Below are 230,686 nucleotides of genomic sequence, written 5' to 3' on the forward strand. Positions count from 1 at the left end.
CACCTCTTTTTCAACTTCCTTTTGGCTTCGATGAACTGAAGCAACTTGCTGCCGAAAACTTCGTAACTCGTTGTTTACCAAGGAGTTTTCCGTTTCGACTGCGCCGGAAGTGGGGCGAATTATAGACAGATATAAAACGCCGTCAATCCTTAATTACGCTTTTGTCGCAGAAAGTGGTTTTTTCGCAATAAGACGGGGAATCCGGCGCATCACTGGCGGGATCCGCAGCAATAGCAGCAGCGCGCCTATAGATGCATAGATCGCCCATTCCTTCAGGTCGGCCCGCACAATCCACAACATGTGCAACAAACCAAGCCCAAGAATCACGTACACCAGGCGATGCAGCTTCTTCCAACGGCTACCCAACCGGCGCTGGCTATAACGATTGGACGTTACTGCCAGCACCAATAAGCCAAGGAACCCCAGCGCACCGACAATAATGTAGGGCCGCTTACGCAGCTCGACGCCGAACTGCGACCAATCCAGCCCGAGGATGAATACGCAGTATGCAGCCAGGTGCAGTGCCACATACGCAAAACACCACAATCCCAGCTGCCGACGCACGGCAATCCACCCTGCCCACCCGCTGAGTTTCTGCAACGGCGTCATACCTAGCGTTACCAGCAACAGGATCAGGGTCCCAAGCCCCAACCGATCCATCAACACTTTGCCTGGATCAGGCCCGAGCACAGAGCTCCACGCCTCATACAGCCAGAAAAATGGCCAGATCGCCGCGGCCATAAAGACGCCAATGCGCCAGATCGGATAACGCATCAATAGTTCTTCCGCAGGTCGAGGCCCGTATAGAGAGAAGCGACCTCATCCGAATAGCCGTTGAACATCTGCGTCTCTCGCACATTCGGGCTGAACAGACCGCTCGGCAAACGACGCTCACGCGCCTGGGTCCAGCGAGGATGGTCGACGGTCGGGTTCACATTCGCGTAGAACCCATACTCATTGGCCGCAATGCTTTGCCAAGTCGTCTTTGGCTGCTCGCTGACCAGGCTGATCCGCACAATCGACTTCACGCTCTTGAAACCGTACTTCCACGGCACTACCAGACGCAGTGGTGCACCGTTCTGGTTCGGCAACTCCCGCCCATACATACCCACAGCCAGGATCGCCAACGGATTCATTGCTTCATCCAGACGCAGCCCTTCTACATAGGGCCAGTCGATCAAGCCGAAGCTGGAGCGCTGTCCCGGCATGCTTTTGGGGTCCTGCAGCGTTTCAAAGCGGATGTACTTGGCTTTAGCGGTTGGTTCAACCTGCTTGAGCAAGGCTGAAATAGGAAAGCCCATCCACGGAATCACCATCGACCACGCCTCGACACAACGCAGTCGGTAGATACGCTCTTCCAATTGATAAGGCTTCATGAAGTCTTCCAGGGCATAGCGCCCAGGTTTACCGACTTCCCCATCGATCACCACACTCCAGGGTTCGGTCTTGAGTGAACCGGCGTTCTTCGCCGGGTCGCCCTTGTCCGTACCGAACTCATAGAAGTTGTTGTAGTGGGTGGCGTCCTTGAACGGGGTGATGGCTTCGTCTTTTACCGTAACCGCCTGCCATTGGGTGCTGGGCAGCTTATCTGCAAACCAGCCTGGGGCATTGCCCGGCTCGACATCGGCATAACGCGCGGCATCTTCGGCACTCGCCCAACGCGGCAACGCAGTGGCCGCAACACCGGCCAGCGCACCACCGAGCAAGCTGCGACGCGAAAGATAGAAGGATTCAGGCGTGACATCCGATTCATGACAATCGGACGCTTTGGGGATCTTGATTAACATGGCAACTCCGCAGCATTGGAGAACTGATGCACCAATAGACTGCGGAGTATGGGGGAAATTACATTAAGGCAATGTTTTGTCGCGGCGCAGATGCAGCAGGTACTGAATCGGCCCCGACGCGGCATACACCAGGAACGCCAGCAGCAGAATACGTGGCGGATCACTGAACACGACCGCAAACACCAGCACCACCACCAGGATAGCCACGAAAGGCACGCGCCCCTTGAGGTCAAACTCCTTGAAGCTGTTGTACTTGATATTGCTGACCATCAGCATGCCGGCGGCTGCAACCATCAAGGCCACCAGGAACGACATCTTCGAACCCTGGATGCCGTAGTCACTGAACGCCCAGACGATACCGGCCACCACACCTGCCGCCGCCGGGCTGGCCAGGCCGATGAAGTAACGCTTGTCAGCAGTACCCACTTGGGTGTTAAAGCGCGCCAGACGCAACGCCGCGCCGGCGACATAGATGAAGGCAACCATCCAGCCGACCTTGCCCATATCACCCAGCGCCCAGGCAAATGCCAGCAATGCCGGCGCAACGCCGAAAGCTACCATGTCCGACAGCGAGTCGTACTCGGCACCGAAAGCGCTTTGGGTATTGGTCATACGCGCCACCCGGCCATCCAGGCCGTCGAGCACCATGGCCACGAAGATGGCGATAGCCGCAAAGCCGAAATACTTGCTGGCACTCGCCGCATCACCCGCCGCCAATGCGCTTTGCGCACTCATGGAGTTGATGATGGAGTAGAACCCGGCAAACAGGTTCGCCGTGGTGAACAGATTGGGCAGAAGATAGATACCACGATGCCGGACCTTGCGACCTTCCGCATCATGCCCTTCTTCGACATGCTCATCGATCGGTAGCAGGCTTTCGGCGTCAGAGGCCTGGTTTGGCTCTTCGGGACGTTCGGTCATGGACTTTACCTTGCAACGGTGTGAAAAGAATTCGACAAATACTTGCAGCGCGTGTTCGCCCGCAAACGATGCAGCTTTATACCAGAACCCGCCCCCAAACGAAAAAACGCGGCCTAAGCCGCGTTTTTTCTGGATACGTACGACTTAGTTTTTGGCTTTGTCGACGATCTTGTTGGCACCGATCCACGGCATCATGGAGCGCAGTTGCTCGCCGATCACTTCGATACCGTGAGCGGCGTTGTTACGACGCTTGGCGGTCATCGAAGGGTAGCCGGTAGCGCCTTCGCTGATGAACATTTTGGCGTATTCGCCGTCCTGAATACGTTTCAGGGCGTTGCGCATAGCCTGACGGGACTCGGCGTTGATGACTTCCGGGCCGGTCACATACTCGCCGTATTCGGCGTTGTTGGAGATCGAGTAGTTCATGTTGGCGATACCGCCTTCGTACATGAGGTCAACGATCAGCTTCAGTTCGTGCAGGCATTCGAAGTAGGCCATTTCTGGCGCGTAGCCAGCTTCAACCAGGGTTTCGAAACCGGCTTTGACCAGCTCAACGGTACCGCCGCACAGTACGGCTTGCTCGCCGAACAGGTCGGTTTCGGTCTCGTCCTTGAAGGTGGTTTCGATGATGCCGGTACGACCGCCACCAACGCCAGCAGCGTAGGACAGTGCCACGTTCTTGGCGTTGCCGGATGCGTCCTGGTAGATCGCGATCAGGTCAGGGATGCCGCCGCCTTTGACGAACTCGGAGCGCACGGTGTGGCCCGGCGCTTTCGGCGCGATCATGATCACGTCGAGGTCAGCGCGTGGCACAACCTGGTTGTAGTGAATCGCGAAGCCGTGGGAGAAGGCCAGGGTGGCGCCTTTCTTGATGTTTGGCTCGATTTCGTTCTTGTAGAGCGCGGACTGGAATTCGTCCGGGGTCAGGATCATGACCAGGTCGGCAGCGGCAACGGCGGAAGCAACGTCAGTCACTTTCAGGCCGTGGGCTTCAGCCTTGGCAACAGTGGCCGAGCCTTTGCGCAGGCCAACAGTCACGTCAACGCCGGAATCTTTCAGGTTGCACGCTTGGGCGTGGCCCTGGGAACCGTAGCCGATGATGGCGACTTTCTTGCCCTGGATGATCGACAGGTCACAATCTTTATCGTAATAAACTTTCATGAGGTTCCTCTATATATCCAGGCCGTAAGGCCATTCGCTAATTTGGGTTAGATGCTGAGTACTTTGTCGCCACGGGCAATCCCGGTGACACCACTGCGTACGGTTTCCAGAATCGAGGCCGTCCCGATCGACTGGATGAAGCTGTCCAGCTTGTCGCTTGTACCGGTCAGTTGAACGGTATAAACGCTGGCGCTCACATCGACGATCTGCCCGCGATAAATGTCGGTGGTGCGTTTGATCTCGGCACGTTGGGCACCCGTGGCCTTGACCTTGACCAGCATCAGCTCGCGCTCGATGTGGGCACTTTCCGACAAGTCGACCAGCTTGACCACTTCGATCAGCTTGTTGAGGTTCTTGGTGATCTGCTCGATCACCTCATCGTGACCAACAGTAGTCAACGTCAGGCGCGACAGGGTCGGGTCTTCGGTCGGCGCCACGGTCAGGCTTTCGATGTTGTAGTTGCGTTGCGAAAACAGGCCGACAACACGAGACAGAGCGCCGGGTTCGTTCTCCAGAAGCAGGGAGATAATGTGCCGCATGATTAGGTACGCTCCGTCTTGTTCAGCCACATGTCGCGCATAGAGCCGTCTTTGATCTGCATCGGGTAGACGTGCTCGCTGGTGTCCACTTGAATATCGAGGAACACCAGGCGGTCCTTCATGGCGAACGCCTCTTCCATCTTCGGCTTCAGATCTTTCAAATCGGTGATGCGCATGCCGACGTGGCCGTAGGCTTCAACCAACTTGATGAAATCCGGCAGCGATTCCATGTAGGAATGGGAGTGACGGCTGTTGTAGCTCATGTCCTGCCACTGACGAACCATGCCCAGCACGCCGTTGTTCAAGCACACGATCTTCACCGGAAGACCGTACTGCAGGCACGTCGACAGTTCCTGGATGTTCATCTGGATGCTGCCCTCACCCGTCACGCAGGCGACGTCGGTGTCCGGGAAGCTCAGTTTCACACCCATGGCCGCCGGGAAACCAAAGCCCATCGTGCCCAGGCCACCGGAGTTGATCCAGCGGTTAGGCTTGTCGAACTTGTAGTACTGCGCAGCGAACATCTGGTGCTGGCCCACGTCGGAGGTCACAAAGGCGTCGCCCTTGGTCACTTCGCACAGGGTTTCGATCACGGTTTGTGGCTTGATGATGCTGCCGTCGCCCTTGTCGTAAGGGAACAGGCCGCGGTCGCCGCGCCATTCGTCGATCTGCTTCCACCAGCTGGCAACCGATTCCTTGTTCGGCGTTTCGCCGATGTCCTTGAGCGCCGCAACCATTTCGGTCAGCACGCTTTCTACCGGACCTACGATCGGCACGTCGGCCTTGATGGTCTTGGAGATGGACGCCGGGTCGATGTCGATGTGGATGATCTTGGCATTCGGGCAAAACTTGCTCGGTCCGTTGATCACACGGTCATCAAACCGCGCGCCCACCGCCAGGATCACGTCGGCGTGGTGCATGGCCAGGTTGGCGGTGTAGCTGCCGTGCATGCCAAGCATGCCGACGAACTGACGGTCCGTACCCGGGAATGCGCCGAGGCCCATCAAGGTGTTGGTCACTGGCAGGTTAAGCAGCTTGGCCAATTCGGTCAGAGGTGCAGAACCGCCGCCCAGAATCACGCCACCGCCGGAGTACAGCACTGGGCGCTTGGCCGCCAAGAGCATTTCTGCCGCCTTGCGGATTTGACCCGAGTGCCCACGAACGGCCGGGCTGTAGGAACGCAGTTTGGCTTTTTTCGGGAAGACGTATTCGAACTTTTCCGCCGGGTTGGTCATGTCTTTCGGGATATCGACCACCACAGGGCCCGGACGACCGGACTGTGCGAGGTAGAAGGCCTTTTTCATGACTTCCGGGATTTCCGACGCGTGCTTGATCATGAAGCTGTGTTTCACGATCGGCCGGGAGATACCGATCATGTCGGTTTCCTGGAATGCGTCGGTGCCGACCATGGTGCTAGGCACCTGGCCAGAAATGATCACCATCGGGATGGAGTCCATATAGGCAGTCGCGATGCCGGTAATGGCATTGGTTGCGCCTGGGCCGGACGTTACCAGTACCACACCGGCTTTACCGGTGGCACGGGCATAGCCGTCAGCCATATGGGTCGCGGCCTGTTCGTGGCGAACCAGGATGTGGGTAACAGCCGGTTCCTTGAACAGTGCGTCGTAAACATGCAGCAGAGCACCACCTGGGTACCCGTAGATATAGTCGACGCCTTCGTCACGCAAAAAGCGGACGAGCATCTCACCGCCAGATAAAAGCTCCACGTTGTTCACCTCTAAAACGCCAGAATACCGTCCGTTAAAAACCGACGGGTCTTAATAGGTTTACTTCTCAACAGAGCATGAGCGACGGTGGTCGCCGACTACGTCAGCACTGACTGAGCAAGTATTGGGATCGTCCCAAGTGTTGCGGGCTTTTCCCACCCAGCGCGAGGTAACGCGTTGCGGGTGTTACAGGTCGGCGCGGATATGCGCCTCATGATCTGCTGAGCGGGCCTGCTTCTGGCAGTCCCGATACAGCGGACTTTGGATTCTTCTGTTTCAGCCCCTTCAAGTCAAGCAATAATTGCGCTTTTTTCCAACTAAGCGCATGAGAACGAAGATTAAAGGGGCTTGAGGAGGGATAAAACTCGCCTGAATGTCGTCAAGCGGTAGAAATGTGCGCAAGACTGCCGAAAAACCCGGCAGTCAGGCAATTAACGAGCGTCGACGATCAATTGGTCGAACTTTTTCAGCGCATTGCGTAAGCCTATGCTTTCAAGCGGGCGATCGGCGTAAACCATCTCCGCCATCTCGAGGATCCCCGAAGCATTGGGCAATGGCAGGTCCTGCTCGAGGATCTGCTTCATGCGCACCAGGAAGATCCATTGCAGCCACTGGTGAAAGTCCAGGGTGTCCACCGAAAACGGCTCGACGCTGCTAAGCGCTTCAGCGCTGGGGGGCACTTCGTCCCACCAACCCTGCACACGTAACTCACGCTCAATCAGCAACAGCTGTTCGGCAATTGCCGGAAACCGTGCATCCATCAGAGGCTGACCTTGGCTTTTTGCCGCGCCTGGGCAGCACCGGCGGCGTCGCCTTGTGCGGCACGCGCGTCACCAATCAAAGCCCACAGGTTGGCTTGCAGGTCGGGGCGACCGTTGGCCAGGGTCAGGCCGCGACGGGCGAACTGCTCGGCTTGCGGCGCGTCGCCCTGGGCCATGCGCACCTGTGCCAGGCGATACAGCACTTGCGGCTCACGCGGCGCCACACGCTGGGCACGCTCAAGGCTCGACGATGCCCCGTTCAGGTCACCACCGGCCTGTTGCTGCTGCGCGGTGGTCAGCAAAGCCAGCACCGGCCCGTCCAGTTGCTCGTCAGCCGACAGGCCACCCGCGTTAGACGACGACGGAATACCGCTCGGCGTGGACGGCGGCATGTTGTAAGTGCCCTGGTTGATCGGCGCCGTCTGGATCGGCGCGGAGTTGGCCGGCCCCGAAGTGCTTGGCCCTGGCGTCCAAGGCTCGGCACTGATCGGCGCCGACGTCGCAGCACCGCCGCCCGGCACCATCACCACCACGCCCGAATCCTGCGGTATGGCCTGAGGCGTGGCTTGTGCAGGACGCTTGACCACGGTCTGACGGAAACCGCCAGTGGCCGAGATACGGTCGTTATTGGAAACGTTCGTGCTTGAGTCCACCACGGGAATCGAACCGCGCTGCACGCTGGAGCAACCGCCGAGCATAACCAAGGCGGTAATAGCTGGAATCCACAACTTGTTCACTTGAAACCCTCTTTGCTTAATGCATCCAGCCCTTGACCCAATCCATCACCGAATCCGCGTCAGCGGGGGCACTGCCACCGCACGCAGCACCGGCGGGTGGCTCGCTGCCGCGAATATACGGCATCTGTACCGCGCCCGGACAGTTGGCATCGGAACCCTGCCCGGTATGCGGATCAATCCAGGCCTGCACGATGTTGTCCGGCTGCGGCATGTTAAGCGGCAACGGATCGGCCTTGCGCATGAAACTGGTCCACACCTGCAGCGCACCGGTCGCACCAGTGAACGGGGTTTTGCCGTTATCGTCGCGGCCCAGCCAGACCACGGCCAGCACATCCTGGCCGAAGCCTGCGAACCAGCTGTCGCGCGAATCGTTACTGGTGCCGGTCTTGCCCGCCAGCGTCAGGTTCGACGGCAGCACGCTGTAGACCGAACGCCCGGTGCCTTCACGCATCACGCGCTGCATGGCGTTCTGGATCAGGTAGATGGAACCCGCGTCAAAGCGCTGCTGGATCTGGAACGGGTAACGCTTGAGCGGTTCGCCATCGGCGGTCAGCACACTGCGAATGCCGCGCATCGGGGTATTGAAGCCACCGTTGGCGAGGGTCTGGTACATCGTCGCCACTTCCATCGGGGTCATGGCGCCAGCGCCCAGCAGCATAGACGGGAACGCCGGGAACTCACGGGTGATGCCCAGTCGCCCCAGGGTTTTCAGCACATTCGGCACGCCCACTTCAAGCCCAAGGCGCGAGGTGGAGATGTTGTAGGAATGTGCCAGGCCCTGGTACAGGAACACGGTGCCGTGGGAGCGACGATCAAAGTTCTGCGGCGTCCACACCTGGCCATCCGCCCCTTTGACCGACAGCGGGTCATCCGACAACCAACTGGTCAGCGTGTATTTGCTTGGTTTTTCCAGGGCCGTGAGGTAGACCGCCGGCTTGACCAGCGAACCGATCGGCCGCACCGCATCCAGCGCACGGTTGAAACCGGCAAAACTGGCCTGGCGGCTGCCGATCATGGCCTGCACTTCACCGGTTTCCGGGTTGGTCACGACCATGGCTGCTTCGACTTCATCCGAACCTTTACGGCCGGTCAGGCGTTTGAAGGTGTCGTTGACCGACGCTTCGGCTTTCATCTGCAGGATCGGGTCGAAACTGGTAAAGATCCGCAGGCCTTCTTCGGTCAAGTCTTCGTCGCGGTAATCTTCACGCAACTGGCGTTTGACCAAGTCGATAAAGCCCGGGAATGAACTGTCGGCCAGCTTGCCGCGCGTGGTCACACCCAGTGGCATTTTTTTCGCCGCCGCAACTTGTTCAGCGGTGGCTACGCCCTGCTGTTCAAGTACATCCAACACCAGGTTACGGCGCTCAAGCGCACGTTCCGGGTTGCGGCGCGGGTTGTAATAGGACGGCCCCTTGACCATCCCCACCAGCAACGCGACTTGATGCAATTTCAATTCGGACAAGGGCTGGCCAAAGAAGAACTGGCTGGCCAAGCCGAAACCGTGCACCGCGCGCTGGCCGTCCTGGCCGACGAACACTTCGTTGAGGTACGCCTCGAGAATCTCCTGCTTGCTGTAATGCAGCTCCAGCAGCATGGCCATCATGGCTTCGGTGAGTTTACGGGTGAGGCTGCGCTCGTTGGTCAGGTAGAAGTTCTTGACCAATTGTTGCGTGAGCGTACTGCCGCCCTGGGTCATCTTGCCGCCGGACGTGTTGACCCAGATGGCGCGGGCAATCGACTTGGGCGACACACCCCAGTGGCTGTAGAAATCGCGGTCTTCCACGGCGATCAGCGTATCGAGCAGGTACGGCGGCACCTGATCAAGCTTGATCAGGATGCGATCTTCAAGGTTCTTGGGGTAAATACCGCCGATCAACAGCGGTTCCAGGCGCACCACGGGCAACTTGGAGCCATTGAGCGACGACAGTTCGGCAACGTAATCGCCGGAGAAGCGCACGCGCACCGGCTGGGCTTTCTCCAGGCCTTCATAGAACTGGAAGCCACGGGTATTCAAATCGACGGTATTGCCGCTGACAGCAGCGGCGCCGGGGCCATTGCTCACGGGTTCGCGGCGATAGCCCAAGGCGTCGAGTTCGGTAAGGAAGTCTTCCTTGCTCAGCTTTTGGCCGGTGAACAATTCCAACGGGCGTGCGTATACCTTGGCCGGGATGGTCCAGCGCTTGCCGGAGAATTTCTCCTGCACCACGGCGTCGAGGTACACCGCGAAGCCTGCGAGCACCACAAGGCCTACCAGGCTCAGCTTGATGGCCCAGCCCAGCCACGGGCGCAGGCCGCGTGAAGGAGGTTTTTTACGGGAACGGGGAGATCGGGTTCGAGTCATGGCGGCGGATTATACGCACTTTATTGAGGATCAACATGAGCCGGACAGCGGTTTGCACGACCGACCGTAACCGCCATAATGCCGGCCATGATTTCCCCCAGACTTTGAAGGATCGCCCGTGAGCCAGTCCCTGATCGCTGCCCTGCAAAACCCGGCTTTGTATCCCCATCCGGTTGAAGCGTTTCAAGTCATTGAGACCCATATTTCCTGGGTCATACTGACCGGCCCCTATGCTTATAAGCTGAAGAAGCCGATGAACTTCGGCTTTCTGGATTTCACCCAACTGGATGACCGCGGCCACTTCTGCCGCGAAGAGCTGCGCCTCAATCAGCGCCTGACCGAAGATTTGTATCTTGACGTGTTGCCAATCACCGGCAGCGCCGAAGCCCCGCAATTGGGCGGTGATGGCCCAATCATCGAATACGCGCTGAAAATGCGCCAATTCCCGCAGAGCCAGTTGCTCAGCACACTGCAAGCCAATGGCGAGGTTACCAGCGCGCACATTGATGATATGGCCAAGCAGATTGCGCACTTCCACCTCACTGCGCCGAAAGTGCCGCAAGACCACCCTGCTGGCACGCCGGATGAGGTGATGGCACCGGTTCGGCAGAACTTCGACCAGATCCGCCCGTTCCTCAGCGACAAAGCCGACCTGGCTCAACTCGAAGCCCTGCAAGCCTGGGCCGAAGCCAGCTTCGAACGCCTCAAGCCACTGCTGGCCCAGCGCAAACTCGAAGGCTTCACCCGTGAGTGTCACGGTGATATCCACTTGGGCAACGCCACCCTGATCGATGGCCAGGTGGTGATCTTCGACTGCATCGAGTTCAACGAGCCGTTCCGCTTCACCGATGTGTATGCCGACACGGCCTTTCTGGCGATGGACCTGGAAGACCGCGGCCTCAAATCCCTGGCGCGCCGTTTTATCAGCCAGTACCTGGAGCTGACCGGCGACTATCAGGGCCTGGAAGTGCTGAACTTCTATAAAGCCTACCGTGCACTGGTGCGCGCCAAGGTGGCGTTGTTCAGCATGCCGAGCGAGGCCAGCCCGGTGCAACGCGCCACCACCCTGCGCCAATACCGCAACTATGCGAACCTGGCGGAAAGCTACAGCACTATTCCATCGCGCTTCCTGGCGATAACCCACGGTGTTTCGGCCGTCGGTAAAAGCCACGTGGCCATGCGTCTGGTGGAAGCCTTGGGTGCCGTGCGCCTGCGTTCGGATGTGGAACGCAAGCGCCTGTTTGGCGAACAAAAGGTCGAGAACACCCCGCAAGCCGGTATCTACGCCGCCGAAGCCAGCGCTGCCACCTACGCTCGGCTCAACGAAATCGCCGATACCGTCTTGCGTGCCGGCTACCCGGTAGTGCTGGACGCGACCTTCCTGAAAGGCGCACAACGCGACGCCGCCGCCAGGATTGCCGAGGCAACGGGCGCGCCCTTCCTGATCCTCGATTGCAACGCACCGCAAGCCGTTATCGCCAGCTGGCTGGCGCAACGTCAGGCGGATAAAAACGATCCTTCCGACGCGACGCTCACCATTATCGAAGAACAGCAGGCCAACCGTGACCCGCTGACCGCCGAAGAGCTGCTGCTGAGCAAACGCGTGGAAACCAACGAAAGCGGCACACTCGACGCTCTGGTAGCGCACATTCGCCAGCGCCTGCCCGGTCTGTAAGAAATATTTCTTGGTCGTGTCACCGATCTTCGGTGCACGACCGAGCAATAGTGGCACTATAATGGCGTCATAATTCCAACAGGAGTCGCCGTCATGAGTCAGCCCAAGCTTCTTGATACTCCGCTCTACGCACTCCTGCATAAAGACGACATCCGCGGCTTCAACCAGGAACGTCCCAAAGACGGCCCCATCGACATGCGCGGTGGTGACTTCCGTGGGTTGGACCTGCGTGACCTGAATGCCACGGGCGTGGATTTCACCGACGCCTACTTCCGCTCTGCCGACCTGCGCGGCCTGGACCTGCGCGAGTGCTCGCTGGAAGGCGCCAGCCTGGCCCATGCGCAGATTTCCGGCACCTACTTCTCCCCCGAACTGACGGCTGACGAAATCCTCATGTCGGTCAATTTCGGCACTCGTTTGCGCTACCGCACCAAGTAACTTCATCTTTCGGGCCCCAGCTACGCCTCACGCGTAGCGGCGCCTCCTGCCTGCTTGTCGGCAACACCCTCAAAAATTCTTATAAGCTTTTCAGCCGTTCCTGACCAAAGAACCACGCTTTTCCTACTGAGCGCTACACTCCTTTTCAGGCTTGCCTGGTCACGATACCCACCGCACCATTCGGCCGTCGCAAGGAGGCTTGATGAACGATGAGCTGCAACACCTGAAAAACCTGGGCAAGACGTCGGCGCAGTGGCTGCATGCGGTGGGCATCCACAGCGCGTCCGACTTACGTCGCCTGGGAGCTGTCGATGCCTACCGAGCCGTGCGCACTCGCGGGTTTCGGGCCTCGAAAGTGCTGCTGTATGCAATCGAGGGAGCCTTGATGGACGTGCATTGGAACGACATCCCGACGGAACGCAAGGAGGCATTGAACCGTCAGTTGGAAGCGATTTCAGCGCGTCAGAAAATTTAGGTCTGCAAGAATCCCCAATGTTCATGGGCAGTTCGAACACGTGTTTGAGAAAAACGGCAGATCGTTGAAAAACAGATGTTGACTCTCAAATGAGAATCGTTATGATTATCACAACTGATCGCGAGATCAGCCGATAACTGAAAGACCATTGGTTCGGACTCTCAGATTATCTCCTCATCAGGCTAATCACGGTTATTTGACCCGGCTCTTGCCGGGTCTTTTTTTACCTGTAAAAAAGCCGATTCAGCGCGCGATGATCAACGGATGCCCACGCTCCGGGTGCGGCTGTACCAGCACCTCCAAACCAAACACCGCCTTAAGTGGCTCGGGCCGCATCACCTGCGCCGGCGTATCCAACGCGTGTGGGCGCCCCTGCTCCAGCAACAGAATCCGGTCGCAATAACGCGCCGCCAGGTTCAGGTCATGGAGAATCACCAGCACCGCAGCGCCGCGATCCGCGAAAGTACGTATAGCTTGCAGGGTCGTGTGTTGGTGCAAGGGGTCAAGCATCGAGGTCGGCTCATCCAACAGCAGCGTCTGCCCGGCTTCCCCCGGCCATAACTGCGCCAACACTCGCGCCAGATGCACACGCTGGCGTTCGCCACCCGACAGCGCCAGGTAGCTGCGCCCGCTTAAATGGCCCACGTCTGCCGCGTGCAGCGCCGCCTCGATGATTTCGTCATCACGCACGCGTCCGGTCTGATGGGGCAAGCGGCCCATGCCTACAACCTCCTCGACACGAAATGCGAAATCCAGCGTGGAAGTCTGCGGCAACACTGCCAAACGTTGGGCACGTTGCGGCCCGCTCCAGTCCGTCAAGGCTTGCTGATCCAGCCACACCTTGCCCTGATCCGGCTTCAGCTCGCCGCACAACGCACCGAGCAGCGTGCTCTTGCCTGCTCCGTTAGGGCCGAGCACACCGAGCACTTCACCCGGCAGCAAGTCCAGGGTGACATCCGCCAGCACGGTTTTATCGCCACGCCGGACCTGCAACGCTTCTACTCGCAGCATCAGGCGCGCCCTCGCAACAATAAATAAAGAAAAAACGGCGCGCCGATAAAGGCCGTCACGATGCCGATCGGCAGTTCAGCCGGCGCCAGCGCCAGGCGTGCCACCAGGTCAGCAAACAGCAACAGGCTCGCGCCCGCGAGCACAGACGCCGGCAACAACACCCGATGATCCGGCCCGGCCAACAAGCGCACCAGATGCGGCACCACCAGCCCGACAAACCCGATCATGCCCGCCGCCGCTACCGCCGCGCCCACACCAAGGGCCGTGCAAAACACCAGTTCACGCTTGAGCCCTTCAACATCAATGCCAAGGTGATTGGCTTCGGACTCGCCGAGCAACAATGCATTCAAGGCTTTTGCACGGCGCGGCAACCACAGCGCCACACCGGCGCTCACCAACAGCAATGGCCACAACCGCGAATAGCTGGCGCCATTGAGGCTGCCAAGATTCCAGAACGTCAGCGTGCGCAAGGTGGCGTCATCGGCCAGATAGGTAAACAACCCCACCGCCGAACTGGCCAGGGCGGTAAGCGCGATACCGGCAAGCAGCATCGTTGCAACGTTGGTCTGGCCGTTGCGGCGCCCCAGGCGATAGACCAGGGCAGTGACGCCCAAACCGCCAAGAAACGCGCACAACGACAGCAGATAAGGCCCGAACGCATCCGGCAGGCCACCAAAAAAAGAACCGCCGACGATAGCAATCGCCGCCCCGAGCGCCGCGCCGCTGGACACACCGACCAACCCCGGATCGGCCAGCGGGTTGCGAAACAAGCCCTGCATCGCCACACCCGACAATGCCAGCACACCACCTACCGCCAAACCCAGCAAGGTTCGCGGCAAACGAATCTGCCCCAGGATCAATTCGGCCTGCTCCAGGCCCTGGGCTTCAATCGGTACGCCCATCAGGCGCAAGGCGGCCTTGAGCGTATCCAGCAACGGCAGGCTGACCGGCCCCAGGGCCAGTGAAAGCCAGATTGCCAGAAGGCATAACAGCGCCAGCCCGATAAACAGCGTTTTCGGTTTAACCAGAGTCGTCATGGGGCAGGTTTAGCCTGGGACGGATAAAACCCGGCAGACAATTGCACCAGGCTTTGCGGCAGACGCGGCCCGAGCCCGCCGACCAGCAGGGTCGGGTCCAGCTCAAACACGCGGCCGTTTTTGGCGGCCGGGGTCGACGCCAGAATCGGGTTTTCCTTGAACAAGGCCGCCCGAGCGGCATCGCCAGTGAGTGCGCGATCAGCAAACACCAGCACATCAGGACTCAGCCCGGCCAGCGACTCCACCGAAAACGGCTTATAGCCCGTGTGGGTCGCCAGGTTATGCCCGCCCGCCTGCTGCAACATCCAATCGGCGGCCGTGTCCTTGCCTGCAATCAGCGGTTTGCCACCTGCATGCCCTAGCAACAAAAGCACACCCGGCGCCTTTTGCGTGGCCTGGGCCTTGGCGACCCAGGCTTGCTGCTGATCCAGCTTTTGTTCATATCCGGTAAACAATTCGTTGGCCTTGGCTTCATCACCCAACAGCTTGCCCAAGTGCTGAAGGTTGCCTTTCAAGGTCGGCAAATCCGGCTCTGCCGAGAACATCTCCACCTGCACGCCCGCGCCGCGAATTTGCGCCAGCACCGGCGGTGGGCCCATCTCTTCAGTCCCGACCAGAACCTGCGGACGCAGGCTTAAAATCCCTTCCGCCGACAGTTGCCGCTGATAACCGATGCTCGGCAACGCCTTGAGCGATGCTGGATGCTGGCTGGTGGTATCCACCCCCACCAGCTTTGACTCCCCGCCCAGCGCCGTGACCCATTCCGATAGCGCCCCACCGGCGCTGACCCAGCGTTGCGGCAGTTCAGAGGCTTGCGCCCCGTGGTTGACCAGCAGTGAGGCAACAAGCGCAATAGCGCTGGTACTCAGGCGCATAACAGGGTTTCCTTCCAAGGGCGGGGCCACTCAAGCACTCATGGATGTGACAGATAAACCCTGTCTGGCATCGTACAGAGCACCCAATCAGCTAACGGGCGAAGCCGGCATTTGATAATTGTTTGCATTTGAACGTCAAGGCACTTAAGGATTGTTATGAAGCTTCTCTGCCCCTCAGATGCCCTGGCGCCCAACAGCAGCCGTGGTTTTGAAATAGACGGTTGCAAAGTGTTGGCCGTGCGCCGTGACGGCGTGGCGTACTTCTACCTCAACCGCTGCCCCCATCGCGGCATCCCGCTGGAATGGCAGCCCGACCAGTTCCTGGACAGCAGCGCCAGCCTGATCCAGTGCGCCACCCACGGCGCCTTGTTCCTGATCGAAAGCGGCGAGTGCATCGCCGGGCCGTGCGCGGGCCAAAGCCTTAAAGCCCTGCCCGGCCGTGAAGACGCGCAAGGCCTGTGGGTGCAACTCTAGTCGCCGATCATCACGTCCAGGCGCCGGTCGATGATAATTTCCTGCGGCGTGACCCGCGCACCATAGGCCAACACCTCCACGCCGGCCGCCTTGGCCTCGCGCAGCGCAGCGGCGTAGCCCGCATCGATTTCCACCGCCGGGCGTACAGCGTCAATCCCCGACAGGTTCACGCAATACAACTGCACCGCACGCACGCCCTCACGCGCCAGGTGTGCCAACTCGCGCAAATGCTTGGCGCCACGTTGGGTCACCGCGTCGGGAAACGCTGCCACCGGCGAGCCATCAAAGCCCAAGGTGACGCTCTTGACCTCCACATACGCCGCGCCGTGTGGGTACTCCAGGCGAAAATCGATACGGCTTTTTTCCTGGCCGTAAGGCACTTCGCGCTTCAAGGCGGTAAAACCGTTGAGTTCAGTGATCACCCCGGCGCGCAACGCCTCCTCCACCAGTTGGTTGGCACGCGCGGTGTTGACGCATGCCAGCCGGCCTTGGGGGGTTTCGGCAATTTCCCAGGTACCCGGCAATTTACGCTTGGGGTCTGTGGAGCGACTGAACCAGACCTGGCCGCCCTCCACCATGCAATTGAGCATCGAGCCGGTGTTGGGGCAGTGAATGGTCAGCAACTCGCCGGTCAGCGTTTCGATATCGGTGAGAAAGCGCTTGTAGCGGCGGATCAGCCGCCCTTCTTCGAGGGGAGGATTAAAGCGCATCAGCCTTGCCAGCTCCGCAAGCCACGGGCGATGCGTTCCACCGCCTCCTGTAGCCGATCGAGGTTTTGCGTGTAGGCAAAACGCACATGGTGGCCGGCCTGATAACGACCGAAATCCAGGCCCGGCGTAAACGCCACATGCTCGGTTTCAAGGAAATGACGGCAAAACGCGAAGGCATCACCGCCGAACGCGCTGATATCGGCGTACAAATAGAACGCGCCTTCGGGCTCTACGGCGATGCCGAAACCCAACTCGCGCAAGGCTGGCAGCAGGAAATCCCGGCGGCGCCCGAACTCGGCGCGGCGCTCTTCCAGAATGCTCAGGGTTTGCTCGGTGAAACACGCCAGCGCCGCGTACTGGGCCATGCTCGGCGCGCTGATGTAGAGGTTTTGCGCCAACTTCTCCAATTCGCCCACCGCCGCCGGGGGCGCCACCAGCCAGCCGAGGCGCCAGCCGGTCATGCCGAAATACTTCGAAAAACTATTTAAGACGAAGGCATCGTCGTCGACTTCCAGCACGCTGGCGGCATCGGTGCCGTAGGTGAGGCCGTGATAGATCTCGTCCACCACCAAATGGCCGTTACGCGCCTTGATTGCACTCGACAACCCCGCCAGTTCGTCGCGGGTCAGAATGGTGCCGGTCGGGTTGGCTGGTGAGGCCACCAGCGCGCCAACGCTGTCTGCATTCCAGTGTTTGGCCACCAGCTCAGCGGTCAATTGGTAGCGCACGTCCGGGCCAACCGGCACCAGCTGCGCAGCGCCTTCCACTAGCCGCAGGAAATGTCGGTTGCACGGGTAGCCTGGGTCGGCCAACAGCCAGTGCTTGCCCGGATCGACCAGCAGGCTGCTGGCCAGCAGCAACGCGCCAGAGCCACCGGGCGTGATCAGAATACGCTCAGGGTCGACGCTCAGGCCGTAGCGCTGCTGGTAAAAACCACTGATGGCCTGGCGCAGTTCGGGCAGCCCACGGGCCGCGGTATAGCGCGTCTTGCCGTTGGCCAGCGCGGCCTGGCCAGCCTGGATAATCGGCTCGGCCGTGGTGAAATCCGGCTCGCCGATCTCCAGGTGGATAACATCATGGCCAGCCGCCTGCAGCTCATTGGCTCGCGCCAGTAACGCCATAACGTGAAAAGGTTCGATGGCGCGACTGCGCGCACTGTAGGGCTGGGCCATTAGCCTTCCTTAACGGTGAGGACAAAATCAGGATTCTACCGAACCCGCGCGGTAAAACATGCTCTATTGCCTGCTCGGTCCTCCGTGCTGAACCGGGCAAGCGCCTGCAAAACGACTAAAATCAACATTCGAGACACGCTATACCCAGCCATGGCGGGCCATGACAGTTTGCAAGCCTGCCACGTTGGGCCTCGACAACCGGGAGTGGCGCACCCCGAATCTATCTGGTAAGTTCGCCCGCTTGCAGCCGCAGGGCCGGCAGGTGTCGGTGACGTTGCAATCCTGCGCAATGGATTAGAAGAGTGAGAGGCGGTCTATTCATGTCCACCCAAGCAAAGCAACAGCAGACTCAAGGCCTCGGCGGCTTCGAACCCTATGTGGAAAAAAAGGGCGAGGAGTACATGGGCGAGCCCATGCGCGAGCACTTCACCAAGATCCTGAACAAGTGGAAACAGGACTTGATGCAGGAGGTTGATCGTACCGTTGACCACATGAAGGACGAAGCAGCCAACTTTCCTGATCCGGCCGACCGTGCGAGCCAGGAAGAAGAGTTCGCCCTTGAACTGCGAGCGCGTGATCGAGAGCGCAAGCTGATCAAGAAGATCGACAAGACCCTGCAACTGATCAAGGACGAGGAATACGGCTGGTGCGAATCCTGCGGCGTCGAGATTGGTATTCGCCGCCTGGAAGCCCGCCCAACCGCGGACCTGTGCGTAGACTGCAAGACCTTGGCTGAAATCAAGGAAAAACAGGTCGGCAAGTAACCCTGCCGGGCTGAACGCGACAAACAAAAAATGGGGCGTGCAAACGCTCCATTTTTGTTTCTGGCGTTCAGCGGTTTTCCAGTAGTATCCGGCCCATGACAGCCTCTACTTATATCGGGCGTTTCGCCCCCACGCCCAGCGGCCACCTGCACTTCGGTTCGCTGGTTGCCGCGCTCGCCTCCTACCTCGATGCCCGCGCCAATCACGGCCGCTGGCTGATGCGCATGGAAGACCTCGACCCACCCCGTGAAGAACCCGGCGCCCAGGCGGCGATCCTGCACGCCCTGGAAAGCTATGGCTTTGAGTGGGATGGGGAACTGGTCCGGCAAAGCGAGCGGCATGATGCCTACGCCAAAGTCTTGAACGACATGTTCAACCACGGCCTGGCTTACGCCTGTACCTGCTCGCGTAAACAATTGGAGCCCTACCACGGGATCTATCCAGGCCTGTGCCGAAACCTCGGGCACGATCAGCAAGACGCGGCGATCCGCCTGCGCGTTCCGGAGCTGGAGTATCACTTTACCGACCGCGTGCAAGGCGAATTCCGACAGCACCTGGGCCGTGATGTGGGCGATTTCATCATCCGCCGTCGCGATGGCCTGTATGCCTACCAACTGGCAGTGGTACTCGACGATGCCTGGCAAGGTGTCACCGACATCGTGCGCGGCGCCGACCTGCTCGATTCCACGCCGCGCCAGCTTTACCTGCAGGAACTGCTGGGTCTGCGCCAGCCGCGCTACCTGCACGTGCCGCTGATCACCCAGCCGGACGGCAACAAGCTGGGCAAATCCTACCGCTCGCCGCCGTTGACACCCGACCAGGCCACACCTTTGCTATTGAGAGCGTTGCGCGCCCTCGGCCAGCAACCCGGCAGCGAAATGCTGCACGCCAGCCCACGGGAACTGCTGGATTGGGGCATTGCACACTGGGACGCCAGCCAGATTCCGCGCACACTCACGCTGGCCGAAGCGCAATTGAGCTGAAGGCGCTTGCAGCTTGCCAAGCATCCGTTACCATCGCGGCAGTTTTTTAATCAGAGGCCAACATGTACATCTATCGATTGGTCCTGCTGCTGGTCGTCGGGATCTACCTGTTTTCCCCGGCCATCATGGATTGGTGGATCGACGCCACGGGCGCCTGGTATCGCCCTTATCTGCTGTGGTTGATCCTGATCGTCGTGACCTTCATCCTGCAGAGCCAAAAAGATGCCGATGAGCTTTAGCCTCACCCAGATGCTGCTGATCAGCGCCGCCTACCTGGCCGCGTTGTTCGGGGTTGCCTGGATCAGTGAGCGCGGAATGATTCCGCGGGCGATCATTCGCCATCCGTTGACCTACACCTTGTCCCTGGGCGTCTACGCCAGCGCCTGGGCATTTTATGGCACGGTGGGGCTGGCCTATCAGTATGGCTACGGCTTTCTGTCCAGCTACCTGGGCGTGTCCGGCGCGTTCCTGCTGGCGCCGGTGTTGCTGTACCCGATCCTGAAAATCACCCGCACCTATCAACTGTCGTCCCTGGCGGACTTGTTTGCCTTCCGCTTTCGCAGCACCTGGGCCGGCGCGCTGACCACGATCTTTATGCTGATCGGCGTGCTGCCGTTGCTGGCCCTGCAGATCCAGGCGGTGGCGGACTCCATCAGCATCCTCACCCGCGAACCGGTGCAGCACCGCGTCGCCCTGGCTTTTTGCGCACTGATCACGCTGTTCACGATTTTCTTCGGCTCACGCCATATCGCCACCCGCGAGAAACACGAAGGCCTGGTGTTTGCGATTGCCTTCGAGTCGGTGATCAAGCTGATCGCCATCGGCGGTGTCGGCCTGTATGCGCTGTATGGCGTATTCGACGGGCCGCAACAGTTGGAGTTGTGGTTGCTGCAAAACCAGACCGCCCTCGCCGCTTTGCACACGCCGTTGCAGGAAGGCCCATGGCGCACGCTGCTGCTGGTGTTCTTTGCCTCGGCCATCGTGATGCCGCACATGTACCACATGACCTTCACCGAGAACCTCAACCCGCGCTCATTGGTCAGCGCCAGCTGGGGTTTGCCGTTATTCCTGCTGCTGATGAGCCTGGCGGTGCCGCTGATCCTGTGGGCCGGCCTCAAGCTCGGCGCCACCACCAACCCCGAATACTTCACCCTTGGCGTCGGTATTGCCGCCAACAGCAAATCCCTGGCATTGCTGGCTTACGTAGGCGGTTTGTCGGCGGCCAGTGGCTTGATCATCGTCACCACGCTGGCACTCTCCGGCATGGCGCTCAATCACCTGGTGCTGCCGCTGTATCAGCCGCCAGCCGAAGGTAATATCTACCGCTGGCTGAAATGGACGCGCCGCGCGCTGATCGTCGCCATCATCATGGCCGGCTATGGCTTCTACCTGCTGCTGGGCGCTGGGCAAGACCTGGCCAACCTCGGCATCGTCGCGTTTGTGGCGACCTTGCAGTTCTTGCCGGGTGTGTTGTCGGTGCTGTACTGGCCAACCGCCAACCGTCGCGGCTTTATCGCCGGGCTGCTGGCAGGCATTCTGGTGTGGATGGTGACCATGCTGCTGCCGCTGGTCGGCAACTTGCAGGGCTTCTATATTCCGCTGCTGAACATGATCTACGTGCTGGATGACACCAGCTGGCACATGGCAGCGATCGCCTCGTTGGCCGCCAACGTGCTGATGTTTACCCTGATCTCGCTGTTCACCAACGCCAGCCCCGAAGAAACCAGCGCCGCCGAAGCCTGCGCGGTGGACAACGTGCGCCGCCCGCAACGCCGCGAGCTGCACGCCGCCTCACCGCAAGAGTTCGCCACCCAACTGGCCAAGCCGCTGGGCGCCAAGGCTGCGCAAAAGGAAGTCGAGCAGGCACTGCGCGACCTTTACCTGCCGTTTGACGAGCGCCGGCCCTACGCCCTGCGCCGTTTGCGCGACCGCATTGAGGCCAACCTGTCCGGCCTGATGGGACCGAGCGTGTCCCAGGACATGGTGGAAACCTTCTTGCCCTACAAGGCCGGCGGCGAAAACTACGTCACCGAAGACATCCATTTCATCGAGAGCCGGCTGGAGGATTACCACTCACGCCTCACCGGTCTCGCCGCCGAACTCGATGCCCTGCGCCGCTATCACCGTCAAACCCTTCAAGAACTGCCGATGGGCGTGTGTTCCCTGGCCAAGGATCAAGAGATCCTGATGTGGAACAAGGCGATGGAAGAACTCACCGGCATCGCCGCACAACGTGTTGTGGGTTCACGCCTGAACACCTTGGGCGACCCTTGGAAAGAACTGTTGCAAGGCTTTATCAACCTGCCCGACGAGCACTTGCACAAACAGCACCTGGCGCTGGACGGCCAGACCCGCTGGCTCAATCTGCACAAAGCGGCGATCGACGAGCCGCTGGCGCCGGGCAACAGTGGCCTGGTGCTGCTGGTGGAAGACCTGACCGAAACCCAGATGCTCGAAGACAAGCTGGTGCACTCCGAACGCCTGGCCAGCATCGGTCGCCTGGCTGCGGGTGTGGCCCATGAAATCGGCAACCCGATCACCGGTATCGCGTGCCTGGCGCAAAACCTGCGCGAAGAGCGCGAAGAAGACGCTGAAATCACCGAAATCAGCGGGCAGATCCTCGAGCAGACCAAGCGCGTGTCACGCATCGTGCAGTCGCTGATGAGCTTCGCCCACGCCGGCGCGCATCAGAACCATGACGAAGCGGTGTGCCTGGCGGAAGTGGCGCAGGATGCCATTGGGCTGCTGGCCTTGAACCGGCGCAATTTCGAAGTACAGTTTTTTAACCTGTGCGACCCGGACCACTGGGTTGACGGCGACTCCCAACGCTTGGCGCAGGTGCTGATCAACCTGCTTTCAAACGCCCGTGACGCAACGCCCGCCGGCAGTGCGGTACGCGTCAAGAGCGAGGCTTTCGAGCACACGGTCGACCTGATCGTGGAGGACGAAGGCAGCGGTATTCCACAGAACATCATGGATCGATTGTTCGAACCTTTCTTCACCACCAAGGACCCGGGTGAAGGTACCGGTCTGGGCCTTGCACTGGTCTATTCCATCGTTGAAGAGCATTATGGACAAATCACCATCGACAGCCCGGCTGACACCGAAAGCCAACGCGGCACCCGTATTCGGGTGACCTTGCCGCGTCATGTCGAAGCGACGTCCGCTGTGAACTGAGACCGTCGAGAGAATTGAATCAATGCCGCACATTTTGATCGTCGAAGACGAAACCATTATCCGCTCTGCCTTGCGTCGCCTGCTTGAACGTAATCAGTACCAGGTCAGCGAAGCCGGCTCGGTGCAGGAAGCCCAAGAGCGTTTCAGCATTCCCACGTTCGACCTGATTGTCAGCGACCTGCGCCTGCCGGGCGCGCCGGGGACCGAGCTGATCAAGCTTGGCCAGGGCACGCCCGTGCTGATCATGACCAGCTATGCCAGCCTGCGCTCGGCGGTGGACTCGATGAAGATGGGCGCGGTGGACTACATCGCCAAGCCTTTCGATCACGACGAAATGCTCCAGGCCGTGGCGCGCATTCTGCGTGACCGTCAGTCGGCTGGCAGTACGCCGGCCGAACAGCGTCCTGCCGGCAAGGCTGCCGAGAAGCCGGGGGCCGACAACAGCAACGGCGAGATCGGCATCATCGGCTCTTGCCCACCGATGCAGGATCTGTACAGCAAGATCCGCAAAGTGGCGCCGACCGACTCCAATGTATTGATCCAGGGCGAGTCGGGCACCGGTAAAGAGCTGGTGGCCCGCGCTCTGCACAACCTGTCCAAGCGTGCCAAGGCACCGATGATTTCGGTGAACTGCGCGGCGATCCCCGAATCGCTGATCGAGTCCGAACTGTTCGGGCACGAGAAAGGCGCATTTACCGGCGCCAGCGCCGGGCGTGCTGGGTTGGTCGAAGCGGCGGACGGCGGCACCTTGTTCCTCGACGAAATTGGCGAACTGCCCCTGGAAGCCCAGGCGCGCTTGCTACGCGTGTTGCAGGAAGGCGAGATTCGCCGTGTCGGTTCGGTGCAATCACAGAAGGTCGATGTGCGCCTGATCGCCGCGACCCACCGTGACCTCAAGAGCCTGGCCAAGATCGGCCAGTTCCGGGAAGACTTGTATTACCGCCTGCATGTCATCGCCCTCAAGCTGCCGGCCTTGCGCGAGCGTGGCGCCGACGTGAATGAGATCGCCAGCGCGTTTCTGCTGCGCCAGAGCGCGCGCATCAACCGTACCGACCTCAAGTTTGCCGCCGACGCCGAGCAGGCGATTCGGCATTACTCGTGGCCGGGTAACGTCCGCGAACTGGAGAACGCGGTCGAGCGTGCGGTTATTCTGTCGGAGAGCCCGGAAATTTCTGCCGAGCTGCTGGGTATCGATATCGAGCTGAGCGACCTGGAAGACGACGACTTCATCGGCCTGGCCCCGCAACAGGGCGGTGGCAGCAATACCAGCCATGAGCCGACCGAAGACCTGTCACTGGAAGACTACTTCCAGCACTTCGTGCTTGAGCATCAGGACCATATGACCGAGACCGAGCTGGCTCGCAAGCTGGGGGTAAGTCGCAAATGCCTGTGGGAACGGCGCCAACGCCTGGGCATTCCACGGCGCAAGACCGGGGTGGCCAGCGAAAGCTGAGGGCGCGCCCCCACAGGTAACACCCTCAGATGTGAAAAAACTGTTACCGCAGCTTTTTCACGTAACAGAAGCCGGGGCTTACGGTAACGAAGCCCCGGCTTTTTTTCGCCCTTCCAAAAGCCAAAACCAGCTCAAACCCCCGGTTTTGCTGGGCGGCACAAAAGTTGGCACGCACCCTGCTATATGCTTAGTACAAAAACAATAACAAGCTTTGTACAAGACAATAAAAATAAGACGAATCGACTCACGCATAACAAAAACAACACGGCGGAGGCGCAGCTAACTGATTCTTTTGGAGAGGCGTTGCATTTGGGGCTTGCCCCGCAACCAGGCCGAGAACAACAAAAACTGCCCTAAGGCAGAGCCTGAACTGGTTGGATCGTAGATCAGCAACACAGCGACCAAAGCAATCCGTTTGCTCTTGGCTCCCGATTGGGAGTGTCATGAAGGTGAAACTTCATGGCGAGGGCGATCAACAAAAACAAAAAGCCCGCAACCATAATAAAAATAGAGCACGCAACTACTTCTGGGGGAGCTTCGGCTCCCCTTGTAGTTTCCGGCATTTGACCCGCTCACACCCTTCTTTAAGCTTCTGGCTCAAGCCTTGCAGCTTGTTCCTACACCATCCCTCGACTAAATGCTAGAATCCCGGCCCATCATGCGGTCATTCTTCGTTATGGCCGAACATTCCTTCAAACAGTGCATCCCATGCTGAAGAAGTTGTTCCAGTCATTCCGTTCCCCCTTGCGTCGTACGCAACACATTCGCAGCACGCCTGAAGTGCTTAACAGCAATCAGCATTCATTGCAGCGCGCTCAATTCAGCCGCTATGCAGTGAACATCGTCGAACGTTTGCAGAACGCCGGCTACCAGGCTTATCTGGTGGGCGGCTGCGTACGTGACATGCTGCTCAATATCACGCCCAAGGATTTCGACGTCGCCACCAGCGCCACGCCGGAGCAGGTGCGTGCCGAGTTTCGCAATGCGCGAATCATCGGTCGCCGCTTCAAGTTGGTGCACATCCACTTTGGTCGCGAAATCATCGAGGTCGCGACGTTCCGCGCAGGCCATCCGCAAAACGATGATGAGGAAGACACCAATCAGTCTTCCCGCAACGAGAGCGGCCGCATCCTGCGTGACAACGTGTACGGCACCTTGGAAGAAGACGCGCAGCGCCGCGACTTCACCATCAACGCCCTGTATTACGACCCGGTCAGCGAGCGCATTCTCGATTACGCCAACGGCGTACACGACATTCGCAACAACCTGATCCGCCTGATCGGCGACCCGACGCAGCGTTACCAGGAAGACCCGGTACGCATGCTGCGCGCCGTGCGCTTTGCCGCCAAGCTGAACTTCGGCATCGAGAAACACACCGCCGCGCCGATTCGCGAGCTGGCGCCGATGCTGCGGGAAATTCCTTCGGCACGCCTGTTCGAAGAAGTGCTGAAGTTGTTCCTCTCGGGTTATGCCGCCGATACGTTCGAAATGCTGGTCGACCTGCAACTGTTCGACCCGCTGTTCCCGGCCAGCGCCGAGGCACTGGAATACAACCCCACGTACACCCACACGCTGATCAGCGAAGCGTTGATAAACACCGACCTGCGCATCAAGCAGAACAAACCGGTAACGCCGGCGTTCCTGTTTGCCGCCCTGCTGTGGCCTGCCCTGCCCAAGCGCGTATTGCGCCTGCAAGACCGTGGCATGCCGCCGATTCCGGCCATGCAGGAAGCCGCACATGAGCTGATCGCCGAGCAGTGCCAGCGCATCGCCATTCCCAAACGCTTCACCATGCCGATCCGCGAGATCTGGGACATGCAGGAGCGCCTGCCGCGCCGCAGTGGCAAGCGCGCCGACCTGTTGCTGGACAACCCGCGCTTCCGTGCCGGTTACGACTTCCTGCTGCTGCGCGAAAGCGCCGGCGAGCAGACCGACGGCCTGGGCGAATGGTGGACCGACTACCAGGACGCCAATGACAGCCAGCGCCGCGACATGATTCGCGACCTCGGCAGCAAAGGCGATGGCGAAGGCACTGGCCCGAAAAAACGTCGTCGCAGCGGCACCAAGCGCAAGCGCAGCGCGGCCGATGCCTCGGGCGCTGCGGGCGAATAAACGTGGAACGTGTCTACATTGGCATGGGCAGCAACCTGGCTGCCCCGGACCAGCAATTGCGCAGCGCTGTCGAAGCCCTGGCGCAATTGCCCGGCACGGCCCTCGTTGGCGTGTCGGCGTTCTATCAAAGTGACTCCCTGCTCCCGGGCCAACCGCGCTACACCAATGCGGTCGCCGCCCTGGACAGCGATCTTGCGCCACTGGATTTACTCGATGCCCTGCAAACCATCGAGAACGACCAGGGCCGCGAGCGCCTTGAACGCTGGGGCCCGCGCACCCTGGACCTGGATATCCTGTTGTTTGGCGATCGCCTGATCGACACGCCGCGGCTGAAGGTGCCGCACTATCAGATGCATTTGCGCGCGTTTGTGCTGTACCCGCTGGCAGAGCTGGCACCCGCCGACCTGCAACTGCCCAATGGCCAAACACTTAGCGACTTGCTGGCCGCCTGCCCGTTTGTTGGCCTGGAGCGCGTGCCCCGAGACTGACTCGGTCAATGTGGGACCCGGCTTGCCTGCGATGCGGGCAACTCGGTACACCCGCTATTGCGCGATGCTGCCATCGCAGACACGCCAGCTCCCACCCGTAACAGGGGTAACACCCCACTCGTAACAATGCGGTAACACATCCAATTGACTTCCCGTGTCCTCATCACGACTATAGGCGTCCCGCTGCCGCCAACCCGGCGCTGAAGGGCGCAATCCAGGCCTTATAAGCACTGCTCTCAAGACAGTGCGCCTGTATAAACGAAGACTCACGCGCGTTACTCGCTGTTTCCAAGCGCCTGAACGAGGACCCTTTCCATGCCAGACATTACCCTGACCACCTTGCAGAGCCTGAAGCTCAAAGGTGAAAAAATCACCATGCTGACCTGCTATGACGCCACCTTCGCCCACGCCAGCTGTGAGGCCGGGGTTGAAGTGCTGTTGATTGGCGATTCACTGGGCATGGTTCTTCAAGGGAATGACAGCACCCTGCCGGTCACCACTGACGAACTTGCGTACCACACGGCCAGCGTCAAACGCGGTAACAACGGCGCCTTCATCATCGCTGACCTGCCGTTCATGGGTTACGCCACCCTTGAACAAACCTTCCAGAACGCCGGCAAGCTGATGCAAGCCGGTGCACACATGATCAAAGTCGAAGGCGCGGTATGGCTGGCGGAGTCGATCCGGTTACTGGCTGAGCGCGGCGTTCCAGTGTGCGTGCACATGGGCCTGACGCCGCAGTCGGTGAACATCTTCGGCGGCTACAAGGTGCAAGGTCGCAATGAAGCCCAGGCGCGCCAGATGCGTGCGGATGCCATTGCCCTGGAGCAAGCCGGCGCCGCGATGATCCTGCTCGAATGCGTGCCCAGCGAACTGGCGGCAGAAATTACCCAGGCAGTCAAAGTGCCGGTGATCGGCATTGGCGCAGGCTCGGCCACCGACGGCCAAGTGCTGGTGGTACACGACATGCTCGGCCTGTCGCTGACCGGCCGTGCGCCCAAATTCGTGAAAAACTTCATGGCAGGCCAGGACAGCATCCAGGCAGCCCTGGCCGCCTACGTGAGCGAAGTCAAAGCCATGACGTTCCCTGGCGAAGAACATGGGTTCTCTGCATGAACACCGTTAAAACCGTAAGAGAACTACGCGCCGCCGTCGCCCACGCGCGCAGTGCCGGCAAACGCATTGGCTTTGTGCCCACCATGGGCAACCTGCACAGCGGCCACGCCACCTTGGTGACCAAGGCCGCACAGCAATCGGACTTTGTGGTGGCGAGCATTTTCGTCAACCCGTTGCAGTTCGGCGCAGGCGAAGACCTGGACAAGTACCCGCGCACGCTGGCTGCCGACCAGGAAAAGCTGCTGCAAGCCGGTTGCAACCTGTTGTTTGCGCCCACCGTTGACGAAATGTACCCCGGCGGCATGACCGGCCAAACCCGCGTCAGCGTTCCGCAACTGTCCGAGGGCCTGTGCGGTGCCAGCCGACCCGGGCACTTCGAAGGTGTGGCGACGGTGGTGAGCAAGCTGTTCAACATGGTCCAGCCGGACATGGCCGTGTTTGGCCAGAAGGACTACCAGCAACTGGCGGTCATCCGCGCCATGGTGCATGACTTGAACATGCCCATCCAGATCATCGGCGAGCCCACCGTGCGTGCCGCCGACGGCCTGGCGCTGTCGTCACGCAACGGTTACCTCAACGAAGAACAGCGCGCGATTGCGCCGGTGCTCTACCGCAGCCTCAGCCAGATTGCGGCGGCTATAAAAGGCGGCGAGCAGGATTTCGCCAAGCTGCGTGCCGAGCAGATCGCGCAGATTGAAGCTGCCGGGCTGCGCATGGATTACCTGGAAGTGCGCCAAGGCGTGCACCTGCGTGCGGCCACGCCTGAGGATCGGGATATCGTCATCCTCGTGGCGGCCTATCTGGGTGCGACACGCCTGATCGACAACCTGCATTTGACTCTCAACTGACCCCGCCAGGCACTTCGCCTGTTGCCCTGATCGCTGTGCCGGTATAAAAAAGTACCGGCAACAGCGCAGACAAAGCCAAGACATATCGACACGCTAGGTTTAATGTAATCGCCCTGCGCCATTGTTGGCGCTGACCGGACTCAAACGCCTGATGAAAGACTCAACGTTCCGGATTTAGAAGTGTCCTAAAGGCAAGTCCCCGTAATAAAAGGAAACCCGCAGCGATGGCGTACTACCGCACTCCTCATGACGTTACCGCTCTGCCCGCTTGGCAAGCGCTCAATCAACATCGCCAAGCCATGCAGGATTTCAGCATGCGCGACGCGTTCAATGCCGATCCCCAGCGCTTTTCCCAGTTCACCTTGAGCAGCTGCGGGCTTTTCCTCGATTACTCGAAAAACCTGATCACCAGCGAAACCCGTGACCTGCTGGTGGGCCTGGCCAAAGAAGTCAACCTTAAAGCCGCGATTGACGCGCTGTACGCAGGCGAGCCGGTCAACTCTTCCGAAGGTCGCCCCGCCCTGCACACCGCGCTGCGCCGCCCAGTGGGCGACAAGCTGTCGGTCAACGGCGTAAACATCATGCCGGACGTGCACAAGGTGCTGAACCAGATCACTGACCTGGTCGGCCGCATCCACGACGGCCTGTGGCGTGGTTACACCGAGAAGCCGATCACTGACGTAGTGAATATCGGCATCGGTGGTTCGTTCCTCGGCCCGGAGCTGGTCTCCGAGGCATTGCTGTCCTACGCTCACAAAGGCGTGCGCTGCCACTACCTGGCAAACATCGACGGCAGCGAGTTCCACGAACTGACCCAGAAGCTGCGCGCCGAGACCACGCTGTTTATCGTTTCGTCCAAATCCTTCAACACCCTCGAAACCCTGAAAAACGCCCAGGCCGCCCGCGCCTGGTACCTGGCCCAGGGTGGCTCGGAAGCCGAACTGTACCGTCACTTTATCGCCGTATCGAGCAACAACGCGGCGGCCGTGGCGTTCGGTATCCGTGAAGAAAACATCTTCCCGATGTGGGACTGGGTCGGCGGCCGTTACTCGCTGTGGTCGGCCATTGGCTTGCCAATCGCCCTGGCCATCGGCATGTCCAACTTCAAAGAGCTGTTGTCCGGTGCCTACACCATGGACCAGCACTTCCAGAACGCGCCGTTCGAGCAAAACATGCCGGTGCTGCTGGGCCTGCTGGGCGTGTGGTACGGCAACTTCTGGGGTGCGCAGAGCCATGCGATCCTGCCGTATGACCACTACCTGCGTAACATCACCAAACACTTGCAACAGCTGGACATGGAGTCCAACGGCAAAAGCGTTCGCCAGGACGGCACACCGGTGTCCACCGATACGGGCCCGGTGATCTGGGGTGGCGTAGGTTGCAACGGTCAGCATGCTTACCACCAGTTACTGCACCAGGGGACTCAACTGATCCCGGCCGACTTCATTGTGCCGATCGTCAGCTTCAACCCGGTGTCCGACCATCACCAGTGGCTGTACGCCAACTGCCTGTCCCAGAGCCAGGCACTGATGCTCGGCAAGACCCGCAGTGAAGCCGAGGCTGAGTTGCGCGAAAAAGGCCTGCCGGAAGCCGAAGTGCAGAAGCTGGCGCCTCACAAGGTGATCCCGGGCAACCGTCCGAGCAACACCATCGTGGTCGAGCGCATCAGCCCACGTCGCTTGGGCGCACTGGTCGCCATGTATGAACACAAAGTGTTTGTACAAAGCGTGGTCTGGGGCATCAACGCCTTCGACCAATGGGGCGTGGAGCTGGGCAAAGAGCTGGGCAAAGGTGTCTACAACCGCCTGACCGGCGCCGAAGAAACCCTGGCTGACGATGCGTCGACCCAGGGCCTGATCAACTACTTCCGCGGTCGTCACCGCGGCTGAGGCCGGTACACCAAGGCCAACGTCCGTTTGGACGTTGGCCTTGAACCCTCTCCCCACAGCGTGCATCTTTATGCCTTGTCGCTAAAACAAGAATAAGGACCGCTCATGTTCGATATCCGCACATTCCCCCGCGCCGATGCCGTCCGCCAGGCCGCGCAGCTCAGTCAAGACGAGTACCAGCGCCTCTACCGCCAATCCATTGAGCAACCCAATACGTTCTGGGCCGAACAGGCCAAGGGTTTCCTCGACTGGATCAAACCCTGGCACACCGTGCAACACTCGGACATCACTACCGGCGCAGCCCAGTGGTTTGCCGGCGGCCAACTGAACGTCAGCTACAACTGCATCGACCGTCACCTGGCACAACGCGCCGACCAGCCGGCCTTTATCTGGGAAGGTGATGATCCTGCAAAGTCCTCCAAAATTTCCTACCGCCAACTTCATCAAAACGTCAGCCGCCTGGCCAATGTGCTGAAAACCCGTGGGGTGAAAAAAGGCGACCGGGTGTGCATCTACATGCCGATGATCCCGGAAGCCGCCTACGCGATGCTGGCCTGCACCCGGATCGGCGCGGTGCACTCGGTGGTGTTCGGCGGCTTCTCTCCGGATGCCCTGCGCGACCGCATCCTCGATGCCGACTGTCGCACCGTGATCACCGCCGATGAAGGCGTGCGCGGCGGCAAGCCGGTGGCCTTGAAAAAGAATGTCGACAAAGCCCTGGCCAGTTGCCCGAACGTCAGCACGGTACTGGTGGTGGAGCGCACGGGTGCGAAACTTGACTGGGTAGAAAGCCGCGACCTCAAGTATCAAGCCGCCCTGGACGCCGCCAGCGCTGATTGCCCGCCCGAGCCGATGGACGCCGAAGACCCGTTGTTTATCCTCTACACCTCCGGCAGCACCGGCAAACCCAAAGGCGTGCTGCACACCACCGGTGGCTACCTGCTGCAAGCGGCGATGACCTTCAAGTACGTGCTCGACTACCGTGACGGCGAAGTGTTCTGGTGCACCGCCGACGTGGGCTGGGTCACCGGCCACAGCTATATCGTGTACGGCCCGCTGGCCAACGGTGCGACGTCACTGATGTTCGAAGGCGTGCCAAGCTACCCGGACAGCTCGCGCTTCTGGCAGGTCATCGATAAACACCAGGTGAATATCTTCTACACCGCGCCCACCGCATTGCGCGCGCTCATGCGTGAGGGCCACGGGCCACTGCAGAACACCTCGCGCGCCAGCCTGCGCCTGCTGGGCAGCGTCGGCGAGCCGATCAACCCGGAGGCCTGGGATTGGTACTTTAACGCTGTGGGCGAGCAGCGCTGCCCGATTGTCGATACCTGGTGGCAGACCGAAACCGGCGGCATCATGCTCAGCCCGCTGGTCAGCGCGCAACGGATCAAACCTGGCTGCGCGACCCAACCGATGTTTGGCGTACAACCTGTGCTGCTGGATGAACATGGCAAGGAACTCAGCGGTACCGGCAGTGGCGTGCTCGCTATCAAGGCCAGTTGGCCGGGGCAAATCCGCAGCGTCTACGGTGACCCGCAGCGCATGCTCGACACTTATTTCAAACCCTATCCCGGCTACTACTTCACCGGCGACGGTGCGCGCCGCGATGAGGATGGCGACTACTGGATCACCGGCCGCATCGATGACGTGATCAACGTGTCCGGCCACCGCATCGGCACCGCCGAAGTGGAAAGCGCGCTGGTGCTGCATGATCAAGTGGCCGAAGCCGCTGTGGTCGGTTACCCCCACGACGTCAAAGGCCAGGGCATCTATGCGTTTGTCACCCCCATGAATGGCGTCGAGCCCAGCGATGAGCTGAAAAAACACTTGCTGGCGCTGGTCAGCAAGGAAATCGGCAGCTTTGCCAAGCCGGAACTGATCCAATGGGCGCCGGCCTTGCCGAAAACCCGCTCGGGCAAGATCATGCGGCGTATTTTGCGCAAGATCGCCTGCAACGAACTCGACAGCCTCGGCGACACCTCGACCCTGGCCGACCCGAGCGTGGTGGACGGCCTGATCGATAAACGCCTGAACCGATAGGAGCCACCCAGAGTCGCCATGGAATTTATCCGCAGCCGTATCGAAACCCAGTTGATGAGCCTCACCGGCTTGTCACTCGGCCAACTGGACCTGGAAAACCCCAAGGGCGACCCCGGCCTGTTCGGGCCGGACTCTGTGAGCTGGCAGGTGCATGGCGACTTCAGCAGCATGCTGATCGGCGGCATCAGCGCGTTGATGCTGCAAGCCTTGCACCCGCTGGCCCTGGCCGGCGTGTGGGACCATTCCAACTTTCGCCAGGACATGCTCGGGCGCCTGCGCCGCACTTCGCAGTTTATTTCCGGCACCACGTTCGGCTCGCGCCAGGACGCCGAATGGCTGATTGAGAAGGTGCGCACCATCCACCTGCAAGTGGTCGGGCATGCGCCGGATGGGCGAGCCTATGCGGCCAGTGACCCGGAGCTGCTGACGTGGGTACACGTGGCGGAGGTCAGCAACTTTCTGGCGGCACACCTGCGTTATCGCAACCCGCATCTGTCTGGGCGCGACCAGGACCGCTACTACAGTGAAATTGCCTTGGTTGCCGAGCGACTGGGCGCACGGCACGTGCCGCGTTCACGCCAGGAAATTTCCGATTATCTGGCGCGCATTCGTCCACAACTGCTGTGCGACGATCGCAGCCGCGAAGTGCTGCGCCTGCTGGTCAATGCACCTGCGCCCAGCACCTTGGCCAAACCCTTTGGCAGCTTGATGATGCAGGCCGGCATCGACCTGCTGCCGGACTGGGCCAGCGCTATGCTCGGGCAACACCAAAGCTCGATGCAACGCTTGGTGATCCGCGCGGGAGTGAAGCGCAGCGCGCCCTTGCTGCGCTGGGCGATGCGCAACGGTTCGGTGCAACGCGCCCAGCGGCGGATGGGGTTGATGTAGACGGCGGCCCATAGCTGTTAAACTTCGCGCCCTCTTTTACCCGCAAGGCGCGCTCCATGACTCCCTTGAATCAGGCGCTGCGCGCCGCTCTCAACCATCGCCAAGACCTGATCAACGAGTTGCACGCCCAAGGCACCGACTGCTACCGGCTGTTCCATGGCAGCCAGGAAGGCGCCGGCGGCTTGACCATTGACCGTTACGGCCCGCAATTGCTGGTACAAAGCTTCCACCAGTCGCTGCAAACCGAGGAGCTGCTGGACCTGCATCAACAGGTCAACCAGTTCATGGGGCTGGAATTGCAGCTCGTGTACAACGACCGCTCCCGTGGCAACTCGCGCATCGACCGTGAAGACACGGTGTACCGCGCCGAGCCTGCGGCATTGGCAGATCAGGTCGGCCACGAATGGGGCCTCAACTACCGTGTACGCGGCCGCCATGCCGGGCAAGACCCGCTGCTGTTCCTGGACCTGCGCAACACCCGTGGCTGGGTCAAGGACCACAGCGCCGGCAAAAGCGTGCTGAACCTGTTCGCCTACACCTGTGGCGTAGGCTTGAGCGCCGCAGCCGGGGGCGCGCATGAGGTGTGCAACCTGGACTTCGCCGAAGGCAACCTGGCGGTCGGGCGCGAAAACGGCCTGCTCAACCCGCACTTGCCGACCATGGAATTCGTGCAGTCCGACTACTTCCCGGCGATTCGCCAACTGGCCGGTTTGCCGATCACCCAGCGTCGTGGCCAGAAGCTGCCGAGTTATCCACGCCTTGAGCAGCGCCAGTTCGACCTGGTGCTGCTCGACCCACCGGCCTGGGCCAAGAGTGCTTTCGGCACCGTCGACCTGTTGCGCGATTATCAGAGCCTGCTCAAGCCCGCACTGCTGACCACCGCCGACAATGGCGTGTTGATCTGCTGCAACAACCTGGCAAAAGTCAGCATGGATGACTGGCGTGAGCAGGTGCTGCGTTGCGCCGAAAAAGCCGGCCGCCCGGTACGCGAGTGGCAAATCATGACGCCTGGGGCTGACTTCCCGTCCCTGGATCAGCAGCCACCGTTAAAAACACTGATCCTGCAGTTGTAGTACTTTTCCCAAGGAGTCCAGTACTTCGGAACCGAAAACCCGTGCCATACTCCAAGGCACTCTCGTTCTACATAGATGGCGTCACTCATGCCCAAAGGATTGATCCGCGCCGCTGGCGCCTTGTTGACCGCCCTGGCTCTGTACAGCTTGCTGGGCTTTCTGATTCTGCCGGGCATTGCCCTTCGCATTGCCAACCAACAACTGGCCAATTACGCCACGGTGCCGGCCCGTATCGAGCGTATCGAGCTCAACCCGTTCAGCCTGGAACTGACGGTGTGGGGCCTGAAGCTCGGCGAGCCGGGTAAGGAGCAAGTCGGTTTCGAGCGCCTGTACGCCAACCTGCAGATCGACAGCCTGTGGACGCGCGCGCTGCACCTGGCAGACGTACAACTGGACCAGCCGAAGACCGAAGTGCTGTTCGACAAAACCGGCCAGTTGAACCTGGCGCAGCTGTTCAAGCTGCCGCCGAGTGAGCCGACCCCGGCTGACCCGAATGCCAAGCCGTTCCCGCTGCGCATCGACAGCATCAAGCTGGCCGGCGGCTATGTGTACTTTCGCGACTTGCGCCCCAGCGAGCCAATCGAATTTCTCTACGACAAACTCGACTTCGAGCTGAAAAACCTCAGCACGTTGCCCGAAGACAATGCCGACATGACCCTGGTGGCCGCCGGCCCCGAGGGCGGTCAGATCGATTGGAAAGGCAATTTCAGCCTGGTGCCGATCACTTCCGAAGGCACCTTGAAAGTCACCGATGGCAAGATGAAAGCCTGGTGGCCCTATGTGCGGGATGCCCTGCCGCTGGTGCTTGAAGACGGCGTGCTGAACTTCAGCACCGACTATAAATTCAGCCTGGCCAAAGAAACCGAACTGAACCTGACCAACACCGCCGCCAGCATCGCGCCCTTTGCGATCAAGGCGCCGGATGGCCGGCCACTGGTGCGCCTGGAGCGCCTGGACGTCAGCGACACCACGGTGGACCTGGCCAAGCAGCAAGTGGTGGTCGGCAAGATCCGCAGCAACAAACTGGAAACCTGGGCCGCCCGCGAAGCCGATGGGCAACTGGACTGGCAGAAACTGTTTGCCAGCCAACCGAGCAAACCGGCCAAGGAACTCAAGCCTGCCAGCGCGCCTGCAACCGCCGATACGCCAAACGCCCCACCTGCCGCACCGAGCAAACCCTGGCAAGTGCTGCTCAAGGACGTGCAACTGCGCAACTATCAAGTACACCTGGCGGACCGAGCTGCCAAACCGGCAGTTGCATTGGAGCTAGGCCCGCTGAATGTCGATATGCAGAACTTCGACAGCCTCAACCGCAGCCCCTTTACCCTGAAGGTCGACTCCGGCCTGGGCAAGCAAGGCAAGGTCAGCGCAACCGGCGAGGTCAACCTCAACCCGGTCAGCGCCAAGTTGAAAGTGAACACCCAGGACATCGACCTGCGCGTCGCGCAATCCTATATCAGTCCGTTTATTCGCCTGGAGCTGCGCAGCGGTATGCTGGGCAGCAACCTCGATGTGAACCTCAAAAGCACCGAGCCTTTGGCCCTGCAGGTCACCGGCCGCGCTCAGGTCGACCAGCTGCACACCCTGGACACCCTCAAGACCCGCGACTTCCTCAAGTGGCAGCGTCTGGTACTTGAAGGTGTGAACTACCAGCACGGCGACAGCCTGTCGATCGACAAGGTCAACCTGCTGCAGCCGTATGCGCGCTTTATGATCAACGATGACCGCACCACCAACATCGATGACTTGCTGATCCCGCAACCGGCCGACAATGGCGCCAAGTCGGCAACCAAACCGGCGGCGAGCAAAGACAAGCCATTGGGCATTCATATCGGGCAGATTGCGATCAATGACGGCTCGGCCAACTTCGCCGACTTCAGCCTCACGCCCAACTTCGCCACGGCTATCCAGCAACTCAACGGGCAGATTGGCACTATCGACAGTCGCCAGGCCAAACCGGCCAGCGTCGACATCAAGGGCAAAGTGGATCGCTACGCGCCGGTCACTATCAAGGGCAGCGTCAACCCGTTTGACCCGATGGCGGCGCTGGATATCGCCACCAGCTTCAAGCGTGTCGAACTGACCACGTTGACGCCATATTCCGGCAAGTTCGCGGGTTTCCGCATTCGCAAAGGCCGTCTCAACCTCGATTTGCACTACATGATCACCAAAGGTCAGTTGAAGGCTGAAAACAAGGTGGTGGTTGAGCAATTGCAACTGGGTGAGAAGGTCGACAGTGCCGATGCCGTCGATTTGCCGATTCGCCTGGCCATTGCGCTGCTCAAGGACACTGACGGCAAGATCTCCATCGAACTCCCCGTGACCGGCGACTTGAATAACCCGCAGTTCAGCGTCATGCCGATTGTGTGGCAGACCCTGCGCAACCTGGTGGTGCGCGCAGCCACGGCGCCGTTCAAGTTTATTGGCGGGCTGGTCAGCGGTGGCGGCTCGGAAGACCTGGGTAACGTGTCGTTTGCCGCAGGCTCCAGCGAACTGAACAAAGAGGCCGAGGGTGCTCTGAATACCTTGGCCAAGGCACTGAAAGAGCGCCCTACCCTGCGCCTTGAGATTGAAGGCACGGCAGCGGCCAGCAGCGATGGTCCGTTCATCGCCGCAGATCGCCTGGAGCGTGAATACCAGTACAACTATTACAAAATCCTCCAGCGTCGCGGCGACAAGGTGCCAGCCCAGGCGTCATTGCTGGTGGTGCCGGAGAAGGAAAAAGCGCCATTGCTCGAAGGCATCTACCGCACCCGTCTTAAGCAACAACCACCGGCCGAATGGAAAGACCTGAGCAGCGATGACCGCACTGCGAAGCTGCGTGATGGCTTGATCAAGTTCTGGGCCGCCAGTGATGTACTGCTGCGCCAACTGGGGCAGGACCGTGCCAGCACTATCAAGGACTACCTGGTGGACAAAGGCCAGCTGGAAGATGACCGGGTGTACTTCATTGACGCCAGCCTGGGGCAGGCGGAGAAAGACGGTCGAGTGGTAACGCCGATGCATCTGGATGCCGAGTAACCCCTAAGGCCCTATCAAAATGTGGGAGCTGGCTTGTGTGGGAGATAGATTGTGTGGGAGCTGGCTTGCCTGCGATAGCATCACCCGGGTTTAACTGAATAACCGAGGTGTTTGCATCGCAGGCAAGCCAGCTCCCACACAAGCCAGCTCCCACAGTTGATCGTCAGCTGCCCTGCGCAATCCTATTTCCCACACAATAGAACAGGCCCCGACACAAGTGCCGGGGCCTGTAATGACCACATCCGTGTGGTCGGTCGCATGAACTTTAGAGGTGCATCGGGTGGATAACTAACTCACCCTAAGCCGCCGCCGTCTAGCTCAGACGATTCTTTTAGCGTTACTGAACGGTCAGACCATCAGCCGATACAGATTTAACGCCTTTGATTTTCTTGGTGATCGCAACTGCGGTGTCTTTCTGAGCCTGGGTCACAGCAGCAGTCGACGACAGCGACACTACACCGTGGTTGGTTTCGACTTTGATGTCGGTACCAGGAATGCCTTTCTCAGTAACCAGATCGGATTTCACTTTAGTGGTGATCCAGGTGTCCGAAGTGCTGGTCTTGGCTTTGTCGACGTTGTCGGCTTTAGCTACGCCGCCAGCCATCAGGCCGTCAGCAGAAACAGCGGTAACACCTTTGATTTTCTTGGTGATCGCTACAGCCGTGGCTTTCTGGGAATCAGAGATAGCGACGGTGGAGGACAGGGAAACCACGCCTTTGTTGGTTTCAACCTTGATGTCCGAACCAGGAATGCCTTTCTCGGTCAGCAGATCAGCTTTTACTTTGGTGGTGATCCAAGTGTCCGAAGTGGACTCTTTAGCCTTGGTCATTTCACCGGCCGCCAGGGTCATTGGGGCTTGGGAAGTCTGAGCAAAGGCTACGTTAGCACCCATGGCCAGAGTCAGAGCGGTAGCAGTAGCGAGAGCGAACTTCTTCATACGAGTAACTCCTGTTTTATTAAAAGTCTGCAGCGTGTAAACCTTGATGCTGCAGCGTTAACAGGGTTATTGCAGGCAGTGTGCCAAGTCGCGAAATCGTAATAAACTCTTTATAAACAACAACTTATAAAAACAGGCAATTTTCGAAATCGTGCAACTTGCATGAAGTCGATCGTGCCTGCATGCAAGTTGCGGCTTTTAGAATTTACTAAGCGACTGATTTCCCGCTACTTTCCTATGGGCATAAAAAAAGGACTCCGAAGAGTCCTCTTTTTCAGCGTAAAGCCTGCGGGTGATTAAACGCCCGAAGCCTTGGCTGCTGCTACGTCCTTGATGGACAGCTTGATACGGCCGCGGTTGTCCACGTCCAGTACCAGCACTTCCACTTCCTGGCCTTCTTTGAGAATGTCGGTCACTTTCTCAACGCGAGCGTCACTCAGCATGGAGATGTGCACCAGACCGTCTTTGCCCGGCAGGATGTTGACGAATGCGCCGAAGTCGACGATGCGCTCAACCTTACCCACGTAGATCTTGCCGATCTCGGCTTCAGCGGTGATGCCCAGAACGCGCTGACGTGCAGCTTCAGCAGCTTCCTTGGTTTCGCCGAAGATCTTGATCGAGCCGTCGTCTTCGATATCGATCGAAGCCTTGGTTTCTTCACAGATCGCACGGATGGTCGCGCCGCCTTTACCGATAACATCACGGATTTTGTCGGTGTCGATTTTCATCGCGATCATGGTCGGAGCATTTTCCGACAGTTCGGTGCGCGACTGACCAATGATCTGGTTCATCTGACCGAGGATGTTCAGGCGCGCTTCCAGGGCTTGGCCCAGGGCGATTTCCATGATTTCTTCGGTGATGCCCTTGATCTTGATGTCCATCTGCAGCGCGGTAACACCTTTGGCGGTACCGGCTACTTTGAAGTCCATGTCACCCAGGTGGTCTTCGTCGCCCAGGATGTCGGTCAGGATGGCGAACTTCTCGCCTTCTTTAACCAAGCCCATGGCGATACCGGCAACCGGTGCCTTCATCGGTACACCAGCGTCCATCAGTGCCAGGGAAGCACCGCAAACGGAAGCCATGGAGCTGGAACCGTTGGACTCGGTGATTTCCGACACAACACGGATGGTGTACGGGAACACGTCAGCAGCAGGCAGCATCGCGGAGATCGAACGACGAGCCAGGCGGCCGTGACCGATTTCGCGACGACCAGCGCCACCCATGCGACCACACTCGCCCACCGAGAACGGAGGGAAGTTGTAGTGCAGCATGAACGGGTCTTTTTTCTCGCCTTCCAGGGTGTCCAGCAGCTGTGCATCACGGGCAGTACCCAGTGTTGCAACGACCAGAGCCTGGGTTTCGCCACGGGTGAACAGCGCCGAACCGTGAGTCTTCGGCAGAACGCCGACTTCGATGTTCAGTGGGCGCACGGTGCGAGTGTCGCGACCGTCGATACGTGGCTTGCCGTTAACGATGTTTTCGCGAACGGTGCGGTATTCGATTTCACCGAAGGCCGCTTTGACTTCGCTGGAAGAAGGCTGGCCTTCTTCACCGGACAGCTTGGCTACAACCTGATCCTTCAGCTCGCCCAGGCGCGCGTAACGGTCGGCCTTGACGGTGATGGTGTAGGCGTCGGAGATGGCAGCACCGAACTCGGAGCGGATAGCGCCCAGCAGTTCAGTCGCTTCAGCCTGTGGAGCCCAGGCCCACGTTGGCTTGGCAGCTTCGGCAGCCAGTTCTTTAACGGCCTTGATCACGGACTGGAATTCGTCGTGAGCAAACAGTACAGCGCCCAGCATCTGGTCTTCGGTCAGCTCTTTGGCTTCCGATTCAACCATCAATACGGCTTCAGAGGTACCGGCAACGACCATGTCCAGGCTCGAAGCTTTCTGTTGCTCGTAAGTCGGGTTCAGCAGGTAGCCGGTGCTTTCATGGAAAGCAACGCGCGCAGCGCCAATCGGGCCATCGAAAGGAATGCCGGAGATGGCCAGGGCAGCCGAGGTACCGATCATCGCAGCGATGTCCGGATCGGTCTTCTTGCTGGTGGAAACGACGGTGCAGACAACCTGCACTTCGTTCATGAAGCCTTCTGGGAACAGCGGACGGATCGGACGGTCGATCAGTCGGGAAGTCAGGGTTTCTTTCTCGGAAGGACGGCCTTCACGCTTGAAGAAACCGCCAGGGATCTTACCGGCAGCGTAAGTCTTTTCCTGGTAGTGAACGGACAGAGGGAAAAAGCCTTTGCTCGGGTCTGCGGTCTTTGCGCCAACAACGGTCACCAATACGGTAACGTCGTCGTCAACGGTAACCAGCACTGCGCCGGAGGCTTGACGGGCGATACGGCCTGTCTCGAGGGTAACGGTCGACTGACCGAACTGGAATTTTTTGATAACCGGGTTCACGGTGTCCTACCTTCTTTGTGGCTCTTGGGGGAACTTGTCTTCTTGCGAAATTCTTGGGCAATGCCGGGAATCGGCCCGACGCTCGTCCAGGGTAAAGCGTGTATCCAGATAAAACTTGAGGCTGGGAGCCTGCCATGGGCCAGCGGAAATCCCACTGACACACGGCAGACAACCAACCTCTAGCGCAATCGCTTATTAGCGACGCAGACCCAGGCGACCGATCAGAGCCTGATAACGACCCAGATCCTTGCCTTTCAGGTAGTCCAGCAGCTTACGGCGCTGGTTTACCATGCGGATCAGACCACGACGGGAGTGGTGATCTTTACCGTTGGCCTTGAAGTGACCTTGCAGCTTGTTGATGTTGTGGGTCAGCAGTGCAACTTGCACTTCTGGCGAACCAGTGTCACCAACAGCTTGCTGATAGTCAGCAACGATTTGTGCTTTTTCTTGAACGTCGAGAGCCATGAGGCAATCCTTTTTTCAGGAAACCACCCAAAGGGCAGTTTCAACAGGCCAGGGACAAATCCCTGTATCTAAAAATGAGTGTTGACCGTGCCTGTTAACAGCCACACTCGTTCGGTCATTCTGACCGAATCAGTCGACGCGGCGCTATACGCCCGTCTTCGCTCACTTCACCGATACCGATAAAGCGACCGTTATGATCCTGTACCCGCACCATACCGAACTTCGGAGCGTCCGGGGCACGTACCGGCTGACCGTTTAGCCAGTAGAACGCGCTGTGCTCCGAGAAGTGCAGCAATGGCCAATCCAGCAAACCGCTGTCCGATGGCATCAGGAAGCGATCAACCGCTTCATTGCCGCCTTCGGCATGTACCGCTTCCAACTCTTCCAGCGTGACCGTCTGGGCCAGGGTGAAAGGTCCGGCTTGAGTACGTCGCAGCTCTGCAACGTATGCACCACAGCCCAGTTGCTCACCGATATCTTCCACCAGGGTACGAATATAGGTGCCTTTGCTGCAGTCCACCGACAATCGTGCGGTGTCGCCCTCACTGGCGAGCAATTCAAGCCGCGCAATAGTAACAGAACGCGGTTCACGCTCCACTACTTCGCCCGCACGTGCCAGCTTGTAAAGAGGCTGGCCATCACGCTTGAGCGCCGAGTACATCGGCGGTATCTGACTGATTTGCCCACGAAAAGCGGGTAAAACGGCCTCGATATCAGCACGACCAACGGTCACGTCGCGAACCTGCAGAACATCACCTTCGGCATCGGCCGTGGTGGTGGTCTTGCCCAGTTGCATGAGGGTTTCGTAACCCTTGTCGGAATCGAGCAGGTATTGCGAGAACTTGGTGGCCTCGCCAAAGCACAACGGCAGTACACCGGTGGCCAATGGGTCGAGGCTGCCGGTGTGCCCGGCCTTCTCGGCATTGAGCAGCCAGCGAACCTTCTGCAGCGCGGCATTGGAGGTAAAGCCAATGGGCTTGTCGAGCAGAATGATGCCGCTGACGTTGCGACGGATACGTTTGACCTGAGCCACCGCTTACTCCTTGGCGTCTTCAGGTGTGGACGGGTGCTGGCTGTCTTCAGCCACAGCGCGCTCGATCAATGCCGACAGGTGCGCACCACGCACGACGCTTTCGTCGTAGTGGAAGTGCAACTGGGGAACACTGCGCAGCTTCATTTCACGGGCCAACTGCATGCGCAGGAAGCCTGCAGCCGAGTTGAGCACCTTGATGCTTTGCGCGATTTCTTCGCTGTTGTCCTGCCCCATCACGGTGATGAAGATCTTGGCGTGACCCACGTCACGGCTCACTTCAACGGCGGTGATGGTGACCAGGCCAACGCGCGGGTCTTTGACTTCGCGACGGATCAGTTGGGCCAGCTCACGCTGCATCTGATCGCCGATACGTTGGGTACGGCTGTATTCTTTTGCCATGTCTTGTTACCTGTTACTGCCACACGGTGAAACCCGTGGGGTCTGAAAGCGGCAAACGCCCGGCCTGACAAAAGCCAGACCGGGCGTTGCGTTTAGAGTCCGTACGCTGCGCGGGGCATTTGCATGCCCACACGCGGCGTGGCTCCGGAAGTGCGCGAGTTAGAGGCTGCGAGCAACCTGGACCTTCTCGTAGACTTCGATCTTGTCGCCAGCCTTGACGTCGTTGTAGCTCTTGACGCCGATACCGCATTCCATGCCGGCACGTACTTCGGAAGCGTCATCCTTGAAGCGGCGCAGGGATTCCAGCTCGCCTTCGAAGATAACGATGTCTTCACGCAGTACACGGATCGGACGGTTACGGTACACAGTACCTTCGATAACCATGCAACCGGCGATCGCACCGAATTTCGGCGAGCGGAACACGTCACGCACCTCGGCAACACCCAGGATGTTCTCCCGGACATCGCTGCCAAGCATGCCGGTAAGGGCTTTCTTGACGTCTTCGATGATGTCGTAGATGACGTTGTAGTAACGCATGTCCAGGCCTTCCTGCTCGACGATCTTGCGAGCGCCAGCATCGGCACGCACGTTGAAGCCGAACAGTACAGCGTTGGAAGCCAGTGCCAGGTTGGCGTCGGATTCGGTGATACCACCGACACCGCCACCCACAACGCGCACTTGCACTTCGTCGTTACCCAGGCCGTTCAAGGCGCCGTTCAACGCTTCGAGGGAGCCACGAACGTCAGATTTGAGGACGATGTTAAGCGTCTTCTTCTCTTCCTGGCCCATGTTCTCGAAGATGTTTTCCAGCTTGCCGGCGTGAGCACGGGCCAGCTTGACTTCGCGGAACTTGCCTTGACGGAACAGAGCCACTTCACGGGCTTTCTTCTCGTCGGCAACTACGCTCATCTCGTCGCCAGCGTCCGGGGTACCGTCCAGGCCGAGGATCTCGACCGGGATAGCCGGGCCGGCTTCCTTGATTGGCTTGCCGTTCTCGTCGAGCATGGCACGTACACGGCCGTAGTTCGAACCAACGAGCACCATGTCGCCTTGGCGCAGGGTACCGTCTTGAACCAGAACGGTCGCAACCGGGCCACGGCCCTTGTCCAGACGCGATTCAACCACAACACCACGACCAGGGGCCGATGGAGTAGCGGTCAACTCGAGTACTTCGGCTTGCAACAGAACAGCTTCGAGCAGTTCGTCAACGCCAGTACCCATTTTTGCGGATACCGACACGAATGGCGTCTCGCCACCCCACTCTTCAGAAGTCACGCCGTGAACCGACAGTTCGCTACGGATGCGATCGAGATCAGCGCCCGGCTTGTCGATTTTGTTCACTGCAACCACCAGCGGTACGCCAGCCGCTTTCGCGTGCTGAACGGCTTCGATGGTTTGCGGCATCACGCCGTCGTCCGCTGCAACTACCAGGATCACGATGTCGGTAGCCTTGGCACCACGGGCACGCATTGCGGTAAACGCAGCGTGACCAGGGGTGTCGAGGAAAGTCACCATGCCACGCTCGGTTTCAACGTGGTACGCGCCGATGTGCTGGGTAATGCCGCCGGCTTCGCCTGCAGCAACCTTGGCACGACGGATGTAGTCGAGCAGGGAAGTTTTACCGTGGTCAACGTGGCCCATTACGGTCACAACCGGTGCACGGGAAACAGCCTCACCTTCAAACTTCAGGGACTCAGCCAGGGAATCTTCCAGGGCGGTGTCGCTGACCAGGGTCACTTTGTGGCCCAGCTCTTCAGCAACCAACTGGGCAGTTTCCTGGTCCAGTACCTGGTTGATGGTGGCTGGAGTGCCCAGCTTGAACATGAACTTGATGATTTCAGCTGCCTTGACCGACATCTGCTGGGCGAGATCGCCAACAGTGATGGTCTCGCCGATCTTCACTTCACGCACGACAGGGCCGGTTGGGCTCTGGAAACCGTGGGCGTTGCGTTTTTTCAGCTTGGCCTTGCCGCGACCACCACGACGGAAGCCATCGCTTTCTTCGTCGGTAGTACGTGGGGCAACGCGTGGAGCAGGCGCTTTCTCTTTGACCGAAGCACGATGCGGAGCGTTTTTACGCTCACCATCGCCACCACCACCGCGACGATTGTTATCGTCGGCACGTGGTTTGTCCGGACGACGAGGTTCGTCGCGCTTGCGAGCGTCAACTGCAGGAGCTGCGGCAACCGGGGCGGCCTCACGCACAGCTTCTACTGGCGCGCTAGGCGCAGCGGCTGCTTCAGTGGCAGCAGGTTGCGCAGCAGCAGGCTGGCGACGCGCTTCTTCTTCGGCGCGACGCTTGGCTTCTTCTTCAGCCTTCTGACGAGCAGCATTTTCTACTGCGCGACGTTCTTCCAGCTCGCGCTTGCGCTCGGCTTCGATTTCTTCCGGGCTGCGCTGTACGAAGACTTTCTTCTTGCGCACTTCAACGCTGATGCTTTTGCTACCAGCAACACGCAGGGTGCTGGTGGTTTTGCGCTGCAATGTAATCTTGCGCGGTTCTTCCACTTTCGCCTTGTGGCTGCTCTTCAAGTGAGTCAGCAAAGACTGCTTCTCACTATCGCTCACACCTTCATCGGCGGCGGTGTGCGGCAGACCTGCCTCACGCATCTGCTGCAACAGGCGCTCTACCGGTGTTTTGACCTCATCGGCCAGTTGTTTCACCGTGACTTGCGTCATGCACTTCTCTCCTCAGGCCGCGCCTAGTTACTCGAACCAATGGGCTCGGGCGGCCATGATCAACTTGCCGGCACGATCTTCGTCAATGCCGTCGATGTCGAGCAGATCGTCAATAGACTGCTCGGCCAGGTCTTCGCGGGTAATTACGCCGCGCACCGCCAGTTCCATCGCCAAATCCTTGTCCATACCCTCAAGCGAGAGCAGGTCTTCGGCCGGATGGGCGTCTGCCAGCTTTTCCTCAGTAGCGATGGCTTTAGTCAACAAGCGATCCTTGGCTCGAGCGCGAAGCTCGTTGACGGTGTCTTCGTCAAAGCCGTCGATGTTGAGCATTTCTTCCAACGGTACGTAGGCAATCTCTTCCAGGCTGGTGAAGCCTTCATCTACCAGCACCTGCGCCAGGTCTTCGTCGACTTCCAGCTCGTCGATGAAGTTGCGCAGGATGTCACCGGTTTCAGCTTGCTGCTTAGCCTGGATGTCCGATTCGGTCATCACGTTCAGGGTCCAGCCGGTCAGTTGGCTGGCCAGACGCACGTTCTGACCACCACGACCAATGGCCTGAGCCAGATTGTCTGCGCCAACGGCGATGTCCATTGCATGGGCATCTTCGTCAACGATAATTGCCGCCACTTCAGCTGGCGACATGGCGTTGATCACGAACTGCGCCGGGTTATCGTCCCACAGCACGATATCCACACGCTCACCGCCCAACTCGCCCGACACTGCCTGGACGCGCGAACCGCGCATACCAATGCAAGCGCCCTGCGGGTCGATGCGTTTGTCCTTGGAGCGGACCGCGATCTTGGCGCGCGAACCCGGGTCGCGGGACGCAGCCATGACTTCGATCAGGCCTTCGGCGATTTCCGGCACTTCGATGCGGAACAGTTCGATCAGCATTTCCGGCGCGGTACGCGACAGGATCAACTGAGGGCCGCGGTTCTCGGTGCGGATTTCCTTGAGCAGCGCACGCAGACGCACGCCGACACGGAAGGTTTCGCGAGAGATGATGTCTTCGCGGGCCAGCAACGCTTCAGCGTTGTTGCCCAGGTCAACGATCACATTGTCACGAGTAACTTTTTTCACGGTGCCGGAGATGATTTCACCCAGGCGCTCGCGATAAGCGTCAACGACTTGAGCGCGCTCAGCTTCGCGAACCTTCTGCACGATGACTTGCTTGGCAGTCTGTGCAGCAATACGGCCGAATTCGATCGACTCGATCTTTTCTTCGACGACATCACCGACCTGGGCGCCCGGATGCGTTTGCGCAACCTTGCTCGGCCAGGTTTCGATGGCCGGATCATCAAGATCGGCTTCTTCGACGACCGTCCAGCGACGGAAAGTCTCATAGGCACCGGTGTGGCGGTTGATTTCCACACGCAGATCAACTTCGTCTTCAAAACGCTTTTTGGTAGCAGTGGCCAGGGCCAGCTCCAGCGCTTCAAAAATCACGTTTGCCGGTACGCCCTTTTCATTGGATACCGACTCAACAACCAGCAGTACTTCTTTGCTCATCGTACGCCTCGCCTTTCGCAAGCCATTGGATCCGCGGGATCCGCGTCTCAGTCAAAACTGGGAATAATGTTGGCCTTGTCGATCATATCGATCGGCAACAGGAACTCATGGTCTTCTACCTGCACCACGACATCCTGTTCTTCTACACCGCGCAGAAGGCCCTGAAAGTTGCGTCGCCCTTCAAAGGGTGAGCGCAGCTTGATCTTCACTTGTTCACCGGCAAATTTTGCAAACTGATCAATAGTGAACAGTGGGCGTTCCATGCCTGGCGAGGAAACTTCGAGGGTGTATTCAACGGCGATTGGATCTTCAACATCCAGCACACCGCTGATCTGACGGCTGACAATGGCACAATCGTCCACCAGCACGCCGCCCTCTTTATCGATATAAACGCGCAACATTGAGTGGCGACCTTGAGCCGAAAACTCAATACCCCAGCATTCATAGCCTAGGGCCACGACCACCGGGGCCAGCAAGGCCTGCAACTCTTCTAGCTTGCTCGACACCTGAACCCCCTCGTGCATGTATGTGCATGCTGTGCAAAATAAAAAAATGGGCGAAACGCCCATCCTTGAAACGCCGTCGAACAGCGGCGTTGAAAGTGTCCAGCTAACAAAAAGCCCCTTAAAAGGGGCTCCGCTAAAACTGGTTGCGGGGGCCGGATTTGAACCGACGACCTTCGGGTTATGAGCCCGACGAGCTACCAGACTGCTCCACCCCGCGACAAAGCTGGGGCGGAAGTATACGACCGATCCCTTACAGGGTCAATGTAACCTTCCACCTACAAGAAAGCCCGCAACAGCGGGCTCTCCTGATAATTGGTACCGAGAAGGGGACTCGAACCCCTACACCCTATGGGCACAACCACCTCAAGGTTGCGTGTCTACCAATTCCACCACCTCGGCAATACAGCGTTTACAACCCTTCTTACTTCTGCTCTTGAGCTGGAGGTACGTCAGTCGCTGGAGTAGCCGACTTTTGCTCTTGAAGCACCGGGACATCATCAGAAGCCGGTTTTGCTTTTGGTACTTCCAACACTGCTGGGTTTGGGAGACCTACCTGAGTCAGCACATGAGCTTTCTCTTTAGCAAAGTAACCTAACCCCAAGCTGGTTATGAAGAAACCGGCGGCAAGTATAGCAGTAAACTTACTAAGAAAGGTAGAGGAACCTTGGCTTCCGAACACAGTATTTGAAGCACCTGCACCGAAAGACGCACCAGCATCCGCACCTTTACCCTGTTGCAACAAAACCAGGGCAACTACGCCCAGGGCAGCCAACAGATGAAAAACGACTACGACTGTTTCCAGCATTTTTTCAGTTTCCCGCGGCGCGACAGATCGCACCGAACTCATCTGCATTCAGGGAAGCTCCACCAATGAGCCCCCCATCGATATCCGGCATGCCGAACAGTTCGACCGCATTGGCCGCCTTCACGCTGCCGCCGTATAGAAGCCGCACACCTTGCGCGACTTCAGAATTCTCTGCCGCTAACTGCGCGCGGATGGCTGCATGCACATCCTGCGCTTGTTGCGGCGTAGCAGTCAGCCCGGTGCCAATGGCCCAGACCGGCTCGTAAGCAATTACTGCCTTTGCAAATGCACCAACACCCAGCTCCTCGATGATGCTGCCCAGCTGACGCGAGACAACTTCAAGAGTCTTGCCCGATTCACGCTGCTCCAGGGTCTCCCCTATGCACAACACTGGAATCAAGCCACAAGCCTGTGCCGCTGCGAACTTGCGGTTGAGTGTCCCATCACGCTCGCCCATCATCTGACGGCGCTCGGAGTGCCCGACAAGCACATAGGAACAACCCGCATCAACCAGCTGACTCGGTGAAATCTCACCGGTCAACGCACCCTGCATGGGTTCCACCGCAGAGTTCTGCGCGCCGACCTGAATCGACTTGCCTTTCAAACCATCAACCACCTGGTTGATATGCAAGCAAGGCGGGAAAACCGCAACATCAACACCGCTAGGCAAGGCCAAGTGACGAAGGCCATTGATCAGCTCAGCGACACTGGCGCGGGTACCGTGCATCTTCCAGTTACCAGCTACCATAGTGCGACGCATGCTGTACCTCGTCGGTCAAAGTGGGCGCAGATGTTACCCAACCACACCATCACTGGCAAGCCGAATTCAGGCGCAAATTTCAGTTACCAGTTTTGCCAGGTCTTCGGCGTGGCCGCGAACCTGTGTTTCGTCCTCGCCTTCGACCATGACACGCACCAGCGGCTCTGTGCCGGACTTGCGCAACAACACGCGGCCACGCCCAGCCATTGCAAGGGTCACACGCTCGCAGGCGTCTTTGACAGCAGGGTGCTCGATAGGGTTTTCGCCACCGGCAAAGCGCACATTCAGTAGAACCTGCGGGCACTTGCGCAGCGCCTGGCGCGCTTGAGCCAGACTCTCTTTGCGACGACGCAAGGACAGCAATACCTGCAGCGCAGCAATAATGGCATCGCCCGTGGTGGTGTGCTGGAAGCAAACCACATGCCCCGAGTTCTCTCCGCCCACCAGCCAGTTACGCTCCAGCAGCTCGGCGATGACATAGCGGTCACCGACATTGGCGCGTACAAACGGAATCCCAAGCTCGGCCAAGGCCAACTCAAGCCCGAGATTGCTCATCAGCGTGCCAACCACACCGCCTTGCAGCTTGTCACGCTCATGCAGGTCGCGGGCAATGATGAACAACAGCTCATCGCCATCAACCACCGCACCGGTGTGATCCACCATCAATACGCGGTCACCGTCGCCATCGAAGGCAATACCGAGGTCAGCGTGCTCGGCCAGGACAGCAGCCTGCAGTTGCTCCATATGCGTCGAGCCGCAGTTATCGTTGATGTTCAAACCATTTGGCTGGGCCGACAGCACCGTCACATCGGCACCCAGCTCCTTGAATACGCTGGGCGCCACTTTGTAGGTTGCACCGTGAGCACAGTCGACAACAATTTTGAGGCCGGCAAAGTTGGTGCTGGTCGGCACACTGCTCTTGCAGAACTCGATGTAACGGCCTGAGGCGTCATTGATACGCGAGACCTTGCCCAGCTTGCTGGACTCAACCACGGTCATCGGCGCGTCCAGCAACTCTTCGATCATCAGCTCGATCTCGTCCGGCAGCTTGGTGCCCTGGCCCGAGAAGAACTTGATGCCGTTGTCATCATGGGGATTGTGCGAGGCACTGATCACGATACCGGCTTCAGCGTGGAAGGTACGCGTCAGGTAAGCGATTGCCGGCGTCGGCATGGGCCCCAGCAGCATGACATCGGCGCCTGCGGCAGACAGCCCCGCCTCCAGCGCAGATTCGAACATGTAACCCGAGATGCGAGTGTCTTTGCCCACCAGGATGCGGCAAGCGCCCATGCTGCGGAACGCCATACCGGCCGCCCAACCCAGCTTGAGCATGAAATCAGGAGTAATCGGGAATTCGCCGACCCGACCACGAATACCGTCGGTGCCAAAATATTTTTTAGTCATAAGTGCTCCATCATTCTTATTCGGCTGATTCTACCGCGGCCAGCATGCGCACCACATCAACCGTCTCGGCGACATCATGCACCCGCAAAATACGCGCGCCCTTGGTCACGGCGAGTGCCGCCAACGCCAGGCCACCGTACAACCGCTCACCCACAGGGCGATTCAGGGCCAGCCCTATCATGCTCTTGCGCGACACGCCGACCAACAAGGGTCGACCAAGGGCGTGCAAAGCTTCCATATGCTTGAACAGGCTCAAGTTGTGTTGCAGGGTCTTGGCGAAGCCAAACCCGGGATCCAGGATAATCTTTTCGGCTGCGATGCCCACCTTGGCGCATTGAGTCATTCTTTGCGCAAGAAACCCACTCACCTCACCAACCAGATCATCGTAATGCGGGCTGTCCTGCATATTGCCGGGCTCTCCCAACATATGCATAAGGCACACCGGCAGTCCGGTTGCCGCCGCCGCATCCAGCGCGCCATCACGCTGAAGGGAGCGCACATCGTTGATCAGCCCCGCACCGAGGCGCGCTGTCTCGCGCATTACTGCGGGAGTCGAGGTGTCCACCGAGATGATCACATCCAGCTCACGGGCAATCCGCTCGACGATTGGCGCGACCCGCTCCAGCTCCTCCAAGGGAGAAACCACGCGAGCGCCCGGTCGAGTTGACTCACCACCGACATCAATCAAGGTCGCGCCGGCCGCCACCATCGCCTCGGCATGACGCAACGCGGCATCCTGCTGATTGAAGCGGCCGCCGTCAGAAAAAGAATCGGGGGTTACATTAAGAATGCCCATGACATGCGTATGGGCCAAATCAAGAACCCGGTTGCCGCAAGGCAACCGGGTGGAGGACAGCGCAGAAGTCATTTCAAACCTTAGTGGTCAGCTGCGGGGCCGCCGATCGGGGCTTCAGGACGTTCGTTCTGTACCACAGGCGGGGTGCCCGAAGTGCCCGAACCACCTTCCCAATCACGAGGCTCACGCGGTGCGCGACCCGCCATGATGTCGTCAATCTGATCGGCATCAATGGTTTCGTACTTCATCAGCGCATCAGCCATTGCATCGAGCTTGTCGCGGTTATCCGTCAGGATCTGCTTGGCCGTGCCGTAGCACTGGTCAATGATGCTGCGCACTTCGGAGTCGATCAGCTTGGCCGTCTCACCCGAGAAGCTGGCAGCTTGACCGCCGCCACCACGACCCAGGAACACTTCGCCTTCTTCCTCGGCATACATCAAAGGACCGAGTTTTTCCGACAACCCCCACTTGGTCACCATATTCCGCGCAATCTGGCTGGCACGCATGATGTCGTTTGAAGCACCGGTGGTCACACCGTCGAAGCCAAGCGTCATCTCTTCAGCAATCCGGCCGCCATACAGAGAACAGATCTGGCTGATCAGCGCACGCTTGGAGAGGCTGTAACGATCCTCTTCCGGCAGGAACATGGTCACACCCAGCGCACGGCCACGAGGAATGATCGACACTTTGTAGACCGGGTCATGCTCAGGCACAACGCGACCAACAATGGCGTGACCGGCTTCGTGATAAGCGGTGTTCTGCTTCTCTTTCTCGGACATGACCATGGATTTGCGCTCGGCGCCCATCATGATCTTGTCCTTGGCCAGTTCGAACTCTTTCATTTCAACAATGCGCTTGCCGGTACGGGCAGCGAACAACGAAGCCTCGTTGACCAGGTTGGCCAGGTCGGCACCGGAGAAGCCTGGCGTACCACGGGCAATCACGGCCGGAGCCACGTCGTCACCCATTGGCACTTTGCGCATGTGTACTTTCAGGATCTGTTCGCGACCGCGAATATCCGGCAGCCCCACCACAACCTGACGGTCGAAACGGCCTGGACGCAGCAACGCTGGGTCGAGCACATCCGGACGGTTAGTCGCGGCGATGACGATGATGCCGTCATTCATTTCAAAGCCGTCCATCTCAACCAGCAATTGGTTGAGGGTCTGCTCACGCTCATCGTGACCGCCACCCATGCCGGCGCCACGATGGCGACCCACGGCGTCGATTTCGTCGATGAAGATGATGCACGGTGCGTGCTTTTTGGCCTGTTCGAACATATCGCGAACACGGCTGGCACCAACACCGACGAACATCTCGACGAAGTCAGAACCGGAAATGGTGAAGAACGGCACCTTGGCTTCACCGGCAATCGCCTTGGCCAGCAAGGTTTTACCGGTACCCGGAGGACCGACCATCAGCACGCCGCGAGGAATACGGCCGCCCAGGCGCTGGAACTTGCCCGGATCACGCAGGAACTCAACCAGCTCACCGACTTCTTCCTTGGCTTCATCACAACCTGCGACGTCAGCCAGGGTGGTTTTCACCTGATCTTCAGAGAGCAGGCGCGCCTTGCTCTTGCCGAAGCTCATCGGCCCGCCCTTGCCTCCCGCACCACCTTGCATCTGGCGCATGAAGAACATGAACACGGCGATAATCACCAGGATCGGGAAGCTCGCTACCAATAGCTGAGTCCAGATGCTCTGCTGTTCAGGCTGCTTGCCTTCAACCACTACGTGGTTATCCACCAAGTCGCCGATCAGACCGTTGTCCTGGATTGCCGGACGAATGGTCTTGAAGCTGTCGCCATCGTTGCGCTTGCCGGTGATCACGTAGCCATCAACCGCTACGCGCTCGACCTTGCCATCCTTAACTTGCTGGATGAAGTCGGAATAGTTGAGGGTCTGCGGCTCGTTAGGGCTGGAGAAGTTGTTCATCACCGTCACCAGGACAGCCGCGATGATCAACCACAGGATCAGATTCTTTGCCATATCGTTCAATTAACTACCCTCTGAAGCAAGCTCCGCTACTGGCGCGCGCTTCGCATGATATTCACCGGCCTAACTTACTACATTACCTACAACTCTGGCAGGCGCCGTCTGTAACCCTTTGTGAAACTTTGACTACACAATATTCGTAAAGCTTCGTGACGAAAGCGATATAAAAAAACCTATCGCCCTCCTCGAATTCCTCAAAAACGCTCTTCGCTCTCCGCCCCTTCGACACCACGGAAGCCGCGGCACAGCAGGTATTGCTCGCGTGACCGGTCTCGCGAAGAGTCTGGTTTGCGCGTCTGTACCTTGTCGAACAATTTGCGAATGTTCTTGTGGTACTCGTCAAAACCTTCGCCCTGGAAGACTTTCACCAGGAAATCACCACCGGGACGCAAAACCCGACCCGCCAGATCCAGTGCCAACTCGCACAGGAACATGGCTCGCGGCATATCAACGGCCGGTAATCCACTCATATTGGGGGCCATGTCGGAAATCACAAGGTCTACCTGCGAATTTCCCACAGCCTCAAGGATCTCGGCCAACACCGTGTCCTGGGTGAAGTCGCCGTGTACAAAGGTCACATCCGGGATGCTGTCCATCTCAAGGATGTCTGAAGCGATCAATCGACCTTGCCCACCAATCAGACGACTGGTCACTTGGGACCAGCCACCAGGGGCTGCGCCAAGGTCGATAACGCTCATGCCTGGACGAATCAATTTATCCTTGTCCTGGATCTCCAGCAGTTTGTAGCTGGCCCGGGAACGGTAGCCGTCCTTTTGCGCCTTTTTGACGTAAGGATCGTTGAAATGTTCTTGTAGCCACTTAAGGCTGGTTTTGGAACGGGCCACGGGCCACCTCGAAAATAAAACGGGTCGTGATTAACTGGGCGGTCCCGGACTCGCTCGGGTAAACTGGCCGCCGCTTTTTACAAGATCAGACGCAGGGGTCAGATTATGCCGCTCACTCAAGAGCAGAAGAAACAGTACAAATCCATTGGCCACCATCTGAAACCAGTTCTGATTGTGGCAGACAACGGTTTGACTGAAGGTGTGTTAGCCGAACTGGAACGCGCATTGGGCGATCATGAACTGATCAAGATCAAGGTCAACATCCTTGACCGCGAAGCGCGTTTGGCCGCCATTGCAGAACTGTGCAAGGTCGGCAAAGCGGACCTGGTACAGGTCATCGGCAAGATGGCACTGCTGTATCGCAAGAACTTCAGCGTCAACAAGCAGCTGTCGAACGTACACCGCTTCAAGTAATACAAGGGTCACGGGCGTGCTTCGCGCGCCCCGCCGCTCCATCCCGGTGCCGGCTGTATAACCAGCACCAGGCCGGAGAACCCTAGCACAAGATAGCTGAATAGCTGCCAGCGCAACGCTTGCGGCAGCCACACATGCACCACGCAAAACATTGCGCACGCATACAGCGCCATCAACAGCAGTTGGCCGCGAATATCCCGCCACAAGCTCCTCAAACCCTCGGTCTTGACCAGCACCAATGCCTGGAGCGTCACGCACGCCGCTGAAAAACCCACCAGCAGCGCACTCAGCATTTCGTTGAGCTCATCGATCAGCAGCGGTGCCAGGCCAATCAGGCCCAACACCGGCAGCACACCGATGTGCAACAACCATAGGCCACCCACCCAAAGCATCTGGGCGAGCTGCCAAAGCATGGCGCCCGCACGAAGCGGGCGCCGCCTTTCAGACGTGACGAACTTCAACAATCTCGTACTCGGTAACGCCACCTGGCGTCTTAACGGTCACCACATCACCCTCTTCCTTCGCAATCAAGGCGCGGGCCAGTGGCGAACCGACGGAGATCTTGCCGAGCTTGAAGTCAGCCTCGTCCTCACCGACGATGTGGTAAACCACGCTTTCGTCCGTTTCGACGTTGGCGATTTCCACGGTGGTGCCGAAAATCACCTTGCCGGTTTTAGGAATGGTCGTTACGTCGATCACCACCGAGTTCTGCAGGCGGCCTTCGATATCACGGATCCGCGCCTCAACCATACCCTGCTGCTCTCGAGCAGCGTGGTATTCGGCGTTTTCCTTCAAGTCACCCAGCTCGCGGGCCGTACCGATGTCCTGGCTCAGCTTCGGGCGGACGACCTTGGTCAGATGGGCGTGCTCCTCTTCCAGGGCCTTGAAGCCCTGGACGGTCATTGGGTATTTGGTCATGCCTTCAATCCTGCGTGTAGATCCTGCAAGCGACGCACGGTCTTTTCCGGACCGAACTTGAGCGCTTCGCAGATGGCTTCGCCAGCAGCAATGGTGGTGGTGCAGTAGATCTTGTGCTGCAAGGCATTTCGACGAATGGAGTAGGAGTCCGCGATCGACTGGCGACCTTCGGTGGTGTTGATGATCAGCGTGACTTCGTCATTCTTGATCATGTCGACCACGTGCGGACGGCCTTCCGTCACCTTGTTCACGCGACGTACTTTCAGGCCGGCAGCTTCGATCAGCTTGGCGGTCCCGGCAGTTGCCACGACTTCAAAGCCCAAGTTGATCAGATCACGGGCCACGCCTGCAACCAGTGGTTTGTCATCATCACGCACGCTGATAAACGCAGTACCGCCGGTCGGCAGCACTTCGCTGGCGCCCATCTGGGCCTTGGCGAATGCTTCACCGAAAGTGTCACCCACACCCATCACTTCACCGGTGGACTTCATCTCTGGGCCCAGGATCGGGTCCACACCAGGGAATTTGGCGAATGGGAACACCGCCTCTTTCACGCTGTAGAAGTTAGGAATGATTTCCTTGGTGAAGCCGATTTCCTTCAGGGTCTTACCCGCCATCACGCGGGCAGCGATCATGGCCAGGGACACACCGATGCACTTGGAAACAAATGGCACGGTACGCGAAGCACGCGGGTTCACTTCGATGACGTAGATGTCTTCGCCTTGCAGCGCCAACTGAACGTTCATCAGGCCGACCACGCCCAGTTCCAGGGCCATTTTCTTGACCTGTTCGCGCATCTCGTCCTGGATGTGCGCTGGCAGCGAGTACGGCGGCAGCGAGCAAGCGGAGTCACCGGAGTGAACGCCAGCCTGTTCGATGTGCTGCATGATCGCGCCGATGACTACGTCGGTACCGTCGCACACCGCATCCACGTCCATTTCGATGGCGCAGTTGAGGAAGTGGTCCAGCAGCACCGGGCTGTCGTTCGACACTTTCACCGCATCACGCAGGTAGCGCTTGAGTTCTTCTTCTTCGTAGACGATTTCCATCGCCCGGCCGCCCAATACGTAGGACGGACGCACCACCAGCGGGTAGCCAATCTTGCTGGCGGCGCGGATGGCTTCGTCTTCGCTGCGCACGGTGGCGTTTGGCGGCTGACGCAGGTTCAGGCGCTCGACCATTTGCTGGAAGCGCTCACGGTCTTCGGCACGGTCGATGGCGTCAGGACTGGTGCCGATGATCGGCACGCCGGCCGCTTCCAGGGCACGCGCCAGCTTCAGCGGGGTTTGGCCGCCGTACTGCACGATCACGCCTTTCGGCTTCTCGACGCGGCAGATTTCCAGCACGTCTTCCAGGGTTACCGGCTCAAAGTACAGACGGTCGGAAGTGTCGTAGTCAGTCGAAACAGTTTCCGGGTTGCAGTTGACCATGATGGTCTCGTACCCGTCTTCGCGCAGCGCGAGGGCGGCGTGTACGCAGCAGTAGTCGAACTCGATACCCTGGCCAATACGGTTCGGACCGCCGCCCAGGATAATGATCTTGTCGCGGCCCGACGGCGCGGCCTCGCACTCTTCCTCGTAAGTGGAGTACAGGTACGCGGTGTCGGTGGCGAACTCGGCCGCGCAGGTATCAACGCGCTTGTAGACCGGGAAGATTTCCAGCTTGTGGCGGTGGGTGCGCAGGTTCTTCTCGGTCACACCCAGCAGCTTGGCCAGACGCTGATCGGAGAAACCTTTGCGCTTGAGGCGGAACATCAGGTCGCGGTCGATAGAGGACAGACCGAGGGTCTTGACCTTCTCTTCTTCCTTGATCAGATCTTCGATCTGCACCAGGAACCACGGATCGATCATGTTCATGCCGAAGATCTGTTCGACGGTCATACCCGCGCGGAAAGCATCGGCCACGTACCAGATACGCTCGGCGCCCGGCACGGTCAGCTCGCGCTTGAGCACGCTCATGCTTTCCGGGTTGCTCAGGTCGAGCTTTTCATCCAGGCCGCAAACACCCACTTCCAGGCCGCGCAGGGCTTTCTGCAGGGATTCCTGGAAGGTCCGGCCGATGGCCATTACTTCGCCAACCGACTTCATCTGAGTGGTCAAGCGTGCGTCGGCCTTGGCGAACTTCTCGAAGGCAAAGCGCGGCAGCTTGGTCACGACGTAGTCGATGGACGGCTCGAAAGACGCCGGCGTAGCGCCGCCCGTGATTTCGTTTTGCAGCTCGTCCAAGGTGTAACCGATCGCCAACTTGGCGGCGATGCGCGCAATCGGGAAGCCGGTCGCTTTCGATGCCAGTGCCGAAGAGCGCGACACACGCGGGTTCATCTCGATCACGACCATGCGGCCAGTGTCCGGGCAGATACCGAACTGAACGTTGGAACCGCCGGTTTCAACGCCGATCTCACGCAGTACCGCCAACGAGGCGTTACGCATGATCTGGTATTCCTTGTCCGTCAGGGTCTGCGCCGGAGCAACGGTGATCGAGTCGCCGGTGTGCACGCCCATCGGGTCGAAGTTTTCGATGGAGCAGACGATGATGCAGTTGTCCTTTTTGTCGCGGACAACCTCCATCTCGTACTCTTTCCAGCCGATCAGGGATTCGTCGATCAGCAGCTCTTTGGTCGGCGACAGGTCCAGGCCACGGGCGCAGATTTCTTCGAACTCTTCACGGTTGTAAGCAATACCGCCACCGGTGCCGCCCATGGTGAAGGACGGACGAATGATGCACGGGAAGCCCAGCTTTTCGAGAACCGCGTTGGCCTCTTCCATGCTGTGGGCAATGCCGGAGCGCGGGCAGTCAAGGCCGATGGACTTCATGGCCTTGTCGAAACGCGAACGGTCTTCAGCCTTGTCGATGGTGTCGGCGTTGGCGCCAATCATCTCTACGCCGAACTTCTCCAGAACGCCTTCGCGCTCCAGGTCCAGGGCGCAGTTGAGTGCGGTCTGGCCACCCATGGTCGGCAGCAGCGCGTCGGGACGCTCTTTCTCGATGATCTTGGCAACGGTCTGCCACTTGATCGGTTCGATGTAAGTGGCGTCGGCCATGTCCGGGTCGGTCATGATGGTGGCCGGGTTGGAGTTCACCAGGATGACGCGGTAACCCTCTTCGCGCAGGGCTTTACAGGCCTGAGCGCCGGAGTAGTCGAATTCGCAAGCCTGGCCGATCACGATCGGGCCAGCGCCGAGAATCAGGATGCTTTTTATGTCTGTACGTTTTGGCATGGGTTTGTCACTCAAATCCGCAGGTCAGTCGGCAAGCCGTCTTGAACAATCGTTGAAGAGCCTGCGGGGGCCACCGAGGTTCGGGGCCGCCCGCAGGCCTCTCAGTCAGCGTCGCTTGGCCATCTCATTGATGAAACGGTCGAACAGCGGCGCTACGTCGTTCGGGCCAGGGCTGGCTTCAGGGTGGCCCTGGAAGCTGAACGCGCTCTTGTCGGTGCGCTCGATGCCTTGCAAGGAGCCGTCGAACAGCGACTTGTGAATGGCGCGAACGTTGCTCGGCAAGGTTGCTTCATCCACCGCAAAACCGTGGTTCTGGCTGGTGATCATCACAACGCCGGTGTCCAGGTCTTGTACCGGGTGGTTGGCACCGTGGTGGCCGTGGCCCATTTTCAGGGTCTTGGCGCCGGACGCCAGGGCCAGCAGTTGGTGACCGAGGCAGATGCCGAATACCGGAATCTCGGTTTCCAGCACGTCCTTGATTGCCTGGATGGCGTAGTCGCATGGCTCAGGGTCACCCGGGCCGTTGGACAGGAACACGCCGTCCGGTTGCAGGGCCAGCACATCGCTCGCAGGCGTTTGCGCCGGCACCACGGTCACGCGGCAGCCGCGCTCAACCAGCATGCGCAGGATGTTGTACTTCACGCCGTAGTCGTAGGCCACAACATGGTATGGCAGCTCGCTGGCGTCGATGGTCGCGTGACTGTCGGTCTTCAAGTCCCAGACAGTGGAGCGCCACTCGTACTTCTCTTTGACGCTGACAACTTTCGCCAGGTCCATGCCCTTCAGGCCAGGGAAGCCTTGGGCAGCGGCAATCGCCGCCTCTTCGGAGATATTGTCACCGACCATGATGCAGCCGTTCTGCGAGCCTTTTTCACGCAGGATGCGTGTAAGGCGGCGCGTATCGATACCGGCGATCGCCACAACATTGTTGGCTTTCAGGTAATCGGACAGCGACATCGTGTTACGCCAGTTGCTCGCAACCAGTGGCAGATCACGAATGACCAGACCGGCCGACCAGACACGATCAGACTCAACGTCTTCCGGCGTTGTACCGGTGTTGCCGATGTGCGGATAGGTCAGGGTAACGATTTGCTGGGCGTAGGAAGGATCGGTAAGGATTTCCTGATAGCCGGTCATGGCAGTGTTAAACACTACCTCTCCAACGGTTTGACCGTCGGCTCCAATGGCTTCGCCGCGAAAAATGCTGCCATCAGCAAGGGCGAGTATGGCTGGCTTAGTCAAGAAGACCTCCCGTAAATAAAGCCTGAAAGGGCGATCGCAGGTTGTAAAAAAGCGGAGTGACGTATGGACACGTCACCCCGCTTCTTCACTGAATTATTCTGCGCGCTTTTAGTGGACACACTAAAGCTGTAGCTTACAGAAAAAGGCTTTTTTGGTCCACCGCTAATGAGCCTTAAAGGCAGGGGAATGCGACAGGACGTCGCCTAGCGGGTAAAAACGGGGCCTAAGCATAAGCTTGAGGCCCGGTTTTGGCTACTCTTAGTGCAGATACAGCACGTCGCGCATGTCATACAGACCAGGCTCACGACCTTCCAGCCAGAGCGCCGCACGCACCGCGCCCTTGGCAAATGTCATGCGGCTGGAGGCTTTGTGTGTGATCTCCAGGCGCTCGCCTTCACTGGCAAACAGAACGGTGTGATCACCCACCACATCACCACCGCGCACAGTGGCAAAGCCGATGGTGTCATGGGCACGCGCACCGGTATGGCCTTCACGCCCGTAAACAGCGACTTTAGACAGGTCGCGCCCCAGGGCATCGGCAATCGCCTCACCCATGCGCAGCGCAGTACCCGACGGCGCATCGATCTTGTGGCGATGGTGGGTCTCGATGATCTCGATATCCGCCTCATCACCCAACACGCGCGCGGCCAGGTCCAGCAACTTGAGCGACAAGTTCACGCCGACGCTGAAATTGGCGGCGAAGACGATCGGAATATCCTTGCCCGCCTCCACCAGCAACTGCTTCTGCTCGGCATTCAAGCCTGTGGTGCCGATGACCATGGCCTTGCCAGCCTTGCGGCAGAACGCCAGGTTTTTCAGCATCACTTCCGGCAAGGTGAAGTCGATCAGCACATCAAACTCGTCAGCCACCTGCTCCAGGTTGCCCGACAACGAAACGCCGATGCGACCCAGCGAAGCCAGCTCACCGGCGTCCGCACCGATCAGCGTGCTGCCAGGGCGAACAATCGCCGCCGTCAGCCCGGAGGCCGGCGAGCGCTGCTGCACCGCCTCGACCAAGGTCTTGCCCATGCGCCCAGCAGCGCCCATTACGGCTATACGTCGCATATTCACGTCCTTACAAGTCGCCGAAGAAGCGCTTAACGCCATCGAAGAAGCCGGTGGTTTTCGGCGAATGGGAGTCATCGCCTTCCAACGAGCTGCGGAACTCTTCAAGCAGTTCGCGCTGACGACGGCCGAGGTTGACGGGCGTTTCCACCGCCACACGGCACATCAAGTCGCCAGCACCGCCACCGCGCACCGGCGCAACGCCTTTGCCACGGATACGGAACTGCTTGCCGGTCTGGGTGCCTTCCGGGATCTTGAGCTTGACCCGACCATCAAGGGTCGGAATTTCCAGCTCGCCGCCCAATGCCGCGTCGACAAAGCTGATCGGCACCTCGCAGAACAGGTGTTTGCCATCACGCTGGAAGATCGAGTGCTCACGCACATTGATCACCACGTACAGGTCGCCCGTCGGGCCACCTTGAGTGCCCGCCTCGCCTTCGCCAGACAGGCGAATACGGTCACCGGTATCAACACCCGCCGGCACTTTCACCGAAAGGGTCTTGTACTCTTCGACACGACCTTCGCCGTGGCAGGAGTCGCACGGATCGGAAATGATCTTGCCCTGGCCATGGCAGCGCGGGCAGGTCTGCTGCACCGAGAAGAAGCCCTGCTGCATGCGCACCTGGCCAATACCGCCACAGGTCGGACAGGTAATCGGCGAGGACCCCTTCTTGGCCCCCGAACCGTCGCACGGCTTGCAATTGACCAGTGTCGGTACACGGATATTGACCGTGGTACCGCGCACAGCCTCTTCCAGGTTCAGCTCCAGCGTGTAACGCAAGTCACTGCCACGCTGGGCACCGCCGCGCTGACCGCCACGGCCGCCACCAAAGAAGTCGCTGAACACGTCGCCGAAAATATCGGAGAAGTTCTGACCACCAAAACCGGCACCGCCGCCACCCATGCTCGGGTCGACACCGGCATGACCATACTGGTCGTAGGCCGCGCGTTTACTGGAATCAGACAAGCATTCGTAGGCCTCATTGGCCTCTTTGAACATCTCTTCGGATTCTTTGCTATCCGGATTACGGTCCGGGTGGTGCTTCATCGCCAGGCGACGGTAAGCCTTTTTCAGGTCCGCCTCGCTGGAGCTGCGCTCCACACCCAACACTTCGTAATAGTCACGCTTTGCCATAAGTCTTTGCACTCTTAAGGACGTTCAGCCCGGCCCTCCTGAGCCTTGCCGAACTCGTTGAGCCCCAATACAGGCCCGGACCCAACTCACGTCAATTCAACGATCCTGGTCATAACTACTTTTTAGCCAGGGACCCGGCCAAAAATGCGGTATTTACTGCTCGGAAAGCAGGAGCATTCCCGATCACACCGCCAGCACCCGAACCTTGTCGCATGCTGTAAAAATTCACATACCCCAGACACGCCAACGCGGGAGCAAGCTCCCGCGCGGCGACATCCTACCAGTCACCGCTTGATAGCGGTCAACCGGGCAACCAACTTACTTCTGCTCTTTGACTTCTTCGAACTCGGCATCGACAACATCATCGTGCTTGGCTTCAGGCTCTGCGTGCTGTGCAGCGCCTTCTGCCGGCTGGCCTTGCTCGGCGTACATTTTCTGGGCAACCGGCGCGGAGACTTTCGACAGCTCCTCAACCTTGGCTTCGATGGCAGCCTTGTCGTCACCTTTAACGGCGGCTTCCAGGGCAACCAGAGCAGCCTCGATCGCGGTTTTCTCTTCGGCGGTTACTTTGTCGCCCGCTTCGGAGATCATTTTGCGTGTCGAGTGAACCAGTGCATCACCCTGGTTACGGGCAGCGGCCAGCTCTTCAAACTTCTTGTCAGCCTCGGCGTTGGTTTCAGCATCACGAATCATCTGTTGAATTTCTTCATCAGACAGACCGGAGTTGGCCTTGATGGTGATCTTCTGCTCTTTGCCGGTCGCCTTGTCTTTGGCACCTACGTGCAGGATACCGTTGGCATCGATGTCAAAGGTCACTTCAATTTGCGGCACGCCACGTGGCGCTGGTGGAATCTCAGCCAGGTCGAACTTGCCCAGGGACTTGTTCTGAGCGGCTTGCTTACGCTCACCTTGCAGCACGTGAATGGTCACAGCGCCCTGGTTGTCGTCGGCAGTCGAGAACACTTGCGATTTCTTGGTAGGAATCGTGGTGTTTTTCTCGATCAGCGCGGTCATCACGCCACCCATGGTTTCGATACCCAGGGTCAGCGGGCTGACGTCCAACAGCAGAACGTCTTTCACGTCGCCGGCCAATACCGCACCCTGGATCGCAGCCCCCATGGCAACCGCTTCGTCCGGGTTCACGTCTTTACGTGCTTCTTTACCGAAGAACTCGGTGACCAGCTTCTGAACCAGTGGCATACGGGTCTGACCGCCAACCAGGATCACGTCGTTGATCGAGCCAACATCGATACCGGAGTCTTTCAGCGCAATGCGGCAAGGCTCGATGGTGCGTTGTACCAGGTCTTCAACCAGCGCTTCGAGCTTGGAACGGGAGATTTTCACGTTCAAGTGCTTAGGACCAGTGGCGTCTGCAGTGATGTACGGCAGGTTCACGTCGGTCGACTGAGCCGAAGACAGCTCGATCTTGGCTTTTTCAGCGGCTTCTTTCAGGCGCTGCATCGCCAGCGGGTCACCTTTAAGGTTCATGCCGCTTTCTTTCTTGAATTCGTCAACGAGGTAGTCGATCAGACGAATGTCAAAGTCTTCACCACCCAGGAAGGTGTCGCCGTTGGTGGCCAACACTTCGAACTGGTGCTCGCCGTCAACTTCAGCGATCTCGATGACGGAGACGTCGAAAGTACCACCACCCAGGTCATAAACGATCACGGTGTGGTCGCCCTTGGCCTTGTCCATACCGTAGGCCAGAGCGGCTGCGGTGGGTTCGTTGATGATACGTTTTACGTCCAGGCCAGCGATGCGGCCGGCGTCTTTGGTCGCCTGACGCTGGCTGTCGTTGAAGTAGGCCGGAACGGTGATCACCGCTTCAGTCACGGCTTCACCGAGGTAGTCTTCGGCGGTTTTCTTCATCTTTTTCAAGATTTCAGCCGAGATTTGCGGCGGCGACATTTTCTGGCCGTTTACTTCAACCCAGGCGTCACCGTTGTCAGCCTTGGCGATTTTGTAAGGGACCATCTTGATGTCTTTCTGTACGACTTCTTCGTCGAACTTACGACCGATCAGACGCTTAACCGCGTACAGGGTGTTGTGCGGGTTGGTGACAGCCTGACGCTTGGCCGACTGACCGACGAGGATTTCACCGTCGTTGGCGTAAGCAATGATCGACGGCGTGGTACGCGCGCCTTCGGCGTTTTCGATAACTTTAGCAACGCCGTTTTCCAGCACGGAGACGCAGGAGTTGGTAGTCCCCAGGTCGATACCGATAATTTTGCCCATGATTTACTCTCCCGAAACTTTAATTAGGTTGCCGCAGCAGTGGTGGCTAACTGCGGTAGCACTTAAACGCTTGACTTATAGATGGGGCCGTTACGACTGATTTCAAGCCTGCTCATCAATAGAAGGTGCAACGGGTGCAGGAGCCTTGCTCACCACTACCATCGCCGGGCGCAGCAAGCGACCGTTGAGCTGATAACCCTTCTGGAACACTTTCAGTACACTGTTGGGCTCCAGGTCATGGCTTTCCTGCATGGCCATGGCTTGGTGATGCTCAGCATTGAACGGCTCACCGCCTTGCGGATCGATGGCTTCCAACTGATAACGCTTCAGGGTGTCCTGGAACATTTTCAGGGTCAGCTCGATCCCTTCGCGCATCGGACGGATGTTTTCGTCATCCGGGTTGGACAACTCAAGGCCACGCTCCAGGCTGTCGATAATCGGCAGCAGGTCGTTGGCGAATTTTTCCAGCGCGAATTTGTGAGCTTTCTCGACATCCTGCTCGGCACGGCGGCGGACGTTCTGCAGATCGGCGGCAACACGCAAAGATTGATCCTGCGCAGCGGCCAATTGCTCTTCGAGCACTTGCACACGAGTTGCCAGTTCATCACCGGCAGCCGAATTGGCGTCTGGAGTTTGCGTATCCTGCGTCTGTTCGTCAGCCATAGATTTCTCCTTTCAAAATCATGCGCGAACTCAACTCGCGCTTCTGTTCCGGTATATGGGGCCACAATTTTCAGGTTCAAGGGCGCAGGCGTTACCAAAAGTCTTTCGCTTGCTCTGGATCAATTCCGGCAGCGTCATTGCGCTTTGCGCTAAAAAATCCGCGCACTCAAGCAAATTGAGCTAAGCACCAGGATTGCCAGCCCTGAATAAAACACTGTATAAATAACCAGACCTAAAGCCTGGGAGCGGCCGTCATGCTGGTGCACCTGTCCGTACATAACTACGCCATCGTTGAACACCTGGATCTCGAACTGGATCGCGGGATGAGCGTAATCACAGGCGAAACCGGCGCCGGCAAATCGATCATGCTCGACGCCCTGGGCCTGACCCTGGGCGACCGCGCCGACAGTGGCGTGGTACGCCCCGGCGCAGACAAGGCCGACATTCTGGCCACGTTCGACCTGGCCGATATTCCCGAAGCCGAGGCCTGGCTGGCCGAGCGCGACCTTAATAATGAAGGCCCGTGCATCCTGCGCCGCGTCATTACGGCGGAAGGTCGTTCACGCGGCTACATCAATGGCACGCCCTGCCCGCTTGGCGATTTAAAGGCACTGGGCGATTTGCTGATCGATATCCACAGCCAGCACGAACACCAATCCTTGCTGAAAACCGACACTCATCGCCGCCTGCTCGACGAATACGCCGGCGCCACCGACCTGGCGCGCCAGGTGCAGCTTGCCGCCCAGCGCTGGAGGCAAACCCGCCAGGAGCTGGAGCGACTTTCCAATTCCGGCGACGAACAACGCGCTCGCCATCAACTGCTCAGCTATCAGCTTGAAGAGCTGGAGAGCCTGGGCCTTGGCGAAACCGAGCTGGAGCAACTTGAGCAGGAACACAAAAACCTGACCAACGCCGAAACCCTGCTGGGTATCTGCCGCCAAGTGGTGGAGCAATGCAGCGAAAGTGATTCGGGCAATGTACTGAACGCACTGACCGCCAGCCTCAATCGCCTATCGAGCGTGAACAGCGGGTCGGGCTCCTTGAGCGAGGCCACCACCCTGCTGACCAGTGCGCAGATCCAGGTAGAAGAAGCCGTTGGGGAACTGAATCGCTTCCTGGACCACTTCGACGCCGACCCCGCGCGCCTGCAAGAAATCGAAGAGCGCCTGGACACTATCTATACCCTGGCGCGCAAACACCGCATCCAGCCGACCGAAGTGGCGACGATGCAGCAAAAGCTGCTGGATGAGATCGAAACCCTCAACGCCAATGATGAATCCATTGAAAGGCTGGGCGATGAACTCGCCTCCTTCGCCCGCCATTACCAGGAAAAGGCCCGCGAGCTCAGCCACCTGCGCCAGCAAGCCGCTACCAGCCTGGCCAGTGCCGTGGAGCAGGAAATTCAACGCCTGGGCATGCCTGGCGGGCGCTTCACCATTGAGCTGCACGCCAACACCAGCAACGAGCTGCAACCCCATGGCCTGGAACAGGTGGAGCTGCTGGTGAGCGCCAACCCTGGCCAGCCGCTCAAGGCACTGGCGAAAGTGGCGTCCGGCGGTGAGCTGTCGCGGATCAGCCTGGCGATTCAGGTCATTACCGCCCAGACCTCGCGGGTACCCACCCTGGTATTCGACGAAGTGGACGTGGGGATTGGCGGGCCAACGGCGGAGATTGTCGGCCAACTGCTGCGCCGCCTTGGGGAGCGTGGCCAGGTGCTCACCGTGACTCACTTGCCGCAAGTGGCCGCCCAAGGGCATCAGCATTTATTTGTACACAAAGTGCGCGGCAGCGATGCGACGCATACGGCCGTGTCCAAGCTGAACAAATCGGAGCGGGTAGAAGAAGTGGCGCGGATGTTGGGCGGCATCGACCTGACGAAAGAGTCCCTGGCCCACGCGAAGAAGATGGTAGTGGCAGCCAAGGCTTGAACCGAGCTTTTTTCGCTCTATTTTCTCTCTTATAGAAAGCACGAAGGCGACCCTAGGGTCGCCTTCTATCGTTTCACAGAGCAAATCTGTGTCGATTTTTACTTTTTCTTACGGATGTACAGGACCAGATTATGGTCCACCAAATCGAATCCATGCTGCTCAGCGATCTGATGCTGGAGCTTCTCGATTTCCGGGCTGGTGAACTCGATAACCTCATTGGTATCCAGGTCAACCATGTGATCGTGATGACCACCGTCAGCCAATTCGAACACTGCATGACCGCCGTCGAAATTATGACGAACCACCAGCCCTGCGGCTTCAAACTGGGTCAGCACACGGTAAACCGTGGCCAGGCCAACGTCCTCGTTAGACTCCATCAGCGCCTTGTAAACATCCTCGGCACTCATGTGGCGCTGCTCAGCAGAATCGAGCATTTGTAGAATCTTGACTCGTGGCAGAGTCACTTTAAGACCGGCTTTGCGTAGTTCGCTATTTTCAACCATGGTTAGCTTTCTCGCGGATGCTGCTTCGCAGCTTCTCTTAATACGGGTATGATCGGCGTTTACGTTGTCCCAGCCAAGATAGTGGAAGTCGCCCACCGATGCAAAACACCAAGCTCTTGCTAACCAGTTTCACCCTTGTGGGACTGCTCGCACTCGCCGGTTGTTCATTCCCCGGGGTTTACAAAATCGACATCCAGCAGGGCAATGTCGTCACGCAGGACATGATAGACCAGTTACGCCCGGGAATGACCCGACGGCAAGTACGGTTTATTATGGGCAACCCCCTGCTGACCGACACTTTTCATGCCGATCGCTGGGATTATCTCTACAGCATCCAGCCAGGTGGCGGTGAGCGCCAGCAGGAGCGCGTCAGTGTCATCTTCAATGGCAATGACCAGCTTGTGAGCCTGTCCGGTGACTTCATGCCCGGCGTAAGCCGTGATGAAGCCTTGCTCGGCAAGGACAACGGCACCAATGTGACTGCGCCAGCGCAGGAAGCAGAGAAGCCTAAGTCCGAAGTACCGGCCAAGCCTGGCTCCTTGCTGGATCAGATCCAGAAGGACGTCGACGGCGTGCAGACCGTTCCTGTCCCGACGCCACAGCCTCTGGACACCAGCCCGCAGTAATTTTGCGGCGCTCGATAAAAAGCCCGGCATGCCGGGCTTTTTGTTGCCTGCCGATTGGCAGCCTTATGGGTTCTGCTGCCGCGCCAAGGCCGCCTTGGCCGCACGCAGCCTGCGCACTTCCTTGGGGTCTGCCAGCAAGGGCCGATAAATCTCAATTCGATCACCTGGCTGCGCAACACGCACGTGCGCATCGGCGACCACTTTGCCGAATATGCCCAGTTGGCAATCCGCCAATACCAAGCCTGGAAATTGCTCAGCAATCCCCGACGCCAGCACCGCGGCCCTCAGGCTGGTGCCCGCAGGCACCGTCACCGCCAGCAATACCTGGCGGTCCTCAGCGGCGTACACCACTTCAATCTCAACCATGCAGTTGTTTGGCCCGCTGACAGAATGCATCCACCAGGGTGTTGGCCGCCTGGTTGAACAAAGGCCCCAAGGTCGCCCGCACAATCGGGCCGGCGTAATCAAAGGACAGGTCCAGGCTGATCTTGCAGGCCTTGTCGGTCAGCGCCTTGAATACCCATACCCCATGCAACTGGGTGAACGGCCCTTCCTGCAGGTTCATCTCAATGGATTTGCCCGGCACCAGCACATTGCGCGTAACAAAATGCTGGCTAAGCCCACCCTTGGCTACCCCGACACTGGCGACCATATGCTCATCACTGCTTTCCAGCACTTCGGCGGTTGAGCACCAAGGCAGGAATTCCGGGTAACGCGCTACGTCATTGACCAGGTCATAGAGCGCCTGAGCCGGATAAGGCAATAAAGCCGAACGTTGAATATGCGTCGTCATGTGAGCGTTACTTCCACTGCTTGAGGCAAACATCGCGAAAGAACAGCCCGATCCGCGAGAGAAAAAAACCAGAGAACTGCCGGTATTGTCCGGGATTCGTCCAACACGCTCAAGCACGCAGGTTGACCGTAGCCGATACGCTCGCAACTCCCTATAATGCCGCCCCTATGGCTAAACAAAAGAAACACCCCACAGGGACCATCGCGCAAAATAAAAAGGCGCGACACGATTACTTCATCGAACATCGGTTCGAGGCTGGTCTGGTCCTGGCCGGCTGGGAAGTAAAAAGTCTGCGCGCCAGCAAGCTGCAACTGGTCGACAGCTACGTATTGCTCAAAGATGGCGAGGCATGGCTGCTGGGCAGTCATATCACCCCGCTGACCACCGCGAGCACCCACGTGATTGCCGACCCGGTGCGCACGCGCAAGCTGTTGCTCAACGCCCGCGAACTGGAAAAGCTCGCTGCCGCCGTACAGCAGAAAGGCTATGCCTGTATCTGCCTGTCCTGGTACTGGAGCAAGCACCTGGTCAAGTGCGAGATCGCGCTGGGCAAGGGCAAGAAGGAATACGACAAGCGCGATACCGAGCGTGAGCGCGACTCCAACCGTGAGTTGCATCGCGCCGTGCGCAACAAGGGCAAGGAAGAGTAATCCTTGTGACGGTGTAGCCCACGCGGGCTACATCCCTTTACGTCGCTCCGCCCGGGCCACACGCTGAACTTCCTGACGCACCTCCTCCAACACTTCCTGCACATAGAGCAGGTGACGTGTTGAGACTTCCCGTGCCTGCTCGGCGCGCCCTTCGATAATCGCCAAATACAAATCCCGATGCTGACTGATGAGCATGTCGCGGGTTTCTGTACGCTGCTGGTACATGCCGCCGATATTGGTCACCACGTTACGCTTGAGCAAATCGAACAGCCCACGAATGGTGTGCAGCAACACGGCGTTATGGCTGGCCTCAGCGATGGCCAGGTGAAAGCGCGCATCCGCTGCGCCCTCTTCCAGCCGGCTAACTTCATCGGCGCGGGTGTAGCAATCCTGCAGCGCCTCAAACGCTGCGGTCAGCCGCTCGCGGTCGACCTCAGTAGCACGCAATGCGGCGTAGTAAGCACAGGACGCTTCCAGAGTCTGACGAAACTCCAGCAAATCCCGCTGAGCCTCCGGGTTATTTTCCAGCAGGTGCAGCAACGGATCACTGAAGGTCGAACCCAGAGAATCCGCCACATAGTTACCGCCGCCCTGGCGGCTGACCAACAACCCCTTGGCCGCGAGTTTCTGAATCGCCTCCCGCAGCGAAGGGCGCGACACGCCAAACTGTTCAGCCAAAGCGCGTTCGGCTGGCAAGCGTTCGCCCGACTTGAGCGTGCCCTCAAGGATCATGCCCTCAAGCTGCTCGACAATATCGTCAGACAAACGGCGCTGACGCACCTGATCAAACCCCATAACTCACTCTCCACAAACCCGACCACTCGCCAGGCCCTCTATTCTCGCCTATCGCCGCGCTTGCGGCACCTATCAGAACGCCTTCGATTGACCCAACCAGAACACCTCACCCACACCGCTACGACCAAAGTTTCGTGGGCGGCAAATTGACACACCCCTGCCAAGGCTTTTACTCTAGCCGACAGCGACTGTAAATTGGTATTACCAATTATCCAAGCTGACCAAACAACAACAATCAGGGGCCACCCCATTATGCAAACCTGGCAACAGCTCTACAGCCCACTCGGCAGCCTTGGCCTGTCCGCACTGGCCGCCGTTATCCCGATCGTGTTTTTCTTCCTGGCACTGGCCGTGTTCCGCCTAAAAGGCCACGTGGCAGGCAGCATCACCCTGGCGCTGTCGATCCTGGTGGCGATTTTCGCGTTCCAGATGCCGGTAGACATGGCGCTGGCCGCCGCCGGTTATGGGTTTGCCTACGGCCTGTGGCCCATCGCCTGGATCATCGTCGCCGCCGTATTCCTCTACAAACTGACGGTCAAGAGTGGGCAGTTTGAAATCATCCGCAGCTCGGTCCTGTCGATTACCGATGACCAGCGCTTGCAGGTGCTGTTGATTGGCTTCTGCTTTGGCGCCTTCCTTGAAGGCGCAGCCGGTTTTGGGGCCCCTGTGGCAATTACTGCCGCACTGCTTGTGGGCCTGGGTTTCAACCCGCTGTACGCCGCCGGCCTGTGCCTGATCGCCAACACCGCGCCTGTAGCGTTCGGCGCGCTGGGCATCCCGATCATCGTCGCCGGGCAAGTGACCGGTATCGATTCGTTCAAGATCGGCGCCATGGCCGGCCGCCAGTTACCGCTGCTGTCGCTGTTCGTGCCGTTCTGGCTGGTGTTCATGATGGACGGCCTGCGCGGCGTTCGCGAAACCTGGCCAGCCGCATTGGTTGCGGGCCTGAGCTTTGCCGTCACCCAATACTTCACCTCCAACTTCATTGGCCCGGAACTGCCTGACATCACCTCGGCCCTGGCCAGCCTGGTAGCGCTGACCCTGTTCCTGAAAGTCTGGCAGCCCAAACGCAGCGCCGGCGCACAAATTGCCGGCGCCACCTCCGGCGCAGCGGTCACCGCCAGCGCAGGTGGCTTCGGTCAACCACGCCAAACCGTCGCCTCGCCTTACAGCCTGGGGCAGATTTTCAAAGCCTGGTCGCCGTTCCTGATCCTCACCGTGCTGGTCACTATCTGGACGCTCAAGCCGTTCAAAGCGATGTTCGCCGCCGGCGGTTCGATGTACAGCTGGGTGTTCAACTTCGCGATCCCGCACCTGGATCAACTGGTGATCAAGGTCGCCCCGATCGTCACCAACCCCACGGCGATTCCGGCCGTGTTCAAGCTGGACCCGATTTCAGCCACCGGCACCGCGATTTTCTTCTCTGCACTGATTTCGATGCTGGTGTTGAAAATCAACCTCAAGACTGGTCTTACCACTTTAAAAGAGACCTTCTACGAACTGCGCTGGCCGATCCTGTCCATTGGCATGGTGCTGGCGTTTGCCTTCGTCACCAACTACTCCGGCATGTCCTCGACCATGGCCCTGGTATTGGCCGGCACCGGCGCTGCGTTCCCGTTCTTCTCGCCGTTCCTCGGCTGGCTGGGGGTTTTCCTGACAGGCTCCGACACTTCGTCCAACGCCCTGTTCAGCTCGCTGCAAGCCACCACGGCGCATCAGATCGGCGTCAACGACACCTTGCTGGTAGCAGCGAACACCAGCGGTGGCGTGACCGGCAAGATGATCTCGCCACAATCAATCGCGGTGGCCTGCGCCGCCACCGGCCTGGTGGGCAAAGAGTCCGACCTGTTCCGCTTTACCCTCAAGCACAGCCTGTTTTTTGCCACCATCGTCGGGCTGATCACGCTGGCGCAGGCCTACTGGTTCACCGGTATGCTGGTGCACTAAAACCTGCGCGTAACAGGGTAAGAATCGACGCCGGACAACGATGCCGGCGTCAGCTATTTCTGGAGGACCGATGAGCCTGCCTGCTGCTTTCCTGAGCGACGTCGCACAACTGATCCCGAAAGATCGTCGCTTCGACGACCCTCTTTCCACCCTCGCCTTCGGCACTGACGCCAGCTTTTACCGGCTGATCCCACAGCTGGTGGTTCGCGTGGAGTCAGAAGACGAAGTCGTGGCGCTGCTGCATCTGGCCCAGCGCGACCGCGTACCCGTGACCTTCCGCGCGGCCGGCACCAGCTTGTCCGGCCAGGCCATCAGCGACTCGGTGCTGATCGTGCTGGGCGACAATTGGAATGGCCGCGAAATTCGCGGCCAAGGCACGCAGATCCGCCTGCAACCCGGCGTGATCGGCGCCCAGGCCAATGCGTGGTTGGCGCCGTTCGGACGCAAGATCGGCCCCGACCCGGCCTCGATCAACGCCTGCAAGATCGGCGGCATCGTCGCCAACAATGCCAGCGGCATGTGCTGCGGCACCGCGCAAAACACGTATCACACCCTGGCCGGCATCCGCCTGGTACTGGCTGATGGCAGCCGCCTGGATACCGAGGACGCGGCCAGTGTCAGCGCCTTTCGCCAACAGCATGGCGAGCTGCTGGAGCGCCTGGCCACGCTGGGCCGGGAGACGCGGGCAAATGCCGAACTGGCTGCAAAAATCCGCCACAAATACCGTCTGAAAAACACCACCGGCCTGTCACTCAACGCCTTGGTGGATTTCGATGAACCTCTGGATATCCTCAGCCATCTGCTGGTGGGCTCCGAAGGCACCCTTGGTTTTATCAGCGCAGTGACCTACGACACGGTGATCGACCACCCGAACAAGGCCTCGGCGCTGATTGTGTTCCCGGACGTGGAAACCTGCTGCAATGCCGTGACGGTGCTCAAAACCCAACCCGTCTCCGCCGTTGAGTTGCTGGACCGGCGCAGCATGCGCTCGGTGCAGGACAAACCCGGCATGCCGGCTTTCGTACAGCAGCTATCGGAAAACGCCTGCGCGCTGCTGATCGAATCCCGTGCCGCATCACCTTCATTACTCCAGGAACAACTGGCGCTGATCATGGCGTCCCTGGCCGCCTTCCCGGTAGAAAAACAGGTCGACTTCACCCAGGACCCGCTGGAAAACGCCCGCCTGTGGGCCATCCGCAAAGACACGTTCCCGGCCGTCGGCGCCGTGCGTAAAACCGGCACCACGGTGATCATCGAAGACGTGACCTTCCCGGTCGAGCAACTGGCCATCGGCGTAAACCGCTTGATCGAGCTGTTCGACAAACATCACTACGACGAAGCAATCCTTTTCGGACACGCCCTGGAAGGCAATCTGCATTTCGTGTTCACCCAAGGCTTCAACAGCAGTGAAGAAGTCGCACGCTACCAGGCGTTCATGGACGATGTGGCGCAGTTGGTAGCCGTGGAGTTCGGAGGTTCGCTGAAAGCCGAACACGGCACCGGCCGTAATATGGCGCCCTTCGTCGAGCTGGAATGGGGCAGCGATGCCTACCAGTTGATGTGGCAGCTTAAACGCCTGCTCGACCCCAACGGCATCCTTAACCCCGACGTGGTGCTGAGCGAAGATCCGCAAATCCACCTTAAGCACCTTAAACCGCTGCCTGCGGCCGACGAGCTTGTGGATAAGTGCATCGAGTGTGGTTTTTGTGAGCCAGTGTGTCCCTCCAAAGGCCTGACGCTCAGCCCGCGCCAGCGCATCGTGATCTGGCGCGATATCCAGGCAAAGAGACGCGCAGGCGTCGACACCACCGAACTGGAAGCGGCCTACCATTACCAAGGCATCGACACCTGCGCCGCCACCGGGTTGTGTGCGCAACGCTGCCCGGTCGGCATCAATACCGGCGACCTGGTGAAAAAGCTGCGTGCTCGCGACGCCGACCGTACGAAAACCGCCGACTGGCTGGCCGGCCATTTCTCCACGGCCATGCAAGGTGCGCGCTTTACCCTGCATGTCGCCAATGGCGCGCGCATGCTGCTGGGCGCGCCTCGCCTGGCGAAGCTCTCGGCAAAAATCACACAGCTGTCCAAGGGGCAGATCCCGCAGTGGAGCAATGCCATGCCACAGCCGGAAAAAGCCATCCGCTTCAGCCCGGCAGTTGAAGACGAGCGCCCGCGCGTGGTTTACCTGGCCGCCTGCGTCTCACGCGCCATGGGCCCATCAGCCGACGATAAAGAGCAGATGTCGCTGTACGACAAAACCCGCGGCCTGCTGGAAAAAGCCGGTTACCAAGTCGTGTTTCCCGACAACCAGGACAGCCTGTGCTGCGGCCAGCCATTTGCCTCCAAAGGCTACGCCGAACAAGCCGAGCACAAGCGCCAGGAGCTGATCGGCGCCCTGCTCCACGCCAGCCGTGGCGGCCTCGACCCGATCTACTGCGACACCAGCCCCTGCACCCTGCGGCTGGTGCAAGACCTCGGCGAAACCCGCCTGGACCTCTACGACCCGGTGCGTTTTATCCGCACCCACCTGATGGACCGCCTCGACTTCACGCCACAGCAAGCCCCCATCGCCGTGCATGTCACCTGTAGCACCCAGCACCTGGGCGAAAGCCAGGCCTTGATCGACCTTGTGCGGCGCTGCGCCACCACCGTGGTGATCCCGGAAGGCATTCACTGCTGTGGCTTCGCTGGCGATAAAGGCTTCACCACCCCGGAACTCAACGCCCACTCACTGCGCTCGCTCAAGGACGCGGTGCAACATTGCAGCGAAGGCATTTCCACCAGCCGCACCTGCGAGATCGGCCTGAGCCAGCATGGCGGTATCGATTACCACGGCCTGGTCTACCTCGTAGACCGCGTCACCCAGGCCCGCGCCCATGAAACCTGCAAATAAAACAGAACCCCTGCGTGCCGGCGCAGTCACTTGAATAGGCCTCGGCGAACGAGGCTCATCCGTGACCTCGCTGGCTGCCCCGCCTCGGCGCAGCATCGAGCCTTATTTGCTCAAGGAGATACCCCATGAAGCGTACTGCTCTTGCTGGCGTGTTCATCACCGCCGCGATGTTGGCCTCGCCTGTTTTTGCTGCCGGCGAGCCGGACCTGTGCAAAATCAACCTGGATAAAATCAACAACGGCCAAGCCCTGCTCGCCACCGACACCAGTGGCAAAAAGGGCGAAATCGACACCGCCGTGTCCCAGGCCAAAGCCGCGCACGCCGCTGGCGATGACAAAAAATGCATCGAGATCACCTCCAAGGCCCTGCAAGATCTGCAGAACGGCGACAAAGGCGGCCAATAAGCGGTTCACTCGCTGAGGGCCAACCTTCGGGTTGGCCTTCCGTGACGGTTTGGCGTACACTGCACAGGCTTGTCACTCACTAAGAAACAACGAGTTACAAGCACGGGGCCGTTTAGGATTCGACGCCGGTCGCGAAACTTTAGGTGCATGCCGAGTTGGTAACAGAACTCGTAAATCCACTGTTGCAACTTCTTATAGTTGCCAATGACGAAAACTACGGCCAGGAATTCGCTCTCGCTGCGTAAGCAGCCTTAGCCCTGAGCTTCTGGTACCTTCGGGTCCAGCAATCACCAGGGGATGTCTGTAAACCCAAAGTGATTGTCATATAGAACAGAATCGCCGTGCAGTACGTTGTGGACGAAGCGGCTAAAACTTACACAACTCGCCCAAAGCACCCTGCCCTTCGGGTCGCTGAGGGTTAACTTAATAGAAACGGCTACGCATGTAGTACCGACAGCGGAGTACTGGCGGACGGGGGTTCAAATCCCCCCGGCTCCACCAATTCGAAGCATCGACAAAACCCGACTAGTGCGGGTTTTGTTGTTTCTGAAGGCTGGAAAGCCCAGCCGGCGGGCCTTCGGACTTTTCCTTCAAGATGTCGCGCTGTTGATGAACTGGCGCAGCCCCCACCACAACGCTAACGTTCCCCCGTCGCTGCTCATCAGCGACCGGCTTTGACAGGCCGAAAAGTGTAACCTTTCACACCCCATGATTTAACGGCATGCTTCACGCATCCCGTCTCGTTCATGGCGGCTGTGCGTGGGGCATCTTCGGGTGCGCCGGGTTCCTACACTTCCGGTCTGTCAACCCGCGTACAGCTGCCACCCAATCCTGTTTGACAGCAGGGGGCGGCAGCTCCTTAAACAGTGTGGGAGCTTCATCATGAAAAAAATCACCCCGAATCCCCCAGCGAACCTTTTCACGGTCGCTCAAGATATCGACACCGAAACCCTCCTGATTCAAGCCAGCGAAACTCTGGCTTCGCTGAACGCTATCACCACTGACCTGGCTTTCGAACTGGAAGGCGAAAACCGTCAGAAGCTCTTGGGTAGCCAACAATTAATCGTGCTGGGTGAGTTATTGATCGAGCGGGTGTTGTCCGTACTTCACCCCACAACCGGCACGTCACCGTCCCCGCAGTAGCAAAAATACAAGGGCCGAGTCGCTATGCAGCAACTCGGCTTTAAGAATCTTCAATCCTCAGCGTACCTTCGTTCACTCGAAATAAACCTGGTGCCCCCCCCCCCCCCCCCAATTCCCCCATTGCAAATGGCCTTTCACGCCTCACCGGCCGCCAGCCGCAATTTGCTGGCCGAAGGTGAAAGCTATGCGACTTTCCTGCGGCAGACGGTGCGGCCCGCTCGCAAATTACTACAGAGGCAGGGAGTAAAGGGGTTTCATGAGTTGCGAGCGGCATATGCCTGCAAACGTTACGAGCAACTCACCGGCCACGCCGCTCCGGTCAATGGTGGTCCCTGTTATCGCATGGATCGCGTCCTTTTTCGATGGGCACGACAACGGATCAGCACTGAGCTCGGGCATAATCGGGTCGATGTGGTTTCGGTCGGACATGACCAAGCCCTTCGATATGGCGCTGTTCCTGAGCGGCGCATTGACCGGCTCGACAGCCACGCAACAACGACATCTACGGCAAGCCTGAATCATGCAAGCCGCCATTCAACAACGATGGCAGCGAGACAATCCTTGGCGCTGGCAACTCAAGCACATGCGATGGTTTTTCACTCAGCATCTGAAGAACCGCTCGGACGCCACTCGATATCACTATCGACTCACCGCTCTGTTAATCGAGAAACGAGTAGGTGCTGAGCGGGATGTTATTAACGCGCAACACGGTTAGGAAGCGATCGTTTGCACGATGTGATGCTAGGATGATGTCACCTATCATTATTGGAGATGCTCTAAAATGGATACCCCTGAGTTGAAGGCCTCCGAGGAGCGAGGAAAGGTCAGCGATGAGCAAAAGCTTCGGATGTCTAGCCTTTGGGACAGCCTAAAAAGATTTGACGCATACATTGGGACAGTGAATTTCAAAAGTGGGTTATTAACGACTCTAAACGCAGCAATATTCGGCGGCGTTGTTCTCAAGGCAGACAGCTTCATTCAGAAGGAAAGCCATTATCTATACTTATTAATTTTCATCCTAACAATAATAACGCTTCTTTCGCTATTAAGTATTTACTACGTAATCAAAAGCATCTGGCCCAATTTAACAAGTGCCAGCACTGGCCCCAGGGGGACTGAGCCTCATTCAATATTTTTCTTTGGCTCTATTGCCAAAAACTTCACCGCTTCTGAATTTGCGAACTCCGTCAAGATAAAAAACGCCGACGAGCTTGAACGTGACTTGTCAATTCAGGTCCATGAAGTTGCCATTATAACAAATTTAAAATTCAAAATAATTTCCAAGGCAGCAAACCTAACCAAATGGAACCTTGTGGCTCTGCTTACCTTTGGTTTAATTCAAACACTTGAAGTCGCAGGATATTATATATGTCACGGATGAATAAAATATTTGGCTCCTTTGAAATGGATCCCACACTCACAAAATCAGCTCGCACTTTCGACTCTACACAATCACCGAAAATGGTGACAGAATCAGTATCACTTGAGTCAGTAGAGCAAATACATGATTACGGCATTCAAAACAATATACGCAAACTTTATGGCAAACCTGGTATAAAAAACGCTGTAATTGGCGGACATCCAGACTTCGACCATTTAGTCGAATCAGGCGAATGGCAGAAGGGCTTTGTAACATCACTATTCGTTGACATACAAGGTTCAACCCGACTAGGGGTATACTATTCACCGGAAATGGTTTTTTACTTCAAAAATCAAATTATAAAATGTGCTATTGAATGCGTACTTGCATTCGACGGCCACGTCCATCGCATAATGGGAGATGCCGTCCTCGCATTTTTTAGAGGTGAAGGAAATACGAATAACAGCGCAATTGATGCTATCAACTGTGGCGCCGTCCTTGTTCAATATATCCGCGAGGAAGTAGTTCCGAAGCTACGCGAACGCGGCTTAGCCGAGGATGTCGGGATTCGAGTTGGCATAGACTACGGAACTCACGAACAAGTTTTATGGGGAATGTATGGTTACGCTGGTGTATCGGAGGTAACAGCAACCTCCTTCCATGTCGACGTTGCAGCAAAACTGCAGCAGAGTGCTCCACGAAATCGAGTCATGCTTGGACAGTCAGTTGTTGATCTTCTAGATCTACACGATGAAGTCGTGGAAGTGAGACGCGCCACAAGTGCAGGTGAGAAAATAACATTACCTTATGTCTCCCCGAATTACAGAGACGCTGACGGTCGGCCGATGAACTACCGCCAGTATGTTCTTTCTCAGGACAAATACAGCGCTTTACTTCCGTATCCCGAGGATGACAATTACCCGATAAAAATAACTAGCACAATAAAGCGAGAGAAAGGTATACAATCAGATGAACACTACTACAAATGCTCGCGATCAGTGCCGTTGCATCAAGGCATAGAATTCAAAGCGCTCTTCAGGCCAATTACTTCATCTAACAAAATAGAAGTAAATTTTCGTGTCGAAAACAATGGAAAACAGGCCGGGATTGCTAACGACAAAGGGAATCATGCAACGCTCGTCAAAGCAATACAGCGCGATAACGGCCTCTATTTTGCTAAACGCTGGGAAGGAGCCTCCTATCTAGGGCTACATCATATGTTTGTATCCGTACTTGAGGACGGGGTCTTAACGTATCCTGAGCAAAAATACAGCGTATTCATTGGATAGATTGACAATCTGCGGCCCTCTCCTTATCACCCTTTGATCAGTGATAAGGAAAGGACTGTTTCTACAACCAACCTTCACATAGCATTGCTGCCTGGTCGAGTATCATCTGCGCCGCATCCTCAGCCTTATCCGGTGGATACTTGTACTTACGCAAAATCCTCCGCACCAGGATCCGTAGCTTAGCCCTAACGCTTTCACGACTACTCCAATCGACACTCACATTGGCCCGCAGACTGGCGGTCAGCTCATGGGCGATTTTCGCCAAAATTTCATCGCCCAACTCCCGTACAGAAGCCTCGTTAGTCGCCAAAGCATCGTAAAACGCTAACTCATCATCGTTCAGCCCAAGCACGTCACCACGTTTGCTGGCCTGGGCGAACTTTTTGGCCATTTCAATCAGCTCTTCAATGACCTGCGCCGTTTCGATGGAGCGGTTCTGGTAGCGCTTGATGACGTTGCCCAGCAACTCAGAAAACTTCTTCTCTTGGGTCAGATTAGAACTGTAACGGCTTTTGATTTCGCCTTCGAGCAATCGCTCCAGAAGCTCCACTGCCAGATTTCTTTCTGGAAGGTTGCGCACCTCTGCGAGAAACGCGTCATCGAGCAAGCCGATGTTGGGTTTCTCCAGGCCCACGGCCTCGAAAATATCCACAACATCACCAGAGACCACGGCATTGCCGATGATCTGCCGAATGGCTAACTCACGCTCTTCGTCGGTTTTTTTCTGCTGACTGACTTCGCGCTTGATCAGAATGACTTTAATAGCCTGAAAGAATGCCACCTCTTCGCGAACGGCTTTGGCCTCATCCAGCGTGCAGCACAAAGTAAATGCCTTACCCATGGCCAGCGCGTTATCAGCAAACCGCTTTTTGCCATCTTCCATTCCCAGGATATGGTTAGCTGCGCCGGCCAGTAGTTTGTGTCCGCCCGTGAGGAAGTCACCGTAATCGAAGCCATGTAGCAGACTGCGTAGAACGTCGAGTTTCTCCTCTAATACCGAATAAGCCTCGTAGGCATCCACCGTCGGCCGACCTTTACCTTTGCTGCCGGTGTACTCCTTCAGCGCTGCCTTCAGCTCGTTGGCAATGCCGATGTAGTCCACCACCAGACCACCCTGCTTGTCCTTGAAGACACGGTTAACCCGGGCAATGGCCTGCATCAGGTTGTGGCCCTTCATGGGTTTGTCCACGTACAAGGTATGAACGCAAGGTGCATCAAACCCGGTCAGCCACATGTCGCGGACAATCACAAGCTTGAGGGGATCCAGTGGATCTTTGAAACGCTTCTCCAAGCGCTTTTTGACCTGCCCAGAATAGATATGCGGTCGCAGCAAAGCCTTATCAGACGCGCTGCCAGTCATCACGATCTTGATCGCACCTTTCTCCGGATCCTCGTCGTGCCACTCAGGACGCCGAGCGACGATCTCGTTGTATAGGTGCACGCAAATCTCGCGACTCATGGCTACCACCATGGCTTTGCCGGGCATCTGTTCCATACTGACCAAACCCAGATTACGCGCCTCAAAGTGCGTGATCAGATCCGACGCAATGCTCTGAATCCGTGGTTCTGCCCCTACGACTTTTTCCAACGCGGCCCAACGGCTTTTCAGTCGCGACTGCTGGTCGTCTTCTTCATCTTCTGCCAGCTCATCGACCTGATCGTCGATCGTAGGTAGCTCACTCTCTTTCAGCGAAAGTTTGGCCAAGCGCGATTCATAGTAGATGGCGACGGTCGCCCCATCTTCAGTCGCCTGCTGCATGTCATAGACGTGAATGTACTCACCAAAAACCGAGCGCGTGTCGCGGTCCTCACCGGATACTGGAGTACCAGTGAAAGCGACAAAAGTGGCGTTCGGCAGCGCATTGCGCAGGTGATGAGCAAAACCAACCTGATAACGCGCTTTGCTCTCAGCAACCTGAAGCCCCGTGGGTACTTTCAGCTCAGCGTTAAAACCATATTGAGTGCGATGAGCCTCATCGGCGATAACAACAATGTTTGGCCGCAAGGACAATACCGGGAAGCTGTCTTCATCGACTCCAGGCATAAACTTCTGGATGGTCGCGAACACGATACCGCCACTAGGACGGTTGGCCAGTTTGGCACGCAAGTCCCCACGCGATTCCACCTGAACGGGTTGCTCACGCAGCAAATCCTGGGACAACGAGAACACCCCGAATAACTGACCATCCAAATCGTTGCGGTCAGTGATCACCACAATGGTTGGGTTTTCCATCGCAGCTTCCTGCATCACCCGAGCCGCAAAACACGTCATGGTGATGCTTTTACCCGAACCTTGCGTATGCCAGACAACCCCGCCCTTATGACTACCGCCGGGACGCGATGCCGTCACTACCTGCTGAATGGCAGCGCGAACGGCGTGGAACTGGTGATAACCAGCAATTTTCTTTACCAGGCGGCCGTCGTCTTCGAACAACACGAAGTAACGCAGGTAGTCGAGCAACATCTCTGGCACCAGAGCACCGCGTACCAATGTCTCCAGCTCATTGAATTGCCCCAATGGGTCGAGGTCCTGGCCGTCGATGGTCCGCCAGTTCATGAAGCGCTCGAGATCCGCCGATAATGAACCCATGCGGGCTTCACTACCGTCGGAAATCACCAGGATTTCGTTGTATTGGAACAGGTCCGGAATCTGCTCTTTATAGGTCTGGATTTGATCAAAGGCTTTACCCAGATCAGCCTTCACATCTGCAGGATTTTTCAGTTCGAGCAATACCAACGGCAGCCCGTTAACGAACAAGATGATGTCCGGACGCCGAGTGTGTTTCGGCCCCTGGATACTGAACTGATTGACCGCCACCCAGTCATTGGCCTTCACATCCGCCCAATCGATCAGGCGAACGAAGTCGCCTCTTGTTTCACCGTCTTTCTGATACTGCACGGGTACACCGCCGACCAGCAGGCGATGGAACAAGCGGTTAGCCGACAACTGCACCGGCAGCCCCAACTCAAGTACCTGCTTCAATGCATCCTCACGCGCAGCTACTGGGACCTTTGGATTGAGCCTCGCCATGACATTGCGCAAGCGCTCGGCAAGCACCACCTGGCGATAGTTTTCACGTTCAGGTTGCTCACCATCATGAGCGATATTCGGCCCGTACAAATGCGTATAACCCACCTCTGCCAGCCAGCCGAGGGTTTCCTGCTCCAATTGGTCTTCGGTCATTCCAACTCACTTCCTGTGTTCAGATCACCGGCCAATTCGGCCTCAATCTCGGCAATGCTCGGCAGATTTCGACCCAGGGTTTCGGGCAAGTCGCGCAGCAATTGGTATTCGGCAACGCCGATGGGTTTTTCGATGCCCGACAAAGCGTACTCGGCCACCAGGCGGTTTTGCTGTTTGCACAGCAGCAGGCCGATGGTGGGTTTGTCATCCTCGGCTTTAATCTGAGCATCCACGGCCGCGAGATAGAAATTCAACTGGCCGGCGTGCTCGGGTTTGAAAGCCGTTGCTTTGAGCTCTACCACCACATAACACTTGAGGCGGGTGTGGTAGAACAGCAAATCAATGAAGAACTCATCACCGCCCACATCCAGGCGAAACTGGCGGCCGACGAAAGCAAAGCCTGCGCCTAGCTCCAGCAAGAAACGAGTGATATGACGGATCAGTCCATCTTCAATATCACGCTCGTGAGCATCCTCGCCCAGGCCGAGAAAGTCGAACAGGTAGGGATCTTTCAGGGTTTCGTGAGCCAACGCCGACTCAGCAGCCGGTAAACGTGCAGCAAAGTTAGTGACTGCCGCGCCTTGGCGTTGCTGCAAGCAGTTCTTGATATTCTGCTCCAGCGTGCTGCGTGACCAGCCGAGCAAGACAGTTTGCTGCGCGTACCACTCACGCTCGACAGGGCTGGCCAGCTTGGTCAGCAGGGTCACCACATGGAACCAGGGCAATTGGGCAGCAGGCTGCTGCCCAAATAGACCATTGGGGCAATGCTGAGCAAAAAACGCCATGTACTTGAGGTTACGGCTGGAAAAACCACGGATATCGGGAAAGGCATCGGAAAGGTCGCGCGCCAATCGCTCAATGACTTTCGCGCCCCAAGCGTTAACCTGCTGACGTTGCCTGATTTCCGCTCCGATTCGATGATACCGCTGCACCAACTCTGCGTTGACAGCCAGTGCAGCACGTTGCCGAGATTGAGCAATATCGACTTTAAGTTGAGTCAGCCAGTCGGCGTAGCCTTCGGGCAGTGCGGAAATCGTTTCTTTAGTCACTCACTAGCCTCCCACTCCTTGGTCGACACTTCACCGGTCTGGTGAAAACGACGTATACGGCCGATGAACTCGGCGAAGTCGCTATTCTCTTCAGTCAGTCGGTTGCACATATCCCAGTCGATTTCGCTGCGTTCGCGAGCAGGGATCAAAATTTGGCTTTCCACGGGATTCTGTACGTCGAGCTGTATCACACCAATGCCATGGGCTGAAGCGAGCATACGTAACTCTTTGAGCGTGCCGTCGCCCTCTACCGTCGCCGCCACCAAGTAGCCAAAATTTGCCCATGACGAATTGGATACAGCCTGAAAAAAGCTTTTGCGGGCGTTGGAGCGATTGAGCAGCAACTTGACCTCAAAGGACCACATGCGGGCACGGCGCTCGCCCTGTACACCGACACATTCGCGTAACTCGCGAGTCCAACCAGCGGTCAGATCTTCCAGCCCCACCAAATCGGGATGCAACCATTCATTACCCCCGCTGCCAACACGATTGGAGGAACGTTTTTCGTTAATCCGCATGGCGAACACCCGCTGCTCGTCCGTCAGCAGGTATTCGGCCAGTAATGGGTAAAGTGCGTGCTCACGCAACGGCGAGGGCTCGGGTACGTCTGACGTCGCGAGGGCTACCCCTTCAGCCGCCGCCACTTCAGCGTTGGCGTCCATATCCGACCAGTAATAATGACGAGGTCGGCCTTCGGTTGTTTTCAATTGAGGATGCATCTGTTGCCAGCGTGGGCGTGAACCCGAAATCTCCGCTACCAGTTGCTGTACCAAGTCACTGTCGGTCTGTATGTAGCTGGCACTGCCAGCTTTTTTGACCGCGCATTCAGCGGGAAACTGCTCGAAGATCCATTGAGCAAGTTCGCGGGCGGTTTGCTGGGTTTCGGGTAGGCATTGCAGGCGATCAATGACGCGTTGGCGGAGGTTTAGAGCCATATCAGATAGCCTCCGACAACATATTTTCGAGGGAGGCTTGCGTTTCCGGAGGGCGCAGTTGGCCGGAAATCAGGCGCGGCAGCAAGATATCGCGGAGTTGGGTGAGGATTTGGGCTTGGCGTTCGTTTTTAATCAGGCGCTCGAAAAGTGGCTCTGCTACGTTCGCGAAAGCGGCCAATACATCAGCTGACGGCACTAATGCCGGAATTGGCCGGAACGCCTTTTTGCTGATTTCCATAAAAGTCGAGCCATTGGCGCGTGCTTTGATCCCGTCCATGTTCAGTCGGCACCAGAACAACAGATACAACGGAGACAAATCGCCGCCGGATGGAATGGCAATATATCCCTGGTTCACCGCAATAGGAATTTGGGCTATAGCTAAATAGCCAATCGGTGCACGAGAAGACAGCAACAAAGTTCCCGCAGGCAATAATCCGGAACTCACTTTTGCCAGCCCTAATGTCGAGAGTTTGCGTTCAGTACCAAGCAATACTGGCGATTGCAACCCTGACAGATCTTTCGGTGTAGTCCAAGCATGTTCAGCTGGCTCCCAATAACTTGGGTCTTTTGTATTAGGGGTACCGCCTCCGATGCACTCGACAGCATCACCAATCGGCTTAACAAACCACCCTCTCGGCACGTAGCCCAGCTCGGTCTCTTCGAAACTGTCGGGAAACAGCGCCGCCGTCGCCGGGTCCAAACCTTCTGGCTCAAGCCCTTCAGCCTTGGCGTACACCGGGTCAAAATCGACAAACCAGGATTTGAACAGCGCTTGGGCAATAGCTTCCAAGGTCGCGTTGGTTTCGCGCAGCAGGATTATACGGTCGTCTAGTGCACCCAAGATGCTGGCAATCTTAGCCTGTTGGTCTAGTGGTGGAATGGTTAGCTCAAAGTTGGGAATATCTCGACAGCGCAGGCTGTCGAATACAGCGCCCACATTGATGAACTTGGATACCTGATACCACCATTGCGGACCTTTGAGTAACCAGCGTAGGAAGCTGGGAAGAACTCTATCGCCACTTGCTCGAAGTATCACAAGGTTTTGTCCTATCGCACAGTCCAGCCCAGCAGGAACATGAGCGCTATCACCGGAACTGCATCGACGTACGACAATGACATCATTAGCTTGGGGTTTGAGCTTTTTTGTCCAGTCAATGTAATCCGCTTGGGAGATCAGGCGAGCGCCATCAAGCGCAATATGACCATTCTTAAGTTGCGGTATTGCGATATACGGGTAACCCTCGTTGGCTGCTGGTGGTGTCCGATGGTCGCAGTCGATTAAAACAACACCTGCTTCTTTAAGCGTAAGGCTGCTCCACTCAGAATTCATACCCCAGCCCTCCCAGCTTCTGCCGGATCAACTGATCGAGCTCCGTGCCCTTGGCCAACTGCTCACCCAACTGCGCTGTCAGGTTCTGCATCTTATCGGCAAAAGCTTCGTCGTCGTTCTCGACCGCCTCGGCCCCGACATAGCGGCCAGGCGTCAGTACATGGCCGTGCTCGGCGATTTCGGCGAGCGTCACGCTGCAGCAGAAGCCGGGGACATCGGTATATTCAGCGATCTCACCGCCGACGTCCAGCGGCACCCCGCGCCAGTTGGCGACGGTTTGCGCAATACGCTCGATGTCGCTGTCGAGCAGTTCGATCTGCACTCGACTGACATTGGTACCGAGATTGCGGGCATCAATAAATAGTACTTCGCCAGGGCGGGCGACTTTTTGTTTTGCCAAAAACCACAGGCAGGCTGGGATTTGAGTGTTGAAGAACAACTGACCAGGCAGCGCGACCATCACTTCCACCACATCGGCCTCAACCATCGCCTTGCGAATCTCGCCTTCGCTGTTCTGGCTAGAGCTCATCGAGCCATTAGCCAGAACGATGCCGGCACGGCCGCCGGACTTGAGGTGAAAAAGCATGTGTTGCAACCAAGCATAGTTGGCATTACCTTGCGGTGGCAGGCCGTATACCCACCGAGGATCATCTTCAAGGGTCTTGTGCCACCAATCGCTAATATTGAACGGAGGGTTGGCCAGGACGAAGTCGGCGCGCAGATCTGAGTGCTGGTTACGGATGAAGGTGTCGGCCGGTTCACGCCCGAGGTTGAAGTCGATGCCACGGATGGCCAGGTTCATCGCCGCCAGGCGCCAGGTGGTAGGGTTGGACTCCTGACCATAAATGGAAACGTCGCCGAGTTTGCCGCCGTGGGCTTCGATAAACTTTTCCGACTGCACAAACATGCCGCCAGAACCGCAGCAAGGATCGTAGACCTTGCCGTGGTGTGGGTTGAGTACCGCGACCAAGGTTTTGACGATGCTGGCCGGGGTGTAGAACTGCCCGCCCTTTTTGCCCTCGGCACTGGCGAATTGGCCGAGGAAGTATTCATAGACCTGGCCAAGCAGATCGCGAGCCTGGTTGGCATCACCACCGAAACCAATCGTAGAGATCAGATCGACCAACTCACCGAGCTTACCGTCAGGTAGCTGGGCACGAGCGTATCGCTTATCGAGGATGTTTTTCAGGCTGGAGTTTTCCACCTCGATGGCAGACAAAGCCTCATCAATGCGCTTGCCGATATCTATCTGTTTCGCGGCAGCACGTACTGACTCCCAGCGCGATACTTCCGGCACCCAGAACACATTCACTTCTTTGTAGTAGTCGCGCTCCTCCAGCTCTTGAGCCAGTAGTTCAGCATCGTCACTGTCCAGATAGTAGTCGTCGCTAGAATCGGCAAAACGTCGCATCAACTCTGCGCGGCGGCCAGCAAAACTGTCTGAGATGTATTTGAGGAAGATCAGACCGAGTACGATGTGCTTGTACTCAGCAGCATCCATGTTGGCGCGCATCTTATCCGCAGTGGCCCACAGAGTCTTTTGCAGGTCCTGCAGGGTATTACTGGTTTGGTGGGCTGTAGCCTTGCGCCCAGGCTTCTTCTTTACCGAGTCAGGCTTTGGGGTGGCTGGACTTTCGCTCGACGAAAAACGAGCACGTGCCTGATTGAGCGCTTCTTCAGCAAGACTGCTGGCAGTCTGTTCGGCACCCTTTTGATCCGTCATGGATTACTTCCTACATTCGACGCAGATGAATTGCGCGGTAAAAATTGAAAACCCAACCACAGAGGTCAGGCGAAGATTGCCCGCATGATAACGGGTCACCACCTGTTTCGTCTGAGTTGTAACGACCAAGAGAACACGCACTACCTCGCAAGGCAGGGAATACACCGAGTCGGGGTCAGTCCAGCGAGCTTGCAAGGCGTCTAGAGAACCCCGGGCGATTCAAACGGTATTCCAACCAAAAAAATCGACCTGACACTCAGTAAAAAAATCAACAGCCTACAGAACGAATTCAGAATACCCCGGCTCCACCAATTCGAAGCATCGACAAAACCCGCCCAGTGCGGGTTTTGTTGTTTCTGGAGGCTGGAAAGCCCAGCCGGCGGGCCTTCGGATTTTTCCTTCAAGATATCGCGCCGTTGGTGAACTGTTCCCACTCCACCTACACGGCTAACCTCCTCCTGTCGCTGCAAAATCAGCGACCGGGTTTAGCAGCTCGGTTAATATCAAGGCCTGCAACGCCACCATCCGTTCAGCATCTACTGGACTACGTTATGGCGGCTGTGCGTGGGGCACTTTCGGGTGCGCTGGGTTCCTTGATTCCTGGTCTGCTAACCCGCGTACAGTCGCCACCCTCTTCGTTTAGCAGCGATGCCTGGCGACTCCACCAATCAAGGAGTTTGCGCCATGAAAAAAATTACCCCCAATCCCCCAGCGAGCCTTTTCACGGTCGCTCATGACATCGACACCGAAACCCTACTGATTCAAGCCAGCGAAACCCTTGCCTCGCTTAACGCTATCACCACTGACCTGGCATTCGAACTCGAAGGCGAAAACCGTCAGAAGCTCTTGGGTAGTCAACAATTAATCGTGCTGGGTGAATTACTGATCGAGCGGGTGTTGTCCGTACTTCACCCCACAACCGGCACGTCACCGTCCCCGCAATAGCAAAAATCAAAAGGCCGAGTCGCTATGCAGCAACTCGGCCTTGAGAATCTTCAATCCTCGGCATACCTTCGTTCAGTCGAAATAAACCCGGTCTGAACCCAACATCCACAGATTACCCCGCCCCACCACCTAAACAAAAAAAGACGTCCACAGACGTCTTTTTTTGTACCTGAAACTCGCCCCCAATCACCCCCGCGCCGGATCTCTACGCACCACCAACATCCCCACAAAAACCACCCCCACCACCCCCACCGCTATCATCAACCCATGCCCACTCACATAAGAAACCACCACCCCCGTAGCTATAGGCCCCAACACACTCCCCAACGTATAAAACATCGCAATCGCCGTCATCGCCGTAGAGACCTGATGCTCCCCCACCCGATCCCCCGCCTCAATCACCGCCAGGGTGTTCATGCCGCCAATCGCCCCGCCCCACAGAAACACGATGAGCGTCGCCAGCCAGGGAAGCGGCTGGCTGAATGGGATGGCGAGGGTGCCTAGCAGCAGGATCAATCCGCAGACCAGTTGGCCGATTTTGTAGGAGCTGCGGTCGGCCATCCAGCCGATGGGCAGTTGCAGCAGGGTGCCGCCGATGCCGAAGACTGAGATCAGCAGGGTCGCGGCGGTGAGCAGGTAGCCGGCCGAGAGGCTGTAGCTGGCCAGGAATGATACGGATGAGGTTTCGGCGAAGCCGGCGATAAACGCGCCGCAGAGTGCGGTGGGGATGACGCTGAATAATTTGCCGTGGCGTTTTTCTGCCGGGGTTTGTGGTTGGGTGTCGTAGGGTTTGAGGGTGAGTGCCAATAGGCCGGAGAGCAGGACGATGACGGCGCAGGCGTAGTAAGGCGCGGCGCTGCCGACGCCGAAGGCCACCAGCAGCAGCGGGCCGACGGCGATGCCCAGGCCCATGAGGGTTTCGTGTACGCCAATCGCGCGGCCGCGTTCATCTTTGGAGGCGACGGCGACGATCCAGGTATCGCAGGCGATCCAGCGCAGGATCAGGCCGATACCGAGGACAAAATTCAGCGCAAAAATCAGCACCAGGTGGTGGGTCAAGGTCATGCCGATCAATGCGCCAACGGTGAGCAGCGCACTGAGGATGTTGGTCTTGACCAGCCCCAGGTGGGCGAGCAAACGCGGCACCCATTTGTACAGCAGCAGGATCGCCAGCCACGAGGCGCTGACAATCACGCCGATCTTGGCCGGCTCCACGCCTTGCTGTTCCAGCGACAGCGAAAGCAGTGGCGTAACGGTGCCGATCTGCACGATCTGCGAGAGTGCCGAGAGGGTATTGATCTTGGTTAAGGCAAACCAGCGCTGTTTGTCGGTGTATTCGATGCTCGGACTTTCCATGGGTGACAGGCCTTGGTTAAGCAGCAGTAGAACGCCCGAACTGCCAAGGGGCAAAGTAGCGATTAGTACCCTGCCAACCTGCCAGGCACCAATATTCTTAATGACTAAGGATATAAAAACCGAGAGTTACCTTATCTAAAAAGAAGGTGTTTGAATCGCCCCAGGTTTCGTAGACACCTCTTTCCCATTACCCTGACGACCTTTATCAGACAACCGGAAGTCAGATACCCGTGCTCAAGCCCCTCGCCGTCATCGCCCTCGCCTTCACGCCCTTCCTCGCCAACGCCGCCGACCTCGCGGGCGTGTGGCAGGGCACGCTGGGTAAATCCGCCATCACCGCCTGTTTCAACGGCGCCGACGGCGAACAGGGCAGTTACTACTACCAGCGCATTCTCACACCGATCCAACTGACCCAGGCCAACGACAACGCACCGTGGGTGGAAGCCGGCAATACCGGGCTGTGGAAGCTGGACAAACCTCAGGGCGATACGCTCGCGGGCGCCTGGAGCAAAACCAAGGACGCCAAATCGCTGCCACTGGCCTTGAAACGCATCAGCACCGACGGCTGCGGCAGCGACGCCTACAACGCGCCCATGGAAGCCGCGCCGCTGCCGGTGAAGACCGAGAAAAAAAGCTTCGAAAACCACGCGTATCTGCTTAAGGCCCAAGGCGCACAGGTCACGATCAAGCTCGAGGGCGACAGCCCGGCGATTCAGAAGATCAACCAGCAACTCGCGGCTCTGGCCGTCAACGATGAGGCGCAGGCGGATTACTTCCAGGAACGCCGTGAGTACCTCGCACGAAACGGCTCGGGCTACACCAGCGAAATCGACGTCGAGCCTACGTATTGGTCATCGCAATTCATCACCGTAAAGTTCTATCGCTGGGCGGCGGGTACCGGCGCGCGGGGCATCAGTTGGGGGCTGCACTCCTGGAACCTGCAAACCGGCGAACGTGTTGACCCGTGGACCTGGCTCGGTGGCCAACAACAAGGGTATGACGTCTACTCCGGGCACGTGAAGTTGCCTGCCACCTTCAGCGCCTGGCTGGCCAAACAAACCACCACCGACGAGGGCTGCCCGGCAATCACCAGTTACGACAGCTTCGACCTGAGCTTCAACACCCAAGGCTTGCAACTCTCCACACGCGCCACGGGCGACGGCTGCGACAATGAGTTGAGCTTCACCTGGGCGCAATTGGAGCCGGTACTCACCGAGCCAGGCAAAGCGGCGCTGCCCAGCTTGAAACTGCCTTGAATACGGGGCTGAGCGAGCCGTACAAAAACCCCACACTCGTTCACGAAATGTTAAGAAACGGATACATATACTGACCGATTAACATGGCCGCTCCCCCGAGCGGTCCCCTGCTTCGGTAGCCAGAACCATGACGCGTCCCGTTCCTCTGCTGCTCCTTCTCGTTGCTGTGTTGTTCTTCTTCGCCCTTGGCAGCCATGAGCTGCAAGGCTCCACTGAAGCCCGCGTCGCCGGGATCGCCATGGCCATGCACCTGGACAATGACTGGGTGATCCCGCGCCTGTTCCGTGAACCCTTCCTGGAAAAACCACCCCTGAGCCTGTGGCTGGATGCTGGCGCCATTCGCCTGTTTGGCGGCACCAGTTGGGCGGTGCGCCTGGCGTCGGCGTTCGCCGGGTTGTTCAGTGTGATGCTGTTTTACGCGATGCTGCGCAAGTTCGGGCGGCCGCAAACCCTGGCGTTCTGCGCCGCGCTGATCCTGGCGACCATGGCCAGTTACTGGGGCAATGTGCGCGGCGTGGGTGAGGACTCATTGCTCAGCCTCGGCGTGACCACAGCGCTGCTGGGGTTCTACCAGGCCGTGCGGACTGATCGCGAAGGCTCAAGTGGTTGGGCCTGGGCGATGTTTACCGTCGGCATGGTCATCGCCACGTTGAGCAAAGGCGTGCTGGGCCTGGCGATGCCGGGCATTGTGATTTTTGTGTATTTGCTCAGCACCAGCCTGATGGATAAACGCCTGCGCATCGGCGACTGGCTCAAGCCGGCGTTGTTCACGCTGCTGGCGCTGGTGCCGCTGTTGATCTGGCTGGGCTTCCTGTTCCAGCGCGGCGGTATGCAGGCGGTGGCTGAAGTGCTGTGGACCAACAGCGTAGGACGCTTCAGCGGCTCCTTCGTCGAGGCCGGGCATTACGAACCGATCTACTACTACATCGCCAAGCTGCCCGAAGCCTTTTTGCCGTGGAATATCCTGGTGTACCTGGGCCTGTGGCACTTTCGCAAAAGCCTGGTGCGCAACCGCTACCGCCTGTTTTTCAGCGTGTGGCTGGTGGCGCAGTTCACCCTGCTGACCCTGGCGTCGAGTAAACGCACGGTTTATTTGATGGCCCTCACGCCAGCCGCCGCCGTGCTGGCCGCGGAATATGCCGGGGTGTTGCTGGAATGGCTTAAAGCCCACAAACCGGCGATTTACCGCTACCACCGGCGCGTGATCGTCGGTGCTTTTACCCTGGCCATCCTCAGCTATATGAGCGCCGCGTTCTGGTTCGCGCCAAAGGCCGACAAACGCGAGTCGTTCGTGCCGGTGATCAGCCAGGCCAAAGCCTTTCAAACCGAAGGCAAGGACGTGGTGCTGTTCCAGCCTAACGAGCGTATCGCCGGGGCCAGCGTGTTCTATCTGCAGGCGTACTTGCCGATCCTGCAGACCGAAGCCGAGTTGCGCAGCTTCCTCACCGCCAAGCCCGGCAACATTGCGTTGCTGGACCGCACCGAACAGTTGAGCGAGAAGGTCAACGTGATCAAGGAAATGAAGATCGGCCGCCAGCCTTACTACTTTGTGACGCAGTAAGGCTAACGCGGGGCATCAGTGCTTGGTGAGCTTGTCCAGGTAACCCATGGCAAACGCGGAGACCACGAAGGTCATGTGGATGATCACGTACCACATCAAATGCTGCGGATCGACGTTCTTGGCGTCCATGAAGATGCGCAGCAGGTGGATGGACGAAATCGCCACGATGGAAGCCGCCACTTTCATCTTCAGCGACGAAGAGTCCATGGTGCCCAGCCAGTTGAGCTTTTCTTTGTTCTCATCGATATCCAGCTGCGAGACGAAGTTCTCGTAGCCGGAAATCATCACCATCACCAGCAAACCGCCGACCAGCGCCATGTCGATCAACGACAGCAGCAACAGGATCACTTCCGATTCCAACATGGTGAAGATGTTGGGCAGGACGTGGATGATTTCCTGGAAAAACTTCAGCGCCAGGATCAGCAGACCCAACGAAAGCCCCAGGTAAATCGGCGCCAGCAGCCAGCGCGAGGCGTACATCGTATTTTCGATAAAGCGTTCCATCAGATCTCACACAGCCAGGCTAAAAATGGCCGCGAGTATACCAGCCGCCTCCAAACAGCTGGAACCACGAGAAAACTGATCTGTACGGCATCTGTAAGAGAATTTTTCTGCTAGTGTCGAGTCCTCTCACTCGGCTCGATGATGTCGGACAGGAAGATTCAGATGACGGATGTGCGATCCCCTTTGGCCACCCTTGGCCTGTGTGCGGTGTTGCTGATGGCTGGTGGCTGCTCCCCGAAAGAAGAGCAGAAGCAGGCCACCCTCGAAGAGAAAACCGCAAAGTTCGAACAATCGCTGGACAGCATTCAAGACCCTAAACTCAGAGACGCCATCGCCGACCTCGGCGGCTCCCTGCTGTTGCTGGAACGGGCGCGCGTCAAGCTCGCCAACAAGCCCATCGAAGCCGAATACGGTGAAGATACCCTGGCCCTGCTCACGCACTACCCCACGCCCCAAGCCTTGGTCGACACCTACATCAACGGCCTGTTCGTGCTGCGCAAAGCCTCGCACTCCGACTACCTGACCGATTTGCAGCCGGTATTCCCGTTCAGCTTCAACAGCCCCGACCAGTTCCCCTTCCCCCACGGCCTGGAATGGCAGTCGGTGACCTTGAGCAACAATAAAGTCATCCCCTTCCAGCCGGAATGGTCGGAAACCGACCCGGGTATCCAGTTGAGCCCCAGCAGCTCCAACCTGACCAACCCCGATGACTTGACCGTGACCTACCCGTTTATCGAAGGCGTCGAGACCGACAACAAGAGCCAGCCGCAGCCCGTCAGCCTCAAAGGCTCGGTTGAAGTGGTCGCGCCGGGCAAGGTGCTGACCTTCGACCTGTCGAAAAAAGACGTAGGCCACAAGCGCACCGAAGGCAATATCACCCTCAACCTGCTGTTGCTTGAAAAAAACTACGCCGAGATTGAACTGACCAACAGCGAACCGCTGGCGCCGGAAGTCGGCGATGAATCGCCCAACCCATTGCTGGTGCAGGCCCGCGACAGCACCGGGCAGTACCTGACCCGCTCGGGTTCAATCAACGAAAATGCCGCGCAAGTGGCGTTCTACGAGAAACAACTGGCCGAGATGCAAAAGCAGAATGCCTGGTCGGATGCCTTTGAAAAACAACTCACCGACGAACAAAAAGCCTTCGAGCACAAACAGAGCAGCCACTACGCCAAGGTGTATTTCAATGGCCTGATCGACACCCTGCAGGTCGATGTACTGGACTTCTCCAAAGCCACCCTCACCCGCAAAGACCTGGACCTGCCGGTGCAGCGCTTCGACAAGAACAGCCTGCAAAGCAGCGTGCAAGCGCTGCCGATGCCGGTCACCGTGTACGACGACAGCGCCGCCAGCTGGCTTAAAGACGCCGCCATGACCGAGGACCAGCTGAAAAAAAGCGTGACCATCACCCAGTCGACCGAAGACGCCAGCGCGGCGAAGATCGTGTTTGACCACCCGTTCACGTTCAATGACGACCTGGTCGGTGCTGATCGCAACAACAGCGACGCGCCCATCACCTTCTTCACGGCGGACGACAAAGGCGAGCGCGGCGAGCCGATTGAACTGCCCACCGAGGCCTTCGAGCTGAACGCCGGCAGCGGCACACTCACCTATGACCTCAACCTGTTCCCGGAAAACCCGGCCTTTGTGGTGGGCTCGGTGCCGCTGTTTTTGGCCACCATCGAAAAAAACACGATAGACGTGGCCAAGCTGCCTAAAGGCCTGTCGCTCAAGGACAACGCGCTGATCGTCGACCAAAAGGAATTCCCCGCCGACAGCTGGCGCTTCTACGCCAAGGACGCCACGGGCAAGTACCTCAAGGAAATCCTCGGCGTGAGCCACCGCGCCGAGGAATACGGCACGGCGCTGTTTGATGTGCATTACTTCTACGGCCAGCCGACCAGCCTGGAAAGCTACCAGCGCACCGAACTGAACACCGTGCAATACGGTTTTGAGGTCAAGCTGGATAAGCCCGAGAGCAAGTAACCCCGCCGATCGTCCCCACGCTCCGCGTGGGAATGCATCCCGTGACGCTCCGCGTCACCTGCCCACGGCTTGAACCTGCGCTGGCTGCGGGACGCGGAGCGTCCGGGGCGGCATTCCCACGCGGAGCGTGGGAACGATCATCACAGCGCCAATCGCCCTCGCCCGCCGTTGAGTTGTCGCAGATCTGCAGGTCATCAGCAGCGCATAGCCATGCAACGTCAGGCTATCGATCGTTCCCACGCTCCGCGTGGGAATGCATCCCGTGACGCTCCGCGTCACCTGCACACGGCTTGAACATGCGCTGGCTGCGGGACGCGGAGCGTCCGGAGCGGCATTCCCACGCGGAGCGTGGGAACGATCAATGGTGAGTATCGCTGACCGGATGCGAGCGCCCGCCGTTGAGTTGTCGCAGATGGGCCTGCAGGTGCAGGCACCAGATCTGCGGGTCATCGGCCAGCGCATAGCCATGCAAGGTCAGGCTTTGCACAATCGACTCCAGAATGGTTTCTGCCACGAATGGCCCATGGAAAGGGCCTTGGGACTTGATGGTGGACGGCTGCTCGCCGGTCATGCCGGCCGCAAACAATAAGGTCCACATGCCGTTATCCCCCGCGAGCGGGCGAATGGAGCATTCGATACGGGTGACCAGGCCCAGGCATTGGCGGGTAAGGCAAAGGTTGCGCGACATGGCGGCGCCCCTCGGTAGATCGGTGTTCAGCCTCAATCACGCGGGGAGGCTGTCTCTGTCCTGCGACTCCTGTGGATATCCCTAAAAGTCAGAATAGAAGAAAACCAGTACAAACCAAGGTTGTAGGGACCAACGGGCGTTGGTCCCTGAAATGGGAGTCAATTTTGTGACGAAACACCACCGATCCAATGTGGGAGCTGGCTTGCCTGCGATGACTGACTCATAGCCGACACTTCTGCTGGCTGACCCACCGCTATCGCAGGCAAGCCAGCTCCCACATTTACCGCGTTCCGAACTGCAGATCAGGTTGGCTGGGTTTGCGCCAACGCCTGCTGCGCCAGCTCCTTCTCCGCCTCCTTCAAATCATCCTCACTGATCATCTCGGCGATCGCACGCAAACGCTCAACCACGCGCGCATTCACTGTGCCTTCGGAGAATTGCCCTTCTTCGTCCGGCTCACCGGCAGGCTCGCCCACCAACAGGCTCAGCGCCTCGTCGGCCTGACGCACGGCATAGATATGGAACTGCCCGTCGCGCACGGCTTGCAGCACCTTCTCGTCGAGCATCAGCGTGGCCACGTTGGCCTGCGGGATGATTGCGCCCTGCTCGCCGGTCAAGCCGCGAGCTTCACAGAGGCGGAAGAAGCCTTCGATCTTCTCGTTGACCCCACCCACCGCCTGCACTTCACCGAACTGGTTGATTGAGCCGGTGATGGCAAAACACTGCTTGAGCGGCGTTTTCGACAAGGCCGAAATCAAGGTACACGCCTCGCCCAACGACGCACTGTCACCGTCCACGTAACCGTAGGACTGCTCCAACGCGATACTGGCCGAAATCGCCAGCGGGAATTCCTGGGCATAACGACTGCCCAGGTAACCGGTGAGGATCATCACGCCCTTGGAGTGGATCGGCTGGCCGAGGTTAACTTCGCGCTCGATGTCGACAATGCCGCTGCCGCCCGGGTACACCGTGGCGGAAATCCGCGCCGGCACGCCGAACGCCGAATCACCGACTTCCAGCACGGTCAGCCCGTTGCACTTGCCGACCGCCGCACCGGCGGTGTCGATCAGGATGACCCCGGCGAGCATGTCGTCGAGAATCCGCGCCGATACACGCCCGGTGCGCGTGGCCTTGGCCTTGAGCGCCCGTTCGATATGGCCGGCATCAGTCATCTCGTCGCCCGCCAGGTGGCGGATAAAGTCCGCCTCGCTGACCAGTTGGAACAAGTCGCCAATGCGCGCCGACAGACGCCCTTGGTGCTCCGCCAACCGTGCGCTGTAAGTGGCCAACCGCGCCACCGCGTCCGAGGTCAACGGCGCCATGCCTTCTTCCGAGGTGCGGGTTTTGAGCAACTGGGCGAACTGTTCCAGGCTTTCGTCGACCATCGGGATGTCTTCGTCGAAGTCCACCAGCACGCGGAACATCTCCTGGAAGTCCGGGTCGGCGTCCTGCAACGCGTAGTACAGCTGGCGCGAGCCGATGATGATGACCTTGACCTGCAACGGGATCATCTGCGGGTTGAGGGTCACGGTGGCCAAGCGGCCCAGCTCGCCCAGCGGCGACTCCATCTTCAGCTTGCGCGACTGCAAGGAGCGCTTGAGCGCGTCCCACACAAACGGCTCGCTGAGCATTTTCTCGGCTTCCAGGATCAGGAAACCGCCATTGGCACGGTGCAACGCGCCCGGACGCAACTGGCGATAGGTGGTGTAGAGCGCGCCTTGGTCGGTGCTGTATTCGATACGGCCGAACAGGTTGTCGTAGGTAGGGTGCGGTTCAAACACCACCGGCGCGCCGCCATTGACCGAATGGCCCACCACCAGGCTTGGGCAATATTGCTCTTCGAGCAGCTTGCGCGCCTGGGCGTCGGTCTTGGCGTCGTCGACCAATTGCTCAACCACGGTTTTCAGCAGGTAGACCTGCATGGCTTGCAGGTAACCGCAAACGCCTGCGTTCTCTGCGTATTTTTCCGACAGAGGCGCCAGCAAAGGTTGCAGGGCCAGGGTGATGGTTTCTTCGTTGAATTGGCGCAGTTGGTTGTTGGACTCACGCTTCCACTGCGGCAGGCTGGCCAGTTCTTCGTTGAGGCGCTCTTCCAGCTCGGAAATATCCGTGTGGAAGCGCTCGCGATCGACTTCCGGCAGTTGCGAGAACTCGGCTTCGTCCAGCGCCTTGCCGTCGAGCATCGGCGTGAAGGCGATGTTGGAGCTGTCGCGGTACAGCGCCACGTCTTTTTCCAGCGCCAGGCGCTCGATCACGTCCAACGCCTTGTCGTAACGCTGGTTGAAGGCGCGGTCGATGGCGCTTTTGCGCTGTTGATAGGTCGGGTGTTCGAACACGGCCGGGAACGTGGCGACAAGGTTGTCGACCAAGCCGTTGATATCGGCGATGAACGCCGCCGCAGCGCCGCCCGGCAATTCCAGGGCACGCGGTTCGCGCGGCTCGTCAAAATTGTTGACGTAGACCCAGTCCGCCGGGGTCTGCAGGCGTTTGCCTTCGGCTTTCAGGTAGCGTTTGACGAACGAAAAGCGGCCTGTACCGGGCTCGCCCATGACAAACACGTTGTAACCGGGGCGTGGCATCGCCACACCGAACTGCAACGCTTCTACTGCGCGTTCCTGGCCAAGCACACCGCGAAAGGGCTCCAAATCATTGGTGGTCGAGAAGCTGAACTGTTCAGCGGAGAAAGGGCGAGTCAGCGCTTCGGGCGCTAGACGCAAGCTGGCAGCAACAGGATCAGGCATCGGGCTTCCTTACATCAGGCGGGGCAGATGACGGCATTCTGGCTCTCGCTGACGCGCTCTGGCAAGGCGAGCCTGTGGGAAAGCATAGACAGGGGATGCGTCTTACAAAAAAATCGCTGCCACGCTCGACAACCACACGGATTGTTTTATAAAAAATAACGGAACCCTAGGAACGTGCCTAAACTCCAAACTGCGCGGGTTGGACTAATAACTGGCCCCTAGGGCGCTGCGACGCGCCTGAACCCTTGTCCATTGGTTTGCACACAAAGAGAACAAAGCTATGAAACGGATCCTTCTTGGTACTCTCTTCACCGTTGTCTCCCTCAATGCAATGGCTGAATCGCCAGGTGGCCCGAACTGCGGTTGGGGCAACATGCTGTTCGAAGGCCAGCGCGGCACTCCCGCTCACTTCCTCGCTTCCACCACCAACGGCACCTCGGGTAACGCCACCTTCGGCATGACCTCGGGCACCAACGGTTGCAGCACCAACAGCGCCCTGACCTACGGCGGCAAGTCCTGGATTGCCATGAATGGCATGATGAACGAGCTGTCCGAAGACATGGCCAAAGGCAACGGCGAAGCGCTTACCACTTACGCGGTGGTACTGGGCGTTGCACCGGAAGATCGCGAGCACTTCGCGGCCGTGACCCACGAGCACTTCCAGCAGATCTTCAGCAAAGCTGACGTGACCGCCGACGACGTGCACAACAACACCCTGGCTGTACTGAAAAGCGATACCCGCCTGGCCAAATACGCCACCCAGGCTTAAGCTCGACTGGCCCGCGCCTTTCGAGGCGCGGGTTTTATTTCTGGCTTTATTTTTGGTTCTATTTTTGGGCCCGCCTCCCCTTTGGGTCTCACTACTTCCGACTTAAGTTGCCCTTATGCTCAAACGCTTTGCCTGGCTGGCACTCTTCGCCTGCGCCCCGCTGTACGCGGCGCCGCATATTGATGATCAACGTTTGCAGCAACTGGCCAACGATCCGTTCTGGCTGTCTTTGGGCCATTACGAAGCCGGCAAGCTCAAGGGCTGGCGCAGCTATGTCAGCGACAAAAAGTTCTTCCTCGCCCCCGATGGCGCCCACCACCCGGACCAGGAACTGCAGGCCACCGTGGAGGCGCTGTACGCCCCGGCCAGCCTCGGCGAAAAGCACGCCCAATGCGTTTACCCCGCACGTACCCGCTGGCTCAAGAGTCAGTTGAACCTCACCGACTTGCCCGCGCTGGAGTGCAAAGAATTCACCCAATGGTTCAAGGACGTCGCGCCCCACAGCGCGGTGATGATCTTCCCGGCGGCCTACCTCAACAGCCCGTCGTCGATGTTCGGCCACACCCTGCTGCGTATCGACCAGGCTGACGTGCAGAGCAACAACACCGCGCTGCTGAGCTACGCGATCAACTTCGGCGCCTATATCGAAGGCTCCGACAACAGCATTCTCTATGCCTGGAAAGGCCTGATGGGCGGCTACCCCGGCCTGTTCGCGCTGGTGCCGTACCAGGAAAAGCTCTCGGAGTACCGCAGCCTCGAAAACCGCGACCTGTGGGAATACCGCCTGAACCTCACCGAAGTCGAGACCAAGCGCATGGTCGAGCACGTGTGGGAGCTCAAGCAGATCCAGTTCGACTACTTCTTCTTTGATGAAAACTGCTCCTATCGCCTGCTGGAGCTGCTGCAAGTGGCGCGCCCGAGCCTGCGCCTGACCGAGCAATTCCCGCTCACGGCGATCCCCACCGACACCGTTAAAGCGGTAAAAGAAGCGGGTTTGGTGGAGAAAATCGACTATCGCCCGTCCCGCGAACGTGAACTGCTCGAACGCGCCAAACCGTTGGATGGCGACGAGCAGCAATGGGTGCTGAAAATCAGCGACGACCAGAAGCAGTTGCAGGAACCGGCCTTCAAGGCCCTGCCCCGCGAGCGTCAGGCGTTGATTATCGACGCCGCCTATCGCCTCGGCCGCTACCGCGCCAATGGCCTGGAGCGCGACACCGAACGCTCGCAACGCAGCTTCGAACTGTTGCGCGCAATCAACCAGAACCCGGCGCCCGACCTTAAAATCGAACGCCCTGGCCTGCCCGAAGACGGCCACGAGTCGCGCACCTGGCAAGCCGGCATCGGCACCCGCGGCAGCAAAACCTTCGGCGAATACGGCCTGCGCATGGCCTACCACGACCTCAACGACAACGCCGAAGGCTTCCCGCTGGGCGCGCAGATTGAAATTTTGCAGATGAAACTGCGCCAATACGAAGGCAACCACTGGCAACTGCAACAGCTGGACCTGGCCACCATCCGCTCCCTGACCCCGCGTAATGCGCTGTTGCAGCCGTGGTCATGGCAAGTGACCGGCGGCCTGGAGCGCGTGCCGGGCAAGCACGACGACGAAACCCTCGTCGCCCACGTCAACGGCGGCGCCGGCGGTACCTGGCAACTCACCGACGACATGCTGGGTTTTGCCCTCGGCACCGTGCGTGTGGAACATAACAACGACTTCAGCGAAGCCATCTCACCGGCTGCCGGGTTCAACACCGGCGTGCTGTGGAAAAACCCGCTGGGGAATCTGAGCCTTGAGGCCAAGGGTGATTTCTTCACCAATGGCGAAGTGCGGCGCAGTATCAGCCTGAACCAGCAGTGGGAGTTGTCGCGCAACCTGGGCCTGCGGTTGAGTGCCCAGCGTGAGTACAGCCATTTGTCGACGCCCGTGAATGAAGTGATGCTTGAAGTGAAGTGGTATCACTACTAACCACCCCGGATCGCTCCCACGCAGAGCGTGGGAACGATCAATGGCGGAGTGTCAGTTGTTGATTTTTGGCTGACATACCGCCATCACAGGCAAGCCAGCTCCCACACTTTTTTGCGCCTGACTTGAGCTCTGCGCCGTTCACAGTTCAAAGGTGGGAGCCGGGCTTGCCCGCGATGGCGGTCGTCCAGGTAATGATGCATTGACTGACCCACCGCTTTCGCGAGCAAGCCCGCTCCCACATTTGGTCCGTGCATATCCCGACACATCGCAATCAGGAGTTCCATCAACATGGCTGTTAACTGCACCTCCCTTGAACAAGTCCGCGAAAACATCGACCGCCTCGACCAACAAATCGTCACCCTGCTGGCCGAGCGCGGCCACTACGTTTCCCAGGCTGCGCGCTTTAAGAAAGACGCCGATGGCGTCAAGGCGCCACAACGGGTTGAACAGGTGATCGCCAAAGTGCGGGGTTTATCCGAGGCGGTGGGCGCCAACCCTGAGGTCACTGAGCAGGTGTATCGCGCAATGATTGCGGCGTTTATTCAGCAAGAGCTGGCTGAACATGCCGCATTGACGACCGACCAGACGACATAACCCCCTTTGTGGCGAGCAGGCTTGCCCTGCGTTGGGCTGCGCAGCAGACCCGATCTTTTGGGGCCGCTCCGCGCCCCAGCGGGAGCAAGCTCCCTCGCCACAGGACAGCGCCTGTCTTTAGATCGTTCCCGCGCAGAGCGTGGCCTGGCCCTTTAACTCAACACTTTTCTCACCGCCCTTTCACGCCTCCCCGACAAATCCCTGACTAGACTTCCCCTATCAGCCGTAAAGCGGCCAGGGAGTACGCCATGTGGCGGTCTGCGGTAATGCTGTGTGCGCTAGTGTGGTTGTCGGGTTGCCAGTCCACCCATCAGGATTTGATCGCCAAGGGTTATCCTCCGGCCTTTGCCGATGGCTTTGACGACGGTTGCAGCAGTGGTCGCCAGGCCGCTGGGGTCATCAGTGGGGAGTTTCGCAAGAATGTGCCGCGCTATCTCAAAGACCGTCAATACGCCGAAGGCTGGGAAGATGGCTTTCGCCAGTGCAAGGCCATGCGTGAGAACGAGGAGTTGCGCGACTACAAGGACAACCACTGGGATGACCGTGAACGCGCCTGGCAACAGGAGAAGGATCGCGACGCTGCCCGCGTCTATCGCCAGTAGTAGGTGGTTTTTCTGAAAAGCGGACGCAGAGCGTCCAGGGCTGCATGCCCACGCAGAGCGTGGGAACGATCACGCGGCGATCATGGCCCAAACTCCATAGAGGGAGAACTCCATGAGCCGAGCTTTTGTAAATGAGGACAACGCCGCCGCCCAGGCCGACCAGCCGGTGGAGCGCCTGGTGAGTGAACAGCCCAATCGTCTCACCGCGCAAGGGTTAGCGCAGTTGCAGGCCAAGGTTGCGCAGTTGCAGCAGGAATACAGCCTCGAATCCGCCCGGGACAATAAGCAGCGGCTGGCGGACCTTGAGCGCGATTTGCGCTACTTCAACCAGCGTGTGCAAAGCGCCCAGGTGATGCCACCAGCGACGTCTACCGACAAGGTGCAAATCGGCAGTTGGGTCACCTTCGCCAACGAGCAGGACGAGCAGCAGCGCATTCAACTGGTCGGCGAAGACCAGGCCGACGCCCACGCCCGCCTGATCAACTGGGGCTCACCGCTGGGCCGCGCATTGCTGGGCGCCCAGGTCGGCGACGAAGTACTGTGGAAGCGCCCCGTCGGCGATCAGTTGATCGAAGTGCTGCGGGTCGAACCCGAGGCCTAGACGATGCCTTGGGCCAGCATCGCATCAGCGACTTTCACAAAGCCCGCGATGTTCGCGCCCTTCACGTAGTTGACCCGGCCGTTTTCTTCGCCGTAATGCACGCAGGCATGGTGGATCGACTGCATGATGTTGTGCAATTTGCTGTCGACTTCGCCCGCGGTCCACAGCAGGCGCATGGCGTTCTGCGACATTTCCAGGCCACTCACGGCCACGCCACCGGCGTTGGAGGCTTTGCCCGGTGCGAACAGAATGCCCGCCTCGATAAAGATATCCACAGCCTCCAAAGTGGTCGGCATGTTGGCGCCTTCGGCCACGCAGAGACAGCCGTTGCGCAGCAGCGTGCGGGCGGCGTCGGCGTCGAGTTCGTTCTGGGTCGCGCAGGGCAGCGCGATGTCGCAGGCCAACTCCCAAGGGGTTTTGCCTTGGCGGAACTCCAGGCCGAAACGCACGGCCAGTTCGCTGATGCGGCCGCGCTGCACGTTTTTCAGCTCCAGCAGCGCCGACCATTGCTCCTCGGTCAAACCGCTTTCGGCGTACAAGGTGCCTTCGGAGTCGGAGAGGGAAACCACCTTGCCGCCCAGGTCCATGACTTTGCGCGCTGCGTATTGCGCGACGTTGCCGGAACCGGAGACGGCCACGCGCTTGCCCTCAACCCGCTGGCCGTTGCGCTTGAGCATTTCTTCAGCGAAGTACACGCAACCAAAGCCGGTGGCTTCAGGGCGGATCAGGCTGCCACCGTAGGCCATGCCTTTGCCGGTCAGCACTGAGGTGAACTGGTTGCTCAGGCGTTTGTACTGGCCAAACAGGAAGCCGATTTCACGCGCACCCACGCCGATATCGCCAGCCGGCACATCCACATCTGCGCCGATGTGGCGGTACAGCTCGCTCATGAACGCCTGGCAGAAGCGCATCACTTCGGCGTCGCTCTTGCCCTTGGGGTCGAAGTCCGAGCCGCCTTTGCCGCCGCCCATGGGCAGCGAGGTCAGAGAGTTTTTGAAGGTCTGTTCGAAGGCGAGGAATTTCAGCACGCCCAGGTTCACCGACGGGTGAAAACGCAGGCCGCCTTTGTAGGGGCCGATGGCGCTGTTCATCTGGATGCGAAACCCGCGATTGACCTGCACCTTGCCGTGATCATCCACCCACGACACCCGGAAGGTGATCGCGCGTTCCGGCTCGCAGATGCGCTCCAGAATGCCCGACGTCAGGTAGTGGGGGTTGGCTTCAAGAAACGGCCACAGGCTGCGCAGGACTTCCTCTACGGCCTGGTGAAATTCCGGCTGGTCGGGGTCGCGTTTCTTGAGGCGCGAAAGGAAGGATTCGACAGATTCGATCATGGAGAAGTCTCGGCAAATTGATTGTTTTTAAATGAGATTGAGCCGGACCTTAGCAATTCATGTTGCACCTGAAAAGCGCAAAATGTCGCCTTTGTGAATTTAAATGGTGCTTTATATATAAATTACTATGATTTTTTGCACCATTAAGGGGATTTCAAATCAGTAAATGCACCATCCGTGAAACCGCTATCGCAGGCAAGCCAGCTCCCACATTTGATCGGGTTGCCAATGTGAAATGCGGTCGAAGGTGGGAGCTGGCTTGCCTGCGATAAATCCACCTCGGTCCTCCTGAAACACACGCAAAAAAAAGCGGAGCCCGAAGGCTCCGCTTTTTCAAACCAACCCAACTCAGGCCAGTTTTTTGTGCCGTACACGGTGCGGCTGGGCAGCAGCATCACCCAAACGCTTCTTACGGTCCGCTTCGTACTCGGTGTAGTTACCTTCGAAGAACACCGCTTGGGAGTCATCTTCGTACGCCAGGATGTGCGTCGCGACGCGGTCAAGGAACCACCGATCGTGAGAGATCACAATGGCGGCGCCCGGGAAGTCCAGCAGGGCTTCTTCCAGGGAACGCAGGGTTTCAACGTCGAGGTCGTTGGACGGTTCGTCGAGCAGCAACACGTTGCCGCCTTCTTTCAGGGTCAGTGCCAGGTGCAAGCGACCGCGCTCACCACCGGACAGGTCCTTGACGAACTTCTGTTGATCGCCGCCCTTGAAGTTGAAACGGCCGACGTAAGTGCGCGACGGAATCTCATAGTTGCCGATGCGGATCTGGTCGGACCCCTCGGAGACTTGCTGGAATACCGTTTTGCTGCCGTCCAGGTCTTCGCGGCTTTGATCCACGCAGGCCAGTTGCACGGTTTCACCGATTTCGATGCTGCCCGAATCCGGGGTTTCCTTGCCCATCAGCATGCGGAACAGTGTGGATTTACCCGCACCGTTACCACCGATAACGCCGACGATCGCGCCTTTTGGCATGGAGAACGACAGGTTGTCGATCAACACGCGGTCGCCATAGCCTTTGCAGACGTTCTTGAATTCGATGACCTTGTCACCCAGGCGCGGGCCGGCCGGGATGTAGATCTCGTTGGTTTCGCTGCGCTTCTGGAATTCCTGCGACTGCATTTCTTCAAAGCGTTGCAGACGTGCCTTGGATTTGGACTGGCGGGCCTTGGCGCCTTTGCGCACCCACTCCAGTTCTTCCTTCATGGCTTTTTCGTGGGCCGATTGCTGCTTGGATTCGGCGGCCAGACGGTCGGACTTGGCTTCCAGCCAACCGGAGTAGTTGCCCTCGTAAGGGATACCGGCGCCACGGTCGAGCTCGAGGATCCAGCCGGCGACGTTGTCCAGGAAGTAGCGGTCGTGCGTGATCGCTACCACGGTGCCCGGGAAATCGTGCAGGAAGTGCTCCAGCCAGGCGACGGAATCGGCGTCCAAGTGGTTGGTCGGTTCGTCGAGCAGCAGCATGTCGGGAGCCGACAGCAGCAGGCGGCACAGGGCCACACGGCGTTTTTCACCGCCGGAGAGGAATTCGACCTTGGCATCCCACGCTGGCAAACGCAGCGCGTCGGCGGCGACTTCCAGCTGGCGCTCCAGGTTGTGGCCGTCGCCAGCCTGCAGGATGGCTTCGAGCTTGGCCTGTTCAGCGGCCAGCTTGTCGAAGTCGGCATCTTCTTCGGCGTAGGCGGCGTAGACCTCGTCCAGGCGGGCCTGGGCGTTCTTGATCACGGCCACCGCTTCTTCGACCACTTCACGCACGGTCTTGGTCGGGTCCAGGATCGGCTCTTGCGGCAGGTAGCCGATGTTCAGTTCGGGCATCGGGCGCGCTTCGCCTTCGAACTCGGTGTCGACGCCGGCCATGATTTTCAGCAGCGTGGACTTACCCGAACCGTTGAGGCCGAGCACGCCGATCTTGGCGCCGGGGAAGAAGGACAGCGAAATATTTTTCAGGATTTCCCGCTTCGGCGGAACAACTTTTCCCAGCCGATGCATGGTGAAGACGTATTGAGCCATGGTGAACCTAGCGTCAGTGACTGATGAATTAAGCGGGCGAAGCCCGTGCAGGCCATGCGCCGCGCGGGCCGTTGACTATCATCAATGCCTGCGAGCGGAAAAAGCCTGAATGTCTGGGGCTGGAACGCCCCCGCGTAACCGGCAAAGCTACCTGAATGCGCTTGGGCAGTCCAGCCAAGCGGGGCTGGCACTTTGCCACAAGGCAAGGCATGCTAGCCGCCCTCCGGGCGTCCGGCTTATAGTGCACGTCGCGCGCCAGTCCAGCCAAACCGCAGGATCACAGCTTGTCCAAAGTCACGCCGCCCACGCCCTTGCGCGCCGCTCATATAGCGCCGGGCGCGCCCCTGCACGGCACTTTAAAAGGCGCACTGGCGATGCTGGTGCTGGTGCTGCTGGCGTTATTGTTCTGGCAGCTGTTGGACCAACTGCAGCAAAACCAGAAAAACCAACAGCAATACACCATCGATTACAGCGCCGACCTGGCTGAACAGATCAGCCTGAACATGGCCCTGAGCGCGAAAATCGCCTTGAACCTGCTGCCGATGGTCGAGCCGCCGCGCAACGACGAGCAACAACAGGCGCTGATGCGCACCTTGCAACGCTCGTTGCCGGAGCTGCGCAGTTTCGCCCTGCTCGCCCCCAGCGGCGCGCTGATCAGCGACAGCGCCAAAGGCAGCCAGGACCGCGCCTGGCTTGAAGAGCTGGTGCAGCGCAGCCACTCGCAACCTTATTACTTGAGCAACAGCCCCGACGGCACCCTGATCTATCTGTTGCTTCAGCAGCCCAGCGGCGGCTCGAAAATGTACTGGGCCTTGCGCCTGGCGCCCAGCTACCTGAGCAACCTCACCCGCCAGGACGGCCAGGGCCAGCGCCCGATGTGGGCCATCGAGAACCGCCTGAACCACCGCGTGGTCAGCCGCGACAGTGGCATGCCTGCGCAATGGGCCGCGGCGCTGACGCCGGATGAATTGAACAAAAGCGTGCTGGTTACGCCCCTGAGTAAAAGCGATTGGCAATTGCGCGGCCTGTTTGACCGCAGCGCGGTGCTGGAGCAACTGCTGCCGGCGTTTATCGGCAAATGCCTGCTGGGCCTGGCGTTCTCGCTGATCCCGCTGATCGTGCTGCTGAACATGCGCCGCCGCCAGCGCCAGGTGCATGAAGGCCGCCGGCGTTATCAGGATATTTTCGAAGGCACCGGCGTGGCCCTGTGCGTGTTGGATCTGTCGGGGCTCAAGGCGTTTTTTGACAAGACCCACGTGCAGACCCGTGAGCAATTGCAGGTCTGGTTGCTCAACAACACCGCCGGGCGCCAGCAACTGCTCAAGGAACTGCGCATTACCGAGGTCAACCAGGTGGCCGTGCGCCTGCTGAATGTCGGCTCATGCGAGCAAGCCTGGGAACGCCTGATCGATGATTGCCCAAGCAATGCCACCGCCATCGGCTATCAAGTGCTCGAAGCCGTTCTGACCCAGCAAAAACAGCTGGAGCTGGAAATCCAGCTCAATGACGTGGCCGGCAATGACCAATATCTGTGGCTGGTGATGCGCCTGCCGGAGCAGCAGGACGACTTCAAGGCCGTGATTCTCAGTATCAGCGATATCACCAGCCGCAAGCTGATCGAACTGTCGCTGGTGGAGCGTGAGAGTTTCTGGTCGGACGTGGTGCGCACCGTGCCTGATCACCTGTATGTGCAGGACGTGATCAGCCAGCGCATGATTTTCAGCAACCACCATTTGGGCCATACCCTCGGCTACAACAAGGCCGAACTGCAGCAAATGGGCGAGTACTTCTGGGAAATCCTGCTGCACCCCGAGGATGCCGAGTATTACCACGACTTGCGCCTGCAACAGCGCGAGGTCGGCTACACCACCCAACTGCAATGCCAGCTGCGCTTTCGCCATCGCAATAACCAGTGGCGGCGCTTTGATATCCGTGAGCAAGCGCTGGCGCGGGATAAAACCGCTGTGGTCACGCGGATCATCGGCGTGGCCAAGGACATCACCGACCAGATCGAAGCCAGTGAATCCCTGCGTGACAGCGAGCAGCGCTACCGCATGCTGGCCGAAAGCATCAGCGACGTGATCTGCTCCACCGACAGCCAGCTTGCGCTCAATTACATCAGCCCATCAGTCAACGCCGTGCTGGGTTATGACGTGGACTGGGTGTTCAAGAACGGCTGGCAGTCGATCATCGCCAACCCGCAGCAACTGACCGGCATCTACAGTTTGGTGGAGCAGGTCAGCCGTGCGCTCGGCGACCCCGAGGCGCTGAACAGACTGCGTGATGATATCCACACCCAACTGTTCCTGTTCGACTGCCTGCGCGCCGACGGCCGCAAGGTGCCGATCGAGTTGCGCCTGGTGCTGGTTTGGGACGAACACGGCGCGTTTGAAGGCATCCTGGGTGTGGGCCGCGATATCAGCCAGCAACGCCGCGCCGAAAAAGACCTGCGCATGGCGGCCACGGTATTCGAGCACTCAACCTCGGCGATCCTGATCACCGACCCGGCCGGTTATATCGTGCAGGCCAACGAGGCGTTCAGCCGGGTCAGCGGCTATGCAGTGGCAGATGTGCTGGATCAATTGCCGAACATGCTCACGGTGGATGAACAGCAGGAGGCGCACCTGCGTTACGTGCTCAAGCAGCTGCATCAGCACAGCACCTGGGAAGGTGAAGTGTGGCTCAAGCGGCGCAATGGCGAGCATTACCCGGCCTGGGTCGGCATTACTGCCGTGTTCGACGATGAAGGCGACCTGGCCAGCTACGTGTGTTTCTTCAGTGATATCAGCGAGCGCAAGGCCAGCGAGCAGCGCATCCACCGCCTGGCGTATTACGACGCCCTGACCCACCTGCCCAACCGCACACTGTTCCAGGACCGCCTGCACACCGCGCTGCAGTCGGCCGAACGGCAAAAGTCGTGGGTGGTACTGATGTTCCTCGACCTCGACCGTTTCAAACCGATCAACGACTCCCTGGGCCACGCCGCCGGCGACCGCATGCTCAAGGAAATGGCCACCCGCCTGCTGGGCTGCGTGGCCGAAGACGACACCGTGGCACGTATGGGCGGCGACGAGTTCACCTTGCTGCTGCAACCGCGGGTCAGCCGTGAAATGGCGTTGAACCGCGCAATTACCGTGGCCGAGCAGATCCTGGCGAGCCTGGTGAAGCCATTTGTACTCGAGGGCCGCGAGTTCTTTGTGACCGCCAGTATCGGCATCGCCTTAAGCCCGCAGGACGGCAACGAACTGAGCCAACTGATGAAAAACGCCGACACGGCGATGTACCACGCCAAAGAGCGCGGCAAGAACAACTTCCAGTTCTACCAGGCGGACATGAATGCCAGCGCCCTGGAGCGCCTGGAGCTGGAAAGCGACCTGCGCCACGCCTTGGACCAGAACGAATTCGTGCTGTATTACCAACCGCAGTTCAGCGGCGACGGCAAACGCCTGACCGGCGCCGAAGCCCTGCTGCGCTGGCGTCACCCACGCCGAGGGCTGGTGCCGCCGGGGGATTTCATCCCGGTACTGGAGGAATTGGGGCTGGTGGTGGACGTGGGCGACTGGGTGATCGCGGAAGCCTGCCGCCAGCTCAAGACCTGGCACCAGAACAAGGTGCGCGTGCCGAAAGTCTCGGTGAACATCTCGGCGCGTCAATTCTCCGATGGGCAGTTGGGCGAACGCATCGCCACTATTCTCAAGGACACCGGCCTGCCGCCGGCGTGCCTGGAGCTGGAGCTGACCGAAAGTATCCTGATGCGCGAAGTCAACGAGGCCATGCAGATCCTCGCCAGCCTGAAAAACCTGGGCCTGAGCATTGCGGTGGACGACTTCGGCACCGGTTATTCGTCGCTCAACTACCTCAAGCAATTCCCCATCGATGTGTTGAAGATCGACCGAACTTTCGTCGACGGCCTGCCGTCCGGCGAGCAGGACGCGCAAATTGCCCGTGCGATTATCGCCATGGCCCACAGCCTCAACCTGGCGGTGATCGCCGAGGGCGTGGAAACCCATGAGCAGCTGGATTTCCTGCGTGAACATGGCTGTGATGAGGTGCAGGGTTATCTGTTTGGGCGGCCAATGCCGGCAAATCGGTTTGAGGCGCAGTTCAGTAACGACGCGCTGTTCATGTTCGACTGAAGCCCAGTGGTGGGGCTGATGGCCGCATCGCAGGCAAGCCAGCTCCCACATTTTGAATTGTGAATACCTTCAGGTGTGGGAGCTGGCTTGCCTGCGATAGGGCCAGTACAGGCACCGCCCATCCCTGGATGAGCCCCACTTGTCCGCGACATGATGTCCTTTCATATGCCATCTAAAACCCATTGGGTTAGAATGCCTTCCTTTTCTGCCCCCGATCCTTGAGGACCGCCATGTTCAGCCGTGATTTGACTATTGCCAAGTACGACGCCGATCTCTTCGCCGCCATGGAGCAAGAAGCCGTGCGCCAGGAAGAGCACATTGAGCTGATCGCTTCGGAAAACTACACCAGCCCTGCGGTGATGGAGGCTCAAGGTTCGGTTCTGACCAACAAATACGCCGAAGGCTACCCAGGCAAGCGCTACTACGGTGGTTGCGAGTACGTCGACGTGGTTGAGCAACTGGCAATCGACCGTGCCAAGGAACTGTTCGGCGCCGATTACGCCAACGTTCAGCCACACGCCGGTTCCCAAGCCAACAGCGCCGTGTACCTGGCCCTGCTGCAAGGCGGCGACACCATCCTGGGCATGAGCCTGGCCCACGGTGGTCACCTGACCCACGGCGCCAGCGTTTCCTCCTCCGGCAAGCTGTACAACGCCGTTCAATACGGTATCGATGCCAACGGCCTGATCGACTACGACGAAGTCGAGCGCCTGGCCGTTGAGCACAAGCCAAAAATGATCGTGGCCGGTTTCTCTGCCTACTCGCAGATCCTGGATTTCCCACGTTTCCGCGCTATCGCTGACAAAGTCGGCGCATATCTCTTCGTTGATATGGCTCACGTAGCCGGTCTGGTCGCCGCTGGCGTCTACCCGAACCCGGTGCCTTTCGCTGACGTCGTGACCACCACCACGCACAAGACCCTGCGCGGTCCACGTGGCGGCCTGATCCTGGCTCGCGCCAACGCCGAGATCGAGAAGAAGCTGAACTCTGCCGTATTCCCAGGCGCCCAAGGTGGCCCGCTGGAGCACGTGATCGCCGCTAAAGCGATCTGCTTCAAAGAAGCCCTGCAGCCTGAGTTCAAGACTTACCAGCAACAAGTGGTGAAGAACGCCCAGACCATGGCCAGCGTGTTTATCGAGCGCGGCTTTGACGTGGTGTCCGGCGGTACTGAAAACCACCTGTTCCTGCTGTCGCTGATCAAGCAGGACATCTCCGGTAAAGACGCTGACGCCGCACTGGGCAAAGCCTTCATCACCGTGAACAAAAACTCCGTGCCGAACGACCCACGTTCGCCGTTCGTCACCTCCGGCCTGCGCTTCGGCACCCCGGCTGTGACCACTCGTGGCTTTAAAGAAGCAGAGTGCAAGGAACTGGCCGGCTGGATCTGCGACATCCTGGCTGACCTGAACAACGAAGCCGTGATTGACGCGGTCCGTGAGAAGGTCAAGGCCATCTGCAAAAAACTGCCGGTGTACGGCGCTTGATTGCAGTTGCTTGAATAAAAAGCCCGGCTCTTGAGCCGGGCTTTTTTATGGCCGTTCTCAAATTGAAATACGGTTCAATGTGGGAGCTGGCTTGCCTGCGATAGCGGCCTGTCAGTTGGCACATCATTAGCTGACCCACCGCCATCGCAGGCAAGCCAGCTCCCACATTTTGAATGCATTTCGAGTCAGGGTTGGTAGACCCGGGCAAAGCCCTCGCGAATCTTGGCTTCCGGCAACTCATCAGCAATAAACACAATCACACTTTCGCGCGCCTCGCCCTCGGCCCATTCGGTGTCCCAATCGAAACCGTAAAGCTTGAGCACGCCCTGGAACACCATGCGCCGGTCTTCCCCGGCAATATTCAGCACGCCTTTGTAGCGCAGCAGTTGTTTGCCGTGGTCTTCCAGCAGTTCGTTCATAAACTCGCTGAGCCGGTCGATATCCAGCGGCTGGTCGGTGCGCAGCACCAGGCTGGAAATACGGTCGATGGACGGCGCGGCACTGACCGGGCGCAGGGTCATGCCCGCGTTGAGATTAAAGCCGCGCACGTCGAGCAGTTCGGCCAGGTCGATTTTGCCGTGGTCGACCACGCGAATCGGCGCACGGCGGTTGATGCGGGTCAGGCGCTGGCTGAGGGCGTCGAAGGATGCCTCATCCACCAGGTCGCGCTTGCTCACCAGCAGGCGGTCGGCAAAACCGATCTGAGCCTGGGCGATGGTCTGGGTCAGGTGGTGCTCAGCATGGGCCGCGTCCACCAAGGTGATGATGCCGTCGAGGATGTAGCGCTCGCGCAGCTCCTCGTCGATGAAAAAGGTCTGGGCCACAGGCGCAGGGTCGGCCAGGCCGGTGCACTCGATCACCAGCCGGTCGAAGGCGATCTCGCCGCTGTCCAGGCGCTCGAGCAGCAGGTACAGGGCTTTGGTCAGGTCGGTGTGGATGGTGCAGCACACGCAACCGTTGGACAGGGTCATGACTTGCACCGGTTCGGCACCCAACAGTTGGGTGTCGATACCGGCATCACTGAATTCGTTTTCGATCACGGCGATTTTGAGGCCATGCTCGGCTTTGAGCAGGTGGCGCAGCAAGGTGGTTTTGCCGGCGCCGAGGAAGCCGCTGAGGATGGTGACGGGGATGGGAGAGGACAAAAAATTCTCCTTGAAGAAACACAGAAACAAATGTGGGAGCAGACCCATGTGGGAGCTGGCTTGCCTGCGATGCAAGCAACTCGGTCTATCAGGCAGACCGAGGTGATGCTATCGCAGGCAAGCCAGCTCCCACATAAAGCCTTGCTCCCACAGGGGGAAGCGCTAACCCGAATACCGGGTCAGCAGCACTTAGGCCCACCCTTGCCACCGTAACGGGCTTCCTGGCGTTCGCGGAAGAACGCCTTGTAGTCCATCACCGGTTTGTCCGGGTGCTTGGTTTGCATATGCTCGACGTAGGTGTCGTAGTCGGGCATGCCGACCATCAGGCGCGCGGCCTGACCGAGGTATTTACCGAGGCGACTGATGTCATTGAACATGGTTGCAATCCTCGTTTACGCGTCCGGTACAGCCTGGAACGGGGCTTCTTTGTCCGTGCGCTCTTTGTTGCCCCAGGCGGCAACGCCGACCTTGAGCGCATAGAACAGGATGCTGAAGACCACGAACAGGAACAGCGCCGTCAGCGTTGCGTTGGTGTAAGCGTTCCAGATCACGTGCTGCATCTGGTCGATGTTCTTGGCCGGTGCGAGGATCTGGCCGTTGGCCAGGGCATCGCTGTACTTCTTGGCCAGCGACAGGAAGCCAATCGCCGGGTTAGCGTCGAACAGCTTGATGAAGCCTGCGGTGGTGGTGCAGATCAGCAGCCAGACTGCCGGCAGCATGGTCACCCAAATGTAGCGCTGGCGCTTCATTTTGATCAGCACAACGGTGGCGAGCATCAGCGCGATACCGGCGAGCATCTGGTTGGAGATACCGAACAGCGGCCACAAGGTATTGATGCCGCCCAGCGGGTCGATCACGCCTTGGTACAGCAGGTAACCCCACATCGCCACGCAACCTGCCGTAGCAATCAAGTTAGCGGTCCAGGACTCGGTACGCTTGAGCGACGGTACGAAGGAGCCGAGCAAATCCTGGAGCATGAAGCGCCCCGCACGGGTGCCGGCGTCGACTGCGGTCAGGATGAACAATGCTTCGAACAGGATCGCAAAGTGGTACCAGAACGCCATGGTGTTTTCACCCGGCAGCACACTGTGCAGGATCTGCGCGATACCCACCGCCAGGGTCGGCGCACCGCCGGCACGCGCCAGGATGGTGGTTTCGCCGATGTCATGGGCCACGGCCGTCAAGGCTTCCGGGGTAATTGCAAAGCCCCAGCTGCTGACGGTTTGCGCCACAGTCACCACATCACCACCGACCACCGCAGCCGGGCTGTTCATGGCGAAATACACGCCGGGCTCGATCACCGAGGCGGCGACCATGGCCATGATGGCCACGAACGACTCCATCAGCATCGCGCCGTAACCGATGTAGCGCGAGTTGACTTCGTTATCCAGCAGCTTGGGCGTGGTGCCCGAGGAAATCAGTGCGTGGAAACCCGAGACCGCGCCACAGGCAATGGTAATGAACAGGAACGGGAACAGGCCGCCCTTCCACACCGGGCCAGTGCCGTCGATGAATTGGGTGAGGGCCGGCATTTTCAGCTCTGGCATGGTGACCAGAATGCCGATCGCCAGGGCGATGATGGTGCCGATTTTGAGGAAGGTGGAGAGGTAGTCACGCGGTGCCAAAATCAGCCACACCGGCAATACCGCCGCCACGAAACCGTAGCCGATCAGCATCCAGGTGATCTGGATACCGGTGAACGAGAAAGCCTTGGCCCACACCGGGTCAGCGGCAATCTGCCCGCCCAGCCAGATCGAACCCAGCAGCAACAGCACGCCGATGACCGAAATTTCGCCAATGCGGCCCGGACGGATGTAGCGCATGTACACGCCCATGAACATCGCGATCGGGATGGTCGCCATCACCGTGAAGATGCCCCACGGGCTCTCGGCCAGGGCCTTGACCACGATCAGCGCCAGCACCGCGAGGATGATGATCATGATCAGGAAGCAGCCGAACAGCGCGATGGTCCCCGGAATGCGGCCCATCTCTTCACGAACCATGTCCCCCAGGGAACGGCCGTTGCGACGAGTGGACAGGAACAGCACCATGAAGTCCTGCACCGCACCGGCCAGCACCACACCGGCAATCAGCCAAAGCGTGCCGGGCAGGTAGCCCATTTGCGCCGCCAATACTGGGCCGACCAGCGGACCTGCGCCGGCAATCGCCGCAAAGTGGTGCCCAAAGAGGATGTGTTTGTTGGTCGGCACATAGTCCAGGCCGTCATTGTTGAGCACTGCGGGGGTGGCCCGCCGTGGATCGAGCTGCATCACATTGTTAGCGATGAACAGACTGTAGTAACGGTACGCAACCAGGTAGATGGCGACAGCAGCAACCACAATCCACAAGGCGTTGATCGCCTCGCCGCGGCGCAAGGCCACTACGCCCAAGGCGCACGCTCCTACGATTGCCAGCACCAGCCAGGGTAGGTGGCGTAGCAGGCTATTATTATTTTTCATTTTTATATTCCAGCCAGGGTGGACAGAAAGACAGCCAGCCCGAGTTTAGCGCTGTTGGCCTTAAAGGCCACCCCCCTACGTTGGTCTAGAGCCTTGCAACCGTAAAAAAAGCAGAAATAAAGGCCCGATGATGGCGCAGGGCTACAATCCCCTTATCTCCAGAGGGTTTGACCATGAGCGAGCAACCGTCAGATCGGCGCCGTTTTCGGCGTATTGCCTTTGATGCCCGAACGACCATTGCGCAAGACCGCTGGAATTGGCCGGTGCAATTGGTGGACCTGTCGCTCAAAGGTTTGTTGGTGCAGCGCCCTGATGACTGGCAGGGCAATCGCGCTCAGCCGTTTGATGTGGATATCCGTCTGGATCCGCAGGCGCATATAAAGATGCAGGTCAGACTGGCCCACGATGATCATGGGCAGTTGGGGTTTGTGTGTGAGCACATAGACCTGGAGTCGATCGGCCATTTGCGGCGGTTGATTGAGCTGAATGTGGGCGATCATGAAGAACTGGAGCGTGAGCTGGGCGCCTTGTTAGAGATTTGAAAACCCTCTAAACCGCAGAGGCTACGGGTGTCTGAATAGATCCACTCACCCGCCAGCCTCCGCTACATCCTCATCAATAAAAGTCATACTTTAGATCAAATCATCATAACAACCCCGCCTGCACGACCACCTGGAAACATATAAACCCTTCACAAAAACGACATACGTCATTTTAATTAAAACTGTAACAACTCAATCCACATTGAATTCGGTGGGAAAAATATGCAACGCCGCTCCTTTCAAAAAAAGCAACACTTCCAATAATGAAATTATTTTCATGATCGATCATTAAGACGATACGGTTCGCGCGCTTGATAAAAACACAGTTAATAAACTACATTTCACCTGCCCTTCCAGCCCGGCCCTCTAACAGGATGTTAAAGCATGCTTATTGCCAAAGCCGAAATCTTCTTGACCGAAATCCCCTATAAAAACCCCTACCAAACCGCTACCAACATAACCCCGAAGGGGCGGCATATAGTATTAAAGTTAACCACCGATACTGGCTTGGTAGGTTGGGGAGAGTCCGGAATTATCTCAAGACGCTATCCTGCTCAAGGTGATACTCCCGAAACCATGTTGGCCGCCCTTGAAAGTTATCTATGCCCGGCAATCATTGGAAAAGACCCTTGCGCATTCGAAGTTATCATGAGTCAACTCGACACGCTGATCAAAGGGCATCTATTTGCCAAGTGTGCGATTGATCATGCTCTGTTAGACCTCGCGGGCAAAGTGCTTAACATTCCAGTCTGCAACTTGTTAGGCGGTGCATACAACCTCAGCTATACCGTCAGTCGAAGTTTGCCATTTGCCTCCGCCAGAGAGGTGACTGAGCGGGCACTTGAACTACAGGCACAGGGCTATAACCGATTGACACTCAAAGGTTCCGGGGTACTGGCAGATGACTACGCGTGTTTCAAAGCGGTTAGACATGCGCTAGGCGATCACTTTGAGCTCGAAGTAGACCCCAACTGCGCCTACGACGTCCCCACCGCCATCCAATTTATAAAGCGAATTGAGCAGTATGGCGTTTTCGCTGTCGAGCAACCAACGCCAGGTCATGATATCGCTGGGTTAGCGGAAGTAAAGCGGAATGTAGCAACGACTATCATTGCCGATGAAAGCCTGTTTACCCCTAGGGATCTGAAGGACATCATTAGCCTCAATGCAGCACACGCTATATGTCTGAAACCCTTCAAATCCGGCGGAATATTAGCCTCACGTCGACTGTGTGCCGCTGCTGAAGTTGCAGACCTGCAAGTCAGCACGGGTAGCATGCACCCCTTCGGAATTGGCACTGCAGCTCTTCATCATTTTGTTGCCACGCTCAAAAATGTGGCAACCACCGGCTATGGCTGTCCTGCCGAGAGGTTCGCCGATGATATTGTTGATGAAAGCGGTTATTCATTTTGCGATGGCAGAGTAACACTCGCTATCGACAAACCCGGACTCGGCGTTGAAGTCAACGAAGATAAATTGTTGACGTATTCGTCACAATGCAAAGTCGTCGAACACTCAATGCACCGCTAACCCTCATGACAATGGATTGCTTGTGATGACATTTATTACGCTTGTCGACTCAACGCTGCGAGAAGGAAATCAAGCGCCAGGCGTCAAGCTGACAATCAAGTCGACGCTGGCCATTGGCCAAGCACTCGCGGATGCAGGCATCGACTTTATCGAAGCCGGTCACCCCTATGCATCAAAGCAGGAGTTTGACCGAGTCACCTCACTGGTAAAGTCGAGGCTGGCGAAAAACATACTGGCGCACTCGCGTGCGCATCGCGATGACATTGATGCCGTTTACGCAACGGGGGCTAATTGGATAGGGATATTTGCAGGCATTAATGAGGCCTCCCAAAAATACAGGCTCAGAAAAACAAAAGAAGAGATACAAGAACTTGTCAGGCGCAGCATCCTATATGCTAAATCGCTAGGGCTGAACGTGCGATACACCATTGAGGATGCCTCAAGAACTGATCTGGCAGCCTTGATTGAAACCTATAAAATCGCCGAAACCGCCGGCGCCGACCGCATATGTTATGCCGACTCACTGGGCATCTGTGAGCCTTTCAAGGTTCGATCCACCGTTCAGCTGATTAAACAGGCATTACCCAACGTTGACTTAGAAGTGCACTTCCATGATGACAGAGGTTTGGCAATGGCAAACACACTGGCCTCCATCGAAGCAGGCGCTACCTTTGTGTCGTGCACCGTGAATGGCATCGGCGAACGCTGCGGTATCACTGAGACATGTCTACTGATTACAAATCTTCATTTCAATTCAATATTGTGCAGCGGCAAAAGCCAAAAGGTATTAAAACTCAGTAGTCTTGTTTCAAAAGCGATAGGCGACACCTTTGATCGCCGTCGTCCGATCATTGGTGAATATAGCTTTGTGCACACCGCAAAATTGCATCTAACCGCCAATAGCAGGGACCGCAATTGCTACCATTGGGTAGACCCCCTCTACTTGAACGAATAACAATTAATGCACGTCATCAGGGATGCAGGTCTTTCAATATGATTGAGCATGAGTGGCTGATAGGCGCAGGGTTGGTCGTACTGGGTGTTATGACGGGTTTTATCGGCACCAATACCGGCGGCAGTGTATTTCTAACAGTGCCGGTGATGATCTGGCTCGGAATATCCCCACAGGCGTCGATAGCGACAGCCCGTCTGGCATCCGTAGGGACGATGTTTGCCGGATTAAGACACTTTCATAACAATGGAAAAGTGGATTACAGGTTAGCGGCCCCCGCCGCCGCACTTGGGTTGGCTGGCGCCTTGGTCGGTGCAAGTCTGCTCGTGCAAATAGATCCGGCGCTGCTGCATAAAATCATTGGCGGCCTGACACTGCTACTGGTGGGGCTTTCACTCATCAGGAAGCCCCACTCGCCGAAGACGGCCCCTTCTTCGCTCAGGCGCTTTTGCGGTTATATCCTGTTTATTCCCGTCGGCATGATCGGCGGCCTGTTCGGCGGGCAGGCCAAGCTATCAACTTATTTGTATATTATATTTTTTAAAAAAACGATCAGTGAGTCAATTGGCACACGTAAGGTGGGTGGCCTCATCCTCTCAGTCGGCTCGTTAATAATATTCGGTGTCAGCGGAATTATTAATTGGCAGTACGGGTGTTGCCTGATCATAGGCACGCTATTTGGCGCCAATGCGGGCGCCAAGTTTGCTCTTCAGAAAGGCGATAAGTGGATGGAAAGCGCTTTCAACGTAGTCGTGATTGCCTTGGCGTTGAAAATGATCTTCTGGTAGTGACGCTCTCACGGAAAAGCGACACTCAGGGAAACGCGGCACTCGGGGGGAATTCGCTTTCCGTGTCCCAATAACCCGCCTTCTGACGCGACACGGCCTGCCATTGCCCATCGATAAAACGATAGGTCGTGTAGCGGGTTGCGAAATCATCGTCGCCGTCACCGTCCATAAAGGACGAGACCTGCAGTAACTCATCCGTACCGCCGGCGGCTGACGTAGCGATCTGCCAGGCGGCTTTGCCGGTCTGGGCCAGGGTCAGCGGCTCGACCTTGCCGGCCGCGCCCTTATAGCGCATTGGTTTGAGTTGCTGTTTGGCCGGCATCAGCAACTGAGTCGCCGGGCCGCTGTAACTGCCCATCGGCGCCGTCTGGTCGACGCTCAAAAAGTACACCGTGTCCGGCAGGCCTTTAAGCGGGGCCTTCTTGACCTTGGCCAAGGGGTAGCCAAGATCGTCGTGCGCCAGTACAGCGCCGGACGCCGACAGCAAACGTACCTGGGCGTTGAGCAACGGGTTTTCCACCAGATCGCCGGGCTCGTCAAATGAGTCCTCATCCAGGCCATTGCCCCAGCTGTCTTTGTGCAACTGCGCGCTGATGCGCTGGTCTTCCAGCACCTGCAGCACGCTGCCGTCTGCTGTCGCCAGTTCCTGGGCCAGGCGGTAACCGGCCGGCAGTGGGGCCGACTCAGCCAAGGCAATGCCCGACAACCCGAGCAAGGCCACGAGCAGGGCACATACCCCCCAACGATTGGTCTGTTGCATTGCGTTCATCCCTGATTGCTTCACGGTTATTCGAACAGTGCATCCAGCGCCTGTTCAAGGCGCGTGACGCCAATGACCTTCAACCCTGCCGGCATTTCCTTCGGCGCATTGCCCTTGGGCACGATCGCGCGCTTGAAGCCGTGCTTGGCCGCTTCTTTCAGGCGCTCCTGGCCACTCGGCACCGGGCGTACCTCGCCCGACAGGCCGACTTCGCCGAATACCAGCAAGTCATGGGGCAGCGGGCGATTGCGCAGGCTCGACATCACCGCCGCCATCAACGCCAGGTCGGAGGCGGTTTCCAGCACCTTGACCCCGCCGACCACGTTGAGGAATACGTCCTGGTCATGGGTGGGAATACCGCCGTGACGGTGCAGCACAGCGAGCAACATCGCCAGGCGGTTCTGATCCAGGCCGAGGGTGACCCGGCGCGGGTTGGCCAAGTGGCTGTCATCCACCAGCGCCTGCACTTCCACCAACATTGGCCGGGTACCTTCCCACGTCGCCATCACCACACTGCCAGGCACTTCTTCCTGGGCGCGGGTGAGAAAAATCGCCGAGGGGTTGGAGACTTCTTTCAACCCCCGGTCGGTCATGGCGAACACGCCCAATTCGTTGACCGCGCCGAAACGGTTCTTCACCGCCCGCAGCAAACGCAAACGGCCATCGGATTCGCCTTCGAAATACAGCACGGTGTCGACCATATGCTCAAGCACTCGCGGCCCGGCCAAGGCGCCCTCTTTGGTCACGTGGCCCACCAGAAAAATCGCCGTACCGCTCTGCTTGGCATACCGCACCAGCAGCGCCGCACTTTCGCGCACCTGGGACACGCCGCCGGGTGCCGATTGCAGCTGCTCGGTGAAAATCGTCTGGATCGAGTCGATCACCATGACCTTGGGTTTTTCGATACGGGCCGTGGCGATGATGCTTTCGATGCAGGTTTCGGTCATGACCCGCAGTTGATCCTGGGGCAAGCCCAGGCGACGGGCGCGCATGGCCACTTGCTGCTGGGACTCCTCACCCGTGACGTACAGCGCCGGCATGCGGCTGGCAATGCTGCACAGGGTTTGCAGCAGGATGGTCGATTTGCCGATGCCGGGGTCGCCGCCGATCAGCACCACCGAACCGTCCACCAGCCCGCCGCCGAGCACGCGGTCCAGCTCGCCGGACGCCGTGGAGAAACGTGGGATTTCCTCGACGCTGACTTCAGCCAACGTCTTGATCTGCGCCTGTTGCCCGGTCCAGCCGGCGCGGCCGGTGGGGGCTGCGGCGCCGCCGCTTTCGATCATGGTTTCCGTCAGGGTGTTCCACGCGCCGCACTCGGTGCACTGGCCGGCCCACTTGGGAAAGGTCGCGCCGCACTCGGTGCAGCCGTACATGCGCTTGGCCTTTGCCATTTGAGAACCTCCAACCGAAAAACCGCGATGATAGCTCAGCGCGGCGCCGGGGTCCGGATTTCACCACTGGCCAAACGTGAAGCGCTGTTGCCGATCGGGTCTTCGGCGTTTAGGTCGGCGCCTTTGGCCTTTAACTCATCCAGTAACTCAACACGCTTGAACAGCCCGGCGTACATGGCGGCGGTCTGCCCGGCGCCGTTGCGCTGGTCGGGGTTGCAGTCGGTGGCGAGCAGTCGCTGGGCGATTTTCAGCTCGCCTTTGAAGATCGCGCCCATTAATGCGGTGTTACCGCGCTTGTCCTGCACACAGGCGTCGGCGCCGGCGTTGAGCAGGCGTTCCACGAATGGAGCTTGGCCGTGGTAGGCGGCAAGGATCAGCGCGGTGTAACCCTTGTCGTCCTGGGTGTTGAGGCTGTAGCCAGATTCTATGAAGGTGTTGAGCATCTCGATATCGCCACGACGGGCAGCATCGAAATAGTAGTCCTGCAACTGAGCCTTGAGCGCGACCGGGTCGGGTGACTCGGCATGGGCGACAAAGGCCAGCATGGCCATCAGTAAACCGATAGAAATTCGCATGGGTTTTCTCCAGCTCGGGGTCGACGCCTATCAGCGGGCGCCGACCGTAACCAACGTCAGTCAGTCAGTTTTTCTGCCAGCGCCTTGACGCGCGCCAGGTCGCCTTTGGCAACCTTGGTCACGCCAGTGCCGTACTCAGGGTCAGCCTTATAGAGGAACGACAGGATGATGTGCTTGCTCTCGTCATCGGTGGTGGCCAGGGAGCCGCCGAAGTTTTCGATCAAGTCCTGACGCTCTTTCTGGCTATAGGAGCGGTACAAGTCACCGGCCTGCTTGAAGTTCTGCTCGCGCTGGATCTTCGCCTGCTGGGTGCTGCCCGACAGCGCCGACTGGCTGTAACGCGCGGCTTGCGGTTCTTCACGTGGCAGCAGGCGGCTTGGCTGGTAGTTCACGCCTGTGGTGGTCTTGCCGGCGTTCATTGCGCCATCCTGGTTACCGTTGTTGACGGTGACACGCGGTGCGTTGATCGGCAGTTGCAGGGCGTTCGGCCCCAGGCGGTACATCTGCGTGTCGGCGTAGGAGAACACTCGACCTTGCAGCAGGCGGTCTTCCGACGGCTCGATGCCTGGCACCAGGTTGGCCGGGGCCATGGCCACTTGCTCGGTTTCCTGGAAGACGTTGGCTGGGTTGCGGTTCAGCACCATTTGCCCGACTTTGCGTTCCGGTACATTCGGCCAGATCTTGGTGGCGTCCAGCGGGTCGAAATCAAACTTGGCCAAATCCTCAGGTTTCAGCACTTGCACGTAAAGGTCCCACTTGGGGAAATCGCCCTTGTTGATGTGAGTGACCAAGTCGTTAGTCATATGACTGTAGTCACGCCCCTGCACGTCGGTAACTTGCTTGGGGTCAAGGTTCTTGATGCCCTGCAGGCTCTTCCAGTGGAACTTGACGTAATGCACTTCGCCCTTGGCGTTGATCAACTTGTAGGCATGTACGCCGTTACCGTCCATTTCGCGATAACTGGCTGGCGTGCCGGAGTCGGAATACAACTCGGTGAGCGTGCGGGTGGACTCTGGAACATGGGAGAAGAAGTCAAAACGACGCGAGTCGTCGTCAAGGTTAGTACGCGGGTCCGGTTTGAACGCATGGACCATGTCCGGAAACTTGATGGCGTCGCGGATAAAGAACGTCGGGAAGTTATTGCCCACCAGGTCCCAGTTACCTTCGCTGGTGTAGAACTTGGTGGCGAAACCGCGTGGGTCACGCAGGGTTTCCGGGGAATGGTTGCCGTGCACTACCGCCGAGAAACGCACGAACACAGGGGTGGCTTCACCGGCTGCGAAGACTTTGGCTTTGGTCAGGTCGCTGAGGTTATCGGTGACGGTAAAGGTGCCATGAGCGCCGGTGCCACGGGCGTGAACCACGCGCTCCGGGATGCGTTCACGGTCAAAGCGCTGCAGTTTTTGAATGAGCTGCACGTCTTGCAGCAGCACCGGGCCATTGGCCCCGGCGGTTTGTGAATTCTGATTGTCCCCCACGGCGGCGCCGTTATCGCGGGTCAGGTTGGCGGCTTGTACGGAAAGGGACAGCAGACTGGCAGTGACCAATCCCAGCGCATATCGCGCGGAAACAGGCCTGCGGCTCATTGACGTGTTCATCGGGGTTTCCTCTGGCTTTTTTAGTGCACATTCAGTTGTGCTTGCCAGAGGCTAGTGACCTGCGAGTCAGAAGATAAATAGAAAAACACCACCGGGCTGATTAAGAAAAAAGTGTGGCAAGCCCCTGAAGTAGCGCGTATTTCGCGCGCGATTGGTGGCACTTTGCAAACTATTTGCGATTTAATGGGTCGATAAAAATTGACAGTGTTAACGGTTGTGTCGAGCAAGCGGGCTACGACTGACTTACACTGACCTCCACCCTCCTCAACTGTAACAAGGAATAACCTATGGGCGTGATCAGTGAGTTCAAGGCCTTCGCGGTCAAAGGTAATGTGGTCGATATGGCCGTCGGTATCATCATCGGCGCCGCCTTCGGTAAAATCGTTTCCTCGTTTGTAGGCGACGTGGTGATGCCACCTATTGGTCTGTTGATCGGTGGTGTGGACTTCGCTGACCTGGCGATAACCCTCAAGGCCGCGCAGGGTGATGTGCCCGCTGTGGTCCTGGCCTATGGCAAGTTCATCCAGAGCATCATCGACTTCGTGATCGTCGCCTTCGCCATCTTTATGGGCGTGAAAGCCATCAACCGCCTGAAGCGCGAAGAAGCTGTGGCCCCAAGCCTGCCGCCGACGCCGACCAAGGAAGAGCTGCTGCTGGGTGAGATTCGTGATCTGCTCAAAGCACAAAACGACAAACCGCTTTAACCCGCGTTTGCCTGGAAGAGGCGCCTGTTTCAGGCGCCTTTTTTATTACCAGTAATTTTCCACCGCCACTTGCCCTGGGCGCCGGCTCAGGCTCAGTTGCAGGTCGCGCTGCTTGAGCAATTGGCGCGTGTCATCGACCATCTGCGGGTTGCCGCAAATCAGCACGCGGGAGTGCTCCGGGGTCAGTTCTACACCAGCAGCGCGCTCCAACTCGCCATTCTCGATCAGCGTGGTGATGCGCCCGTTCAGTGCCCCAGGGTGCTGCTCACGGGTGACGATGGGAATGTAGGTGAGTTTATGCGCGTACTCGGCCAGGTACTCACGCTCGCCGAGCGTGTTAATCAGCGACTGATACGCCAGCTCCTTGGCCTCTCGGGCGCTGTACACCAGTACGATGCGCTCGAATTTTTCCCAGACCTCGAAGTCCTGCAGGATCGACAGAAACGGTGCCACCCCCGTGCCGGTGCCCAGCAGCCACAGATCACGCCCGTCCACAAAACGATTCAAGGTCAGATAGCCTGTGGCCTGACGCTCAACCATCAAGGTATCGCCCACCTGCAGACGGCTTAATTCACTGGTGAACTCGCCCCCCGGAACGACGATAGAGAAGAAGTCCAAGTGTTCATCAAATGGCGAGGACACAATGGAATAGGCGCGCCACACCGTGCTGCCGTCCGCCTTGGTCACGCCCAAGCGCACAAACTGGCCGGCGGTAAACCGAAAGCCCGGGTCACGGCTGGTGCGCAGGGTAAACAGGCTGGGCGTCAGCGATTGCACTTCGAGCAGGGTCTGGCGGGTAAATTTCTCAGCGCTGGCCGTCATGGGGGGCTCCGTTGAACAGGTGCCCTAGTGTCTCTCAAAGTCGCGCAGGGAAACACCAGTGGTTTGTACTGGCATTGCCAGTGCGAGCAACAGCTATGCTGTTACAGCGCAAGCGCTCGGATCGGAGCTATCCAGTCCCAACTAATTATTTAGCTATTTCTCCCCTTCTAACAGGCCATTAGATGTCGCAGTGCAACTAAACAAATGCCAATTTAATATCACCACCAACCCATTGAACTTATAGGAATAACCCGAACATAAAGCACTATATGTACAAACGATCACTCATTGTATAAGTAATAAACAAACAAAATACGGGCATTCAGTAAAATTTTTTCACATTACGATGTGTAGGCTTTGTCCTACACTGATTTCCGTACCTCGCTGGGATCCGGGACGTGCCCAGGCAACAACACCCATGGAGAGTTACAAATGGTCAACTGGCGCAATACACGACTCCCCAAACTGGAAGGTGAGAACAAGATCACCACTATTTATGAGATGGTCGTCAATCACACCTATGAGCTAGGATTCGAATACTGCTCATTTACGATGAGTTCGCAACAACAAGCTACCCAAACTAAACCGATTCACTTTAATAACTACCCCAATGAATGGAATGCCGTTTACAAACAAGCGCATTTTTTTGACATCGATCCGGTAGTCGCCCACTGCAAACGTAGCGTGCTGCCTATCGTGTGGGATGAAAAAACCTTCAGCGCCGCACCCCACCTCTGGTCGTTGGCCCAGTCGTTTGGTGTGCATTTTGGATGGACCCAAGCCGTGCACGATTTCCAGGGTGTGTTCAGCATGCTGACCCTGGGCAGAAGCAACGGCGAAGTCAGCCCACAGGAGCTTTACGAGAAAGCCGGCCAGGTGCTCTGGCTTTGTCATGTGATGCATGCTGCGGTGGCACAAAATTATGCCGAAAAGCCGAGCGTCACAGCGCCTTGCAAATTGACCCCACGAGAAACGGAAATCCTCAGGTGGTCGGCCCTGGGCAAGACGGCTTCGGACATTGCCACGATCCTGTGCCTGTCGGAGCGCACCGTGGGCTTTCATATCAGCAGTTGCTTGAGAAAACTGGGGGTCAATAACAAGATTGCCGCCGTACTGTGTGCTTCCAAAGCAGGGTTGTTTTAACCGCTGAAGAAACACCGCATGTAATCCCATCGAAAAAAAAGTAACATTTACGGCCAATTCTGAGTGTTGATACGGCGCATTGATGCCGCTTCGTTGTTCACTCAGATGGTTGCGCCGGTTGCCCATGCCCGCTGCCGCCCCATCGATGACCCAGAGCTTCCCCGCCATGCCCCTGCTTGACAGCCCCTTCGCCCAGCTCGACCTGATTCGCCAGCCTGAGCAACACAATGACCCGTTGCAGGCCTTTGATGCTGCCGATGAGTACCTGCTCAGCTACCTGGCCGAGCAGCAGCCCGGCGCTGCTACCCGCGTGCTGGTGCTCAACGACAGCTTCGGCGCCTTGGCGGCCAGCCTCGAAGGCCGGGTGCACGTGACGTCCAGCGGTGACTCGTTTCTGGCAGCCCAGGGTCTGGAGAAAAACCTGGTGCGCAATGGCAAAGCTTTTGATGCCGTAGCATTCGTCCCCGCCAGCCAGGTCCCGACCGGGCCGTTCGACCGCGTGCTGATCCGCGTGCCAAAGACCCTGGCCCTTTTGGAGGAGCAGTTGATCCGCCTGCAAGGGCAACTGGCGCCAGGCGCCCAGGTGATTGCCGGCGCGATGGTCAAGCACCTGCCACGGGCGGCGGGCGAGTTGCTGGAGCGCTATATCGGCCCGATGCACGCGTCCCTTGCCCTGAAAAAAGCCCGTTTGCTGATCGCCACGGTGGACGCCCGCCCGGCCGCCGTCTCGCCCTACCCTACCCGCTACACCCTGGACGCACCGGCCATCGAGCTGTTGAACCACGCCAACGTGTTCTGCCGCGAAGGCCTGGACATCGGCACCCGTGCCTTCCTCCCGCACCTGCCAAACAATCTCGGCAGCGCCCGCGTGGCGGACCTGGGCTGCGGAAACGGCGTGTTGGCGATCGCCAGTGCCCTGCAAAACCCCGACGCGCAGTACACCCTGGTGGATGAGTCCTACATGGCCGTGCAGTCGGCGGTCGAAAACTGGCAGGCTGCCTTCGGTACGCGCGATGTAAGCGTACGCGCCGCCGATGGCCTCGCCGGCCAGGAAGCCCAGTCACTGGACGTGGTGCTGTGCAACCCGCCGTTCCACCAGCAGCAGGTGGTCGGCGACTTCCTGGCCTGGCGCATGTTCCAGCAGGCGCGCGAAGCCCTGGTAGTGGGCGGTGCCCTTTATATCGTCGGCAACCGCCACCTGGGTTATCACAGCAAATTGGCGCGTTTGTTCCGTGGCGTTGAACAAGTAGCCGCCACGCCGAAGTTCGTCATTCTCAAAGCCCGCAAATAAAAAAGCCCTCGTAGCGAGGGCTGGAAAACCGGGCCGCAAAGCCCGGATCGGGATATCAGTGAGTGGTCAGGCCGGCGGCATTCATGAACATGCGCATCAGGCTGGCCACGACGAACAGGGCCAGCACGCTGCCGGTCCAGATCATCGCCAGCCACCCCAGGCGCCGCCATAACGGCTGTTTCTCGGCCTGTTCAATCTCGTGTAACGAAGGTTTGCCGGACATACAACGACCCTCCTAGTGGTAGCCGTCTTCGTGGGTGACCTTGCCGCGGAACACGTAGTAGCTCCAGAAGGTGTAGCCCAGGATAAACGGGATGATGAACAACGTGCCCACCAGCATGAAGCCCTGGCTCTGCGGTGGAGCAGCGGCGTCCCAGATCGACACGGAAGGCGGAATGATGTTCGGCCACAGGCTGATGCCCAAGCCGCTGTAGCCGAGGAAGATCAGCACCAGCGTCAGCAGGAACGGCGTGTAGTGGGCATTACGCGCCACGGCGCGGATCAACCCGTACATGGTCACCAGCACCAGAATCGGCACCGGCAGGAACCAGAACAGGTTCGGCAGGGTGAACCAGCGTGAAGCGATTTCCGGATGCGCCAGCGGCGTCCACACACTGACGATACCGATCACTGCCAGCACCACAAACGCCAATGGCCGCGCCAGGTTGTGCATCTGCTCCTGCAACTTGCCTTCGGTTTTCATGATCAGCCAGGTGCAGCCGAGCAAGGCATAGGCGACCACCAATGCAACGCCACAGAACAGGGTGAATGGCGTAAGCCAATCCAGCGAGCCGCCGGCAAACTGGCGATTCACCACCGGAATGCCATCGATAAACGCCCCCAGTGCCACCCCCTGGAAGAACGTCGCGGCGATGGAGCCACCGATAAACGCCTTGTCCCAGAGGTGACGCTTGTCGTCCTTGGCCTTGAAGCGGAACTCGAAGGCCACGCCCCGGAAGATCAGCCCGATCAGCATCAGGATCAGTGGCAGGTACAACGCCGACAACACCACCGAATAGGCCAGCGGGAACGCGCCGAACAGCGCCGCGCCGCCGAGTACCAGCCAGGTTTCGTTGCCGTCCCATACCGGCGCGACGGTGTTCATCATCACATCGCGGTCGACTTTGCCGGGGATAAACGGAAAGAGGATGCCGATGCCCAGGTCGAAACCGTCCATCACCACGTACATCATGATGCCGAAGATGATGATCACGGCCCAGATCAGCGGAAGATCAATACCCATCTCAATTCCCCTTGTGCTGGATGTGGGTGTGGTCGTCGTCGCTGCCATCATCGGCGGCGGACAACGGACGGGCCGGTGTACGTTTCTGGCCAGGGCCACCATGGGTTGGCTCGCTGCCCTCGTGGGTCTGCGGGCCTTTGCGCACCAGGCGCATCATGTAGCCCAACCCGGCGCCGAACAGCGCGAAGTACACCACCACAAACAGCACCAGCGTAATGGTCATCTGCGCCAGGCTATGCCCGGAGGAAGCATCCGCCGTGCGCATCAACCCGTAGACCACCCACGGCTGGCGGCCGATTTCGGTGGTGAACCAACCGGCAAGAATCGCGATCAGGCCGGACGGGCCCATCCACAACGCCAGGTACAGGAACGGCTTGGACGTGTACATCTTGTCCCCCCGGCGCAGCCACAGGCTGAACAGACCGGTGAAGATCATCAGGAAGCCCAGGCCGACCATGACCCGGAACGACCAGAACACAATGGTCGAATTGGGGCGATCCTCAGGCGGGAACTCCTTGAGCGCCGGCACCTGCTTGTCCAGGGAGTGGGTCAGGATCAGGCTGCCGAGGTACGGAATTTCGACCGCGTATTTGGTTTTCTCGGCCTTCATGTCGGGCCAGCCGAACAGGATCAGCGGCGTCGGCTCATTGCCGATATTTTCCCAGTGGCCTTCAATCGCGGCAATTTTCGCCGGTTGGTGCTTCAAGGTGTTGAGGCCATGGAAGTCACCGATCACCGCCTGGATAGGCGCCACGATCAGGGCCATCCACATCGCCATCGACAGCATGGTGCGGATCGCCGGGTTGTCCTTGCCGCGCAACAAGTGCCAGGCCGCCGAAGAGCCGACGAAGAACGCCGTGGCCACAAAGGCTGCCGTGGCCATGTGCATCAGGCGATAGGGGAACGACGGGTTGAAGATCACCGCCAGCCAGTCGGTAGGAATCACCCGGCCATCGATAATTTCAAAGCCTTGCGGCGTCTGCATCCAGCTGTTGGAAGCCAGAATCCAGAAGGTCGAAATCAGCGTACCGACGGCCACCATCACCGTGGCAAAGAAGTGCAGCTTGCGCCCCACCTTGTTCCAGCCGAACAGCATCACCCCGAGGAAACCCGCCTCCAGGAAGAAGGCCGTGAGCACTTCGTAGGTAAGTAGCGGTCCGGTAACGGCGCCGGCAAAGTCCGAGAAACGGCTCCAGTTGGTACCGAACTGGTAAGCCATGACCAAGCCCGAAACCACCCCCATGCCGAAGTTGACGGCAAAGATCTTCGACCAGAAATGGTAGAGGTCACGGTAGGTGTCGTTGTGAGTCTTGAGCCACAAGCCTTCCAGCACCGCAAGATAACTGGCCAGGCCGATGGTGATCGCCGGGAACAGGATGTGAAACGAGATGGTGAACGCGAATTGAATTCGGGCGAGATCTAGCGCCTCCAAACCGAACATAAGTCTTCCTCTGTCAGGTAATACCGGCTGCTGGCGGGAGCCTGCACCCACTGCCCCCACGGATATGGAGTGTGGCGAATTTCAATTCGTTTCTTTTTTTACCCATCACGTAGGGATCCTGGCCTTGCGGCCGCCAGATCAATCCCGGGGCCGGTTTTGATCTGGATCAAGCATTGCTCAAAGAGTAGTCCCATTTTCGGACGAAAGCCGTGTGGTTCATTGACGCGTGACAGGTTGTCTCAGCTCAGTTCTTGCAACTATTTGTTACAGCTTGATGCTAATCTGCCTGCACCCTCTGCTCCAGACCTGACTTCCCGATGCCCAGTGAACCCGCATTGCTGTTGCGCCACCACCGCCCTTTCATCGCGTTCTGGCTGGCCCGGATCTTTACCGCCAGCGGTTTCCAGATGCTTACCGTGGCCATCGGCTGGAACCTCTATCAACTGACTGGCAATGTGCTGGACCTGGGCCTGGTAGGCCTGGTGGAGTTCATTCCGCGCGTTCTGTTCATGTTGCACACAGGCCACGTGGCCGATCGCTATGAGCGGCGCAAAGTCGCCGCCATCTGCCAGACCGTGCAGGCATTGATTGCCTTGTCCCTGGCCATCGGCGGCCTGACCGGCAACGTGACCCGCGAGATGATCTTTATCCTCGCGTTCCTGCTCGGCGCCGCACGCTCGTTTGAGATGCCCACCACCCAGGCGCTGCTGCCGAGCATCGTGCCGAGCGCGCTGTTCCCGCGTGCCGTGGCCTCGTCGCAATCGGCGCAGCAACTGGCCACCATCGTCGCGCCAGCGTTGGGCGGCTTGCTCTATGCGTTTGGCAGCGTGTGGGTGTATGGCCCAACCGTGGTGCTGTACCTGATCGCCTGCGGGCTGACCCTCAACCTGCCCGCGCGCCAGACACCGCTCAATAAAGCCAAGGCCACGATGGATTCGCTGCTCGCCGGGATCCGCTTTATTCGCAGCCGCCCGGACATTCTCGGCGCCATTTCGCTGGACCTGTTTGCCGTACTGCTGGGCGGCGCCACAGCGTTGCTGCCGGTGTTCGCCAAGGACATCCTGCTGACCGGCGCCTGGGGCCTGGGTCTGTTGCGTTCGGCGCCAGCGGTGGGCGCGTTGTTGATGTCGCTGTGGCTGGCGAGGTTCTCGGTAGACCGGCATGTCGGGCGCGTGATGTTTACCGCCGTCGGTGTGTTTGGCGTGGCAACCATTGCGTTCGGCCTGTCGACGTCGTTCTGGTTCTCCTTGGCGGTGCTGGTGGTGCTGGGCGCGGCGGACATGATCAGCATGGTGATCCGCGCTTCGTTCGTGCAGTTGGAGACCCCGGATGAAATGCGCGGGCGGGTCAGTGCGGTCAACGGTCTGTTTATTGGCGCATCCAATCAACTGGGCGAATTTGAATCGGGGATTACCGCCCATTGGTTCGGCACCGTGCCCGCCGTGGTCATGGGCGGGATTGGTACGCTGTTGGTGACGGGGGTGTGGATAAAGCTGTTTCCGACCCTGGCCAACCGCGATCGGATGCATGTGCCGGTGGAGGAAGCCAAGCTATAAGCCGGTTGAAAAACAGGCAATGTGGGAGCTGGCTTGCCTGCGATGGCGGTGTCTCAGCCAACATATGATTGGCTGACAGATAGCTATCGCAGGCAAGCCAGCTCCCACATTTTGATCTTCTGTGGTTCGAAGACCGGGTTACAGCACCTTATCCAACGTGACAGGAAACTCCCGCACCCGCTTGCCAGTGGCATGGTAGATCGCATTCGCCACCGCCGCCGCCACCCCGACAATACCGATTTCGCCCACACCCTTGGAGCCCAGGGCGTTGACGATTTCGTCGTGTTCGTCGACAAAAATCACCTCTATGTCGCCGATGTCGGCATTCACCGGGATGTGGTACTCGGCCAGGCTGTGGTTCATGTAGCGCCCCAGTTGATGGTCGACCTGGGTTTCTTCATGCAGGGCCATGCCGATGCCCCAGACCACGCCGCCGAGGATCTGGCTGCGGGCCATCTTCGGGTTGACCACCCGCCCGGCCGCAATAGCGCTGACCACCCGACGCACCTTGATGGTGCCCAGGTCTTCATCTACCTGAACCTCGACAAACACTGCCGAATGGGTCGCCGTCGCATAGCCTTCACGCTTTTTGTCCGGTTGGCTGTCAACCTGAACAGCGAGCACTTCTTCGCCACTGTCCTTGACCAGTTGTGCCAAGGACACACTCACATCACCGGTGTGCAACTGGCCGTCTTCAAAGCGCACCGTTTCTGCCGCTTTGAACACCGGGTAAGTCTGCCGGGCAACCGCCAGCAGCTTGGCGTTCAGCGCTTCGCAGGCCTGCTGCACGGCAGTGCCGACAGACGACACGGTAAACGAGCCGCCCTGCAACGGTGCCGTGGGTAACGACGAATCGCCGAGCAGAAAACGCACATCGGCCATCGCCACACCGCTGGTTTGCGCGGCAATCTGCGTCATTACCGTATACGTGCCCGTGCCGATATCGGTGGTGGCGCTGCTGACGGTCAATTGGCCTTGGGCATCCAACTGCGCCTTGGCGCTGGCCTTCATCTGCAGGGCCTCCCATACACCACCGGCCATACCCCAACCGATCAACTGGTTGCCATCACGCATGCTGCGCGGCTCGGGGTTGCGCTGGCTCCAGCCGAAGCGCTCGGCACCTTCGCGGTAACACTCGCGCAGGGCTTTGCTCGACCAGGGTTTGTCTTCGTTCTGGTTGCGCTCGGCGTAGTTGATCAGGCGCAGTTGCACAGGGTCCATCCCCAGGGCGCAGGCCAGTTCATCCATCGCACATTCCAGGCCGATCACGCCCAGCGCGGCGCCCGGCGCGCGCATGTCCATCGGCGTGGACACGTCCAGGGGAACCAGTTTGTAGGTCAATTGCACGTTGTCGCAGTGGTAGAGCATGCCGCTCCACTCCACCACATGTTCGCTGAAATCCTCGAAACGCGAGGTCTGGCCAATCGCTGTGTGGCCCAACGCCAACAGGCGGCCATTGGCAGCAGCGCCCAGTTGCAAACGCTGCAGGGTGCGCGGGCGGTAGCCGAACGTGAACATCTGTTGCCGGGTCAGGGTGACGCGCACCGAACGCTTGAGCGCCAGCGCTGCCATCACCGACAGAGGCAGTTGATACTGCGGGCGCAGGCCCGAGCCAAAGGCACCGCCGACGAACGCAGCGAAGATCCTTACCTGGCTTTTATCCAGGCCGAAGACTTTTTGCACATACGCCTGGCAGTTCTGCGGGCCTTGGGTCTTGTCGTGGATATGCAGGGTGCCGTCCGGCTGATACAGCACGGTGCTGGCGTGGGGTTCCATCGGGTTGTGGTGCTCGATGGGCGTGCTGTAGTGCATATCCAGGCTGACAGCGGCAGCAGCCCACTCGGCCTGGAAGTTACCGCGTGGCTTGGGCGGCGTTTGCGGCGATGGGTGCGCCTGTTCCTGCAGGGCCGCGAGGTCAGTGGCAAAAGCCTCGCTCGCGTATTCGATCTCGACCAGCGAAGCAGCGTGTCGCGCCAGTTCAAGGTTGTCGGCGATCACCAGGGCCAGGGGTTGGCCGTTATAAAGCACGCGGTCGTTATACAGCGGGCGAAACGGCGAGCCGTCGGCTGCATCGGCATCGGCGAAAGCCTCATCGTAGCTGGCGAGTTTGGGCCGGTTCAGATGATCAAGCACCCTGACCACGCCCGGCAGCGCCAGGGCTTTGGACGCGTCGATCCGGATTACCCGGCCCTTGGCAATCGTGCTTGAGACGACACTGCCATGCAGCAGGTCGTTGCCTGGAAACTCACCGGCATAACGCGCCTGCCCGGTGACCTTGAGCAGACCGTCAACGCGGTCCAGGGGTTTGCCGACGGCGGTCATGGGCGTTCTCCTGCGACAGCGGCGTCGCTCAGGGCACGGATGATTGCGCGGCGTGCCAGCTTGATTTTGAAACTGTTGTGTTCCAAGGGTTCGGCGTCTTGCAGCAAGGCGTCAGCGGCCTGGCTGAAGGTCTCGCGGCTGACCGCTTGCCCGATCAGCGCGGCTTCCACCGCGCGATCGCGCCAAGGTTTGTGGGCCACACCGCCAAGGGCCAGGCGCGCATCGACGATGGTGTCGCCCGCAAGCTCCAGCGCGGCGGCAACGGAGACCAGCGCGAAGGCGTAGGACGCACGGTCACGAATCTTCAGGTAGTGGCTATGGCTGGCGAGATGATCAGGCGGCAGTTCGATGGCGGTGATCAGCTCATCGTCGGCCAGCAGGTTGTCGCGCTCAGGCGTATCGCCGGGCAATCGATGAAAGTCGGCAAACTCGATCACCCGTGCGCCGCCACGCCCTTCTACATGCACCCGCGCCTGCAGCGCTGCGAGGGCGACGCACATATCCGAGGGATGGGTAGCCACACAATGTTCGCTGGCACCGAGGATCGCATGAATGCGGTTCAACCCGGTGCGCGCCGGGCAGCCGCTGCCAGGTTCACGCTTGTTGCATGGCACGCTGGCATCGTAGAAATAGTAGCAACGGGTACGTTGCAACAAGTTACCGCCGGTACTGGCCATATTGCGCAGTTGCGGCGAGGCGCCCGCCAGAATGGCCTGGGACAGCAATGGGTAGCGTGTCTCGATCAGCGGGTGCCAGGCCAGGTCGGCATTGCTGACCAACGCGCCGATCATCACCCCGCCGTCGGCAGTCGCTTCTACGCCATGCAGCGCCAAGCCAGTAATGTCGATCAGGTGTTCGGGGCGGCTGATGTTTTCTTTCATCAGGTCCAACAGGTTGGTGCCGCCGGCGATAAACCGCGACGTCGCGCTGCTCAGGTGCACGGCTTCCTTCACATCGGCCGGCTTGCTGTACTGGAAGGGGTTCATTGGTCACCTCCCAGCACAACGTCTTCAATGGCATCGCGAATATTGCTGTAGGCCCCGCAGCGGCACAAGTTGCCGCTCATCAGTTCCTGAATTTGCGCGGTGTTGTGGGCGCGGCCTTCATTGGCCAGGCCGACGGCGGAGCAAATCTGCCCCGGCGTGCAGTAGCCGCACTGGAACGCGTCACGCTGGATAAAAGCCTGCTGCATCGGGTGCAACTGGTCGCCGTCGGCCAGGCCTTCGATGGTGGTCACCTCGGCACCGTCGCACATCACCGCCAGGGTCAGGCAGGCGTTGATGCGTTTGCCATCGCGCAACACCGTGCAGGCGCCGCACTGGCCGTGGTCGCAGCCTTTTTTGCTACCCACCAGATCCAGCTGTTCGCGCAGCAGGTCCAGCAAGGTGGTCCAGGGCAACACCTGCAGCTGGCGGTCTTGGCCATTCAGGGTCAGGCGTATCGGGTGGATGACGAACGGTTTGGTCGTCGCGCCATTGGGGGTCGCGCTCATAAACACCTCACGGGTTGGTGCACTTCCGCGGCGTTCAGGAAAGTCGCCGTCTAAGGGCTACGACTTCCCGAGGTAGTGAGCGTTCAAGGGGATTGATCAGAGGATGTTGAACAAGAGCTTCAACGTGTTTTGCGGGCCATTGATCGAGATATTGCTGAATTCAAACCAGCCTTGGGCCTGGACATTCAAGTCAAACACATAGATGTAGCCCATCACAGTGCCTGCGCCGTTACAGACTTCGCTGATGTTGCCCACCTGACAGACCGGCGTGCGTTGCCCATTCAATTCGGCGCCATTGAAGCGCCCCATCGGGCTTTTGCCCAGGCCGACCTCCATCACCGAGACCTTGGTCGGCCCACGATGAGTACACATCTGGGTGGTCGTCACATCTGTGGGGATGGTTTCCGTGCAACGCGCCGACTCGACCTTGAACACCCGCACCTCGCTCAACGGCGGTGCAGCCGCGCCCCACACCGGTGCCACAAGCCCCAGGCCGATTGCGGCGAACAGAGCTAGACTGCTGGCGTTGGCTTTTTTCATGCTGAGAACGACCCTGTATTTAACGTCGGCGCAGTATGCCTCAAGGCCAGATTCGAGAATACGCAGCCTATCCGCCACATCGCGTCGGCTGCTGGTATCATGCGCCGCTTTTTCCGATCCTCTCTGAAACCACAGGCGCTTGGCGCAGTTTGTGCTTTGACTTAGAGGTCAACAAATAACGACGCAAAATAGCGTCACAGGGAGCCGGCATGCTGGAAAAGCTGTTTCAACTCAAAGCACACAACACCAACGTGCGCACCGAGATTCTCGCGGGTATCACGACCTTTCTGGCCATGGCCTACATTCTGTTCGTGAACCCGAGCATCCTCGGCGAGACCGGCATGGACAAGGGCGCGGTGTTTGTCGCCACCTGCCTGGCCGCCGCCATCGGTTCGACCGTGATGGGCCTGATCGCCAACTACCCGATCGCGCTGGCACCGGGCATGGGCCTCAACGCCTTCTTCACCTACACCGTGGTCCTGCACATGGGCCACACCTGGCAAGTCGCGTTGGGCGCGGTATTCATTTCGGCGGTGTTGTTCTTCCTGCTGTCGATCTTCCGCATCCGTGAGTGGATCATCAACAGCATCCCGCTGCCGCTGCGCTCGGCGATTGCCGCCGGTATCGGCCTGTTCCTGGCACTGATCGCCCTGCACAACGCCGGCATCGTGGTCAGCAACCCGGCCACCATGGTCGGCCTGGGCGACCTGAAACAACCGGCGCCGATCCTCGCTACCTTGGGTTTCGCGCTGATCGTGGCGCTGGAAGCCCTGGCGGTGCGCGGTGCGGTGCTGATCGGCATCCTGGCGGTGACCATCGTGTCTATCGCGATGGGGTTCACCCCGTTCGGCGGCGTAACCTCGATGCCACCGTCCCTGGCCCCGACCTTCCTGCAACTGGATATCAAAGGTGCGCTGGATATCGGCCTGGTCAGCGTGATCTTCGCCTTCTTGTTCGTTGACCTGTTCGACAACTCTGGCACCCTGATCGGCGTGGCCAAGCGCGCCGGCCTGATGGGCAAAGACGGCCACATGCCGAAAATGGGCCGTGCACTGATCGCCGACAGTACCGCCGCGATGGCCGGTTCGCTGCTGGGGACGTCGACCACCACCAGCTACATCGAGTCGGCTGCGGGTGTGAGTGCCGGTGGCCGTACCGGTTTGACCGCCATCGTGGTCGCCATCCTGTTCCTGCTGGCGCTGTTCTTCTCGCCACTGGCCGCCAGTGTTCCAGCGTTTGCCACCGCGCCGGCGCTGCTGTTCGTGGCCGTGCTGATGACCCAGGGCCTGGCCGAAATCGACTGGGATGACATTACCGTTGCAGCGCCCGTGGTGGTCACCGCCCTGGCGATGCCTTTCACTTACTCCATTGCCAACGGCATCGCCTTCGGTTTCATCGCCTGGACCGCCATCAAGCTGCTTTCGGGCCGCTACCGTGAGCTGAACCCGGCACTGGTGATCCTGTCGATTCTGTTTGTGATCAAGCTGGGCTGGTTCAACGCATGACTTTTGACGCCGCAAGCTACACCGTTCAACTGCAAGACAAGGTCACGCGCCTGCGTGACCTGTTGGCACCGTTCGACGCCCCCGAACCGCAGGTCTTCGATTCGCCGCTGCAGAACTTCCGCCTGCGCGCGGAGTTCCGCCTGTGGCGCGAGGGCGGTGAGCGCCACTACGCAATGTTCTCCCAGGACGACAAGCGCACGCCGATCCTGATCGAAGAGTTCCCCATCGCAAGCCAGCGCATCAACCAGCTGATGCCGCAACTCAAAGCCGCCTGGCAAGCCAGCGCGGCCCTCAGCCACAAGCTGTTCCAGGTGGAGTTCCTGACCACACTGGCCGGCGACGCGATGATTACCCTGTGCTATCACCGCCCGCTGGACGAACATTGGCACACGGCTGCGAACAAGCTGGCGGCGGACTTGAATGTCAGCATCATCGGCCGCTCCAAGGGCAAGCGCGATGTGATCGGCCACGACTACGTGGTGGAAAAACTCGACGTCGGTGGGCGCACCTTCAGCTACCGTCAACCCGAGGGCGCGTTCACCCAGCCCAACGGCACCGTGAACCAGAAGATGCTCAACTGGGCCTATGAAGCCCTGGGCGATCGCCCGGATGATTTACTGGAGTTGTACTGCGGCAACGGCAACTTCACCCTGCCACTGGCGACCCGCGTGCGTAAGGTACTGGCCACCGAAATCAGCAAGACCTCGGTGAATGCTGCCTTAAGCAACCTCGATGAAAATACAGTGGATAACGTCACGCTGGTGCGCCTGTCTGCCGAAGAGCTCACCGAGGCGCTCAACGAGGTTCGGCCGTTTCGCCGTCTGCACGGCATCGACCTCAAGAGCTACGAATTCGGTAGCGTCTTCGTCGACCCACCGCGCGCCGGCATGGACCCGGACACCTGCGAACTGACCCGTCGCTTCGACAACATCCTGTACATCTCCTGCAACCCGGAGACGTTGGCGGCGAACATTGCGCAACTGCATGACACGCACCGGATTACCCAGTGTGCAATGTTTGACCAGTTCCCATGGACGCACCATATGGAATCCGGGGTGTTATTGACCCGGCGGTAAACTGTGGGAGCTGGCTTGCCTGCGATGGCGGTAGGCCTGCCCTGCATCGGTCAACTGATACACCGCTATCGCAGGCAAGCCAGCTCCCACACTGGGTTTTCATGCATCTGTTGAATCACCGTTATCCAACGGCTCCTTGCGTGGCCGACCGCCCTTCTTGCCATTGGCTCGGGCGGCGGCGGTTTTGGCGGCGCTGCTCTTGCGACCGTTGCGCGACGCTACCAGGCTTGTTGCCAGGTCCATCAAGGGCTGGCTGGTGGCGATGAGCCCGGTGATCGAAACGTCCAGATCCTGCGCCTCACAGCACAGCGCCTTGCCGCCAAAGCCGACCTCCAGTTGCTGAAAGTCCTCCAGGGAAAACCCTTCGAACTCCGGCAACCCGGCTACAGGCAACATGACGCGGCTGCCGTCGCTGAAACCGATGGAAATGCACTCGTGTTCATAGCGCACATTGCTGGCATTTGCGTACAGACGTTTGAGCTTGCGCCCACGGGCGATAGCCTTGTCGACATCGGCGTCAGTGAGCGGCTTATAGGGTACGACTTTGGCTTTTACGATTTTCATAAATTAATCCCCACGCAATCTGGCGCTCTGACCAGATTCAAAATTGTTCTTTGCTCTACGACATCGTGCCGGGCGCTTGCGATGACATAGACACCACGTCGAATAACCAACCCTTGAACCAATTCACCAGCGTCCCAATCCCAGGAATGGTTCTCCAGGCAAACCGTTTGCAGTTTCTCCCACCAGATCCGGCGTGCACGCGCCAGGTAGTGCCGCTGCATGATCGCCTCGCGTAATTCCTTCAGGAGCGCAGTAGGCGGCCGCCTGCGATCCGGCTCTACATCCCACAACTCCACATCCCCATCCAGGAAGCTGAAACGAAAACGCGCATCCCATGCCTTGCCCCTGACATGAACGTGGGGCGGGCAGTGTTCATCCCGCAGAAGCACTGAAATCACATATCCCTTGTAAGCACCTACTTTCATCGTAACCCATCCGTTAGGTTATTTTCCGTCAGGTAACAATTTTCCGTGGCACCCGACAACCGGCTCCATCCTTGCGAAGCTGTTTCACAGATTAGTAACGACGAACAACCCCGCGAATGCGGGGTTGTAACCACTCATGCCGAGGGTTGGGACTACCCTGCCAACGCCCGCAAGTCCTGCTCGCTCAGCAACCCCGCGTAATACTTCAACTGAATCCGCGCCAGCAAATACGCATGCCGTGCGCTCGCCCAGTCCGGCATCGAGGTTGATTTTCAATTGATATCTAATCTGATGCTGTGCCGGTATGCCTCAGAATAAGCGTTCGATAATCGAACACATCAGCCGCCTTCAATTGACCAAATTAACCATCCAGTACATTTTATCCGCACAACCAATAATAAGTGTGGAGAGACCTTTATGCCGCCCATCGTGCTGGTGCTCAACGGCCCCAACCTCAACCTGCTCGGCACCCGCGAGCCTGCTACCTACGGGCATGAAACCCTGGCCGACATCGCCGCACTGTGCGGTCGCAGCGCGGAAAACCTGGGGTTGAAAATCGAATTTCGCCAGACCAACCACGAAGGTGAACTGCTCGACTGGATCCACGGCGCCCGCGCCCGTTGCGCCGGTATCGTGATCAACCCGGCGGCCTGGACCCACACCTCCGTAGCGATTCGCGACGCACTGGTGGCCAGTGAAGTGCCGGTGATCGAAGTGCATTTATCCAACGTGCATGCGCGCGAGGCGTTCAGGCATCACTCGTTTGTGTCGCCCATTGCCAAGGCGGTGCTCGCAGGCTTCGGCAGCCATGGTTATCACCTGGCGCTGGAACACTTCAGCCACACCCTCAAAGGATCCGCCCGATGAAACCGCGCATCCTCGCCGGCCTGATCGGCGCCGGCATCCAAGCCTCCCGCACGCCCGCCCTGCATGAACAGGAAGGCGACGCCCAAGGCTTGCGCTACCTGTATCAGTTGATCGATCTGGACGCGCTGCAACTGAACATCAACGCCCTGCCCGACCTGCTGGACGCCGCTGAATTGATGCGTTTTACCGGCTTGAACATTACCTACCCATGCAAGCAGGCAGTGCTGGCATTGCTCGATGAATTGTCTGACGAGGCGCGAGGCATTGGCGCCGTCAACACCGTGGTGTTCAAGGACGGCAAGCGCATTGGCCACAACACGGATTGCCTGGGGTTTGCCGAAGGTTTCCGGCGCAACTTGCATGACGTCGCGCGAGAACGGGTGGTACAGATGGGCGCCGGCGGTGCAGGCGCGGCGGTGGCCCATGCATTGCTGGCAGAAGGCGTGCAGCACTTGAGTATTTTTGACGTGGACATGGCCCGCGCCCGCGACCTGGTGGATAACCTTGCGCAACGTTTTGGTGCCGGTCGTGCCCAGGTCGGCACCCACCTGGAAAACGCTATGGCCGAAGCGGATGGCTTGGTGAACACCACGCCCATGGGCATGGCCAAGCTGCCCGGCACGCCGGTACCGCCTGCGCTGTTGCGAGCCGAATTGTGGGTCGCGGAAATCGTGTATTTCCCGCTGGAAACCGAACTGCTGCGCAACGCCCGCGCCCTGGGTTGCCGCACGCTGGACGGCGGCAATATGGCGGTGTTTCAGGCGGTGAAGGCGTTTGAGTTGTTCAGTGGCCAAACACCGGATGTGCAGCGAATGCTGGCGCACTTTCAGAATATGAATAGCTGACTGCCGAAACTGAATCAAAAAATGTGGGAGCTGGCTTGTTGTGGCGAGCAAGCTTGCTTGCGCTGGGGTGCGAAGCGCCCCCAAAAAAGCCGGAGACTGCTGCGCAGTCAGCGGGAGCAAGCTCCCTCGCCACAACAAACCAGCTCCCACACTGGTTGCATTCCAGATTGGGAATCGGGTGAATTCAAGCCTGCAAGTACCGCATCACCGACTCACAAATCATCTCCCGATGCCGCTGTTTAATCGCTTCATCGGACAGCTCGATCTGAAAAATCTCACTGAACGTATGGCGGTTGGACACCCGGTAAAAGCTGAATGAGTTGATCAGCAGGTGCACATCCAGCGGCTCCAGCCCTTCGCGAAACACTCCCATCTCGGCACCCCGCCGCAATGTGGCGCCCAGTGCTTCGAGGATGTTGCTGTTCATCGCCTTGATTGAATCCGAGCGCTTCACGTATTCCGCGTTGTGGATATTTTCGATGCTGACGATGCGCACGAAATCCACATTCTGGTCGTGGTGATCAAAGGTGAATTCCACCAGACGACGGATCGCCTCACGCGGCTCCAGGGCCGTGAGGTTCATGCGCGTTTCGGTGTTGCGGATATCGCCGTAGAGTTTTTCCAGCACCTCGACGTACAACTGCTCCTTGCTGCCGAAGTAGTAATAGATCATGCGTTTGGAGGTGTGGATACGCTCGGCGATCGCATCCACGCGCGCGCCGGACAGGCCCTGCTGAACAAACTCGACGATGGCTTCCTGCAGGATGTTTTCGCGGGTCTTTTCCGGGTTGTTCTTGCGACTCTTGCGCGGTGTGTCTGGCACGGCGGAGAGGTCGGGGGTCAGGGTCATGGTGCGCTCACGGCCATTTTTGTTGTGCAGGCGGCGATTATGGGCCGAGGCGCTTCCCGAAGGAAGCACCTGGCCCGGCCGTTATAAACGCGCCTGACGTGCCGCACCGCTGCGCGATTTGGCCATCGCCGCCAGGCGCACCGCCACGTTGGCCGCGCCATACCCGGCATAGCCGTTTTTGCGCTGGATAATCTCGAAGAAAAACCGCCCCTCAAAAGCCTCGGTGTACACATGAAACAACTCACCGCCCTGGGCGTCACGGTCGTACAACACGTTGTAGTACGCCAGTTCGCTGAGGAACTCATCGTCGAAATCAAACCGTGCGGCCAGGTCGTCGTAGTAGTTGAGCGGGATATCCAGTAACGGCACGCCGGCCGCTTTGGCGCGACTGACCTCTGCGAAAATATCCGCGCAGTCAAAAGCAATGTGGTGCACGCCCGAACCACGATAGCTCGACAGCGCGTGGGAAATTGCCGTGTTGCGGTTCTCGGAAATATTCAGCGGCAAGCGGATCGAGCTGCAACGGCTGCGCAACGCTCGGCTTTTCACCAGGCCATAAGGGTCGGGCAGCACCACTTCGTCATCGGCTTCAAAATCCAGCAGGCTCTTGTAGAACAGCACCCAACTGTCGAGGCTGTCGGCCGGCAAGGCCATGGCCATATGGTCGATACGCAGCAAACCGCCGCTGGACGCCGTTGCCGCCTGCAAGTTGAAGTCGGTGTCGTACAGCGCACCCTCGGCAGGGTCGACCAGATAAATCAGGCTGCCATCTGGCGCACGTACCGCCGCCAGCTCCAGCTCGTTAGGCCCGACCAGCCCGCGATACGGCTGGCCTTTGTAGGCCACGGCCCGCTCCAGCGCCTTGGCGCTGTCCTTGACCCGAATCGCCGTGGCGCACAACGACGGGCCGTGGGCTTCGAAAAAGTTGTGGGCAAACGAATAGGGTTCACAGTTGAGGATCAGGTTGATATCACCCTGACGCAGCAGGCTCACGCTCTTGGAACGGTGCTGGCCCGCCTTGACGAACCCCAGGCGCTCCAGCCAGTGGGTCAGCTTGGCGCCGAGGCTTTCGTCCACGGCAAACTCGAGGAATTCGATGCCGTTGTATTCGCTGGCTGCCGGGGTATCAAACAGAATCTCGACGGGCTGAGCCGGCGCCTCCTGCTTGAGGCGTTCACGGGTTTTCTCTTCCAGGTACAGCAGCGAACGCAAGCCATCCGCCGCATTCGCGCGGGTGGGTGCGGCGCGGAAACCGTCGTTGAAAATCTCCAGGGACAACGGCCCGGTGTAGCCACTTTTGATGATCGGCGCGAGAAAACCTGCCAGGTCAAATTCGCCCTGCCCCGGAAAACAGCGGAAATGCCGGCTCCACTCCAGCACATCCATGGCCAGGACCGGCGCGTCGGCCATTTGCACAAAGAAGATCTTGTCGCCGGGAATGTCGGCGATGCCGCTAGGATCGCCCTTGAGCGACAGCGTGTGGAAGCTGTCGAGCAACACGCCCAGGTTTGGATGATCGACCTGGCGCACCAGGTTCCACACCTGCTGCCAGGTGTTCACATGTTTGCCCCAGGCCAGTGCTTCATAACCAATGCGCAAACCACGGCGGCCAGCGTGCTCGGCCAGCAAGCTGAGGTCATCGAGCAAAATGCGCTCATCGCCCACGCAATCCGCCGAAGCATTGCTGCACACCAGCACCAGGTCGGTGCCCAGCTCCTGCATCAAATCGAATTTGCGTTCGGCGCGCTCCAGGTTGCGCGCCAGCCGGTCGCGGCGGCATCCTTCAAAGTCGCGAAACGGCTGGAACAAGGTGATGGCAATGCCCAGGTCGGCGCACATCTGCCTAACTTCCCGCGGGCTGCCGTCGTAATACAACAGGTCGTTCTCGAAGATCTCAACCCCGTCGAACCCGGCAGCGGCGATGGCTTCGAGCTTCTCCGGCAAGGTGCCGCTCAAGGAAACAGTGGCAATGGAACGTTGCATGGGCGACTCCCGGCAGTTTTTATTTGCAGCAAATTATTGGCCCCTAGCCTACACCCAGCAATTAAAATGTACGAACCGGTTAGTTTTTCGTGCGATTACCGAACACTATGCCCTGTTGGCGAATTGACGACTTTTTAACCACTGCGCACCATCGAACCTGCACCAAGACCCAGAACACACCATAAAAATTTCAAAAACGGGTACGACCTCATGCCTTCGCAAAACTCCGCTCTGGCCGCGCGCCCGGGCAACCCGCACGCCGGCATCGGCGACAAGATCCGTGGCGCCATGGCCGTGGGTAAAACGCGCTGGGGCATGCTGGCCCTGGTGTTCTTCGCCACCACCCTGAACTACATCGACCGCGCCGCCCTGGGCGTGATGCAACCGATCCTGGCCAAAGAGATGAGCTGGACGGCGATGGACTACGCCAACATCAACTTCTGGTTCCAGGTGGGTTATGCCATCGGTTTTGTGCTGCAAGGCCGGCTGATTGACCGTGTGGGCGTCAAGCGCGTGTTCTTCTGCGCCGTGCTGCTGTGGAGCCTGGCCACCGGCGCCCACGGCCTGGCCACCTCGGCGGTGGGCTTTATGGTCTGCCGCTTTATCCTCGGCCTGACCGAAGCCGCCAACTACCCGGCGTGCGTCAAGACTACGCGTTTGTGGTTCCCGGCCGGTGAGCGCGCAGTGGCCACCGGCATCTTCAACGCCGGCACCAACGTCGGCGCGATGATGACCCCAATGCTGCTGCCGCTGATCCTGCACGTGTGGGGCTGGCAGGCGGCGTTCCTGTGCATGTCGGCACTCGGCGCGATCTGGCTGGTGTTCTGGGGGTTGAAGTACTACAACCCGGAAGACCATCCGACCGCCAAACAATCCGAATTGGACTACGTGCAACAGGAAGCCGAACCGGAGCAACCAAGCGTTCCGTTCAGCCGCATCCTGCGCATGCGCGGCACCTGGGCCTTCGCCCTCGCCTACGCGATGACCGCGCCGGTGTTCTGGTTTTACCTGTATTGGCTGCCGCCGTTCCTGAACCAGCAATACAACCTGGGCATCAACGTGACCCAGATGGGCATCCCGCTGATCATCATTTACCTCACCGCCGACTTCGGCAGTGTGGGTGGCGGGATCCTGTCGTCATTCCTGATCGGCCGCGGGATGAATGCGATCAAGGCGCGGCTGTTGTCGATGCTGCTGTTTGCCTGCTGCATCGTTGGCGTGATCATGGCTGCCGGTTCCAGCCAGCTGTGGGTTGCAGTGTTCGCCATTTCCCTGGCGATCGGCGCGCATCAGGCCTGGACTGCCAATATCTGGAGCCTGGTGATGGACTACACGCCCAAGCACATGATGAGCACGGTGTTCGGTTTCGGCGGCATGTGCGCGGCCATCGGCGGCATGTTCATGACCCAGGTCGTCGGGCACATCCTTACCGTGACCAACAACAACTACACCGTGTTGTTCACCCTGATCCCGGCGATGTATTTCATTGCGCTGACCTGGATGTACTTCATGGCGCCGCGCAAGATTCCCACAGTCGACGTGTAACTCACCGCCGCCGCTGCTGCCAGGCAGCGGCCAGCCCGCTCATGCAGATCACCCCGATGCCGACCACCGTGGTCACGTCGGGGGTATGGCTGAACACCAACCAACCCAACAATCCCGCAAACACGATCTGGCAATAGCCAAACGGTGCCAGCAAGGCTGGCGCCGCGAAGCGGAACGCCTGGGTCAGCATCAAGTGCGCGGTCATGCCGCAAGTGCCCAGCGCCAGCATCAAACAGGCATGCCACAACGTCGGGACCTGCCAGAAGAACGGCACCAGCGCGCTCATCACCAAGGTATTGCACAGCCCGGCGAAGAAGTTGCTGGTGGTCGGTGTGTCGTATTGGCTGAGGATGCGCGTGAGCAATTGGTAGAAACAGAAGAACATCGCCGAACACAGCGGCAGCAACACCGCAGGCGTGAACAACTCGCCACCGGGGTGGATGATGATCAGCACACCGACAAACCCGCAGATCACCGCCAGCCATTGGCCACGCGTGACGTGCTCGCCGAGCAAGGGCACCGACAGCGCCGTCACCAGGATCGGCGCCAGGAAGTTCACCGCCGTGGCTTCCGCCAACGGGATATAATGCAGCGCCGCGGTAAAAAACAGACTCGTGCCCAGCAGGCACAACGCCCTCACCACCTGCATGCCCGGCCGCTTGCTGCGCAGCACCCGCAAGCCGGATTGCGGCAGGAAAATCCCGGCCATCAGCAAGGTATGCACCAGGTAACGCGCCCACACCACCATCACAATCGGGTAGAACCCGGCCAGGTATTTGGACAAGGCGTCGTGGCTGGAGAACAGAAACGTCGCCAGCACAATCAGCAGGATGCCTTTGAAAGGATGGTTGACGCCGGAAAGCGGTGTGCTGACAGTCATTGAATTCTCTTGCATGGCGGGCTGAACGCATTTGCACTTAACCCGGTAATCTAGCAGCCGGGCTTGCGTCTGCCCCAAGAGCATAACCAAACACCGTGCGAACAGCGCACTAAATCACGGGTTTCGAGTCCAACGCTGCACGTTCACCGTCGTGTTGCACATTTTTCAACCAAGGCCATGTCGCTATGAAAAAAACACTCTTTGTTCTTTCTGCCCTTGCCCTGCTCACCGCGTGCAACAAGGAACCCAAGGAAGCCCCAAAACCCGCCCCCGCTTCCGTGCAAGCCACGCTGGTGCCGGCAAACCCACCGACCGATAAATGGGTCGGCAAATGGATCGGCGTCGAAGGCCTGAACCTGACCATCGCCAAGGACGACAGCATCGGCCGTGGGCACTACCTGCTGACCATGAAATACGGCCTTGATGCCGACGACGCCGGCACCTTCAAAGGCGAAGCCAATGAAGACGGCATCAGTTTCACCCGCCCGGACGGCCCGCAACAGCTGAGCGCCGGCGACGGTGAAGCCACAGGCTTGAAATGGCTGGCAGATAAAAAAGACTGCCTGATCGTCGACACCGGTGAAGGCTACTGCCGCGACTGAGGCGGCAAACCTGACATAACTTTCATCTGGCGCCCCTGCCGACACGGCCTGACAGCAGCGATACTAGGCAGCTCTCGTTGCTTGTCAGACAGCCGGGCTGGCGCCATGCCCCTGCACCAACAACACTGCTCTTAAAATAAAGAGCGCAGGCTTAACGAGAGGACTGCACCCATGCTATGGAAAAAAGGCCGACGCAGCGACAACGTGGTGGACGCCCGCGATGACAGTGGTGGCGGCGGCGGTGGCGGCATGCGCTTTGGCGGCGGCAAAGGCCTGAGCCTCACGGCGATCGTGCTGATCGTCGGCATCGGCTGGCTGACCGGCCAGGACCCGATGCAGATCCTCGGCCAGCTAAGCGGCCAAATGGAGCAAGCGCCCCCGGCGAGTACGCAGGCGCGCCAGGCGCCGCCGGCCAATGATCAACAGGCCGATTTCGTGCGCGCCGTGCTGGGCGACACGGAAGACACCTGGGGCCAGGTGTTCAAGGAAAACGGGTTGGCCTACAAGAACCCGAAACTGATTCTGTTCCGTGGCCGGATCAACTCCGCCTGCGGTGGCGCCACCTCGGCCAGCGGCCCGTTCTACTGCCCGGCCGACCAGCAAGTGTATCTGGACCTGGATTTCTTCCGGGAGATGTCGCAACGCTTCAAGGCTTCGGGCGAGTTCGCCCAGGCATATGTGATCGCCCACGAAGTCGGGCACCACGTGCAAACGCTGCTGGGCATCTCGGCCAAGATCCAGGCCGCACGCCAGCAAGGCCGGCAGATGGAAGGTGACGGCGGTTTACTGGTACGCCAGGAACTGCAAGCCGACTGTTTCGCCGGCGTGTGGGCCAACCGCGCGCAAAAACGCCTGAACTGGCTGGAGCCCGGCGATATTGAAGCCGCACTGAATGCGGCCAACGCCATCGGCGATGACCGTTTGCAGCAACAGGGTCAAGGGCGCGTAGTGCCGGACTCGTTTACCCACGGCACCTCGGCACAGCGGGTTCGCTGGTTCAAGACCGGCTTCGCAGAGGGCCAGATCTCTCAATGCGACACCTTTACAGCCAAGAGTCTTTAAATGAATAAACGATTGGGGTTGCTGCTTAGCGCATTAGCGATGTGTTCCACCACCACCTGGGCCGCCGAGAAAGAACATGGCGTCAAGGTGGTCAGCCCCGATCGTTTCCAACTGGAGGCCGGCGCCTTGAGCCTGGGCTTGAGCCAGGACTGGCGCCAGCCGCTGCCCAACGTCACTCGCGCATTGATCATCGTGCACGGTCGCCTGCGCAATGCGCAGACCTACCTGCAAAGCGGCGAAGATGCCGCCCAGCACGCAGGCCTTGCCGCCAATACCCTGGTGATCGCGCCGCAGTTTTTGAATGAGTTGGATACCCAGCGCAACCACCTCGACAATCAGGTGCTGCGCTGGAACCACAACGACTGGATGGCCGGCGACCCGTCGACCGGCCCAGGCCACATCAGCTCCTACGGCGCCCTCGACCAGATCATCAAGCACCTGGGCAACCGCAAGCTGTTCCCGGCCTTGAAAGAAATCGTGGTCGCCGGCCATTCCGGCGGCGGCCAGGTGGTGCAGCGTTTCGCCCTCACCAGCCACGACCACCCGATGTTGCAAACCGAAGGTATCAGCCTGCGTTATGTGGTGGCTAACCCGTCGTCCTACGCCTACTTCAGCCCGCAACGCCCGGTGAAGTTTGATGTGGCCAGTTGCCCAGGCTTCAACGACTGGAAGTACGGCATGCAGAACCTGCCGGATTACGCCAAAGGCCAGAGCGCGCAGCAGCTGGAGCAGGTTTACGCGTCACGCAACATCACCTACCTGCTGGGCCAGCAAGACACCGACCCCAACCACCCGGCGCTGGATAAAAGCTGCGAAGCCGAAACCCAGGGCGCGTATCGCCTGATTCGCGGGCACAACTATTTCGACTACCTCAAGCAGCGCCATCCGCAACTGACGCAGAAGCTGGTGGAAGTGCCTGGGGTTGGGCACGACGGCGATAAGATGTTTACGTCGCCTGAGGGTGAGAAGGTGCTGTTCGGTAAGTAACTGACAAAACCGGATCAAACATGTGGGAGCTGGCTTGTGTGGGAGCTGGCTTGCCTGCGATGCAGACACCTCGGTCTAACAGGAATAGCGAGGTGATGCTATCGCAGGCAAGCCAGCTCCCACACAAGCTCAACTGCCACACAAGCCCGACCAAGGTGCCTGGGTTAGAGCATTCGGCGCAACGCCGCGCAATCCTCAGCATGCCAATCCGCCAGTTCCGGCCACGGGTTCTCGGGCAGATTAACCAATACCGTCCTGGTCCCCGCCGCCCGGCCACAAACCAGATCAAAGCGGTAATCCCCAACCATCACCATCGCGCTCGGCGCTACCTTCCAGGCAGTCGCCAGTTTCAGCAACCCACCCGGATCCGGCTTGGGCGGCGCATCATCACGCCCCAGCACATCCTCGACGGCGAAGCAGTCCGCCAGGCCAATCGCTTCAAGGGTGATATGCGCCAACTCGCGCGCATTGCGCGTCAGGATGCCCAGGCGATAGCCCCGCCCGGCCAGCTCGCGCACCAGCTGCACCGCGCCAACAGCAGCAACCGACCCCACGGCCAGCTCGCGCTCGTGCTCAAGCAACCAGGCATGCTTGGCCGCCGCCACATCCGCAGGCAATGCCGCCAGGTGCGTGAGAATGTCGTCTTCAGGTGGAATATCGAGCGCCACGCGAATCGCCACAAAATCATGCACGGCCACCGTGAGGGTGCCGTCCATGTCAAAAACCCAGTGCTTAACGTCCGACAGGCTCATGCCCAATCCTTGCGATGGCGAATCAAGCCTTCCTGGGTCACCGAAGCCACCAGTTGCCCGGCGCGGTTGTACACGCTGCCACGGGAGAAACCCCGTGAGTTACCGGCCCACGGGCTGTCCATCGCATACAAAAGCCAGTCATCGGCGCGCAGGTCGGCGTGGAACCACAGCGCATGGTCAAGGCTGGCGACCTGCATGTCTTTCTGCCAAACCGTCTTGCCGTGGGGCAGCAGCGAGGTCGTCAGCAAGCCGAAATCCGAAGCATAGGCCAGCAGGTATTTATGCAGCGCCGGCGAATCGGCCAATGCGCCGTCAGCACGAAACCACACGTACTTGACCGGGTCGGACGGCTGCGGGTTGAACGGGTCTTTTTCGGTCACCGGGCGCACTTCGATCGGCTTGGGGCACAGCAGCTTGTCGCGCATGTGCTCGGGAATCAGGTGCGCGCGTTGCTTGGTCAGCTCCAGCTCCGACGGCAGGTTTTCCGGGCCGACGACCACGGGCATGGTGGTCTGGTGCTCGAAGCCTTCTTCGTCATACTGGAACGAGGTGGTGCAGGTGAAAATCGGGTTGCCCTTCTGGATCGCCGTGACGCGGCGCGTGCTGAAACTGCCGCCATCGCGCACGCGGTCCACCGAATACACCACTGGCAGTGCAGCATCGCCAGGGCGCAGGAAATAGCCATGCAGGGAATGCACGTGACGCGCTTCTTCTACGGTCTGGCTGGCGGCCGACAGCGACTGGCCCAGCACTTGGCCGCCGAACAGTTGGCGAAAGCCCAGGTCCTGGCTGCGGCCGCGAAAGAGATTTTCCTCGATCGGTTCCAGGGTCAGCAAGTCCACCAGATCTTCCAATACTTGGCTCATAGAGCAACTCCTACAATCAATAGGGCATTCCGGGCTGCTTATCCGTGCAGCGTGTCCAACCATTGGGCGCGGGTGATGCGGTACAACACATGATGGCGCAGCGGGTCATCGGCTGCGACCTTGGGGTGTTCAAAATCTGCCTGCGGATCGTAATGCATACCGATGGCCTGCATGACTTTTTGTGATGGCAGATTGGATTCGGTGGTGAAGGCGAGGATTTCGTCCAGCTGCAGCCGGTCGAAACCACAGCGCAGCGCGGTCCACGCCGCTTCACTGGCATAACCCAGGCCCCAATGCTCGTGGGCCAGGCGCCAGCCAATTTCTACCGCTGGGGTAAAGTTGGCCTCGAAGTTGACGTTTAGCAGCCCGGTCAGGCCGATAAACTCGCCGGTATCCTTACGCTGCAAGGCCCAAAGGCCAAAGCCATATTCGGCAAAATGCCCGCGAATACGGCCGATCAGCGCGGCGCTTTCCAGGTGGCTCAGCTTGGCCGGGAAATAGCGCATTACCTGCGGGTCGGCGCACATGCGTGCAAATTCCGTCAGGTCGCTGTCACGCCATTGGCGCAGCACCAGCCGTGCGCTTTCCAATTCCAGTATCGGCTCCATGGGTCCCCCTCCCTTGCCATGTGCGTGAGTGTACAGCGCTGGTAAGATCCGTCGCAGGTTCCCGTCAGAAAATCCCATGCCTTTGCCATTGATCTACCACGATGACTACAGCCCTGAGTTCCCGGCGGACCACCGGTTCCCCATGGACAAGTTCCGCCTGTTGCGTGACCACCTGGTGAGCAGCGGCCTGACCCAGGACAGCCACTTGCTGCGACCCGAGGTCTGCCCCGCCGAGATTCTGGCCCTGGCCCATGAACCTGGGTATATCGAGCGCTACATGAGCGGTGAGCTGTCCCGCGAAGACCAACGCCGCCTCGGCCTGCCCTGGAACGAAGCCCTGGCGCGGCGCACCGTGCGTGCAGTTGGCGGCTCAATTCTCGCAGCAGAAAAAGCCCTGGAACACGGCCTGGCCTGCCACCTGGCGGGCGGCACGCACCACGCCCATTACGACTACCCGGCGGGCTTTTGCATCTTCAATGACCTGGCGGTGATCAGCCATTACCTGCTGGCCAGCGGGCGGGTCAACCGCGTGCTGATCTTCGACTGCGACGTGCATCAGGGCGACGGCACTGCGCGCATCCTCCATGACACACCGGACGCCATCACCGTGTCGCTGCACTGCGAAAAGAACTTCCCGGCGCGCAAGGCCCAGAGCGACTGGGACATCCCGCTGCCCATGGGCATGGGCGATGCCGACTACCTCAAGGTGGTCGACGACGCGCTCAACTACCTGTTGCCGCTGTACCAGCCCGACCTGGTGCTGTACGACGCCGGGGTGGACGTGCACAAGGACGACGCCCTCGGTTACCTCAAACTGACAGACGCAGGCGTGGCCGCCCGCGATGAAAGCGTGATGCGCCATTGCCTGGGCCGCGACATTCCAGTGATGGGCGTGATCGGCGGCGGCTACAGCAAAGACCGCCCGGCCCTGGCCCGCCGCCACGGCATCCTGCACCACAGCGCACAACGGGTGTGGGCGTCATCAGGTTGTCATTGAGTTGTGGGCGTTACCCACAATGCCTGTGGAACGGCCTGTGGATAACTTGAGCGTAAGGGTCTGAAAGCCAGCAGCCGTATGGCGTGTAGGAAAGTGTACGTTTTTTGATCAGGCAGCTACGCCGTCGTCGGGTAGAATGCTCGGCCTATTCAAGCGACCGTAGCCCTGCCCATGCCCCAGACCCCTTCCCAACACGTCACTATTATCGGCGGCGGCCCTGCCGGGTTGATGGCCGCGGAAGTCTTGAGCCAGGCGGGCGTGCGGGTAGACGTGTACGACGGCATGCCTTCAGTGGGGCGCAAGTTCCTGCTGGCCGGCGTGGGCGGCATGAACATCACCCACTCCGAGGCGTACCCGGCGTTCCTGTCGCGTTACGCCGAACGCGCGCCGCACATGGCGCCGTTGTTGCGCGCGTTTGGCGCAGAGGCTTTGTGCGAGTGGATTCATGGCCTGGGTATCGAGACCTTTGTCGGCACCTCCGGCCGTGTATTCCCCACCGACATGAAAGCCGCCCCACTGCTGCGCGCCTGGCTCAAGCGCCTGCGCGACCAGGGCGTGGTTATCCACACCCGGCATCGCTGGCTGGGCTGGACCGACGACGGCGGTTTACTTATCCACAGCCCGGACGGCGATAAAACTGTCCACAGCGACGCGGTGTTGCTGGCCTTGGGTGGCGGCAGCTGGTCGCGTTTGGGCTCCGACGGTGCCTGGCTCAAGTTGCTGGAAGATAAAGGCGTGCCCTACGCCGCGCTACAACCGAGCAATTGCGGCTTCGAAGTGTCGGGCTGGAGCGAGTTGATGGTCAGCAAATTCGCGGGCGCGCCGCTGAAGAACGTCGCCATCGTCCTTGGGGAGGACAAGCCTCGACTGGGCGAATGCGTCGTCACCGCCATGGGCATCGAGGGCAGTTTGATCTACGCGCTGTCGGCGCCGATTCGCGAAGCGATCAACCGTGACGGCTCAGCCACTGTGCATATTGACCTGTTGCCGAGCAAGCCGCTGGACAAGGTGCAAGCCGCCTTGGCCAAGCCCCGTGGCTCGCGGTCGATGAGCAAGCATTTGCACAGTCAGTTGGGGCTTGATGGCGTGAAGGCGGCGCTGTTGCGTGAACTGGCGCCAGCTGAGCACTTCCATGATCCGGCGCAATTGGCGGTGGATATCAAGGCGTTGCCACTGACACTGGTAAAGACACGGCCGATGGATGAGGCGATCAGCACGGCGGGCGGCGTGCCGTTTGAAGCGCTGGATGAGCGGCTGATGCTCAAGCAATTGCCAGGCGTGTTCTGTGCGGGGGAGATGCTGGATTGGGAAGCGCCGACCGGCGGGTATTTGCTGACGGGGTGTTTTGCCAGTGGGCGAGCGGCTGGGCGTGGTGTGCTGGAGTGGCTTAAGCGCTGAGTTCAAGTCCGCTATCGCAGGCAAGCCAGCTCCCACATTTTGAGCGGTGAACACCGTCAAATGTGGGAGCTGGCTTGCCTGCGATGAGGCCCTGACAGACTTACTTCTTCTTGCGCGGCCCAGTGTTGAACACCGGCACTTTACGCACTGGCTTGATCGACGGCTCAGCCGGCGCCACATCACCACTGTCCACCCACTTACCCAAATTACGCTTGCCGCCACCGCCGCCCGAAGTCTTAGGTTTCTTCGGCTTTTTCGGCTTCTTCACCACCTGCCCGCTGGCATCGGTGTCCGGCACGCGATGCTCCGGTTCGAAATCCGGCTCCATCTTGCGGGTCAGGGTCTGACGCGTGAGCATCTCGATGGCCGACAGCATGTTCACTTCATCGGCACACACCAGCGAAATCGCCTCACCGGTGTTGCCCGCCCGGCCAGTACGGCCGATACGGTGGATGTAGTCTTCAGCCACGATCGGCAGGTCAAAGTTGACCACCAGCGGCAGGTCTTCAATGTCCAGACCACGGGCCGCTACGTCGGTGGCTACCAGAATTTGCACATCGCTGGACTTGAACCGGTCCAGCGCGCGTTGGCGGGTGGCTTGGGGTTTGTCGCCATGGATACCGTCGGCATTGATGCCCAGGCCCTGCAACTTGTCCACCAGCGCATCCACGCCGTTACGAGTCTTGGCAAACACCAGCACCTGCTTCCAACGGCCTTTGCGCATCAGGTGCACAAACAGCTCCGGCTTGCGCTTCTTGTCCACCGGCACCACCCACTGCTTCACGGTGCTGGCGGCGACGTTGCGCGGGCTCACTTCGATGCTCAGCGGGTCGTTGAGCATCTGCCCGGCCAGCAGGCGGATCTCATCGGAGAAGGTCGCGGAGAACAGCAAGGTCTGGCGCTTTTTTGGCAACATGCGGTAGATGTTCGCCAGCTCTTCGGAGAAGCCCAGGTCGAGCATGCGGTCGGCTTCATCCAATACCAGGGTTTGCAGCTGGTTGAGCTTCAGCGCGTTCTGGCGGAACAGGTCGATCAGGCGGCCAGGCGTGGCGACCAGGATGTCGACGCCCTTGCGCAGTTTCATCATCTGCGGGTTGATGCTCACGCCGCCGTACACCGCGTAAGTGGTCAGCGGCAGGTGCTGCGCGTACTCGGCGACGCTGGCGTGAACCTGCTCGGCCAGCTCGCGGGTCGGGCACAGGATCAGCGCACGCGCCGAGTTGGCGGCGACTTTCGGCCCCTCCATGGTCAGCAATTGCAGGAGCGGCAGGGCGAAACCCGCGGTTTTGCCGGTGCCGGTCTGGGCCGCGGCCATCAGGTCGCGACCGGCCAACACCGCCGGAATGGCTTGCGCCTGCACCGGCGTCGGGGTCTGGTAGCCAAGCGTCTCAAGGGCGCGCAACAAGGGTTCGATCAGGCCAAGTGTGGCGAAAGTCATGTGTTTACCGTAGGGAAAGTTCAGCGCCATAAGCGGGTAAAAAAAGCCGTAATGCGCCGCAGTTTACCTTATTTCCGGCCTGGGCTTGCGCCACTGGGGCAGGCTGATCAATAGCACCGCGCTGATGATCACCAGCATCGCCAGGGCTTCTTCCATGCCGATGGTCTCACCGACGAACACAATGCCCAGTAACACTGCGACGGCCGGGTTCACATAGGCATAGCTGGTCGCCGCCGCCGGGCGCACGTGCTTGAGCAGGTACATATAGGCATTGAAGGCGATGATCGAGCCGAACACGGCCAAGTACGCCAACGCCAGCCAGCCTTCAATCGGCGGCACAGCCTGCAGCCGTTCGCCGGAGAGCGCACTGCCCACCAACAGCAAGGCACCGGCGACGATCATTTCCGCCGCACTGGCCATCGCGCCGGCAGGTAACGGCAAGTGCCTGCTCCACACCGAGCCAAAAGCCCAGGAGGCAGCGGCGAACAGCAACAACATCGCCCCGGTCGGGCTCGACTGCAGGTTGGAACCCATATTGAGCATGGCAATGCCGATAATCCCCAGCACCACCCCGGCCCATTCCAGGCGGGTATTACGCGCGCCCCAGAAATAGCCGCACAGCAACGTGAACAATGGCACCGTCGCCACCGCCAATGCAGCCACACCTGAAGTAACTCCCGTGTGCTCAGCCACCGACACCGCGCCATTGCCGAAGGTCAGCAGCAAAATGCCGATCTTGGCCGCAGCCTTCCACTGCACCCACGTCGGCGCAGGTGCCCCGCGCCAGCGCAAAAAGCCATACATCACCAAACCCGCCACCAAAAAGCGAATCCCGCCGAGCATCAGCGGCGGCCAGTATTCAACGCCGATTCGAATCACCAGGTAGGTAGAACCCCAAATCACATACAGCGCAAAAAAAGCGGCGATCAGCGGTAACGGAAAGCGACGTGGGCCAGGCATTGGGCGGCTCTATGGCAGGAGAGGGGAGGCTTATTCTAAAAAGGCAGCACACTAAACATAAGTTACAAAACCTGTTTAAAGCGCCCATACACTTTTCAAAGCATGGTTGTGAAGGCTATAAACCGTGCTTTCGAAAGCCACGCGTTACTGGAGCCTTATCATGGACAAATACGACCGCATGCTCCTCAGCGCCCTGCTCGAAGACGGCCGCGCGTCCTACGCGCAATTGGCCCGCACCGTTAACCTCTCCGCGCCCGCCGTGGCCGAGCGCGTGGCCAAACTTGAGGCCAGCGGCGTGATCACCGGGTATCAGGCCAAGGTAGACCTGTCCAAAATCGGCTTACCCATCCAATGCACGATCGAACTGCGTTTGACCAACAACGGCAGCCAAAAGGTATACGACGCCCTCGCTGAAATCCCCGAGCTGACAGAATGCCACCGCGTCACGGGCGACCCATGCGTGATCATGCAGGCGGCGGTGGGTTCGATGCCGGAGTTGGAGAATTTGATTAACCGCGTGGCGAAATTCGGGTTCAGCAAGACCTCGATTATTTTGTCGAGTGCGATAGAACGGCGGGTGCCGTTGGGGCAGTTGGAGGGAAAAACCACCTGACACCGATCGTTCCCACGCTCTGCGTGGGAATGCAGCCCTGGGCGCTCTGCGTCCGCTCTTGAAGTCGTGACGCAGAGCGTCACCGGAGGCATTCCCACGCGGAGCGTGGGAACGAGCAAAAAGTGGTGGCTGATATACCGCCATCGCAGGCAAGCCAGCTCCCACATTTGACCGAGTCGCCAGGGCTGGATGCGATCTACTGTGGGAGCTGGCTTGCCTGCGATGGCGTCAGTTGCTTCACTGAAGGCTTGAGCGCTGAACAATCAAATCGACAATCTGCTTAATGGTCGTAATGTGATCCCAGTCTTCCTGAGTCGCTTGCAGGTTGAATTGCCATTTGATCTGCATGACGAAGCAGGTCAGGTCGTCATCAATGATCTTGAAGTCATGGATGAAATCCGTTTGCTCGGTCACCTGGCTTCGGTCGATAAAGCCGATGATATCGACGAACAGCTGAATCACTTTTTCGCTGATCTCGGTTCGGGTCAGACTACCTTCCATTTCTCGCCTCATAGGCACACTTACCAATACTGATCAGGTCAAAAATAGCCAACCCTGCAGCAACGAAGGGAATGCCCCGCCCAATAATGCCAAATACTCGAACGGTGCCGAACGTTGCTTTTGCCATCTTGGCCGCTGTCGGTTGCCGGATCAATGTTCGAGGGAAAAAGCGCATTCCAATGAGGCTAGCCAAATTTGTCGTTTTGCTTGAGCCGACGTGGACCCAAGTCCCCACGGCGATTTTGCTGATCGGTATGCCTGCCGCGCCAGTGAGAACCGTTGCCGCCGTCAGGCCGTAGTGTTGCTGCGTGCATTTCCACAGGTCGTCAACAGTGGTGTCAGGCGCCGTTGATTCCGCCTGAATGGGCCGGAGCAACGTGTAACTGGCACCATGAGTCCATCCTGGCGAGTTAGGTAAAACCATGACTGCCGGGCAGCTTGTCATCATGTTTCCCAAATGAAACGTCATGCTGGACGTCGAGCCGAAATCGACGCCATTGCGCTGGAGTTCAGACTGGCTTCGCATGATTGCTGTGTAGAGGTCGCTTTCCTGCATGACGTAGTCCCTTTACGTAAATAGCAGGCGAGATGTTAAGTCGCAAACCGGAGCGATTGGCGGGCGAAGGGAAAAACCAGAAAGGTCCGACGACGCAATAGGGCTTCCCCTACTTACCATTCAGAAAGAATGAAGAAAGCCCTAAAAACAGCTGATGTTTTGGTGGCCAGCAGGACCGATCCCTTTCATTTGCGGGACGTTTCCTAGAGAATTCCACGGCCTTGTTTCCGTCGGTTCAGGTAGCTAGTCTCGCTCTGTCATCGAATGTTCGGTGACTGGACGTGCAAGTCCGACGACGGTAATACGCATCAGCCTTAACTCTCAACGTCTGTATTTCAGGCATTGATTCGTTATGGCAGTTGTACGCGGGAGATCTTCGGATCTACCGGACTCCGTCACGGTCTTGCACACCCGCGTACTGCTGCCACCCTAATTCGTGTGCGAGCGAACGGTTGCAGCTTCTTAACTGACGGAGAAGCTACATCATGGTCAAAGTAACCCCCGATCCACCCAGCTCCAAGCCAGACTTCCTCAGCGAAGACGCCCTCCTCAACCGCCGAGCCATCGACTACTACCTCAAAGCATCCGCCCCGGACGCGCCCAATTTTGTACTCAATGACAACCTGAGCTTCGAAGACGCCCTCGCCCATGCGGCCGACTTGCTGCATTGCGCGGTGGAGACGGTGAATGTGTCGGGTGAGACGCTCAGCACCCAGCAGCGGGCGGTGATGCATTTGGTGGGGATGGCCAAAGGTGTTGTGGATCGGGCGTTGGAGTGTGTGCAGCCTCGATAGCCAGCCGCCGATCGTTCCCACGCTCTGCGTGGGAATGCAGCCCAGGACGCTCCGCGTCCGCTCTTGAAGTCGTGACGCAGAGCGTCACCGGAGGCATTCCCACGCGGAGCGTGGGAACGATCGTCGTAAGGGTTAGAACCCGCGGTGCTTTTTGAGGTGTTCGTTGATCTTCGCTGCGGGCACTTTCTGCAAGGTGCACAGCAAATCGTGGGACAGTTCGCGCAAGCCGTGGGTGCCGCGCAGCTCCCCGATCGTTCCCACGCTCTGCGTGGGAATGCAGCCCAGGACGCTCTGCGTCCGCTCTTGACGTCGTGACGCGGAGCGTCACAGGAGGCATTCCCACGCGGAGCGTGGGAACGATCATCTGCGCTTGAGTTAGAACCCGCGGTGTTTTTTCAGGTGTTCGTTGATCTTCGCCGCAGGCACTTTCTGCAAGGTGCACAGCAAATCGTGGGACAGTTCGCGCAAGCCGTGGGTGCCGCGCAGTTCCTGGGCCAGGTGCGCGGTGAGGTTGGCGGCCATCTCCGCATCCGCCATCGCTCGGTGAGCCTTGCCGGTGTGGGGCAGTTGGGCGAGCGCGTTCAGCGTGCCGAGCTTGTGATTGGGTGCCGACGGCATCAGGCGGCGGGCCAGTAGCAGCGAGCAGGCGAATTTTTGCAGGCGGGTGCGGCGGATCAGGCCCAGTTCAAAGTCCCAGAACCTCTGGTCGAACGCGGCGTTGTGCGCCAGCAGTGGCGTGGTGCCGACAAATTCATTCACTTCATTCATCACCCGCTCAGCCGGTGGCGCGCTGCGCAGCATGGCGTTGCTGATGCCGGTGAGTTGCTCGATAAAACCCGGCACGCGTACGCCGGCATTCATCAGGCTTTGGTAGCGGTCCACGATTTGGCCGCGCTCGAGGATAACCACCGCGATTTCCGTGGCCCGGCAGTGGCTGCTCGGGGTGATGCCGGTGGTTTCAAAGTCGATGACCGCTATACGTTCCAAACCTGTTCCAACTCCGTCTAACTATTGATTAAGCCTGAGCGCTTACTTAAGCAGCAGCGCGCCTTCGATGGGCACGTAGCGGCTGGCGGCGCGTATCAGCGAGTTGGCCGTCAGCCCCGGCACGCCGTAGGCCACGGCTTCAACGCCGTGCTTTTGGATGATGCGTTCGAGCAGCATGTCGAAATCACCGTCGCCGGAAGCCAGTACCACTTCGTCAACGTGGTCGGCGGCGTCCATGATGTCCAGGGTGATGCCCACGTCCCAGTCGCCCTTGGCCGAGCCGTCGGCGCGCTGGATGTAGGGTTTGAGTTTTACCGTAAAGCCCAGGTTGCGCAGGATCTGCTGGAATTGCTGCTGTTTGCTGTCGCCACGGTCGATGGCATAGGCATACGCCTCGACGATCTGCCCGCGCGAGCTGATGTCCGCCCACAGCGCCGCATAGTTGAAGTGGCAGCCATACGCCTGGCGCACGGTGTAGTAGAGGTTTTGTACATCGGCGAACACTGCAATTTTTTTCACCGCACTTCCTCATGACAGCCAGGCGCCAAGGCCCGGAAAGGCTGCCAGTATGCCAGCCATGGGAAAGTTTCAGCGAAAAATCAACCCGGGGCGACGAAGCGCCCCGGTTGAAGGTGGGTCAGACGAAGGAGTCGTCGTCGCCGAAGGAGGAGGAATCGTCGGAGTAGTCGCTGTCTGCGAAGCTGTCGGATGAGTTGTCATTGCCCCAGCTGTCATTGCCGGCAAACTTCTGGTCGTCATTGCCCCAGTTGCCGTTGTCGCTGGCCGGTGCCGGTTCTTCGCGGATGATTTCTTCCACCACCTGCGGCTGCTGCGAGTTGTGGCTGAACAGGCTGCTGATGCCTTCGGCCAACATCACACCACCGGCCACACCGGCGGCGGTTTTCAACGCGCCACCGAGGAAACCACTGCCGATAGGCGCGGCCGGTGCTTGCTGTGGCTGTTGATAGTTTTGCTGCGGGGCACCGTAGTTCTGTTGCGGTGCAGGCTGGCCGAACGATGGCCGCGCCGGTTCACGCCAGCCGCCGCCGGAAGAAGGCGGTGCGCTCTGTGCAGGCTGCGTGTCACGGGAGGCGCCACCGCCGAAGATACTCGACAGGAAGCCACCACTGCTCGGTGCCGGTTGCGCGGCCTGGGCACGCGCCTGTTGCAGCTCATCCTGCAATTGCTGGATCTGCTGCGCCTGTTGCTTGTTCTGCGCGTCGAGACTCTTGATCGCGTGCTCTTGCACCAGGATCGACTGGGTCATGTAGTACCCGGCGGCCGGTTGGCGAGTCATGTGCTCCTTGATCCGCGCTTCGGCCAGGGCGTCGCGGGGGGCTGAGTCCGTTTCGGCTTGTTGCAACCGTGAAAACAGTCCATCGATCAGGGTTTGCTCTTCGCTGTTCATGGCGACCTCGTTAGATTGCCGGTAGAAATCATGGGCCCGCCTGTGATCAGGTGAGCTACAGCGTAGTTATGGGGGTGTTACCAGACGTTTCAATGGTCTTTACGCAAGGTTTACGTTTGCTTACCTCTCGTCATGATCGGTTAAAGTGTTGGCCTTGCTTTTAGGGCTGTGATGAACCTGATGAATCCGTTAGACGTATTGCGCGACTCCCTCCGTTTCACCCAACGCAACCTGGGCGCCATCGTCCAGCTGTGCCTGCCGTTGGTGATCCTCGAAGCCCTGCTGCAACAGGTGCTCGACCACACACTGGGCCCGGATGCGTTCCCCGGTTACAGCGTGGTCGTCGGGTTGTTGGTGTACCCGCTGTACACCGGCGCCTTGATCCTGTTTCTGGATGCGCGCACCCGTGGTGAGTCGCCCAGCACTAAAGATGTGTGGGCCATGGCCCTGGCCATGTGGCCGCGTTTCGCCCTGCTGACGGCGGTCAGTACCTTGTTGATTCTGCTGGGGCTGTCGCTGTACTTCCTGCCGGGCCTGTGGCTGATGGTGGTGCTGGCGTTTGCCGAGTACCTGCTGGTGTTGCGCGGCATGTCGGCGCTGGAGGCGATGAAGGAAAGTTTCCGTCTGACCCGTGGGCATTTCTGGCGAATCCTGGTGTGCCTGCTGTGCGTAATGACGCCGTTGTGGCTGCTCAAGGGCGCGAGCGTGGCGGTGTACCCCAACCCCGCGCCGCTGCTGGGCTTGCTGATCGACAGCGCCCACAGCTTCCTGCAACTGTTTACCAGCGTGGTACTTTTCCGTTTGTTTATGCTGATCGGTGGCGATGCCGACGCACGGTGATATGCTCCGTGCCACCTCTGATAACGCTATAAGCCGAGCCAATGACCCGTTTATTGCGCATCACACTGCTGAGCCTGTTGATCATCGCGGGCCTGCTCGCGGCCCTGATCTATAGCCTGACCTGGCGCCCCGTCGACAAGCAGACCCTGCCCGTCAGCTGCGTCGCGCCACGTGCGCCGACCCTGCTGCCGGGGCAGGCGCTCAAGGTCATGACCTGGAACGTGCAATACCTGGCCGGCAAGAACTATGTGTTCTGGTACGACAGCCCCGACGGCAAAGGCCCGGACGATCGCCCTACCGTGGAAGACATGGCCTTCAGCCTGGACGAAGTGGCTCGCGTGATTCGCGACGAACAGCCCGACATCCTGTTGCTGCAGGAACTCGATGAAGGCGCCAAGTCCTCTCACTATCAGGACCAGGTGGCGTTGCTCCAGGAGCGCCTGGTCGACCTTTACCCCTGCAGCGCCCAGGCGTTCGACTGGAAAGCCGACTTTGTGCCCAACCTGCACATCTTCGGCAGCGTCGGCCGCAAGCTCGTCACGCTGAGCCGCTACCAGATCGAACACGCCGAACGCCTGCAATTGCCGGTGTCCCCGGCCAACTTCATCAGCCGCCAGTTCCAGCCGAAACCTGCGTTGTTGCTGACCTATCTGCCGTTGAGCGATGGCGGCCAACTGGCCGTGCTGAATACGCGCCTGGATGGCGATAAGCCTGGGCGTTCCGCCGTGCAGGAGCAGGTAAAAGCCACGGTAAAACTGCTGGACAAGTTCGAAGGCCGTGGCACGCCATGGTTGATTGGCGGGGATTTCAATTTGCTGCCGCTGGGGCAATTCCTGCGCCTGGATGCGGGCAAGCGCGGGCAGTATTCGCCGGACAGTGAGCTGCATTTGTTGTGGGATAAGTACCCGATGATCCCGAGTAACAGCGAATCCAGTGGGATTGACCGGGCGAAGTGGCTGACGCACTTCCCCAATGACCCGAGTGTGGATGGGCCGGATAGGACCTTGGATTATTTGTTCTACAGCCCAAGGATCAAGCGGGTGGAGGCCAAGGTGCGCCAAGACGACACACTGCGCATCTCCAACCACCTGCCAGTGATCGCCCGGTTCCTGCTGCCGGCCGCGCAATAACCCACAATTCCCCTGCGGGAGCTGGTTTTTGTGGGAGCTGGCTTGCCTGCGATAGCATCGCCTCGGTGAAAGGGACAGACCGAGTCGTCTGTATCGCAGGCAAGCCAGCTCCCACATTGGATCTTCACATCACCTACTTTCGGGGTTTGATCCGGGCGGTGGGTTCGGCCACCAAGGGGTCATCCGGCCAGTAATGCTTGGGGTATCTTCCTTTCAAATCCTTCTTCACCTCCGCATACGTACTGCGCCAGAAGTTCGCCAGGTCCTGCGTCACCTGCACCGGCCGGCGCGCCGGGGACAGCAGGTGCAGCTTGACCACCTGGCGCCCGCCGGCAATGCGCGGCGTGTCCGCCAGCCCGAACAGTTCCTGCAGGCGCACCGCCAGAATCGGCGGCTGTTCGCTGTAGTCCAAGCGCACCGACGAACCCGATGGCACTTTCACATGCTGTGGCGCCAGCTCGTCCAGGCGTTGGGGCAGCGGCCAGGGCAGCAGGTTGTGCAGGAAGCTGGAAATATCCAAATTAGAAAAATGGCTCAGGCGCGAGACTTTGCCCAGGTAAGGCATCAGCCAATGTTCCAAATCGGCCAGCAAGGCTTTGTCGCTGATATCCGGCCATTCGCTGGTTTTACCCGCATCCAGCTGGCGCAGCAGCATCACGCGCGCCTGCCACTGGCGCAGTTCGGGCGTCCACGGCAGCAGCTCCAGGCCTTTGCGGCGCACCAGGTTGACGAGTGCCTGGCTGCGCGCGGACTCATCCAGGCCGGTCAGCGGTTCACGGCTTAGTACCAGCTCACCGACTTTGCGCTGGCGTTCGGCCCGCAATACGCCTTCGCGTTCATCCCAGTCCAGTTGGTCGACGTTGCGCACTTGCTCGGCCAGCACGCTGTCGAACAGCGCCGGGTCAAAATCCGCCGCGAGGTAGATGCGCTCTTCGCGCTGGCCCTGGCGGCTGCCAAGGTCGGCGATCACCAGCCAAGGTTGTTTCATCAGGCTGTCGGCCTCGGCGAACAGCGCGGCGCGGCCATTGGCCAGGCGATATTCGGCGCCACCGGGGCGGCGTTGCTGAGCGACGCGGTCCGGATAAGCCAACGCCAACAAGGCGCCGAGCCAACGCGGGTGGTCAGGGTCGGCCACGGCTTGAGTCGGCTGGCCCCGCAGGTAGCCCCGGTACTGACGAGCCAGTTGCTTGGCCCGCTGCACGCCGCCCTGAGTGCCACGCGCGCGTTCTTCGCCGGACATCAGTGCCAGGCGAGTGTGCAAATCCGCACCGCCGCCGCGCAAGATATCGCGCTCGCCCAATAAGGCCGCCACATCACAAGCGGTCGCGGCCAGCCCCAGGTCCTGCCCGCGCAGCAACAAGTGGGCGATACGCGGGTGCGCGGGCAATTCCGCCATTTTCTGGCCATGGGCGGTGAGCGTGTCGTCGTTCAACGCACCAAGGCGCACCAGCAAATCCTGGGCCTGGGCATACGCGGCAGTCGGCGGCACGTCCAGCCACACCAGTTGCGTGGGCGTCACGCCCCAGCGCGCCAGTTGCAAGGCGAGGCCCGCCAGGTCGGCGGCGAGAATTTCCGCGCTGCCATAGGCGGCCAAACCTTCGTGCTGGTCTTCGGACCACAGGCGATAACACACGCCCGGCTCCAGGCGCCCTGCCCGGCCGGCACGCTGGGTGGCACTGGCGCGGGAGATGCGTTGGGTGTCGAGGCGGGTCATGCCGCTGCCGGGGTCGAAACGCGGCACCCGCGCCAGCCCGGCGTCGATCACCACGCGCACGCCATTGATGGTCAGGCTGGTCTCGGCAATGTTGGTGGCCAGCACCACTTTGCGCTTGCCGACCGGCGCCGGGTCGATGGCGGCGCGCTGGGCGTTGAGGTCGAGTTCGCCATGCAGCGGGCACAGCAGCACATCAGGGCGATCACCCAAGGCGTCGGCCAGCTGTTGATTGACCCGGCGAATCTCGGCCTGCCCCGGCAGAAACACCAGAATACTGCCCGTTTGGTCCTGCACCGCGTCGAGGACGGTCTGCACCACGCGCGGCTCGATAAATTCACCGGCCTGGTACGGCCGCCCCCAGCGCATCTGCACCGGGAACATGCGCCCTTCGCTGCGCAGGATCGGCGCATCGTTCAGCAAGCCGGCCAGGCGCTCGCCTTCGAGGGTGGCGGACATCAGCAGGATTTTCAGCGGTTGCTCGTCGCGAAACAGCTCGCGGCCGTTGAGGCTCAGGGCCAGTGCCAGGTCGGCGTCGAGGCTGCGTTCGTGGAACTCGTCAAAAATCAGCAAACCCACGCCGTCCAGTGCCGGGTCGTCTTGCAGGCGGCGCGTGAGAATGCCTTCGGTGACCACTTCGATGCGGGTGTTGGGGCCGACTTTGCTGTCCAGGCGGATGCGGTAGCCGACGGTTTCACCGACTTTTTCACCCAGCTCACTGGCCAGGCGTTCGGCTGCCGCACGCGCAGCAAGCCGCCGAGGTTCGAGCATCAGGATGGTTTGCCCGGCCAGCCAAGGCTCATTCAATAAAGCCAACGGCACGCGGGTGGTTTTACCGGCACCGGGCGGCGCTTCCAGCACGGCCTCATGGCGATTCGCCAAGGCGTCACGCAGGGCGGGTAAAACATCATCAATCGGCAACGAATTCATACTGGCTCCAAAGCAGAGCGGCGAGTATAACGGCGAACGTTCGTCCTTAATTGGAATGCAGGCAAATGTGGGAGCTGGCTTGCCTGCGATAGCGGTGGGTCAGCCCGCCAATGTGGCACTGATACACCGCTATCGCAGGCAAGCCAGCTCCCACATTAGAGCGGCGTGGCTCGACAGAATTGTCATATAGTTTCGTATCAACCGTGTTCAGGAGCATTTTATGCGTATCGCTTCCCGTGTTATCGGCGGTGTCCTCGCCGTCACCCTGCTGAGCCAACTGACGGCCTGCGGCTCGATTTTCTACCCGGACCGGCGTGGCCAGATCGACGGCAAGATCGACCCGGCCATTGCCGTGCTCGACGCCGTAGGCCTGCTGTTTTATGTAATCCCAGGCCTGATCGCCTTTGGCGTGGACTTCGCCACCGGCGCCATCTACTTCGAACCGGGCAAGACCGCCCAAGTCGCACCCGAGAAGCTGCATGAAGCCATTGGCGCCGACGGCAAAGTCGACAACGCCAAGCTGCAATCCATCATCGAGAAAGAAACCGGCCGCAAGCTGCCGCTGGACGATCCGCGCATGATCCAGTTCAAGGGCAGCGTGCAACAGCTCGCGTCCCTGGGCCTGCAACCCGCCGCTTAAGGATTCGTATGACCAGCAGCCCCGAACACGCCAGGCTCCTGCGCCTGGCCACCCGCGCCTCGGTGGGCGTGGCCTGTGCGCTGATTATCACCAAGGCCATCGCCTGGTGGTTCAGCGGCTCGGTGAGCATGCTCGCCGGGTTGACCGACTCGCTGCTCGATGGCATTACGTCGCTGCTGAACTTGCTGGCGGTGCATTACGCACTGCGCCCGGCCGATGACGATCACCGTTATGGGCATGGCAAGGCCGAATCGCTGTCGGGCATGGCCCAGGCGTTGTTTATCGCCGGCAGTGCAGTGTTGATTGCATTCCAGGCGTACCAGCGCTTGCTGCACCCGGAGCCGGTCGGTGCGCCGTGGCTGAGCATTGGCGTCATCGTTTTTTCGCTGCTGATGACCGTGGCGCTGCTGATGCTGCAACACCGGGTGATCCGCGAAACCGGCTCCAATGCCGTGCGCGCCGACTCACTGCACTATCGCTCCGACTTGATGCTCAACGGCAGCATTCTGGTGGCACTGGTGTTGGCAGGGTTCGGCTTTCATCAGGTGGATGCGTGGTTCGGCCTCGGCATTGCCGCGTATATCCTGTGGAGCGCGATCCAGATCGCCCGCGAGAGCTTTGCCGTGTTGATGGATGAAGAACTGCCGCCGGATGTCAGCCAGCACATGCTGGAATTGGCGCGCAGTGTGCCGGGCGTGCTGGGCGCGCATGATTTGCGCACGCGCATTTCCGGCAGCCACTGGTTTGTGCAGTTGCACCTGGAGTTGCCGGGGGAATTGACCCTGTCAGTGGCCCACGGCATCAGCGACCAGGCCGCCGATGCCATTCACAAGGCTTACCCGCGTGCTGAAGTGCTGGTGCACGCCGACCCGCGGGAAGTGGTGACGGGTAACAAGGCCTAGTACTGCACCTGATAGCCGCGACTGGTCAGGCAGTTGCCCTGGGCCTGGCGGTAGGTTTGCACCACCGTCGGGTCCGGGGCATAAGTGACGGTGCGTGGGTCGAAACCGCTTTGCTGCACCGCCCAGCGATAACAGTCGTAGCCGTCCTGCTGTACCTGGGCCGGTGACTGGCCGTTGGCCGGGTAGGCCACTACGTCATAACCGTTGCCCTGCGGCGCGGGTTGCGGCGCCGGTACTTCGGTAGGCGGCTGCACCACGACGTATTGCTGGGTAGCGTTTTCATAGGTGTAGTAGGAACCCGCCGCGAGGAAGAACAGCGCGCTGCCCACCCACACTTCACGGGCGTAGTCCGGCAGGTATTGCACACGGATCCCGTAGGGCGGCGTCACCACCACATAGCGCGGGCCTTGCGGGCGATACCAGTAGCCGCCGGAGAAGAAGTAATCCTGGCCACGGTAAGGCACACGGTAATTGCGGTCCGGGAAGCGGTCGACGGTGTAACCGGGACGATATTGCGGGCCTGGCCCCCAGCCGTTGCCATGCCCATTGGGGCGACCCGGCCAGCGGTTGTCGTTCGGGTGACCATTATTGAAGCCGCCGCCCGGACGCGGGCCTGGGCCATTGCCGGTCTGCCAGTGCTGGTTGCCATCGTTACGGCGCGGGATGTCCTGATAGTAGCCCTGGCGGGGTTCCTGGGTTTGGCGCACGGTGTCCGGGCGGCCCTGGATCGGCAGGTTGTTCGCAGGCTGCGGTGCCGGCCGCGGTTGCTCGGCATTTTGCGGGCGGCCTTGCCACTGCCCACCGCCGTGCTGCTGTTGCTCGGCGCGATCAACATGCGGGTTCTGTGGGCGCGGCTGGTTGTTTTCCGGACGCGGTTGAGTGTTCTGTGGGCGCGGTTGATTATTTTGCGGTCGCGCCTGTTCATTGCCGCGGCCGCCTTCCGGGCCTCTTTCATGCTGACCACCGCCTTCATAGCGCGGGTCATCGGCCATTACTTGTGTGCCGACGCTCACCATCAGCAAACCTACACCTGCCATACGCCAGATGCGCTTCATGCTATTCCTCACTGCGGATTAGGGCCTGGAATGTCCGGCCTTACTGCATGAGACTGGAAAAGCCTCACCCGGTTCTGAGACAGGTTATCAGTCACGAGAAGTATTTTTTGAGCTAAAAGCGCAGACAAAGAAAAGGGGCGACCCGTCGGCCGCCCCTTGAGAATTTCGTCCTGGCTCAACGCTTTTGACGTTGGCTCACCTCACGCCGTCTTGTGGACAGTGTGCAGCCTGGAGGCCGGCTCAACCCTGCTGGGGCGGCGGCCGCAGCAGGCCTGATTGGGCCAACTGCAGTGGACTGTTGTCCAGGCGGTGATTCTGTTGATAAAGATACAGGCCAACGTCCGACAGATGATTGCGAAGATTGCGTCAATAAACAGTGCTTGCGCAATTTTTAACCCTTCATAGATAATTCACCGCAATAGTTACGACAAAGGCCAACCCAATGAGCAAGCTTGACCGATACGACCTGAGTATTTTGGCTGAATTGCAGCGCGACGCGAGGATCTCCAACCAGGAGTTGGCCGAACGCATCGGCCTGTCGCCGTCGCCGTGCTCACGCCGGGTCAAGCAGTTGGAAGACGACGGCTACATCTCACGCCAGGTTGCACTGCTCGACCGCAAGATGCTGGGCCTGAGCCTTACAGCCTATGTGCTGATCGGCATGGACCGTCACACGCCGGAGCGTTTCGAGAATTTCGAAGCAGCGATCCGCACCCTGCCGCAAGTGCTGGAATGCAGTTTAGTCACCGGGATGGATGCGGACTATCAGTTGAAAGTGGTGGTGCCGGACATGGACCACTACCAGAAATTGCTGCTGGGGCATTTGACCCGGATTGAAGGCGTAACCAGCGTAAGGTCGAGCTTTGTGCTCAACCAGGTGCTCAACAGCACCGAGCTGCCGTTGACGCACCTGCGTACCTGACCTCAAGCACACTGGTGATCCCCTGTGGGAGCTGGCTTGCCTGCGATAGCGGTGGATCAGTGGCATATCCTTAGCTGACACACCGCTATCGCAGGCAAGCCAGCTCCCACATTGACCGCGTTACGACGCAGGTCAATGTTGTGCCTGAAGCCCTGCTTTATACTTCCCGCCTGCCCTGTCGGAAAAAATCCCCATGAACAACATCGACCCCGCCCTCTTTGAAGAATGGATGATGACCGGCCTGGTCACCATCCTGATCATCTTCATGGGCTTTATCGTCTGGGACCTGGCGAAAAAATCCAAGGCCGGACGCTTTGGGTCGTTCATCCTGTTTTTTGTGCTGGGCCTGGGCGTGGCCGCGTTCATCATCAAGAGCGTGGTGATCGGCCTGATCGAGTCCGGCGCTTTATAAACGCGCCGGCACTGCCTTCCATTGGCCCTGGTCCAGGCCATCAATCGACCAGTCACCAATACGCACGCGCACCAGGCGCAAGGTGGGCAAGCCCACCGCAGCGGTCATGCGCCGCACCTGGCGGTTACGCCCCTCACGAATGACCAGCTCCAGCCAGTGCGTCGGCACGCTTTTGCGAAAGCGCACCGGCGGATTGCGCGGCCACAGTTCGGGCTCGTCCAACTGCCGCGCTTCGGCGGGCAAGGTCATGCCGTCATTAAGCTCTACACCGTCACGCAGGCGTTGCAACTGCTCTTCGGTGGGCTCGCCTTCAACTTGCACCCAGTAGGTTTTCGCCAGCTTGTGCTTGGGGTCGGCAATGCGCGCCTGTAACTGGCCATCGTTGGTCAGCAGCAACAGCCCCTCACTGTCACGGTCCAGGCGACCGGCCGGGTAGATGCCGGGGATATCGATAAAATCCTTGAGGGTCGCGCGCCCGCCTTCGTCGCTGAACTGGGTCAGCACATCGAAGGGCTTGTTGAACAGGATCAACTTCGGCTCGGCCGGTGGCGCCTTGGCGACACGCCGCGTTGCGGAGTACGGGGGTTTCACGCCAGGGCGGCGCGAATCGGGGCGGGCAGGACGGGACATGGCAAAGGAACATCTAACGGTCAGGACCGACAATGCTAGTGGCCTGACCGCTAAATGACCATCCCAACCGCTTAGCGGAACGGCGGCTCGTCGAAACTGCGCAGTTTGCGCGAGTGCAGCGAGTTGAGTTCGGTGCGCAACAAATCCACCGCCTCGATGCCGATTTTCAAGTGCTGGCTGACCGCACGCTCATAAAACGCGTTGGCCGAGCCCGGCAGCTTGATCTCGCTGTGCAGCGGTTTGTCCGACACGCACAGCAAAGTGCCGTACGGAACCCGCAAACGGTAGCCTTGGGCCGCGATGGTGCCGCTTTCCATGTCCACCGCCACAGCGCGGGACAGGTTGATCAGTGGCCGCTCTTGCGCCCAGCGCAGTTCCCAGTTGCGGTCGTCGTAGGTCAGCACGGTGCCGGTGCGCAGGCGTTTTTTCAGCTCTTCGCCTTTTTCGCCGGTGACGTTGGCAGCGGCTTGCTGCAAGGCCATCTGCACTTCGGCCAGGGCCGGGATCGGGATGTTTGGCGGGACTACGCGGTCGAGAATCCCGTCGCGGCGCATATAGGCGTGAGCCAATACGTAGTCGCCGATGGTCTGGGATTGGCGCAGGCCGCCGCAGTGGCCGATCATCAGCCAGCAATGCGGGCGCAGCACGGCCAGGTGGTCGGTGATGTTTTTGGCGTTGGACGGGCCAACGCCGATGTTCACCAGCGTCACACCGTGGCCGTCGGCGGCCTGCAAGTGATAGGCCGGCATCTGGTAGCGATGCCAGACCACGCCTGCGGCAATGGCCGACGCTTCACCGTGGTCCATGCTCTTGTCGATGATCACGTTACCCGGCAGCACCATGCGAATAAACCGCGGGTCGCTGCGCAGTTGCTCCAGGCCATGCAGGATGAACTGGTCAACATAGCGGTGGTAGTTGGTCAGCAGGATCCATGGCTGCACATGGCGCCAGTCGCTGCCGGTGTAGTGCACCAGCCGGCGCAGGGAAAAGTCCACGCGCGCCGCATCGAACAACGCCAGCGGCAGCGGGTCGGTGTTTTCCCAGTCGTAGAGGCCATCGGCAATGCCGTCGGTGGCGGCAGACAAGTCGGTGCTGGGGAACACACGGGCGAGGGTCGCGGCGGTGACACCGGAGCCAGCCAGTTCATCACCCTGCTCCACCACATACGGGTAGGGAATATTCTGCTGGCTGACGCCGACTTCCACCGTCACGGTGAAGTCGTGCATCAACGGCACCAGTTGCTCCAGCAGGTACTTACGGAACGCCGCCGGATGGGTGACGGTCACGCTGTAGGTTCCCGGCAATTGCACCTTGGCGTATGCGCGGGTGGTCTGTGGGACTTCGCCGTGGCAGTGGTAGGTCAGGCGCAGTTCCGGGTAGCGGAACTGCGCACGTTGTTCGGCGTCAGGCTCGACGCGGTCCTTGAGGTATTGCTTGAGGGCTTGGTTAAGCGCGCCAGTGGCACGCTCATGCAGAGCCGCCAGCCGGTCCACGGCTTCTTCAGCGGTTTGAACGACAACAAAAGCTTCGGTCACGGTAAGCATCCTGTGTTCTGACTTGCAGGCCTTTATCTTGCCTGTATCCCGGCCTCACTGAAACACCGGGTTTGGAATGCTTTGAAAGGTGGGAGCTGGCTTGCCTGCGATGGCGGTGTGTCAGTCACTGAATACTTGGCTGGGACACCGCCATCGCAGGCAAGCCAGCTCCCACATTTTGACCGTGTTCAATCAGAGGGATTGTGGAGTTGAACGGGTAACGATCGCCGCCACATCCATCCCGCGCGGCAAAGTGCCATACACGCGGCCGGACGATGCCCCCAGGCGGCTGGCGATAAACCCGTCACTGACCAGCGCATTCCCGGCCTCCAGCAACAGCTTGGCCTGCAACGCCACGGCAATGTCCTCGGTCAACTGCCGCGCGCGGTACTGGATGTCCTGAGTGTCCATAAACGCCGACTTCAATTGCTCGATATGCCGCGCCAGCTGCTTGTCACCATGCCCATCGCCCAGTTCGACAAACAATGCCTCCAGCACGCCCGGTTCTTTGGACAATGCCCGCAGCACGTCCAAGCACTGCACATTGCCGGAACCTTCCCACGTCGAATTCACCGGCGCCTCACGGTAAAGACGCGGCAGGATGCTGTCCTCCACGTACCCGGCGCCGCCCATGCATTCGGCGGCCTCATTGATCATGGCCGGTGCGCGCTTGCAGATCCAATACTTGCCCACCGCCGTCACCAGCCGGGCAAATTTGGCTTCCTGTTCGTTATCCAGATGGTCCAGCGCCCGCCCCATGCGCATGCTCAAGGCCAGGGAGGCTTCGCTCTCCAGCGCCAGGTCGGCCAGCACGTTTTGCATCAACGGTTGTTCACTGAGCACGCGGCCGCCGACTGAGCGATGGGCGCAATGGTGGCTGGCCTGGGTCAACGCCTGGCGCATCAAGGCGCTGGAGCCGACCATGCAGTCGAAACGGGTCATGGCGACCATTTCGATTATGGTCGGCACGCCCCGGCCTTCTTCGCCAACCATCCAGGCCAGGGCGCCACGAAACTCCACTTCGCTGGAGGCGTTGGAGCAATTGCCGAGTTTGTTTTTCAGGCGCTGGATGTAGAACTGGTTGCGTGTGTCATCCGGGCGATGCCTTGGCAGCAGGAAACACGTCAGGCCTTTGTCAGTCTGCGCCAGGGTGAGGAACGCATCGCACATCGGTGCCGAGCAGAACCACTTGTGCCCTACCAGCTCATAGGCTTGGCCGGGGCCGCCGGCGCCCACGGGATAGGCACGGGTGGTGTTGGCGCGCACGTCGGTGCCGCCTTGCTTTTCGGTCATGGCCATGCCGATGGTGGCGCCGGCTTTGTGGGCGATGCCGACGTTGCGTGGGTCGTATTCGGTGTTGAGGATTTTCGGCAACCAGGTCTTCGCCAGGTCCGGTTGCAGGCGCAGGGCCGGGACGCAGGCGAAGGTCATGGTCAACGGGCAACCGCTGCCGGCTTCGGCCTGGCTGTGCAGGTAGGTCATGGCGGCGCGGGCCACATGGGCACCGGGCTGCGGATGCGCCCACGGCAGCGATGGCAGGCCATGCTCGACGGCGGTGCGCATCAGTTCATGATAGGCCGGATGAAATTCCACCAGGTCGATGCGATGGCCGTAGCGGTCATGGCTGTTGAACACCGGCTTGTTCTGATTCGCCAGGAACCCGGCCGCCATCAACGGCCCACCGGCCAGCGCGCCGTACGCATCAATACGCGCCTGCGCCCAGCCGGCGCCAAAGCGGCGCGACCATTCTTGCAGGGGCAGGTCGATACGATAAAGGTTGGTGCCGTCCAGGGACGGCGGCTGGTTGGTGACGTCGTGGGTTTCGGCAAATTGATGCAGGTTCATGACGGGCCTCCTGGAAAATAGGCCACGTGCAGTTGAGGCCTGAATTTCAGTTAAGCACCGTCATCGGGCTTAAAAAAGTGGCATACCCGCCTATTGTTCGGCGCTTTCGCCCTCTAACGGGCACAACAGGTGCCGCTCCAGCACCGTTTGCAACGCCTCGAAACGTACGGGTTTGCTGAGGCGTTCGGTGATGCCGACCCCATGGCAACGCTCTCGATCCGGGGCGTGCAGCGAGGTGCTCAGGGCAATTACCGGCAGCTCGCCGCAGCCGGGTAGCGCACGAATCTGACAGCACAACGAGAAGCCGCCCTCGGGTATATCCAGCAGCACCGCATCAAAGGTTTGGTCCTGAAAAAGCGCCAAGGCGGCCGGGCCGTTATCCACGGTTTTCACCCGATAACCCAGCTTGAGCAACATGCCGCGTACCGCCAATTGGCCGACACTGTTGTCGTCCACCAACAGCACCGTACATTCCTGGGGCGCTCGTTGCGCGTGGGGTTTGTGCGTTGCCGGCTTTGGCTCGGGCGGCACCGGGTTGACGCTCATGTCCAACTGGAAGCGGCTGCCCTTGCGGGGCTCGGAATGATGGGTCAGGCGCCCGCCGAGCAGTTCGATCAACTGCCGACAAATCGCCAGGCCGATGCCCAGGCCGCCGTATTCGCGCGTCATCGAACCGTCGACCTGGAAGAAGCGCTGATACAGCGTGGCCTCATCGAGGAAAGCGAAGCCGATGCCGCTGTCGGTCACGATGAAGCTCAGGCGCAGTTCGCCGTCACTGTGCGGCACACCCACCACGCGCAAGCGCACCGCACCTTCGTGGGTGAACTTGAAGGCATTGTCGAGCAGGCAATCCAGGCATTGGGTGAGTTTGCCGGCATCGCCAATCACCCGGTCCGGCAGTTCATCGGCCACGTCGATAGAAAACTCCAGGCCTTTGCTGTGCGCGCTGGCGGTGAATTGCTGGCGCAAGGTGTCGAGCGTGCCGCGCAGGCTGAAGACCTGGGGATGGGCGGTGAGGCGCCCGGCCTGCAATTCGGTAAGGGTGAGAATGCCGTTGACCATGCGCATCATGTCCCGCGCAGAACCGGCGGCGGTTTGCTGGTACTGGGCAAGGTCGTCATCCAGCGGCACGGTCTGCATCAGCTCCAACGAGCCGATCACGCCATTCATTGGGGTACGAAGTTCGTGGGTCAGCGTGGCGAGGAATTCATCTTTGAGGCGGTTACTGCGCGCCAATTGCTGGTTGAGCACTTCAAGCTTCTGGCTGGCGTCGAACAGGATCTGCGCCTGCTGCTCACGCATGCCGTTGATGCGGTCCGCCAGGGCCAGGGACAACAGCGCCACTTCGATGGCCGAGCCGAGCTGGCTGGCGTACATGGTGAGGAACATATTGGGCAGGTAGCCCAACACCATCAGGGTGTTGACCACCCCGCCCAGCAGGAACGCCGACCAGGCGATGATGAAGTAACGCGCCATGCGCTGGCCGCAATACCAGGCCTTGATGGCGGCCACAAAGATGGTCACGGTAAACACCAGCGCCAAACCTGTGGCCAAACGCAGGGCCACGGCGTAGCTGGTCAGCAGCGCCAGCACCATGACCAACGCGCCAGCCGCTGCCAATGCCAGCAAAACCCGGTCAAGCCAGCGGCTGTGCTGCGCGGTGTGCAGGAAACTGCGCGCGAACAAGCTACCGAACAACGCCGCCGAACCGATCAGGAAAGGTACCGCCGCATTCGCCCACCATGGATTGTTCGGCCAGAAATATTCCACCGCCACGCCGTTGACCGAGAGCTGGTAGAGGCCGAACGAAGCAATATAGAGGATGTAAAAGAGGTAGCTGGTGTCGCGCACGCTCAAGTAGATGAACAGGTTGTAGACCAGCATCCCCAGTAACACGCCATAGATAGCCCCCAACACATACAGGCGCAGTGGCTGTTGCTCCAGGTAGGCGGTGGCAGACCATAACGTCAGCGGTGCCTGGATCGAGCCTTGGCTTTGCAGGCGCAGGTACACGGTTTGCTGCTGGTCAGGCACGAAATTGAGCTTGAACAGGTAGTTGGCCTGGCGCACTTCACGGCTGGAAAACGCCAGGGTGCTGCCCGTGCGGGTAGTCAGGCGGTAATTGCCGGTGCTGTCGCGCTGGTACAGGTCCAGTTGGTTAAGCGGCGGGTACGCCAACTCCAGAAACCAGGTGCGCGGGGCGCGAGGATCAGTGGCGGTGTAATGCAGGTCGACCTTGAGCCAGAACACCGAGCGTGAATAGCCGGCGTTGAGGGTGGCTTTGTCATGGGGTTTGAACTGGGCGGCGAAGGCGGGAGTGCTGACATCGGCGATGGTGAGGGCGTCGGTTGGGTCTTCGAACACTTGCATGACGCGGCCCAGCGGCAGGCTTCGAGTATCCGGGTTGAACTCGATGGCGCTGGCGAGCATCGGCAGCCCGCACAATAAAAAGATCAGCAAATAGCGCATAGAGCCCCAGCGTGGCCTGTCCGGTTATGTCAAAAGTCCCCCATTCCTTTTGAGTAGACGTATACCGGCGATACATTAAGTTGTTTGGATCCACTCTAGCATAGCCGCTAGAGGCCATTGGACACCATTGAAATAATTTTTTGAAAGGCTCTAGAACGGGCATCTCAAGCGCTTTCCGAATAAAAAACCAGCCAAGCCAAACCATAAACATAAGCGGGAAATTCGCCTCTCGCCCAACAGCCACGCCAAAAGCGTTTGGTGGTAAGCTCGCGCACCATGAATATCTACAGCTCTCGCCCCGTTGTCCTCTGTCTCTCCGGCCACGACCCCAGTGGTGGCGCCGGCTTGCAGGCAGATATCGAAGCCCTGCTTGCACAAGGCTGTCATGCGGCCCCGGCCGTCACTGCCTTGACCGTGCAGAACACTGTCAATGTCAGCGATTTTCGCGTGCTCGACCGCGAGTGGGTACTGGCCCAGGCCAATGCCGTGCTGAGCGACTCCGAAGTGACGGCGGTGAAGCTCGGCATGCTCGGTTCCACCGCGATGGTCGACACCGTGGTCGAACTGCTGCAGGCGCACCCGCACCTGCCGGTGGTCTGCGACCCGGTGCTGCGCGCCGGTGGCGGCGGCAGCCTGGGCAAGGACGAAGTCGGTTATGCCATGCGTGAGCGGCTGTTGCCACTGTCGCTGATCGCTACGCCGAACTTGCCGGAAGCGCGCATCCTCGCCGAATTGCCCGAGGGCACGGCGGACGAATGCGCCGAGAAGCTGCTGCCGTTTGTAAAGCATCTGCTGATCACCGGCGGCCACGGCGACGAGCATGAAGTGCACAACCGCCTGTACAGCCGCGACGGCACGCGCCAGACCTTTACCTGCCAGCGCCTGCCCGGCAGCTATCACGGCTCGGGGTGCACGCTTGCCAGCGCCTTGGCCGGCCGGATCGCCCAGGGCGAAGGCTTGGCCAGCGCGGTGCAATCGGCGCTCAACTACACTTGGCGCACCCTGCGTGACGCCGAACAACTCGGCCAGGGCCAGTTTGTGCCGCGCCGTCTGCCGCTGGATTTCTGCTCTTAACCGCACAAGAGGCCTGCTCGATGAAACTACGTGGCCTTTACGCCATTACCGACAGCCAACTGTTGGCCGGCAAATTCCTCGCCTACGTCGAAGCAGCACTGGACGGTGGCGTAACCCTGTTGCAGTACCGCGACAAAAGCAGCGACGAAGCCCGGCGCCTGCGTGAGGCCGAGAAACTGCGCGAGCTGTGCTCACGCTACAAGACCCAGTTGATCATCAACGATGACGCCGAATTGGCCGCGCGCCTGGGCGTCGGCGTACACCTGGGCCAAACCGACGGCCCACTGACCCCGGCCCGTGCACTGCTCGGCTCCAAAGCCATCATCGGCGCCACCTGCCACAGCCAGATCGTGCTGGCCGAGCAGGCCGCCAAGGAAGGCGCGAGCTACGTCGCCTTCGGCCGCTTTTTCAATTCCAACACCAAGCCTGGCGCGCCGGCCGCCACGCTCGACATGCTGGCCCAGGCCCGCACGCGTCTGCAGTTGCCGATCTGCGTGATCGGTGGCGTCACCCTGGAGAACGCCGCCCCCCTGGTGGCCCACGGTGCCGACCTGCTCGCCGTGGTACACGGCCTGTTCGGTGCCGACAGCACCCAGGAAGTCACGCGCCGCGCCCGCGCCTTCAACGACCTTCTTAAAGTTTAAGTGTAGAGAGCCCGATCATGTCCCGTTCCGAAACCCTGTTTGCCAATGCCCAGAAACACATCCCGGGCGGTGTGAACTCCCCCGTGCGTGCGTTCAAGAGCGTCGGCGGCACACCGTTGTTCTTCAAGCATGCCGAAGGCGCCTACGTCACCGACGAAGATGACAAGCGCTACGTTGACTACGTAGGTTCCTGGGGGCCGATGATCCTCGGCCACAGCCACCCGGACGTGCTCGACGCGGTGCGTCAGCAGCTGCAACACGGCCTGTCCTATGGCGCGCCGACCGCCATGGAAACCGAGATGGCGGACCTGGTGTGCTCAATCGTGCCATCGATGGAAATGGTGCGCATGGTCAGTTCCGGCACCGAAGCCACCATGAGCGCAATCCGCCTGGCCCGTGGTTTCACCGGCCGCGACAGCATCATCAAGTTCGAAGGCTGCTACCACGGCCACTCCGACAGCCTGCTGGTAAAAGCCGGCTCCGGCCTGCTGACCCAAGGCGTGCCAAGCTCGGCGGGTGTGCCGGCCGCGTTTGCCAAACACACCCTGACCCTGCCGTTCAACGACATCGCTGCCGTTGAGCAGATGCTCAGCGAAGTCGGCCAGGACGTGGCGTGCATCATCGTCGAGCCGGTAGCCGGCAACATGAACTGCGTGCCACCGGCACCGGGTTTTCTGGAAGGTTTGCGTGAGCAGTGCGACAAGCACGGCGTGGTGCTGATTTTCGACGAAGTGATGACCGGCTTCCGCGTAGCCCTCGGCGGCGCCCAGGCTTACTACGGCGTCACGCCGGACCTGAGCACCTTCGGCAAGATCATCGGTGGCGGCATGCCCGTGGGCTGCTTCGGCGGCAAGCGCGAAATCATGCAGCACATCGCGCCGCTTGGCCCGGTGTATCAGGCGGGCACCTTGTCAGGTAACCCATTGGCCATGGCGGCCGGCCTGACCACCCTGCGCCTGATCAGCCGCCCGGGTTTCCACGCCGAGCTGACCGACTACACCACACGCCTGCTCGATGGCCTGCAACAGCGCGCCGATGCGGCGGGTATCCCGTTCGTGACCACACAAGCAGGTGGCATGTTCGGCCTGTACTTCAGCGGCGCCGACGATATCGTTACCTTTGATGACGTGATGGGCAGCGATGCCGACCTGTTCAAGCGCTTCTTCCACTTGATGCTCGAAGGCGGCGTTTACCTGGCACCGAGCGCTTTTGAAGCGGGTTTCACCTCGATCGCCCATGGCGAAGCCGAGTTGAAATTGACCCTGGATGCTGCCGAGCGCGCTTTTGCCGCCCTGAAGCAAGCCCTGAAGTAAGGGACACACACATCTGACGTTGCCCCTCGCAGCGTCAGATTTGCTACTTTGCCTACAGAGATTTCCTGCATTTTTCGAGAAATCACCTGCAATCCGGCAGATAACTTGCCTACGCAGCAGAAAAACGAGTAAAGACTTTGTAAGCAGGGGCCTGCTTATTTCATAATGCGCGCTTATTGGACCCCCGAGGGTCCGCGTGCCCCGTCAGAGGTAAGTCGATTCCCATGAAACGCACCGGCCGCACCCTGGTTCTGGGCTGCCTGTTGCTCCTTCAGCCGCTGCTGGCACATGCCCAGGCAGGCGGCAACTCGTTGTTAATCCCAGCGATGGGTCGTTGCACCCTCAATACCCAGCCAGACAGCCAGGCCGAAGCCCTGAGCGCGTGCCAGAAACAGGCCGACGGTGGGGATGCGCAGGCGCAATACGAGTTGGGCGAGTACTTCCACGACGACAAAAACCCGGCCCGCGACCTCAACAAAGCCCTGAGCTACTTCGAAAAGGCTTCGTTGCAGGGCCACGCCCAGGCGCAATTCCAACTGGGTAACATGTTCTTCAAAGGCGAAGGTGTGCCGGCCAATAACGTCCAGGCCTACATCGTGCTGAAAATGGCAGCGGTCAACGGTGCCGAAGACGCGCTGGACACGGCCGACGAAGTCGCCGAGCACATGCAGCGTGATGAACTGGAAGTGGCCACCCAGGTGCTGGGCCAGATTTTCCGCAATTACCTGCAGGAATTGCAGAGTGCCGACGGGCGTTCGCCCTTTTCGCCCCTGCCCGACCCAATCGCGCCTCAGGGCGACAACAGGTAGCCTTGCCGGAAAGCCTCTGCACCGGCAACATGCGCAATCGTCATGCCGCTAGTGGCCATGCGCCTTAGTGATCGCACATACAGCATACCTTCCCGAGTACAGGCAATGGCCGTCACGCTGTCGCTGATCGGGTCAATGATGTGTGCCACGACTTGACCCGCGCTTAAATAATCCCCGACCTGTGCACAAAACACGATCAACCCGCCCACCGGGCTGACCACCGGTTCAACGCCGGCCAGCGGCGTGGGCGGGCTCAATAATGGCGGCAGCTCAGGTGCCTGGCCCTCGATGACGCCCACGTGCGTGAGGTAGTCAATCAAGCCCTGGCAATCCCGATCGGCCAGCTCATAACTCACGTCGGCCACACCTCGCAGCTCCAGTGTTACTGCAAAACCGGGCGGCGACACACGTTGCGGGAAGCGCGCCTCTATATGCTGCCAAAACAGGCTGAAGCACTCATCGAAGGACTGCCCACCCGCTTCTTTCGCCATAAAGCAGGCTTGAGCTACCAGGTAGCGAGCCAAAGGCTCCACCTGTGGCCAGCGCTCCGGTGACAGGTACAGGTGCTGTACGGCTTCAAAATCGCAATGCAGATCCAGCACGATATCGGCATCGCAGGCCAGGCGCTGAAGCGTCAGGCGCATGGCCTGTACCTGGTTGGCAGGCACTTGGCTGGCGAGCACCCGAACCAGCACCGAACGAATCAACCGCAAGTTTTCCTCGGGGTCGTCGGTCAGCCGTGCCTCGACGGCATCACCCACCTGTTGGCTGACATCAAGGAAGTGCCGATTGAAGTTCTCCCGGCTGTCGTAATCGAAGCGGCCTTGAGGCACATCCATCAACACTTGCTCCAGCCCCATGGGGTTGGCCACCGGCACCAACACCACCGGACCGCGCAATAGGCCCGCGGCCTCCAATCGCAACAACCTTAGCTTGAGATGCCATACCAACAGCATCCCCGGCAGTTCATCAGCATGCAGGGAAGACTGGATATAGACTTTGCCCACGCCATTGGCCGGGCCGTAGTGAAAACTATGAATCTGCCGCGTCGTACCCGGCACGGTTGCTGGCAATTGATGCACGCGTTCATACATGGCGACCTCCTATCGGCTTGGGTCAAGAAATCTCAGCCAACGCTTCTCGGCCAGGTGAAAAAGGCCGACCAGAGCGAAGGTGATGCATAAATAAATAGCCGCGGCGATGCCGAAGGACTCGAACGTCAGAAAGGTCGCGGCATTGGCATCCCTGGCCACTTTCAGCACATCGGGGACCGTGGCGGTGAACGCCAACGTGGTGGAGTGCAGCATGAAAATCACCTCATTGCTGTAGTACGGCAATGAGCGGCGCAGGGCCGACGGCATGATCAGATAGGTGTAGAGCTTCCAGCCGTCGAACCCTAACGCCCTTGCGGCCTCTACTTCACCGCGCGGCATGGAGCGGATGGCACCGGCGAGGATTTCTGTGGTGTAGGCGCCCGTGTTAAGGGCAAAGGCCAGCAGTGTGCAGTTCAACGCATCACGGAAAAAAGCCTCCAGAAGCGGCTGTTCTCGCACAGCCGCCAGGCTGTATATACCGGTGTAACAGACCAGCAACTGGACATAGAGCGGCGTTCCCCGAAACAGATAAGTAAAGCCCTGCACCGGCCAACGTACCCACGAGCAGGTTGAAACCCGGGCAATGGACAACGGCAGCGCCACTAGCAGCCCAAGGCATAACGAAGCACTGGTGAGCCACAGCGTCATGGCCAGGCCGGTGATTTGCTGCCCGTCGGAATAGAGAAACGGCCGCCAGTATTCCTGTATCAGCTCAATCATCGCCGCGCCCCTGCCCTGCGCCGCCGTAACGACGCTCAAGCCGGCGCAGCACCGCATTGGAGACGCTGCTGAGCAGCAGATAAATAAAGCCCGCCAGCAATAGAAAGCTCAATAGCTGCTGGCTGCTTTTGCCCGCCACCTGAGCCACCTTGACCAAGTCTGCCAAACCGATAATCGACACCAACGCGGTAGCCTTGAGCAAGACCATCCAGTTATTGCCCAGCCCCGGCAGGGCGAAGCGCATCATCTGCGCAAAGATTATGTAGATGAAGCTTTGGCGAGGCTTCATACCCAGAGCTTTGGCCGCCTGTGCCTGCCCACGTGGCACCGCCAACAATGCACCACGAAAGGTCTCGGTAAAATACGCACCGTAGATGAACCCCAGTGTCAGTACGCCCGCAGTCAAAGGGTCAATTTCGAGGTAGGCCCAGCCCATCACAGCCGTCAGCCGGCTCACACCGGTTTGCACGCCGTAGAAGATCAGCAACATCAACACAAGGTCCGGCACACCACGGATCAAGGTGGTGTAAACCTGTGCTGAAACACGCCAAGCCCTGACGCGTGACAGCTTGGCACCCGCCCCGAGCAGACCGAAGATCAGCCCCAACAAAAGCGATAACAACGCCAGCTTCAGGGTCACCCATACACCTTGCAGCAGTAACGGCGCAAAACCCTCCAGGGTCGCGACAAAGCGCGCAACGGTCTCCAGCATGACGACGCCCTCCAAATATGATGGCGGGCGGTCAATTGCCGCTGAACATGTCGACGCCAGGGAAATACTGTTCTTGCAGGCGAGCATAGGTGCCATCGGCATGCAGCGCTGCCAGGCCCTGATCCAGCAGAGTCTTCAGCGCCTGATTGCCCTTGGCGATGCCAATGGCGCTCATGGAAGGCATCAGCTCGCTCTCTATGACCTTGCCCAATTCGAAACCTGCACGCTGGGGCGAACGCAAAAAGCCACTTTGTGCCTGTTGGGCGTCCTGCAACGAAGCGTTGAGCCGACCTGCCACGAGGTCGGCGTAAACCTGCTCCTGATCTGCGTAGGCCACCACCTTCATGCCCTCAGGGGCCAACACACGCTTGGCGTAGGCTTCCTGAGTACTGCCCTGCAAATACCCCACGGACTTGCCCTTGGCGTCGCCAAAGTCGGTGCCGGCCTTGAACACCATAGCGGAGGGGCTGGAGAAAACTTCCGACGAGAAGTCGATGATCTTGCGCCGAGCTTCGGTCACGGTTACCGACGCCAGTATGGCGTCGATCTTGCCGGCCTTAAGGCTGGGAATCAGGCCGTCAAAGTCGCTTTCTACCCATTGGCAGCGCACCTTCAAATGTGCGCAGATGGCGTTGCCGATATCAATCTCGAAACCGACTAAAGTGCCGGTATTGTCTTTATAGGCAAAAGGCGCGTAGTTAGGGTCAGCACCGAAGCGTATGACCTCATAGTTGTTGGCGGACACCAAGTTGCTCACCACTACGGAAGCCAACACCGATAACATCAGCACTATTTTTTTCATTATTTTATTCCTTGTTATTGTTTGCACGGCAGGACGTTACAACAGCTCTAAATGAGGAATTTCGCGGCGCATGACCAACGAGCCGGCGGGCGCGTCAAACTCACGCGCCAGCCGATGCCCTGAATACACGGCAGCCGCAATGGTTCCGGGCGCCAGGCAGTCCCCCACCAATGCGACCGACTCAATACCCGCCTCAAAGCGTTGCTCATCTGCCTCGTTGAGTGCCTGGTACAGGCCTTGCTCAGGCTCACGGGATGTCACCAGCAACAACGACGCCACGGGAATGAACCTTGGCCGGCCGGTGTACATACAGCTGGCAACCGCACCTTCAGGCGTCACCGCCGCCAGCGAGTGGGAGGCGATAATCGTGACATTGAGTTCCAGCAGGCGGCGCTGGATGCGGTGTTGCTCAAGCGTGTTATGGGTCCAGGTCGCCACATCCGGCGCCGAGGTGACAAAGATCACCTCCACGCCCAGCGCTACCAACTGCTCTGCCAATACACTGCCCATGTAGTAGTGGTCATCATCGAAGAGCAGCACCGGTGAAACAGGGACTCTCCCCGCCAGCAGATCATCCGGAGTCAATACCGGCAGATGTTCCAACCCCGGCAAGGCCTGGCGCAATGCTCGCCCCAGACCATCGTTACGCCAGCGCGAACCAGTGGCGATAAAAACGTGGGCGGCGGCGAAGTCCAACACGTCCTGGGCTTGCAGCTGACTTTCTCGATATATCTCTACTGAAGGCAATCGGCTGAGGGCGTCCAGCCGGTAGTCGAGCACCCGTGACCAACTCGCTAACCCCGGCAGCCTGGCTTCAAGAGACACGCGCCCGCCCAGCGTTCGCGAGCCTTCGACCAGCGCCACCTCCATGCCCCGCGCGCCCAGTATCCGCGCGCATTCAAGGCCGGCAGGCCCAGCCCCGACCACCAGGGCACGCGCGGGGTTATGCGCACGAGGTACCGACTCGGGGTGCCAGCCGCGCCGCCATTCTTCACCCAAGGTGGGGTTTTGCGTGCAGCGCAGCGGGGTGCTGGTGTGGTCACCACTGACACAGACGTTGCAGCCAATGCATTCGCGAATCTCCCCCAGACGCCCTTCCTCTATCTTCTTTGGCAAGAAGGGATCGGCAATCGAGGGACGGGCAGCGCCGATCAGGTCCAGCACACCTCGACGCACCAATGAGACCATGGTGTCCGGTGAGGTAAACCGGCCCACGCCAACCACCGGCTTGGTGGTTAGCGCTTTGAGCCCGAGCAGGAACGCCTCTTGAAAACCTTCAGGGGCAAACCGTGAAGTCACGCTGTCGTTGGACCAGTCGGCAACGTTGACATCCCACAGGTCAGGCAGATCCGCCAACAGCGAAAAAATCTCGCGGCCTTCGCCCTCGCAGGCCAGCCCGCCAGCTACTTGTTCATCCACCGCCAGCCGTACCGCCACTGCGCAACGATCACCCACTGCATCGCGGGTATCTTCAATCAATTCACGCAACAGCCGTACACGATTCTCCAACACCCCACCGTACTCATCGGTGCGCCGGTTATTGCGCGGGGTCAGAAAGTGAAACGGCAGGCCAAGGTCGTGGCCGGCATACACGTAGATGATGTCGAAACCCGCCTGGCGGGCCCGTAACGCAGCAGCGCGATGCATCTGGCGCAGTTGCTTGATATCGGCGCGGCTCATGGCCCGGGCTTGCACCGGGTCGTAACCACGCACCGGAGTATTGGAAGGCGCCCAGGGGATTTCGCGGCTATAGCGATTGGGCGCCGAATAGCCATTGAACGCCAGTTCGACGCCGGCCAATGACCCATGCAGATGGACGGCGTCACACATTTTCGCCAGCGCCGGGATGTCGCGCTCATCCCATAAGCGCGCTTCTATATAGGGCGAAAACTCGCTCAGCGGACTGATCTCGCACTCCTCCGTACACACCACCCCCCAACCCCCCTCGGCTTTGACCCCGCGCATGGCGGCCATGGCTGAGGGGTGCACATGGCCCATGCCATTACAATGCGGCACTTGGTAAAAGCGATTACGCGTGCGAACCGGCCCGATGTGTACCGGTTCAAAAAGAATGTCATACCGAGGATCGCGCACAGGGCTACTCCCGAACCAACAAGTTCGCTAATGACAGTTAAATAAAGAGCGTTATTTAAATAACGCGTAAGCGGTCAACTCTGGGTGTAACCCACAAACGCCTGATGCAACTGGGCGATCGCATTCAAGTGTTCTTCCATTTCTGGCCCAAGTTGTTTCGACATATCGTTAATCAACAAGTGAGTCATCGATAACATGGTGGCCGTCGAGTCCCATAACAAATCAAACTCGGTAGACACCCGAAACACTTCGTTGGCGTTTTGCTCAGCCCACTCACAAAAATTGTCGGTTATCAGCGTGACCGCAATACCGCGTTTGCGTGCCGCTTGGCACAGAAGCAAAGACTGGCGGGAATGGCGTCGCGCTTCATAGACGATCAGCATTGAATCGGCAGACGGCGCCAGCAACACCTCACCGAAATGCCCTGACGCACCATCCACCAGATGCACGCCTGTGCGCAGGTATTGCAACATGTGGACCATGGAGCAGGCGATGCCCCGCTCGGTGCCGAAACCGGCGACAAAAACCTGCGGGCTTTGCGCCAGCCTTGATGTCACCACGCGCCAAGGCTCGGTGCGGGTGTACTCATAAACGCGCACCAACGCCGCGATCTCCAGTTGCAGGCTGTTGGCCAGCGGGTTTGCATCGCCTTCTGCCTGGAACGCGCGCAGCCGGTCGCCGATCAGCCATGGGCTGTCACCCAGGTCGTCTTTGAGTTCGTGTTTAAGGTCTTTGAAATGCTTGTAGCCCAACGCCCGGCAGAATCGGCCGACGGTGGACTCGCTGATCTGGAGCTTGTGTGCCACCTGCGCCGAATTCTCGAACGGCAGGTCTTTGAGGTTCGCCAGGATATAGGCCGCCAGCGTTCGATAAGCCTGGGACCTGGATGACAACTGTTGTTCGAGGGATTTTTTTATGGATGTGCTCATGGCGTCCTCTCTGCATGGGCACAAACTGCTATTTTTCTGTCAAGTCGTCAACCAAGACTGAAAAGTTTCAGAAGCGTCTTACAAAATCACATCACATGCGCAGTGTTACTTTTCCGGCATGGGCATCGGAAACGGCATCACATTGCTGGTGCCGCGCGCCTCGCTGATCTTCGGCGTGCCCAGGCGCTCGACTTCATCGATGCGCACAATCGAATGCATCGGCACAAAGCTGCGCACCACGCCTTCAAACTGCGCCTTGAGTTTTTCTTCGCCCGGGTCGACGACCAATTGGGTGCGCTCGCCAAAGACGAACTCTTCCACCTCCAGGAAGCCCCACAGATCACTTTGATAGATCTGCTTGGCGTACATTTCGAACACCTGGCCCTGGTTGAGGAAAATCACCTTGTAGATTGGAGCTTCACGTTTGGTCATGGTGGGCGAATAACACATGGGGGATTTAAAAGAGGGCGCGAACTATAGCATGGCACCCGATGCACAGCGCTAGGAACCAATGGGCATGCCCCCTATAATGCGCGGTTCTTTACCACCAGTTGATGATTCCCATGGCCAAGAAGCTTTACATCGAAACCCACGGTTGCCAGATGAACGAGTACGACAGCTCGCGCATGGTCGACCTGCTGGGCGAACACCAGGCCCTGGAAGTCACTGCCCGCGCCGAAGATGCCGACGTCATCCTGCTCAATACCTGCTCGATCCGCGAGCGTGCCCAGGACCGTGTGTACTCCCAGCTGGGCCGCTGGCGTGAATTGAAACTGGCCAACCCGGACATGGTGATCGCCGTCGGCGGCTGCGTGGCCAGCCAGGAAGGCGCCGCGATCCGCGACCGCGCCCCCTATGTCGACGTGGTGTTCGGCCCGCAAACCCTGCACCGCCTGCCGGAAATGATCGACGCCGCACGCATCACCAAGCTGCCGCAGGTGGACGTGTCATTCCCGGAAATCGAAAAATTCGACCATTTGCCCGAACCGCGCATCGACGGGCCGAGTGCTTATGTGTCGGTGATGGAAGGCTGCAGCAAGTACTGCACCTTCTGCGTGGTGCCCTACACCCGTGGCGAAGAGGTCAGCCGGCCGTTTGACGACGTACTGGCGGAGATCATCCACCTGGCCGAAAACGGCGTGCGCGAAGTGACCTTGCTGGGCCAGAACGTCAACGGCTATCGCGGCCAGACTGACGACGGGCGCCTGGCTGACCTGGCGGAGTTGATCCGCGTGGTGGCGGCGGTGGATGGCATCGAGCGTATTCGCTACACCACCTCGCACCCGCTGGAGTTCTCCGACAGCCTGATTCAGGCGCACGCCGAGGTGCCGGAGCTGGTCAAGCACCTGCATTTGCCGGTGCAGTCGGGTTCGGACCGCATTCTGGCGGCCATGAAACGCAACCATACGGCCCTGGAATACAAATCCAAGCTGCGTAAATTGCGCGCCGCGGTGCCGGGCATCTGCATCAGCTCGGACTTTATCGTCGGCTTTCCCGGCGAGACCGAGAAGGATTTCGAGCAGACCATGAAGCTGATCGAAGACGTCGGTTTCGACTTCTCGTATTCGTTCGTCTACAGCCAGCGTCCGGGCACCCCGGCTGCCGACCTGGCAGATGACACCCCGGAAGCGCTGAAAAAAGAGCGTTTAAACGCACTGCAGCATCGCCTGAACCAGCAAGGTTTCGAGATCAGCCGACAAATGGTCGGTTCGATCCAGCGCATCCTGGTCACCGACTACTCGAAAAAAGACCCGGGCGAGTTGCAAGGGCGTACCGAGAACAACCGGATCGTCAACTTCCGCTGCGACACGCCCACCCTGATCGGCCAGTTTGCCGATGTGCATATCGATGCGGCGCAACCGCACTCCCTGCGTGGGTCGCTAATCAACTGACCTCTGACCGAATGAAGATCAAAATGTGGGAGCTGGCTTGCCTGCGATGGCGGTGGGTCAGCCGACACATCCGGCACTGACACACCGCCATCGCAGGCAAGCCAGCTCCCACAGTGGATTTTCATGGTTCTTGAGATTGAGCCAGCACTATATAAGTGCTTTCGCACGCCGAGCACTGGCGTTATCCTCTCCTTCACCTAAACAGCCAAAGGGCGGCTAAAAGCAACCTTGAACGCACCCATAGCAGAACCCCATCGTTTTCTCCTCGAGCCGTTTGAGGCTCGCCGTTTCGCCAACCTGTGCGGACAGTTCGACGAGCACCTGCGCCTGATCGAACAACGCCTGAGCATCGAGATCCGCAACCGCGGCAATCAGTTCGAGCTTATTGGTGAACCCCAGCACACCACGTCTGCAGAAAACCTGCTGCGCCGCCTCTACCGCGAAACCAAGGGTAGTGAGCTGTCGCCGGAGACCGTGCACCTGTATCTGCAGGAATCCGCCGTGGAAGACTTGGCCAACAACCCGGTGGCCGAAGCCAGCGTGGCCCTGCGCACCAAAAAAGGCATGATTCGCCCACGCGGCTTGAATCAGCAGCGCTACGTCAAGGAAATCCTCGGTAACGATATCAACTTCGGCATCGGCCCCGCCGGTACCGGCAAGACCTACCTGGCCGTGGCCTGTGCGGTCGACGCCCTGGAGCGCGAGCAAGTGCGGCGCATCCTGCTGGTGCGCCCGGCGGTCGAGGCTGGCGAGAAGCTTGGCTTCCTGCCCGGCGACCTGGCCCAGAAGATCGACCCGTACCTGCGCCCGCTCTACGACGCGCTGTACGAGATGCTCGGCTTTGAATACGTGGCCAAGTTGATTGAGCGCCAGGTGATCGAGATCGCCCCGCTGGCCTACATGCGTGGTCGCACCTTGAACAACAGCTTCATCATCCTCGACGAAAGCCAGAACACCACGGTCGAACAGATGAAAATGTTCCTCACCCGTATCGGTTTCGGCTCCACCGCCGTGATCACCGGCGACGTCACCCAGGTCGACCTGCCCAAGGGCACCAAGTCCGGCCTGGCCCAGGTGATCGACGTGCTCAAGGACGTGCCAGGTATCAGCTTCACGCATTTCATGCCCAAAGACGTGGTTCGTCATCCGCTGGTGCAGCGCATTGTCGAGGCCTACGAGCGCTTTGAGCACCGCGATGACGTACCCGCCAAGGACGTGCGCCACGATGCTTGAGCTAGACCTGCAACTGGCCACCGAAGCGCCCGCCCCCAGCGAAGCGCAGTTCCGTCAATGGTGCGCCCTGGCCCTGCGCCAGCGCACCGCCGACTCGGAACTGACCATCCGCCTGGTGGACGAGCCCGAAGGCCGTGAACTGAATCACACCTGGCGCCAAAAGGATTACGCGACCAACGTGCTGTCCTTTCCCGCCGACGTGCCGGATGAGTTACTGGATATCCCGTTACTGGGCGACCTGGTGATCTGCGTCGAAGTGGTGGAGCGCGAGGCGAAGGAACAAGGCAAGGAACTTGAGGCCCACTGGGCCCATCTAGTCATCCACGGCTGCTTGCATCTCTTGGGTTACGACCATATAGACGATGACGAAGCCTGCGAAATGGAAACACTGGAACAAACGTTGCTTGCTGAACTGGGTCACCCTGATCCGTATGCAGACGACGAAAACTGAAACTACACATAACTGACACAACAAAGGATTTAGAGTAATCGCTATGAGCGAAGACCGATCGAGCAACGGGCAGAAGTCATGGCTGGGTAAACTGACCCAGGCTTTTGCCCACGAGCCGAAAAACCGCCAGGAGCTGCTGGAGCTGCTGCGCGAGGCCCATCAGAACAAGTTGCTGGACAGCGAAGCGCTGGCCATCGTCGAAGGCGCCATCCAGGTGGCTGACCTGCAGGTTCGGGACATCATGGTCCCGCGTTCGCAGATGATCAGCATCAAGGCGACCCAGACCCCACGGGAATTCCTCCCGGCCGTGATCGACTCGGCGCACTCGCGCTACCCGGTGATCGGTGAAAGCCATGACGACGTCATGGGCGTCCTGCTGGCCAAGGACCTGCTGCCGCTGATCCTCAAGGAGAACGGCGACAGCTTCAACATCAAGGACCTGCTGCGCCCGGCCACCTTCGTGCCTGAATCCAAGCGCCTGAATGTGCTGCTGCGCGAGTTCCGCGCCAACCACAATCACATGGCCATTGTGATCGACGAATACGGCGGCGTGGCTGGTCTTGTGACCATCGAAGACGTGCTCGAGCAAATCGTCGGCGACATCGAAGACGAGCACGACGTCGAAGAAGACAGCTACATCAAGCCGCTGCCCAGCGGTGATTTCCTGATCAAGGCGCTCACGCCGATCGAGAACTTCAACGAGTTCTTCGACAGCGAATTCTCCGACGATGAATTCGACACCGTGGGCGGCTTGGTGATGAGTGCGTTCGGGCACCTGCCAAAACGTAACGAAACCACCGAGATTGGCGCTTATCGCTTTCGCATTCTGAATGCGGATAGCCGTCGTATCCACTTGATCCGCCTGACTCCGATTGCCCGCTAAGGAAGGGGTGGGGCATCAGCTATTTCCTGTGTCGCGTTGCCCCTGAGAGCGGGCCAGGCAAGGCGCAGGCCGCAGGGAATGGCGTTCCCTTTTCAAGGCCTGCAACGCAGCATGGCCCGCTCTCAGGGGCAACCCGAAGGGCCGGGCCTGCTGCGGCACAGGGCTGCGTTACTCGTCGTTCATTTGGAAAAACCAAACCACACTCCTCGCGCCTTGCCCTGTGCCGCAGCAGGCCCGGCGCGACACAGGAAATAGCTGATGACCCACCCCTACATGCGCCGTCTGATTGCACCCGGCTGGCCCGGTAACCTGCTGGCCGTGGTGGCCGGCGCCATCACTACTCTGGCGCTGGCGCCCTTCGATCTGTGGCCATTTGCGCTACTGGCCGTCGGGCTGTTCTATGTGGGGCTGCGCGAGCTGACGCCACGTCAGGCCCTGGGCCGTGGCTGGTGTTTCGGTTTTGGCCTGTTTGGCGCCGGCACCAGTTGGATCTACTACAGCATCCACCACTTCGGCGGCGCTTCGGTGTTGCTGGCTGGCTTTTTGATGCTGTTGTTTACCGCCGCGATTGCCTGGTTCTTCGCCCTGCCCGCTTGGCTGTGGGCACGCTGGCTGCGTCGCAATGAGGCGCCGCTGGCCGATGCGCTGACCTTTGCGGCGCTGTGGGTTGGCCAGGAAGCGTTTCGTGGTTGGTTCCTGACCGGTTTCCCTTGGTTGTACTCCGGTTACAGCCAACTCGATGGCCCGCTCACCGGCCTTGCGCCACTGGGCGGCATGTGGCTGATCTCCTTTGCCCTGGCGCTGACGGCGGCCGTGCTGTGCAACCTGCCGCGCCTGCTGGCAAGCAAGCGCAACGGCTTCATCGGCGCAGGCTTGGTGTTGTTGGTTGCACCCTGGGCCATCGGCCTGGCGCTCAAGCATCACGCCTGGACCTCGCCCTCGGGCGCCCCACTGACCGTGGCGGCGATCCAGGGCAATGTCGAACAGAGCATGAAATGGGACCCCGCGCAGATCGATGCGCAGTTGGCGCTGTACCGCGACATGAGTTTCAGCTCCAAGCCGGTAGACCTGCTGGTATGGCCGGAAACCGCGGTGCCGGTGCTCAAAGAGTCAGTCGAAGGCTACCTGGGCATGATGGGCAAGTTTGCCGCCGACCGGCACTCCGCGCTGATCACCGGCGTACCGATTCGCCAGGAAGTGCACCACCAGAAGCGCTACTTCAACGGCATCACGGTGGTGGGTGAAGGTGATGGCACTTACCTCAAGCAAAAACTGGTGCCTTTTGGTGAATACGTGCCGTTGCAAGACATGCTGCGCGGGCTGATCGCCTTCTTCGATTTGCCAATGTCGGACTTCGCCCGCGGCCCGTCCGATCAGGCGATGCTGCAGGCCAAGGGCTATCAGATTGCGCCGTTCATTTGCTATGAAGTGGTGTACCCGGAATTCGCCGCAGGCCTGTCGGCCCAGAGCGATTTGCTGCTGACCATCAGCAACGACACCTGGTTCGGCCGCTCCATCGGCCCGCTGCAACACCTGCAAATGGCGCAGATGCGTGCATTGGAGGCTGGCCGTTGGATGATCCGCGCCACTAACAATGGGGTGACAGGTTTGATCAACCCATTTGGGCAGATTACCGCGCAGATCCCGCAGTTCGAGCGTGGGATTCTCTACGGCGAAGTGGTGCCGATGCACAACCTGACGCCGTACCTGCAATGGCGCTCGTGGCCGTTGATCATTGTGTGCCTGGGCTTGTTCGGCTGGGCGCTGCTGGCGGGCCGGATGTCTAAAACCGTCTAACGAACGGCATAAAACCAATGTGGGAGCTGGCTTGTGTGGGAGCGGGCTTGCTCGCGAAAGCGGTGTGTCAGTCAACATATCGTCAACTGACACACCGCTTTCGCGAGCAAGCCCGCTCCCACATGAACCGCTTTCCACATTTGAAATTGCGGCGTTATCGGTAAAACACCCGATACCCCACCTGCCCCACCGCCTCATTGATCAACTGCCCGCTGCGCCACACTGACACAAACTCGGGCATCCAGCCGCCCAGCGGTCGCGCATTGTCTACGCCCAAAAAGCCCACCGGCCCTGGCACTACCGTAAAACCGGCCTTCTCGAAGCTCCATACCGCACGCGGCATATGCCAGGCCTGGGTCACCACCACCACGCGCTTGATGCCTTGCGGCAACAGGATTTCGGCGCTCATCTGCGCGTTTTCCCAGGTGGTGCGGCTGCGCTCTTCTTTCCAACGCACGGTGACGCCAAAGTCATCCTGCATCGACACCGCCATCAGCTCAGCCTCACTGGGTGGCGTGCCGTAGTGCAAGCCGCCGCTGGTCAGCACCGGCAAGCCGGAGGCCTTGGCCAGACGCGCAGCATAACGCTGGCGCTCAAGCCCAGTACCGGTGGGTTGATCGGAACCCCACGCGGGGTCACCGCGCTCACGCCCCGACCCCAGCACCACAATCGCGTCAGCGCGCTGGGCCAGCGTCGCCCATTCTTCACGGGCCAACGGCGGCTCGGTCTCCAGGGCATGCGCGCCCCATTGCACCATCACCGGCAGGCTGATCAACCACAGCCCCCCGAACCCCACGGCAAAGCAGCATCCGGCCAGGCGCGGGCGACTTTTACGCAACCACCAGGCAAGCGCCAGCAGCAGCAAAAAGAGGCCGGGCGGCAAGAGCAATTGTTTAATGAAATAACGAAAAGGCATCGGGCATCTCCAAAGATGCCCGAAGCCTAGATGCAACGGGGTTTAGCGACAATCTTTACCAACCTGTTTCGAGAACGACTCAAAGGATAACGCGGTGCTCCACGTTTACCGTGCGACCCGACGCTTATCGGGACCGCGACCAGCAGACACATCTTTCAGCCAGATCACCTTGGCCGAACGCAAAGGCTCTTGGGCGGGCGGGGCAGCCCGTTCCTGAGAGGCACGGTGGTGATTCAATTCCAGGTAGCACTTGATCAATTCAAGTTCAGCCTGGCTCAAGCCTCGCAACTCCAGCTCCAGAGGCCGCTCATCACGCAATCGGCCTGCGGTTCTTGCGGCATCCAATGCCCGACCCAAACGGTCGATCAGTCCTTCATACAATTGCGGTTTCATTAAAGTTCGCTGCGATTCAACCATCCCCTCACCTCATTGAAGATAAGACTCACTCCCCAATAAACAGCGTAGTCCCCATGGCTGCGCCTGCCTCGCGCCGCGACAGACGGCCCTCGCCGCGCAATCAGGGTTTCCCTCGATAGAGTGGGGTCATGTATGCTACGGCGCTTCCTGTAACTCCACTTCCCGCAGGGTTTGGGCACGGACGCGCCGCTTTTTGGTGTCGATCAACCTGAATGTTGTACCGAAGAGGATTAGGCCACCCCTATTCAGTTCAAAAGTAGCCATGCACGAACAATATCAGCCCCGTGAAATAGAAAATGCCGCCCAAACCTTCTGGGACGAGCAAAAGTCCTTTGAAGTCAGTGAACAGCCAGGCAAGGAGACTTACTACTGCCTATCGATGTTCCCTTACCCCAGCGGCAAGCTACACATGGGGCACGTGCGTAACTACACCATCGGCGACGTAATTTCCCGCTACCAGCGCATGCTCGGCAAAAACGTCCTGCAACCTATGGGTTGGGACGCCTTCGGCATGCCGGCGGAAAACGCCGCGATGAAAAACAACGTGGCGCCCGCCAAGTGGACCTACGAAAACATCGCCTACATGAAAACCCAGCTGCGCAGCCTGGGCCTGGCGGTGGACTGGTCCCGCGAAGTGACCACCTGCAAGCCCGATTACTACCGCTGGGAACAGTGGCTGTTCACGCGCCTGTTCGAAAAAGGCGTGATCTACCGTAAAAACGGCACCGTGAACTGGGACCCGATCGACCAGACCGTACTGGCCAACGAGCAGGTCATCGACGGTCGCGGCTGGCGTTCCGGCGCGGTGATCGAAAAGCGCCAGATCCCGATGTACTACTTCAAGATCACGGCCTACGCCGATGAACTCTTGTCGAGCCTCGATGACATGCCGGGCTGGCCTGAGCAGGTCAAAACCATGCAGCGTAACTGGATCGGCAAATCCAAAGGCATGGAAGTGCAGTTCCCGTACAACGTCGACTCGATCGGCGAAACCGGCGCACTCAAAGTCTTCACCACCCGCCCCGATACCCTGATGGGTGCGACTTACGTCGCCGTGGCCGCCGAGCACCCGCTGGCCACCCAGGCTGCACAGAACAACCCAGAGCTTTCGGCGTTCATCGCTGAATGCAAAGGCGGCAGCGTGGCCGAAGCCGACGTTGCCACCCAAGAGAAAAAAGGCCTGCCAACCGGCCTGTTCGTCGAGCACCCACTGACGGGCGAAAAACTGCCGGTGTGGGTCGCCAACTACGTGCTGATGCACTACGGCGATGGCGCAGTAATGGCTGTGCCGGCCCACGACGAGCGCGATTTCGAGTTCGCCACCAAGTACAGCCTGCCGATCAAGTCGGTCGTGCGTACCAGCTCGGGTGATACCAACCCGGCCCCGTGGCAAGACGCCTACGGCGAACACGGTACGCTGATCAACTCCGGTGAGTTCGATGGCCTGGACTTCCAGGGTGCCTTCGACGCCATCGAAGTTGCCTTGATCAAAAAGAACCTCGGTGCCTCGCGCACCCAGTTCCGCCTGCGCGACTGGGGCATCAGCCGCCAGCGCTACTGGGGCTGCCCGATCCCGATCATCCACTGCGAAACCTGCGGTGACGTGCCGGTGCCGGAAGACCAGTTGCCGGTGGTACTGCCCGAAGACGTGGTGCCGGATGGCGCCGGTTCGCCATTGGCGCGCATGCCTGAGTTCTACGAGTGCACCTGCCCTAAATGCGGCGCACCTGCCAAGCGTGAAACCGACACCATGGACACCTTCGTCGAGTCCTCGTGGTACTACGCCCGCTACGCCTCGCCACACTATGAAGGCGGCCTGGTAGAAAAATCCGCAGCCGACCACTGGTTGCCGGTGGATCAATACATCGGCGGCATCGAACACGCGATTCTTCACCTGCTCTACGCGCGCTTCTTCCACAAGCTGATGCGCGACGAAGGCCTGGTGAGCTCCGATGAGCCGTTCAAGAACCTGCTGACCCAAGGCATGGTGATCGCCGAGACTTACTATCGCCGCGAAGCCAATGGCGCCTACACCTGGTTCAACCCGGCGGACGTCGAGCTTGAGCGTGACAGCAAAGCCAAGGTCATCAGCGCCACGCTGAAATCCGACGGCCTGCCGGTGGAAATCGGTGGCACCGAGAAGATGGCCAAGTCCAAGAACAACGGCGTCGACCCACAGTCGATGATCGATCAGTTCGGCGCCGATACCTGCCGCCTGTTCATGATGTTCGCCTCGCCGCCCGACATGAGCGCCGAATGGTCCGACTCCGGCGTTGAAGGCTCGCACCGCTTCCTCAAGCGCGTCTGGCGCCTGGCGCACGCCCATGTCAGCCAGGGTTTACCGGGCAAACTGGACGTGGCGTCGTTGAGCGATGAGCAAAAAGCCATTCGCCGCAGCACCCACCTGGCCATCCGCCAGGCCAGCCAGGACGTGGGCCAGAACCACAAGTTCAACACCGCCATCGCTCAGGTGATGACACTGATGAACGTGCTGGAAAAAGCCCCGCAAGCCACCGAACAGGACCGCGCGCTGGTACAGGAAGGCCTGGAAGCTGTGGTGTTGCTGCTGGCGCCAATCACGCCGCACATCAGCCATGAACTGTGGAGCCGCCTGGGCCACAGCGACGCGGTCATCGATGCGCGCTGGCCGGTGCAGGATGACAGCGCGCTGGTACAGGACACATTGCAACTGGTTATCCAGGTTAACGGTAAACTGCGCGGCCAGATCGACATGCCTGCCAGCGCCAGCCGTGAAGACGTGGAAGCCGCAGCGCGCATCAACGAAAATGTGCTGCGCTTTACCGAAGGCCTGACGATCCGCAAAGTGATCGTAGTGCCGGGCAAACTGGTCAACATCGTCGCCAGCTAATCGGATCGGGCGCAGGGCTTGAGCCCTGCGCCGAACTAAACCTTTAAGGCCTCGATAAGGCCCACATGGTTTCAAGGGGAGCAACAAAATGATCAAACGCAATTTGCTGGTGATGGGCCTCGCTGTGCTGCTGAGCGCTTGCGGCTTCCAGCTGCGTGGCACCGCCACCAATGAACTGAGCATCAAGGAACTGGACGTCAGCGCACGCAACGCCTACGGCGAGACCGTGACCCAGCTGCGCCAGGCCCTGGAAAGCAGCGGTGTACGCGTCGGTTCCGGCGCGACTTACAAACTGAATCTGGTGGACGAGAAAGAAACCCAGCGTAACCTCAGCTACGCCAGTGCCGGCCGTGCGTCGGACATTGAGCTGAGCACCCTGGTCGTCTATGAACTGCAAGGCCGCGACCACCTGCCATTGATGGGTGACAAGGTTGAAGTGCAGAAAGTCGTGAGCCACGACGGTAACAACCTGGTGGGCTCGGACTCGGAGATCATCCAGGTTCGCAAGGAAATGCGTCGTGAGGTGATCCAGCGTCTGATGATTCGTCTGCAACAGCTGACGCCAGAGAAACTGGCCGCCTTGCAACTGACCGCCGACAACAAGGCCAAGGCTGACGCCGATGCCCTGAAAGCTGCGCAAGAATACGAAGACAACACGCCGAAACAATCGCCTGCCGAAGTCCCTGTCGAGTAAGCCAGACGGGGCGCCCCTGGCGCCCCGTTCGCCCCGCCTATGAAACTTGCCCCCGCCCAACTCGCCAAGCACCTGCAAGGTGGCCTTGCGCCTGTCTATATCGTCAGCGGTGATGACCCGCTGCTGTGCCAGGAAGCGGCCGACGCGATTCGCACCGCCGCACGTCAGCAAGGCTTCGATGAACGCCAGGTGTTCAGCGCCGACGCCAGTTTCGACTGGGGCACGCTGCTGCAAGCCGGTGCGAGCATGTCGTTGTTCGCCGAGAAACGCCTGCTGGAACTGCGCCTGCCTTCAGGCAAGCCGGGTGACAAGGGCGCGGCGGCGTTGATGGAATACTGCTCACGCCCCGCTGAGGACACGGTACTGCTGATCAGCTTGCCCAAGCTTGATGGCAGCGCGCAGAAAACCAAGTGGGGCAAGGCGCTGGTAGAAGGCCCGCAAACCCAGTTCATCCAGATCTGGCCAGTAGACAGCAACCAGTTGCCGCAATGGATACGTCAGCGCCTGTCGCAATCAGGGCTGTCGGCAACGCAAGATGCCGTCGAGCTCATCGCCGCCAGGGTCGAGGGCAACCTGCTTGCCGCCGCCCAGGAAATCGAAAAGCTCAAGCTGATGGCCGAAGACGGGCAGATCACCGTCGAAACCGTCCAGGGCGCGGTGGCTGATAGCGCGCGCTTTGATGTGTTCGGGTTGGTGGACGCGATTCTCAATGGCGAACCCGCCCACGCCCTGCGCATGCTCGAAGGCTTGCGCGGTGAAGGTGTGGAACCGCCGGTGATTCTGTGGGCGCTGGCTCGAGAGTTGCGAGTGCTGGCCAATATTGCCCTGCAATACAGCCAAGGCACGCCGCTGGACAAATGCTTCAGCCAGGCCAGGCCGCCGGTGTGGGACAAGCGCAAACCCCTGATGAGCAAAGCCCTGCAACGCCACTCGGCGCAACGCTGGGCGCAGCTGTTGTTGGAAGCGCAACGCATCGACGCGCAGATCAAAGGCCAGGCGGCAGGTTCGCCGTGGATGAGCCTGAGCCGTTTGTCACTGTTGATGTCTGGCCAACGCCTGACACTCCCCGCCGAATAACCCCACTGTCCCCTGTGGGAGCTGGCTTGCCTGCGATAGCGGTGTGTCAGCCACTACATTTTTGCTGATGGACCGCTATCGCAGGCAAGCCAGCTCTCACATTGACCGTGCCCACTTGAATAGGTGAAACCACCTACACATCGCCGGGCTTTACAGCCGCGCCACTTCGGCAGATGATTTGCACCGCTTCACCCCACCTCAAGCCCCCCACCTCGAGAGAGTACCGACCATGAGCAAAAAGCCATCCAAGCATGGCCCCAACAAGGCCAAATCCATCATCGCCCAGCCACTGTTCCGCAGCCGTCAGGAACGCGCCGGCAAGGGCAAAGGCAGCTACCGCCGCGAAGCCTTCCAGTCTAATAGCTGGGAGGCTTCTTACTTTCTGGCTGCCTGAAGGCAAGCGCCCCTCCGGCATGATAAGGTCTGTACTTGATTTGTAATCCCTGGACCTGTGCATGCCCTCTAGCCTTTCCCGTCGTTGGCACCTTCGCCAATTGATTGCTGCCTCCAGCCTCATTCTGCTTGTCGCCTGCGCCGAGAAACCCACCGCCGCGGACGCGCAACCCCTGCCAAAGCTCCAGACCGTGCCTGCCGTCGCGCCTGCCGTGGTCCCCCCTTTGGCCGTGGACAATCTTGATATCCAGCCGACCCAGACCTTTGCCGAATGGCAGGCTGGCTTTCGTGCGCAAGCCCTGAGCGCGGGGATCACACCCGCCGTCTTCGATAACGCCTTTGCTGGCGTGACGCCCGACATGGCGGTGATTCGCGCCGATCGCAGCCAACCGGAATTTTCCCGCCCGGTGTGGGAATACCTCGACGGTGCCCTGTCGCCAGTACGCGTGCGTAATGGCCAAGCGTTGCTGATCAAATACGCCGATATCCTGCAGCGCATCGAAGAGCGTTATGGCGTTGATCGCCAGGCGCTGGTTTCGGTGTGGGGCATGGAAAGCAACTTTGGCCAGTTCCAGGGCAATAACTCGGTGATCCGTTCGCTCGCGACCCTGGCCTATGAAGGCCGCCGCCCGGCATTCGCCCAGGCGCAACTGCTGGCGGCGCTGCAGATCATCCAGCATGGCGATATCTCTGCCGACCAGATGAAAGGTTCGTGGGCCGGGGCCATGGGCCAGACCCAGTTCATCCCGACCACCTACAACACCCATGCCGTGGATTTCGATGGCGACGGTCGCCGCGATATCTGGAACAGCCCGGGCGACGCCCTGGCCTCCACTGCGCACTACCTGCAAAGCTCCGGCTGGCAACGCGGCCAGCCGTGGGGCTTTGAGGTGAAACAACTGCCGACGAACTTCGATTACGCCCTGGCCGACGGCGGCATACGCAAGACCGTTGGCGAGTGGATGAGACTCGGTATCCAGCTGCCACCTGGCGCGAGCATGCCACCGAACGTCGAGCACCTGTCAGCTGCCCTGCTGCTGCCGGCCGGCTACCGTGGCCCAGCGTTCCTGGTGCTGGATAACTTCCGCGCGATCCTCAAGTACAACAACTCGTCGTCCTACGCGCTGGCCGTAGGCCTGTTGTCGGAGCGGTTTGCTGGCGGCGGAGTGATTCGTGGCGATTGGCCCAAGGATGAGCTGCCGCTGAGTCGCTCCCAGCGTATCGACCTGCAGACGGTGCTGAGTGCCAAGGGCTATGACGCGGGCAACCCGGACGGGATTATCGGCGCCAACACGCGCAAGGCGATCCGGGCGGCGCAGCAGTCGTTGGGTTGGCCTGCGGATGGGTTTCCGACGGTGAAGCTGCTGGAGTCGTTGCAGAGCCGTTAAATCGGCCTATGGCGACTGCCGCCATCGCAGGCAAGCCAGCTCCCACCTTTGGAATGCATTTTCCTGTGGGAGCTGGCTTGCCTGCGATAGCACTCTCAGGGCTTGAACACCACATCCTGCTCCAACACCAACTGCTGCTCCCCCGCATCCAACCGCACCAAGGCGCCCATCGGCAGCGTCAGGTTTGGATCGCAGTGCCCGCTGCGCCAGCCGGACAACACAGGAATGCACAGCGGCTCGAAGGTCTGCTTGAGCAGCCGCTCCAACGCCGCCTTATCCACCCCCGATACATCCCCGACCAACACGCCGGCCACCTGAGCCAGTTTGCCCGCCAGGCGCAAGTGCGTCAGCAGCCGGTCAATTCGGTAGAGCGGCTCGTTGACGTCTTCGATAAACAGAATGATGCCTTCGGCGTCGATCTCAAACGCCGTGCCCATTACCGCGGCAATCATCGACAGGTTGCCGCCGAGCAAACGCCCGCAGGCGACACCCGGCTCAATCGTGGTCAGTGGGTAAGCAACCGGGTGTGCCAGCACGCTGCACTCGCTCAGTTGCCCACGCAACATGCTGAACAACGACGACTCTGTGGGCTGCTGCTTGTCACCGAGCAGATCGGCATTGAGCATCGGCCCGTGAAAGGTCACAAAACCCGCGTAGCGGTTGATGGCCAGGTGCAACGCGGTGATGTCGCTGTACCCCACAAATGGCTTGGGGTTGGCTCTAATCAGGTCAAAATCGAGCCGATCCAATAATCGCGGGGTGCCATAGCCGCCACGCAGGCAGAAGATGGCATCGATTTCGGGATCGGCAAACGCCGCATGCAAATCGCGCAGACGCACCTCGTCGCTGCCGGCCAGGTAGCCGTCGCGCTCATACACACCGGGGAATATGCGCAGCTCATGGCCACGGGCGCGCATCCACTGGCCGGCTTTTTCAACATCCAGTGCGGCAGGGCCGGCGGGGGCAATCAGGCCAATTACGCCTTCGGTGCGCAGGGCGGGCACGGCAGCCGCGAGTTGAGTCGTCATCCATGGTTCTCCGTGGTTGGATACCCAGGCACTCTAGCCAGTGATGGTTGCAAACAGAAGGGAGAAAAGGAGGGAAACTCTGTAGGAGCAGTTCGGCTGCTCCTACAGAGGGGAAACGCTTACGAAACCAGGCTCGCCTTGACCAGCTTGGCTTGCTCATCGGCGTGGTACGAGGAACGTACCAGCGGGCCCGAAGCCACGTTCTTGAAGCCCATCTTGTAACCTTCCTCGGCGAACCAGGCGAAGGTGTCCGGGTGCACAAAACGCTGCACCGGCAAGTGGCTGCGCGACGGCTGCAGGTACTGGCCCAGGGTCAGCATGTCGATGTCGTGTTCGCGCATGCGCTTCATGACTTCGATGACTTCTTCGTCGGTCTCGCCCAAGCCCAGCATCAGCCCGGATTTGGTCGGGATGTGCGGCATCATCTGCTTGAATTTTTGCAGCAGGGTCAGCGACCACTGGTAGTCCGAACCTGGGCGCGCAGCTTTGTACAGACGTGGCACGGTTTCCAGGTTGTGGTTGAACACATCCGGTGGCTCGGCCGCGGTGATTTCCAGCGCGACGTCCATGCGGCCACGGTAGTCCGGCACCAGGGTTTCGAGCATCACGTTCGGCGACAGCTTGCGGATCTCGCGGATGCAGTCGGCAAAGTGCTGGGCACCGCCGTCACGCAGGTCGTCGCGGTCTACGGAGGTGATGACCACGTATTTGAGTTTCAGGTCGGCAATGGCGATGGCCAGGCTTTCCGGCTCGTTGACGTCCAATGGCTTCGGCCGGCCGTGGCCAACGTCGCAGAACGGGCAACGACGGGTGCAGATGTCACCCATGATCATGAAGGTGGCGGTGCCGCCGGAGAAGCATTCGCCCAGGTTCGGGCAGGAAGCTTCTTCGCACACGCTGTGCAGTTTGTGTTTGCGCAGCAGGGCCTTGATACGGTCGACTTCCGGCGAAACCGGGATGCGCACGCGGATCCAGTCAGGCTTCTTCGGCAGTTCGGTGGTCGGGATGATTTTCACCGGGATGCGTGCAACCTTCTCGGCGCCGCGCAGCTTGACGCCGGCTTCGACCTTGGCACGCGGGGCCGGGGCCGGACGCTCGGTGATGTCCAGCGTCGGGATCATGGTTTGCACTGCATCAGTAGTCATAATCAGTCGATTCCGCCCGTAAGGGTCGTCTGCTCAGCATAGTCGAGGTGTTTGACGAGCTGCGCACGCAGCCGGGCACTTACCTCGGCAAATTTAATCGGTGTGGCGTGGTCGCTCAGTTGAGTCATCGCCAGCCCGGCGTAACCGCACGGGTTGATGCGCCGAAACGGCGCCAGGTCCATGTCCACATTCAGGGCCAGGCCATGAAAGGAACAACCATGGCGAATGCGCAAACCGAGGGAGGCGATTTTCGCGCCGTCCACGTATACACCGGGTGCATCGGGCTTAGCCGCGGCAGTCACGCCGTAACTGGCCAACAGCTCGATCAGGCAAGCCTCCATGCGGCTTACCAGGTCACGCACGCCAAAACCCAGCTTGCGCACGTCCAGCAGCAAATAGGCCACCAGCTGACCAGGGCCATGGTAAGTCACTTGGCCACCTCGGTCGACCTGCACCACCGGAATATCACCCGGCAGCAGCAGATGCTCAGCCTTGCCGGCCTGGCCCTGGGTAAAGACCGGCGGGTGTTCTACCAGCCAGATTTCATCCGGGGCCGAGGTGCCGCGCTCGTTGGTGAAGCGCTGCATGGCATGCCAGACCGGCTCATAGGCCATCTGGCCGAGCTCGCGAAAGCCCAAAACCTGTGACATCACAACACCATGTGCACGAAGCCGGTGGCCCGCAGTTCACTGTTGATGTCGTAGAGCTGGTCTTGACCGGTTGCCACGATGTGCAACTGGATCGTGGTGTACTTACCGTTGGAACTCAAACGCTCGTCCACCCGGTTGTCGTTGATCGTCGCGTGTTTACGCACGATCTCGAGAATCTTGTCTTTGTTGCCCACACCGGTATCGCTGATCACCTTGACGGGATAGTCCACGTTGGGGAATTCGATCTTTGGCGCCTTTACTTCTACTTCTTTATCGGTCATGGCAGAACAGCCTCGTAAGCGCTAAGCCGTGGCGACGGGCAAAGCCCCGCGCTGGATCAACGCGGGGCTTTGCAGGTGCGCACAATCAGTTGAACAAGCCGTAGAAGAATAGACGGATGCTATCCCACACGCGGCGGAAGATACCACCTTCGTCGACGGCGTCCAGTGCGATCAGGTCGGCGCTATGCACCACCTTGTCATCGAGCTTCACTTCGACTTTACCGATCACGTCACCCTTGGCGATTGGAGCGACCAATTGCGGGTTCATGGTCATGCTGGCCGCGAGCTTTTTCAGCTGGCCTTTAGGCATGGTCAGGGTCAGGTCATCGGCCAGGCCGGCCTTGACTTGGTGGGTCGCGCCTTTCCATACCGGGGCTTGGGCCAGCTCGGCACCCTTCTGGTAGAAGGTCTGGGTTTCGAAGAAGCGGAAGCCGTAAGTCAGCAGTTTTTGCGTCTCGGCCGCACGGGCCTGCTCGCTGTTGGTGCCGAATACCACGGCGATCAGGCGCTGGCCGTCACGTACGGCGGACGACACCATGCAGTAGCCGGCTTCGTCGGTGTGGCCGGTTTTCAGACCGTCGACGGTCTTGTCACGCCACAGCAGCAGGTTACGGTTAGGCTGCTTGATGTTGTTCCAGAAGAATTCCTTCTGGGAGTAGATCGCGTAGTGCACCGGGTCGACACGGATGATCGCGCGAGCCAGCACGGCCATGTCGTGAGCCGACGAGTAGTGCTCCGGGTTCGGCAGGCCGGTCGGGTTCATGAAGTGGCTGTTGGTCATGCCCAGGTCGCCGGCGGTCTTGTTCATCAAATCGGCGAACGCGTCTTCGCTGCCGGCGATGTGCTCGGACAGGGCCACGCTGGCGTCGTTACCGGACTGGATGATGATGCCGTGCAGCAGGTCGCTGACGGTAACCTGCGAACCGACCTTGATGAACATCCGCGAACCGCCGGTGCGCCATGCGTTTTCGCTGACGGTAACCGGGTCATTCTCGCCGATCTGGCCGCGACGGATTTCCAGGGTCGCGATGTAGGCTGTCATCAGCTTGGTCAGGCTGGCCGGGGGCAGGCGCTGGTCACCGTTGTTCTCGACCAGCACGTTGCCGCTGGCGGCATCCATGAGGACCCAGGCCTTGGCGGCCAATTGCGGGGAAGCTGGCACCATTTCAACCGCCCAGGCGGCCGGGGTAATGATCAGCGAAAGTAGCAGGCACGTGCGTTTGGCTAAGGTGGTGATGTTCATCCGTCTCTCGAAATTGCTTATGGAAACTTGCCCTCGCGGGCAAAACTATTCAGACAGCCCGCTGCCAGACTGTCGCGTGTTCGGTTGCCCGCTCACCCCTTGCCCCTGGGTTTTTATTGTTCAACGAGCCAACAACCTCGGTTCAGGCGAACCTGAACCATCAATCCTTTTACTTATTCAGCCGTGACGACACTGGGTTGCCCCAGGTTGGCCAGGCGCACACTGTTCTGCACGTGCGCCACTTCACTTGGCGAACCAATCGGGCCCATGCGCACACGGTGCAGGGTTTGCTGGTTACGCACGATGGAGCTGATAAACACTGGCGCGCTGACCATGCCGCTGAGCTTGGACCTTAACAGTTCTGCCGCATCCGGGTTGGCGAAAGCGCCGACCTGCAGGTACTGGCCGCCGACTGTAGATGCGCCTGGCGCTGCATGGGGCACCACGACCGTATCGGGTGCGTGCTGCGCCGGTGGCGGTGTCCACTGCTCGATCTTGCCCGCCGAGGCGGTCACTTGCGGTTGCGGGGTTTGCGGCTCGTTGAGCATCAATGGCGCCGGTTTGCCACGCTGAGCCCAATACTGCGCCGGGTCGATACCTTCGACTTTCACACGCGCGGTGCCAGTTTCGGCATAACCGAGTTTCTTCGCGGCGGCGTAGGACAAGTCGATGATCCGGTCCGAATAGAACGGCCCACGGTCGTTGACCCGCAGGATCACCGTACGGTTGTTGTCCAGGTTGGTCACGCGTACATAGCTGGGCAGCGGCAAGGTCTTGTGGGCCGCGCTCATGCCGTACAGGTCATACACTTCGCCGTTGGCGGTGTTCTGGCCATGGAATTTGGTGCCGTACCAGGACGCCGTGCCCGTTTGCGAGTAGGTCTTGGATTCCTGCAGCGGGAAGTAATTCTTGCCCAGCACGGTATACGGGTTGGCTTTATAAGGCCCGGTGTGCAGGGTCGGCGTGGCATCCGGGATCTTTGATACGTCGACATCCCACCACGGCGCGCCGTCTTTGTGCGCGCGGTTGATGTCCAGGCCCGGCTGGGCGCGAACGACAGCGCCGCCCTTCGGCGCCGGAGCACGGCTGGTAGTGGAGGAGCAACTGACAACCAGCAAGGACAACGCGGCGAACGCCACCAGCTTGAGCGGTTTTTGGAACGGCGATACCCGCATTACTTGTTGCCCCGTGCTTGGACCAGCATGTCTGACAGCTGATGCACGGCCATGGCGTACATCACACTGCGGTTATAACGCGTGATTGCGTAAAAATTCTTCAGGCCCATCCAGTATTCCGGACCGTTTGCGCCTTCGAGGCGGAACGCCGTCACCGGCATATCATCGCGTGGCGCATTCTGACTCGACCAGCCCAGCGCTCGCAACTCCCCGACGGTCTTGACCGGCTCAATACCTTGGGTCAAACCTTCGTCGGCGCGCTCGCCGGTGACATCGGCGCGGATCACCACCGGTTCGCCGGCCACCCAGCCATGGCGCTTGAAGTAGCTGGCCACGCTGCCGATGGCATCGTCCGGGTTGCTCCAGATATTGATGTGGCCGTCGCCGTCGAAATCCACCGCATACGCCCGGAAACTGCTCGGCATGAACTGCGGCAGGCCCATCGCACCAGCGTAGGAGCCCTTGAGGGTCAACGGGTCGACCTGTTCTTCACGGGCCAGCAGCAGGAACTCACGCAGCTCCTTGCGGAAAAACTCGGCACGTGGCGGGTAATCGAAGCCCAGGGTCGACAAGGCGTCGATCACCCGGTAACTGCCGGTGTTGCGCCCGTAGAAGGTTTCGATGCCGATGATGGCGACGATCACCTGGGCCGGCACGCCGTATTCCTGCTCGGCGCGGGCCAGCACCGCTTCGTGCTGGCGCCAGAAGTCCACGCCCCGCGCCACACGGGCGTCGGTGAGGAACATCGGGCGGTAGTCTTTCCACTGTTTGACGCGCTCGGCGGGACGCGAGATCGCGTCGAGGATCGCCTGCTTGCGCTGGGCTTCACGGAACACGCCCATCAGTTGTTCACCGGCAAAACCGTAGTCGCGGGTCATTTCACCGACAAATTCGGCGACCTGGGGTGAACCATCGTAGTCACCGGCCTGCACCTCTTGCGTCGCGCCCAGCAGCCCAATCAGGCCCATCCAGGACGCGTGCCGAGTCGCCCAGCCGCGCATTACTTGCATTGACATCTTCACCTTATTCAAACCTGCGCGATCCACTTGCGATGCGTGTGAATCGACATCAAAACCCCAAACGCTGACATCAATGTCACCAGCGAAGTTCCGCCGTAGCTAATGAACGGCAACGGCACCCCAACCACCGGCAACAGGCCACTGACCATACCGATGTTGACGAAAACGTAAACAAAAAAAGTCATGGTCAGGCTGCCGGCGAGCAATTTGCCAAACAGCGTCTGCGCCTGGGCGGTAATCACCAGGCCGCGACCAATCAGCAGCAAATAGATCAGCAACAGCGCGCAAATGCCCACCAGGCCGAACTCTTCGCCCATTACCGCAATAATGAAGTCGGTGTGGCTTTCGGGCAAAAAGTCCAGATGTGACTGGGTGCCCAGCAACCAACCTTTGCCAAATACGCCGCCGGAACCAATCGCCGCCTTGGACTGGATAATGTTCCAGCCAGTGCCCAGCGGGTCACTTTCCGGATCCAGGAAGGTCAGGATCCGCTGCTTCTGGTAGTCATGCATAAAGAAGAACCACATGGCCACCGCCACCGGGATCGCCGCCGCCAGCACGCTGAGGATCCAGCGCCAGCGCAGGCCGCCCATGAACAACACGAACGCCCCGCCCGCCAGGATCAGCAGCGAGGTGCCGAGGTCGGGCTGGCGCACAATCAAAATGAACGGCACGCCGATCAATATCAGGCTGATGCCCACGTGCTTGAGCTGCGGCGGCAAGGTGCGCTTGGACAAATACCAGGCGATGGTCGCCGGCATCAGGATCTTCATGAATTCCGACGGTTGGAAGCGAATCACCCCCGGAATGTTGATCCAGCGGGTCGCGCCCATGGCGTTGTGGCCCATTACGTCCACCACCACCAGCAGCAAAACACCGGCGACATACCCCAGCGGCACCCAGCGCGCCATGAAACGTGGCTCCAGCTGGGCGATAACCACCATCGACAACAGACCCAGGCCGAACGACGACGCCTGTTTGATCAGTAAGTCCCAGTTCTTGCCGCTGGCCGAATACAGCACGAACAGGCTGCCGGCCGCCAAGGTCAACAGCAGGATCAGCAACGGGCCATCAATGTGCAGGCGCTGCAGCAACGTCGCACGCCGACGCATCACATCCTCACTGGAGAGGATGCGGTCAAAATTACTCTTCACGGGCCGTAACCTCGGTGCTTGAAGGGGGGCCACCATATTCGGATTTGAGTCTGCCGTCGTCGGCCAACAGCCAAGCGTCCATGATCTGACGCACCACAGGCGCCGCGACGCCAGAGCCGGACTCGCCGTTCTCGACCATCACCGCCACCACGATTTTCGGGTCGTCGGCCGGCGCAAAGCCGACAAACAAGGCGTGGTCGCGGTGACGCTCCTGAACCTTGGAGCGGTCGTATTTCTCACCCTGCTTGATCGCAACCACCTGGGCCGTACCGCTTTTGCCGGCAATGCGGTATTGCGCGCCCGCCGCGGCCTTGCGCGCCGTGCCACGGGCACCGTGCATCACTTGCTGCATGCCGTGGTTGACCTTGGCCCAGTCGGACGGGTCGCGCAGCACGATGTCCGGAATCGGGTTTTCATCCACAGGCTTCTGGCCTTCGATGGTCTTGGCCAAGTGCGGGCGGTTCCACACGCCTTTGTTGGCCACCAGCGCGGTGGCCTGGGCCAGTTGCAGCGGTGTGGCCTGCATGTAGCCCTGACCGATGCCGAGGATCAGGGTTTCGCCCGGGAACCATGCCTGACGACGGGTCGCGCGTTTCCACTCCCGCGACGGCATCAAGCCAGGGGATTCTTCGAACATATCCAGGGAGACTTTCTGACCGAGGCCGAACTTGCCCATATAGGCAGACAGCCGATCAATCCCCAGCTTGTGGGCCAGGTCATAAAAATAGGTGTCGTTGGAGCGCATGATTGCGGTGTCCAGGTCGACATAGCCGTCACCGGTGCGGTTCCAGTTACGGTATTTGTGATCGTAGTTGGGCAGCATGTAGTAGCCAGGGTCGTACACGCGGCTCGATGCCGTGACCACACCCGAATCCAGACCGGCAATCGCCACCGCCGGCTTGATGGTCGAACCCGGCGGGTACAGCCCGCGCAGTACACGGTTGAACAACGGCCGGTCGATGGAATCACGCAACTCGGCATAGGCCTTGAAGCTGATACCGGTCACAAACAGGTTCGGGTCGAAACTCGGCTGGCTGACCATCGCCAGCACTTCGCCGGTGGCCGGGTTGAGCGCGACGACGGCGCCACGACGACCGCCCAGGGCCATCTCCGCCGCTTCCTGCAATTTGATGTCCAGGCTCAGCACAATGTCTTTGCCAGGGATCGGGTCGGTGCGCTTGAGCACACGCAGCACGCGGCCACGGGCGTTGGTCTCAACTTCTTCGTAACCCACCTGGCCGTGCAGCTCCGGCTCGTAGAAGCGTTCGATGCCGGTTTTGCCAATATGGTGGGTGCCGCTGTAATTCACCGGATCGAGGCTTTTCAGCTCTTTCTCGTTGATGCGCCCCATGTAGCCGACGGAGTGCGCAAAGTGTGCCCCTTGCGGGTAATGCCGCACCAACTGCGCCACCACTTCCACACCTGGCAAACGGAACTGGTTCACCGCAATGCGCGCGATCTGCTCTTCGTTGAGCTCGAACAGAATCGGCACCGGCTCGAACGGCCGACGCCCCTGCTTCATGCGTTTTTCGAAGATCACGCGGTCTTCCGGCGTCAGTTGCAGTACCTCGACGATTACGTCGAGGACCTGCTGCCAGTCGCCGGAACGCTCGCGGGTCATGCTCAGGCTGAAGCTGGGCCGGTTGTCCGCCACCACCACGCCATTGCGGTCGAAAATCAGCCCGCGGGTCGGCGGGATCGGCTGCACATGCACCCGGTTGTTTTCCGACAACGTGGAGTGATAGTCGTACTGGATCACCTGCAGGTAATACAGGCGCGCAATCAGCACCGCAATCAAGCCCACCACCAAAAAAGCGCCAAACACCACGCGCGAACGTACCAGACGTGCGTCTTTCTCGTGGTCCTTGATGCGGATCGGCTGGGTCATCGGCAATGGCGCAGATTATTTGTGGTAAGGGTGCCCGGACAGAACTGTCCAGGCGCGATACAGCTGTTCACCGATCAGAATCCTTACCAACGGGTGCGGCAACGTGAGTGCCGACAGCGACCAGCGCTGGTCCGCCCGCGCGCAGACTTCCGGCGCCAGCCCTTCCGGGCCGCCGACCATGAAGTTGACGGTACGCGAGTCCAGGCGCCAGCGATCCAGCTCCACCGCCAATTGCTCGGTGCTCCAGGGCTTGCCGTGCACCTCGAGGGTGACGATGCGCTCGTTGGGGCCGACCTTGGCCAGCATGGCTTCGCCTTCCTGACGGATAAAGCGCGCCACGTCGGCATTCTTGCCCCGGGTGTTGAGCGGTATTTCCACCAGTTCCAGCGACAGCTCAGCGGGCAGACGCTTGGCATACTCGTGCCAGCCTTCTTCCACCCACTTGGGCATGCGTGAACCGACAGCGATCAGACGCAGGCGCACAGCCGTTCCTTATTCCTGGTCTTTGTTGAGCTTGTCGAAGTGCGCATGGCCCACTTCCGGGCTGTGGTGCTTGCCATCAGCCGCACGGCTCTGCTCGGCGCCTTTCCACAGACGCTCCAGGTCGTAGAACTGGCGGGCGTTGCTGGTCATCATGTGAACGATCACGTCGTCCATGTCCAGCAGTACCCAGTCGCTGTCGCCCTTGCCTTCTTCACCCAGTGGCTTGACGCCTTGGGCTTTGACGGCTTCGCGAACCTTGTCGAGCATCGCGCCGATCTGGCGGTTGGAAGTACCGGTAGCAATGATCATGAAGTCGGTGATGCTTTGCTTGTCGCGCACGTCCAGCACCTGAATGTCCTGGGCTTTAACGTCTTCCAGGGCAGCCACGGCGACTTTTACCAGCTCTTCGCCAGCCAGCTCAGGGCCGGTGTGCGCTTCTACTGGCAGCGGGGCGCTTTTGAAAGTGCCTTTGCGCTTAACTTTGCTTACGTCTTTGTTCGTCATATAAAACTCGTTTTGCTCGTATGTTCGGGCGCCCGCTGCACGAATGTTCGTGCGATCAAGCGCGCCTTTTCAGTTCGACGCACGGTAAAGCCCGTGCGCATCGATGTAGGCCAGGACCGCGTCAGGCACCAGGAAACGTACCGACTTCCCGCTGGCCAGCAGTTGACGGATCTGGGTGGCGGACACCGCAAGCGGGGTCTGCCAGACGAATGCAATATTCCCGTTCGGCCCGGTCAGGGCCAAGGGGTCACTTACCGACCGCGCGGCCAGCAGGTTGCGCAAGGCATCCGGCGGTTCGCTGTCGGCATCCGGGCGTTGCAAAACCAGGATGTGGCAATGCTGGAGGAGTTCCTCCCAGCGATGCCAAGAGGGCAGGCCGCAAAATGCGTCCCAGCCCAAAAGCAGAAACAACTGGTCATCTGCGGCCAACTCGGCGCGCATCAGTTCCAGGGTGTCGACAGTGTAGGACGGTTTATCGCGTTTGAGTTCGCGGTCGTCCACCACCAGCGGCGGTATACCTTCTACAGCCAGGCGCACCATCTCCAGGCGTTGCTGCGCAGACACCTGCGGCATATCGCGATGGGGTGGCCGCGCGTTAGGCATCACGCGTAACTCATCCAGCGCGAGGGCATCCGCGACTTCCAGGGCACTGCGCAAATGGCCGATGTGCACGGGGTCGAAGGTGCCGCCGAGCAGCCCGATGCGTTTACCCATCAAGTGCGCACATGACCGTCGCCGAACACCACGTACTTCTCGCTGGTCAGACCTTCCAGGCCAACCGGGCCGCGTGCGTGGAGCTTGTCGGTGGAAATGCCGATCTCCGCCCCCAGGCCATACTCGAAGCCGTCGGCAAAACGCGTCGAGGCGTTGATCATCACCGAGGCGGAATCCACTTCGGTGAGGAAACGCCGGGCATCGCTGAAATGCTCGGAAACAATAGCGTCGGTGTGCTTGGAGCCGTATTTATTGATGTGTTCGATGGCCTGGTCCAGGCCATCAACGATGCGGATCGACAGGATCGGCGCCGTGTACTCGGTGTACCAGTCGTCTTCAGTCGCTTCGATCACGTCCGCGCCCAGCAGTGCACGGGTACGTTCGCAACCACGCAGTTCCACGCCCTTGTCACGGTAGATGGCAGCCAGCGGCGGCAGCACGCGCTCGGCAATGCCAGCGTGTACCAGCAGGGTTTCCATGGTGTTGCATGGCGCGTAGCGGTGGGTCTTGGCGTTGTCGGCGATGCGGATCGCCTTGTCGAGGTCGGCCGAGATGTCGATGTACACATGGCACACGCCGTCCAGGTGCTTGATTACCGGCACCTTGGCATCACGGCTGACGCGTTCGATCAGGCTCTTGCCACCACGCGGCACGATCACGTCGACGAATTCCGGCATGGTGATCAACGCGCCTACGGCGGCGCGGTCGGTGGTTTCCACCACCTGCACCACTTCAGCCGGCAGCTCGGCCACGGCCAGGCCTTGCTGGATGCACACAGCAATGGCGCGGTTGGAATGAATGGCCTCGGAACCGCCACGCAGGATGGTGGCGTTGCCCGACTTGAGGCACAGGCTCGCGGCGTCGATGGTCACGTTCGGGCGCGACTCATAGATGATGCCGATCACGCCCAGCGGCACGCGCATCTTGCCGACCTGAATGCCGGAGGGCAGGTAGCGCATATCGCGGATTTCACCGATGGGGTCAGGCAGCTTGGCCACCTGACGCAGGCCTTCGATCATGTCGTCGATACGTGCCGGGGTCAGCGCCAGACGGTCCAGCAGGGCCGGCTCCAGGCCATTGGCGCGGCCGTTGGCCAGGTCCAGTTCGTTGGCGGCGGCCAGCTCGGAGCGCGAAGCATCCAGAGCATCGGCGGCAGCCAGCAAGGCACGGTTCTTCTGCGCAGTGCTCGCACGGGCGATCAACCGCGAGGCCTGCCGGGCAGCGCGACCCAGGCGGGTCATGTAGTCAAGAACGGACTCAGTCATGGTCAGGGAGTCTTGGCAAAGAGGAAAGCGGCAGATTATAGCTGTGACGCCGCCCGACTGACAGCGGTGAGGGGCGGATGGTCGAAATGAACTGTAAAAACTTGGGGTTCAGCGGTAATTAAGGTGGGAGTTGTTATTATTCGGTCACATTTAGCCGTATTAACCCTTACCACCATGTCCAGTTTTGCCCCCCAACTGCCCGCCAGCGCCCTGCCCGATAGCTTCTTCGACCGTGACGCGCAAATTCTTGCGCGCGAATTGCTCGGCAAAGTCATCCGCCACCGCGTCGGTGAAACCTGGCTTTCGGCGCGAATTATCGAAACCGAAGCCTATTACGTGGCCGAAAAAGGCAGCCATGCCTCACTCGGTTACACAGAAAAGCGTAAGGCTTTGTTTCTGGATGGTGGGCACATCTACATGTACTACGCCCGTGGCGGCGATTCACTGAACTTCAGCGCTCACGGCCCCGGCAATGCGGTGCTGATCAAATCGGCTTATCCGTGGGTCGATGAGCTGTCCGGCCCGGCGAGCCTGGCGCAGATGCTGCTCAACAACCCGGACGCCAATGGCCACCCACGCCCCTCGCAAAAACTTTGCGCCGGCCAAACGCTGCTGTGCAAAGCCCTGGGCCTGAAAGTGCCGATGTGGGACGCCAAGCGCTTCGATCAGGAACTGCTGTTTGTTGAAGACGTGGGCCAAACCCCGACGCAAATCATCCAGACCACCCGCCTGGGCATCCCCAGCGGGCGCGATGAACACCTGATGTACCGCTTCGTGGATGCGGGTTATGCACCGTATTGCACCCGGAACCCGCTGCGCCGGGGCCAGGTCGAAGGCCGTGATTATTTTTTGATTTGAACAGACAGAAGCAGCCCAGCAGATCGAATGTGGGAGCTGGCTTGCCTGCTCCCACAGTTGATCGCCACTGCCGACATAAATGGAGTGAAGTTTTATGGGCCAATGGCTCGATAGCATTACCGGCTGGCTCACACTGAACCCCGAATGGCTGGCGGTGGCGGTATTTATCGTCGCGTGCGTTGAATGCCTGGCCATCGCCGGTCTGATCGTGCCAGGCACCGTCTTGCTGTTTGCCATTGCGGCCCTGGCCGGCAGCGGTGCGCTGTCGTTGAGTGAAACCTTGCTGCTGGGCTTTCTCGGCGGCTTGCTGGGCGACGGCGTTTCCTACTACCTGGGCCGACACTTCCATCAGAACATCCGCCGCCTGCCCGGTTTACGCCACCATCCGGAATGGATGAACGGCGCCGAAACCTACTTCCACAAGTACGGCATCGCCAGCCTGCTGGTCGGGCGTTTCATCGGCCCGCTGCGCCCCATGCTGCCGATGGTGGCGGGCATGTGCGACATGCCGTTCCCGCGTTTTGCCGCCGTAAGCATTGTGGCCGCCGCCGGCTGGTCGGTGGCCTACCTGCTGCCAGGCTGGGCCACTGGCGCCGCCTTCCGCCTGCCGCTGCCGGAAGGTTTCTGGCTGGAAGCCGGGATTGTCACTGGGTGTATCGCGGTGTTGCTGGGGCTGAGCTTGAACAGCAGCCTGCGCGGTCATCGTCGCGCCACTGTGTGGGTAGGCTGCGCCAGCCTGACCTTGTTGATTGCCCTGTTTATCGGCTATCCCCACCTCAACCACTTCGACCAGGGCCTCAGTGCTTTGGTCCAGGAGCATCGCAGCCCGTGGCTGGACGAGGTGATGGTGCGGATTACCCAACTGGGTGAATTCAGGAAGATGTTTATCGCCAGCGCGATTTTCACTGGCCTGCTGCTGGTGGCACGGCAATGGCGGCATGCCGTGTTCGTCGGTGCTACGTTGGCGGGGGCGGCGGTGATCAACACGGGCACCAAGCTGTTTTTCGCCCGCGGCCGCCCGGAAATCCTCACAGAACCACTGACCAGTTTCAGCATGCCCAGCGGCCACGCCTCCGGCGCCTTTGCGTTCTTTCTCGCACTGGCGGTGCTGGCCGGGCGCGGGCAACCCACGCGCCTGCGCCTGACCTGGATGTTGCTGGGCTGTATTCCCGCCGCTTTTATTGCGCTGTCACGGGTTTACCTGGGCGCGCATTGGCCCACGGACATACTGGCCGGCACGCTGCTGGCGATGACGGTGTGCGCCTTCAGCCTGGCCGTCATCCAGTATCGAAGCCCGCTGCCGGCCATGCCGCAGAAAACCTGGTGGCTGCTGCTCCCGGTGCTGGTGGCGGTGCTGAGCTTTATCGCCCTCACCGGCACACCCCACGCCCTGTTGCGCTACGCCTACTGAGTGAACAGTTCGCCCTGCAACTCGTCGAGCAGCATCTGGATCGCATCCAGGCGCTGCTGTGGGTCATCGAGTTGCAGCAGGTCGATCTTGTCGGCCTCGGTGAACGGCAGCAGATACGCCAGCTGATTGCCCAAGGCTTGCTGACCCTCGGCATGCGCGTCCATGTCCAGCGACGCCACCATCGGGTGCTCGGCCAGGGCCTGGAGCAACGCCAGCAGGTCGGCGTCCTCTTCTTCCAAAGGCTGGTCGGGCAGCTCCTCGAGCCATTGCACCTCGGCCACCAGCAACTGATCCTTCTGCACGCCGGCGTCGCGCACGCGGAAGCGGCGGCCACCTTCGACGCGAATCCCCAGCAGGCCGTTGTCCTGCTGCTTGAAATCGCGGATCAGCGCTTCACAACCGATCAGCGCGTAGCCGTCCGGGGCCATGCCGACTTCCTTGCCGTCGAGGATGCACACCACACCAAAGCTTTCGCCCTTTTTCATGCAGCGGCTGATCATGTCCAGGTAGCGCGCCTCGAACAGTTGCAAGTCGAGGGTGCAGCCAGGGAACAGCACGGTATTGAGCGGGAACAGCGCCAGACTCATAAAGGTTTCCTTAAACCTGGTTTAAACGATCACCGACACGGCCAACGGCAGGAAAACCGCCGTGCCCACGCCCATCAGACTCATGGCCAACGCCGCGAAGGCGCCGCACTCTTCACTTTCCTGCAAGGCCACCGAGGTGCCGACGGCGTGGGCGGTCATGCCCAGCGCCATGCCACGCGCCTCGGGGCTGTGCACACCGAGGCGCGACAGGTACGCCGGGCCGATCATCGCGCCGATCACCCCGGTGATCAGCACAAACACCGCCGCCAGCGCAGCCACGCCACCGATCTGCTCAGCCACCAGCATGGCAATCGGCGAGGTCACCGACTTGGGCGCCATGGTCATCAGCATCATATGTTCGGCGCCGAACCACCAGCCCAGCAGCACACACAAGCCGGTGGCCACCACGCCGCCTATCACCAGCGTAGTAAAAATCGGCCAGAACAATTGACGAATCCGTCGCAGGTTCAAGAACAGCGGCACCGCCAAAGCCACCGTCGCCGGACCGAGCAGGATGCCCATGATCTCGGTGCTCTTGCGGTACTCGACGTAGGTCAGGCCGCAACTGAGCAGCACGCCGATCACCAGCAGCATCGACACCAGCACCGGCTGCAGGAAGACCCAGCGGGTTTTCTCGAATGCCGCCAGCACCAGTTGATAAGCGCCGAGGGTGATGCCGATGCCGAACAACGGATGATGAATAACCGCAGCCCACGCGCCCTGCCAGTCGCCGATCATTGATCGCGCTCCTTGCGCTTGACCATGCGCTGCATCAGCACGCCGACAAAACCCATGGCGATCACCAGCGACAAAACGAGCGCGCCGATGATGGCCCAGAAATCGGCGGCAATGTCCTTGGCGTAGACCATCACGCCCACCGCCGGCGGCACCAGCAGCAACGGCAAGTAACGTAACAGGCTGCTGGCAGCCAGGCTCAGGGGCTCGCCGACTTCACCGCGCCAGATCAAAAAACCCAGCATCAGCAGCAAGCCAATAATCGGCCCCGGCAGCACCGGCAACAGCAAATGGTTGATCGCGGTGCCGATCAATTGAAACAGCACCAGCCAGGTCAGGCCCCGTAACAGCATCGCTCTCTCCCCTCTAAAGCTGGGACGCATTATAAGCACGCCCGCCATATGCTTCGGCATTCGCCAAAAGCATGGTGGGTTGACCGGGTGGGTTGCCCATGATGATCTACATTGGTTCTCTGTAACTCATAAAAAACAGAATCGATGAACCAAGGAGAGTCGCAATGCCCTATGTACCTGTAGCGCAGCTCAAAGATTATGTCGGCAAGGAACTGGGACGTTCCGAATGGCTCACCATCGACCAGGCGCGTATCAACCTGTTCGCAGAAGCCACCGGCGATCATCAGTTCATCCACGTTGACCCGATCAAGGCCGCCAAGACCCCGTTCGGCAGCACCATCGCCCACGGTTTCCTGTCGCTGTCGTTGATGCCCAAGCTGATGGAAGACATCCTGATCATGCCCGAAGGCCTGAAGATGGCGGTCAACTATGGGCTGGACAGCGTGCGTTTTATCCAGCCGGTAAAGGTTAATTCCAAAGTCCGCCTGAACGTCACCCTCACCGACGTGACCGAGAAAAAACCTGGCCAATGGCTATTTAAGGCCACCGCCACCCTGGAAATCGAAGGCCAGGAAAAACCTGCTTACATCGCCGAGTCGCTGTCACTCTGCTTCGTGTAAGGCCGGGCCTGTGGCGAGGCAACAAACCTTGCCACAGTGTATGTAAATTTATGTATGAAACTCGCAGCTGCGGCATACTCGGCGCTCAATTATCCGGATCCCGCTATGCGCCCACTCGCTCCCCTTGCCCTTGCCCTGTTGCTCACCGCTTGCGGAGACGGCGAATCGCTGTTGCCGCCCGATGCGCGCCTGCCCGACGGCGGCCGTTACCGGGGTGATGTGGTCAACGGTTTGCTGCAAGGCCAGGGCCGCGTGGACTACCCCAATGGCAGTTGGTACGCCGGCCAGTTCGACAAAGGCCAGTGGCACGGCCAGGGCGAATGGCATGGCAGCAACGGCGAGGTCTATAAAGGCCAGTTCCAGCAAGGCCTGTTCGATGGCCAAGGCAGCCTGACCACGGCGGGCAGCAGCTACGTCGGCGGTTTCAAGAACGGGCGACGCAACGGCGAAGGCACCCTCAAAGAGGGGCAGATGACCTATCGCGGCGAATTCAAAAACGATCAATATTCCGGCCTTGGCCGCCTGGAATTGGCCGACGGCAGCCAGTACCAGGGCCAGTTCGTGCACGGCAAACCCAATGGCGAAGGCCAGCGCAACGACGACAGTGGCAACCAGTTCAGTGGTCGTTTTGTCGATGGCCAGCTTGAAGGCAATGGCACCTTCAACAGTGCCGACGGCGATATCTATGTCGGCCAGTTCAAACAGAACCAGCTCAACGGCAAGGGCCGTTATGAAAACGCCGACGGCGACGTGTGGATCGGCCAGTTCAAGGAAGGCGCGCTCAGCGGCAAAGGCGAGTTGATCGGTGTGGACGGCAGCCACTACGTGGGCCAGTTCAGCGAATGGCGCTTCAGCGGCGAAGGCCGTCTGAACCTCACCGACGGCAGTTTCTATGTCGGTGGTTTCGACAGCGACAGCTACCAGGGCAAAGGCACCCTGGTACTCACCGACGGCACCGTGCAGGCCGGCACTTGGGTCAACGGCATGCGCGTGCGCGATGCCGACGGCAAGTTGCTGCCCGACCCACTGGAGGTCGGCATACTGGCCCAGGGCCGCTTGCTCGATGCCGCCCTTGCCGCCGTGCCACCCTCCACGCCTGCCGTCGAGCTGTACACCCTGGTATTGGCCGGCGATGGCAAACAAAGCGTGTTCCTGCGCGAAGCCGATTACGTCAGCAACATGCTCGCCACGCGCTTCGGTGCGCGCGGGCAGATTCGTCTGGTCAACCACCGCGACCACATCGCCGACCGCCCGCTGGCCACCCGCGAAAGCCTGCGCCGCGCTGTGCAAACCCTGGCCGAACGCACCGGGCCGCAAGACCTGGTGTTTATCTACATGACCAGCCACGGCACCCACGAACATGAACTGGTGCTCGACCAGCCGCGCATGGAGCTGGCCGACCTGCCCGCCGATGAGCTGGCCGCCGTGCTTGCGCCGCTCAAGGACCGCGACAAGATCATCGTGATTTCCGCCTGCTACTCCGGTGGGTTTATCCCGGCCCTGAAGGACGAGCACACGCTGATCATGACCGCCTCGCGCGCGGATCGCGTGTCTTTCGGTTGCTCCGAGGAAGCGGACTTCACCTACTTCGGCGACGCCCTGTTCGCCCAGGCCTTCAACCAGACCGACGATTTGCAACAAGCCTTCAAACTGGCGCAGCTGCACGTGGCCGAGCGTGAACAGGCGGACAACTTCGAAGCCTCTGAACCGCAGATCTGGGCGCCCAAAGGCGTGATCGCCCACTGGCAATTGTTACGTAAACAGCAGGCACGAAAGGCGCTCGAAAGCGTCTCAATGAATAGCAAGGAAGCCAAAGGCAACTAAGCTGTAACGTGTAACAAGGGGGAAACACCATGTACCTGACACCTCAGCATATCCTGCTCGCCGGCGCCTCCGGCCTGACCGGCGAACACCTGCTCGACCGCCTGCTCAACGAACCCACGGTGACCCGCGTACTGGCACCTAGCCGCAAGCCGTTGGCCGAACACCCACACCTGGAAAACCCGGTGGGTGACCCGGCGGTGTTCCTGCCGCAACTGAGCGGCCAGGTTGATATCGCCTTCTGCTGCCTGGGCACCACGATTAAAAAAGCCGGTTCAGAAGAAGCCTTCCGTGCGGTCGACCTGGACATGGTGGTGGCCTTCGCCAAGCGCGCACGGGAGATGGGCGCTCGGCACCTGATCGTGATCAGCGCGATTGGCGCCGACCCGAAGTCCTCGATTTTCTACAACCGCGTCAAAGGCGAAATGGAGCAAGCGCTCAAGGCTCAGGACTGGCCGCAACTGACCATCGTGCGGCCTTCGTTGCTGCTGGGGGAACGCTTGGAATCGCGCCTGGCCGAGAAAATCGCCGGGCCGTTGTCGCGGTTGATTCCGGGCAAATACCACGGTATCGAAGTCTGCGAACTGGCCCGCGCCATGTGGCGCCTGGCGCTGGAAGAGCAGGATGGCGTGCGGGTGGTGGAGTCGGATGAGTTGCGCAAGCTCGGCAAATGATCTAGCAGCGCCTGTGCGGGCCCCATCGCAGGCAAGCCAGCTCCCACCTTTGGAAGGCATTCCCCTGTGGGAGCCGGGCTTGCCCGCGATGAGGCCCGCACACTCAACGCAACACTAAAGCCCGCCTGTTGCGTTAAACCCCACACCCAACACCGTCAATAACGACAGCGGCAACAGCAAGGTGTCGAGCAACGCGCTGGCCGGCAGATCCACATGCGGATAGCTCGGCGCCTCAGCGCCAAATCGATCCTTGGCGCAACAGCCGCCATTGATCGCATACACATCCAGCCGCGTGCCTGCATACACCACCGGCGCCCCGGGTTGCGCGGCATCCAGCGTGCGCGCCGTGGCGCAGCCTGTCAGTTGCAGCGCCAACATTACCAGCAGCGCCTTATTCATCGCTGCTCAAATGGTGCTCGCCCCAACGTGGCAGCATGTCCTGGGGAATGTTCAGCAGGTTGAGAATGCGCGCCACCACAAAGTCCACCAGGTCATCGATGGTTTGCGGCTGGTGATAAAACCCTGGCGAAGCCGGCAAGATGGTCACGCCCATGTTCGACAACTTGAGCATGTGCTCCAGGTGAATACTCGAATACGGCGCCTCGCGCGGCACCAGGATCAACTGGCGGCGCTCCTTCAAGGTCACGTCAGCCGCCCGCTCGATCAGATTGTTGCAGGCGCCCGTGGCAATCGCCGACAAGGTGCCGGTGGAGCACGGCACTACCACCATCGCCGCCGGCGCACCGGAGCCGGACGCTACCGGCGACATCCAGTCTTCTTTACCGTACACCTTGATCTGCCCGGCAGCCGCGCCGGTGTACTCGGTGAGGAAGGCTTGCATCATCTGCACCTTGGCCGGCAGTTGCACATCCGTCTCGGTGGCCAGCACCAGTTGCGCGGCCTTGGAAATCAGGAAGTGCACCTCGCGGTCTTCGCGCACCAGGCAGTCCAGCAAGCGCAGGCCGTAAGGCGCACCGGACGCGCCGGTCATCGCCAGGGTAATGCGTTCCGGGCCACTCATTTGAGCGCCTCGGCCAGCTTGCCGTGCAGGCCACCGAAACCGCCGTTGCTCATGACCACCACATGGGTGCCGGGCTTGGCTTGATGTTTGACGTGTTCGATGATCGCTTCAATGGAGTCGCACACGATGGAAGGCACCGTGCACAGCGCCGCAATCGCCGGCAGGTCCCAGCCGAGGTTAGTCGGGGCGTACCAAACCACCTGGTCGGCGTCGTTGACGCTTTCCGGCAAACCATCGCGGTGCGCGCCGAGTTTCATGGAATTGGAGCGCGGCTCAATAATGGCAATGATATTGGCATCACCGACGCGCTTGCGCAGGCCATCCAGCGTGGTCGCAATGGCTGTTGGGTGGTGGGCAAAGTCGTCGTAGATGGTAATCCCGTTCACATCTGCGACTTTTTCCATACGGCGTTTCACGCTCTTGAACGCGCTCAAGGCGGCGATGCCCATGGAAGGCACCACGCCCACATGCCGTGCGGCCGCCAGGGTGACCAAGGCATTGGCGACGTTATGTTGACCGGTCATGTCCCATTCGACGACGCCTTGGGCCTCACCCTCGAACAGCACTTCAAAGCGCGAGCCGTCTTCGCTGAGCAACTTGACCTGCCACTGCCCGCCCGCGCCGGTGGTTTGCACCGGCGTCCAGCAGCCCATGTCGATCACGCGCTGCAGGGCCGGCTCGGTGGTCGGGTGGATCACCAGGCCTTCGCTGGGGATGGTGCGCACCAAATGATGGAACTGGCGCTCAATGGCGGCCAGATCAGAGAAAATGTCCGCGTGGTCGAACTCAAGATTGTTGAGGATCGCGGTGCGCGGGCGGTAATGGACGAACTTGGAGCGCTTGTCGAAGAAAGCACTGTCGTATTCATCGGCCTCAATCACGAAAAACGGCGTATCGCCCAAACGCGCCGACACCGAGAAGTTCTGCGGCACACCGCCGATCAGGAAACCCGGGCTCATGCCCGCATGCTCAAGCACCCAGGCCAGCATGCTGCTGGTGGTGGTCTTGCCATGGGTGCCCGCCACAGCAAGAACCCAGCGGCCTTGCAGCACATGGTCGGCCAGCCATTGCGGGCCGGAAACATAGGGCAAGCCCTTGTTGAGTACATATTCGACCGCCGGGTTACCACGTGACATGGCGTTACCGATCACCACCAGATCCGGGACCGGGTCGAACTGTGAGGGGTCGTAACCTTGGGTCAGCTCAATACCCTGGGCCTGAAGCTGCGTGCTCATGGGCGGATAAACGTTGGCGTCGGAGCCAGTAACGTGATGGCCCAACTCTTTGGCCAGGACCGCCATCGAACCCATGAATGTGCCGCAGATACCCAGAATATGAATGTGCATAGTTGACCTCGTAAACATCGAGGCAGGTTAGCGCAGGGAGTAGGAAATCGCACCTTTTAAACGGTCAGCGGGCGAGCGAAATGCGTCTGGCATTTCGCTCGATAGTGCCATCCTCAAGCGATGGCGGGTGCTTGAGTGTTGCGCTGACTGGCTTTCAAAGCAGCGAGCAAACGCAGGTTTTCATAGGCCTCGTCCATGCGCTTGAACTTCTTGTCGATCAGGTCAAGACGCCCTTCTGCATCGGCAGGTATGGGTTCGCCGGGTTTATATGGTTTAAAAATAATTCCGTTCTGCCGAGTGATCTTCTTCAATTGTTGCTCAGAGAACCTGAGTATCTTTTCCAGGTTGCTTAAGCGTGCGTCGTTATCGGTTGGCCAACTTTCACTCTTGGTAAATACACGGTTGTTCTCGCCCAACAGAATCATGACGGTGGAGCCCATGCCCAACAGCTTTATCTCGAAATCATCCAGGCGCTGGTCAATCGTGCCTGACGAATCGGCTGTCGAATCGGGCGTCGAATCAATGTGCTCGGCAGCGTCACCCTTTTTGGGCGGGCTGCTGGCGCCGGGCAAAAACGGTGGCGGCAATACACCAGGGGCGTAAGAAGACTTGATCCGCTCTCCGGCGGCCACGAAGCCTGCATAGGCTGCTACGTTGATCGGCGCGCTGACCATCCCGGTGATACCGGCACTGATAGCCGCATCACGAGCAACGCGCAGGGCGCTTGGCCCGGTATCAATCACACCGGCCTTGACCATTTTGTCGGCATCAAAAACTCGCTTGGCAGCCTCCGCCACACTGATAGGCGCCTGCTTGCGCAAATTGGCCATCATCAACTCGTCATTGGCCTTGATTTTATTGATCTGCATGACAGTGCTCCCCGCGTCCTTGAACCCACCGCCCTGGGGCTTGGGTGCAGGCCCGGGCTTGCTCGGCGGCGCGGGTTTAGGATCTGGTTTCGGCTTGGGCGGCACGGGCGGACGCGGGCGCGGTGGTAGCGGCGGCGGCACAGGAGCTGGAGCAGGTGGTGGAGATGGAGGCCTCGGCCCCCTTCCACCTCCCCACTTGAGGTTTTTGCTCTCGATGGCCCCCTTGGTTTGCGACAAAGGCCAATCAGCAGGATCAGCTTTATACGACTCGAGCTGCGCAGCAGGCTGGTCGACGGATACAGGGTGTGAAGCAATGAAAGTGGCCATTGAAGGAATAATGTTCATAGTGTTCACCAGCATGATTGTTATTGTATGAAAACACTCTAAGCAGTTGCCCTGAATGAGTGGGCACCCCACCCAGTACAGTTCCAGCCAGAGCCTGCCAACACGCCCTGTAAGACAACGCCCTCTCACGGATGAAGCACAGCGTTAAACTCGACACTTTAAGCGTTCCCACCTACCTTGCTGTTCGAGCTATCTTTTTAGACTTGCACAGCCGCTCAGGCCGGCGCTGCAGCGCACTTTCGTACGCGATGAACGTGTTCATCCCGGCCCAGCACTTCTCTATGCCAATCAATCAGCGCCGATAGCGCTATGCGCAAGATCAGCAGAAACCGGAAGCACTCACATAAGCACGCCATAAAAAATTACTTCACCCGCAAGAAAAGCCCGCACTCTTCAATCAGAGTGCAGGTCAATCAGAGTGCAGGCGTTCAGCGCAGCGTCGACCTCGTTCCCGCCAATCGCCTGACCCGTGACACGCGCCGGCCTACTAGTTGGCACTGCCCGATACTTTCCCCTTTAAGACACCGAACAGTGCCGTCAGGGCCGCCAGCCTGGAATCGATGACAGCTGTGCGGGTCTTTATATCGTCGCTATCACCGCCCGAGGTAGCAGGTTGAAACTTAACGCCGTACTTTTGTGCATCCTTAACCAGTTCGGGCTCGCAATAGTCAAGTATTGCATCGAGAGAATCCAAACGTTCCTCATCGGTTTGCGCTGCCCATTTGTCCGATGGCCCAACATGCCCTTCGCCCCGCAGATTGGCTAAGGTATTGGCCACTTGAAATACACTTGTCTGCTTACGATCGACGAGCTTTCCTTCATCAACGGGGGCGCCCTCAGCAACGGTGACACCCTCAGCAGCGGGGGTTGCACTGAGGTGAGGTTTAATAGTTTCATTGATAGTTCCGATGGTCACAAAAGCAACTATCGTAACTGGCAAAGTAATCGATGAAGTCACCAGTGCATTTTTATATGCCTTACCCAGCTCAAACTTGGACTCCGCCCCTGAGGCTTTGCTTAAATCCGCTGCATTTTCCTCAAGCGCTCGAGAAGAGAACGGTGGAACCTCTTGCCCATCGACTCGACCCGGTGTGGGCTGACCGAACAACTTGTCACGGGCTTCAGCATCTTTTTGCGTTTGCCACTTTTTCCTGTTCGCTTCTCTATAGTCAGCCACTTGCGAAGCAGTGGCATTTGTATCAGTGGCCTGCCCCGGCTGTCGTTGGCCACTGGCGTGCCCCGGGCCTTCGAGGGATGTCACTTGTTTATCAATGAACCCCTGATCAAAACCGTTATTGCTACCGTCTGCGGGTTTGGCCGCTGCCGCGCCCTCTATCTTGGGAGCATCAGGTGTTCTTACAGGGCTAGGCGGCTCGCTTCTGGTCCATCCGCCACTGAAAAAATTCGAAATCTTTGAGCATACCAATGGCCGTTCAACTGCATTTGCAAATATCATAACGTCCTGCCTAATAATTAGTTTTAATTAGAAAGCCATCCATTTCCTTCAGCCATTAGGTGACACAAACACCTCATACAGTTCCAGGCTATAAAAAAATACACACCCGCCACTGACCTACAACAACGTCGGCAAAAACGATCCAGGCACACAGGCACAGTGCGTCAGCCGCACGGATACTAAAAATCGCAGCCCGACGACTCAACCAAACGCGAACTTATTAACAACTCAGACGGGCGCGGCGACTTTTTCGCTAAGCCGCGCCCGTTAAAACCATTATGGTTTATCCGAAGGCGTCAGTGCATTCAGCACTCCAAACTGTGCTAACTGAGGGCCAAAGGGTGTATTGGTAACAGTACTGTATGCATACCAAGCGCCCTTTTTAAATAGCGCAACTACTGGCCTGCTTACACCGTCCGACTCCACCTGATAGAAGCCCTTGACAATATCACCCTCCTTGTAATTTCCTGTCACCTCATAAAATCTGTAATTCCCTTTCAGTCGAGCAAGCACCTCATCTGAATGTTTGCGTACCGTCTTTAAATCCTTACCTAAGGCGACTATCCCCCGTTTAAAGTTTTTCGGCAGATCAACGATATCGGTAACCCCCACAGAAGCACCGACGCCTGCAAAAAAAGACCGCTTGAGCACCTTGCCTGCTGACTTACCAAGCTTCAAGGCCCTATTCGCGGCACTTGCCCCAGGGAGAAAAAACCCTAAAAAATCGAACCCGATATTAAAAGCTGCGCCGGCAACATTGCCGTCGATCGCATCTTTAATACCATCATAGAAGGGAATAAGCGAAAGGAGAAAATTGTTGACAGCCTGATTAGCCCTGGTGTTCTTTTCAATCCTCGTTTCACCGAAAAGCTTTGTTTTTAAATAATCATAATCCTTGGTAAAAAAATCACCCACCGCGGCACCCAGCGAACCGTTCCGTTGAGAAAAATACGGCGTTCTTGCTTCACCGATTACATCAGGCGAATCACGCTCATTATTGGTGGCAAATTCTGTAAACACATTGTACGTGCCAGGGACTCGTGCCTCGTAACCCGGAGAAAAATACCTGCGATCGTCAAAGTTTGGCTGCTCTGCCGGCACTCCCTTTTCCTTAACAATTTTTCCCAGGGCTGGAAAATAACTAAAGTACTCAACCGCCCCCTCCCCGCCCTCAACTTTCATAAGCAAGCCTTGCCCCCCTTCCAACTCTTTGAGTTCGTGTGGAGTGGGCTTTCGGGGTTGGCGCCCGGGGTAAAGCTGTAGGTTGTTCGTTTCCTCTGTGCCCAAAAAAGGACGAGACACTCGCATGAACGTTACAGTTGATTGACTTATACGCTCCTGTTCAGCCATAGACAGCAAAGACGCCTGATATTTGAACTGAATAGCCCACCCCGCGGCCTGAGTCTTTTTATAGCCCTCAAACTTCTCAGCAAACGTTTGACCGATATTGTTATCAAGCTCAGAAAAGCGAGACTTCATCTGCGTCCAAGGCAACTCTTTTTCATCACGTGACTTCCACCTGTCTGGCTCAAAAGGCTTCGTCATATAGACATCAAGTGGCGATACGATATAACGGCTATCCATGACACTGCATAAGGTTGTCTTCGTCGGATCAACATCCGGGTACACCCGTTTGAACTCAGACAGCGCCTCCGACTCCCGCGTCGGGGGCGGCTTCAACAACTCAGTGCGTGCCCATTCCAGCTCCCTTTTCTGCTTTTTTAACACGCGCTGTGATTGCTCACTTTCCTCGGGCGTATATTGACCGTCGGGGCTGTATTTTATCACCTTGTTAGCGACCCCCCACGCCCTAAGCGGATTGATCGACATGCTTGCTAACGCGTCCTCATCCTCAAGAATATTAAGTTGCACATCGGCATAGTCCACTATTTGACGAAACGTCATGTTTCCCGATGCGCCGCCGCGATCTCCCTGCTCTACCAGTGCAACCGCTATAGAAAATTCAGTCCACGTATAAGATCCAAAAACCAGTTCGGGAGGAATATTTTTTACTTTGAGTTCAGGGGCGACGGCGGACAGTAATAGCTGCGCAGCAAGAGGGGCCACATCCGCGCCCAGCTTAGTTTCAAGATAAGTCGTAAAACGTTTAACAATCTCAGAAGCGCTAGCCCCCATATTGTCGCGTTGATAGAGGTTATAACCCGCCACGTTGAAGCATGACTTATCTGGGTTAGGATCAAGGTCCTGCAAGAGTGCCGCAGTCAATGCCTCAATCGCACCGGTCGGCGACTCTGCTGAGCTGATTCTTTTTTGTATGTCCAGTCCCAACGTCTGTGCATCGGTCGTCCGAATGAGCTGGTCCAATGCCAATGAGGGATTGTCCAGAATCATCTTCTGGGCAGGCGCCCCAGGCCTGTTCATCAGGCTACGTATAAAACTGCCGGCTCCTGCGTGAGAATCAGGAGCCGGGCTTGCATGTTTCAACTTCCACGGATCCACTACCGCCTTCATCTTGCGCAACGCGGTTTTATTCAGCAGTCCCGCAATATGCCTGACGCCCCCACCGTCGGCCCCAGGCATCCGATGGGCAAGGTCAAAGGAGAGTGCGTTCGCCAAGCCAAGCGCCTGCGCACGGTTGCCAGGTAGCTTATGCCCCTTATTTTCGAGCATCTGAGCAACACTTATCTCCCGGCGCTGCTCCTCGATAAATAAACTTGAACGTCGGTCAATCGGGACCATAACGTTATTCAGATCTATTTTCCCTTCAGCATCGTCTACCTGGGCGTTCAGCGCCGCGATAAGTGCATGACGATTAGCGTCATCACCCAGCGCCTCGCCCTGCTCCACTAACGCCTCGACAGATCGCTGGGACGCATGACCCACAGGTGCGAACTCAAACGCTGACCCGGCCCTCAGTTTCTCTCGATGCGCAGCGGCTTGCGAAGGGGAGAGATCAATAGGTTCTGCGTAAAATCGACCCACCGTGTACAGCGGCACCTTACCGTCCGGCCAAGGATAACTGAACGCCTGCCCAGGCTTTGGAGCGATCACCCTGGCAATCGACAACAGCACCCTGGAGATGTCCGACCAACCCGAATTGTCTTCTAAGGAAAAAGTGTGAATCTTGCCATTTACAATTCCCGTCAATTCCCCGGCGAACGGATCCACTTTGAGGCTTTTGCTATCAAGGCCCTGTTCTTTCGCCCACGATAAAAACCCCCGGCTTTTAAAGGCGTCGTCCAATTGGGTCCGCCAACGACCGAGTGTGGACTGCGCAGGCACTTGAACATCCATTGGCCCCATTGAGGTGTGAAAGGAGCGCGTCGCTAATGCTAACGCGTAGGGCCTCGCCAACTGAGCGTCAGCCACCGCCCGGGTTTCGGGGATGTCAGGCACCTGAGCATCCGTGTTGCGTTTATCATGTGCTTTATCGGTGCTAACCCTGGCGCCAGCCGCAGGAGGCTCATCGGCCCCTGTACTGGATAAGATGGGTGATACTTTTACTGCTTCAATATTTGTCATTTCCACACCCGAACCCGAATAAAAACAAGTAACTATTCAGAGACTGAGTGGCTCACAACTGTACAAATCACACAAAAAACATCAGGCAAGGTTTATCCAAACGTTTCAACCCACTTCTCTCATCGGTGACTAAAAGCGGGCACTATGAGGGCTGCAGTAACAACGTGCAGATCACGCGTGTGAACAACGTTCAATTCCGTGCCGACGTAACTTCCTGTAAAGCGTATTCCGGCTCACGCCTAAACTTTCTGCCGTGCGGGACATGTGCCAATGTTGCTGTTTGAGTGCATTGAGTAACGCTACACGCTCTGCATCGTCCAGAACGCCCCCCTGCTGGGGCTCTAAAGCCCTCACGGGGCGCGGTTGGCGAATGATGGGCGGCAGGTCTTCAACGCTGATTTTCCCGTCCTCGCACAACGCCGCCAAAGTACGCAACACGTTGCGCAATTGCCGAATGTTTCCCGGCCAGGCGTAGTCCAGCAAAGCGCGCCGCGCTGGCTCATCAAGCACCACCGCTTGCCCTGCGGCTTCCTCCGCCAGCAAAAACGCCAGTAATTGCGCTTTGTCGCTACGGTCGCGCAAGGGCGGCACGGCAATCTCAAGGCCGTTGAGGCGATAGTAAAGGTCTTCGCGGAAGCTACCGTCGGCAACACGCGCTAACAGGTCGCGGTGGGTCGCGCTGATGATTCTGACGTCCACCGCCTGCGGCGCGCCCCCGATGGGCACCACCACGCGGTCTTCCAGCACCCTTAAAAGACGGGTTTGCAACGCGAAAGGCATGTCGCCTATCTCATCGAGAAACAGGGTGCCGCCATCGGCCTGCTGTAATTTACCGCGCATGCCTTCTTTCAGCGCGCCGGTAAAGCTGCCGCCGCGATAACCGAACAACTCGCTTTCAATCAGGTTTTCCGGGATGGCGGCGCAATTAAGCGCAACGAAAGCCTTGTCGGCGCGCTGGCTGGCTTGATGCACCGCCTTGGCGAAGGCTTCTTTACCACAGCCGGTTTCGCCGTTGATCAACAGGGGCACGTCGCGCTCGAATACCCTGAGGGCCTTGCGAAAATCACTCTGTAACACCGGGTCGCCGAGACAGATGCCCGGCAGGCGCGGTGCCTCGGGCTTGGCCATCGGCGCCGGCGGTGTACTCCGTGCCTGACCACGCAACGCAGCGAACAAATGCCGGCCATCGCGCGTACGCAACGGCCAACTGGCGGTGGCATTGGCACTGGCGCGGCCAAGCAACTGGTCCAGCGAGCATTCGAAAAACGCTTCCACCGGCTGCCCCAGCAAACCGCCCCGCGCCTGGCCCAGCAGGTTCAGGGCGCTCTGGTTGACCGCACAGATACGTCCGTCACCGTCGAAGGCCAGCAGCCCTTCGCTGAACAACCCCACAGATTCCGCCTGCAAGTGAAAGCGCAGCAGCCAGTGCTTTTCAAAATGGCGCAGGAAGTAACAACTTTCGATCATCTTGGCCGACAAGTTCACCAACGCCATGGTGTGGAACTGGCTTTGGCGCGACACCGCCTCACGTGCAGAAGACACATCCAGCACGGCCAGCAGTTCTCCATGGGGATCGAACACCGGGCTCGCTGAGCAGGTCAGACCGGTGTGGCGGCCGCGAAAATGCTCATCGCGGTGAATGGTCAGCGACTGGCGCTCCACCAGGCAAGTGCCGATGCCATTGGTGCCCTCGCACGCCTCGCTCCAGTCGGCCCCCAGCCATAGCCCCGCACGCTCGAACACCTTGCGCTCGGCC

The 230,686-nt window shown here is 59.4% G+C and carries 204 protein-coding genes, 2 tRNA genes, 1 other RNA gene and 2 pseudogenes (1 of these 209 cut by a window edge); 87 read left to right on the top strand and 122 right to left on the bottom strand.

Going from position 1 to position 230,686, the window contains the following annotated elements:
• Positions 1-153 precede the first annotated feature (153 nt).
• From msrQ to mrcB, 9 genes are all read right to left on the bottom strand, one after another.
• On the bottom strand, positions 154-774 hold the full coding sequence (msrQ, locus tag HBO41_RS18280) for a protein-methionine-sulfoxide reductase heme-binding subunit MsrQ (RefSeq protein ID WP_169987291.1): 621 nt from the start codon (positions 772-774) through the stop codon (positions 154-156).
• Positions 774-1,787: a protein-methionine-sulfoxide reductase catalytic subunit MsrP gene (gene msrP / locus HBO41_RS18285; RefSeq protein ID WP_017139219.1), complete on the bottom strand. Its 1,014-nt coding sequence runs from the start codon at positions 1,785-1,787 to the stop codon at positions 774-776. The genes msrQ and msrP overlap by 1 nt, the downstream gene beginning before the upstream one ends.
• Before the next feature lie 63 nt (positions 1,788-1,850).
• Positions 1,851-2,708, bottom strand: a complete 858-nt coding sequence (gene pssA / locus HBO41_RS18290; protein ID WP_056859782.1) for a CDP-diacylglycerol--serine O-phosphatidyltransferase — start codon at positions 2,706-2,708, stop codon at positions 1,851-1,853.
• Between the two features lie 144 nt (positions 2,709-2,852).
• On the bottom strand, positions 2,853-3,869 hold the full coding sequence (ilvC, locus tag HBO41_RS18295) for a ketol-acid reductoisomerase (RefSeq protein ID WP_003176099.1): 1,017 nt from the start codon (positions 3,867-3,869) through the stop codon (positions 2,853-2,855).
• A 47-nt stretch (positions 3,870-3,916) separates the two neighbouring features.
• Complete coding sequence (ilvN, locus tag HBO41_RS18300) at positions 3,917-4,408, bottom strand: acetolactate synthase small subunit (protein ID WP_003176102.1); 492 nt, start codon at positions 4,406-4,408, stop codon at positions 3,917-3,919.
• A 2-nt stretch (positions 4,409-4,410) separates the two neighbouring features.
• On the bottom strand, positions 4,411-6,135 hold the full coding sequence (locus tag HBO41_RS18305) for an acetolactate synthase 3 large subunit (protein ID WP_099547656.1): 1,725 nt from the start codon (positions 6,133-6,135) through the stop codon (positions 4,411-4,413).
• A gap of 431 nt (positions 6,136-6,566) precedes the next feature.
• Entirely contained in the window at positions 6,567-6,896 is a 330-nt protein-coding gene (locus HBO41_RS18310; protein WP_017139221.1) for a YqcC family protein, read from the bottom strand.
• Entirely contained in the window at positions 6,896-7,633 is a 738-nt protein-coding gene (locus HBO41_RS18315) for a M48 family metallopeptidase (protein WP_017139222.1), read from the bottom strand. The genes HBO41_RS18310 and HBO41_RS18315 overlap by 1 nt, the downstream gene beginning before the upstream one ends.
• 16 nt (positions 7,634-7,649) lie before the next feature.
• Positions 7,650-9,974, bottom strand: coding sequence for a penicillin-binding protein 1B (mrcB, locus tag HBO41_RS18320; protein ID WP_099547652.1), 2,325 nt, complete (start codon positions 9,972-9,974; stop codon positions 7,650-7,652).
• Between the two features lie 118 nt (positions 9,975-10,092).
• On the opposite strand from mrcB, the gene HBO41_RS18325 reads away from it, so the two are divergent.
• The 3 genes from HBO41_RS18325 (at position 10,093) to HBO41_RS18335 (ending at position 12,562) form a co-directional block, all read left to right on the top strand.
• Positions 10,093-11,649 carry a bifunctional aminoglycoside phosphotransferase/ATP-binding protein gene (locus tag HBO41_RS18325; protein ID WP_169987293.1) on the top strand — a complete coding sequence of 519 codons (1,557 nt, stop codon included), beginning with the start codon at positions 10,093-10,095 and terminating at the stop codon, positions 11,647-11,649.
• Positions 11,650-11,742: 93 nt separating this feature from the next.
• Positions 11,743-12,087 carry a pentapeptide repeat-containing protein gene (locus tag HBO41_RS18330; protein WP_017139225.1) on the top strand — a complete coding sequence of 115 codons (345 nt, stop codon included), beginning with the start codon at positions 11,743-11,745 and terminating at the stop codon, positions 12,085-12,087.
• A gap of 202 nt (positions 12,088-12,289) precedes the next feature.
• Positions 12,290-12,562, top strand: a complete 273-nt coding sequence (locus HBO41_RS18335; RefSeq protein ID WP_017139226.1) for a TfoX/Sxy family protein — start codon at positions 12,290-12,292, stop codon at positions 12,560-12,562.
• Between the two features lie 243 nt (positions 12,563-12,805).
• On the opposite strand, the gene HBO41_RS18340 is transcribed toward HBO41_RS18335, so the two are convergent.
• The 3 genes from HBO41_RS18340 to HBO41_RS18350 are packed head-to-tail and all read right to left on the bottom strand — an operon-like array spanning position 12,806 to position 15,485.
• Entirely contained in the window at positions 12,806-13,573 is a 768-nt protein-coding gene (locus HBO41_RS18340) for a heme ABC transporter ATP-binding protein (protein ID WP_017139227.1), read from the bottom strand.
• A complete protein-coding gene (locus HBO41_RS18345; protein WP_099547649.1) occupies positions 13,573-14,610 on the bottom strand; it encodes an iron ABC transporter permease in 1,038 nt (345 codons plus the stop codon). The genes HBO41_RS18340 and HBO41_RS18345 overlap by 1 nt, the downstream gene beginning before the upstream one ends.
• Positions 14,607-15,485 (bottom strand): hemin ABC transporter substrate-binding protein, encoded by an 879-nt coding sequence (locus HBO41_RS18350; RefSeq protein ID WP_099547648.1) that lies wholly within the window; start codon positions 15,483-15,485, stop codon positions 14,607-14,609. The genes HBO41_RS18345 and HBO41_RS18350 overlap by 4 nt, the downstream gene beginning before the upstream one ends.
• A 156-nt stretch (positions 15,486-15,641) precedes the next feature.
• On the opposite strand from HBO41_RS18350, the gene HBO41_RS18355 reads away from it, so the two are divergent.
• Entirely contained in the window at positions 15,642-15,959 is a 318-nt protein-coding gene (locus HBO41_RS18355; protein ID WP_017139230.1) for a Rieske (2Fe-2S) protein, read from the top strand.
• On the opposite strand, the gene sfsA is transcribed toward HBO41_RS18355, so the two are convergent.
• Positions 15,956-16,669 (bottom strand): DNA/RNA nuclease SfsA, encoded by a 714-nt coding sequence (gene sfsA, locus HBO41_RS18360; RefSeq protein ID WP_099547647.1) that lies wholly within the window; start codon positions 16,667-16,669, stop codon positions 15,956-15,958. The two genes, HBO41_RS18355 and sfsA, sit on opposite strands and share 4 nt — an antisense overlap.
• On the bottom strand, positions 16,669-17,841 hold the full coding sequence (locus HBO41_RS18365) for a pyridoxal phosphate-dependent aminotransferase (protein WP_017139232.1): 1,173 nt from the start codon (positions 17,839-17,841) through the stop codon (positions 16,669-16,671). The genes sfsA and HBO41_RS18365 overlap by 1 nt, the downstream gene beginning before the upstream one ends.
• Before the next feature lie 320 nt (positions 17,842-18,161).
• Between HBO41_RS18365 and dksA the strand changes: the two genes are divergently transcribed.
• The 14 genes from dksA to HBO41_RS18435 all read left to right on the top strand — a co-directional run bounded on the left by dksA (position 18,162) and on the right by HBO41_RS18435 (position 37,696).
• Positions 18,162-18,605, top strand: a complete 444-nt coding sequence (gene dksA, locus HBO41_RS18370) for an RNA polymerase-binding protein DksA (RefSeq protein ID WP_003194150.1) — start codon at positions 18,162-18,164, stop codon at positions 18,603-18,605.
• A gap of 95 nt (positions 18,606-18,700) precedes the next feature.
• A complete protein-coding gene (gene gluQRS, locus HBO41_RS18375) occupies positions 18,701-19,588 on the top strand; it encodes a tRNA glutamyl-Q(34) synthetase GluQRS (protein WP_099547646.1) in 888 nt (295 codons plus the stop codon).
• A gap of 62 nt (positions 19,589-19,650) precedes the next feature.
• On the top strand, positions 19,651-19,827 hold the full coding sequence (locus HBO41_RS18380; protein WP_003176118.1) for a hypothetical protein: 177 nt from the start codon (positions 19,651-19,653) through the stop codon (positions 19,825-19,827).
• Positions 19,811-22,765, top strand: coding sequence for a sensor histidine kinase (locus HBO41_RS18385; RefSeq protein WP_017139235.1), 2,955 nt, complete (start codon positions 19,811-19,813; stop codon positions 22,763-22,765). The genes HBO41_RS18380 and HBO41_RS18385 overlap by 17 nt, the downstream gene beginning before the upstream one ends.
• A 22-nt stretch (positions 22,766-22,787) precedes the next feature.
• The gene (locus HBO41_RS18390) at positions 22,788-24,218 is read left to right on the top strand and encodes a sigma-54 dependent transcriptional regulator (protein ID WP_099547645.1); all 1,431 of its coding nucleotides are present in this window, start codon (positions 22,788-22,790) and stop codon (positions 24,216-24,218) included.
• Between the two features lie 708 nt (positions 24,219-24,926).
• Complete coding sequence (locus HBO41_RS18395; protein ID WP_099547644.1) at positions 24,927-26,330, top strand: polynucleotide adenylyltransferase PcnB; 1,404 nt, start codon at positions 24,927-24,929, stop codon at positions 26,328-26,330.
• A gap of 2 nt (positions 26,331-26,332) precedes the next feature.
• Positions 26,333-26,818, top strand: coding sequence for a 2-amino-4-hydroxy-6-hydroxymethyldihydropteridine diphosphokinase (folK, locus tag HBO41_RS18400; RefSeq protein WP_017139238.1), 486 nt, complete (start codon positions 26,333-26,335; stop codon positions 26,816-26,818).
• Positions 26,819-27,133: 315 nt separating this feature from the next.
• Positions 27,134-27,934 (top strand): 3-methyl-2-oxobutanoate hydroxymethyltransferase, encoded by an 801-nt coding sequence (panB, locus tag HBO41_RS18405; RefSeq protein WP_169987295.1) that lies wholly within the window; start codon positions 27,134-27,136, stop codon positions 27,932-27,934.
• The gene (gene panC, locus HBO41_RS18410) at positions 27,931-28,782 is read left to right on the top strand and encodes a pantoate--beta-alanine ligase (RefSeq protein WP_017139240.1); all 852 of its coding nucleotides are present in this window, start codon (positions 27,931-27,933) and stop codon (positions 28,780-28,782) included. The genes panB and panC overlap by 4 nt, the downstream gene beginning before the upstream one ends.
• Before the next feature lie 224 nt (positions 28,783-29,006).
• Entirely contained in the window at positions 29,007-30,671 is a 1,665-nt protein-coding gene (gene pgi / locus HBO41_RS18415; RefSeq protein WP_017139241.1) for a glucose-6-phosphate isomerase, read from the top strand.
• Between the two features lie 105 nt (positions 30,672-30,776).
• Positions 30,777-32,714 (top strand): acetate--CoA ligase, encoded by a 1,938-nt coding sequence (gene acs, locus HBO41_RS18420; RefSeq protein ID WP_169987297.1) that lies wholly within the window; start codon positions 30,777-30,779, stop codon positions 32,712-32,714.
• An 18-nt stretch (positions 32,715-32,732) separates the two neighbouring features.
• Positions 32,733-33,602 carry an oxygenase MpaB family protein gene (locus HBO41_RS18425; protein WP_099547641.1) on the top strand — a complete coding sequence of 290 codons (870 nt, stop codon included), beginning with the start codon at positions 32,733-32,735 and terminating at the stop codon, positions 33,600-33,602.
• A 56-nt stretch (positions 33,603-33,658) separates the two neighbouring features.
• Positions 33,659-34,675 carry a class I SAM-dependent rRNA methyltransferase gene (locus HBO41_RS18430; RefSeq protein ID WP_169987299.1) on the top strand — a complete coding sequence of 339 codons (1,017 nt, stop codon included), beginning with the start codon at positions 33,659-33,661 and terminating at the stop codon, positions 34,673-34,675.
• A gap of 87 nt (positions 34,676-34,762) precedes the next feature.
• Positions 34,763-37,696, top strand: a complete 2,934-nt coding sequence (locus tag HBO41_RS18435) for a DUF748 domain-containing protein (protein WP_169987301.1) — start codon at positions 34,763-34,765, stop codon at positions 37,694-37,696.
• Positions 37,697-38,033: 337 nt separating this feature from the next.
• Here HBO41_RS18435 and HBO41_RS18440 read toward each other — a convergent pair whose 3' ends face one another.
• The 16 genes from HBO41_RS18440 to rlmE form a co-directional block, all read right to left on the bottom strand.
• Positions 38,034-38,633: a BON domain-containing protein gene (locus HBO41_RS18440; protein WP_099547638.1), complete on the bottom strand. Its 600-nt coding sequence runs from the start codon at positions 38,631-38,633 to the stop codon at positions 38,034-38,036.
• A 296-nt stretch (positions 38,634-38,929) separates the two neighbouring features.
• Entirely contained in the window at positions 38,930-41,035 is a 2,106-nt protein-coding gene (gene pnp / locus HBO41_RS18445; RefSeq protein ID WP_017139247.1) for a polyribonucleotide nucleotidyltransferase, read from the bottom strand.
• Between the two features lie 195 nt (positions 41,036-41,230).
• Entirely contained in the window at positions 41,231-41,500 is a 270-nt protein-coding gene (gene rpsO, locus HBO41_RS18450; RefSeq protein ID WP_003176135.1) for a 30S ribosomal protein S15, read from the bottom strand.
• Positions 41,501-41,615: 115 nt separating this feature from the next.
• Positions 41,616-42,533, bottom strand: coding sequence for a tRNA pseudouridine(55) synthase TruB (gene truB, locus HBO41_RS18455; RefSeq protein ID WP_017139248.1), 918 nt, complete (start codon positions 42,531-42,533; stop codon positions 41,616-41,618).
• A 3-nt stretch (positions 42,534-42,536) separates the two neighbouring features.
• Positions 42,537-42,932, bottom strand: a complete 396-nt coding sequence (gene rbfA, locus HBO41_RS18460) for a 30S ribosome-binding factor RbfA (RefSeq protein WP_003176137.1) — start codon at positions 42,930-42,932, stop codon at positions 42,537-42,539.
• A 159-nt stretch (positions 42,933-43,091) separates the two neighbouring features.
• Complete coding sequence (gene infB / locus HBO41_RS18465; RefSeq protein ID WP_169987303.1) at positions 43,092-45,611, bottom strand: translation initiation factor IF-2; 2,520 nt, start codon at positions 45,609-45,611, stop codon at positions 43,092-43,094.
• A gap of 27 nt (positions 45,612-45,638) precedes the next feature.
• Positions 45,639-47,120, bottom strand: a complete 1,482-nt coding sequence (gene nusA, locus HBO41_RS18470) for a transcription termination factor NusA (RefSeq protein ID WP_017139250.1) — start codon at positions 47,118-47,120, stop codon at positions 45,639-45,641.
• Between the two features lie 47 nt (positions 47,121-47,167).
• Complete coding sequence (rimP, locus tag HBO41_RS18475; RefSeq protein WP_032865935.1) at positions 47,168-47,626, bottom strand: ribosome maturation factor RimP; 459 nt, start codon at positions 47,624-47,626, stop codon at positions 47,168-47,170.
• Between the two features lie 140 nt (positions 47,627-47,766).
• Positions 47,767-47,843: transfer RNA gene (locus HBO41_RS18480), tRNA-Met, on the bottom strand.
• Positions 47,844-47,939: 96 nt separating this feature from the next.
• Positions 47,940-48,025: transfer RNA gene (locus HBO41_RS18485), tRNA-Leu, on the bottom strand.
• Positions 48,026-48,047: 22 nt separating this feature from the next.
• On the bottom strand, positions 48,048-48,431 hold the full coding sequence (secG, locus tag HBO41_RS18490) for a preprotein translocase subunit SecG (RefSeq protein WP_010206600.1): 384 nt from the start codon (positions 48,429-48,431) through the stop codon (positions 48,048-48,050).
• 4 nt (positions 48,432-48,435) lie between these two features.
• Positions 48,436-49,191 carry a triose-phosphate isomerase gene (gene tpiA / locus HBO41_RS18495; protein ID WP_003194193.1) on the bottom strand — a complete coding sequence of 252 codons (756 nt, stop codon included), beginning with the start codon at positions 49,189-49,191 and terminating at the stop codon, positions 48,436-48,438.
• Positions 49,192-49,257: 66 nt separating this feature from the next.
• Complete coding sequence (gene glmM, locus HBO41_RS18500) at positions 49,258-50,595, bottom strand: phosphoglucosamine mutase (protein ID WP_017139252.1); 1,338 nt, start codon at positions 50,593-50,595, stop codon at positions 49,258-49,260.
• A 16-nt stretch (positions 50,596-50,611) separates the two neighbouring features.
• Positions 50,612-51,463 (bottom strand): dihydropteroate synthase, encoded by an 852-nt coding sequence (gene folP, locus HBO41_RS18505; RefSeq protein WP_017139253.1) that lies wholly within the window; start codon positions 51,461-51,463, stop codon positions 50,612-50,614.
• A gap of 8 nt (positions 51,464-51,471) precedes the next feature.
• A complete protein-coding gene (gene ftsH / locus HBO41_RS18510) occupies positions 51,472-53,382 on the bottom strand; it encodes an ATP-dependent zinc metalloprotease FtsH (RefSeq protein ID WP_032865933.1) in 1,911 nt (636 codons plus the stop codon).
• 200 nt (positions 53,383-53,582) lie between these two features.
• Positions 53,583-54,233, bottom strand: a complete 651-nt coding sequence (gene rlmE / locus HBO41_RS18515) for a 23S rRNA (uridine(2552)-2'-O)-methyltransferase RlmE (RefSeq protein ID WP_017139255.1) — start codon at positions 54,231-54,233, stop codon at positions 53,583-53,585.
• A gap of 105 nt (positions 54,234-54,338) precedes the next feature.
• Between rlmE and HBO41_RS18520 the strand changes: the two genes are divergently transcribed.
• Positions 54,339-54,647, top strand: a complete 309-nt coding sequence (locus tag HBO41_RS18520; RefSeq protein WP_017139256.1) for a YhbY family RNA-binding protein — start codon at positions 54,339-54,341, stop codon at positions 54,645-54,647.
• 8 nt (positions 54,648-54,655) lie between these two features.
• On the opposite strand, the gene HBO41_RS18525 is transcribed toward HBO41_RS18520, so the two are convergent.
• The 8 genes from HBO41_RS18525 to grpE form a co-directional block, all read right to left on the bottom strand.
• A complete protein-coding gene (locus HBO41_RS18525; protein WP_169987305.1) occupies positions 54,656-55,060 on the bottom strand; it encodes an MFS transporter in 405 nt (134 codons plus the stop codon).
• A gap of 28 nt (positions 55,061-55,088) precedes the next feature.
• Positions 55,089-55,565: a transcription elongation factor GreA gene (greA, locus tag HBO41_RS18530; protein ID WP_017139258.1), complete on the bottom strand. Its 477-nt coding sequence runs from the start codon at positions 55,563-55,565 to the stop codon at positions 55,089-55,091.
• A complete protein-coding gene (gene carB, locus HBO41_RS18535) occupies positions 55,562-58,783 on the bottom strand; it encodes a carbamoyl-phosphate synthase large subunit (RefSeq protein WP_017139259.1) in 3,222 nt (1,073 codons plus the stop codon). Before carB ends, greA begins: the two co-directional genes overlap by 4 nt.
• A gap of 105 nt (positions 58,784-58,888) precedes the next feature.
• Positions 58,889-60,025, bottom strand: a complete 1,137-nt coding sequence (carA, locus tag HBO41_RS18540; RefSeq protein WP_017139260.1) for a glutamine-hydrolyzing carbamoyl-phosphate synthase small subunit — start codon at positions 60,023-60,025, stop codon at positions 58,889-58,891.
• Positions 60,026-60,283: 258 nt separating this feature from the next.
• Positions 60,284-61,090: a 4-hydroxy-tetrahydrodipicolinate reductase gene (dapB, locus tag HBO41_RS18545; RefSeq protein WP_169987307.1), complete on the bottom strand. Its 807-nt coding sequence runs from the start codon at positions 61,088-61,090 to the stop codon at positions 60,284-60,286.
• A gap of 10 nt (positions 61,091-61,100) precedes the next feature.
• Positions 61,101-62,225: a molecular chaperone DnaJ gene (gene dnaJ, locus HBO41_RS18550; protein WP_099547636.1), complete on the bottom strand. Its 1,125-nt coding sequence runs from the start codon at positions 62,223-62,225 to the stop codon at positions 61,101-61,103.
• 318 nt (positions 62,226-62,543) lie between these two features.
• On the bottom strand, positions 62,544-64,460 hold the full coding sequence (gene dnaK, locus HBO41_RS18555; RefSeq protein ID WP_099547635.1) for a molecular chaperone DnaK: 1,917 nt from the start codon (positions 64,458-64,460) through the stop codon (positions 62,544-62,546).
• 102 nt (positions 64,461-64,562) lie between these two features.
• Complete coding sequence (gene grpE, locus HBO41_RS18560) at positions 64,563-65,123, bottom strand: nucleotide exchange factor GrpE (RefSeq protein WP_017139264.1); 561 nt, start codon at positions 65,121-65,123, stop codon at positions 64,563-64,565.
• A 254-nt stretch (positions 65,124-65,377) separates the two neighbouring features.
• Between grpE and recN the strand changes: the two genes are divergently transcribed.
• A complete protein-coding gene (gene recN, locus HBO41_RS18565) occupies positions 65,378-67,051 on the top strand; it encodes a DNA repair protein RecN (protein ID WP_169987309.1) in 1,674 nt (557 codons plus the stop codon).
• A 98-nt stretch (positions 67,052-67,149) separates the two neighbouring features.
• Here recN and fur read toward each other — a convergent pair whose 3' ends face one another.
• Positions 67,150-67,554 carry a ferric iron uptake transcriptional regulator gene (gene fur, locus HBO41_RS18570; RefSeq protein WP_017139266.1) on the bottom strand — a complete coding sequence of 135 codons (405 nt, stop codon included), beginning with the start codon at positions 67,552-67,554 and terminating at the stop codon, positions 67,150-67,152.
• 98 nt (positions 67,555-67,652) lie between these two features.
• Between fur and HBO41_RS18575 the strand changes: the two genes are divergently transcribed.
• Positions 67,653-68,180 carry an outer membrane protein assembly factor BamE gene (locus tag HBO41_RS18575; RefSeq protein WP_017139267.1) on the top strand — a complete coding sequence of 176 codons (528 nt, stop codon included), beginning with the start codon at positions 67,653-67,655 and terminating at the stop codon, positions 68,178-68,180.
• Between the two features lie 63 nt (positions 68,181-68,243).
• Here the strand turns inward: HBO41_RS18575 and HBO41_RS18580 are convergent, their stop codons facing one another.
• Complete coding sequence (locus HBO41_RS18580; protein WP_017139268.1) at positions 68,244-68,546, bottom strand: RnfH family protein; 303 nt, start codon at positions 68,544-68,546, stop codon at positions 68,244-68,246.
• Positions 68,539-68,973 (bottom strand): type II toxin-antitoxin system RatA family toxin, encoded by a 435-nt coding sequence (locus HBO41_RS18585; protein ID WP_005791512.1) that lies wholly within the window; start codon positions 68,971-68,973, stop codon positions 68,539-68,541. Before HBO41_RS18585 ends, HBO41_RS18580 begins: the two co-directional genes overlap by 8 nt.
• Positions 68,974-69,140: 167 nt before the next feature.
• Here HBO41_RS18585 and smpB point away from each other — a divergent pair, with 167 nt between their 5' ends.
• Entirely contained in the window at positions 69,141-69,623 is a 483-nt protein-coding gene (gene smpB, locus HBO41_RS18590; protein WP_003176160.1) for an SsrA-binding protein SmpB, read from the top strand.
• Between the two features lie 27 nt (positions 69,624-69,650).
• On the opposite strand, the gene HBO41_RS18595 is transcribed toward smpB, so the two are convergent.
• Complete coding sequence (locus tag HBO41_RS18595) at positions 69,651-70,418, bottom strand: GntR family transcriptional regulator (protein ID WP_017139269.1); 768 nt, start codon at positions 70,416-70,418, stop codon at positions 69,651-69,653.
• Between the two features lie 252 nt (positions 70,419-70,670).
• Between HBO41_RS18595 and HBO41_RS18600 the strand changes: the two genes are divergently transcribed.
• From HBO41_RS18600 to HBO41_RS18630, 9 genes and pseudogenes are all read left to right on the top strand, one after another.
• Entirely contained in the window at positions 70,671-72,365 is a 1,695-nt protein-coding gene (locus HBO41_RS18600) for a lactate permease LctP family transporter (RefSeq protein WP_138452902.1), read from the top strand.
• A gap of 70 nt (positions 72,366-72,435) precedes the next feature.
• Positions 72,436-75,258: an FAD-binding and (Fe-S)-binding domain-containing protein gene (locus HBO41_RS18605; protein ID WP_099547632.1), complete on the top strand. Its 2,823-nt coding sequence runs from the start codon at positions 72,436-72,438 to the stop codon at positions 75,256-75,258.
• A gap of 125 nt (positions 75,259-75,383) precedes the next feature.
• Positions 75,384-75,662 (top strand): hypothetical protein, encoded by a 279-nt coding sequence (locus HBO41_RS18610; RefSeq protein ID WP_017139272.1) that lies wholly within the window; start codon positions 75,384-75,386, stop codon positions 75,660-75,662.
• Positions 75,663-75,766: 104 nt separating this feature from the next.
• Positions 75,767-76,163: a transfer-messenger RNA gene (gene ssrA, locus HBO41_RS18615) on the top strand.
• A 381-nt stretch (positions 76,164-76,544) separates the two neighbouring features.
• Complete coding sequence (locus tag HBO41_RS18620; protein ID WP_099547631.1) at positions 76,545-76,805, top strand: DUF6124 family protein; 261 nt, start codon at positions 76,545-76,547, stop codon at positions 76,803-76,805.
• Between the two features lie 120 nt (positions 76,806-76,925).
• Positions 76,926-77,225 (top strand): annotated as a pseudogene (locus HBO41_RS29535) (integrase); the annotation flags it as partial.
• A 7-nt stretch (positions 77,226-77,232) separates the two neighbouring features.
• A pseudogene (locus tag HBO41_RS29540) lies at positions 77,233-77,520 on the top strand (hypothetical protein).
• Positions 77,521-77,586: 66 nt separating this feature from the next.
• The gene (locus HBO41_RS18625) at positions 77,587-78,186 is read left to right on the top strand and encodes a Pycsar system effector family protein (protein ID WP_169987311.1); all 600 of its coding nucleotides are present in this window, start codon (positions 77,587-77,589) and stop codon (positions 78,184-78,186) included.
• Positions 78,174-79,454, top strand: a complete 1,281-nt coding sequence (locus tag HBO41_RS18630) for an adenylate/guanylate cyclase domain-containing protein (RefSeq protein ID WP_262380426.1) — start codon at positions 78,174-78,176, stop codon at positions 79,452-79,454. The genes HBO41_RS18625 and HBO41_RS18630 overlap by 13 nt, the downstream gene beginning before the upstream one ends.
• 61 nt (positions 79,455-79,515) lie before the next feature.
• Here the strand turns inward: HBO41_RS18630 and HBO41_RS18635 are convergent, their stop codons facing one another.
• The 5 genes from HBO41_RS18635 to HBO41_RS18655 are packed head-to-tail and all read right to left on the bottom strand — an operon-like array spanning position 79,516 to position 87,675.
• The gene (locus HBO41_RS18635) at positions 79,516-82,638 is read right to left on the bottom strand and encodes a type I restriction endonuclease subunit R (RefSeq protein ID WP_169987313.1); all 3,123 of its coding nucleotides are present in this window, start codon (positions 82,636-82,638) and stop codon (positions 79,516-79,518) included.
• The gene (locus HBO41_RS18640) at positions 82,635-83,687 is read right to left on the bottom strand and encodes a PDDEXK nuclease domain-containing protein (protein ID WP_169987315.1); all 1,053 of its coding nucleotides are present in this window, start codon (positions 83,685-83,687) and stop codon (positions 82,635-82,637) included. The genes HBO41_RS18635 and HBO41_RS18640 overlap by 4 nt, the downstream gene beginning before the upstream one ends.
• Positions 83,684-84,622 carry a COG2958 family protein gene (locus tag HBO41_RS18645; protein ID WP_169987317.1) on the bottom strand — a complete coding sequence of 313 codons (939 nt, stop codon included), beginning with the start codon at positions 84,620-84,622 and terminating at the stop codon, positions 83,684-83,686. The genes HBO41_RS18640 and HBO41_RS18645 overlap by 4 nt, the downstream gene beginning before the upstream one ends.
• 1 nt (position 84,623) lies before the next feature.
• Positions 84,624-85,952, bottom strand: a complete 1,329-nt coding sequence (locus HBO41_RS18650) for a restriction endonuclease subunit S (protein WP_169987319.1) — start codon at positions 85,950-85,952, stop codon at positions 84,624-84,626.
• The gene (locus HBO41_RS18655; protein WP_169987321.1) at positions 85,942-87,675 is read right to left on the bottom strand and encodes a class I SAM-dependent DNA methyltransferase; all 1,734 of its coding nucleotides are present in this window, start codon (positions 87,673-87,675) and stop codon (positions 85,942-85,944) included. Before HBO41_RS18655 ends, HBO41_RS18650 begins: the two co-directional genes overlap by 11 nt.
• Positions 87,676-88,359: 684 nt before the next feature.
• Here HBO41_RS18655 and HBO41_RS18660 point away from each other — a divergent pair.
• A complete protein-coding gene (locus HBO41_RS18660; protein ID WP_169987323.1) occupies positions 88,360-88,620 on the top strand; it encodes a DUF6124 family protein in 261 nt (86 codons plus the stop codon).
• 186 nt (positions 88,621-88,806) lie between these two features.
• Here the strand turns inward: HBO41_RS18660 and HBO41_RS18665 are convergent, their stop codons facing one another.
• Positions 88,807-89,976, bottom strand: coding sequence for an MFS transporter (locus HBO41_RS18665; protein WP_169987325.1), 1,170 nt, complete (start codon positions 89,974-89,976; stop codon positions 88,807-88,809).
• Positions 89,977-90,206: 230 nt separating this feature from the next.
• On the opposite strand from HBO41_RS18665, the gene HBO41_RS18670 reads away from it, so the two are divergent.
• A complete protein-coding gene (locus tag HBO41_RS18670) occupies positions 90,207-91,232 on the top strand; it encodes a hypothetical protein (protein WP_099547627.1) in 1,026 nt (341 codons plus the stop codon).
• Positions 91,233-91,359: 127 nt separating this feature from the next.
• Complete coding sequence (locus tag HBO41_RS18675; RefSeq protein ID WP_017139290.1) at positions 91,360-92,793, top strand: glycosyltransferase family 39 protein; 1,434 nt, start codon at positions 91,360-91,362, stop codon at positions 92,791-92,793.
• Between the two features lie 15 nt (positions 92,794-92,808).
• On the opposite strand, the gene HBO41_RS18680 is transcribed toward HBO41_RS18675, so the two are convergent.
• The gene (locus HBO41_RS18680) at positions 92,809-93,297 is read right to left on the bottom strand and encodes a TIGR00645 family protein (protein ID WP_017139291.1); all 489 of its coding nucleotides are present in this window, start codon (positions 93,295-93,297) and stop codon (positions 92,809-92,811) included.
• Positions 93,298-93,459: 162 nt separating this feature from the next.
• Between HBO41_RS18680 and HBO41_RS18685 the strand changes: the two genes are divergently transcribed.
• Entirely contained in the window at positions 93,460-95,283 is a 1,824-nt protein-coding gene (locus HBO41_RS18685; RefSeq protein ID WP_169987327.1) for a hypothetical protein, read from the top strand.
• Positions 95,284-95,641: 358 nt separating this feature from the next.
• Here the strand turns inward: HBO41_RS18685 and HBO41_RS18690 are convergent, their stop codons facing one another.
• Together HBO41_RS18690 and HBO41_RS18695 are read right to left on the bottom strand one after the other, a co-directional pair.
• Positions 95,642-95,971, bottom strand: coding sequence for a hypothetical protein (locus tag HBO41_RS18690; protein WP_099547625.1), 330 nt, complete (start codon positions 95,969-95,971; stop codon positions 95,642-95,644).
• A gap of 302 nt (positions 95,972-96,273) precedes the next feature.
• Positions 96,274-98,712 carry a Lon protease family protein gene (locus tag HBO41_RS18695; protein WP_169987329.1) on the bottom strand — a complete coding sequence of 813 codons (2,439 nt, stop codon included), beginning with the start codon at positions 98,710-98,712 and terminating at the stop codon, positions 96,274-96,276.
• Between the two features lie 280 nt (positions 98,713-98,992).
• Here HBO41_RS18695 and HBO41_RS18700 point away from each other — a divergent pair, with 280 nt between their 5' ends.
• From HBO41_RS18700 to HBO41_RS18720, 5 genes are all read left to right on the top strand, one after another.
• Positions 98,993-99,481: a DUF3015 domain-containing protein gene (locus HBO41_RS18700; protein ID WP_017139294.1), complete on the top strand. Its 489-nt coding sequence runs from the start codon at positions 98,993-98,995 to the stop codon at positions 99,479-99,481.
• 115 nt (positions 99,482-99,596) lie between these two features.
• A complete protein-coding gene (locus tag HBO41_RS18705; RefSeq protein ID WP_065911148.1) occupies positions 99,597-101,450 on the top strand; it encodes a DUF4105 domain-containing protein in 1,854 nt (617 codons plus the stop codon).
• A gap of 288 nt (positions 101,451-101,738) precedes the next feature.
• Entirely contained in the window at positions 101,739-102,044 is a 306-nt protein-coding gene (locus HBO41_RS18710; protein ID WP_017139296.1) for a chorismate mutase, read from the top strand.
• A 248-nt stretch (positions 102,045-102,292) separates the two neighbouring features.
• Positions 102,293-102,646, top strand: a complete 354-nt coding sequence (locus tag HBO41_RS18715; RefSeq protein ID WP_099547623.1) for a hypothetical protein — start codon at positions 102,293-102,295, stop codon at positions 102,644-102,646.
• 112 nt (positions 102,647-102,758) lie between these two features.
• Positions 102,759-103,247: a GreA/GreB family elongation factor gene (locus tag HBO41_RS18720; protein ID WP_099547622.1), complete on the top strand. Its 489-nt coding sequence runs from the start codon at positions 102,759-102,761 to the stop codon at positions 103,245-103,247.
• Here the strand turns inward: HBO41_RS18720 and gdhA are convergent.
• On the bottom strand, positions 103,244-104,581 hold the full coding sequence (gdhA, locus tag HBO41_RS18725; protein WP_169987331.1) for an NADP-specific glutamate dehydrogenase: 1,338 nt from the start codon (positions 104,579-104,581) through the stop codon (positions 103,244-103,246). The two genes, HBO41_RS18720 and gdhA, sit on opposite strands and share 4 nt — an antisense overlap.
• Positions 104,582-104,929: 348 nt before the next feature.
• Complete coding sequence (ettA, locus tag HBO41_RS18730) at positions 104,930-106,594, bottom strand: energy-dependent translational throttle protein EttA (protein WP_056858231.1); 1,665 nt, start codon at positions 106,592-106,594, stop codon at positions 104,930-104,932.
• Positions 106,595-106,878: 284 nt separating this feature from the next.
• Between ettA and HBO41_RS18735 the strand changes: the two genes are divergently transcribed.
• Both HBO41_RS18735 and glyA read left to right on the top strand, forming a co-directional pair.
• Positions 106,879-110,730: a bifunctional diguanylate cyclase/phosphodiesterase gene (locus tag HBO41_RS18735; RefSeq protein ID WP_017139301.1), complete on the top strand. Its 3,852-nt coding sequence runs from the start codon at positions 106,879-106,881 to the stop codon at positions 110,728-110,730.
• A gap of 230 nt (positions 110,731-110,960) precedes the next feature.
• Positions 110,961-112,214, top strand: a complete 1,254-nt coding sequence (glyA, locus tag HBO41_RS18740; protein WP_053137906.1) for a serine hydroxymethyltransferase — start codon at positions 110,961-110,963, stop codon at positions 112,212-112,214.
• 185 nt (positions 112,215-112,399) lie between these two features.
• On the opposite strand, the gene yjiA is transcribed toward glyA, so the two are convergent.
• The 3 genes from yjiA to HBO41_RS18755 all read right to left on the bottom strand — a co-directional run bounded on the left by yjiA (position 112,400) and on the right by HBO41_RS18755 (position 115,818).
• Positions 112,400-113,407 (bottom strand): GTPase, encoded by a 1,008-nt coding sequence (gene yjiA / locus HBO41_RS18745; RefSeq protein WP_169987333.1) that lies wholly within the window; start codon positions 113,405-113,407, stop codon positions 112,400-112,402.
• 131 nt (positions 113,408-113,538) lie between these two features.
• On the bottom strand, positions 113,539-113,736 hold the full coding sequence (locus HBO41_RS18750; RefSeq protein ID WP_003194308.1) for a YbdD/YjiX family protein: 198 nt from the start codon (positions 113,734-113,736) through the stop codon (positions 113,539-113,541).
• Positions 113,737-113,751: 15 nt separating this feature from the next.
• The gene (locus HBO41_RS18755) at positions 113,752-115,818 is read right to left on the bottom strand and encodes a carbon starvation CstA family protein (RefSeq protein WP_017139303.1); all 2,067 of its coding nucleotides are present in this window, start codon (positions 115,816-115,818) and stop codon (positions 113,752-113,754) included.
• 173 nt (positions 115,819-115,991) lie between these two features.
• Between HBO41_RS18755 and HBO41_RS18760 the strand changes: the two genes are divergently transcribed.
• The 4 genes from HBO41_RS18760 to HBO41_RS18775 all read left to right on the top strand — a co-directional run bounded on the left by HBO41_RS18760 (position 115,992) and on the right by HBO41_RS18775 (position 119,630).
• Positions 115,992-116,360, top strand: coding sequence for a PilZ domain-containing protein (locus tag HBO41_RS18760; protein ID WP_017139304.1), 369 nt, complete (start codon positions 115,992-115,994; stop codon positions 116,358-116,360).
• Positions 116,361-116,744: 384 nt separating this feature from the next.
• A complete protein-coding gene (locus HBO41_RS18765; protein ID WP_169987335.1) occupies positions 116,745-117,890 on the top strand; it encodes a mandelate racemase/muconate lactonizing enzyme family protein in 1,146 nt (381 codons plus the stop codon).
• Between the two features lie 25 nt (positions 117,891-117,915).
• Complete coding sequence (locus tag HBO41_RS18770; RefSeq protein ID WP_065911139.1) at positions 117,916-118,845, top strand: LeuA family protein; 930 nt, start codon at positions 117,916-117,918, stop codon at positions 118,843-118,845.
• Positions 118,846-118,883: 38 nt separating this feature from the next.
• Complete coding sequence (locus tag HBO41_RS18775) at positions 118,884-119,630, top strand: sulfite exporter TauE/SafE family protein (protein WP_017139306.1); 747 nt, start codon at positions 118,884-118,886, stop codon at positions 119,628-119,630.
• Between the two features lie 25 nt (positions 119,631-119,655).
• On the opposite strand, the gene HBO41_RS18780 is transcribed toward HBO41_RS18775, so the two are convergent.
• The 4 genes from HBO41_RS18780 to HBO41_RS18795 are packed head-to-tail and all read right to left on the bottom strand — an operon-like array spanning position 119,656 to position 123,957.
• Complete coding sequence (locus HBO41_RS18780; RefSeq protein WP_169987338.1) at positions 119,656-120,390, bottom strand: hypothetical protein; 735 nt, start codon at positions 120,388-120,390, stop codon at positions 119,656-119,658.
• Between the two features lie 26 nt (positions 120,391-120,416).
• Positions 120,417-121,784, bottom strand: coding sequence for a DNA repair protein RadA (gene radA / locus HBO41_RS18785; protein WP_138451911.1), 1,368 nt, complete (start codon positions 121,782-121,784; stop codon positions 120,417-120,419).
• A gap of 35 nt (positions 121,785-121,819) precedes the next feature.
• Positions 121,820-122,359, bottom strand: coding sequence for an ankyrin repeat domain-containing protein (locus tag HBO41_RS18790; RefSeq protein WP_017139309.1), 540 nt, complete (start codon positions 122,357-122,359; stop codon positions 121,820-121,822).
• A 56-nt stretch (positions 122,360-122,415) separates the two neighbouring features.
• Entirely contained in the window at positions 122,416-123,957 is a 1,542-nt protein-coding gene (locus tag HBO41_RS18795) for a catalase (protein WP_138451907.1), read from the bottom strand.
• 287 nt (positions 123,958-124,244) lie between these two features.
• Here HBO41_RS18795 and mscL point away from each other — a divergent pair, with 287 nt between their 5' ends.
• Positions 124,245-124,661: a large-conductance mechanosensitive channel protein MscL gene (gene mscL, locus HBO41_RS18800; protein WP_017139311.1), complete on the top strand. Its 417-nt coding sequence runs from the start codon at positions 124,245-124,247 to the stop codon at positions 124,659-124,661.
• Positions 124,662-124,706: 45 nt separating this feature from the next.
• Here the strand turns inward: mscL and HBO41_RS18805 are convergent, their stop codons facing one another.
• Positions 124,707-125,483, bottom strand: a complete 777-nt coding sequence (locus HBO41_RS18805) for a ferredoxin--NADP reductase (RefSeq protein WP_099547617.1) — start codon at positions 125,481-125,483, stop codon at positions 124,707-124,709.
• A gap of 432 nt (positions 125,484-125,915) precedes the next feature.
• Here HBO41_RS18805 and HBO41_RS18810 point away from each other — a divergent pair, with 432 nt between their 5' ends.
• Both HBO41_RS18810 and HBO41_RS18815 read left to right on the top strand, forming a co-directional pair.
• Positions 125,916-126,626 (top strand): LuxR family transcriptional regulator, encoded by a 711-nt coding sequence (locus tag HBO41_RS18810; protein WP_017139313.1) that lies wholly within the window; start codon positions 125,916-125,918, stop codon positions 126,624-126,626.
• A gap of 166 nt (positions 126,627-126,792) precedes the next feature.
• On the top strand, positions 126,793-127,917 hold the full coding sequence (locus tag HBO41_RS18815; protein WP_169987340.1) for a methyltransferase: 1,125 nt from the start codon (positions 126,793-126,795) through the stop codon (positions 127,915-127,917).
• Positions 127,918-127,972: 55 nt separating this feature from the next.
• On the opposite strand, the gene HBO41_RS18820 is transcribed toward HBO41_RS18815, so the two are convergent.
• Genes HBO41_RS18820 through HBO41_RS18830 form a run of 3 tightly spaced genes read right to left on the bottom strand, consistent with a single transcriptional unit; the run spans position 127,973 to position 130,601 of the window.
• Positions 127,973-128,140: a DUF2474 domain-containing protein gene (locus HBO41_RS18820; protein WP_010206690.1), complete on the bottom strand. Its 168-nt coding sequence runs from the start codon at positions 128,138-128,140 to the stop codon at positions 127,973-127,975.
• A gap of 12 nt (positions 128,141-128,152) precedes the next feature.
• Complete coding sequence (cydB, locus tag HBO41_RS18825) at positions 128,153-129,160, bottom strand: cytochrome d ubiquinol oxidase subunit II (RefSeq protein ID WP_138453261.1); 1,008 nt, start codon at positions 129,158-129,160, stop codon at positions 128,153-128,155.
• A gap of 1 nt (position 129,161) precedes the next feature.
• The gene (locus HBO41_RS18830) at positions 129,162-130,601 is read right to left on the bottom strand and encodes a cytochrome ubiquinol oxidase subunit I (protein WP_017139317.1); all 1,440 of its coding nucleotides are present in this window, start codon (positions 130,599-130,601) and stop codon (positions 129,162-129,164) included.
• A gap of 317 nt (positions 130,602-130,918) precedes the next feature.
• Between HBO41_RS18830 and HBO41_RS18835 the strand changes: the two genes are divergently transcribed.
• Positions 130,919-132,157, top strand: a complete 1,239-nt coding sequence (locus HBO41_RS18835) for an MFS transporter (protein WP_017139318.1) — start codon at positions 130,919-130,921, stop codon at positions 132,155-132,157.
• Between the two features lie 138 nt (positions 132,158-132,295).
• Here HBO41_RS18835 and HBO41_RS18840 read toward each other — a convergent pair whose 3' ends face one another.
• The 4 genes from HBO41_RS18840 to HBO41_RS18855 all read right to left on the bottom strand — a co-directional run bounded on the left by HBO41_RS18840 (position 132,296) and on the right by HBO41_RS18855 (position 136,511).
• A complete protein-coding gene (locus HBO41_RS18840; RefSeq protein ID WP_017139319.1) occupies positions 132,296-134,479 on the bottom strand; it encodes a xanthine dehydrogenase family protein molybdopterin-binding subunit in 2,184 nt (727 codons plus the stop codon).
• Positions 134,476-135,465: a xanthine dehydrogenase family protein subunit M gene (locus HBO41_RS18845; protein WP_169987342.1), complete on the bottom strand. Its 990-nt coding sequence runs from the start codon at positions 135,463-135,465 to the stop codon at positions 134,476-134,478. Before HBO41_RS18845 ends, HBO41_RS18840 begins: the two co-directional genes overlap by 4 nt.
• Positions 135,462-135,971 (bottom strand): (2Fe-2S)-binding protein, encoded by a 510-nt coding sequence (locus HBO41_RS18850; protein WP_169987344.1) that lies wholly within the window; start codon positions 135,969-135,971, stop codon positions 135,462-135,464. The genes HBO41_RS18845 and HBO41_RS18850 overlap by 4 nt, the downstream gene beginning before the upstream one ends.
• Positions 135,972-136,067: 96 nt before the next feature.
• Positions 136,068-136,511, bottom strand: a complete 444-nt coding sequence (locus HBO41_RS18855) for a DUF4879 domain-containing protein (RefSeq protein ID WP_017139322.1) — start codon at positions 136,509-136,511, stop codon at positions 136,068-136,070.
• A gap of 209 nt (positions 136,512-136,720) precedes the next feature.
• On the opposite strand from HBO41_RS18855, the gene HBO41_RS18860 reads away from it, so the two are divergent.
• Both HBO41_RS18860 and trmA read left to right on the top strand, forming a co-directional pair.
• Complete coding sequence (locus HBO41_RS18860) at positions 136,721-138,016, top strand: NCS2 family permease (protein WP_017139323.1); 1,296 nt, start codon at positions 136,721-136,723, stop codon at positions 138,014-138,016.
• Positions 138,013-139,092, top strand: a complete 1,080-nt coding sequence (trmA, locus tag HBO41_RS18865) for a tRNA (uridine(54)-C5)-methyltransferase TrmA (protein ID WP_017139324.1) — start codon at positions 138,013-138,015, stop codon at positions 139,090-139,092. The genes HBO41_RS18860 and trmA overlap by 4 nt, the downstream gene beginning before the upstream one ends.
• 99 nt (positions 139,093-139,191) lie before the next feature.
• Here trmA and HBO41_RS18870 read toward each other — a convergent pair whose 3' ends face one another.
• The gene (locus HBO41_RS18870) at positions 139,192-139,656 is read right to left on the bottom strand and encodes a DUF2442 domain-containing protein (RefSeq protein WP_017139325.1); all 465 of its coding nucleotides are present in this window, start codon (positions 139,654-139,656) and stop codon (positions 139,192-139,194) included.
• The gene (locus HBO41_RS18875; protein WP_099547610.1) at positions 139,653-140,081 is read right to left on the bottom strand and encodes a DUF4160 domain-containing protein; all 429 of its coding nucleotides are present in this window, start codon (positions 140,079-140,081) and stop codon (positions 139,653-139,655) included. The genes HBO41_RS18870 and HBO41_RS18875 overlap by 4 nt, the downstream gene beginning before the upstream one ends.
• A 417-nt stretch (positions 140,082-140,498) precedes the next feature.
• Here HBO41_RS18875 and aroQ point away from each other — a divergent pair, with 417 nt between their 5' ends.
• Together aroQ and HBO41_RS18885 are read left to right on the top strand one after the other, a co-directional pair.
• Positions 140,499-140,948 carry a type II 3-dehydroquinate dehydratase gene (aroQ, locus tag HBO41_RS18880; protein ID WP_017139328.1) on the top strand — a complete coding sequence of 150 codons (450 nt, stop codon included), beginning with the start codon at positions 140,499-140,501 and terminating at the stop codon, positions 140,946-140,948.
• Positions 140,945-141,793 (top strand): shikimate dehydrogenase, encoded by an 849-nt coding sequence (locus HBO41_RS18885; protein WP_169987346.1) that lies wholly within the window; start codon positions 140,945-140,947, stop codon positions 141,791-141,793. Before aroQ ends, HBO41_RS18885 begins: the two co-directional genes overlap by 4 nt.
• 184 nt (positions 141,794-141,977) lie before the next feature.
• On the opposite strand, the gene HBO41_RS18890 is transcribed toward HBO41_RS18885, so the two are convergent.
• The gene (locus tag HBO41_RS18890; protein ID WP_026013861.1) at positions 141,978-142,643 is read right to left on the bottom strand and encodes a TetR/AcrR family transcriptional regulator; all 666 of its coding nucleotides are present in this window, start codon (positions 142,641-142,643) and stop codon (positions 141,978-141,980) included.
• A gap of 81 nt (positions 142,644-142,724) precedes the next feature.
• Positions 142,725-144,626: a 3-dehydroshikimate dehydratase QuiC gene (quiC, locus tag HBO41_RS18895; RefSeq protein ID WP_099547608.1), complete on the bottom strand. Its 1,902-nt coding sequence runs from the start codon at positions 144,624-144,626 to the stop codon at positions 142,725-142,727.
• 210 nt (positions 144,627-144,836) lie between these two features.
• Between quiC and HBO41_RS18900 the strand changes: the two genes are divergently transcribed.
• The gene (locus HBO41_RS18900) at positions 144,837-146,171 is read left to right on the top strand and encodes an MFS transporter (protein WP_017139332.1); all 1,335 of its coding nucleotides are present in this window, start codon (positions 144,837-144,839) and stop codon (positions 146,169-146,171) included.
• Between the two features lies 1 nt (position 146,172).
• Here the strand turns inward: HBO41_RS18900 and HBO41_RS18905 are convergent, their stop codons facing one another.
• Entirely contained in the window at positions 146,173-147,051 is an 879-nt protein-coding gene (locus HBO41_RS18905; RefSeq protein WP_017139333.1) for a DMT family transporter, read from the bottom strand.
• Positions 147,052-147,236: 185 nt separating this feature from the next.
• On the opposite strand from HBO41_RS18905, the gene HBO41_RS18910 reads away from it, so the two are divergent.
• The 3 genes from HBO41_RS18910 (at position 147,237) to HBO41_RS18920 (ending at position 149,702) form a co-directional block, all read left to right on the top strand.
• Positions 147,237-147,653, top strand: a complete 417-nt coding sequence (locus HBO41_RS18910; protein ID WP_017139334.1) for a membrane lipoprotein lipid attachment site-containing protein — start codon at positions 147,237-147,239, stop codon at positions 147,651-147,653.
• Between the two features lie 171 nt (positions 147,654-147,824).
• Positions 147,825-148,715, top strand: coding sequence for a neutral zinc metallopeptidase (locus HBO41_RS18915; protein WP_169987348.1), 891 nt, complete (start codon positions 147,825-147,827; stop codon positions 148,713-148,715).
• Positions 148,716-149,702 (top strand): alpha/beta fold hydrolase, encoded by a 987-nt coding sequence (locus tag HBO41_RS18920; RefSeq protein ID WP_169987350.1) that lies wholly within the window; start codon positions 148,716-148,718, stop codon positions 149,700-149,702.
• A 164-nt stretch (positions 149,703-149,866) separates the two neighbouring features.
• Here HBO41_RS18920 and HBO41_RS18925 read toward each other — a convergent pair whose 3' ends face one another.
• The 3 genes from HBO41_RS18925 to HBO41_RS18935 are packed head-to-tail and all read right to left on the bottom strand — an operon-like array spanning position 149,867 to position 151,928.
• Positions 149,867-150,454: an HAD family hydrolase gene (locus tag HBO41_RS18925; protein WP_017139337.1), complete on the bottom strand. Its 588-nt coding sequence runs from the start codon at positions 150,452-150,454 to the stop codon at positions 149,867-149,869.
• Positions 150,451-151,320 (bottom strand): acyl-CoA thioesterase II, encoded by an 870-nt coding sequence (gene tesB, locus HBO41_RS18930; RefSeq protein WP_017139338.1) that lies wholly within the window; start codon positions 151,318-151,320, stop codon positions 150,451-150,453. Before tesB ends, HBO41_RS18925 begins: the two co-directional genes overlap by 4 nt.
• 38 nt (positions 151,321-151,358) lie before the next feature.
• Complete coding sequence (locus HBO41_RS18935; protein WP_017139339.1) at positions 151,359-151,928, bottom strand: GNAT family N-acetyltransferase; 570 nt, start codon at positions 151,926-151,928, stop codon at positions 151,359-151,361.
• Positions 151,929-152,004: 76 nt separating this feature from the next.
• On the opposite strand from HBO41_RS18935, the gene HBO41_RS18940 reads away from it, so the two are divergent.
• Together HBO41_RS18940 and HBO41_RS18945 are read left to right on the top strand one after the other, a co-directional pair.
• On the top strand, positions 152,005-152,925 hold the full coding sequence (locus HBO41_RS18940; RefSeq protein WP_099547605.1) for a histone deacetylase: 921 nt from the start codon (positions 152,005-152,007) through the stop codon (positions 152,923-152,925).
• A 171-nt stretch (positions 152,926-153,096) separates the two neighbouring features.
• The gene (locus HBO41_RS18945) at positions 153,097-154,323 is read left to right on the top strand and encodes a TIGR03862 family flavoprotein (RefSeq protein ID WP_169987352.1); all 1,227 of its coding nucleotides are present in this window, start codon (positions 153,097-153,099) and stop codon (positions 154,321-154,323) included.
• Between the two features lie 100 nt (positions 154,324-154,423).
• Here HBO41_RS18945 and HBO41_RS18950 read toward each other — a convergent pair whose 3' ends face one another.
• The gene (locus tag HBO41_RS18950) at positions 154,424-155,761 is read right to left on the bottom strand and encodes a DEAD/DEAH box helicase (RefSeq protein WP_169987354.1); all 1,338 of its coding nucleotides are present in this window, start codon (positions 155,759-155,761) and stop codon (positions 154,424-154,426) included.
• A gap of 63 nt (positions 155,762-155,824) precedes the next feature.
• Positions 155,825-156,721, bottom strand: a complete 897-nt coding sequence (gene yedA / locus HBO41_RS18955; RefSeq protein WP_099547604.1) for a drug/metabolite exporter YedA — start codon at positions 156,719-156,721, stop codon at positions 155,825-155,827.
• 160 nt (positions 156,722-156,881) lie between these two features.
• Between yedA and HBO41_RS18960 the strand changes: the two genes are divergently transcribed.
• Positions 156,882-157,334, top strand: coding sequence for an Lrp/AsnC family transcriptional regulator (locus tag HBO41_RS18960; RefSeq protein WP_017139344.1), 453 nt, complete (start codon positions 156,882-156,884; stop codon positions 157,332-157,334).
• 237 nt (positions 157,335-157,571) lie between these two features.
• On the opposite strand, the gene HBO41_RS18970 is transcribed toward HBO41_RS18960, so the two are convergent.
• Both HBO41_RS18970 and HBO41_RS18975 read right to left on the bottom strand, forming a co-directional pair.
• Positions 157,572-157,835 (bottom strand): acyl carrier protein, encoded by a 264-nt coding sequence (locus HBO41_RS18970; RefSeq protein WP_169987356.1) that lies wholly within the window; start codon positions 157,833-157,835, stop codon positions 157,572-157,574.
• Positions 157,825-158,391 carry a hypothetical protein gene (locus HBO41_RS18975; RefSeq protein WP_017139346.1) on the bottom strand — a complete coding sequence of 189 codons (567 nt, stop codon included), beginning with the start codon at positions 158,389-158,391 and terminating at the stop codon, positions 157,825-157,827. Before HBO41_RS18975 ends, HBO41_RS18970 begins: the two co-directional genes overlap by 11 nt.
• Before the next feature lie 485 nt (positions 158,392-158,876).
• Between HBO41_RS18975 and HBO41_RS18980 the strand changes: the two genes are divergently transcribed.
• Complete coding sequence (locus tag HBO41_RS18980) at positions 158,877-159,185, top strand: DUF3077 domain-containing protein (RefSeq protein ID WP_017139347.1); 309 nt, start codon at positions 158,877-158,879, stop codon at positions 159,183-159,185.
• 132 nt (positions 159,186-159,317) lie between these two features.
• Here the strand turns inward: HBO41_RS18980 and HBO41_RS18985 are convergent, their stop codons facing one another.
• The 4 genes from HBO41_RS18985 to HBO41_RS19000 all read right to left on the bottom strand — a co-directional run bounded on the left by HBO41_RS18985 (position 159,318) and on the right by HBO41_RS19000 (position 161,580).
• On the bottom strand, positions 159,318-159,446 hold the full coding sequence (locus tag HBO41_RS18985) for a hypothetical protein (protein ID WP_407073966.1): 129 nt from the start codon (positions 159,444-159,446) through the stop codon (positions 159,318-159,320).
• Between the two features lie 114 nt (positions 159,447-159,560).
• Positions 159,561-160,172, bottom strand: a complete 612-nt coding sequence (locus HBO41_RS18990; RefSeq protein WP_099547600.1) for a PolC-type DNA polymerase III — start codon at positions 160,170-160,172, stop codon at positions 159,561-159,563.
• 42 nt (positions 160,173-160,214) lie between these two features.
• Positions 160,215-160,691: an NYN domain-containing protein gene (locus HBO41_RS18995; protein ID WP_017139349.1), complete on the bottom strand. Its 477-nt coding sequence runs from the start codon at positions 160,689-160,691 to the stop codon at positions 160,215-160,217.
• A gap of 118 nt (positions 160,692-160,809) precedes the next feature.
• Positions 160,810-161,580 carry a DUF2076 domain-containing protein gene (locus HBO41_RS19000; RefSeq protein WP_169987358.1) on the bottom strand — a complete coding sequence of 257 codons (771 nt, stop codon included), beginning with the start codon at positions 161,578-161,580 and terminating at the stop codon, positions 160,810-160,812.
• Positions 161,581-161,760: 180 nt separating this feature from the next.
• On the opposite strand from HBO41_RS19000, the gene HBO41_RS19005 reads away from it, so the two are divergent.
• Together HBO41_RS19005 and HBO41_RS19010 are read left to right on the top strand one after the other, a co-directional pair.
• Positions 161,761-162,420, top strand: a complete 660-nt coding sequence (locus HBO41_RS19005) for a YciC family protein (protein ID WP_026013864.1) — start codon at positions 161,761-161,763, stop codon at positions 162,418-162,420.
• A gap of 41 nt (positions 162,421-162,461) precedes the next feature.
• Positions 162,462-163,550, top strand: coding sequence for an endonuclease/exonuclease/phosphatase family protein (locus tag HBO41_RS19010; protein WP_017139352.1), 1,089 nt, complete (start codon positions 162,462-162,464; stop codon positions 163,548-163,550).
• A 133-nt stretch (positions 163,551-163,683) separates the two neighbouring features.
• Here HBO41_RS19010 and hrpB read toward each other — a convergent pair whose 3' ends face one another.
• Positions 163,684-166,191, bottom strand: coding sequence for an ATP-dependent helicase HrpB (hrpB, locus tag HBO41_RS19015; protein ID WP_169987361.1), 2,508 nt, complete (start codon positions 166,189-166,191; stop codon positions 163,684-163,686).
• A 220-nt stretch (positions 166,192-166,411) separates the two neighbouring features.
• On the opposite strand from hrpB, the gene HBO41_RS19020 reads away from it, so the two are divergent.
• Positions 166,412-166,831 carry a hypothetical protein gene (locus HBO41_RS19020; protein WP_017139354.1) on the top strand — a complete coding sequence of 140 codons (420 nt, stop codon included), beginning with the start codon at positions 166,412-166,414 and terminating at the stop codon, positions 166,829-166,831.
• 8 nt (positions 166,832-166,839) lie between these two features.
• The gene (locus HBO41_RS19025; RefSeq protein ID WP_169987363.1) at positions 166,840-167,733 is read left to right on the top strand and encodes a cation diffusion facilitator family transporter; all 894 of its coding nucleotides are present in this window, start codon (positions 166,840-166,842) and stop codon (positions 167,731-167,733) included.
• On the opposite strand, the gene HBO41_RS19030 is transcribed toward HBO41_RS19025, so the two are convergent.
• Complete coding sequence (locus HBO41_RS19030) at positions 167,730-168,788, bottom strand: DUF6515 family protein (RefSeq protein ID WP_169987365.1); 1,059 nt, start codon at positions 168,786-168,788, stop codon at positions 167,730-167,732. The two genes, HBO41_RS19025 and HBO41_RS19030, sit on opposite strands and share 4 nt — an antisense overlap.
• Positions 168,789-169,230: 442 nt before the next feature.
• Here HBO41_RS19030 and HBO41_RS19035 point away from each other — a divergent pair, with 442 nt between their 5' ends.
• Together HBO41_RS19035 and HBO41_RS19040 are read left to right on the top strand one after the other, a co-directional pair.
• On the top strand, positions 169,231-169,710 hold the full coding sequence (locus HBO41_RS19035; protein WP_003176264.1) for an Lrp/AsnC family transcriptional regulator: 480 nt from the start codon (positions 169,231-169,233) through the stop codon (positions 169,708-169,710).
• 202 nt (positions 169,711-169,912) lie between these two features.
• Entirely contained in the window at positions 169,913-170,122 is a 210-nt protein-coding gene (locus HBO41_RS19040) for a DUF2788 domain-containing protein (protein ID WP_025999909.1), read from the top strand.
• Here the strand turns inward: HBO41_RS19040 and HBO41_RS19045 are convergent.
• The 4 genes from HBO41_RS19045 to HBO41_RS19060 form a co-directional block, all read right to left on the bottom strand.
• Positions 170,117-170,752 (bottom strand): pseudouridine synthase, encoded by a 636-nt coding sequence (locus tag HBO41_RS19045; protein WP_017139357.1) that lies wholly within the window; start codon positions 170,750-170,752, stop codon positions 170,117-170,119. The two genes, HBO41_RS19040 and HBO41_RS19045, sit on opposite strands and share 6 nt — an antisense overlap.
• Before the next feature lie 71 nt (positions 170,753-170,823).
• A complete protein-coding gene (gene amn / locus HBO41_RS19050; RefSeq protein WP_169987367.1) occupies positions 170,824-172,296 on the bottom strand; it encodes an AMP nucleosidase in 1,473 nt (490 codons plus the stop codon).
• Positions 172,297-172,479: 183 nt separating this feature from the next.
• The gene (locus tag HBO41_RS19055) at positions 172,480-174,132 is read right to left on the bottom strand and encodes an acyl-CoA dehydrogenase family protein (protein ID WP_169987369.1); all 1,653 of its coding nucleotides are present in this window, start codon (positions 174,130-174,132) and stop codon (positions 172,480-172,482) included.
• Between the two features lie 90 nt (positions 174,133-174,222).
• Entirely contained in the window at positions 174,223-176,601 is a 2,379-nt protein-coding gene (locus tag HBO41_RS19060) for a hybrid sensor histidine kinase/response regulator (RefSeq protein ID WP_017136072.1), read from the bottom strand.
• Between the two features lie 276 nt (positions 176,602-176,877).
• Between HBO41_RS19060 and HBO41_RS19065 the strand changes: the two genes are divergently transcribed.
• The 4 genes from HBO41_RS19065 to HBO41_RS19080 all read left to right on the top strand — a co-directional run bounded on the left by HBO41_RS19065 (position 176,878) and on the right by HBO41_RS19080 (position 180,441).
• Positions 176,878-177,675, top strand: a complete 798-nt coding sequence (locus HBO41_RS19065; protein WP_017136071.1) for a hydroxymethylpyrimidine/phosphomethylpyrimidine kinase — start codon at positions 176,878-176,880, stop codon at positions 177,673-177,675.
• A gap of 20 nt (positions 177,676-177,695) precedes the next feature.
• On the top strand, positions 177,696-178,319 hold the full coding sequence (gene thiE, locus HBO41_RS19070; RefSeq protein WP_169987371.1) for a thiamine phosphate synthase: 624 nt from the start codon (positions 177,696-177,698) through the stop codon (positions 178,317-178,319).
• A 17-nt stretch (positions 178,320-178,336) separates the two neighbouring features.
• Complete coding sequence (gene hemL / locus HBO41_RS19075) at positions 178,337-179,632, top strand: glutamate-1-semialdehyde 2,1-aminomutase (protein ID WP_169987373.1); 1,296 nt, start codon at positions 178,337-178,339, stop codon at positions 179,630-179,632.
• Positions 179,633-179,856: 224 nt separating this feature from the next.
• Positions 179,857-180,441, top strand: a complete 585-nt coding sequence (locus HBO41_RS19080; RefSeq protein WP_056861983.1) for a tetratricopeptide repeat protein — start codon at positions 179,857-179,859, stop codon at positions 180,439-180,441.
• Here HBO41_RS19080 and HBO41_RS19085 read toward each other — a convergent pair.
• From HBO41_RS19085 to HBO41_RS19115, 7 genes are all read right to left on the bottom strand, one after another.
• On the bottom strand, positions 180,423-181,535 hold the full coding sequence (locus HBO41_RS19085; protein ID WP_169987375.1) for a succinylglutamate desuccinylase/aspartoacylase family protein: 1,113 nt from the start codon (positions 181,533-181,535) through the stop codon (positions 180,423-180,425). The genes HBO41_RS19080 and HBO41_RS19085 overlap by 19 nt on opposite strands.
• 9 nt (positions 181,536-181,544) lie before the next feature.
• Positions 181,545-182,255 (bottom strand): ABC transporter permease, encoded by a 711-nt coding sequence (locus HBO41_RS19090; protein WP_169987377.1) that lies wholly within the window; start codon positions 182,253-182,255, stop codon positions 181,545-181,547.
• The gene (locus tag HBO41_RS19095) at positions 182,248-182,967 is read right to left on the bottom strand and encodes an ABC transporter permease (protein WP_169987379.1); all 720 of its coding nucleotides are present in this window, start codon (positions 182,965-182,967) and stop codon (positions 182,248-182,250) included. The genes HBO41_RS19090 and HBO41_RS19095 overlap by 8 nt, the downstream gene beginning before the upstream one ends.
• Before the next feature lie 31 nt (positions 182,968-182,998).
• Positions 182,999-183,769 carry a transporter substrate-binding domain-containing protein gene (locus tag HBO41_RS19100; protein ID WP_169987381.1) on the bottom strand — a complete coding sequence of 257 codons (771 nt, stop codon included), beginning with the start codon at positions 183,767-183,769 and terminating at the stop codon, positions 182,999-183,001.
• 36 nt (positions 183,770-183,805) lie between these two features.
• Complete coding sequence (locus HBO41_RS29705) at positions 183,806-185,863, bottom strand: FAD-dependent oxidoreductase (protein WP_169987383.1); 2,058 nt, start codon at positions 185,861-185,863, stop codon at positions 183,806-183,808.
• A 74-nt stretch (positions 185,864-185,937) separates the two neighbouring features.
• Positions 185,938-186,792, bottom strand: coding sequence for a MurR/RpiR family transcriptional regulator (locus tag HBO41_RS19110; RefSeq protein ID WP_169987385.1), 855 nt, complete (start codon positions 186,790-186,792; stop codon positions 185,938-185,940).
• Positions 186,793-186,897: 105 nt separating this feature from the next.
• Entirely contained in the window at positions 186,898-187,224 is a 327-nt protein-coding gene (locus HBO41_RS19115; protein WP_003194436.1) for a DUF1820 family protein, read from the bottom strand.
• 131 nt (positions 187,225-187,355) lie between these two features.
• On the opposite strand from HBO41_RS19115, the gene miaB reads away from it, so the two are divergent.
• The 5 genes from miaB (at position 187,356) to lnt (ending at position 193,048) form a co-directional block, all read left to right on the top strand.
• Positions 187,356-188,684, top strand: coding sequence for a tRNA (N6-isopentenyl adenosine(37)-C2)-methylthiotransferase MiaB (gene miaB, locus HBO41_RS19120; RefSeq protein WP_056861977.1), 1,329 nt, complete (start codon positions 187,356-187,358; stop codon positions 188,682-188,684).
• A 228-nt stretch (positions 188,685-188,912) separates the two neighbouring features.
• Complete coding sequence (locus HBO41_RS19125) at positions 188,913-189,917, top strand: PhoH family protein (protein WP_169987387.1); 1,005 nt, start codon at positions 188,913-188,915, stop codon at positions 189,915-189,917.
• A complete protein-coding gene (gene ybeY, locus HBO41_RS19130) occupies positions 189,910-190,368 on the top strand; it encodes an rRNA maturation RNase YbeY (protein ID WP_056861975.1) in 459 nt (152 codons plus the stop codon). Before HBO41_RS19125 ends, ybeY begins: the two co-directional genes overlap by 8 nt.
• A gap of 43 nt (positions 190,369-190,411) precedes the next feature.
• Positions 190,412-191,251 carry an HlyC/CorC family transporter gene (locus HBO41_RS19135; RefSeq protein ID WP_010206772.1) on the top strand — a complete coding sequence of 280 codons (840 nt, stop codon included), beginning with the start codon at positions 190,412-190,414 and terminating at the stop codon, positions 191,249-191,251.
• Between the two features lie 273 nt (positions 191,252-191,524).
• Positions 191,525-193,048, top strand: coding sequence for an apolipoprotein N-acyltransferase (gene lnt / locus HBO41_RS19140; RefSeq protein ID WP_026013602.1), 1,524 nt, complete (start codon positions 191,525-191,527; stop codon positions 193,046-193,048).
• 154 nt (positions 193,049-193,202) lie between these two features.
• On the opposite strand, the gene HBO41_RS19145 is transcribed toward lnt, so the two are convergent.
• Together HBO41_RS19145 and HBO41_RS19150 are read right to left on the bottom strand one after the other, a co-directional pair.
• Complete coding sequence (locus HBO41_RS19145) at positions 193,203-193,964, bottom strand: YdcF family protein (protein ID WP_099547592.1); 762 nt, start codon at positions 193,962-193,964, stop codon at positions 193,203-193,205.
• A 105-nt stretch (positions 193,965-194,069) separates the two neighbouring features.
• Positions 194,070-194,381 carry a hypothetical protein gene (locus HBO41_RS19150; protein ID WP_017136061.1) on the bottom strand — a complete coding sequence of 104 codons (312 nt, stop codon included), beginning with the start codon at positions 194,379-194,381 and terminating at the stop codon, positions 194,070-194,072.
• 262 nt (positions 194,382-194,643) lie between these two features.
• Between HBO41_RS19150 and leuS the strand changes: the two genes are divergently transcribed.
• From leuS to HBO41_RS19175, 5 genes are all read left to right on the top strand, one after another.
• The gene (gene leuS / locus HBO41_RS19155) at positions 194,644-197,250 is read left to right on the top strand and encodes a leucine--tRNA ligase (protein WP_017136060.1); all 2,607 of its coding nucleotides are present in this window, start codon (positions 194,644-194,646) and stop codon (positions 197,248-197,250) included.
• Positions 197,251-197,338: 88 nt separating this feature from the next.
• On the top strand, positions 197,339-197,944 hold the full coding sequence (gene lptE, locus HBO41_RS19160; protein WP_099547591.1) for an LPS assembly lipoprotein LptE: 606 nt from the start codon (positions 197,339-197,341) through the stop codon (positions 197,942-197,944).
• Positions 197,945-197,983: 39 nt separating this feature from the next.
• A complete protein-coding gene (gene holA, locus HBO41_RS19165) occupies positions 197,984-199,021 on the top strand; it encodes a DNA polymerase III subunit delta (protein ID WP_017136058.1) in 1,038 nt (345 codons plus the stop codon).
• 229 nt (positions 199,022-199,250) lie between these two features.
• Entirely contained in the window at positions 199,251-199,415 is a 165-nt protein-coding gene (gene arfA, locus HBO41_RS19170) for an alternative ribosome rescue factor ArfA (protein WP_003176285.1), read from the top strand.
• A gap of 61 nt (positions 199,416-199,476) precedes the next feature.
• Positions 199,477-200,802, top strand: coding sequence for a lytic murein transglycosylase (locus tag HBO41_RS19175; protein WP_017136057.1), 1,326 nt, complete (start codon positions 199,477-199,479; stop codon positions 200,800-200,802).
• Between the two features lie 95 nt (positions 200,803-200,897).
• Here the strand turns inward: HBO41_RS19175 and HBO41_RS19180 are convergent, their stop codons facing one another.
• The 13 genes from HBO41_RS19180 to HBO41_RS19240 all read right to left on the bottom strand — a co-directional run bounded on the left by HBO41_RS19180 (position 200,898) and on the right by HBO41_RS19240 (position 213,351).
• Positions 200,898-201,830 carry an LD-carboxypeptidase gene (locus tag HBO41_RS19180; protein ID WP_169987389.1) on the bottom strand — a complete coding sequence of 311 codons (933 nt, stop codon included), beginning with the start codon at positions 201,828-201,830 and terminating at the stop codon, positions 200,898-200,900.
• Between the two features lie 119 nt (positions 201,831-201,949).
• On the bottom strand, positions 201,950-202,951 hold the full coding sequence (gene lipA / locus HBO41_RS19185) for a lipoyl synthase (RefSeq protein ID WP_057444888.1): 1,002 nt from the start codon (positions 202,949-202,951) through the stop codon (positions 201,950-201,952).
• 26 nt (positions 202,952-202,977) lie between these two features.
• Complete coding sequence (gene lipB / locus HBO41_RS19190) at positions 202,978-203,625, bottom strand: lipoyl(octanoyl) transferase LipB (RefSeq protein ID WP_017136055.1); 648 nt, start codon at positions 203,623-203,625, stop codon at positions 202,978-202,980.
• Complete coding sequence (locus tag HBO41_RS19195) at positions 203,625-203,906, bottom strand: DUF493 domain-containing protein (protein ID WP_017136054.1); 282 nt, start codon at positions 203,904-203,906, stop codon at positions 203,625-203,627. Before HBO41_RS19195 ends, lipB begins: the two co-directional genes overlap by 1 nt.
• Positions 203,907-203,991: 85 nt before the next feature.
• The gene (locus tag HBO41_RS19200; RefSeq protein ID WP_017136053.1) at positions 203,992-205,149 is read right to left on the bottom strand and encodes a D-alanyl-D-alanine carboxypeptidase family protein; all 1,158 of its coding nucleotides are present in this window, start codon (positions 205,147-205,149) and stop codon (positions 203,992-203,994) included.
• Between the two features lie 173 nt (positions 205,150-205,322).
• Positions 205,323-206,324, bottom strand: a complete 1,002-nt coding sequence (locus tag HBO41_RS19205; RefSeq protein ID WP_169987391.1) for a septal ring lytic transglycosylase RlpA family protein — start codon at positions 206,322-206,324, stop codon at positions 205,323-205,325.
• Positions 206,324-207,334 (bottom strand): lytic murein transglycosylase B, encoded by a 1,011-nt coding sequence (gene mltB / locus HBO41_RS19210; RefSeq protein ID WP_017136051.1) that lies wholly within the window; start codon positions 207,332-207,334, stop codon positions 206,324-206,326. Before mltB ends, HBO41_RS19205 begins: the two co-directional genes overlap by 1 nt.
• A 17-nt stretch (positions 207,335-207,351) precedes the next feature.
• Entirely contained in the window at positions 207,352-208,455 is a 1,104-nt protein-coding gene (gene rodA / locus HBO41_RS19215; RefSeq protein WP_050547734.1) for a rod shape-determining protein RodA, read from the bottom strand.
• 31 nt (positions 208,456-208,486) lie between these two features.
• Positions 208,487-210,385, bottom strand: a complete 1,899-nt coding sequence (gene mrdA / locus HBO41_RS19220; RefSeq protein WP_017136049.1) for a penicillin-binding protein 2 — start codon at positions 210,383-210,385, stop codon at positions 208,487-208,489.
• Between the two features lie 15 nt (positions 210,386-210,400).
• Entirely contained in the window at positions 210,401-210,868 is a 468-nt protein-coding gene (gene rlmH, locus HBO41_RS19225) for a 23S rRNA (pseudouridine(1915)-N(3))-methyltransferase RlmH (protein ID WP_003176297.1), read from the bottom strand.
• Between the two features lie 9 nt (positions 210,869-210,877).
• Positions 210,878-211,372 (bottom strand): ribosome silencing factor, encoded by a 495-nt coding sequence (gene rsfS / locus HBO41_RS19230; protein WP_003215432.1) that lies wholly within the window; start codon positions 211,370-211,372, stop codon positions 210,878-210,880.
• Between the two features lie 69 nt (positions 211,373-211,441).
• Positions 211,442-212,086: a nicotinate-nucleotide adenylyltransferase gene (nadD, locus tag HBO41_RS19235; RefSeq protein ID WP_017136048.1), complete on the bottom strand. Its 645-nt coding sequence runs from the start codon at positions 212,084-212,086 to the stop codon at positions 211,442-211,444.
• Positions 212,086-213,351 carry a glutamate-5-semialdehyde dehydrogenase gene (locus HBO41_RS19240; protein WP_169987393.1) on the bottom strand — a complete coding sequence of 422 codons (1,266 nt, stop codon included), beginning with the start codon at positions 213,349-213,351 and terminating at the stop codon, positions 212,086-212,088. The genes nadD and HBO41_RS19240 overlap by 1 nt, the downstream gene beginning before the upstream one ends.
• A gap of 174 nt (positions 213,352-213,525) precedes the next feature.
• Here HBO41_RS19240 and HBO41_RS19245 point away from each other — a divergent pair, with 174 nt between their 5' ends.
• Together HBO41_RS19245 and HBO41_RS19250 are read left to right on the top strand one after the other, a co-directional pair.
• Positions 213,526-214,209: a DNA-3-methyladenine glycosylase gene (locus tag HBO41_RS19245; RefSeq protein WP_099547586.1), complete on the top strand. Its 684-nt coding sequence runs from the start codon at positions 213,526-213,528 to the stop codon at positions 214,207-214,209.
• 94 nt (positions 214,210-214,303) lie between these two features.
• Positions 214,304-215,620, top strand: coding sequence for a bifunctional DedA family/phosphatase PAP2 family protein (locus tag HBO41_RS19250; RefSeq protein ID WP_169987395.1), 1,317 nt, complete (start codon positions 214,304-214,306; stop codon positions 215,618-215,620).
• On the opposite strand, the gene HBO41_RS19255 is transcribed toward HBO41_RS19250, so the two are convergent.
• The 3 genes from HBO41_RS19255 to HBO41_RS19265 are packed head-to-tail and all read right to left on the bottom strand — an operon-like array spanning position 215,614 to position 217,295.
• Complete coding sequence (locus tag HBO41_RS19255; protein ID WP_017136044.1) at positions 215,614-216,207, bottom strand: LON peptidase substrate-binding domain-containing protein; 594 nt, start codon at positions 216,205-216,207, stop codon at positions 215,614-215,616. The genes HBO41_RS19250 and HBO41_RS19255 overlap by 7 nt on opposite strands.
• 21 nt (positions 216,208-216,228) lie before the next feature.
• Positions 216,229-216,945: an LrgB family protein gene (locus HBO41_RS19260; RefSeq protein ID WP_017136043.1), complete on the bottom strand. Its 717-nt coding sequence runs from the start codon at positions 216,943-216,945 to the stop codon at positions 216,229-216,231.
• Positions 216,942-217,295, bottom strand: coding sequence for a CidA/LrgA family protein (locus HBO41_RS19265; RefSeq protein ID WP_017136042.1), 354 nt, complete (start codon positions 217,293-217,295; stop codon positions 216,942-216,944). Before HBO41_RS19265 ends, HBO41_RS19260 begins: the two co-directional genes overlap by 4 nt.
• Before the next feature lie 164 nt (positions 217,296-217,459).
• Between HBO41_RS19265 and HBO41_RS19270 the strand changes: the two genes are divergently transcribed.
• The 3 genes from HBO41_RS19270 (at position 217,460) to HBO41_RS19280 (ending at position 220,410) form a co-directional block, all read left to right on the top strand.
• Positions 217,460-217,915, top strand: coding sequence for a MaoC family dehydratase (locus HBO41_RS19270; RefSeq protein WP_099547585.1), 456 nt, complete (start codon positions 217,460-217,462; stop codon positions 217,913-217,915).
• 105 nt (positions 217,916-218,020) lie between these two features.
• The gene (locus HBO41_RS19275) at positions 218,021-219,739 is read left to right on the top strand and encodes a C13 family peptidase (RefSeq protein WP_017136041.1); all 1,719 of its coding nucleotides are present in this window, start codon (positions 218,021-218,023) and stop codon (positions 219,737-219,739) included.
• A 29-nt stretch (positions 219,740-219,768) separates the two neighbouring features.
• Entirely contained in the window at positions 219,769-220,410 is a 642-nt protein-coding gene (locus HBO41_RS19280; RefSeq protein ID WP_017136040.1) for an oxidoreductase, read from the top strand.
• 114 nt (positions 220,411-220,524) lie between these two features.
• On the opposite strand, the gene HBO41_RS19285 is transcribed toward HBO41_RS19280, so the two are convergent.
• From HBO41_RS19285 to HBO41_RS19315, 7 genes are all read right to left on the bottom strand, one after another.
• Positions 220,525-220,809, bottom strand: coding sequence for a YceK/YidQ family lipoprotein (locus HBO41_RS19285; protein WP_099547584.1), 285 nt, complete (start codon positions 220,807-220,809; stop codon positions 220,525-220,527).
• Positions 220,802-221,431 carry a flavin prenyltransferase UbiX gene (gene ubiX / locus HBO41_RS19290; RefSeq protein WP_017136038.1) on the bottom strand — a complete coding sequence of 210 codons (630 nt, stop codon included), beginning with the start codon at positions 221,429-221,431 and terminating at the stop codon, positions 220,802-220,804. The genes HBO41_RS19285 and ubiX overlap by 8 nt, the downstream gene beginning before the upstream one ends.
• Positions 221,428-222,777 carry a UDP-N-acetylmuramate:L-alanyl-gamma-D-glutamyl-meso-diaminopimelate ligase gene (mpl, locus tag HBO41_RS19295; RefSeq protein ID WP_169987397.1) on the bottom strand — a complete coding sequence of 450 codons (1,350 nt, stop codon included), beginning with the start codon at positions 222,775-222,777 and terminating at the stop codon, positions 221,428-221,430. Before mpl ends, ubiX begins: the two co-directional genes overlap by 4 nt.
• A gap of 113 nt (positions 222,778-222,890) precedes the next feature.
• A complete protein-coding gene (locus HBO41_RS19300; RefSeq protein WP_262380433.1) occupies positions 222,891-223,991 on the bottom strand; it encodes a hypothetical protein in 1,101 nt (366 codons plus the stop codon).
• A 487-nt stretch (positions 223,992-224,478) separates the two neighbouring features.
• Entirely contained in the window at positions 224,479-225,447 is a 969-nt protein-coding gene (locus tag HBO41_RS19305) for a hypothetical protein (RefSeq protein ID WP_169987399.1), read from the bottom strand.
• Positions 225,448-225,723: 276 nt separating this feature from the next.
• Positions 225,724-228,930: a hypothetical protein gene (locus tag HBO41_RS19310; protein WP_169987401.1), complete on the bottom strand. Its 3,207-nt coding sequence runs from the start codon at positions 228,928-228,930 to the stop codon at positions 225,724-225,726.
• A gap of 171 nt (positions 228,931-229,101) precedes the next feature.
• Positions 229,102-230,686, bottom strand: the 3' portion of a protein-coding gene (locus HBO41_RS19315; protein ID WP_169987403.1) for a sigma-54-dependent Fis family transcriptional regulator. The gene runs 326 nt beyond the window's last position; the window shows 1,585 of its 1,911 coding nt (coding positions 327-1,911); the start codon falls outside the window, past its right edge; the stop codon is at positions 229,102-229,104.

The sequence above is a fragment of the Pseudomonas sp. WS 5146 genome, from assembly GCF_012985495.1.
Taxonomy (GTDB): Bacteria; Pseudomonadota; Gammaproteobacteria; order Pseudomonadales; family Pseudomonadaceae; genus Aquipseudomonas; species Aquipseudomonas edaphica.

Excerpts from the sequence above, each read along its gene's own strand:
- msrQ (WP_169987291.1), bottom strand. The coding sequence starts at position 774 with ATGCGTTATCCGATCTGGCGCATTGGCGTCTTTATGGCCGCGGCGATC.
- msrP (WP_017139219.1), bottom strand. The coding sequence starts at position 1,787 with ATGTTAATCAAGATCCCCAAAGCGTCCGATTGTCATGAATCGGATGTC.
- pssA (WP_056859782.1), bottom strand. The coding sequence starts at position 2,708 with ATGACCGAACGTCCCGAAGAGCCAAACCAGGCCTCTGACGCCGAAAGC.
- ilvC (WP_003176099.1), bottom strand. The coding sequence starts at position 3,869 with ATGAAAGTTTATTACGATAAAGATTGTGACCTGTCGATCATCCAGGGC.
- ilvN (WP_003176102.1), bottom strand. The coding sequence starts at position 4,408 with ATGCGGCACATTATCTCCCTGCTTCTGGAGAACGAACCCGGCGCTCTG.
- HBO41_RS18310 (WP_017139221.1), bottom strand. The coding sequence starts at position 6,896 with ATGGATGCACGGTTTCCGGCAATTGCCGAACAGCTGTTGCTGATTGAG.
- mrcB (WP_099547652.1), bottom strand. The coding sequence starts at position 9,974 with ATGACTCGAACCCGATCTCCCCGTTCCCGTAAAAAACCTCCTTCACGC.
- HBO41_RS18330 (WP_017139225.1), top strand. The coding sequence starts at position 11,743 with ATGAGTCAGCCCAAGCTTCTTGATACTCCGCTCTACGCACTCCTGCAT.
- HBO41_RS18335 (WP_017139226.1), top strand. The coding sequence starts at position 12,290 with ATGAACGATGAGCTGCAACACCTGAAAAACCTGGGCAAGACGTCGGCG.
- HBO41_RS18340 (WP_017139227.1), bottom strand. The coding sequence starts at position 13,573 with ATGCTGCGAGTAGAAGCGTTGCAGGTCCGGCGTGGCGATAAAACCGTG.
- HBO41_RS18345 (WP_099547649.1), bottom strand. The coding sequence starts at position 14,610 with ATGACGACTCTGGTTAAACCGAAAACGCTGTTTATCGGGCTGGCGCTG.
- HBO41_RS18350 (WP_099547648.1), bottom strand. The coding sequence starts at position 15,485 with ATGCGCCTGAGTACCAGCGCTATTGCGCTTGTTGCCTCACTGCTGGTC.
- HBO41_RS18355 (WP_017139230.1), top strand. The coding sequence starts at position 15,642 with ATGAAGCTTCTCTGCCCCTCAGATGCCCTGGCGCCCAACAGCAGCCGT.
- sfsA (WP_099547647.1), bottom strand. The coding sequence starts at position 16,669 with ATGCGCTTTAATCCTCCCCTCGAAGAAGGGCGGCTGATCCGCCGCTAC.
- HBO41_RS18365 (WP_017139232.1), bottom strand. The coding sequence starts at position 17,841 with ATGGCCCAGCCCTACAGTGCGCGCAGTCGCGCCATCGAACCTTTTCAC.
- dksA (WP_003194150.1), top strand. The coding sequence starts at position 18,162 with ATGTCCACCCAAGCAAAGCAACAGCAGACTCAAGGCCTCGGCGGCTTC.
- gluQRS (WP_099547646.1), top strand. The coding sequence starts at position 18,701 with ATGACAGCCTCTACTTATATCGGGCGTTTCGCCCCCACGCCCAGCGGC.
- HBO41_RS18380 (WP_003176118.1), top strand. The coding sequence starts at position 19,651 with ATGTACATCTATCGATTGGTCCTGCTGCTGGTCGTCGGGATCTACCTG.
- HBO41_RS18385 (WP_017139235.1), top strand. The coding sequence starts at position 19,811 with ATGCCGATGAGCTTTAGCCTCACCCAGATGCTGCTGATCAGCGCCGCC.
- HBO41_RS18390 (WP_099547645.1), top strand. The coding sequence starts at position 22,788 with ATGCCGCACATTTTGATCGTCGAAGACGAAACCATTATCCGCTCTGCC.
- HBO41_RS18395 (WP_099547644.1), top strand. The coding sequence starts at position 24,927 with ATGCTGAAGAAGTTGTTCCAGTCATTCCGTTCCCCCTTGCGTCGTACG.
- panB (WP_169987295.1), top strand. The coding sequence starts at position 27,134 with ATGCCAGACATTACCCTGACCACCTTGCAGAGCCTGAAGCTCAAAGGT.
- panC (WP_017139240.1), top strand. The coding sequence starts at position 27,931 with ATGAACACCGTTAAAACCGTAAGAGAACTACGCGCCGCCGTCGCCCAC.
- pgi (WP_017139241.1), top strand. The coding sequence starts at position 29,007 with ATGGCGTACTACCGCACTCCTCATGACGTTACCGCTCTGCCCGCTTGG.
- acs (WP_169987297.1), top strand. The coding sequence starts at position 30,777 with ATGTTCGATATCCGCACATTCCCCCGCGCCGATGCCGTCCGCCAGGCC.
- HBO41_RS18425 (WP_099547641.1), top strand. The coding sequence starts at position 32,733 with ATGGAATTTATCCGCAGCCGTATCGAAACCCAGTTGATGAGCCTCACC.
- HBO41_RS18430 (WP_169987299.1), top strand. The coding sequence starts at position 33,659 with ATGACTCCCTTGAATCAGGCGCTGCGCGCCGCTCTCAACCATCGCCAA.
- HBO41_RS18435 (WP_169987301.1), top strand. The coding sequence starts at position 34,763 with ATGCCCAAAGGATTGATCCGCGCCGCTGGCGCCTTGTTGACCGCCCTG.
- HBO41_RS18440 (WP_099547638.1), bottom strand. The coding sequence starts at position 38,633 with ATGAAGAAGTTCGCTCTCGCTACTGCTACCGCTCTGACTCTGGCCATG.
- rpsO (WP_003176135.1), bottom strand. The coding sequence starts at position 41,500 with ATGGCTCTCGACGTTCAAGAAAAAGCACAAATCGTTGCTGACTATCAG.
- rbfA (WP_003176137.1), bottom strand. The coding sequence starts at position 42,932 with ATGGCAAAAGAATACAGCCGTACCCAACGTATCGGCGATCAGATGCAG.
- infB (WP_169987303.1), bottom strand. The coding sequence starts at position 45,611 with ATGACGCAAGTCACGGTGAAACAACTGGCCGATGAGGTCAAAACACCG.
- nusA (WP_017139250.1), bottom strand. The coding sequence starts at position 47,120 with ATGAGCAAAGAAGTACTGCTGGTTGTTGAGTCGGTATCCAATGAAAAG.
- secG (WP_010206600.1), bottom strand. The coding sequence starts at position 48,431 with ATGCTGGAAACAGTCGTAGTCGTTTTTCATCTGTTGGCTGCCCTGGGC.
- tpiA (WP_003194193.1), bottom strand. The coding sequence starts at position 49,191 with ATGCGTCGCACTATGGTAGCTGGTAACTGGAAGATGCACGGTACCCGC.
- glmM (WP_017139252.1), bottom strand. The coding sequence starts at position 50,595 with ATGACTAAAAAATATTTTGGCACCGACGGTATTCGTGGTCGGGTCGGC.
- folP (WP_017139253.1), bottom strand. The coding sequence starts at position 51,463 with ATGACTTCTGCGCTGTCCTCCACCCGGTTGCCTTGCGGCAACCGGGTT.
- ftsH (WP_032865933.1), bottom strand. The coding sequence starts at position 53,382 with ATGGCAAAGAATCTGATCCTGTGGTTGATCATCGCGGCTGTCCTGGTG.
- HBO41_RS18520 (WP_017139256.1), top strand. The coding sequence starts at position 54,339 with ATGCCGCTCACTCAAGAGCAGAAGAAACAGTACAAATCCATTGGCCAC.
- HBO41_RS18525 (WP_169987305.1), bottom strand. The coding sequence starts at position 55,060 with ATGCTTTGGCAGCTCGCCCAGATGCTTTGGGTGGGTGGCCTATGGTTG.
- greA (WP_017139258.1), bottom strand. The coding sequence starts at position 55,565 with ATGACCAAATACCCAATGACCGTCCAGGGCTTCAAGGCCCTGGAAGAG.
- carB (WP_017139259.1), bottom strand. The coding sequence starts at position 58,783 with ATGCCAAAACGTACAGACATAAAAAGCATCCTGATTCTCGGCGCTGGC.
- dapB (WP_169987307.1), bottom strand. The coding sequence starts at position 61,090 with ATGCGACGTATAGCCGTAATGGGCGCTGCTGGGCGCATGGGCAAGACC.
- dnaJ (WP_099547636.1), bottom strand. The coding sequence starts at position 62,225 with ATGGCAAAGCGTGACTATTACGAAGTGTTGGGTGTGGAGCGCAGCTCC.
- dnaK (WP_099547635.1), bottom strand. The coding sequence starts at position 64,460 with ATGGGCAAAATTATCGGTATCGACCTGGGGACTACCAACTCCTGCGTC.
- grpE (WP_017139264.1), bottom strand. The coding sequence starts at position 65,123 with ATGGCTGACGAACAGACGCAGGATACGCAAACTCCAGACGCCAATTCG.
- recN (WP_169987309.1), top strand. The coding sequence starts at position 65,378 with ATGCTGGTGCACCTGTCCGTACATAACTACGCCATCGTTGAACACCTG.
- fur (WP_017139266.1), bottom strand. The coding sequence starts at position 67,554 with ATGGTTGAAAATAGCGAACTACGCAAAGCCGGTCTTAAAGTGACTCTG.
- HBO41_RS18575 (WP_017139267.1), top strand. The coding sequence starts at position 67,653 with ATGCAAAACACCAAGCTCTTGCTAACCAGTTTCACCCTTGTGGGACTG.
- HBO41_RS18580 (WP_017139268.1), bottom strand. The coding sequence starts at position 68,546 with ATGGTTGAGATTGAAGTGGTGTACGCCGCTGAGGACCGCCAGGTATTG.
- HBO41_RS18585 (WP_005791512.1), bottom strand. The coding sequence starts at position 68,973 with ATGACGACGCATATTCAACGTTCGGCTTTATTGCCTTATCCGGCTCAG.
- smpB (WP_003176160.1), top strand. The coding sequence starts at position 69,141 with ATGGCTAAACAAAAGAAACACCCCACAGGGACCATCGCGCAAAATAAA.
- HBO41_RS18595 (WP_017139269.1), bottom strand. The coding sequence starts at position 70,418 with ATGGGGTTTGATCAGGTGCGTCAGCGCCGTTTGTCTGACGATATTGTC.
- HBO41_RS18600 (WP_138452902.1), top strand. The coding sequence starts at position 70,671 with ATGCAAACCTGGCAACAGCTCTACAGCCCACTCGGCAGCCTTGGCCTG.
- HBO41_RS18605 (WP_099547632.1), top strand. The coding sequence starts at position 72,436 with ATGAGCCTGCCTGCTGCTTTCCTGAGCGACGTCGCACAACTGATCCCG.
- HBO41_RS18610 (WP_017139272.1), top strand. The coding sequence starts at position 75,384 with ATGAAGCGTACTGCTCTTGCTGGCGTGTTCATCACCGCCGCGATGTTG.
- HBO41_RS18620 (WP_099547631.1), top strand. The coding sequence starts at position 76,545 with ATGAAAAAAATCACCCCGAATCCCCCAGCGAACCTTTTCACGGTCGCT.
- HBO41_RS18625 (WP_169987311.1), top strand. The coding sequence starts at position 77,587 with ATGGATACCCCTGAGTTGAAGGCCTCCGAGGAGCGAGGAAAGGTCAGC.
- HBO41_RS18630 (WP_262380426.1), top strand. The coding sequence starts at position 78,174 with ATGTCACGGATGAATAAAATATTTGGCTCCTTTGAAATGGATCCCACA.
- HBO41_RS18635 (WP_169987313.1), bottom strand. The coding sequence starts at position 82,638 with ATGACCGAAGACCAATTGGAGCAGGAAACCCTCGGCTGGCTGGCAGAG.
- HBO41_RS18645 (WP_169987317.1), bottom strand. The coding sequence starts at position 84,622 with ATGGCTCTAAACCTCCGCCAACGCGTCATTGATCGCCTGCAATGCCTA.
- HBO41_RS18650 (WP_169987319.1), bottom strand. The coding sequence starts at position 85,952 with ATGAATTCTGAGTGGAGCAGCCTTACGCTTAAAGAAGCAGGTGTTGTT.
- HBO41_RS18655 (WP_169987321.1), bottom strand. The coding sequence starts at position 87,675 with ATGACGGATCAAAAGGGTGCCGAACAGACTGCCAGCAGTCTTGCTGAA.
- HBO41_RS18660 (WP_169987323.1), top strand. The coding sequence starts at position 88,360 with ATGAAAAAAATTACCCCCAATCCCCCAGCGAGCCTTTTCACGGTCGCT.
- HBO41_RS18665 (WP_169987325.1), bottom strand. The coding sequence starts at position 89,976 with ATGGAAAGTCCGAGCATCGAATACACCGACAAACAGCGCTGGTTTGCC.
- HBO41_RS18675 (WP_017139290.1), top strand. The coding sequence starts at position 91,360 with ATGACGCGTCCCGTTCCTCTGCTGCTCCTTCTCGTTGCTGTGTTGTTC.
- HBO41_RS18680 (WP_017139291.1), bottom strand. The coding sequence starts at position 93,297 with ATGGAACGCTTTATCGAAAATACGATGTACGCCTCGCGCTGGCTGCTG.
- HBO41_RS18685 (WP_169987327.1), top strand. The coding sequence starts at position 93,460 with ATGACGGATGTGCGATCCCCTTTGGCCACCCTTGGCCTGTGTGCGGTG.
- HBO41_RS18690 (WP_099547625.1), bottom strand. The coding sequence starts at position 95,971 with ATGTCGCGCAACCTTTGCCTTACCCGCCAATGCCTGGGCCTGGTCACC.
- HBO41_RS18695 (WP_169987329.1), bottom strand. The coding sequence starts at position 98,712 with ATGCCTGATCCTGTTGCTGCCAGCTTGCGTCTAGCGCCCGAAGCGCTG.
- HBO41_RS18700 (WP_017139294.1), top strand. The coding sequence starts at position 98,993 with ATGAAACGGATCCTTCTTGGTACTCTCTTCACCGTTGTCTCCCTCAAT.
- HBO41_RS18705 (WP_065911148.1), top strand. The coding sequence starts at position 99,597 with ATGCTCAAACGCTTTGCCTGGCTGGCACTCTTCGCCTGCGCCCCGCTG.
- HBO41_RS18710 (WP_017139296.1), top strand. The coding sequence starts at position 101,739 with ATGGCTGTTAACTGCACCTCCCTTGAACAAGTCCGCGAAAACATCGAC.
- HBO41_RS18715 (WP_099547623.1), top strand. The coding sequence starts at position 102,293 with ATGTGGCGGTCTGCGGTAATGCTGTGTGCGCTAGTGTGGTTGTCGGGT.
- HBO41_RS18720 (WP_099547622.1), top strand. The coding sequence starts at position 102,759 with ATGAGCCGAGCTTTTGTAAATGAGGACAACGCCGCCGCCCAGGCCGAC.
- gdhA (WP_169987331.1), bottom strand. The coding sequence starts at position 104,581 with ATGATCGAATCTGTCGAATCCTTCCTTTCGCGCCTCAAGAAACGCGAC.
- ettA (WP_056858231.1), bottom strand. The coding sequence starts at position 106,594 with ATGGCTCAATACGTCTTCACCATGCATCGGCTGGGAAAAGTTGTTCCG.
- glyA (WP_053137906.1), top strand. The coding sequence starts at position 110,961 with ATGTTCAGCCGTGATTTGACTATTGCCAAGTACGACGCCGATCTCTTC.
- yjiA (WP_169987333.1), bottom strand. The coding sequence starts at position 113,407 with ATGGGTCTGCTCCCACATTTGTTTCTGTGTTTCTTCAAGGAGAATTTT.
- HBO41_RS18750 (WP_003194308.1), bottom strand. The coding sequence starts at position 113,736 with ATGTTCAATGACATCAGTCGCCTCGGTAAATACCTCGGTCAGGCCGCG.
- HBO41_RS18755 (WP_017139303.1), bottom strand. The coding sequence starts at position 115,818 with ATGAAAAATAATAATAGCCTGCTACGCCACCTACCCTGGCTGGTGCTG.
- HBO41_RS18760 (WP_017139304.1), top strand. The coding sequence starts at position 115,992 with ATGAGCGAGCAACCGTCAGATCGGCGCCGTTTTCGGCGTATTGCCTTT.
- HBO41_RS18765 (WP_169987335.1), top strand. The coding sequence starts at position 116,745 with ATGCTTATTGCCAAAGCCGAAATCTTCTTGACCGAAATCCCCTATAAA.
- HBO41_RS18770 (WP_065911139.1), top strand. The coding sequence starts at position 117,916 with ATGACATTTATTACGCTTGTCGACTCAACGCTGCGAGAAGGAAATCAA.
- HBO41_RS18775 (WP_017139306.1), top strand. The coding sequence starts at position 118,884 with ATGATTGAGCATGAGTGGCTGATAGGCGCAGGGTTGGTCGTACTGGGT.
- HBO41_RS18780 (WP_169987338.1), bottom strand. The coding sequence starts at position 120,390 with ATGCAACAGACCAATCGTTGGGGGGTATGTGCCCTGCTCGTGGCCTTG.
- radA (WP_138451911.1), bottom strand. The coding sequence starts at position 121,784 with ATGGCAAAGGCCAAGCGCATGTACGGCTGCACCGAGTGCGGCGCGACC.
- HBO41_RS18790 (WP_017139309.1), bottom strand. The coding sequence starts at position 122,359 with ATGCGAATTTCTATCGGTTTACTGATGGCCATGCTGGCCTTTGTCGCC.
- HBO41_RS18795 (WP_138451907.1), bottom strand. The coding sequence starts at position 123,957 with ATGAACACGTCAATGAGCCGCAGGCCTGTTTCCGCGCGATATGCGCTG.
- mscL (WP_017139311.1), top strand. The coding sequence starts at position 124,245 with ATGGGCGTGATCAGTGAGTTCAAGGCCTTCGCGGTCAAAGGTAATGTG.
- HBO41_RS18805 (WP_099547617.1), bottom strand. The coding sequence starts at position 125,483 with ATGACGGCCAGCGCTGAGAAATTTACCCGCCAGACCCTGCTCGAAGTG.
- HBO41_RS18810 (WP_017139313.1), top strand. The coding sequence starts at position 125,916 with ATGGTCAACTGGCGCAATACACGACTCCCCAAACTGGAAGGTGAGAAC.
- HBO41_RS18815 (WP_169987340.1), top strand. The coding sequence starts at position 126,793 with ATGCCCCTGCTTGACAGCCCCTTCGCCCAGCTCGACCTGATTCGCCAG.
- HBO41_RS18820 (WP_010206690.1), bottom strand. The coding sequence starts at position 128,140 with ATGTCCGGCAAACCTTCGTTACACGAGATTGAACAGGCCGAGAAACAG.
- cydB (WP_138453261.1), bottom strand. The coding sequence starts at position 129,160 with ATGGGTATTGATCTTCCGCTGATCTGGGCCGTGATCATCATCTTCGGC.
- HBO41_RS18830 (WP_017139317.1), bottom strand. The coding sequence starts at position 130,601 with ATGTTCGGTTTGGAGGCGCTAGATCTCGCCCGAATTCAATTCGCGTTC.
- HBO41_RS18835 (WP_017139318.1), top strand. The coding sequence starts at position 130,919 with ATGCCCAGTGAACCCGCATTGCTGTTGCGCCACCACCGCCCTTTCATC.
- HBO41_RS18840 (WP_017139319.1), bottom strand. The coding sequence starts at position 134,479 with ATGACCGCCGTCGGCAAACCCCTGGACCGCGTTGACGGTCTGCTCAAG.
- HBO41_RS18845 (WP_169987342.1), bottom strand. The coding sequence starts at position 135,465 with ATGAACCCCTTCCAGTACAGCAAGCCGGCCGATGTGAAGGAAGCCGTG.
- HBO41_RS18850 (WP_169987344.1), bottom strand. The coding sequence starts at position 135,971 with ATGAGCGCGACCCCCAATGGCGCGACGACCAAACCGTTCGTCATCCAC.
- HBO41_RS18855 (WP_017139322.1), bottom strand. The coding sequence starts at position 136,511 with ATGAAAAAAGCCAACGCCAGCAGTCTAGCTCTGTTCGCCGCAATCGGC.
- HBO41_RS18860 (WP_017139323.1), top strand. The coding sequence starts at position 136,721 with ATGCTGGAAAAGCTGTTTCAACTCAAAGCACACAACACCAACGTGCGC.
- trmA (WP_017139324.1), top strand. The coding sequence starts at position 138,013 with ATGACTTTTGACGCCGCAAGCTACACCGTTCAACTGCAAGACAAGGTC.
- HBO41_RS18870 (WP_017139325.1), bottom strand. The coding sequence starts at position 139,656 with ATGAAAATCGTAAAAGCCAAAGTCGTACCCTATAAGCCGCTCACTGAC.
- HBO41_RS18875 (WP_099547610.1), bottom strand. The coding sequence starts at position 140,081 with ATGAAAGTAGGTGCTTACAAGGGATATGTGATTTCAGTGCTTCTGCGG.
- aroQ (WP_017139328.1), top strand. The coding sequence starts at position 140,499 with ATGCCGCCCATCGTGCTGGTGCTCAACGGCCCCAACCTCAACCTGCTC.
- HBO41_RS18885 (WP_169987346.1), top strand. The coding sequence starts at position 140,945 with ATGAAACCGCGCATCCTCGCCGGCCTGATCGGCGCCGGCATCCAAGCC.
- HBO41_RS18890 (WP_026013861.1), bottom strand. The coding sequence starts at position 142,643 with ATGACCCTGACCCCCGACCTCTCCGCCGTGCCAGACACACCGCGCAAG.
- quiC (WP_099547608.1), bottom strand. The coding sequence starts at position 144,626 with ATGCAACGTTCCATTGCCACTGTTTCCTTGAGCGGCACCTTGCCGGAG.
- HBO41_RS18900 (WP_017139332.1), top strand. The coding sequence starts at position 144,837 with ATGCCTTCGCAAAACTCCGCTCTGGCCGCGCGCCCGGGCAACCCGCAC.
- HBO41_RS18905 (WP_017139333.1), bottom strand. The coding sequence starts at position 147,051 with ATGACTGTCAGCACACCGCTTTCCGGCGTCAACCATCCTTTCAAAGGC.
- HBO41_RS18910 (WP_017139334.1), top strand. The coding sequence starts at position 147,237 with ATGAAAAAAACACTCTTTGTTCTTTCTGCCCTTGCCCTGCTCACCGCG.
- HBO41_RS18915 (WP_169987348.1), top strand. The coding sequence starts at position 147,825 with ATGCTATGGAAAAAAGGCCGACGCAGCGACAACGTGGTGGACGCCCGC.
- HBO41_RS18920 (WP_169987350.1), top strand. The coding sequence starts at position 148,716 with ATGAATAAACGATTGGGGTTGCTGCTTAGCGCATTAGCGATGTGTTCC.
- HBO41_RS18925 (WP_017139337.1), bottom strand. The coding sequence starts at position 150,454 with ATGAGCCTGTCGGACGTTAAGCACTGGGTTTTTGACATGGACGGCACC.
- tesB (WP_017139338.1), bottom strand. The coding sequence starts at position 151,320 with ATGAGCCAAGTATTGGAAGATCTGGTGGACTTGCTGACCCTGGAACCG.
- HBO41_RS18935 (WP_017139339.1), bottom strand. The coding sequence starts at position 151,928 with ATGGAGCCGATACTGGAATTGGAAAGCGCACGGCTGGTGCTGCGCCAA.
- HBO41_RS18940 (WP_099547605.1), top strand. The coding sequence starts at position 152,005 with ATGCCTTTGCCATTGATCTACCACGATGACTACAGCCCTGAGTTCCCG.
- HBO41_RS18945 (WP_169987352.1), top strand. The coding sequence starts at position 153,097 with ATGCCCCAGACCCCTTCCCAACACGTCACTATTATCGGCGGCGGCCCT.
- HBO41_RS18950 (WP_169987354.1), bottom strand. The coding sequence starts at position 155,761 with ATGACTTTCGCCACACTTGGCCTGATCGAACCCTTGTTGCGCGCCCTT.
- yedA (WP_099547604.1), bottom strand. The coding sequence starts at position 156,721 with ATGCCTGGCCCACGTCGCTTTCCGTTACCGCTGATCGCCGCTTTTTTT.
- HBO41_RS18960 (WP_017139344.1), top strand. The coding sequence starts at position 156,882 with ATGGACAAATACGACCGCATGCTCCTCAGCGCCCTGCTCGAAGACGGC.
- HBO41_RS18970 (WP_169987356.1), bottom strand. The coding sequence starts at position 157,835 with ATGGAAGGTAGTCTGACCCGAACCGAGATCAGCGAAAAAGTGATTCAG.
- HBO41_RS18975 (WP_017139346.1), bottom strand. The coding sequence starts at position 158,391 with ATGCAGGAAAGCGACCTCTACACAGCAATCATGCGAAGCCAGTCTGAA.
- HBO41_RS18980 (WP_017139347.1), top strand. The coding sequence starts at position 158,877 with ATGGTCAAAGTAACCCCCGATCCACCCAGCTCCAAGCCAGACTTCCTC.
- HBO41_RS19000 (WP_169987358.1), bottom strand. The coding sequence starts at position 161,580 with ATGAACAGCGAAGAGCAAACCCTGATCGATGGACTGTTTTCACGGTTG.
- HBO41_RS19005 (WP_026013864.1), top strand. The coding sequence starts at position 161,761 with ATGAATCCGTTAGACGTATTGCGCGACTCCCTCCGTTTCACCCAACGC.
- HBO41_RS19010 (WP_017139352.1), top strand. The coding sequence starts at position 162,462 with ATGACCCGTTTATTGCGCATCACACTGCTGAGCCTGTTGATCATCGCG.
- hrpB (WP_169987361.1), bottom strand. The coding sequence starts at position 166,191 with ATGAATTCGTTGCCGATTGATGATGTTTTACCCGCCCTGCGTGACGCC.
- HBO41_RS19020 (WP_017139354.1), top strand. The coding sequence starts at position 166,412 with ATGCGTATCGCTTCCCGTGTTATCGGCGGTGTCCTCGCCGTCACCCTG.
- HBO41_RS19025 (WP_169987363.1), top strand. The coding sequence starts at position 166,840 with ATGACCAGCAGCCCCGAACACGCCAGGCTCCTGCGCCTGGCCACCCGC.
- HBO41_RS19030 (WP_169987365.1), bottom strand. The coding sequence starts at position 168,788 with ATGAAGCGCATCTGGCGTATGGCAGGTGTAGGTTTGCTGATGGTGAGC.
- HBO41_RS19035 (WP_003176264.1), top strand. The coding sequence starts at position 169,231 with ATGAGCAAGCTTGACCGATACGACCTGAGTATTTTGGCTGAATTGCAG.
- HBO41_RS19045 (WP_017139357.1), bottom strand. The coding sequence starts at position 170,752 with ATGTCCCGTCCTGCCCGCCCCGATTCGCGCCGCCCTGGCGTGAAACCC.
- amn (WP_169987367.1), bottom strand. The coding sequence starts at position 172,296 with ATGCTTACCGTGACCGAAGCTTTTGTTGTCGTTCAAACCGCTGAAGAA.
- HBO41_RS19055 (WP_169987369.1), bottom strand. The coding sequence starts at position 174,132 with ATGAACCTGCATCAATTTGCCGAAACCCACGACGTCACCAACCAGCCG.
- HBO41_RS19060 (WP_017136072.1), bottom strand. The coding sequence starts at position 176,601 with ATGCGCTATTTGCTGATCTTTTTATTGTGCGGGCTGCCGATGCTCGCC.
- HBO41_RS19065 (WP_017136071.1), top strand. The coding sequence starts at position 176,878 with ATGAATATCTACAGCTCTCGCCCCGTTGTCCTCTGTCTCTCCGGCCAC.
- thiE (WP_169987371.1), top strand. The coding sequence starts at position 177,696 with ATGAAACTACGTGGCCTTTACGCCATTACCGACAGCCAACTGTTGGCC.
- hemL (WP_169987373.1), top strand. The coding sequence starts at position 178,337 with ATGTCCCGTTCCGAAACCCTGTTTGCCAATGCCCAGAAACACATCCCG.
- HBO41_RS19080 (WP_056861983.1), top strand. The coding sequence starts at position 179,857 with ATGAAACGCACCGGCCGCACCCTGGTTCTGGGCTGCCTGTTGCTCCTT.
- HBO41_RS19085 (WP_169987375.1), bottom strand. The coding sequence starts at position 181,535 with ATGTATGAACGCGTGCATCAATTGCCAGCAACCGTGCCGGGTACGACG.
- HBO41_RS19090 (WP_169987377.1), bottom strand. The coding sequence starts at position 182,255 with ATGATTGAGCTGATACAGGAATACTGGCGGCCGTTTCTCTATTCCGAC.
- HBO41_RS19095 (WP_169987379.1), bottom strand. The coding sequence starts at position 182,967 with ATGCTGGAGACCGTTGCGCGCTTTGTCGCGACCCTGGAGGGTTTTGCG.
- HBO41_RS19100 (WP_169987381.1), bottom strand. The coding sequence starts at position 183,769 with ATGAAAAAAATAGTGCTGATGTTATCGGTGTTGGCTTCCGTAGTGGTG.
- HBO41_RS19110 (WP_169987385.1), bottom strand. The coding sequence starts at position 186,792 with ATGAGCACATCCATAAAAAAATCCCTCGAACAACAGTTGTCATCCAGG.
- HBO41_RS19115 (WP_003194436.1), bottom strand. The coding sequence starts at position 187,224 with ATGACCAAACGTGAAGCTCCAATCTACAAGGTGATTTTCCTCAACCAG.
- miaB (WP_056861977.1), top strand. The coding sequence starts at position 187,356 with ATGGCCAAGAAGCTTTACATCGAAACCCACGGTTGCCAGATGAACGAG.
- ybeY (WP_056861975.1), top strand. The coding sequence starts at position 189,910 with ATGCTTGAGCTAGACCTGCAACTGGCCACCGAAGCGCCCGCCCCCAGC.
- HBO41_RS19135 (WP_010206772.1), top strand. The coding sequence starts at position 190,412 with ATGAGCGAAGACCGATCGAGCAACGGGCAGAAGTCATGGCTGGGTAAA.
- lnt (WP_026013602.1), top strand. The coding sequence starts at position 191,525 with ATGCGCCGTCTGATTGCACCCGGCTGGCCCGGTAACCTGCTGGCCGTG.
- HBO41_RS19145 (WP_099547592.1), bottom strand. The coding sequence starts at position 193,964 with ATGCCTTTTCGTTATTTCATTAAACAATTGCTCTTGCCGCCCGGCCTC.
- HBO41_RS19150 (WP_017136061.1), bottom strand. The coding sequence starts at position 194,381 with ATGGTTGAATCGCAGCGAACTTTAATGAAACCGCAATTGTATGAAGGA.
- leuS (WP_017136060.1), top strand. The coding sequence starts at position 194,644 with ATGCACGAACAATATCAGCCCCGTGAAATAGAAAATGCCGCCCAAACC.
- lptE (WP_099547591.1), top strand. The coding sequence starts at position 197,339 with ATGATCAAACGCAATTTGCTGGTGATGGGCCTCGCTGTGCTGCTGAGC.
- holA (WP_017136058.1), top strand. The coding sequence starts at position 197,984 with ATGAAACTTGCCCCCGCCCAACTCGCCAAGCACCTGCAAGGTGGCCTT.
- arfA (WP_003176285.1), top strand. The coding sequence starts at position 199,251 with ATGAGCAAAAAGCCATCCAAGCATGGCCCCAACAAGGCCAAATCCATC.
- HBO41_RS19175 (WP_017136057.1), top strand. The coding sequence starts at position 199,477 with ATGCCCTCTAGCCTTTCCCGTCGTTGGCACCTTCGCCAATTGATTGCT.
- HBO41_RS19180 (WP_169987389.1), bottom strand. The coding sequence starts at position 201,830 with ATGACGACTCAACTCGCGGCTGCCGTGCCCGCCCTGCGCACCGAAGGC.
- lipA (WP_057444888.1), bottom strand. The coding sequence starts at position 202,951 with ATGATCCCGACGCTGGACATCACCGAGCGTCCGGCCCCGGCCCCGCGT.
- lipB (WP_017136055.1), bottom strand. The coding sequence starts at position 203,625 with ATGTCACAGGTTTTGGGCTTTCGCGAGCTCGGCCAGATGGCCTATGAG.
- HBO41_RS19195 (WP_017136054.1), bottom strand. The coding sequence starts at position 203,906 with ATGACCGATAAAGAAGTAGAAGTAAAGGCGCCAAAGATCGAATTCCCC.
- HBO41_RS19200 (WP_017136053.1), bottom strand. The coding sequence starts at position 205,149 with ATGAACATCACCACCTTAGCCAAACGCACGTGCCTGCTACTTTCGCTG.
- HBO41_RS19205 (WP_169987391.1), bottom strand. The coding sequence starts at position 206,324 with ATGCGGGTATCGCCGTTCCAAAAACCGCTCAAGCTGGTGGCGTTCGCC.
- mltB (WP_017136051.1), bottom strand. The coding sequence starts at position 207,334 with ATGCAAGTAATGCGCGGCTGGGCGACTCGGCACGCGTCCTGGATGGGC.
- rodA (WP_050547734.1), bottom strand. The coding sequence starts at position 208,455 with ATGCGTCGGCGTGCGACGTTGCTGCAGCGCCTGCACATTGATGGCCCG.
- mrdA (WP_017136049.1), bottom strand. The coding sequence starts at position 210,385 with ATGACCCAGCCGATCCGCATCAAGGACCACGAGAAAGACGCACGTCTG.
- rsfS (WP_003215432.1), bottom strand. The coding sequence starts at position 211,372 with ATGACGAACAAAGACGTAAGCAAAGTTAAGCGCAAAGGCACTTTCAAA.
- nadD (WP_017136048.1), bottom strand. The coding sequence starts at position 212,086 with ATGGGTAAACGCATCGGGCTGCTCGGCGGCACCTTCGACCCCGTGCAC.
- HBO41_RS19240 (WP_169987393.1), bottom strand. The coding sequence starts at position 213,351 with ATGACTGAGTCCGTTCTTGACTACATGACCCGCCTGGGTCGCGCTGCC.
- HBO41_RS19245 (WP_099547586.1), top strand. The coding sequence starts at position 213,526 with ATGTCCAGTTTTGCCCCCCAACTGCCCGCCAGCGCCCTGCCCGATAGC.
- HBO41_RS19250 (WP_169987395.1), top strand. The coding sequence starts at position 214,304 with ATGGGCCAATGGCTCGATAGCATTACCGGCTGGCTCACACTGAACCCC.
- HBO41_RS19255 (WP_017136044.1), bottom strand. The coding sequence starts at position 216,207 with ATGAGTCTGGCGCTGTTCCCGCTCAATACCGTGCTGTTCCCTGGCTGC.
- HBO41_RS19260 (WP_017136043.1), bottom strand. The coding sequence starts at position 216,945 with ATGATCGGCGACTGGCAGGGCGCGTGGGCTGCGGTTATTCATCATCCG.
- HBO41_RS19265 (WP_017136042.1), bottom strand. The coding sequence starts at position 217,295 with ATGCTGTTACGGGGCCTGACCTGGCTGGTGCTGTTTCAATTGATCGGC.
- HBO41_RS19270 (WP_099547585.1), top strand. The coding sequence starts at position 217,460 with ATGCCCTATGTACCTGTAGCGCAGCTCAAAGATTATGTCGGCAAGGAA.
- HBO41_RS19275 (WP_017136041.1), top strand. The coding sequence starts at position 218,021 with ATGCGCCCACTCGCTCCCCTTGCCCTTGCCCTGTTGCTCACCGCTTGC.
- HBO41_RS19280 (WP_017136040.1), top strand. The coding sequence starts at position 219,769 with ATGTACCTGACACCTCAGCATATCCTGCTCGCCGGCGCCTCCGGCCTG.
- HBO41_RS19285 (WP_099547584.1), bottom strand. The coding sequence starts at position 220,809 with ATGAATAAGGCGCTGCTGGTAATGTTGGCGCTGCAACTGACAGGCTGC.
- ubiX (WP_017136038.1), bottom strand. The coding sequence starts at position 221,431 with ATGAGTGGCCCGGAACGCATTACCCTGGCGATGACCGGCGCGTCCGGT.
- mpl (WP_169987397.1), bottom strand. The coding sequence starts at position 222,777 with ATGCACATTCATATTCTGGGTATCTGCGGCACATTCATGGGTTCGATG.
- HBO41_RS19300 (WP_262380433.1), bottom strand. The coding sequence starts at position 223,991 with ATGAACATTATTCCTTCAATGGCCACTTTCATTGCTTCACACCCTGTA.
- HBO41_RS19305 (WP_169987399.1), bottom strand. The coding sequence starts at position 225,447 with ATGATATTTGCAAATGCAGTTGAACGGCCATTGGTATGCTCAAAGATT.
- HBO41_RS19310 (WP_169987401.1), bottom strand. The coding sequence starts at position 228,930 with ATGACAAATATTGAAGCAGTAAAAGTATCACCCATCTTATCCAGTACA.